The organism is Proteus columbae (genome assembly GCF_002777965.1).
Taxonomy (GTDB): Bacteria; Pseudomonadota; Gammaproteobacteria; order Enterobacterales; family Enterobacteriaceae; genus Proteus; species Proteus columbae.
This window is the reverse complement of record NZ_NGVR01000008.1, coordinates 115,344-346,029: the sequence shown is the minus strand read 5'-3', so window position 1 is coordinate 346,029 and position 230,686 is coordinate 115,344. Positions and strand designations below refer to the sequence as shown.

General features: G+C 36.9%; 218 protein-coding genes, 5 tRNA genes and 2 pseudogenes (1 of these 225 running past the window's edge). 119 read left to right on the top strand and 106 right to left on the bottom strand.

Annotation, left to right across the window (positions count from 1 at the left end; translation table 11 throughout):
• The 6 genes from CBE70_RS03950 to CBE70_RS03925 all read left to right on the top strand — a co-directional run.
• Window positions 1-795 carry the 3' portion of an HlyD family secretion protein gene (locus tag CBE70_RS03950; protein WP_100158300.1) on the top strand. It extends 279 nt beyond the left edge of the window, so only the last 795 of its 1,074 coding nucleotides appear in the window; the start codon falls outside the window, past its left edge; the stop codon is at window positions 793-795.
• An 8-nt stretch (window positions 796-803) separates the two neighbouring features.
• Window positions 804-3,560, top strand: a complete 2,757-nt coding sequence (gene rbbA, locus CBE70_RS03945; protein ID WP_198585687.1) for a ribosome-associated ATPase/putative transporter RbbA — start codon at window positions 804-806, stop codon at window positions 3,558-3,560.
• Window positions 3,561-4,688, top strand: a complete 1,128-nt coding sequence (locus CBE70_RS03940; protein WP_100158298.1) for an ABC transporter permease — start codon at window positions 3,561-3,563, stop codon at window positions 4,686-4,688.
• 347 nt (window positions 4,689-5,035) lie between these two features.
• Entirely contained in the window at window positions 5,036-5,323 is a 288-nt protein-coding gene (locus CBE70_RS03935; RefSeq protein WP_100158297.1) for a hypothetical protein, read from the top strand.
• A gap of 258 nt (window positions 5,324-5,581) precedes the next feature.
• Window positions 5,582-6,886, top strand: coding sequence for an insecticidal delta-endotoxin Cry8Ea1 family protein (locus tag CBE70_RS03930; protein ID WP_100158296.1), 1,305 nt, complete (start codon window positions 5,582-5,584; stop codon window positions 6,884-6,886).
• Window positions 6,887-6,897: 11 nt separating this feature from the next.
• Complete coding sequence (locus CBE70_RS03925; protein ID WP_100158295.1) at window positions 6,898-7,200, top strand: hypothetical protein; 303 nt, start codon at window positions 6,898-6,900, stop codon at window positions 7,198-7,200.
• 114 nt (window positions 7,201-7,314) lie between these two features.
• Here the strand turns inward: CBE70_RS03925 and kdpE are convergent, their stop codons facing one another.
• Genes kdpE through CBE70_RS18675 form a run of 6 tightly spaced genes read right to left on the bottom strand, consistent with a single transcriptional unit; the run spans window position 7,315 to window position 15,182 of the window.
• Window positions 7,315-7,998: a two-component system response regulator KdpE gene (gene kdpE / locus CBE70_RS03920; RefSeq protein WP_100158294.1), complete on the bottom strand. Its 684-nt coding sequence runs from the start codon at window positions 7,996-7,998 to the stop codon at window positions 7,315-7,317.
• Window positions 7,995-10,715 (bottom strand): two-component system sensor histidine kinase KdpD, encoded by a 2,721-nt coding sequence (gene kdpD, locus CBE70_RS03915; protein ID WP_100158293.1) that lies wholly within the window; start codon window positions 10,713-10,715, stop codon window positions 7,995-7,997. The genes kdpE and kdpD overlap by 4 nt, the downstream gene beginning before the upstream one ends.
• A gap of 1 nt (window position 10,716) precedes the next feature.
• Window positions 10,717-11,313: a potassium-transporting ATPase subunit KdpC gene (gene kdpC, locus CBE70_RS03910; RefSeq protein WP_100158292.1), complete on the bottom strand. Its 597-nt coding sequence runs from the start codon at window positions 11,311-11,313 to the stop codon at window positions 10,717-10,719.
• A gap of 10 nt (window positions 11,314-11,323) precedes the next feature.
• Complete coding sequence (gene kdpB, locus CBE70_RS03905) at window positions 11,324-13,381, bottom strand: potassium-transporting ATPase subunit KdpB (RefSeq protein ID WP_100158291.1); 2,058 nt, start codon at window positions 13,379-13,381, stop codon at window positions 11,324-11,326.
• An 11-nt stretch (window positions 13,382-13,392) separates the two neighbouring features.
• Window positions 13,393-15,096, bottom strand: a complete 1,704-nt coding sequence (gene kdpA, locus CBE70_RS03900) for a potassium-transporting ATPase subunit KdpA (protein ID WP_100158290.1) — start codon at window positions 15,094-15,096, stop codon at window positions 13,393-13,395.
• A 2-nt stretch (window positions 15,097-15,098) separates the two neighbouring features.
• Window positions 15,099-15,182 carry a potassium-transporting ATPase subunit F gene (locus tag CBE70_RS18675; protein WP_100158289.1) on the bottom strand — a complete coding sequence of 28 codons (84 nt, stop codon included), beginning with the start codon at window positions 15,180-15,182 and terminating at the stop codon, window positions 15,099-15,101.
• Between the two features lie 211 nt (window positions 15,183-15,393).
• Between CBE70_RS18675 and CBE70_RS03890 the strand changes: the two genes are divergently transcribed.
• Window positions 15,394-16,053, top strand: coding sequence for a DUF6088 family protein (locus tag CBE70_RS03890; protein WP_100158288.1), 660 nt, complete (start codon window positions 15,394-15,396; stop codon window positions 16,051-16,053).
• Window positions 16,028-17,080, top strand: a complete 1,053-nt coding sequence (locus CBE70_RS03885; protein WP_100158287.1) for a nucleotidyl transferase AbiEii/AbiGii toxin family protein — start codon at window positions 16,028-16,030, stop codon at window positions 17,078-17,080. The genes CBE70_RS03890 and CBE70_RS03885 overlap by 26 nt, the downstream gene beginning before the upstream one ends.
• Window positions 17,081-17,137: 57 nt before the next feature.
• On the opposite strand, the gene dmsD is transcribed toward CBE70_RS03885, so the two are convergent.
• The 4 genes from dmsD to dmsA form a co-directional block, all read right to left on the bottom strand.
• Complete coding sequence (gene dmsD / locus CBE70_RS03880; protein ID WP_100158286.1) at window positions 17,138-17,749, bottom strand: Tat proofreading chaperone DmsD; 612 nt, start codon at window positions 17,747-17,749, stop codon at window positions 17,138-17,140.
• Between the two features lie 175 nt (window positions 17,750-17,924).
• Window positions 17,925-18,782: a DmsC/YnfH family molybdoenzyme membrane anchor subunit gene (locus CBE70_RS03875; RefSeq protein ID WP_100158285.1), complete on the bottom strand. Its 858-nt coding sequence runs from the start codon at window positions 18,780-18,782 to the stop codon at window positions 17,925-17,927.
• Window position 18,783: 1 nt separating this feature from the next.
• Window positions 18,784-19,401, bottom strand: a complete 618-nt coding sequence (locus CBE70_RS03870) for a DMSO/selenate family reductase complex B subunit (protein ID WP_100158284.1) — start codon at window positions 19,399-19,401, stop codon at window positions 18,784-18,786.
• Between the two features lie 11 nt (window positions 19,402-19,412).
• Window positions 19,413-21,851 (bottom strand): dimethylsulfoxide reductase subunit A, encoded by a 2,439-nt coding sequence (gene dmsA, locus CBE70_RS03865; RefSeq protein ID WP_100158283.1) that lies wholly within the window; start codon window positions 21,849-21,851, stop codon window positions 19,413-19,415.
• Between the two features lie 679 nt (window positions 21,852-22,530).
• Between dmsA and CBE70_RS03860 the strand changes: the two genes are divergently transcribed.
• From CBE70_RS03860 to CBE70_RS03850, 3 genes are all read left to right on the top strand, one after another.
• On the top strand, window positions 22,531-23,901 hold the full coding sequence (locus tag CBE70_RS03860; RefSeq protein WP_100158282.1) for a sucrose-specific PTS transporter subunit IIBC: 1,371 nt from the start codon (window positions 22,531-22,533) through the stop codon (window positions 23,899-23,901).
• Window positions 23,902-25,308: a sucrose-6-phosphate hydrolase gene (locus CBE70_RS03855; RefSeq protein WP_100158281.1), complete on the top strand. Its 1,407-nt coding sequence runs from the start codon at window positions 23,902-23,904 to the stop codon at window positions 25,306-25,308.
• Between the two features lie 63 nt (window positions 25,309-25,371).
• The gene (locus CBE70_RS03850) at window positions 25,372-26,382 is read left to right on the top strand and encodes a LacI family DNA-binding transcriptional regulator (protein ID WP_100158280.1); all 1,011 of its coding nucleotides are present in this window, start codon (window positions 25,372-25,374) and stop codon (window positions 26,380-26,382) included.
• 57 nt (window positions 26,383-26,439) lie between these two features.
• Here CBE70_RS03850 and CBE70_RS03845 read toward each other — a convergent pair whose 3' ends face one another.
• Entirely contained in the window at window positions 26,440-27,114 is a 675-nt protein-coding gene (locus tag CBE70_RS03845; RefSeq protein WP_157925990.1) for an NleE/OspZ family T3SS effector cysteine methyltransferase, read from the bottom strand.
• Between the two features lie 491 nt (window positions 27,115-27,605).
• On the opposite strand from CBE70_RS03845, the gene CBE70_RS03840 reads away from it, so the two are divergent.
• The 7 genes from CBE70_RS03840 (at window position 27,606) to CBE70_RS03810 (ending at window position 34,450) form a co-directional block, all read left to right on the top strand.
• On the top strand, window positions 27,606-28,850 hold the full coding sequence (locus CBE70_RS03840; RefSeq protein WP_100158279.1) for a PfkB family carbohydrate kinase: 1,245 nt from the start codon (window positions 27,606-27,608) through the stop codon (window positions 28,848-28,850).
• On the top strand, window positions 28,850-29,794 hold the full coding sequence (locus CBE70_RS03835) for a tripartite tricarboxylate transporter substrate binding protein (protein WP_100158278.1): 945 nt from the start codon (window positions 28,850-28,852) through the stop codon (window positions 29,792-29,794). Before CBE70_RS03840 ends, CBE70_RS03835 begins: the two co-directional genes overlap by 1 nt.
• A gap of 31 nt (window positions 29,795-29,825) precedes the next feature.
• Window positions 29,826-30,263 carry a tripartite tricarboxylate transporter TctB family protein gene (locus CBE70_RS03830; protein ID WP_100158277.1) on the top strand — a complete coding sequence of 146 codons (438 nt, stop codon included), beginning with the start codon at window positions 29,826-29,828 and terminating at the stop codon, window positions 30,261-30,263.
• Window positions 30,264-30,278: 15 nt separating this feature from the next.
• Window positions 30,279-31,769: a tripartite tricarboxylate transporter permease gene (locus CBE70_RS03825; protein ID WP_100158276.1), complete on the top strand. Its 1,491-nt coding sequence runs from the start codon at window positions 30,279-30,281 to the stop codon at window positions 31,767-31,769.
• Window positions 31,770-31,916: 147 nt separating this feature from the next.
• Window positions 31,917-32,912 carry a dihydroxyacetone kinase subunit DhaK gene (locus CBE70_RS03820; RefSeq protein WP_100158275.1) on the top strand — a complete coding sequence of 332 codons (996 nt, stop codon included), beginning with the start codon at window positions 31,917-31,919 and terminating at the stop codon, window positions 32,910-32,912.
• Between the two features lie 2 nt (window positions 32,913-32,914).
• Window positions 32,915-33,520: a dihydroxyacetone kinase subunit L gene (locus tag CBE70_RS03815; protein ID WP_232797343.1), complete on the top strand. Its 606-nt coding sequence runs from the start codon at window positions 32,915-32,917 to the stop codon at window positions 33,518-33,520.
• Window positions 33,521-33,538: 18 nt separating this feature from the next.
• Window positions 33,539-34,450, top strand: coding sequence for a dihydrodipicolinate synthase family protein (locus tag CBE70_RS03810; RefSeq protein ID WP_100158274.1), 912 nt, complete (start codon window positions 33,539-33,541; stop codon window positions 34,448-34,450).
• Window positions 34,451-34,558: 108 nt separating this feature from the next.
• Here the strand turns inward: CBE70_RS03810 and CBE70_RS03805 are convergent, their stop codons facing one another.
• The 3 genes from CBE70_RS03805 to CBE70_RS03795 all read right to left on the bottom strand — a co-directional run bounded on the left by CBE70_RS03805 (window position 34,559) and on the right by CBE70_RS03795 (window position 36,797).
• Window positions 34,559-35,527, bottom strand: a complete 969-nt coding sequence (locus CBE70_RS03805; protein WP_100158273.1) for a threo-3-hydroxy-L-aspartate ammonia-lyase — start codon at window positions 35,525-35,527, stop codon at window positions 34,559-34,561.
• Window positions 35,528-35,531: 4 nt separating this feature from the next.
• Entirely contained in the window at window positions 35,532-35,921 is a 390-nt protein-coding gene (locus CBE70_RS03800; RefSeq protein ID WP_100158272.1) for a RidA family protein, read from the bottom strand.
• An 84-nt stretch (window positions 35,922-36,005) separates the two neighbouring features.
• Window positions 36,006-36,797 (bottom strand): hypothetical protein, encoded by a 792-nt coding sequence (locus CBE70_RS03795; protein ID WP_100158271.1) that lies wholly within the window; start codon window positions 36,795-36,797, stop codon window positions 36,006-36,008.
• Between the two features lie 356 nt (window positions 36,798-37,153).
• Here CBE70_RS03795 and CBE70_RS03790 point away from each other — a divergent pair, with 356 nt between their 5' ends.
• The gene (locus tag CBE70_RS03790; RefSeq protein ID WP_100158270.1) at window positions 37,154-37,354 is read left to right on the top strand and encodes a helix-turn-helix domain-containing protein; all 201 of its coding nucleotides are present in this window, start codon (window positions 37,154-37,156) and stop codon (window positions 37,352-37,354) included.
• A gap of 85 nt (window positions 37,355-37,439) precedes the next feature.
• Here the strand turns inward: CBE70_RS03790 and glgP are convergent, their stop codons facing one another.
• The 6 genes from glgP to CBE70_RS03760 form a co-directional block, all read right to left on the bottom strand.
• A complete protein-coding gene (gene glgP / locus CBE70_RS03785) occupies window positions 37,440-39,890 on the bottom strand; it encodes a glycogen/starch/alpha-glucan family phosphorylase (RefSeq protein WP_100158269.1) in 2,451 nt (816 codons plus the stop codon).
• Between the two features lie 45 nt (window positions 39,891-39,935).
• Window positions 39,936-41,369 (bottom strand): glycogen synthase GlgA, encoded by a 1,434-nt coding sequence (glgA, locus tag CBE70_RS03780; RefSeq protein WP_100158268.1) that lies wholly within the window; start codon window positions 41,367-41,369, stop codon window positions 39,936-39,938.
• The gene (gene glgC, locus CBE70_RS03775) at window positions 41,366-42,715 is read right to left on the bottom strand and encodes a glucose-1-phosphate adenylyltransferase (RefSeq protein WP_100158267.1); all 1,350 of its coding nucleotides are present in this window, start codon (window positions 42,713-42,715) and stop codon (window positions 41,366-41,368) included. Before glgC ends, glgA begins: the two co-directional genes overlap by 4 nt.
• Window positions 42,716-42,736: 21 nt before the next feature.
• On the bottom strand, window positions 42,737-44,806 hold the full coding sequence (gene glgX / locus CBE70_RS03770; protein WP_100158266.1) for a glycogen debranching protein GlgX: 2,070 nt from the start codon (window positions 44,804-44,806) through the stop codon (window positions 42,737-42,739).
• Between the two features lies 1 nt (window position 44,807).
• A complete protein-coding gene (gene glgB, locus CBE70_RS03765; RefSeq protein ID WP_100158265.1) occupies window positions 44,808-46,991 on the bottom strand; it encodes a 1,4-alpha-glucan branching protein GlgB in 2,184 nt (727 codons plus the stop codon).
• Window positions 46,992-47,356: 365 nt separating this feature from the next.
• On the bottom strand, window positions 47,357-48,238 hold the full coding sequence (locus tag CBE70_RS03760) for a LysR substrate-binding domain-containing protein (RefSeq protein ID WP_100158264.1): 882 nt from the start codon (window positions 48,236-48,238) through the stop codon (window positions 47,357-47,359).
• A gap of 149 nt (window positions 48,239-48,387) precedes the next feature.
• On the opposite strand from CBE70_RS03760, the gene CBE70_RS03755 reads away from it, so the two are divergent.
• Window positions 48,388-49,113, top strand: coding sequence for a sulfite exporter TauE/SafE family protein (locus CBE70_RS03755; protein ID WP_332835628.1), 726 nt, complete (start codon window positions 48,388-48,390; stop codon window positions 49,111-49,113).
• A gap of 28 nt (window positions 49,114-49,141) precedes the next feature.
• Here CBE70_RS03755 and CBE70_RS03750 read toward each other — a convergent pair whose 3' ends face one another.
• The gene (locus CBE70_RS03750; protein WP_100158262.1) at window positions 49,142-49,759 is read right to left on the bottom strand and encodes a TetR/AcrR family transcriptional regulator; all 618 of its coding nucleotides are present in this window, start codon (window positions 49,757-49,759) and stop codon (window positions 49,142-49,144) included.
• An 85-nt stretch (window positions 49,760-49,844) separates the two neighbouring features.
• On the opposite strand from CBE70_RS03750, the gene CBE70_RS03745 reads away from it, so the two are divergent.
• Both CBE70_RS03745 and CBE70_RS03740 read left to right on the top strand, forming a co-directional pair.
• A complete protein-coding gene (locus tag CBE70_RS03745; protein WP_100158261.1) occupies window positions 49,845-50,603 on the top strand; it encodes a DJ-1/PfpI family protein in 759 nt (252 codons plus the stop codon).
• A gap of 81 nt (window positions 50,604-50,684) precedes the next feature.
• Window positions 50,685-51,284, top strand: a complete 600-nt coding sequence (locus CBE70_RS03740) for a sugar O-acetyltransferase (RefSeq protein ID WP_100158260.1) — start codon at window positions 50,685-50,687, stop codon at window positions 51,282-51,284.
• Between the two features lie 53 nt (window positions 51,285-51,337).
• Here the strand turns inward: CBE70_RS03740 and CBE70_RS03735 are convergent, their stop codons facing one another.
• Window positions 51,338-52,105: a GNAT family N-acetyltransferase gene (locus CBE70_RS03735; protein ID WP_100158259.1), complete on the bottom strand. Its 768-nt coding sequence runs from the start codon at window positions 52,103-52,105 to the stop codon at window positions 51,338-51,340.
• A gap of 9 nt (window positions 52,106-52,114) precedes the next feature.
• On the bottom strand, window positions 52,115-52,516 hold the full coding sequence (locus tag CBE70_RS18460) for an FAD-dependent oxidoreductase (protein ID WP_100158258.1): 402 nt from the start codon (window positions 52,514-52,516) through the stop codon (window positions 52,115-52,117).
• Between the two features lie 547 nt (window positions 52,517-53,063).
• On the opposite strand from CBE70_RS18460, the gene leuE (CBE70_RS03725) reads away from it, so the two are divergent.
• Window positions 53,064-53,711, top strand: coding sequence for a leucine efflux protein LeuE (gene leuE / locus CBE70_RS03725; RefSeq protein ID WP_100158257.1), 648 nt, complete (start codon window positions 53,064-53,066; stop codon window positions 53,709-53,711).
• A gap of 74 nt (window positions 53,712-53,785) precedes the next feature.
• Here leuE (CBE70_RS03725) and CBE70_RS03720 read toward each other — a convergent pair whose 3' ends face one another.
• Window positions 53,786-54,808 carry a methyltransferase gene (locus CBE70_RS03720; RefSeq protein WP_232797342.1) on the bottom strand — a complete coding sequence of 341 codons (1,023 nt, stop codon included), beginning with the start codon at window positions 54,806-54,808 and terminating at the stop codon, window positions 53,786-53,788.
• Window positions 54,809-55,132: 324 nt separating this feature from the next.
• Here CBE70_RS03720 and CBE70_RS03715 point away from each other — a divergent pair, with 324 nt between their 5' ends.
• The 3 genes from CBE70_RS03715 to yqfB all read left to right on the top strand — a co-directional run bounded on the left by CBE70_RS03715 (window position 55,133) and on the right by yqfB (window position 57,049).
• Window positions 55,133-55,741, top strand: coding sequence for a DNA-3-methyladenine glycosylase family protein (locus tag CBE70_RS03715; RefSeq protein ID WP_100158256.1), 609 nt, complete (start codon window positions 55,133-55,135; stop codon window positions 55,739-55,741).
• Between the two features lie 77 nt (window positions 55,742-55,818).
• Window positions 55,819-56,667 (top strand): bifunctional DNA-binding transcriptional regulator/O6-methylguanine-DNA methyltransferase Ada, encoded by an 849-nt coding sequence (gene ada / locus CBE70_RS03710; protein WP_100158255.1) that lies wholly within the window; start codon window positions 55,819-55,821, stop codon window positions 56,665-56,667.
• Between the two features lie 61 nt (window positions 56,668-56,728).
• On the top strand, window positions 56,729-57,049 hold the full coding sequence (yqfB, locus tag CBE70_RS03705; RefSeq protein WP_100158254.1) for a N(4)-acetylcytidine aminohydrolase: 321 nt from the start codon (window positions 56,729-56,731) through the stop codon (window positions 57,047-57,049).
• Window positions 57,050-57,108: 59 nt separating this feature from the next.
• On the opposite strand, the gene CBE70_RS03700 is transcribed toward yqfB, so the two are convergent.
• A complete protein-coding gene (locus CBE70_RS03700) occupies window positions 57,109-58,851 on the bottom strand; it encodes an ABC-F family ATP-binding cassette domain-containing protein (RefSeq protein ID WP_100158253.1) in 1,743 nt (580 codons plus the stop codon).
• A 371-nt stretch (window positions 58,852-59,222) separates the two neighbouring features.
• Window positions 59,223-59,381, bottom strand: a complete 159-nt coding sequence (locus tag CBE70_RS18340) for a MerR family transcriptional regulator (protein WP_198585685.1) — start codon at window positions 59,379-59,381, stop codon at window positions 59,223-59,225.
• Between the two features lie 202 nt (window positions 59,382-59,583).
• Between CBE70_RS18340 and ddlA the strand changes: the two genes are divergently transcribed.
• Together ddlA and CBE70_RS03685 are read left to right on the top strand one after the other, a co-directional pair.
• A complete protein-coding gene (ddlA, locus tag CBE70_RS03690) occupies window positions 59,584-60,684 on the top strand; it encodes a D-alanine--D-alanine ligase (RefSeq protein WP_100158252.1) in 1,101 nt (366 codons plus the stop codon).
• Between the two features lie 25 nt (window positions 60,685-60,709).
• Window positions 60,710-61,096 carry a VOC family protein gene (locus tag CBE70_RS03685; protein WP_100158251.1) on the top strand — a complete coding sequence of 129 codons (387 nt, stop codon included), beginning with the start codon at window positions 60,710-60,712 and terminating at the stop codon, window positions 61,094-61,096.
• A gap of 39 nt (window positions 61,097-61,135) precedes the next feature.
• Here CBE70_RS03685 and CBE70_RS18455 read toward each other — a convergent pair whose 3' ends face one another.
• On the bottom strand, window positions 61,136-61,546 hold the full coding sequence (locus CBE70_RS18455; protein WP_100158250.1) for an alpha/beta hydrolase family protein: 411 nt from the start codon (window positions 61,544-61,546) through the stop codon (window positions 61,136-61,138).
• A 527-nt stretch (window positions 61,547-62,073) separates the two neighbouring features.
• Between CBE70_RS18455 and CBE70_RS03675 the strand changes: the two genes are divergently transcribed.
• The 4 genes from CBE70_RS03675 to CBE70_RS03660 all read left to right on the top strand — a co-directional run bounded on the left by CBE70_RS03675 (window position 62,074) and on the right by CBE70_RS03660 (window position 65,775).
• The gene (locus tag CBE70_RS03675; RefSeq protein WP_232797341.1) at window positions 62,074-62,451 is read left to right on the top strand and encodes a lysozyme inhibitor LprI family protein; all 378 of its coding nucleotides are present in this window, start codon (window positions 62,074-62,076) and stop codon (window positions 62,449-62,451) included.
• Window positions 62,452-62,656: 205 nt separating this feature from the next.
• Complete coding sequence (locus tag CBE70_RS03670; protein ID WP_100158248.1) at window positions 62,657-63,190, top strand: carbapenem self-resistance protein CarG family protein; 534 nt, start codon at window positions 62,657-62,659, stop codon at window positions 63,188-63,190.
• A 216-nt stretch (window positions 63,191-63,406) separates the two neighbouring features.
• Entirely contained in the window at window positions 63,407-64,207 is an 801-nt protein-coding gene (locus CBE70_RS03665) for a MetQ/NlpA family lipoprotein (protein WP_100158247.1), read from the top strand.
• A 284-nt stretch (window positions 64,208-64,491) separates the two neighbouring features.
• Window positions 64,492-65,775, top strand: coding sequence for a cystathionine gamma-synthase family protein (locus CBE70_RS03660; protein ID WP_100158246.1), 1,284 nt, complete (start codon window positions 64,492-64,494; stop codon window positions 65,773-65,775).
• A gap of 65 nt (window positions 65,776-65,840) precedes the next feature.
• On the opposite strand, the gene CBE70_RS03655 is transcribed toward CBE70_RS03660, so the two are convergent.
• The gene (locus CBE70_RS03655; protein WP_100158245.1) at window positions 65,841-66,398 is read right to left on the bottom strand and encodes a GNAT family N-acetyltransferase; all 558 of its coding nucleotides are present in this window, start codon (window positions 66,396-66,398) and stop codon (window positions 65,841-65,843) included.
• A 57-nt stretch (window positions 66,399-66,455) separates the two neighbouring features.
• Here CBE70_RS03655 and CBE70_RS03650 point away from each other — a divergent pair, with 57 nt between their 5' ends.
• A complete protein-coding gene (locus CBE70_RS03650) occupies window positions 66,456-66,842 on the top strand; it encodes a helix-turn-helix domain-containing protein (RefSeq protein WP_100158244.1) in 387 nt (128 codons plus the stop codon).
• 118 nt (window positions 66,843-66,960) lie between these two features.
• Here CBE70_RS03650 and ydeE read toward each other — a convergent pair whose 3' ends face one another.
• Window positions 66,961-68,148, bottom strand: coding sequence for an efflux MFS transporter YdeE (gene ydeE, locus CBE70_RS03645; protein ID WP_100158243.1), 1,188 nt, complete (start codon window positions 68,146-68,148; stop codon window positions 66,961-66,963).
• A gap of 305 nt (window positions 68,149-68,453) precedes the next feature.
• Between ydeE and accA the strand changes: the two genes are divergently transcribed.
• Both accA and CBE70_RS03635 read left to right on the top strand, forming a co-directional pair.
• Window positions 68,454-69,416 (top strand): acetyl-CoA carboxylase carboxyl transferase subunit alpha, encoded by a 963-nt coding sequence (accA, locus tag CBE70_RS03640; RefSeq protein WP_100158242.1) that lies wholly within the window; start codon window positions 68,454-68,456, stop codon window positions 69,414-69,416.
• Window positions 69,417-69,494: 78 nt separating this feature from the next.
• Window positions 69,495-70,382 (top strand): LysR family transcriptional regulator, encoded by an 888-nt coding sequence (locus CBE70_RS03635; protein WP_100158336.1) that lies wholly within the window; start codon window positions 69,495-69,497, stop codon window positions 70,380-70,382.
• A 3-nt stretch (window positions 70,383-70,385) separates the two neighbouring features.
• On the opposite strand, the gene CBE70_RS03630 is transcribed toward CBE70_RS03635, so the two are convergent.
• Entirely contained in the window at window positions 70,386-71,888 is a 1,503-nt protein-coding gene (locus tag CBE70_RS03630) for an MFS transporter (protein WP_100158241.1), read from the bottom strand.
• Window positions 71,889-72,040: 152 nt separating this feature from the next.
• Between CBE70_RS03630 and CBE70_RS03625 the strand changes: the two genes are divergently transcribed.
• On the top strand, window positions 72,041-72,637 hold the full coding sequence (locus CBE70_RS03625) for a TetR/AcrR family transcriptional regulator (protein ID WP_100158240.1): 597 nt from the start codon (window positions 72,041-72,043) through the stop codon (window positions 72,635-72,637).
• Window positions 72,638-72,733: 96 nt separating this feature from the next.
• Here the strand turns inward: CBE70_RS03625 and CBE70_RS03620 are convergent, their stop codons facing one another.
• The 8 genes from CBE70_RS03620 to CBE70_RS03585 all read right to left on the bottom strand — a co-directional run bounded on the left by CBE70_RS03620 (window position 72,734) and on the right by CBE70_RS03585 (window position 81,716).
• Window positions 72,734-73,165 (bottom strand): MFS transporter, encoded by a 432-nt coding sequence (locus tag CBE70_RS03620; RefSeq protein WP_100158239.1) that lies wholly within the window; start codon window positions 73,163-73,165, stop codon window positions 72,734-72,736.
• 401 nt (window positions 73,166-73,566) lie between these two features.
• Entirely contained in the window at window positions 73,567-75,165 is a 1,599-nt protein-coding gene (locus CBE70_RS03615; protein ID WP_100158238.1) for an ABC-F family ATPase, read from the bottom strand.
• Between the two features lie 238 nt (window positions 75,166-75,403).
• Window positions 75,404-76,030 (bottom strand): NAD(P)H-binding protein, encoded by a 627-nt coding sequence (locus CBE70_RS03610; protein WP_100158237.1) that lies wholly within the window; start codon window positions 76,028-76,030, stop codon window positions 75,404-75,406.
• A gap of 6 nt (window positions 76,031-76,036) precedes the next feature.
• Window positions 76,037-76,525, bottom strand: a complete 489-nt coding sequence (gene hutX, locus CBE70_RS03605; RefSeq protein ID WP_408633993.1) for a heme utilization cystosolic carrier protein HutX — start codon at window positions 76,523-76,525, stop codon at window positions 76,037-76,039.
• 42 nt (window positions 76,526-76,567) lie between these two features.
• Window positions 76,568-77,914, bottom strand: coding sequence for a heme anaerobic degradation radical SAM methyltransferase ChuW/HutW (gene hutW / locus CBE70_RS03600; protein ID WP_100158235.1), 1,347 nt, complete (start codon window positions 77,912-77,914; stop codon window positions 76,568-76,570).
• A gap of 13 nt (window positions 77,915-77,927) precedes the next feature.
• Window positions 77,928-78,755 (bottom strand): heme/hemin ABC transporter substrate-binding protein, encoded by an 828-nt coding sequence (locus tag CBE70_RS03595; RefSeq protein ID WP_408633997.1) that lies wholly within the window; start codon window positions 78,753-78,755, stop codon window positions 77,928-77,930.
• 53 nt (window positions 78,756-78,808) lie between these two features.
• Window positions 78,809-80,947, bottom strand: coding sequence for a TonB-dependent receptor plug domain-containing protein (locus CBE70_RS03590; RefSeq protein ID WP_100158234.1), 2,139 nt, complete (start codon window positions 80,945-80,947; stop codon window positions 78,809-78,811).
• Window positions 80,948-81,233: 286 nt separating this feature from the next.
• Window positions 81,234-81,716: a MarR family winged helix-turn-helix transcriptional regulator gene (locus tag CBE70_RS03585; protein ID WP_100158233.1), complete on the bottom strand. Its 483-nt coding sequence runs from the start codon at window positions 81,714-81,716 to the stop codon at window positions 81,234-81,236.
• Between the two features lie 99 nt (window positions 81,717-81,815).
• Here CBE70_RS03585 and CBE70_RS03580 point away from each other — a divergent pair, with 99 nt between their 5' ends.
• The gene (locus tag CBE70_RS03580; RefSeq protein WP_100158232.1) at window positions 81,816-82,691 is read left to right on the top strand and encodes an EamA family transporter; all 876 of its coding nucleotides are present in this window, start codon (window positions 81,816-81,818) and stop codon (window positions 82,689-82,691) included.
• Between the two features lie 69 nt (window positions 82,692-82,760).
• Entirely contained in the window at window positions 82,761-83,216 is a 456-nt protein-coding gene (locus CBE70_RS03575; RefSeq protein WP_040133470.1) for a YaiI/YqxD family protein, read from the top strand.
• Between the two features lie 102 nt (window positions 83,217-83,318).
• On the opposite strand, the gene CBE70_RS03570 is transcribed toward CBE70_RS03575, so the two are convergent.
• Window positions 83,319-84,557, bottom strand: coding sequence for a TerD family protein (locus tag CBE70_RS03570; protein WP_100158231.1), 1,239 nt, complete (start codon window positions 84,555-84,557; stop codon window positions 83,319-83,321).
• A gap of 172 nt (window positions 84,558-84,729) precedes the next feature.
• Here CBE70_RS03570 and CBE70_RS03565 point away from each other — a divergent pair, with 172 nt between their 5' ends.
• Window positions 84,730-86,130, top strand: a complete 1,401-nt coding sequence (locus CBE70_RS03565; RefSeq protein ID WP_100158334.1) for an amidohydrolase — start codon at window positions 84,730-84,732, stop codon at window positions 86,128-86,130.
• A 350-nt stretch (window positions 86,131-86,480) separates the two neighbouring features.
• Window positions 86,481-88,127, top strand: coding sequence for a DUF4139 domain-containing protein (locus CBE70_RS03560; protein WP_157925989.1), 1,647 nt, complete (start codon window positions 86,481-86,483; stop codon window positions 88,125-88,127).
• A gap of 79 nt (window positions 88,128-88,206) precedes the next feature.
• Here CBE70_RS03560 and mnmH read toward each other — a convergent pair whose 3' ends face one another.
• Both mnmH and CBE70_RS03550 read right to left on the bottom strand, forming a co-directional pair.
• Window positions 88,207-89,292, bottom strand: a complete 1,086-nt coding sequence (gene mnmH / locus CBE70_RS03555; RefSeq protein ID WP_100158229.1) for a tRNA 2-selenouridine(34) synthase MnmH — start codon at window positions 89,290-89,292, stop codon at window positions 88,207-88,209.
• A 197-nt stretch (window positions 89,293-89,489) separates the two neighbouring features.
• Entirely contained in the window at window positions 89,490-89,879 is a 390-nt protein-coding gene (locus CBE70_RS03550) for an efflux RND transporter permease subunit (protein WP_269800192.1), read from the bottom strand.
• Between the two features lie 126 nt (window positions 89,880-90,005).
• On the opposite strand from CBE70_RS03550, the gene CBE70_RS03545 reads away from it, so the two are divergent.
• From CBE70_RS03545 to CBE70_RS03535, 3 genes are all read left to right on the top strand, one after another.
• A tRNA-Arg gene (locus tag CBE70_RS03545) sits at window positions 90,006-90,077 on the top strand.
• 84 nt (window positions 90,078-90,161) lie between these two features.
• Window positions 90,162-92,474, top strand: a complete 2,313-nt coding sequence (locus CBE70_RS03540) for a hypothetical protein (protein ID WP_100158227.1) — start codon at window positions 90,162-90,164, stop codon at window positions 92,472-92,474.
• 68 nt (window positions 92,475-92,542) lie between these two features.
• On the top strand, window positions 92,543-92,956 hold the full coding sequence (locus tag CBE70_RS03535) for a DUF6122 family protein (protein ID WP_100158226.1): 414 nt from the start codon (window positions 92,543-92,545) through the stop codon (window positions 92,954-92,956).
• Between the two features lie 103 nt (window positions 92,957-93,059).
• Here the strand turns inward: CBE70_RS03535 and CBE70_RS03530 are convergent, their stop codons facing one another.
• The gene (locus tag CBE70_RS03530; RefSeq protein ID WP_100158225.1) at window positions 93,060-93,536 is read right to left on the bottom strand and encodes a hypothetical protein; all 477 of its coding nucleotides are present in this window, start codon (window positions 93,534-93,536) and stop codon (window positions 93,060-93,062) included.
• 199 nt (window positions 93,537-93,735) lie between these two features.
• Here CBE70_RS03530 and yegD point away from each other — a divergent pair, with 199 nt between their 5' ends.
• The 3 genes from yegD to CBE70_RS03515 all read left to right on the top strand — a co-directional run bounded on the left by yegD (window position 93,736) and on the right by CBE70_RS03515 (window position 96,689).
• Window positions 93,736-95,088, top strand: coding sequence for a molecular chaperone (yegD, locus tag CBE70_RS03525; RefSeq protein ID WP_100158224.1), 1,353 nt, complete (start codon window positions 93,736-93,738; stop codon window positions 95,086-95,088).
• Between the two features lie 140 nt (window positions 95,089-95,228).
• Window positions 95,229-96,254 (top strand): threonine aldolase family protein, encoded by a 1,026-nt coding sequence (locus CBE70_RS03520; protein ID WP_100158223.1) that lies wholly within the window; start codon window positions 95,229-95,231, stop codon window positions 96,252-96,254.
• 171 nt (window positions 96,255-96,425) lie between these two features.
• Window positions 96,426-96,689 (top strand): DUF3811 domain-containing protein, encoded by a 264-nt coding sequence (locus CBE70_RS03515; RefSeq protein WP_100158222.1) that lies wholly within the window; start codon window positions 96,426-96,428, stop codon window positions 96,687-96,689.
• A gap of 74 nt (window positions 96,690-96,763) precedes the next feature.
• On the opposite strand, the gene xylB is transcribed toward CBE70_RS03515, so the two are convergent.
• The 4 genes from xylB to CBE70_RS03495 all read right to left on the bottom strand — a co-directional run bounded on the left by xylB (window position 96,764) and on the right by CBE70_RS03495 (window position 102,268).
• Window positions 96,764-98,218 carry a xylulokinase gene (xylB, locus tag CBE70_RS03510; protein ID WP_100158221.1) on the bottom strand — a complete coding sequence of 485 codons (1,455 nt, stop codon included), beginning with the start codon at window positions 98,216-98,218 and terminating at the stop codon, window positions 96,764-96,766.
• A 71-nt stretch (window positions 98,219-98,289) separates the two neighbouring features.
• Window positions 98,290-99,606 carry a xylose isomerase gene (xylA, locus tag CBE70_RS03505; RefSeq protein WP_075672821.1) on the bottom strand — a complete coding sequence of 439 codons (1,317 nt, stop codon included), beginning with the start codon at window positions 99,604-99,606 and terminating at the stop codon, window positions 98,290-98,292.
• 10 nt (window positions 99,607-99,616) lie between these two features.
• Window positions 99,617-101,092, bottom strand: coding sequence for a Na+/H+ antiporter NhaC (gene nhaC, locus CBE70_RS03500; RefSeq protein ID WP_098942911.1), 1,476 nt, complete (start codon window positions 101,090-101,092; stop codon window positions 99,617-99,619).
• A 6-nt stretch (window positions 101,093-101,098) separates the two neighbouring features.
• Window positions 101,099-102,268 carry a MalY/PatB family protein gene (locus tag CBE70_RS03495; RefSeq protein ID WP_100158220.1) on the bottom strand — a complete coding sequence of 390 codons (1,170 nt, stop codon included), beginning with the start codon at window positions 102,266-102,268 and terminating at the stop codon, window positions 101,099-101,101.
• Window positions 102,269-102,456: 188 nt separating this feature from the next.
• On the opposite strand from CBE70_RS03495, the gene CBE70_RS03490 reads away from it, so the two are divergent.
• A complete protein-coding gene (locus CBE70_RS03490; RefSeq protein WP_100158219.1) occupies window positions 102,457-103,623 on the top strand; it encodes a XylR family transcriptional regulator in 1,167 nt (388 codons plus the stop codon).
• 28 nt (window positions 103,624-103,651) lie between these two features.
• Here CBE70_RS03490 and CBE70_RS03485 read toward each other — a convergent pair whose 3' ends face one another.
• Both CBE70_RS03485 and CBE70_RS03480 read right to left on the bottom strand, forming a co-directional pair.
• Window positions 103,652-103,942 (bottom strand): VF530 family protein, encoded by a 291-nt coding sequence (locus CBE70_RS03485; protein WP_100158218.1) that lies wholly within the window; start codon window positions 103,940-103,942, stop codon window positions 103,652-103,654.
• Window positions 103,943-104,109: 167 nt separating this feature from the next.
• Complete coding sequence (locus CBE70_RS03480; RefSeq protein ID WP_100158217.1) at window positions 104,110-104,790, bottom strand: Crp/Fnr family transcriptional regulator; 681 nt, start codon at window positions 104,788-104,790, stop codon at window positions 104,110-104,112.
• Between the two features lie 135 nt (window positions 104,791-104,925).
• On the opposite strand from CBE70_RS03480, the gene add (CBE70_RS03475) reads away from it, so the two are divergent.
• From add (CBE70_RS03475) to CBE70_RS03460, 4 genes and pseudogenes are all read left to right on the top strand, one after another.
• Window positions 104,926-105,906 (top strand): adenosine deaminase, encoded by a 981-nt coding sequence (gene add / locus CBE70_RS03475; RefSeq protein ID WP_100158216.1) that lies wholly within the window; start codon window positions 104,926-104,928, stop codon window positions 105,904-105,906.
• Window positions 105,907-106,183: 277 nt separating this feature from the next.
• Window positions 106,184-106,498, top strand: coding sequence for an antibiotic biosynthesis monooxygenase family protein (locus CBE70_RS03470; protein ID WP_100158215.1), 315 nt, complete (start codon window positions 106,184-106,186; stop codon window positions 106,496-106,498).
• A gap of 77 nt (window positions 106,499-106,575) precedes the next feature.
• A complete protein-coding gene (locus CBE70_RS03465) occupies window positions 106,576-107,277 on the top strand; it encodes an ArsR/SmtB family transcription factor (RefSeq protein ID WP_100158214.1) in 702 nt (233 codons plus the stop codon).
• A 559-nt stretch (window positions 107,278-107,836) separates the two neighbouring features.
• Window positions 107,837-108,652 (top strand): annotated as a pseudogene (locus tag CBE70_RS03460) (ribosomal protein uL16 3-hydroxylase); the annotation flags it as partial.
• Between the two features lie 163 nt (window positions 108,653-108,815).
• Here the strand turns inward: CBE70_RS03460 and arsC are convergent.
• The 3 genes from arsC to CBE70_RS03445 all read right to left on the bottom strand — a co-directional run bounded on the left by arsC (window position 108,816) and on the right by CBE70_RS03445 (window position 110,949).
• Entirely contained in the window at window positions 108,816-109,241 is a 426-nt protein-coding gene (gene arsC, locus CBE70_RS03455; protein WP_100158213.1) for a glutaredoxin-dependent arsenate reductase, read from the bottom strand.
• A gap of 10 nt (window positions 109,242-109,251) precedes the next feature.
• A complete protein-coding gene (locus CBE70_RS03450; protein WP_100158212.1) occupies window positions 109,252-110,541 on the bottom strand; it encodes an arsenic transporter in 1,290 nt (429 codons plus the stop codon).
• Window positions 110,542-110,613: 72 nt separating this feature from the next.
• Window positions 110,614-110,949 (bottom strand): metalloregulator ArsR/SmtB family transcription factor, encoded by a 336-nt coding sequence (locus CBE70_RS03445; RefSeq protein WP_100158211.1) that lies wholly within the window; start codon window positions 110,947-110,949, stop codon window positions 110,614-110,616.
• A gap of 260 nt (window positions 110,950-111,209) precedes the next feature.
• Between CBE70_RS03445 and dhaT the strand changes: the two genes are divergently transcribed.
• Window positions 111,210-112,373, top strand: coding sequence for a 1,3-propanediol dehydrogenase (dhaT, locus tag CBE70_RS03440; RefSeq protein WP_100158210.1), 1,164 nt, complete (start codon window positions 111,210-111,212; stop codon window positions 112,371-112,373).
• Window positions 112,374-112,595: 222 nt separating this feature from the next.
• Here dhaT and CBE70_RS03435 read toward each other — a convergent pair whose 3' ends face one another.
• Window positions 112,596-112,898 (bottom strand): hypothetical protein, encoded by a 303-nt coding sequence (locus tag CBE70_RS03435; protein ID WP_100158209.1) that lies wholly within the window; start codon window positions 112,896-112,898, stop codon window positions 112,596-112,598.
• Between the two features lie 108 nt (window positions 112,899-113,006).
• On the opposite strand from CBE70_RS03435, the gene CBE70_RS03430 reads away from it, so the two are divergent.
• Entirely contained in the window at window positions 113,007-113,300 is a 294-nt protein-coding gene (locus CBE70_RS03430) for a hypothetical protein (protein WP_100158208.1), read from the top strand.
• Window positions 113,301-113,402: 102 nt separating this feature from the next.
• Here the strand turns inward: CBE70_RS03430 and tehA are convergent, their stop codons facing one another.
• Window positions 113,403-114,389 carry a dicarboxylate transporter/tellurite-resistance protein TehA gene (gene tehA / locus CBE70_RS03425; protein ID WP_100158207.1) on the bottom strand — a complete coding sequence of 329 codons (987 nt, stop codon included), beginning with the start codon at window positions 114,387-114,389 and terminating at the stop codon, window positions 113,403-113,405.
• A gap of 230 nt (window positions 114,390-114,619) precedes the next feature.
• Between tehA and osmB the strand changes: the two genes are divergently transcribed.
• The 4 genes from osmB to CBE70_RS03405 all read left to right on the top strand — a co-directional run bounded on the left by osmB (window position 114,620) and on the right by CBE70_RS03405 (window position 116,659).
• Complete coding sequence (gene osmB / locus CBE70_RS03420) at window positions 114,620-114,841, top strand: osmotically-inducible lipoprotein OsmB (RefSeq protein WP_006536908.1); 222 nt, start codon at window positions 114,620-114,622, stop codon at window positions 114,839-114,841.
• Window positions 114,842-115,162: 321 nt separating this feature from the next.
• Window positions 115,163-115,912 (top strand): bifunctional NADP-dependent 3-hydroxy acid dehydrogenase/3-hydroxypropionate dehydrogenase YdfG, encoded by a 750-nt coding sequence (ydfG, locus tag CBE70_RS03415; protein WP_100158206.1) that lies wholly within the window; start codon window positions 115,163-115,165, stop codon window positions 115,910-115,912.
• Between the two features lie 100 nt (window positions 115,913-116,012).
• A complete protein-coding gene (locus tag CBE70_RS03410; protein WP_100158205.1) occupies window positions 116,013-116,369 on the top strand; it encodes a DUF1283 family protein in 357 nt (118 codons plus the stop codon).
• A 53-nt stretch (window positions 116,370-116,422) separates the two neighbouring features.
• Entirely contained in the window at window positions 116,423-116,659 is a 237-nt protein-coding gene (locus tag CBE70_RS03405) for a DUF1161 domain-containing protein (protein ID WP_099075341.1), read from the top strand.
• 281 nt (window positions 116,660-116,940) lie between these two features.
• Here CBE70_RS03405 and bioD read toward each other — a convergent pair whose 3' ends face one another.
• From bioD to CBE70_RS03390, 3 genes are all read right to left on the bottom strand, one after another.
• A complete protein-coding gene (gene bioD / locus CBE70_RS03400) occupies window positions 116,941-117,612 on the bottom strand; it encodes a dethiobiotin synthase (RefSeq protein ID WP_072068031.1) in 672 nt (223 codons plus the stop codon).
• A gap of 196 nt (window positions 117,613-117,808) precedes the next feature.
• Window positions 117,809-119,020, bottom strand: a complete 1,212-nt coding sequence (mlc, locus tag CBE70_RS03395; RefSeq protein ID WP_100158204.1) for a sugar metabolism global transcriptional regulator Mlc — start codon at window positions 119,018-119,020, stop codon at window positions 117,809-117,811.
• 128 nt (window positions 119,021-119,148) lie between these two features.
• Complete coding sequence (locus CBE70_RS03390; RefSeq protein ID WP_100158203.1) at window positions 119,149-120,063, bottom strand: LysR family transcriptional regulator; 915 nt, start codon at window positions 120,061-120,063, stop codon at window positions 119,149-119,151.
• A 125-nt stretch (window positions 120,064-120,188) separates the two neighbouring features.
• Here CBE70_RS03390 and CBE70_RS03385 point away from each other — a divergent pair, with 125 nt between their 5' ends.
• Both CBE70_RS03385 and tus read left to right on the top strand, forming a co-directional pair.
• Window positions 120,189-121,472, top strand: coding sequence for an MFS transporter (locus CBE70_RS03385; RefSeq protein ID WP_100158202.1), 1,284 nt, complete (start codon window positions 120,189-120,191; stop codon window positions 121,470-121,472).
• Window positions 121,473-121,929: 457 nt separating this feature from the next.
• The gene (gene tus / locus CBE70_RS03380; protein WP_100158201.1) at window positions 121,930-122,859 is read left to right on the top strand and encodes a DNA replication terminus site-binding protein; all 930 of its coding nucleotides are present in this window, start codon (window positions 121,930-121,932) and stop codon (window positions 122,857-122,859) included.
• Window positions 122,860-122,874: 15 nt separating this feature from the next.
• Here tus and CBE70_RS03375 read toward each other — a convergent pair whose 3' ends face one another.
• Together CBE70_RS03375 and fumC are read right to left on the bottom strand one after the other, a co-directional pair.
• A complete protein-coding gene (locus CBE70_RS03375; protein ID WP_100158200.1) occupies window positions 122,875-123,234 on the bottom strand; it encodes a hypothetical protein in 360 nt (119 codons plus the stop codon).
• Window positions 123,235-123,309: 75 nt separating this feature from the next.
• A complete protein-coding gene (gene fumC, locus CBE70_RS03370; protein WP_100158199.1) occupies window positions 123,310-124,707 on the bottom strand; it encodes a class II fumarate hydratase in 1,398 nt (465 codons plus the stop codon).
• A gap of 578 nt (window positions 124,708-125,285) precedes the next feature.
• Between fumC and CBE70_RS03365 the strand changes: the two genes are divergently transcribed.
• Entirely contained in the window at window positions 125,286-126,965 is a 1,680-nt protein-coding gene (locus CBE70_RS03365; protein WP_100158198.1) for a YdgA family protein, read from the top strand.
• A 117-nt stretch (window positions 126,966-127,082) separates the two neighbouring features.
• Here CBE70_RS03365 and CBE70_RS03360 read toward each other — a convergent pair whose 3' ends face one another.
• The gene (locus CBE70_RS03360; RefSeq protein ID WP_100158197.1) at window positions 127,083-128,051 is read right to left on the bottom strand and encodes a vWA domain-containing protein; all 969 of its coding nucleotides are present in this window, start codon (window positions 128,049-128,051) and stop codon (window positions 127,083-127,085) included.
• Window positions 128,052-128,720: 669 nt separating this feature from the next.
• Here CBE70_RS03360 and add (CBE70_RS03355) point away from each other — a divergent pair.
• Both add (CBE70_RS03355) and CBE70_RS03350 read left to right on the top strand, forming a co-directional pair.
• Window positions 128,721-129,722 carry an adenosine deaminase gene (gene add / locus CBE70_RS03355; RefSeq protein ID WP_100158196.1) on the top strand — a complete coding sequence of 334 codons (1,002 nt, stop codon included), beginning with the start codon at window positions 128,721-128,723 and terminating at the stop codon, window positions 129,720-129,722.
• Window positions 129,723-129,857: 135 nt separating this feature from the next.
• Window positions 129,858-130,319, top strand: a complete 462-nt coding sequence (locus CBE70_RS03350; RefSeq protein ID WP_198585683.1) for a hypothetical protein — start codon at window positions 129,858-129,860, stop codon at window positions 130,317-130,319.
• 99 nt (window positions 130,320-130,418) lie between these two features.
• Here the strand turns inward: CBE70_RS03350 and CBE70_RS03345 are convergent, their stop codons facing one another.
• Both CBE70_RS03345 and CBE70_RS03340 read right to left on the bottom strand, forming a co-directional pair.
• Window positions 130,419-131,408: a bile acid:sodium symporter family protein gene (locus CBE70_RS03345; RefSeq protein ID WP_100158195.1), complete on the bottom strand. Its 990-nt coding sequence runs from the start codon at window positions 131,406-131,408 to the stop codon at window positions 130,419-130,421.
• A gap of 22 nt (window positions 131,409-131,430) precedes the next feature.
• The gene (locus CBE70_RS03340; protein ID WP_100158194.1) at window positions 131,431-132,474 is read right to left on the bottom strand and encodes an oxidoreductase; all 1,044 of its coding nucleotides are present in this window, start codon (window positions 132,472-132,474) and stop codon (window positions 131,431-131,433) included.
• A gap of 131 nt (window positions 132,475-132,605) precedes the next feature.
• Between CBE70_RS03340 and CBE70_RS03335 the strand changes: the two genes are divergently transcribed.
• The 10 genes from CBE70_RS03335 to CBE70_RS03290 all read left to right on the top strand — a co-directional run bounded on the left by CBE70_RS03335 (window position 132,606) and on the right by CBE70_RS03290 (window position 142,662).
• Window positions 132,606-133,073 carry a DUF2569 domain-containing protein gene (locus CBE70_RS03335; RefSeq protein WP_100158193.1) on the top strand — a complete coding sequence of 156 codons (468 nt, stop codon included), beginning with the start codon at window positions 132,606-132,608 and terminating at the stop codon, window positions 133,071-133,073.
• 94 nt (window positions 133,074-133,167) lie between these two features.
• Window positions 133,168-133,749, top strand: a complete 582-nt coding sequence (gene rsxA / locus CBE70_RS03330) for an electron transport complex subunit RsxA (protein WP_006536930.1) — start codon at window positions 133,168-133,170, stop codon at window positions 133,747-133,749.
• A complete protein-coding gene (rsxB, locus tag CBE70_RS03325) occupies window positions 133,749-134,375 on the top strand; it encodes an electron transport complex subunit RsxB (protein ID WP_006536931.1) in 627 nt (208 codons plus the stop codon). Before rsxA ends, rsxB begins: the two co-directional genes overlap by 1 nt.
• Window positions 134,368-136,785, top strand: coding sequence for an electron transport complex subunit RsxC (gene rsxC, locus CBE70_RS03320; protein ID WP_100158192.1), 2,418 nt, complete (start codon window positions 134,368-134,370; stop codon window positions 136,783-136,785). The genes rsxB and rsxC overlap by 8 nt, the downstream gene beginning before the upstream one ends.
• A 6-nt stretch (window positions 136,786-136,791) precedes the next feature.
• Window positions 136,792-137,868: an electron transport complex subunit RsxD gene (gene rsxD / locus CBE70_RS03315; RefSeq protein ID WP_100158191.1), complete on the top strand. Its 1,077-nt coding sequence runs from the start codon at window positions 136,792-136,794 to the stop codon at window positions 137,866-137,868.
• Between the two features lie 16 nt (window positions 137,869-137,884).
• Entirely contained in the window at window positions 137,885-138,511 is a 627-nt protein-coding gene (rsxG, locus tag CBE70_RS03310) for an electron transport complex subunit RsxG (protein ID WP_100158190.1), read from the top strand.
• A gap of 1 nt (window position 138,512) precedes the next feature.
• On the top strand, window positions 138,513-139,217 hold the full coding sequence (locus CBE70_RS03305; RefSeq protein ID WP_100158189.1) for an electron transport complex subunit E: 705 nt from the start codon (window positions 138,513-138,515) through the stop codon (window positions 139,215-139,217).
• Between the two features lie 12 nt (window positions 139,218-139,229).
• A complete protein-coding gene (gene nth, locus CBE70_RS03300) occupies window positions 139,230-139,868 on the top strand; it encodes an endonuclease III (protein ID WP_075672064.1) in 639 nt (212 codons plus the stop codon).
• A 114-nt stretch (window positions 139,869-139,982) separates the two neighbouring features.
• The gene (locus CBE70_RS03295; protein WP_100158188.1) at window positions 139,983-141,929 is read left to right on the top strand and encodes an exoribonuclease II; all 1,947 of its coding nucleotides are present in this window, start codon (window positions 139,983-139,985) and stop codon (window positions 141,927-141,929) included.
• A gap of 184 nt (window positions 141,930-142,113) precedes the next feature.
• The gene (locus CBE70_RS03290) at window positions 142,114-142,662 is read left to right on the top strand and encodes an RNA 2'-phosphotransferase (protein WP_100158187.1); all 549 of its coding nucleotides are present in this window, start codon (window positions 142,114-142,116) and stop codon (window positions 142,660-142,662) included.
• A gap of 89 nt (window positions 142,663-142,751) precedes the next feature.
• Here the strand turns inward: CBE70_RS03290 and CBE70_RS03285 are convergent, their stop codons facing one another.
• The 6 genes from CBE70_RS03285 to pgpB all read right to left on the bottom strand — a co-directional run bounded on the left by CBE70_RS03285 (window position 142,752) and on the right by pgpB (window position 146,771).
• A complete protein-coding gene (locus tag CBE70_RS03285) occupies window positions 142,752-143,162 on the bottom strand; it encodes a hypothetical protein (RefSeq protein WP_100158186.1) in 411 nt (136 codons plus the stop codon).
• A gap of 97 nt (window positions 143,163-143,259) precedes the next feature.
• The gene (yciH, locus tag CBE70_RS03280; protein ID WP_088495683.1) at window positions 143,260-143,583 is read right to left on the bottom strand and encodes a stress response translation initiation inhibitor YciH; all 324 of its coding nucleotides are present in this window, start codon (window positions 143,581-143,583) and stop codon (window positions 143,260-143,262) included.
• 29 nt (window positions 143,584-143,612) lie between these two features.
• Window positions 143,613-144,344 carry an orotidine-5'-phosphate decarboxylase gene (pyrF, locus tag CBE70_RS03275; protein WP_100158185.1) on the bottom strand — a complete coding sequence of 244 codons (732 nt, stop codon included), beginning with the start codon at window positions 144,342-144,344 and terminating at the stop codon, window positions 143,613-143,615.
• Between the two features lie 45 nt (window positions 144,345-144,389).
• Window positions 144,390-145,562, bottom strand: a complete 1,173-nt coding sequence (gene lapB, locus CBE70_RS03270) for a lipopolysaccharide assembly protein LapB (protein ID WP_100158184.1) — start codon at window positions 145,560-145,562, stop codon at window positions 144,390-144,392.
• Window positions 145,563-145,574: 12 nt separating this feature from the next.
• Window positions 145,575-145,832: a LapA family protein gene (locus CBE70_RS03265; protein ID WP_231039698.1), complete on the bottom strand. Its 258-nt coding sequence runs from the start codon at window positions 145,830-145,832 to the stop codon at window positions 145,575-145,577.
• Between the two features lie 219 nt (window positions 145,833-146,051).
• The gene (gene pgpB / locus CBE70_RS03260; RefSeq protein ID WP_100158182.1) at window positions 146,052-146,771 is read right to left on the bottom strand and encodes a phosphatidylglycerophosphatase B; all 720 of its coding nucleotides are present in this window, start codon (window positions 146,769-146,771) and stop codon (window positions 146,052-146,054) included.
• 266 nt (window positions 146,772-147,037) lie between these two features.
• On the opposite strand from pgpB, the gene ribA reads away from it, so the two are divergent.
• Window positions 147,038-147,637 carry a GTP cyclohydrolase II gene (gene ribA, locus CBE70_RS03255; RefSeq protein ID WP_023582272.1) on the top strand — a complete coding sequence of 200 codons (600 nt, stop codon included), beginning with the start codon at window positions 147,038-147,040 and terminating at the stop codon, window positions 147,635-147,637.
• A gap of 248 nt (window positions 147,638-147,885) precedes the next feature.
• Window positions 147,886-148,701: a MetQ/NlpA family lipoprotein gene (locus CBE70_RS03250; RefSeq protein WP_100158181.1), complete on the top strand. Its 816-nt coding sequence runs from the start codon at window positions 147,886-147,888 to the stop codon at window positions 148,699-148,701.
• An 81-nt stretch (window positions 148,702-148,782) separates the two neighbouring features.
• On the opposite strand, the gene acnA is transcribed toward CBE70_RS03250, so the two are convergent.
• Window positions 148,783-151,455: an aconitate hydratase AcnA gene (gene acnA, locus CBE70_RS03245; protein WP_100158180.1), complete on the bottom strand. Its 2,673-nt coding sequence runs from the start codon at window positions 151,453-151,455 to the stop codon at window positions 148,783-148,785.
• A gap of 220 nt (window positions 151,456-151,675) precedes the next feature.
• Between acnA and CBE70_RS03240 the strand changes: the two genes are divergently transcribed.
• Complete coding sequence (locus CBE70_RS03240; protein WP_100158179.1) at window positions 151,676-152,506, top strand: hypothetical protein; 831 nt, start codon at window positions 151,676-151,678, stop codon at window positions 152,504-152,506.
• A gap of 61 nt (window positions 152,507-152,567) precedes the next feature.
• Here the strand turns inward: CBE70_RS03240 and cysB are convergent, their stop codons facing one another.
• The 3 genes from cysB to topA all read right to left on the bottom strand — a co-directional run bounded on the left by cysB (window position 152,568) and on the right by topA (window position 157,060).
• A complete protein-coding gene (gene cysB, locus CBE70_RS03235) occupies window positions 152,568-153,542 on the bottom strand; it encodes an HTH-type transcriptional regulator CysB (RefSeq protein WP_075672088.1) in 975 nt (324 codons plus the stop codon).
• Window positions 153,543-153,782: 240 nt separating this feature from the next.
• The gene (gene sodC / locus CBE70_RS03230) at window positions 153,783-154,307 is read right to left on the bottom strand and encodes a superoxide dismutase family protein (RefSeq protein WP_100158178.1); all 525 of its coding nucleotides are present in this window, start codon (window positions 154,305-154,307) and stop codon (window positions 153,783-153,785) included.
• A 155-nt stretch (window positions 154,308-154,462) separates the two neighbouring features.
• Window positions 154,463-157,060: a type I DNA topoisomerase gene (gene topA, locus CBE70_RS03225; protein ID WP_100158177.1), complete on the bottom strand. Its 2,598-nt coding sequence runs from the start codon at window positions 157,058-157,060 to the stop codon at window positions 154,463-154,465.
• 307 nt (window positions 157,061-157,367) lie between these two features.
• Here topA and CBE70_RS03220 point away from each other — a divergent pair, with 307 nt between their 5' ends.
• The gene (locus tag CBE70_RS03220; RefSeq protein ID WP_069369238.1) at window positions 157,368-157,616 is read left to right on the top strand and encodes a YciN family protein; all 249 of its coding nucleotides are present in this window, start codon (window positions 157,368-157,370) and stop codon (window positions 157,614-157,616) included.
• Between the two features lie 503 nt (window positions 157,617-158,119).
• Here CBE70_RS03220 and sohB read toward each other — a convergent pair.
• The gene (gene sohB, locus CBE70_RS03215; protein ID WP_100158176.1) at window positions 158,120-159,166 is read right to left on the bottom strand and encodes a protease SohB; all 1,047 of its coding nucleotides are present in this window, start codon (window positions 159,164-159,166) and stop codon (window positions 158,120-158,122) included.
• A gap of 213 nt (window positions 159,167-159,379) precedes the next feature.
• Between sohB and CBE70_RS03210 the strand changes: the two genes are divergently transcribed.
• Both CBE70_RS03210 and cobO read left to right on the top strand, forming a co-directional pair.
• A complete protein-coding gene (locus CBE70_RS03210) occupies window positions 159,380-160,141 on the top strand; it encodes a YciK family oxidoreductase (RefSeq protein ID WP_196566073.1) in 762 nt (253 codons plus the stop codon).
• 25 nt (window positions 160,142-160,166) lie between these two features.
• Window positions 160,167-160,757 carry a cob(I)yrinic acid a,c-diamide adenosyltransferase gene (gene cobO, locus CBE70_RS03205; protein WP_100158175.1) on the top strand — a complete coding sequence of 197 codons (591 nt, stop codon included), beginning with the start codon at window positions 160,167-160,169 and terminating at the stop codon, window positions 160,755-160,757.
• 28 nt (window positions 160,758-160,785) lie between these two features.
• On the opposite strand, the gene CBE70_RS03200 is transcribed toward cobO, so the two are convergent.
• The 4 genes from CBE70_RS03200 to rnm form a co-directional block, all read right to left on the bottom strand.
• Window positions 160,786-161,733, bottom strand: a complete 948-nt coding sequence (locus tag CBE70_RS03200; protein ID WP_100158174.1) for a hypothetical protein — start codon at window positions 161,731-161,733, stop codon at window positions 160,786-160,788.
• A 201-nt stretch (window positions 161,734-161,934) separates the two neighbouring features.
• On the bottom strand, window positions 161,935-162,858 hold the full coding sequence (gene rluB, locus CBE70_RS03195; RefSeq protein ID WP_023582283.1) for a 23S rRNA pseudouridine(2605) synthase RluB: 924 nt from the start codon (window positions 162,856-162,858) through the stop codon (window positions 161,935-161,937).
• Between the two features lie 434 nt (window positions 162,859-163,292).
• Window positions 163,293-163,913, bottom strand: a complete 621-nt coding sequence (locus tag CBE70_RS03190; RefSeq protein WP_100158173.1) for an L-threonylcarbamoyladenylate synthase — start codon at window positions 163,911-163,913, stop codon at window positions 163,293-163,295.
• A gap of 24 nt (window positions 163,914-163,937) precedes the next feature.
• On the bottom strand, window positions 163,938-164,798 hold the full coding sequence (rnm, locus tag CBE70_RS03185; protein ID WP_100158172.1) for an RNase RNM: 861 nt from the start codon (window positions 164,796-164,798) through the stop codon (window positions 163,938-163,940).
• A 306-nt stretch (window positions 164,799-165,104) separates the two neighbouring features.
• On the opposite strand from rnm, the gene CBE70_RS03180 reads away from it, so the two are divergent.
• The 7 genes from CBE70_RS03180 to CBE70_RS03150 all read left to right on the top strand — a co-directional run bounded on the left by CBE70_RS03180 (window position 165,105) and on the right by CBE70_RS03150 (window position 172,260).
• Window positions 165,105-166,682 (top strand): anthranilate synthase component 1, encoded by a 1,578-nt coding sequence (locus CBE70_RS03180; protein WP_100158171.1) that lies wholly within the window; start codon window positions 165,105-165,107, stop codon window positions 166,680-166,682.
• Window positions 166,682-167,275: an aminodeoxychorismate/anthranilate synthase component II gene (locus CBE70_RS03175; RefSeq protein ID WP_100158170.1), complete on the top strand. Its 594-nt coding sequence runs from the start codon at window positions 166,682-166,684 to the stop codon at window positions 167,273-167,275. Before CBE70_RS03180 ends, CBE70_RS03175 begins: the two co-directional genes overlap by 1 nt.
• Window position 167,276: 1 nt before the next feature.
• Entirely contained in the window at window positions 167,277-168,275 is a 999-nt protein-coding gene (trpD, locus tag CBE70_RS03170; protein WP_100158169.1) for an anthranilate phosphoribosyltransferase, read from the top strand.
• Between the two features lie 4 nt (window positions 168,276-168,279).
• Entirely contained in the window at window positions 168,280-169,635 is a 1,356-nt protein-coding gene (gene trpCF, locus CBE70_RS03165; RefSeq protein ID WP_100158168.1) for a bifunctional indole-3-glycerol-phosphate synthase TrpC/phosphoribosylanthranilate isomerase TrpF, read from the top strand.
• 39 nt (window positions 169,636-169,674) lie between these two features.
• Window positions 169,675-170,865, top strand: a complete 1,191-nt coding sequence (trpB, locus tag CBE70_RS03160; protein ID WP_036937130.1) for a tryptophan synthase subunit beta — start codon at window positions 169,675-169,677, stop codon at window positions 170,863-170,865.
• Entirely contained in the window at window positions 170,865-171,671 is an 807-nt protein-coding gene (trpA, locus tag CBE70_RS03155; protein WP_100158167.1) for a tryptophan synthase subunit alpha, read from the top strand. The genes trpB and trpA overlap by 1 nt, the downstream gene beginning before the upstream one ends.
• 274 nt (window positions 171,672-171,945) lie before the next feature.
• Window positions 171,946-172,260 (top strand): BON domain-containing protein, encoded by a 315-nt coding sequence (locus CBE70_RS03150; protein WP_100158166.1) that lies wholly within the window; start codon window positions 171,946-171,948, stop codon window positions 172,258-172,260.
• A gap of 676 nt (window positions 172,261-172,936) precedes the next feature.
• Here the strand turns inward: CBE70_RS03150 and ompW are convergent.
• Window positions 172,937-173,596 carry an outer membrane protein OmpW gene (gene ompW / locus CBE70_RS03145; RefSeq protein ID WP_100158165.1) on the bottom strand — a complete coding sequence of 220 codons (660 nt, stop codon included), beginning with the start codon at window positions 173,594-173,596 and terminating at the stop codon, window positions 172,937-172,939.
• Between the two features lie 433 nt (window positions 173,597-174,029).
• On the opposite strand from ompW, the gene CBE70_RS03140 reads away from it, so the two are divergent.
• Complete coding sequence (locus CBE70_RS03140) at window positions 174,030-174,803, top strand: YciC family protein (RefSeq protein WP_100158164.1); 774 nt, start codon at window positions 174,030-174,032, stop codon at window positions 174,801-174,803.
• A 130-nt stretch (window positions 174,804-174,933) separates the two neighbouring features.
• On the opposite strand, the gene CBE70_RS03135 is transcribed toward CBE70_RS03140, so the two are convergent.
• The gene (locus CBE70_RS03135; protein WP_232797339.1) at window positions 174,934-176,766 is read right to left on the bottom strand and encodes a SulP family inorganic anion transporter; all 1,833 of its coding nucleotides are present in this window, start codon (window positions 176,764-176,766) and stop codon (window positions 174,934-174,936) included.
• Window positions 176,767-177,075: 309 nt separating this feature from the next.
• On the opposite strand from CBE70_RS03135, the pseudogene CBE70_RS03130 reads away from it, so the two are divergent.
• Together CBE70_RS03130 and yciA are read left to right on the top strand one after the other, a co-directional pair.
• Window positions 177,076-177,624: pseudogene (locus tag CBE70_RS03130) on the top strand (septation protein A); the annotation flags it as partial.
• Window positions 177,625-177,878: 254 nt separating this feature from the next.
• Window positions 177,879-178,310 (top strand): acyl-CoA thioester hydrolase YciA, encoded by a 432-nt coding sequence (gene yciA / locus CBE70_RS03125; RefSeq protein WP_006536988.1) that lies wholly within the window; start codon window positions 177,879-177,881, stop codon window positions 178,308-178,310.
• Window positions 178,311-178,454: 144 nt separating this feature from the next.
• Here the strand turns inward: yciA and tonB are convergent, their stop codons facing one another.
• Complete coding sequence (tonB, locus tag CBE70_RS03120; RefSeq protein WP_100158162.1) at window positions 178,455-179,168, bottom strand: TonB system transport protein TonB; 714 nt, start codon at window positions 179,166-179,168, stop codon at window positions 178,455-178,457.
• A 112-nt stretch (window positions 179,169-179,280) separates the two neighbouring features.
• Window positions 179,281-179,463 carry a YciY family protein gene (locus tag CBE70_RS03115; protein WP_036913581.1) on the bottom strand — a complete coding sequence of 61 codons (183 nt, stop codon included), beginning with the start codon at window positions 179,461-179,463 and terminating at the stop codon, window positions 179,281-179,283.
• Window positions 179,464-179,768: 305 nt separating this feature from the next.
• Between CBE70_RS03115 and cls the strand changes: the two genes are divergently transcribed.
• Window positions 179,769-181,229 (top strand): cardiolipin synthase, encoded by a 1,461-nt coding sequence (gene cls / locus CBE70_RS03110; RefSeq protein ID WP_100158161.1) that lies wholly within the window; start codon window positions 179,769-179,771, stop codon window positions 181,227-181,229.
• A gap of 109 nt (window positions 181,230-181,338) precedes the next feature.
• Window positions 181,339-181,668: an HI1450 family dsDNA-mimic protein gene (locus CBE70_RS03105; RefSeq protein ID WP_375165166.1), complete on the top strand. Its 330-nt coding sequence runs from the start codon at window positions 181,339-181,341 to the stop codon at window positions 181,666-181,668.
• Between the two features lie 347 nt (window positions 181,669-182,015).
• Here CBE70_RS03105 and CBE70_RS03095 read toward each other — a convergent pair whose 3' ends face one another.
• From CBE70_RS03095 to CBE70_RS03070, 6 genes are all read right to left on the bottom strand, one after another.
• Window positions 182,016-182,447, bottom strand: coding sequence for a carboxymuconolactone decarboxylase family protein (locus CBE70_RS03095; protein ID WP_100158159.1), 432 nt, complete (start codon window positions 182,445-182,447; stop codon window positions 182,016-182,018).
• A gap of 185 nt (window positions 182,448-182,632) precedes the next feature.
• Window positions 182,633-182,914, bottom strand: a complete 282-nt coding sequence (locus CBE70_RS03090; protein ID WP_100158158.1) for a putative periplasmic lipoprotein — start codon at window positions 182,912-182,914, stop codon at window positions 182,633-182,635.
• Window positions 182,915-183,085: 171 nt separating this feature from the next.
• Window positions 183,086-183,541, bottom strand: coding sequence for a GNAT family N-acetyltransferase (locus tag CBE70_RS03085; RefSeq protein ID WP_100158157.1), 456 nt, complete (start codon window positions 183,539-183,541; stop codon window positions 183,086-183,088).
• 181 nt (window positions 183,542-183,722) lie between these two features.
• The gene (locus tag CBE70_RS03080; RefSeq protein WP_100158156.1) at window positions 183,723-184,259 is read right to left on the bottom strand and encodes an Ail/Lom family outer membrane beta-barrel protein; all 537 of its coding nucleotides are present in this window, start codon (window positions 184,257-184,259) and stop codon (window positions 183,723-183,725) included.
• A gap of 489 nt (window positions 184,260-184,748) precedes the next feature.
• Window positions 184,749-185,066: a hypothetical protein gene (locus CBE70_RS03075; protein ID WP_100158155.1), complete on the bottom strand. Its 318-nt coding sequence runs from the start codon at window positions 185,064-185,066 to the stop codon at window positions 184,749-184,751.
• Window positions 185,067-185,128: 62 nt separating this feature from the next.
• Complete coding sequence (locus tag CBE70_RS03070; protein ID WP_100158333.1) at window positions 185,129-185,431, bottom strand: putative quinol monooxygenase; 303 nt, start codon at window positions 185,429-185,431, stop codon at window positions 185,129-185,131.
• 299 nt (window positions 185,432-185,730) lie between these two features.
• Between CBE70_RS03070 and leuE (CBE70_RS03065) the strand changes: the two genes are divergently transcribed.
• The 3 genes from leuE (CBE70_RS03065) (at window position 185,731) to ttcA (ending at window position 187,925) form a co-directional block, all read left to right on the top strand.
• The gene (leuE, locus tag CBE70_RS03065; protein ID WP_100158154.1) at window positions 185,731-186,372 is read left to right on the top strand and encodes a leucine efflux protein LeuE; all 642 of its coding nucleotides are present in this window, start codon (window positions 185,731-185,733) and stop codon (window positions 186,370-186,372) included.
• A 13-nt stretch (window positions 186,373-186,385) separates the two neighbouring features.
• Window positions 186,386-186,673, top strand: coding sequence for a 4Fe-4S dicluster domain-containing protein (locus tag CBE70_RS18670; RefSeq protein WP_100158332.1), 288 nt, complete (start codon window positions 186,386-186,388; stop codon window positions 186,671-186,673).
• 328 nt (window positions 186,674-187,001) lie between these two features.
• On the top strand, window positions 187,002-187,925 hold the full coding sequence (ttcA, locus tag CBE70_RS03055; RefSeq protein WP_100158153.1) for a tRNA 2-thiocytidine(32) synthetase TtcA: 924 nt from the start codon (window positions 187,002-187,004) through the stop codon (window positions 187,923-187,925).
• 307 nt (window positions 187,926-188,232) lie between these two features.
• On the opposite strand, the gene zntB is transcribed toward ttcA, so the two are convergent.
• Entirely contained in the window at window positions 188,233-189,216 is a 984-nt protein-coding gene (gene zntB / locus CBE70_RS03050; protein ID WP_100158152.1) for a zinc transporter ZntB, read from the bottom strand.
• 379 nt (window positions 189,217-189,595) lie between these two features.
• Between zntB and CBE70_RS03045 the strand changes: the two genes are divergently transcribed.
• Both CBE70_RS03045 and CBE70_RS03040 read left to right on the top strand, forming a co-directional pair.
• On the top strand, window positions 189,596-189,937 hold the full coding sequence (locus tag CBE70_RS03045) for a DUF4377 domain-containing protein (protein WP_100158151.1): 342 nt from the start codon (window positions 189,596-189,598) through the stop codon (window positions 189,935-189,937).
• Window positions 189,938-190,271: 334 nt separating this feature from the next.
• The gene (locus tag CBE70_RS03040; protein WP_100158150.1) at window positions 190,272-190,793 is read left to right on the top strand and encodes an outer membrane beta-barrel protein; all 522 of its coding nucleotides are present in this window, start codon (window positions 190,272-190,274) and stop codon (window positions 190,791-190,793) included.
• 643 nt (window positions 190,794-191,436) lie between these two features.
• Here the strand turns inward: CBE70_RS03040 and CBE70_RS03035 are convergent.
• Window positions 191,437-193,056, bottom strand: coding sequence for a peptide ABC transporter substrate-binding protein (locus CBE70_RS03035; protein WP_100158149.1), 1,620 nt, complete (start codon window positions 193,054-193,056; stop codon window positions 191,437-191,439).
• Between the two features lie 223 nt (window positions 193,057-193,279).
• Here CBE70_RS03035 and tpx point away from each other — a divergent pair, with 223 nt between their 5' ends.
• Window positions 193,280-193,783 carry a thiol peroxidase gene (gene tpx / locus CBE70_RS03030; RefSeq protein ID WP_100158148.1) on the top strand — a complete coding sequence of 168 codons (504 nt, stop codon included), beginning with the start codon at window positions 193,280-193,282 and terminating at the stop codon, window positions 193,781-193,783.
• Window positions 193,784-193,849: 66 nt separating this feature from the next.
• Here tpx and tyrR read toward each other — a convergent pair whose 3' ends face one another.
• The 8 genes from tyrR to pspA form a co-directional block, all read right to left on the bottom strand.
• Window positions 193,850-195,415 carry a transcriptional regulator TyrR gene (gene tyrR, locus CBE70_RS03025; protein WP_100158147.1) on the bottom strand — a complete coding sequence of 522 codons (1,566 nt, stop codon included), beginning with the start codon at window positions 195,413-195,415 and terminating at the stop codon, window positions 193,850-193,852.
• Between the two features lie 153 nt (window positions 195,416-195,568).
• Complete coding sequence (locus CBE70_RS03020; RefSeq protein WP_232797338.1) at window positions 195,569-195,988, bottom strand: hypothetical protein; 420 nt, start codon at window positions 195,986-195,988, stop codon at window positions 195,569-195,571.
• 537 nt (window positions 195,989-196,525) lie between these two features.
• Window positions 196,526-197,569 (bottom strand): YcjF family protein, encoded by a 1,044-nt coding sequence (locus tag CBE70_RS03015; protein ID WP_100158146.1) that lies wholly within the window; start codon window positions 197,567-197,569, stop codon window positions 196,526-196,528.
• On the bottom strand, window positions 197,566-198,960 hold the full coding sequence (locus tag CBE70_RS03010) for a YcjX family GTP-binding protein (RefSeq protein WP_100158145.1): 1,395 nt from the start codon (window positions 198,958-198,960) through the stop codon (window positions 197,566-197,568). Before CBE70_RS03010 ends, CBE70_RS03015 begins: the two co-directional genes overlap by 4 nt.
• Window positions 198,941-199,195 carry a peptide permease gene (locus CBE70_RS03005; RefSeq protein WP_232797337.1) on the bottom strand — a complete coding sequence of 85 codons (255 nt, stop codon included), beginning with the start codon at window positions 199,193-199,195 and terminating at the stop codon, window positions 198,941-198,943. The genes CBE70_RS03010 and CBE70_RS03005 overlap by 20 nt, the downstream gene beginning before the upstream one ends.
• A 119-nt stretch (window positions 199,196-199,314) precedes the next feature.
• On the bottom strand, window positions 199,315-199,671 hold the full coding sequence (pspC, locus tag CBE70_RS03000) for an envelope stress response membrane protein PspC (RefSeq protein ID WP_100158144.1): 357 nt from the start codon (window positions 199,669-199,671) through the stop codon (window positions 199,315-199,317).
• Window positions 199,671-199,901 carry an envelope stress response membrane protein PspB gene (gene pspB / locus CBE70_RS02995; RefSeq protein ID WP_069369279.1) on the bottom strand — a complete coding sequence of 77 codons (231 nt, stop codon included), beginning with the start codon at window positions 199,899-199,901 and terminating at the stop codon, window positions 199,671-199,673. The genes pspC and pspB overlap by 1 nt, the downstream gene beginning before the upstream one ends.
• Before the next feature lie 36 nt (window positions 199,902-199,937).
• A complete protein-coding gene (gene pspA / locus CBE70_RS02990) occupies window positions 199,938-200,606 on the bottom strand; it encodes a phage shock protein PspA (RefSeq protein WP_072062534.1) in 669 nt (222 codons plus the stop codon).
• Window positions 200,607-200,820: 214 nt separating this feature from the next.
• Here pspA and pspF point away from each other — a divergent pair, with 214 nt between their 5' ends.
• The 9 genes from pspF (at window position 200,821) to gstA (ending at window position 210,204) form a co-directional block, all read left to right on the top strand.
• Window positions 200,821-201,816, top strand: coding sequence for a phage shock protein operon transcriptional activator (gene pspF, locus CBE70_RS02985; protein ID WP_100158143.1), 996 nt, complete (start codon window positions 200,821-200,823; stop codon window positions 201,814-201,816).
• A 291-nt stretch (window positions 201,817-202,107) separates the two neighbouring features.
• On the top strand, window positions 202,108-203,793 hold the full coding sequence (sapA, locus tag CBE70_RS02980) for an ABC transporter substrate-binding protein SapA (RefSeq protein WP_100158142.1): 1,686 nt from the start codon (window positions 202,108-202,110) through the stop codon (window positions 203,791-203,793).
• Between the two features lie 3 nt (window positions 203,794-203,796).
• On the top strand, window positions 203,797-204,762 hold the full coding sequence (sapB, locus tag CBE70_RS02975) for a putrescine export ABC transporter permease SapB (protein ID WP_100158141.1): 966 nt from the start codon (window positions 203,797-203,799) through the stop codon (window positions 204,760-204,762).
• The gene (sapC, locus tag CBE70_RS02970) at window positions 204,749-205,642 is read left to right on the top strand and encodes a putrescine export ABC transporter permease SapC (protein ID WP_100158140.1); all 894 of its coding nucleotides are present in this window, start codon (window positions 204,749-204,751) and stop codon (window positions 205,640-205,642) included. The genes sapB and sapC overlap by 14 nt, the downstream gene beginning before the upstream one ends.
• On the top strand, window positions 205,642-206,643 hold the full coding sequence (gene sapD / locus CBE70_RS02965) for a putrescine export ABC transporter ATP-binding protein SapD (RefSeq protein WP_088495738.1): 1,002 nt from the start codon (window positions 205,642-205,644) through the stop codon (window positions 206,641-206,643). Before sapC ends, sapD begins: the two co-directional genes overlap by 1 nt.
• A complete protein-coding gene (sapF, locus tag CBE70_RS02960; RefSeq protein ID WP_023582326.1) occupies window positions 206,633-207,442 on the top strand; it encodes a putrescine export ABC transporter ATP-binding protein SapF in 810 nt (269 codons plus the stop codon). Before sapD ends, sapF begins: the two co-directional genes overlap by 11 nt.
• Before the next feature lie 207 nt (window positions 207,443-207,649).
• On the top strand, window positions 207,650-208,438 hold the full coding sequence (gene fabI / locus CBE70_RS02955; protein WP_006537026.1) for an enoyl-ACP reductase FabI: 789 nt from the start codon (window positions 207,650-207,652) through the stop codon (window positions 208,436-208,438).
• 240 nt (window positions 208,439-208,678) lie between these two features.
• Window positions 208,679-209,386 carry a DUF3592 domain-containing protein gene (locus CBE70_RS02950; RefSeq protein ID WP_100158139.1) on the top strand — a complete coding sequence of 236 codons (708 nt, stop codon included), beginning with the start codon at window positions 208,679-208,681 and terminating at the stop codon, window positions 209,384-209,386.
• Between the two features lie 206 nt (window positions 209,387-209,592).
• A complete protein-coding gene (gene gstA, locus CBE70_RS02945) occupies window positions 209,593-210,204 on the top strand; it encodes a glutathione transferase GstA (protein ID WP_100158138.1) in 612 nt (203 codons plus the stop codon).
• An 89-nt stretch (window positions 210,205-210,293) separates the two neighbouring features.
• Here gstA and pdxY read toward each other — a convergent pair whose 3' ends face one another.
• The 4 genes from pdxY to anmK form a co-directional block, all read right to left on the bottom strand.
• Complete coding sequence (gene pdxY / locus CBE70_RS02940; protein WP_100158137.1) at window positions 210,294-211,163, bottom strand: pyridoxal kinase PdxY; 870 nt, start codon at window positions 211,161-211,163, stop codon at window positions 210,294-210,296.
• A gap of 122 nt (window positions 211,164-211,285) precedes the next feature.
• On the bottom strand, window positions 211,286-212,560 hold the full coding sequence (tyrS, locus tag CBE70_RS02935) for a tyrosine--tRNA ligase (RefSeq protein WP_100158136.1): 1,275 nt from the start codon (window positions 212,558-212,560) through the stop codon (window positions 211,286-211,288).
• 132 nt (window positions 212,561-212,692) lie between these two features.
• Window positions 212,693-213,346, bottom strand: coding sequence for a pyridoxamine 5'-phosphate oxidase (gene pdxH, locus CBE70_RS02930; protein ID WP_069369294.1), 654 nt, complete (start codon window positions 213,344-213,346; stop codon window positions 212,693-212,695).
• A gap of 43 nt (window positions 213,347-213,389) precedes the next feature.
• The gene (gene anmK, locus CBE70_RS02925) at window positions 213,390-214,502 is read right to left on the bottom strand and encodes an anhydro-N-acetylmuramic acid kinase (RefSeq protein ID WP_100158135.1); all 1,113 of its coding nucleotides are present in this window, start codon (window positions 214,500-214,502) and stop codon (window positions 213,390-213,392) included.
• Window positions 214,503-214,723: 221 nt separating this feature from the next.
• Here anmK and CBE70_RS02920 point away from each other — a divergent pair, with 221 nt between their 5' ends.
• Window positions 214,724-215,191 (top strand): outer membrane lipoprotein, encoded by a 468-nt coding sequence (locus CBE70_RS02920; protein ID WP_023582334.1) that lies wholly within the window; start codon window positions 214,724-214,726, stop codon window positions 215,189-215,191.
• 311 nt (window positions 215,192-215,502) lie between these two features.
• Here CBE70_RS02920 and slyA read toward each other — a convergent pair whose 3' ends face one another.
• Both slyA and CBE70_RS02910 read right to left on the bottom strand, forming a co-directional pair.
• Entirely contained in the window at window positions 215,503-215,931 is a 429-nt protein-coding gene (slyA, locus tag CBE70_RS02915; protein WP_100158134.1) for a transcriptional regulator SlyA, read from the bottom strand.
• Between the two features lie 451 nt (window positions 215,932-216,382).
• Window positions 216,383-216,622, bottom strand: coding sequence for a DUF1289 domain-containing protein (locus CBE70_RS02910; RefSeq protein ID WP_100158133.1), 240 nt, complete (start codon window positions 216,620-216,622; stop codon window positions 216,383-216,385).
• A 184-nt stretch (window positions 216,623-216,806) separates the two neighbouring features.
• On the opposite strand from CBE70_RS02910, the gene gloA reads away from it, so the two are divergent.
• On the top strand, window positions 216,807-217,214 hold the full coding sequence (gene gloA / locus CBE70_RS02905) for a lactoylglutathione lyase (protein ID WP_036937247.1): 408 nt from the start codon (window positions 216,807-216,809) through the stop codon (window positions 217,212-217,214).
• A gap of 95 nt (window positions 217,215-217,309) precedes the next feature.
• Complete coding sequence (rnt, locus tag CBE70_RS02900; protein ID WP_100158132.1) at window positions 217,310-217,948, top strand: ribonuclease T; 639 nt, start codon at window positions 217,310-217,312, stop codon at window positions 217,946-217,948.
• Between the two features lie 122 nt (window positions 217,949-218,070).
• On the opposite strand, the gene CBE70_RS02895 is transcribed toward rnt, so the two are convergent.
• Entirely contained in the window at window positions 218,071-218,409 is a 339-nt protein-coding gene (locus CBE70_RS02895) for a Grx4 family monothiol glutaredoxin (RefSeq protein WP_100158131.1), read from the bottom strand.
• Between the two features lie 450 nt (window positions 218,410-218,859).
• On the opposite strand from CBE70_RS02895, the gene CBE70_RS02890 reads away from it, so the two are divergent.
• Together CBE70_RS02890 and sodB are read left to right on the top strand one after the other, a co-directional pair.
• Entirely contained in the window at window positions 218,860-219,675 is an 816-nt protein-coding gene (locus CBE70_RS02890; protein ID WP_100158130.1) for a sulfite exporter TauE/SafE family protein, read from the top strand.
• Between the two features lie 284 nt (window positions 219,676-219,959).
• Window positions 219,960-220,538 (top strand): superoxide dismutase [Fe], encoded by a 579-nt coding sequence (sodB, locus tag CBE70_RS02885; protein ID WP_072062546.1) that lies wholly within the window; start codon window positions 219,960-219,962, stop codon window positions 220,536-220,538.
• A 137-nt stretch (window positions 220,539-220,675) separates the two neighbouring features.
• On the opposite strand, the gene cydH is transcribed toward sodB, so the two are convergent.
• Complete coding sequence (gene cydH / locus CBE70_RS18665; protein ID WP_102949514.1) at window positions 220,676-220,759, bottom strand: cytochrome bd-I oxidase subunit CydH; 84 nt, start codon at window positions 220,757-220,759, stop codon at window positions 220,676-220,678.
• A 268-nt stretch (window positions 220,760-221,027) separates the two neighbouring features.
• Here cydH and purR point away from each other — a divergent pair, with 268 nt between their 5' ends.
• Window positions 221,028-222,053 carry an HTH-type transcriptional repressor PurR gene (gene purR / locus CBE70_RS02880; RefSeq protein WP_100158129.1) on the top strand — a complete coding sequence of 342 codons (1,026 nt, stop codon included), beginning with the start codon at window positions 221,028-221,030 and terminating at the stop codon, window positions 222,051-222,053.
• Window positions 222,054-222,079: 26 nt separating this feature from the next.
• Here purR and punR read toward each other — a convergent pair whose 3' ends face one another.
• Window positions 222,080-222,982 carry a DNA-binding transcriptional activator PunR gene (gene punR / locus CBE70_RS02875; RefSeq protein WP_088495752.1) on the bottom strand — a complete coding sequence of 301 codons (903 nt, stop codon included), beginning with the start codon at window positions 222,980-222,982 and terminating at the stop codon, window positions 222,080-222,082.
• A gap of 118 nt (window positions 222,983-223,100) precedes the next feature.
• Here punR and punC point away from each other — a divergent pair, with 118 nt between their 5' ends.
• Window positions 223,101-224,318 carry a purine nucleoside transporter PunC gene (gene punC, locus CBE70_RS02870; RefSeq protein ID WP_100158128.1) on the top strand — a complete coding sequence of 406 codons (1,218 nt, stop codon included), beginning with the start codon at window positions 223,101-223,103 and terminating at the stop codon, window positions 224,316-224,318.
• A gap of 304 nt (window positions 224,319-224,622) precedes the next feature.
• Complete coding sequence (gene cfa, locus CBE70_RS02865) at window positions 224,623-225,777, top strand: cyclopropane fatty acyl phospholipid synthase (protein ID WP_036913215.1); 1,155 nt, start codon at window positions 224,623-224,625, stop codon at window positions 225,775-225,777.
• Window positions 225,778-225,865: 88 nt separating this feature from the next.
• Here cfa and CBE70_RS02860 read toward each other — a convergent pair whose 3' ends face one another.
• The gene (locus CBE70_RS02860; protein ID WP_100158127.1) at window positions 225,866-226,537 is read right to left on the bottom strand and encodes a riboflavin synthase subunit alpha; all 672 of its coding nucleotides are present in this window, start codon (window positions 226,535-226,537) and stop codon (window positions 225,866-225,868) included.
• Between the two features lie 308 nt (window positions 226,538-226,845).
• Here CBE70_RS02860 and CBE70_RS02855 point away from each other — a divergent pair, with 308 nt between their 5' ends.
• The 6 genes from CBE70_RS02855 (at window position 226,846) to pykF (ending at window position 230,642) form a co-directional block, all read left to right on the top strand.
• Window positions 226,846-228,219, top strand: a complete 1,374-nt coding sequence (locus tag CBE70_RS02855; RefSeq protein ID WP_100158126.1) for an MATE family efflux transporter — start codon at window positions 226,846-226,848, stop codon at window positions 228,217-228,219.
• Between the two features lie 148 nt (window positions 228,220-228,367).
• A tRNA-Val gene (locus CBE70_RS02850) sits at window positions 228,368-228,444 on the top strand.
• Window positions 228,445-228,473: 29 nt separating this feature from the next.
• Window positions 228,474-228,550, top strand: a tRNA-Val gene (locus CBE70_RS02845).
• Between the two features lie 29 nt (window positions 228,551-228,579).
• Window positions 228,580-228,656 (top strand) — tRNA-Val (locus CBE70_RS02840).
• A gap of 29 nt (window positions 228,657-228,685) precedes the next feature.
• Window positions 228,686-228,762: transfer RNA gene (locus CBE70_RS02835), tRNA-Val, on the top strand.
• Window positions 228,763-229,229: 467 nt separating this feature from the next.
• Window positions 229,230-230,642, top strand: coding sequence for a pyruvate kinase PykF (gene pykF / locus CBE70_RS02830; protein ID WP_100158125.1), 1,413 nt, complete (start codon window positions 229,230-229,232; stop codon window positions 230,640-230,642).
• The last annotated feature ends 44 nt before the right edge of the window (window positions 230,643-230,686 follow it).

Genomic DNA, 230,686 nt, shown 5'->3' with positions numbered 1-230,686 from the left:
GCTCAATTAAACCAAGCAAAAAGCAGTGTGGTCACTGCACAATCTGCATTATCACAACGTAAAAGTGAACAACTTGCAGCTCAAGCAGTTGTTCGTCAACGTATAGCAGAGCTTGATGCTGCACAAAAAAGACTTAATCGTTCTCGCGCTTTAGTAAAAACTAATGCTATTTCTATTCAACAATTAGATGATGATATTGCAAGAACAGAAGGAGCAAGAGCGGCGGTTGAAGCTGCTAAAGCTCAAGAAACTGCAACCATTGCAGCAATAGAATCAGCTAAAGCTGGGATCATTCAAGCTAATACAAAAGTGGATGCTGCAACGGCAACCGAAAGACGTATTTTAGCAGAATTGGATGACAGCATTTTAAAAGCACCGCGTAATGGTCGTGTTCAGTATCGTGTCGCAGAGCCCGGTGAAGTTTTAGGCGCTGGCGGTCGTGTATTAAATATGGTCGATTTAAGTGATGTTTATATGACGTTCTTTTTACCAACAGAAGCTGCTGGTAAAGCTGCATTAGGAAGTGAAGTTCATATTATTTTAGATGCAGCACCTCATATCGTTATTCCTGCAAAAACAACCTATGTTGCTAGTGTCGCTCAATTTACACCAAAAACTGTTGAAACTGATAATGAACGATTAAAACTCATGTTCCGTGTAAGAGCGCGTATTGCACCTGAATTACTTGAAAAACACCTTGAATATGTAAAAACAGGTTTACCGGGTCGTGCTTATATTCGTTTAGATAATAATCAATCTTGGCCAACTGATTTAGAGGTGAAATTACCGCAATGAGTCAAACAATGAGAACGCAAAGTCATTCTCATATCATTGAATTGACTCATGTATCCCAACATTATGGCGATACCAAAGCGCTTGATGATGTGACATTGGCTATTCCTGCTGGAAAAATGGTCGGATTAATTGGCCCTGATGGTGTAGGGAAATCGAGTTTGATCTCTCTTATTGCTGGTGCGAGAGAAATTCAAACTGGGCAAATAATTGTTTTAAACGGTGATATGAATGATGTTGAACACCGAAGAGCCGTTTGTCCTCGAATTGCTTATATGCCTCAAGGATTAGGTAAAAACCTTTATCACACACTTTCTGTTTTTGAAAACGTTGATTTTTTTGGCCGGTTATTTGGTCAATCAAAACAAGAACGGGCAGAACGCATAAATGACTTACTTGAAAGTACCGGTTTGGCACCGTTTCGTGATAGACCAGCAGGTAAACTTTCTGGAGGAATGAAACAAAAACTGGGTTTGTGTTGTGCGCTTATTCATGATCCAGAATTACTTATTCTTGATGAACCTACAACTGGGGTTGACCCATTATCACGAGCACAATTTTGGGAATTAATTAATCGTATACGTAAGCGTCAAAAAAATATGAGCGTATTAGTTGCGACTGCTTATATGGAAGAAGCTGAACGTTTTGATTGGTTGGTTGCTATGGATGCCGGAAAAATATTAGCAACTGGTCATGCTGATGAATTAAAAGCCCAAACTCATACTGATGAACTAGAAGCTGCTTTTATCGAGTTATTGCCAGAAGAGAAAAAGAAAGATCACCAAAAAGTGATTATCCCACCAAGAGATAAAAGTGACGATGATACTATCGCTATTGAAGCACAAGATTTAACCATGCGTTTTGGGCAATTTGTTGCAGTAGACCATGTGAGCTTTCGTATTCCTAAAGGAGAAATTTTTGGATTTTTAGGATCGAATGGTTGTGGTAAATCAACCACCATGAAAATGTTGACAGGTTTACTCGAAGCGAGCGAAGGGCGAGCTTGGTTATTTGGTCAAGAAGTTGATCCTAAAGATATTGAAACACGTCGTCGTGTTGGTTATATGTCTCAAGCATTTTCACTTTATAGTGAATTGACTGTACGACAAAATCTTGAATTACACGCTAAACTTTTTCATATTCCAGAAGAGGAAATTCCTCAACGTGTTAAGGAAATGAGTGAGCGTTTTAATTTAACTGATGTTGAAGAAATAATGCCTGATGGTTTGCCATTAGGTATTCGTCAGCGTTTGTCGCTCGCTGTTGCTGTTATCCATAAACCTGAAATGTTGATATTGGATGAACCGACTTCAGGGGTTGACCCCATTGCGCGAGATATGTTCTGGAACTTGATGGTTGACCTATCAAGACGTGACGGTGTCACTATTTTTATCTCAACTCACTTTATGAATGAAGCAGCACGTTGTGACCGAATGTCGCTAATGCATGCTGGTAAAGTATTAGTTACAGATACACCTGCAAATTTAGTTAAAAATAGTCAATTTGATACGCTTGAAGAAGTCTTTATTGATTACCTTAAAAAGGCATCAGGTGAACAAGAAACACCTGAACTTGATGAAAAAAGCCTACAACTTCCTGCATCTAGTGATGAAAGTGCAGAAAAAGCACTAAAGCAACGATTTAGTTTACGACGTTTATTTAGTTATAGTATTCGCGAAGGTATGGAATTACGCCGAGATCCTGTACGCCTTACTTTAGCGCTATTAGGTACGGTGATCCTAATGTTTATTATGGGTTACGGTATTAGTTTAGATGTTGAAAATCTACGCTTCGGTATTATGGATAGAGATAAAACAGGGTTAAGTCAGGCATATAGCCAAAATCTTTCGGGCTCTCGTTATTTTATTGAAAAAGCACCCATCACCGATTATGACCAACTGGAAAAGCGGTTGCGTAGTGGTGATATTACGGTTGCAATTGAAATTCCTCCTAACTTTGCACGGGATGTTGCCAAAGGCCACACTGTAAAAATAGGTGTCTGGATTGATGGTGCAATGCCTAATCGGGCTGAAACTGTTCGCGGTTATATTCAGGCAATGCATACAACATGGATGCTTGATATGGCTATGCGTCAACCAACTAATGTGGTTGATAAATTGTCACCTATTAATATAGAAACCCGTTATCGCTACAATCCAGATGTAAAAAGTTTACCAGCCATTGTACCTGCAGTTATTCCTCTTTTATTAATGATGATCCCCGCAATGTTAAGTGCATTGAGCGTCGTTCGTGAAAAAGAGCTTGGTTCTATTATCAACCTTTATGTTACACCTATCACCAAAGCAGAGTTTTTGTTAGGTAAGCAATTTCCTTATATCTTATTGGGTATGTTTAACTTTTTTATGCTCTGTGCGCTTTCGGTCTTTGTGTTTGGGGTGAGTTTTAAAGGGAGTATGTTAACGCTTTCTTTAGGCGCATTACTCTATATCACTATTGCTACTGGAATGGGGTTACTCATTTCATGCTTTATGAAAAGTCAGATTGCAGCCATTTTTGGTACTTCAATTATTACCTTAATTCCAGCAACGCAATTTTCAGGAATGATTGACCCTGTTTCGTCACTGGAAGGTATAGGTAAATGGATAGGGCATATTTATCCTACATCTCACTTTTTAACTATTTCAAGAGGGACCTTCTCTAAGGGATTAAACCTTTTTGATTTACCTTGGTCTTTTATTCCTTTGCTTATCACTATCCCAATTGTTATTGGGCTGAGTGTCTTTTTCTTGAAAAAGCAGGAGGCTTAAATGTGGCGCACAATTCAAAATGTGTTTAATTTAGGCGTAAAAGAGCTGCGCAGTCTCTCTCGTGATAAAGCGATGTTGGCGTTAATTGTGTTTGCTTTTACTGTGTCTATTTATTCATCAGCAACTGTTACACCCGGCTCGTTACATCACGCGCCGATTGCTGTTGCTGATCAAGACAAATCACAGCTATCTGCACGTATTGTAAATAGTTTTTATATGCCTTATTTCTTACCTCCAGCTGAAATTACTCCTGAGCAAATTGATGGTTTGTTAGATAGAGGTGCTTATACCTTTGCACTCGATATTCCGCCTAATTTTCAGCGAGATCTCTTAGCAGGCCGAAAACCTGAAATACAAGTTAATATTGATGCAACGAGAATGAGCCAAGCTTTCTTAGGTAATAGCTATATTCAAAATATTGTAATGGGGGAAGCAAAAACATTTTTAGCAAAAAATAGAACCAACGATCCACTGCCTGTTGATCTGGAAGTTAGAATGAGTTTCAACCCGAATCTGACACAATCTTGGTTTGGCTCTGTTATGGCAATTATCAATAATATCACTATGTTATCGATAGTATTAACAGGAGCAGCATTAATAAGAGAGCGAGAGCATGGCACCATTGAGCACTTACTGGTTATGCCTGTAACTCCCTTTGAAATTATGCTTTCTAAGATATGGTCAATGGGATTAGTTGTATTACTGGCATCAGCTATGTCGCTGATATTAGTCGTGAAATCTTTACTTCATGTTCCTATTGAAGGTTCTGTTCTGTTGTTTATGTGTGGTGTCGCTTTAAGCTTATTTGCGACAACCTCAATAGGTATTTTTTTAGGAACAATGGCTCGTTCAATGCCTCAATTTGGTTTATTGATGATTATGGTATTGTTGCCATTAAATATGTTATCCGGAGGGATGACATCACGAGAAAGTATGCCTCAGTTTGTACAAGATGTAATGCAAACAATGCCAACTACACACTTTGTTAGCTTAGCTCAGGCTATTTTATATCGTGGTGCTGACTTCTCGATTGTGTGGCCTCAATTCATTATCTTAATTGTTATTGGCGCTGTATTTTTTTCATTAGCATTATTACGTTTTAGAAAAACCATTTCGGCGATGGCCTAATAAATTTAAATATTAATCGATAAATTAACCTATTTTCTTCTATTATTAAATATAGAAGGGAATAGGTTTTTTATTAATTCAATTATTTAATGTTGGTGTTTTTACTTAACGATGAGATTTCATAAACAATATTTACAAAGGTAAATAATCTATTTAAGGCAAGGTGTTAAGTAAAATTTATTAATAAAGGATTTTATCCATTAATTGAATAATATAGTTTATATGTTTTTATTGATTGAGTTAAATTTATTTTTAATAAGGCTAATTTTATGAGAATAACAAAGATATTAAAAAAAGTAATAGGAGAAAGGAAATTTAATAAAGAATAAAAAATTGGCATAGATATAATGGATGTTAAACCAATTAGAGATAATTTGTTATTTGGGCATCAACGTTTTTTAGATAATAATACTGGTTTAACAATAGATAGAAGTAAACAGCATTTTGTTTTTAATCCTGATGGTGTTTTATCAAATAATAGACATACAGTCGGATATACACGCTTAGAATCACAACCTAATGGTAATGCAACAACTGAAGGTCAATCTGTAATACTCAAAGAGAACAGTAAAATGATGGTGTTTTTTTGGTTAACCAACAGCGTCCCTGATGACACCTTAATGCTAAGAGACTGACTGAACGAAGCATAGACTATTTTTAGGAAAAGTCACTGAAACATAAGAAAATAATAGAAATAACTTGCGAAACTTTGCCTTGCGTTAGATTTATTACATTTCACTTTGAAAAGTCATATACATCCGTACTATAAAAGATAAGATTTTCTTATTGGTTTTTAATTTATTAGTTTCTGGCAAGTGCGGAAACTAATCAAGAGAAAACACATTAAGTCACTCATTCTGTTTTTTATCATTGCTATAATTAAGAGGTTAAATATGTCATCTACACTTAAGCTTAATGATGGTTTATCTGATATCGGTGCGATAATACATTATGGTATCAGTCAGATCCCAGTGGTCGGAGGTGTGCTAAGCACCATTTTTGGCCTTTTATGGCCAACAGATAAGGAAGATATATGGAGCACGATTAAACAGGAAGTGCAAAGCCTTATTAATGAAGATATTCAAGAGGACGACTGGAATCGCCTTGTGGCCGCGGTAAGCGAGCTTCAGGATAAAGTATCATTTATCAATGACCAGTTGATTAATGCCCAGTATGATACTGCTGGCCCTGAACTGATGACAGTGGTTGTAGATATAATTGGAATTGAAGAAAACTTCAAAATAGAAGGGACTAATTTCAAATATGCATTTGCTCCACTTTTTGTCGCCGCTGTGAATTTAAAAATTGCTTTATATCTTGAAGGCATTAAATACTCTAATGAATTAGGACTAAGTCAAGATCAAGTTAATCAATTAAAGTCATTGCTTCAATCTGATGTTCAAAGCTCCAAGAGTTATTTATCTCCAATAAATTCGGCAATAGGCAGTACTTATCTTAACAACATACAGACCTACTTTAGTGTTAAGTTATATTATGAAACAAGCGTGTCTTTATTTAATGAACTATGGTCAGGGGATTATGAAGACTATAATGCGCCTGCACCGCTGGAAAATTACTACGTTCCAGTCATGGCAGCTGGATCTTTCTATAAGCTTATAAGTCTAGACGGGCAAAATTTCTCAGTGCCTATGACATTTGCTGAAGTAGCTGATAACTCAATGATGCCTTCTACAAACATCCAGGGATCTTTATATCAGGAGCCAACATCTTATCCAGATGGCTATATTAATTTTATCGATGTTTATACAGACCTGTCAGTGTCACATCGAACTACTGGGCTAATGTTTACCTGTAGCGAGTCTGATGAACAATATGAAATGGGTATGACGCCAAATAACAATTACTCATTCAATGTTGGACAAAACACCATGAATATTAATGTTGATGGTGGTGAGTTCATTAATCAGGTATCCGTGAGAGCGGAATCTTTTGTTTCACAAATTGAGTTCACCACTAATCTTAATAATACAATGGTAGCAGGTCAGCATCCTGATGATGACCCTATACAAGAAGTCACTTTAGTCAGCCCATTTTCAATTAACTCCATGTATGTGGTCTATGATGTTGCAGGATATATACAATCATCTGGCCATCAAATGTGTGGGATAGCGATTTCAGCAATATATAATAATGAACTTGCGATGCAATATGTCAGTAGTCTATATAAAAACAGTTAAGGATGCGCGTTATGTCGACTAATTATGTTATTCAACCTTTGGAAACAGTTACAGTATGGGACGATGCTGAGCCTATCATTCCAACAGTTACTAAAAGTGTAATTGTTACTAATAATGGCGAAACGAAATTAGAAGTTGTGAATTACTGGGCACCACCATCACATGTTTTTTATCCCGATACCACATATTGGGTTGAACCCAATGACACGATTATGGTTCAAGCACCCGAACGATCATTTTACTACTACAGAGTTAATGTAACTAACTCGGATGATACCAAGGTAGGTGCAGCTATCGTTGAAATTTTAGATTAGCATTTACTTGATGGTCAGGTGAGATCTTACGCGGGTTAGGTATGTATATATTGTATAAACAAAAAAGCTGATTAATTAATCGATTAACCATACGCTTTTTCCAATAGTCTTTAATTAAGGCATAAATCGATAGCCGATCCCTGTTTCTGTCATTAAATGCACAGGACATGCGGGATCGGTTTCTAGTTTTTGGCGTAAATGTCCCATATAAATACGCAAATAGTGACTATGCTCGACGAAATTAGGCCCCCAAACATGTTGCATTAAATGTCGTTGAGTAAGCACCTTACCGCTGTTATTAACCAATTCGCTTAGCAAACGAAATTCTGTTGGTGTTAAATGAACGGGTTCATTTTGGCGAGTAACAATACGATTAACCCAATCAATTGTAATATCGCCAAACGTAAATTGTGTGCTCTGTGTTTCTTGTTTAACAAAACGGCGTAGTGATGCCCTGACTCTGGCTAGTAGTTCGCTAATACCAAAGGGTTTAGTCAGATAGTCGTCTGCTCCTGCATCAAGCGCTTTCACTTTATCTTGTTCTGAATCTCGTGCTGAAAGTACGATAACGGGTGTACTACTCCATTGGCGAAAATCTTGAATAAAACACAGTCCATCTTTATCAGGCAAACCAAGATCAAGAATAACTAAATCAGGTTTTCTTGATGCTGCTTCAATTAATCCTCGTTGGCATTCATTGGCTTCATAAACACGAAATCCTTCGTTCTCTAAAGCAAGTCGAACAAAGCGTAAGATCTCTTTTTCATCTTCAATAATTAAAATGTTATATGGAGTCACTGTTTTATTTCAATCTCATCAATATCAGGGAGTGATTTTAAAGGTAAAACAAAGTGGAAACTTGCTCCACCTTTTTTATGCTTTTCAGAAAAATTATGGCTTTCAGCCCAAATTTCGCCTTCATGTAAGCGAATAATCGCGCTACATATCGCCAAACCTAATCCAACACCAGGAATTGCAGATTCTTTTACTGCGCGTGAAAATTTATTAAAAATAAGTTGTAGTTGATCAGTGGGAATACCATTGCCTTCATCCCACACTTCAACATGAATTTTAGAGGCCTCAATATAGGCTCTTACTCCAAGCTTTGTATTTGATGCTGTATATTTTACTGCATTTTCAAGCAAGTTCGTGATAACTCGTTCAATTAAATTACCATCGCAATAAAGTAATAAATCAGCGGAAATATCAATTTCTAATGGATGTTTATCAAGCAAATAAGAGAGGGAACGAATGGCACTTCCTGTTATTTCTTGCAGCGAATTCCATTGTAAATTCACCTGAATACCACCGGATTGAATACGAGCCATATCAAGTAAATTATTGACTAATCGTGAGGTAGTAAGGATCTGTTGTCGAATTTGGTTAACTTGTTCTGTATGGGATGAACCTTCGGCGCTTAAATCGAGAAGTAAAATCTCTGATTGTCCAAAAAGCACAGTGAGCGGTGTTTTTAAATCATGAGAAAGCGCGGCTAATAATGCATTTCTTAATTGTTCTCGTTCGATATTAATTCGAGATTGCTCTGCAATTTCAGCCTGTTGTAATCGCTCAAGCGCATTAGCAATTAAACCATTAAACGTTTGCAATAGCTGCTGTTGTTCAGGGATAAGCAGTTGGCGAAGATTATTCGGTTCAATCGCTAAAATAGCCAAAACTTGTTGAGAGGCGGTAATTGGATGTAATTGGTAAGGTACACTTGGCAGAGTATCTGTGCCTGCACCAGCAATTTGGTCTTTATCACAACACCAGCGTGCAATTGCATTATCAATAGGTAAATGCCCCATACCTTGCGCATGAAAAGGCGTTAATTCACCTTGTTTGTTGGGAAGTAATAAGCAGACTTTGGCATCAAACGCACTTGATAAAAAATGGTAACTAGTACGAACGACTTCTTGTAATGTTACCGCTCGACCCAGTTCTCTCGTCATTTCAAATAAGTGACGAGTGCGTTGTTCTCGATAACGTGCGACACGAGTTTGATAACGCATACCCGCAGTTAAATTACCGACCACTAATCCTACAATAAGCATGACGGTGAAAGTTATCAAATATTGCATGTCGAGTACAGCGAGCGAAAAATGGGGCTGTACAAAAAATAAGTCAAAACTAATGACATTGATTAATGCTGCAAAAATAGAAGGGCGACGGCCAAAAAAGAGTGCAATTAATACAACACCCAATAAATAGAGTGTCACTAAATTGGCTTTATCAAGTGCTAATAGAAATGTACGAGAGAATAAGGTGATCGCTAAACATAATCCAATCGCGGTTAAATAGCCTTTTATCTCTTGTCGCCATTTATCATTTTGCAGTGGTGCTGTTTTGGTTTTATAACGAATGTCCTCATCATTGAGAGCAACACTAATAACATGGAGATCGGGTGCATAGCGTGCTAATTTTTCTGCAAAACGCATCCGAACCCAACGTTTTAACCATTGCCATTTTTGGTAAGCACGTTGACCAATAATCACTTTTCCAAGATTGTGCTCTCTGGCGTAACGGATCACGGCCTTTTCAGCTTGGTTATCAGAAAGGATCGCAGTTCTTGCACCTAGATGTTGTGCCAGTTTTAAAGAGTGCAAAATAGCTCGGCGTTTATGCTCTCCAATTTGATGAAGTTTAGGGGTTTCAACATAAATAGCATGCCATTGGCAACCAAAGGCGGCAGCATAACGCGCTGCCGTGCGAACTAATTTATCGTTACCGCCATGAGCGCCAAGACATACCATCAGGCTATCTGTGGTGTGCCAAACAGGAGCCGTTCCTTGGCTATCTCTAAATTCTTTAACTTGTGTATCAACTCTATCTGCCATACGGCGTAAAGCTAATTCTCGTAGTGCGATTAAATTACCTTTACGAAAAAAGTGTTCGATGGCACGTTCTGCTTGCCCAGCTAGATATACTTTGCCTTCATGCAAACGTTGTTGTAGATCATCGGGCGGTAAATCCACCATAACTACTTCATCAGCACTATCAAAAATATAGTCAGGGATCGTCTCTTGGACACGAATTCCTGTAATACTTCCCACGATATCGTTAAGACTTTCAATGTGTTGTACATTTATTGTGGTAAGTACATCAATACCGGCATCCAACAGTTCTTCCACATCTTGCCAACGCTTTGGATGCCGACATTTATGAGGATTACTAAATGCCAGTTCATCCATTAATATCACCGCTGGATGTCTGGCTAATGCGGCATCTAAATCAAACGCGACAAGCTTTCTACCATGATGATGAATACGTTGTGGCGGTAATAAAGGCAATCCGTGAAGTAACGCAGCCGTTTCTTGCCTTTGGTGCGTTTCAACAACACCAGCAAGCACATCAATACCTTGCTGGTGGAGGCGCTGAGCTTCTTGCAACATGGTGTAAGTTTTCCCTACACCGGCACAAGCACCAAAAAATATTTTTAGTCGCCCACGAGTTGTTGTTCGCGTTGAAGCGAGTAAATCATCGGGTGAGGGGCGTTGCCATTGCTGATCGAGTTCCATTTTATTGAGTACTCACTTTTCGCTGCTTTTCTGCACTTAATTTATCAAGTGCCTGATTTAGCATAAACACATTTACAACAGGCTCACCCATAAATGACATTAGTGGCGATGTTGTATTGGCTTTTATTAATTGTTCAATTTCATTTTTAGTGAGTTGGCGAGAATATGCAATATTTTCAATTTGATAATAAGCGGCTTGTAATGAAATATGAGGATCAAGCCCGCTCCCTGATGCTGTGACTAAATCAACAGGAACAACATGTTGATTATGCGTTGTTTTTTTCCATATTTGGATACGTTTAGTTATCTCATTAAGAAGTAATGGATTTGATATTGCTAGTTGGCTGGCGCCTGATGCCATGCTGTTATAGGGCATTTCTGATGTCACTGATGGACGACTTTTAAAATAATCATCCCGCGTAAATTGTTGCCCAATTAATTCAGAGCCAACAAGTTTATTATCTTGATAAATCAGCGAGCCGTTCGCTTGCCATGGAAAAATAAGGTTGGCTAATCCTGTAACAAGCAAAGGATAGGCGAGCCCGGTTATTAGCGTGAGTAATAATAACATTACTAATGATGAACGAAATAAATGCATATAAAACTCCTTAAAACCCGATAAACGCTAAGAGCATATCGATGATTTTAATGCCAATAAAAGGAACTAATAATCCGCTGATCCCGTATAAAGAGAGGTTACGGCGCAACAATGAATGTGCAGAAACAGGGCGATAATGAACACCTTTAAGGGCAAGAGGGATCAAAAAGACAATAATTAAAGCATTAAAAATAACCGCAGATAGCATTGCAGATGTTGGTGAATGTAAGTTCATAACATTAAGCATGTTGAGCTGAGGATAGGTGACAGCAAAAGCAGCAGGAATAATGGCGAAATATTTGGCGATATCGTTGGAAATACTAAATGTAGTTAAAGCGCCCCGTGTCATTAGCATTTGTTTACCAATATGCACAACTTCGATTAATTTTGTTGGATTAGAGTCTAAATCGACCATATTTCCTGCTTCTTTGGCAGCTTGAGTACCTGAATTCATCGCAACAGCGACATCAGCTTGTGCCAATGCTGGGGCATCATTAGTACCGTCACCCGTCATTGCAACTAATCGACCTTCTGATTGATATTGACGAATTAATGCTAATTTTGCCTCTGGTGTTGCTTCGGCCAGAAAATCATCAACACCAGATTCTGCTGCGATAGCTGCCGCCGTAAGATGATTATCACCAGTGATCATGACGGTTTTTATACCCATTTGGCGAAGTTGAGCAAAGCGCTCTTTAATTCCACCTTTCACAATATCTTTAAGTTCAACAACACCTAAGATTTTCTGATTTTCAACCACCACCAGCGGTGTTCCTCCCGTTCTAGCTACTTGCTCGACTATCGCGGTGACTTCATCAGGAAAATGACCATGACTGACTTCAATATGGCGACGAATAGCATCAACGGAACCTTTGCGGATCAAACGCTCTCCTAAATTGACACCACTCATTCTTGTCATTGCAGAGAAGGGAATAAAAGAAGCCCCAATTGACGCTAAATCACGTTCGCGCAAATTAAAACGCTGTTTAGCGAGGATCACAATGCTTCTGCCTTCAGGCGTTTCATCCGCAAGTGAGCTTAACTGTGCTGCATCAGCAAGTTGTTTTTCACTAATACCTGAAAGAGGAATAAAACGAGAAGCTTGACGATTACCAAGTGTGATCGTGCCTGTTTTATCAAGAAGTAAGACATCAACATCACCTGCGGCTTCAACAGCACGTCCACTGGTTGCAATCACATTGGCATCCAGCATTCGACTCATGCCCGCCACACCAATCGATGAAAGTAAACCGCCAATCGTCGTAGGAATAAGACACACCAACAAAGCAATTAAAGTGACAACAGAGATAACATCGCCATGCCCTTGAAATTCGACAGCAAACACACTAAATGGATAGAGCGTTATACAAGCCAATAAGAAAATAAGTGTCAATGCTGTTAATAAGATAGTCAAAGCCACTTCATTCGGCGTCTTTCTGCGCTTTGCACCTTCTACCATTCCAATCATACGATCAAGAAATGAATTACCCGCCTCAGCAGTACAGCGAATAATTAGCCAATCTGACAATACTCGAGTTCCACCAGTTACAGAAGAAAAATCGCCACCCGATTCACGAATAACAGGTGCTGATTCACCCGTAATCGCGCTTTCATCAACAGAAGCACCACCTTCAATGACTTCACCATCACAAGGAATAGTTTCGCCAGCGTTGACTAAAACGATATCTCCTTTATGTAATGAGAAAGAGTCAACGGTTTCTTTTGTGGCATTAATGTCTGCGTGATGTAAACGTACCGCTTTGGATTGTTGTTTTGCACCACGTAAGCTAGCCGCTTGTGCTTTGCTTCGACTTTCTGCTAATGACTCAGCAAAATTGGCAAACAGCAATGTCACCCATAACCAAAACATCACTTGTAAAGTAAAGTGATTATCATCAGGAAGATAACCTAATAGCGAAGCAATCCAAATTCCGGTAGTTAAAAGCGCACCAACATAAACAATAAACATAACGGGGTTACGCCATTGTGCTTGAGGCGTACATTTTTTTATCGCATCAATGAAAGCCGATATCACGGTTTTTCTGTCAAAGAGTTGAGTTTTTTTCATGATACGTTTCCTTATTTAGCCCAAAACAGCTGTAAGTGTTCTGCAATAGGGCCAAGTGCTAATGCCGGAACAAAAGTCAAAGCACCGATCATTAATACAGTGAGGATCAATAACAAAATAAATAACGGTGAAGTGGTAGAGAGTGTTGCCAAACTTTCTGGCTGACGTTTTTTCACGGCTAAACTACCTGCAATAGCTAAAACAGGTAACATGACACCAAAGCGACCAATCAACATGGAAAGCCCTAACAATAGATTATAAAAAGGTGAGCTGGCGTTAAGTCCGGCAAAAGCACTACCGTTATTATTAGCAGCAGAAGTAAAGGCATATAACACTTCGCTAAAGCCATGAGGACCTGGATTTAGAATGGCTTCACGACCAACATCAGTAAATAAGGCGAGGGTGGTACCTAATAAAATCACGGCGGGAGAAATTAAAATAGCAACGGCTACCCATTTCATTTCGGCAACACCAATCTTTTTACCTAGGTATTCAGGTGCTCGACCAACCATGAGTCCAGCAATAAACACAGCTAATAACACATAGAGGATCATGCCGTAAAACCCTGAACCTACACCGCCAAAGACCACTTCTCCTGTTTGCATTAACCACATTGGCACCATACCACCTAGGGCAGTTAATGAATCATGCATTGCATTAACAGCGCCACAAGATGCCGCTGTTGTGACAGCAACAAAAATAGCACTACCTATTATGCCAAAGCGTGTTTCTTTACCTTCCATATTCAGCGAGCTATCTGTACCAGCAAAGATAAATTCTGGATTTCCTTGCCATTCAGCCCAAGTGATCACCGTAACAGCAACAATGAAAATTAGTGTCATAGTCCAAAGCAAGGTATGGCCTTGGCGTTGTGTTCCACTTAAGCGACCAAAGGCAAAACATAGGGCAGTAGGAATAAGAAATATGGCAAGTATCTGCAAGAAGTTACTTAATGATGTCGGGTTTTCGTAAGGATGGGCAGAGTTTGCGGCAAAATAGCCTCCACCATTTGTGCCTAATAATTTAATGGCTTCTTGAGAAGCAACTGGTCCCATTGGTAACCATTGCTGTTGTCCATCAAGACCTTGACTTAATACTGCTGGATGAAAGTTTTGTATAACGCCTTGGCTGACAAATAACAGCGACCAAATAATTGATAAAGGCAGTAAGACATATAATGTAATACGTCCAATATCGACCCAAGCATTCCCTAATGAGGTACAAGAGGACTGTGTTAGCGCTCTAATTAAGACAAAAGCGACAGCAATACCCGTTGTTGCAGATAAGAAATTTTGTACTGCAAGCCCTGTCATTTGGCTTAAATAACTCACTGCGGTTTCACCGCTATAAGCTTGCCAATTAGTATTAGTGATAAAACTAATTGTGGTATTTAACGCTAAATCCCAACTCATATTAGGTGCAAATTGAGGATTTAAAGGTAAATAACCTTGGTTAAGCAGTATGACAAATAATAAAATTGCACCCATTAAATTAAAAATAAGTAGAGCAAGCATATAGTGATACCAGCTCATCGGCTGAATTGCTTTTCCTGCGGGCTTAAAACCACAACAACGCCAAATAACATGTTCGGTTTGAGTAACCCAATGAGGTAAATCACCTTCGATAAGGCGAGCTAAATAATGCCCAAGCATTTTTCCCATCACAAATAGTGTGATCAGAAAAACAGCAAGATATATCAACATTGTTGTTGCCATTTTTAAAATGCCTCTGCGTTAAATAACACATAGATAAGATAAGCAGTGAGCAAAACAACTAACGTCACAGCACCGAATATCAGCATTAGAACAATCCTTTTACTATTTAGATTGAGTGAGCGTACTGAATGGGCTGTAAAGATGTTGATAAAAGAGAAGTGATAAGTGTAAAAAAAGTATAAAAATAGCTATTAATAAAACACATTAATAGCTGTCATAACATGACAAGTTAAACTGTCAGCTAATGACAAAACTTTGAACTTTGTGTATGCTTTACATACAGAAAAAGGAGGGGTCATGAGGATCAATATTGCACATTCAGTTCGTCAATATGTTAACCATCAACGATTCGGAAAAGTGTTTACTTTTGAGCAAATTATTGATCGTAAAAATTTGATATCTAAGGCCAATGCTGTTTCTGCAGAGATGGTTAGGTTAATGTCTGAAGGTGTTGTTAAGCGGGTGGGTAAAGGAACTTATTATCGTCCTAAAGTATCACGTTTTGGTGAAATTCCCGTAGATCCTGAAGAGGTTATTAAAACAATAACATCAACCAAAAAAGCAGAGTATGTATTAGCATCAACTTCAGCAATGAATGCTTTAGGTTTAAGTACACAATTACCTATGGTGTATAAATATTTTGTCACAGCGAGAATAAGAACAGATTTTTATCATCTACCAATAAAACTTGAATACAAAGAATCTTTGGGTAAATTTACTAAACAGCTTCATATTCAAAATATTGACGATCGTAAAAATGCATTACTGTTATGGTCATGTTTAGCTGGCCTTAATGCAAACAATTTTGAAAAATATGAAGATAAGATCTACTATAAATTTATTTCATTATTATCGTTAGATGCTCAGCAATCATTCTTGCAAGCACTTCCTAAATCTATGGAATGGATTACGGTAAAATTAGAAAATATAAATGAATCAATTTATTCAATTAAGTAATAAAGAGAGAGAAGAGGCATTATTAGCAGCATCTTTATCTCATTCAGAAAAGTTACCAGCATTTATCATTGAAAAGGATTTTTGGATATGTCAAATATTAAAAATCATCTTTACTGTGATTGAACCTAAATTAGGATGTGTAGAACCTGCATTAATATTTAAAGGTGGAACGAGTTTATCAAAATGCTTTAATCTAATAAGTAGAATGTCTGAAGATATTGATCTCTCTTTTTCATTAGAGCTATTAGAGTGTAGTAATGCTGTTCCAAGCAATAATGCAAAGAATAAGATTATTGATTCATTCATTTCCTATATGACTAAGAAATCTAAATTATTTGTTGAGGAAATATTAACTCCTGAATTAAAAAACAATCTTAGTTTATTAGATAATAATATTAGAATTGAAATAGAAAGCCAGTTTCCTCTTAACCTAGCTATTTATTATCCACAGAGTTTATCAAAAGAACATTATGCTAATAAAACAGTGAAACCTCGTGTTTTATTAGAAACAGGAGGACGTTCAAATAATCATCCATTCGAGCATATACATATTACCCATATGCTGGGTGATTGTATAAGTTTTTTTGAAGAAGAAAAATTTAATGTTATTGCATTAAAACCAGAAAGAACAGTCGTAGAAAAAATGTATGCTACTCATGAACTCATCCTTAAAAGTGAAAAACGAAATGACGTTAAATTAGCTAATAAATATGCACGTCATCTTTACGATATTTGGATGATTTATGAAAATGATAAAGAAAATTGCTTTAATATAAAGCTACATAAAGATAATTTAATTTTCCAAAGGTTATTTTATAGAAAAAGCCAATATGCATGTTGTCCTAAATTTAGCGGGAAATTTAGATTAGTGCCTACAGGTGAGCTATATAAATTATATAAAAAAGATTGGAATAATATGGACGATCTTTTTCCGAATGCCCAGTTGCCTTGGGAGTTTGATGAAATGATAGAAAAAATGACAGTGATTGAATTAGAATTAAACAAAAGATTAAATAAATTTCTTTAGATTTTAAAATAATAAACCAGCCATTAAGGCTGGTCTATTAATAACTCTATTTTGTTATTAGCAAAACAATTGCTTTTCAGCAGGAGTGACATTTAACTGTGATTGCCAGTTTTTTAGTGTTAATGTCGCCAGCATAGCTAAACCTTCATAATAAGGGAATGCACCTTGCAGAGATAACTTCTCTAAATAACGATAAGCCCACGGCAGAAGATGTTCTGCTAATAGCTCATTTAATTTTTCAGGGCGAGTTTCTGCAATCCATGCGACCATCATGACCATTAAACCAAAATGGTCTTCCGGCTCATTTTGAGTTAACGCAATATCAATGCCATTTTCTAGCATCCATTCACGTAGATCTAATGTTGAGTTACCGAATAATACATTTTCATGATCAAGGTAAACAGAGCCCCAAGGTGGAGCTGGTAGTGCATAAGGACCGATAAATAAACGTTGATATGCCTGTGCCAAAGTTTCTTCCGCTAATGTGGTTTGTGAAAGAAGGCTTGCAATGCGTTGCTTTTCTTCATCACTGCCATAAGGCCATTCTTCAACCCACTTTTGGCTAGACAGCAGTTCGACAATGTCACTTTTCTCAGTAGGTGCATAATAAAACGCTGCACCTAAAATACGGGCAGTAAGAGAAATATCAGTAATAAGTTGTTGTTCCATAATATTTTTATAATCCGCTTAGATTTATTGTCTTTACTATATGCGATTTTCTATCTAAACATAATGACGAAGATTAAAAAAGAGCGATACCGTAATATAAAAGGAAAACCGCCATAACAGATAAAAAGAGTGTGCTTTTTAACTATTACAGCGGTTTAGAAGGGTGAGAAATTAATTAACCAACGACAGCCATGCCGACAGTCATATGTAAACCATAGAACACACCGCGTCCTATAAACTCACCAGCAAACACTAAAATAAAGCCCAATGCTAACAAAGCAACTGAAGGGTTATTTTTACGTAACAGTGGGGCAATCCAGCAACTCAAGCCTAAGACTAAAGCCACTAATTTAATACCCATCAAGGTGCCATAGTTAGGTACTAAATCCACCGCTTTTTGCACAGAAGTTTGAATAGAACCTAATTCAAAACCTTGTGATGTTGCCACAATAGCACTCACAACAATGGCGATAACACTGAGTAATGGCAATGCACTGACGCAGTTTAGGTTAAAGCCTGCAATGCGCATTAAGAGTGCAGCCAAAATAGGGCCACCGATAAAGGCTGTCAGTACAAAATTAAAGGTGGTATAGCCGTTATACCAAGTTGGAACCGTATCAATTTGGTATACACGAGAGATAGCCGTAATAAATAATGCGGCTAATACCATAACCAGTGCGACCCATAATTTGCCTAGTGCAGCAGGCATTTTATTAAGCACAGCCAGTAACCAGTAAATACCACCCAGTGCAAAGAAAATTGAACCGCTAGCAATTTCATTACTTAATGATGAGTGACCCAAACGAAGTAATGAGTTAAATGCGCGTAATGGGGTTCCCATATGCATCATGGATAATAAGAAGCCAATCCCCATTAATGCCCAGAGTCCAAACATGCTGTAATGCACTTTTCGGTTCATTTCTGCGGAAAGCTTACCCGAAAGAATAGCGCATCCCATAATAATAAAGGCGCCAGCAACACTTTGACCGATAATAGTAAAAAACATTAGTGGCCATTCATGCAATCCCACCATCTTACACCTCCTCTGGGTTTGCCAGAATGCCTGTGGTATCACCTACAGGACGGCTATTGGCATTTAATTTAAGGACAATATTTGGCTTGGTATATTTTGCTGAAGGAAGTGGTGCAATTTCAGCTAAATCACCATATTTAGCGCGTAACTCTTCAATTGGTGCCATATCTAATGCACGCAGTGGGCAAGATTCGACACAAATAGGTTTTTTGCCTTCGGCTACACGTTCATAGCAACCATCACATTTGGTCATATGGCCTTTGACTTCATCAAATTGCGGTGCGCCGTAAGGGCAAGCCATATGACAATAACGACAACCGATACAAATATCTTCATTAACAACGACAAAGCCGTCTTCACGTTTATGCATCGCACCACTTGGGCAAACTTTGGCACAAGCCGGATCGTCACAGTGGTTGCACGAAATAGATAAGTAATAGGCAAAAACGTTCTGTGTATAAACGCCATCTTGCTCTGTCCAATCGCCACCTGCATATTCATAAATACGGCGGAAATTCACTTCAGGGGATAAATTTTTAAAATCCTTGCACGCCAGTTCACAGGTTTTGCAGCCGGTGCAACGACTTGAATCAATATAAAAACCATATTGCGTTGACATAACCAGACTCCTTACGCCTTGACGACTTCAACAAGATTACTGTGAGAAGGATTACCCTTAGCGAGAGGTGAAGGGCGTTGTGTCGTTAACACGTTAATACTACCTGCGTGATCAATTCGATTACTGTCTGGGTTATACCAAGCTCCCTCACTTAAACCGACAACTCCCGGTAAAATACGAGGTGTGACTTTCGCATTGATCCGAACTTCACCACGATCATTATAAATACGCACTAAATCACCATGTTTGATATCACGTTTAGCAGCATCAATTGGGTTGATCCACATTTCTTGAGGGCAAGCTGCTTTTAATACATCAACGTTGCCATACGTTGAGTGGGTGCGTGATTTATAGTGGAATCCTGTCATTTGTAATGGATATTTTTCCATTGCCGGATCGCCATAGCTTTCAAAGCCAGCAGAATATATCGGTAGTGGATCAATCACATCGTCAGGCGCGAGTTCCCATGTCGCTTTAATATCGGCAAGTTGAGAAGAATAAATCTCAATTTTGCCTGATGGTGTTGTTAATGGGTTGTTTTCAGGATCTTCACGGAATTTGCGATAAGCAACGTGATGACCTTCAGGGTCGCGTTTTTTGAAGATACCTTGAGCACGGAATTCTTCAAAAGTCGGCAATTCAGGTAAGTTTTGACGAGATTGTTCGTAAAGATGACGTAGCCACTCTTCTTGAGTGCGGTTTTCAGTGAATTTTTCACCCACACCCATACGTTTTGCAATTTCGCTTGTCATTTCATAGATATTACGGCTTTCAAAACGAGGTTTGATTGCCTGATCAGCGAAAATAACATAAGACATATTACCTGCTGATGCATCCATACAGAAATCCATCTGTTCTGATGCGGTGCAATCAGGAAGTAGAATGTCAGCGTATTTAGCGGATGCTGTCATATGGTTATCAATCACCACAATCATTTCGCATTTTTTATCGTCTTGCAAAATGTCATGTGTACGATTAATTTCAGAATGTTGGTTAACTAAGCAGTTGCCCGCATAGTTCCATACCATTTTGATAGGTACATCAAGCTTGTCTTTACCACGAACACCATCACGAGTTGCCGTCATTTCAGGACCACGCAAAATGGCATCCGTCCACATAAACATAGAAATGCTGGTGGTAACAGGGTTGGTAAAGGTTGGCATGCGAACAAAAGGAATACTGTAAGAGCCTTCACGAGCGCCAGTATTACCGCCGTTAATTCCCACATTACCCGTTAAAATAGAGAGCATTGCGATAGCACGAGAAGCAAGTTCACCGTTAGAACGGCGTTGAGGGCCCCAGCCTTGTGTAATATAAGCTGGTTTCGCTGTTGCGATTTCACGGGCTAATTTAACAATGCGTGAAGCAGGAATACCGGTGATCTGCGCTGCCCATTCAGGTGTTTTGGGCTGACCATCTGCACCATTACCTAAAATATAGGCTTTATAGTGGCCATTTTTTGGCGCACCTTCTGGCATAGTGGTTTCATCGTAACCAACACAGTATTTATCTAAGAAAGGCTTATCAACTAAGTCTTCTTTGATCATGACATAAGCTAATGCATTAACTAATGCAGCGTCTGTTCCCGGACGAATAGGTATCCATTCATCTTCACGACCCGCACCCGTATCGGTATAACGAGGGTCGATAATAATCATTCGAGCATCCGATTTTTCACGAGCTTGCTCAACGTAATAGGTGACACCACCACCACTCATACGAGTTTCGCCCGGATTATTACCGAACATCACGACAAGTTTGGTGTTTTCAATATCTGAGGGGCTATTACCATCTGCCCAACCACCATAAGTATAATTTAAGCCCGCCGCGATTTGCGCCGTACTATAGTCACCATAGTGATTAAGATAACCACCACAACAATTCATTAAACGTGCAATTAATGTTGCACCTGGCGGCCAAGACTTTGTCATGGTGCCACCTAATGTTCCTGTACCGTAGTTTAGATAAATAGATTCATTACCATAATCTTTGATTAAACGTTTCATGGTATCTGAAATAGTATCAAACGCTTCATCCCATGAAATACGTTCAAATTTACCTTCACCGCGTTTACCTACACGTTTCATTGGATAACGTAAACGGTCTGGGTTATAAACACGGCGACGCATAGAACGACCACGTAAACAGGCACGAACTTGGTGTAATTCTTCGTAGACATCATTGCCAGTGTTGTCAGTTTCAACGTATTTAATTTCACCATCAACCACATGCATACGTAATGGGCAACGACTACCGCAGTTTACAGTACAGGCGCTCCACACAATTTTTTCGCTATTAGTTGTTGGTTTTGTTTCCGAGGCAATGGCTTGATGAAAAGGGAGTGATAATCCACCTGCGGTTATCGCTAAACCACCCGCTGCACCTGTTTTTACAAAACGACGGCGAGATAAGGGAGTGGAAAGTAACGCCATCTCTTTGATGTTTTTCATACATTACTCACTTGATTATTAATATTTTAAGAAAAAACAGAAGCTAATAAGCTTATAAAGAAATAATTATTGTTATTGTTGTTAAAAAATAAGCACTTTAACGTAGGCAATAAAACCCAACTGTTAATGTGGATACTACGTATTTTCTGAAAGTTGTAGTTGCTTTACATCAAAGAAAAGTGATTTATTACAAGTGTTACCAGTTTTTAAGATTATCTTAAGTTTTTGTATTAGTTATATTTAATCATTTGATTAACACTGTTATATAGATAAATATATAACGATTAATTAAGTGTTTGGATGTTATCAGTAACATTTATTAAGTTTATTTACTTGTTTCTATCTATATGATTTTATTAGTTCAATGGTCATTTTTATTAATGCTTAACTATTATTTTTAGAAGCTATAATTATCTAACAACCAATTAACCCATTTTGCTAAACAAGAATTAAAATTTGTTTAGCTTATCGTTATTTTTAATTATTTAAAAAAGTCAAAATATGATTAATAAATGCGCTTTTTTGTAATTTTGATCACAATTAAATGCCCTTTATCTGAGTTTTTATTGCTATCTTGAATCGATTTTTATTTAATCTAATCGTTAGCTAAACCGGTTTAGTTTTTTCCGGTTAAGCTAAATACTCGCTACATAAATAAAAAAGAATGACAGAGGCTATGATGAATATTGAAAAAGTTGCTCACCAGCTTGTACCTTTATTAGGTGGTGCTGAAAATATCGCAAGTGCAGCACATTGCGCTACGCGCTTAAGACTTGTTCTTGTTGATGACGCCAAAGCAGACAAAGAAGCAATAAACAAATTAGAGGGGGTAAAAGGGTGTTTTAGTAATGCAGGGCAAATTCAGGTTATTTTTGGTACAGGGTTAGTCAATAAAGTACATGCTGCATTTATTGCTGCGGCAGGCATTAGTGAATCAAGCAAATCTGAAGCAGCCAATATTGCAGCTAAAAAACTCAATCCATTTCAACGAATAGCAAGATTACTTTCTAATATTTTTGTACCTATTATTCCTGCCATTGTGGCGTCAGGTCTATTAATGGGATTATTGGGATTAATGAAAACTAACCAGTGGGTAAGTCCTGATAATGCACTCTATATCATGCTTGATATGTGTAGCTCCGCAGCATTTATTATTTTACCTATCTTAATTGGTTTTACTGCGGCAAAAGAGTTTGGTGGAAACCCTTATCTTGGTGCAACACTCGGTGGTATTTTAACGCATCCTGCATTAACTAATGCATGGGGTGTTGCTTCTGGCTTTAACACCATGAATTTCTTTGGATTAGAAGTTGCCATGATTGGTTATCAAGGCACTGTTTTTCCTGTCTTACTTGCCGTTTGGTTTATGAGTGTATTGGAAAAACAATTACGTAAAGTTGTTCCTAATGCCCTTGATTTAATTATCACGCCATTTTTAACCGTTATTATTTCGGGTTTTGTCGCGTTATTAGTCATTGGCCCAGTAGGTCGTCTTTTAGGTGATGGTATTTCATTAATATTAAGTACCTTGATCACGCAAGCCGGTTGGATAGCAGGGCTTATTTTTGGTGGGCTCTATTCAGTTATTGTTATCACTGGTATTCATCATAGCTTTCATGCGGTTGAAGCAGGTTTATTAGGCAATCCTAATATTGGGGTTAATTTCTTATTACCTATTTGGGCAATGGCTAATATTGCTCAAGGTGGTGCTTGTATGGCAGTTTGGTTTAAAACCAACGATGCGAAAATTAAAGCAATTACCATCCCATCCGGTTTCTCCGCGATGTTAGGAATTACAGAAGCGGCAATTTTCGGGATTAATTTACGTTATGGAAAACCCTTTATTGCTGCATTGATTGGCGGTGCCGCGGGAGGCGCTTGGGTTGTGGGTTCCCATGTTTATATGACAGCTGTTGGTCTTACAGCTATTCCGGGTATCGCGATTGTACAAGCTGGTTCAATTATTAATTATGTTATTGGTTTAGTGATTGCATTCTTAACAGCTTTTGTTCTTTCTCTTTTATTGAAATATAAAGTGGAGTCTGCATAAATGACAAAAAGAGAAGAGTTACCTGCAATTTTACAAGCGGTTATGCGTAATAGTGCTAAAGCTGTAAAAGATAAATACTATCCATGTTGGCATTTAGCACCAGTAACGGGATTATTAAATGATCCCAATGGGTTTTGCTTTGATAGTGAATATTATCATCTGTTTTATCAGTGGAACCCTTTGTCTTGTGAGCATAAAAATAAATGTTGGGGACACTGGCGCTCAAAGGATCTTATTACTTGGCAACATCAACCGATTGCTTTAATGCCTGATGAATTTTATGACAAAGATGGCTGTTATTCTGGTAGTGCAGTTACCCATCAAGGACAACTCACGCTCTGTTATACCGGTAATGTCAAATTTCAAGATGGAACTCGTACAGCTTGGCAATGTTTAGCCGTAGAAAATAAGCAGGGCGGTTTTGATAAGTTAGGGCCTGTTTTAGGGCTTCCAGAAGGTTACAGTGGTCATGTTCGTGATCCGAAAATTTGGCAATATAACGACATGTGGTACATGGTGTTAGGTGCGCAAACTTTAGATAAGCAGGGTAAGGTTTTACTCTATCGCGCATCTCACTTATATCAATGGCAATTAATAGGTGAGTTAGCAGGAAGTCATTTAGGTGGCTTAAATGATGCTGGCTATATGTGGGAATGCCCAGATCTCTTTGAGCTTGATGGACACTTTATTTTATTAACCTGTCCTCAAGGAATGAAAAAAGAACAACATCGATTTTTAAATTCGCATCCTAGTGCTTATTTGATAGGAAGCTTTGATTATTCGACCTTACAATTCCAACATGGTGATTTAATTGAGCTTGATGCAGGCTTTGAATTTTATGCACCTCAAACAACATTAGCTAATGGCAGACGCCTATTATTTGGTTGGATGGGTGTTCCTGATGGCGAGGAAATGTATCAACCAACTATTGCCAATGGTTGGATACATCAAATGACATGCCCTCGTGAATTACACATAAAAGAAAATAAACTTTATCAACAACCTGTAAAAGAGTTACAGCAACTCAGACAAAAGCCAGCATATTGGCAAGGTTTGGCTGATGATGCACCAGATATTCACGGATTTTTGTTTGAACTTGAAATAGAGCTATTTGGCTCTCTGGATATTCACTTTTCTGATACTCTTATTTTAACCATTGAAAATAACCAAGCTGTATTAAAACGCCGTAGTGTTAAAAACGGGGAGTGGCAATCACGTTTCTGGTTTGGTGATATAAAACATCTTCAAATATTATGTGATAACTCTAGTGTGGAAATTTTCTTTAATGGCGGTGCTGGTGTGATGAGTAGCCGTTTTTTCCCTTCAGAAAAACAGACGGTCTGTTTCTTAGGGAAAGACACAGTAAACTTCACAACTTGGCAATTAAAAAATATATTGCTTAGTTAAATACAATTATATAAACGATAAAACAGTTTAAGTTCAGCAAACGTGACATTAAGTAGAATAACAGTGAAAAAACAAAAACGTATCACGATCACCGATATTGCAAAATTAGCAGGTGTTTCAAAAACAACGGCAAGTTTGGTGTTAAATGGCAGAGGCAAAGAAATGCGCGTTTCTGATGATACCATTGCGCGTATTACGACTATTGCTGAACAATATCAATATCAACCTAATATTCATGCTCGCTCTTTACGTGATAATCGTAGTTATGCGTTGGGATTAGTTATTCCTGATATTACTAACTATGGTTTTGCTTCCGTAGCTTATGAGTTAGAAATATTATGTAGAGAAGCGGGTATTCAACTACTTATTTCCTGTACTGATGAAAATGCAGCTCAAGAAACGCTGGCAATAGAACATCTATTATCACGACAAATTGATGGTTTGATTGTCGCCTCGTGTTTACAAAGTGATGTTGAATATCAGCGTTTAAGTCAACAAATTCCAGTTGTGTTATTTGACCGTTATTTTGAAGGAACAACACTCCCTTTTGTTGTCACAGATTCAACAACTACGACACAACAACTTATTGCAGAGATTGCTTCAACAAAAGGTATTGATGAATTTTACTTTTTAGGTGGACAATCAACGCTATCACCGACTAAAGATCGCCTTTTAGGTTTCACTCAAGGGCTTTCACAAGCGAATATCAATCTGAAATCAGAGTGGATCATTCATGGGCATTATCACCCAAGTTCTGGCTATGAAATGTTCGGCTCTTTGTGTTCATCTTTAGGCCGAGCACCTAAGTTTGTTTTTACTTCTGCCTGCGGTTTATTAGAAGGGGTATTGCGCTATTTAAGTCAAAATAAACATATGCAAAATGAAGTCTATTTAGTGGGTTTTGATGATCACTATCTTTATGATTCATTATCAATACCAATAGATACTGTTGCTCAAAACAACCCTGAATTAGCCTCACACTGTTTCAGACTAATTATGGGATTAATTAACCAGACAAATTTAGGAACTCATCAAATATTTGTTCCAGCAAAAATCAATCGACGACATTTATAAATTTATAAATGAGTATATATTTAAAATAATATATACTCATTTTTATAAAAAATTTATTTACGCTCCATCTTTTAATAATAAGTTTAAATTATTTATATACTTATCTATTTCTACTGATGAATAACTTAATATTTCCCCCATTTCTCTTGCGATCACTAATTCTGATTTTAATGCTTTCATTCTATCTGATTGACCTTCTAATGAATCCATGATTTTTCTTTTTTCATTATATAATTCAATAAATCGCTTGGCATATGCTTCACCTAATTCTGAATCCTTTCTATAAATAACTACAATATAAAGAAAATCATTATTTTCCTTAGGGAATAATTTAAAATCAATATTGGGTAATTCAGAGATAATTTGTAATTCAGGTGCATATAAACTATCAACTGAAAACTGCCCCATAGGTCTTTTCCCTGAGAGCACGGTTTCCCAACTTAATTTCGATGTATTAGTTTCGCTAGGTAAAAGAGATGTAAAATCAAGGTGGTATTCTGAATAGTTTCGGGTTATTTCCTTTGTTATTTTTTCTTTTAAATGCATATAACTATCTTCTATAAATTTGGCGTTTTGTCTATTTTCTCCTATGATATAATTTCTGTCATACACATTAGGCTTTTCTAAAAAGAAATCTGAATTAATTTCAGGATATATTTTCCTTATCACATCTGTTGCATTAGTTGTTTTTATTGGCATTATAAATTGATTGCTATCAGATGAAACTTTCATTTTTGGCTCTCATAATAGAAAATTGGTTTTAGGAACTTCTTACACTATTTAGTGTACATTAAGACTAGGTGAAATTAATTTATTATTTTAACAAAAAATTAAAATGTCGATTATTTATAAATAGCCACACTTGATAATATGTATAATTCTTTTATTAATTAGTTTTTTTTTATAAACTAAAATTTATTATCAGAAAAACAGATTATGTTTACATTTTAAAACTATCATCTCTGTAATGATTTAAGTTATTATTTTATCAGCCGTCTTTGAACGGCTGATTCTACCTCTCTTTTCTTAATCACCATTCTTTATTCGACTCGTTTCACCTCTCATTTTTAACGTATACCAATTGATGTTGTGTTAAAAAAATGTGATCTAAATTGCTTTGATTTCGTTTTGCTTTTGCTTTTGGTTTTTTGTTTTGAATACCATCGCAGAATCACTGACCTAATATCCTTATTCTCGTTATCAATGACACGGAGGCACTTTATATGTTTTCAGAAGAACGGCGACAGGAAATTTACACCATCATCAGGGAACAAAAGAAAGTTAAAGTGGCTCAGCTTGCGGAAAAATTCAGTGTTACATTGGAAACTATTCGCAGTGATTTGAAATATCTTGAAGGAGAAGGGTTGATCAAACGTTGTCATGGAGGCGCCATACTAGGGAAACAAGAAATTAAAAAAATAAGTAAATTTAGTGATAGTTTTGATATTTCATGTTTATTGCACGATTTATTAATCGTGAGAGAACGTAAAGACAGAAAACCAGAAGGCAAAGTCTGTGTGCTTGGGTCGTTTGTGGTAGATATTATTGCCAATGTTGATTCTTTTCCAAAAGTCGGTGAGTTAATTAACTCTAAAAGCAATTCGATAGGCCCCGGTGGTAAAGGAACAAATCAGGCAATGGCTGCCAGTTTTTCTGATGCGAAAGTGCATTTGATAACGAAAGTCGGTGAAGATCATTTCAGTAAATATGCTTATAAATATTTACAAGAAAGCGGAATTGATTCTTTCACTATTTTTCAAACAGAAATAGAGCCAACAGGTAGTTCAATTAGTTATTTAGCAGATAAAACACAAAACAATATTACAGCGACTTATTTAGGGGCGAACAATACATTCTCAGATCAAGAGATTGATATTTCTTTACCTTATGTAAGCGAAGCTGATGTGTTATTGCTCCAAGGTGAAATTAATATAGAAGCCAACATTAAAGCTGCACTGTTTGCAAAATCGGTTAATAAAACAGTTGTGCTTAATGTTGCTCCTTATAACGAAAACCTAAAGCAGCTTTATTTAAACCTTGATTTTATTACCTTAAATGCGAATCAAGCATCACATTGGGCTAGCATTGAAATAAACGACATTAATGACGCTAAACATGCTATTGGCGTTATATCAGGTGATGAAAACAAGAAAGTCATTATCTATATGGATGAACTTGGCGTGGTCTATTTTGACGGACGAGCCACTTTTCATATTCCCCCTATGCCATCGTTACGAGTGGATACGATGGCAGCCACGGATGCTTTTAATGGCGCATTTGCTTCAAAAATAGCGGCAGGAGGCACAATGCATGAGAGTGTATTATTTGCCAGTGCTTTCCTTTCTGCATTTATAGAACAAAAAGGTGTAACAGCAATGCCTGTACTTTCTCAAGTTCAGGCTCGCCTTAAATCAAGGCTCGAAGATATTCGACCACAAATAATCTGCAATGAGAAAAGGTGCATATAATGAAAAAAACACTTCTGGCATTTACCCTATGCAGTTCCATTTTTACACTTCCGGCTTTTGCTCAATACCCTGAAAAGCCAATTACTATTGTTGTTCCTTGGGCCGCTGGAGGTAATACTGATACAGTTGCACGCCTAGCGGCTAAAGGGCTACAAGACGAATTAGGCGTGACCGTTAATGTGGTAAATAAAACTGGCGGTAGTGGCGTTGTAGGTCATGATGCCATTAAAAATGCAAAACCTGATGGTTACACATTGGGTATTGCAACGGTTGAAATTACCATGATGCATCATCAAGGAATGACAAATTTAACTTATCAAGATTACACACCGATTACACGCCTTGCCGTTATTTATGGTGGATTACAGGTTGGGAAATCTTCACCATTTAAAAATGCACAGGAAATCATTGATTACGCAAAAGCGAATCCGGGTAAATTAAAAGCATCCGGCAGTGGTTTAAATTCAATCTGGCATCTCAATACTATCGGTATGTTGCGTGCCGCAGGATTACCTGATAACGCCATTCGCTTTATCCCATCTCAAGGTGCAAGCGCTGCATTACAGGAGCTTGCTTCTGGTGGTGTTGATATTGTGACCTCTTCATTAGGCGAGGCAGACAGTATGGTAAAAGCCGGATTAGTGAAGCATATGGCAATTATGTCAAATGAGAAATCAGCTTTTTATCCTGATGTGCCATTATTTAAAGAAGCCACACCTTATAACTGGGATTTGCAAGCATGGAATATGCTTGTTGCACCAAAAGGGTTAGATAAAGAAGTGCAAGATAAACTCACTGCTGCAATGAAAAAAGTGTATGCATCTGGTGAATTAGCCGAGTTTGCAAATAAACAAGGATTTGAAGTTATCGAACTATATGGCGATGATGCCACTCAATTTATGGCCAATGAAGATAAAAAGTTTGGCGAAATTATAAAGAAATAACTGAGGAAACGGCTGAACAACAGCCGTTTTTATGCCTATGCTAAATCGTCATATTCTATCGCTAATATTTTGTTGCTTTGGTTTATTTCTTATTGTTTATAGTGCGTATTCATTAGGTGATTTTAGTGAATATGGTGCCGCATTTATGCCATCTATTATTGGCGGTGGCATGATTATATTTTCATTAATAGATATATTTTCACGCAATCAAGAAAGTGATATTCCATTAGTCTCATGGCATGAAATAAAATTTGTTCTATTAATTATTGGCATTATTCTTTTTTATGTTTTTGCATCAGATTATCTAGGTTTTATTTTAACGGGTTTAATTATTACAGCACCGTTAATGATGAAATATGCAACAACAAAACCTATATACAGTTTTATTATTTCAGCCAGTGTGGTGTTAGGTGTGTATTACTTATTTACCGCTGTACTGTTAGTACCGCTACCTCAGCTATTTTCATAAATAGAGAACAACAGTATGGATATATTAATTAGCGCACTTGCTTATATTGATTACACAACAATACTTGTCGTTATTGGTGCTTGTTTATTTGGCTTATTTGTTGGTGCAATTCCCGGATTAACATCTACAATGGCTATCGCATTAATGGTGCCATTTACTTTTTTTCTTGAACCCATTCCTGCATTAGCCTTAATGATTTCTGTCGGCGCGTCTTCTATATTTGCGGGGGATATTCCAGGTGCTTTATTAAATATTCCAGGTACGCCTGCATCGGCAGCTTATACTAATGATGCACACAGCTTAGTTAAAGAAGGTAGAACCAACCGCGTATTAGGTATGTCGTTAACAAGCTCTGTGATTGGTGGCGTTATTGGTACGATTATATTAGCGTCAACTGCACCAATTTTAGCTGAGTTTGCTTTAAAATTTAGTTCTTATGAATATATGTGGCTGTCTTTAATTGGGCTTAGCTGTGCAACTATTGTTTCTGGTTCACATATTAGAAAAAGCTTATTAGCACTGTTCTTTGGTATTGCATTAGCTACCATTGGCTATGATGAATTTACAGGGCAAGCACGCTTTACTTTCGGTGAAGTCTCTTTAATGCAAGGTGTGAGCTTTATTCCAGCAATGATAGGACTATTTGCAATTTCCGGTGCAATTAAATATTACGTTGAGCGCTGGAAAGAAAAGCAGATCATGCTAAGTGAAGTGAATGCTGAAAATAATTCTTACAATATTTTTAAAGGCATTGGTGGTGTTGTTTGCCAACGTAAAGGCGGCATTTTTCGTAGCGGAATAATAGGAACATTAATTGGTGCTTTACCCGGTGCGGGTGCCGATATTGCAGCATGGATCTCTTATGCCGTTTCAAAGAAACTCTCTAAAAAACCAGAAAAATATGGTCATGGTTCTGAAGAAGGTATTGTTGATGCTTCAGCAAGTAATAATGCAAGTTTAGCCGGAAGTTGGATCCCATCTTTAGTATTTGGTATTCCGGGCGATTCTGCCGCTGCAATTATTATCGGTGTATTGTATATGAAAGATATGCAACCGGGGCCAACACTGTTTTTATTCAACCCTGATAAATTGTATGCCGTCTTTATTATCTTTTTTATTGCTAATCTAATTTTATTACCGATTGCTTTTATTGTTGTCAATTTATTGAAGAAGATAGTTTCTATTGATAATGCGATTATTTATCCAGCAATTATCTTATTTAGTATCGTCGGCTCTTATGCAATCACTAATACGATGTCTTCTATTGTTGTTATGTTAGTAATGGGTGTTATCGGCTATTTCCTTCAAGAACGAAAATTTCCAATATCACCCATTATTTTGGGCATGATCTTAGGGCCAATGTTAGAAAAGAATTTGCTCTCATCATTAATGAAATCTGATGGTAACTTAATTAATTTCGTTGAAAGACCTATTTCGATGGTATTAGCCAGTGTATTTCTACTCATTGTAGTTATGCAAATTAGAGGTGCTTTCAAAACTAAATAAATGACCTATTTAATACTGAATATTTATTACTAAGCATTTATTTATAGAAAGATACTTTTTAAGTATCAGGGAAAACTCATCTTAAATAAAATTAGTTTATTTAAGATGTCAGAAATCAGCAGATAAATAAAAATATCGGGTGATCACATGAAAAAAATATTAAATAAGCCAGAAAATTATGTCGATGAAACATTAGCAGGTTTATGCCTTGCTCATAGTGATATTTATCGTCAACCACAGTCAAGATTGATTACTCGTTCGAAAAAAGCAAATAAGCCCAAAGTGGGTATTGTAACCGGTGGCGGGTCGGGGCACTTACCTGTATTTACAGGATATGTCGGTGAGGGCTTATTAGATGCAGCCGCCGTAGGCGATGTTTTTGCTTCACCTTCTGCCGATTTAATGGCAGATGCCATTCGTGAAGCAAACAGTGGCTTAGGTGTATTGCTACTTTATGGCAATTATGGTGGCGATATCATGAATTTTGATATGGCGACTGAAACTGTCGATTTTGAAGATGACATCCGTTGTACAACCGTTTTAGCTGCTGACGATGTGGCTTCAGCAAAACCAGAAGAAGCGCACAAACGCCGTGGTGTTGCTGGGATGATCTATGGTTTTAAAATGGCGGGTGCCAAGGCGGAAGAAGGGGCAACACTTGATGAAGTTACGCGTATTGCTCAAAAAACCATGGAAAATACTCGAACTATCGGTTGTGCGTTGACATCTTGCACCTTACCCGCAGTAGGACATCCTACTTTTGAAATTGGTGAAGATGAAATGGAAATGGGGATGGGTATCCACGGTGAACCGGGAATTTGGCGTGATAAATTACGTAGCGCAGATGATATTGCACAAGAGATGTTTGAGCGCTTACAGACAGAATTACCATTAAAAACAGGTGATAAAGTCTCTGTATTAGTTAACTCTTTAGGCGCAACACCATTAGAAGAACTTTATATTCTGTATAACAAAATTGCACAGCTGATTGATAAGACGGGTGCAACAATTGTGCATCCATTAGTTGGGCGTTATGCCACGTCCATGGAAATGACCGGTGCAAGTTTAACATTGTGCAAATTGGATGATGAGCTAGAAGCCCTAATGAATGCACCCGCTCATTGTGCATTCTGGAGGGTATAGCGATGAATATTACGCTTGAAATGCTCAAACAAGCGGTGATCCGTATCGCTATCGCTTGCGAGCAAGCGCAATCAATGTTGTGTGAAGCAGATAGTCGTCTAGGTGATGGGGATTTAGGGATCACCATGCAAAAGGGCTGGCGACAAATTGCAGACGATTCACAAGATTGGCCTGATGATCTAAGCAAAGCGCTTTTTCAATGCAGTAAATCATTACAAAAAGCCTGTGCTTCTTCTTTTGGCACATTGCAAGCAACTGCTTTTATGGCAATGGCAAAATACTGCAAAGAAAACCAACTTCAAGAAATATCGTCTTCCGACATTTCACCGCTATTAACTGTTGCATACCAAAGCATGATGGCGAGAGGAAAAGGGGAATTAGGGCAAAAATCCGTACTCGATATTCTTTACCATTTATCTGAGGCGCTAAAACCAACTTCAGATATCGATAATCTAAAAATAGCTGCCTTACAAAGCGTCAATAGTACGCTTAATAAATTTCGCCAAAAACCTAATTTATTAGGTCGAGCTCGTATGTTCCCAGAAAAATCTATTGGTTTAGATGATCCGGGTATGTTGGCAATTAAAGTTATTGTTGAAGCAATCTGATTTAATAAAGGTCTTTATATGAAAAAATTATTTGGCGTTACAGTGGCAATGGTTACTCCGTTTGATTCAAACGATCAAGTCGATATTAAAGCGTTATCTGCATTAACTGAAATGCTAGTAACTAAAGGTGTTGATTGCCTTTATCCTTGTGGTACAACGGGTGAGATGTTGCGTTTATCGGCATTAGAACGTAAAAATGTTGCAAAAACCGTTGTTGAAACAGCGAATAAGCGTTTACCTGTTTTTATTCATGTTGGTGCAATGACATTAACTGAAACCATTGAATTAGCCAAACACGCAGTTGAAATTGGTGCCGATGGTATTGGTGTGGTGACGCCACAATTTTTTGGTGCGACAGACAGAGAATTAGAAAACTATTTTGTGACCGTAGCCAATAGTGTGCCGGATAACTTCCCTGTTTATCTGTATAACATTCCACAATGTGCCGCAAATAATATAAAGCCTGAATTAGCGGCAAAAGTACAACAACAGTGTAAAAATGTAATTGGTATTAAATACAGTTTTGCTGATAACAATACAACATTAAGTTATCTTGCGGTTTCTGAGGATTTTTCAGTCCTTCATGGCTACGATAAATTATTCCTAGGTTTATTAGATGCTGGCTGTGACGGTACTGTTTCAGGTTGTGCTTGCGTATTCCCTGAGCCTTTTGTGAATATGTATAAAGCCTATACCGCAGGTAATTACCAAGAAGCGAAATACTGGCAACAATTTTGTGTGAAATTTAGTGATGCACTTAAATCTGGCGCGAATATGGCAATATTTAAATCAGCATTAACCATGCGTGGTTTAGAAGGCGGTCATATGCGTTTGCCACAACTCGATTTATTACCTGAAGAAAATCAACAATTAAAAGAAAATCTGACTCAATTATGTAAAAAAGCAGGTATTACTTTTTCACTTAACTAAAAAGTGGTTAAACAAACGTCCCCGTTATTTTAGTTGATTGGTTGTATGTTGGTTCTTTTAAGCAGTATAGGCTTTGCTATACTGCTTTTTTAATATCAGAACATGCGTTCATTGCGCTAAAAAGTGACCATATTGCGCGATATCGACATTACCGCCGCTGATAATAATACCTATTTTCTTACCTTTTAATTTATCACCGAATTGACGAGCTGCCGCCAAACTTAAACAGCCAGTTGGCTCTACAATCATTTTCATTCGCTGGGCGTAAAACTGCATAGCCGAAATTAATTCTTCATCTGTCGCAGTTAAAATATCGTTCACATTGTTACGAATAATTTCAAAAGTATAATTGCCTAGGTGCTGCGTTTGCGCGCCGTCTGCAATTGTTTTCGGAGTATCAATATGAATAATTTCGCCTTTACGTAATGATTGTTGTCCGTCATTTCCTGCTAAAGGCTCAACGCCAAATATTTTACAATCAGGTGAGAGGGCTTTGGTTGATAATAAAGAGCCAGAAAGTAAGCCACCACCACCTAATGGAACAAATAGCATATCTAATGCACCAACTTCATCAAATAGCTCTTTTGCAGCAGTACCTTGCCCAGCAATAATATGAGGATGGTCGTAAGGTGGAATTAATGTTAGACCTTCTTTTTGTGCCAGTTGTTGTCCAATTTCTTCACGATCTTCTGTATAACGGTTATACGTGATCACTCGACCACCATAGCCTTTTGTTGCTTCCATTTTTGCCTTTGGTGCATCTTCAGGCATGATAATTGTTGCAGGAATACCTAATAGCTTCGCTGATAAAGCTATAGCTTGTGCATGATTACCTGATGAGAAAGTCACGACACCATTTTTCCGTTGTATTGCGGTAAATTGAGATAACGCATTCATCGCACCACGAAATTTAAAAGCCCCCATTCGCTGAAAGTTTTCACATTTAAAATAAAAGTGTGCTCCTGTTAGCTCATTAATAGTGCGAGAGGTAAAAACAGGTGTTTTATTAAGATATGGCAGAATACGTTGATGAGCTTCAGCAACATCTTTATAAGTAGGAGTAGATAACTTATTCATAAGATTATTCCTTGATAACAACGGCTTCAATTTCAATTTTGCTCCCAAAATGGAGCTCTTTTACACCTGCTACTAATCTTGCTGGTCTATGTTCGCCAATCCATTTTGCATATAACTCATTAACGATGGGCCATTCATTAATATCTGTCACATAAACTTTAACTTGAGCAATATCGGTTTTCTTTGCATCAATTCCGAGAAGACAAGCATTTAAGTTTTCAAGAACTTGTGTGATTTGAACTTCAACGGGTTTATCTGCTAAAGGTTTACCTTGTTTATCTAAGGGTAATAACCCAGAAATAAACGACATATTATTTGCAGTAACGACATGAGAGTAATGCCCACCAGGTGAAGAGAGTGCTTCAATATTTTGTTGGATAAGATGTGAACTCATTGTGTTTTCCTATTTCACTTAAAGTAGATAAAATGTACACTGAGTTATACATAATGTCTAGTATTGGAGCGATAGTTTAATTTTTCACAAAAAAGCAAGAGTATTTGTAAAATAAGGGGAAGGTTGAGTTAATCCATCTTTAGGAGTAGCCAATTTTCGTTCAGCGATTTCTTTAACTGCTTCTTTTATTTTAGAAAAATCAACTTCATTTTTATTTACTGATAAAAAATTGTAAATATATTCAGCCATTAAACAATAAGTTTCATATTTTAAATGTGGATCTTCAGAGATCCCCAATTCATCTATTGCTTTTACAACTTCAGGGATATCTTGTAAATGTTGGATCATCGTACTTTGAGCTGCTTTCTTATCTAAATGTAAATTAAATTCTTTAGATATTAAAATAAATATAATTTCTTTAAGTTTTTTATCTATAAAAAATTTTTTATCTATATAATTTTCTTTATTTATATTAACATCTTTATTCAAATTTAAATTGTCAATTCTTCGACTAATTATTGAAGAAGGAAAAATTATTCTTTCATTTTTCCACCAATCTAAAATATCTTTATCTATTTTCTTATAAGCTTTATTTAACAATTTTATTGATTTTTCTTTGTTTTCGGTACTAATGTTGCAAGAAGATATTTTTGTGGGTGTATAAAGCTTTAGTATTTTTGATAGTAAGTCACGACTAATTTCTGCAATATTTACACTAACCTTTTCTCCATTACTACCAGAAAAGTCTATTAAAGGGGTGTTTTTAATATCTTTAATGTTATTTAAAAGTTTCACATAATTTTTTAAATTATCGTTATCAAAAATAGTTTCTGTATTTTGTTTTTTAATTGCAAAATTAATTAAAATATTTTTCATAAAAACTCCCTTTGTCATAAAAATAAATTTTGACGGAATAAATAATAAAATCTTTCACAAATGAAACTAATAAAAAATAATTTTAATAAAAAAGAGGTGAAAAAATATCACCTTTTTTATTTTTATATAATATTAAATATAAGGTTTAATAAGAACTGCGTGTTATTTTCCATGCTGAATTAACCGCTCAGATTTTACTGACTATTCGCGAAGAATTGGGTGAAAGTGCTATCGAAAAAATTATTTTAGCTCGAAAGAAATAGAGTTATGAGCGCTACACACAAGCGATAAAAGATGCGGATGAACTAACAGAGCGCTTAGATATTTTAGCCACACTACGTAGCCAAGAAGGCTATATGGCACACTGGGAGCAAGTAAGAGATAACGAATATCTTTTTATTGAAGATCATTGTCCAATTTGTGCAGCAGCTAAAGTATGCCAAGGTTTTTGTAATACAGAAAAAGAGCAATTTTCTGAAACACTAGGGGTGGAACTACAACGTGTTGAATATATCTTAGAAGGTGCAAGACGTTGTGCTTATTGTATTAAAATCTAATCTTACTCACTCTTGAGCGATAAAAAGCAAAAACCGCGCAATAGAGCGCGGTTACTGTTCTGTCCTTAGAAATTTAGCTTAGTTTTTACAATGTAATCGCAGAAGCTTTCCAAATTCGTTGCATATATTCTGTTACTGCACGATCCGCAGAAAAATAGCCCATTTGGCAGATATTTAACGCAGATTTTTTCAACCAAGCATCTTCATCCTGATAGAGAACATCAACACTATCTTGAGTATCAACATAGCTACGGTAATCAGCTAATACCTGATAATGATCGCCAAACTCAATTAAGCTATCGAAAATTGATTTGTACTTATCAGGATCAGTTGGATTAAAGAAACCATTAGCAATTTGATTAAGCGCAGTATGTAACTCAATATCTTCATCGTAATAACGACGAGGGGAATAACGCTGTCTTAGTTCCGCAACTTCTTGTGCATTGTGACCAAAGATAAACATATTATCGAAACCAACATGTTCACCAATTTCAATATTAGCACCATCAAGTGTACCGATGGTTAATGCACCATTTAGGGCAAATTTCATATTTCCTGTACCAGAAGCTTCTGTTCCTGCTAATGATATTTGTTCAGATAAATCTGCCGCTGGGATAATGTGTTGCGCTAAACTTACGCCATAATTAGGAATAAAGATCACTTTTAGTTTATCTTTAATACGCTCGTCATTATTAATCTTACTTGCAATATCGTTGATAAGATTGATAATTTTCTTCGCATTATAATAAGCTGATGCAGCCTTACCTCCAAAAATAAATACGCGAGGTACCCAGTTTTTCTCTGGGTTTTCTAAAATGCGATTATAACGAGTGATAATGCCTAATACATTGAGAAGTTGACGTTTATATTCATGAATACGTTTGATTTGTACATCAAACAGTGCATCTGGATTAATATTAATATTTAAATCATCTTTAATGATCTGAGCAAGATTTTGTTTATTGATACGTTTTGAATCTCTTAATTGGTGCAAGAAATTTTTATCTTTTACCAATGGCATTAATTCACCCAATTGCTCTAAATTGGTTCGCCAATTTGTACCAATATGGCTATCAATTGCTTTAGAGAGCGAAGGGTTTGCTAATGCTAACCAACGACGTGGTGTGATCCCATTGGTAATATTGCAGAATTTCTTAGGATAGATCATCGCAAAATCAGCAAATAAAGATTGCACCATTAATTGGCTATGAAGTTCAGAAACACCATTAACCTGATGGCTAATAATAACGGCTAACCATGCCATACGAACATTACGGCCATTTTCTTCATCGATAATAGAAACACGACGCAATAAGTCGTTATCGTTAGGAAATTGTGCTCTAACTTGTTTCAAGAATTTATCATTAATTTGGAAAATGATTTGTAAATGGCGAGGAAGCGAACGACCTAGCATGTCAACAGGCCAAGTTTCTAATGCTTCTCCCATTAATGTATGGTTAGTGTATGAGAATATATGAATAGTTTGTTCCCATGCCTCATCCCAGCTAAATCCATGATTATCAATCAGTTGACGCATTAACTCAGGAATAGCAAGAACAGGGTGAGTATCATTAAGATGAATTGCAATGAAATCTTTCAGATTATCAAAGCGTTGATGCAGATGATAATGACGTTGCAAAATATCTTGAACAGAAGCACTCACTAAGAAATATTCTTGCTGTAAACGCAACATTTTACCTGACGCGGTTGAATCGTCAGGGTAGAGAATACGAGAGATATTTTCAGAGCGATCTTTTGCTTCTGTTGCTTCTAGATATTCACCTTTATTAAATTTACCTAAGTTAAACGCAACGTTTGATTTGGCTGACCACAAACGAATGGTATCTGTTGCTTGCGTGTTATAACCCGGAACAATAGAGTCGTAAGGCTGTGCCATAATATTAAAGGTATCAACCCAATAACTTTTCTCACCTTCTTGCTGTAAACGTCCGCCAAAATCTACTTCAAATTGCAGATCATGACGAGGAAATTCCCAAGGATTACCTTTTTCAAGCCAGTTATCTGCAACTTCATATTGTTCGCCATTTTGAATTTGCTGGCGGAACATGCCGTATTCATAACGAATACCATAACCTGTAACGGGATAACCTAGCGTGGCACAAGAATCAAGAAAGCAAGCTGCCAAACGACCTAAACCACCATTACCTAAACCGGGATCGGGCTCAAGTTCGATTTGTTTTTCAAGATCAAGACCTAACTCTTTTAACGCCTCTTTGACTTCGTGATAAACACCTAAAGAGAGCATGGCGTTGGTTAAAAAACGCCCCATGAGAAACTCCATCGAAATGTAATAAACCTGTTTTACTTTCGGTGAAAGCTCCGCCTTGGTTGATTTTAACCAACGCTCGACTAAACGGTCTCTAATCGCGTAAGAAGTTGCATTTAACCAATCTGTTGGTGTTGCATATTTTGGCGACGTACCAACGATAAACATTAGCTTATAAACAATAGAACGCTTTAATGACTCAATATCCTTATCGGGTGATAGATAATCAAATTCACATAAATTTTTCATTATAAATCTCTTTTTGTTATCCACTGATTCAAATGGACTTCATGTCTATAAATTTTGATACAGTGTCGCATACGTTTTTGCAGCGGTTTCCCAACTAAAAACAGTTTGATTCATGCCATCAGTTTGAGCTTGTTGCCACTGTTTAGGCATACTCCATAAGGTAAAGGCTCGATTTATAGCCTGACGCAGAGAGTCAGGCGTCGCTTCATAGAAAACAAAACCAGTAGCTTGGTGATGCGCTAAATTCTCTAATGAACAATCATTAACCGTATCGGCTAATCCCCCTGTGTGTCTCACTAAAGGTAGGGCACCATATTTCAAGCCATATAACTGAGTTAACCCACAAGGTTCAAAGCGGCTAGGCACCATAATCACATCAGCACCCGCGACAACTTGGTGTGAAAAACTTTCGTCATAGCCAATATGCACCGCTACATTTTGCGGATATTGCTGTTGTGCATGTAAAAATGCCGCTTCAAGGTGACTATCGCCAGTACCTAATAAAACAAACTGACCGCCTTGTTCAACGATATCGGGGAGCGCTTCAATAACTAAATCGAGCCCTTTTTGCGAAGTTAAACGACTTACCGCTGCAAAAAGAGGGGCGCTATTGTTGATAGGTAAACCACATTTTCTCTGTAATGCTGTTTTGTTTTCTAAACGCTTATTCAGGTTTTTAACATCATAACGACGCGTAATTAAGTTATCTGTTGCAGGATCCCAAACTGCCTCATCAACACCATTTAAGATGCCACTTAATCGCTGTTCATAAGCACGTTGGCGTAATAATCCCTCTAAACCGTAACCAAACTCGTGAGTGGTTATCTCTTTGGCATAAGTTGGGCTGACTGTCGTAATGTGGTTAGCATAAAAGAGACCTGCTTTTAGGAATGAAATTTGTCCGTAATATTCCAGCCCATTAATTGAAAAACTGTAATCAGGTAATTCAAGCTGATGCAGATGATAGGGTGAAAACTCACCTTTATAAGCCAGATTATGAACAGTAAAAACAGATTTTGCGGGGTAATGTTTAACTGCGAGATAAGCACAAGCTAGTCCTGCATGCCAATCATGAGCGTGAACAACATCAGCTCGCCATAAGGGGTCTAATCCTGCTGATAGCTCACTTGCCACCCAACCTAATAAGGCAAAACGAAAAACATTATCACCATAAGGATGTTGATATTGATCGTGATAAGGGCTACCTGTACGTTGATAAAGATGAGGTGCATCAATAAGATAAATATCAACACCTTGGTACTGCCCGTAAAGCAGAGAAACATTACCTGCAAACGTATCGATATTAGTTACTAATTTGAGATCGGGAATATTATCTTTGATAGCAGGAAACGCGGGAATAACAACCCGCGCATCTAAACCTATTTTTTTCTGAGCTAAAGGTAAAGAACCCATAACATCAGCCAATCCCCCTGTTTTTAGCAGAGGGAAGAATTCAGAACAACAGTGAAGGACATTCACGAAAATGCCTCCTCATTTTGAGGTTTTTGTTCTGCACTTGTTTCAGTTGGATTTTCTTTTTCTTTCCGTGCTAATTGCTCAAGCATTTCTCTTGTTACAAGCACGATGCCTTCTTCAGTGCGGTGGAAACGTGCAGCATCTTCTTCTGCATTCATCCCAATAACTGTGCCTTCTGGAATTGTACAGCTACGTTCAATAATGCAGCGTTTTAAGTAGCAATGATGGCTCACCGTCACATCAGGTAAAATCACGGAATCTTCGATATGGCAGAAAGACTCAACGCGAACTAATGGGAATAGAATAGATGAATAGAGTGTTGAACCATTAATAATACAACCGTCAGCAATCAGCGAGTTCATCATTTGTCCATGTTCACCATGATTATCTTGAACAAACTTGGCTGGTGGTAAAGGTGTCATAAAGGTGCGGATTGGCCAATCCTTCGCATACATATCAAGCTCTGGTGTTACAGAGGCTAAGTCGAGGTTAGCAGACCAATAAGCTTCAATGGTTCCTACATCGCGCCAGTAGGGTGGTACTGAAGGATCTGAGCTGACACAAGAGAGTTCAAATGGGTGTGCAAGAACATCACCACGTTCCGTGATTTTGGGAATGATATCTTGGCCAAAGTCATGGTGTGAATTTGGATCACGACTATCTTCTTCCAATAAATCAAAGAGGTAATCTCTATCAACCACATAAATACCCATACTTGCTAATGAGTGTTCTGGATCATCAGGAATACAAGGCGGGTTTGATGGTTTTTCTAAGAAATTGAGCACTCTACGATTTTCATCGATATCCATAATACCAAATTGGAATGCATCTTCTTTAGGAACACGAATACAAGCTACGGTGAATTTTGATTTGTTTTCAACGTGATCGAGTAATAAACGCGCATAGTTCATTTTATAAATATGGTCGCCAGCTAAAATCACGACATATTTTGCTTGGTAGCTACGAAGAATATCGAGGTTTTGATAGATAGCATCAGCGGTACCCATATACCAATGTTCGGTATTACGACGTTGTTGAGCGGGTAATAAATCTACGAACTCATTCATATCTTCGTTGAAGAATGACCAACCACGCTGAATATGTTGAACCAAAGAGTGCGACTGATATTGGGTGATTACTCCAATACGACGGATCCCTGAGTTAAGACAGTTTGATAGCGTAAAGTCGATAATTCGAAATTTCCCACCAAAGAAAACCGCCGGTTTTGCACGTTTTGAAGTCAATGCTTTTAAGCGTGTACCACGACCTCCCGCTAAAACGAGTGCAATTGCCTCTTTAGGAAGTTGTTGTGCCAACATTAATTTTTGGCCTTGTTCTGTTGTCATCATAGTTATAGCACTCCAATCAAATTACTTAACTTGGGAGGAAATAATGGGTAATTTTTCAGTAGAAGACTGAGTATAAAAAACGCTATTTCGCCAAAGGGTGATACTGTTAGGTTGTACTTCACAATGCTGAGATTGTGTCGGGTGACAATCAGGCCAGCTAGCCGTATCAAGCAAGCAAGACCAAGACCCTTCAGGTAAAGAAAAAACAGCGCTGTTTCTTAATGGGTTAAACATTAAGATCCATTGTTGCGCTAAAAGAAGTTGTAATGGTGAGGGAGGAAGTTGTTGCCATTCTTCATGACTCATAGGTTGAGCATTCTGATTTAACCAAATGATATTTTGGTTATCTTCTTCCCACCATTTAAGCGAACTTAAAGGTGTAATTTGGTGACGTAATTCAATAAGGTGGCGAATGTAATCAGTTAAGTTGTAAGGTTGTTGAAACCATTTGATCCAACTGACTTTATTATCCTGACAATAAGCGTTGTTATTACCATATTGCGTATTACCCACTTCATCACCGGCGAGTAAATGAGGTGTTCCTCTAGAAAGCAGTAAAGTTGCCAGCATGTTCCTTGTTGCAAGCAATCTGTATTGACTTATTTTTTCGTTAACTATCAAACCTTCTTCACCAAAATTCACACTGTAATTGGTGTTATGTCCATCTAGGTTTGATTCTCCATTCTCCTCGTTATGTTTGTTCTGATAACTCACTAAATCCCGTAGTGTAAAGCCGTCGTGGCTAGTTATCATATTGACGCTAGAATAGGGAGGTCTGCCATTTTTGTGATACAGCTTTGCAGAGCCCGTAATATTGTCTGCAAATGTCGCAATAGCCACATCACGCCATAACCAAAAACGACGAATGACATCGCGATAGCCATCATTCCACTCTGTAAATGGAACAGGGAAATTACCGACTTGATAACCATCAGAGCCTAAGTCCCAAGGCTCTGCGATAAGTTTGATACGGGACAGCAGCGGATCTTGTCTTATCGCTGTCAGTAGTGGTGATTGAGTATCAAAATAAGGAATTCGACCAAGGCTTGTTGCTAAATCAAAACGAAAACCATCAATATGAAATTCTGTCACCCAATAACGTAGGCAATCCATAACCCACTGCACTGTTTCTGGGCGACTTAAATTGAGTGTATTACCACACCCCGTCCAATTTTGAGCTTTGTGTTCATCGTTTAGCCAATAATAGCTTTGGTTATCAATACCACGTTGCGAAACAATATAACCTTCGAATTGATCACTTAATTCCGCAGTATGGTTAAATACCACATCTAAAATCACTTCAATATTGGCTTTATGCAGGCATCTTACGGCTTCTCGAAATTCATCAATAATATTCCGACCCGAATTAGAATAATATTGAGTCGATAAAGCGAAAGGCGCTAATACGTTATAGCCCCAATAGTTTTTTAAACCGATTTTATGAAGATGTGGCTCTGTTAAATGATATTGAACAGGTAATAACTCTAATGCCGTAATACCCAATTTTTTTAGATGTGAGATAAAAGCAGGATGCCCTAAAGCGGCATAGGTACCCCGTATTTTTTCTGGTATTTCAGGATGCAGTTTTGTCAGTCCTTTTACATGTCCTTCGTAAATAATGGTTTCTGACCACGGCGTATTTAAACGCTGATAAGTGCCTTTTTCTTTATAAGAATGGCAAAAACAACCGCTATCATCTGTGATAACTGCTTTAGGTGTAATCGCACTATCGTCATGCTCTAATGCATTAAAAACAGGAGAGGTATAAGGTAATGTATTATCAACAATACCTGTCACCTGTTTTGCGTAGGGATCTAATAATAGTTGCTGAGGTTGGTAGAACAATCCTTCCTCTGGGTTCCATTCACCTTCTACACGATAACCATAATGTAAACCGGGCCCTGCACCGGGCAAATACCCATGCCAAATCGCGCCCGTTTTACCCGGTAACGGGTAGCGGATCTCTTTGCCTGCTTTATCAAACAGGCAAAGAATGACTTTAGTGGCATTTTCACTAAAGAGTGTAAAATTTACTCCATAGCCATCATAATGACTGCCCATAGGAAAAGGGCGACCATAATCTAAAGACATATTAATCCTTCAATCTTAAATACAGCGTCGCAAGCGGAGGCAGTGACAACGACAAAGAGTGAGGTTTGCCATTAAACGCATTTGCGGTTGTTTCTATTTCACCTAAATTGCCTACATTACTGCCGTTATAAAACTCAGAATCACTGTTGAGGATTTCCTGATAAGCGCCTGCTTTATTTACACCGACAACGTAATTGTGATGAACAACAGGAGTGAAATTACTGATAATAATAATTTCATTGCCTTGTGCATCTTTACGGCAAAAAGCAAAGACAGAGTTATCGTGATCATCAACGGTAAGCCATTCAAAACCTTCGCGTTCAAAATCACATTCATAAAGCGGGGCATTAGCTTGGTAGGAAAGATTCAAATCACGTACAAAGTGTTGAACACCTTGATGCGGGCTATTTGGCTCTTCAAGAAGATGCCAATCTAAGCTACTGTCGTGGTTCCATTCGCGCCATTGTGCAAACTCACATCCCATAAATAGCAATTTTTTACCGGGATAAGCCCACATAAAACCGAGATATGCACGTAAATTGGCAAATTTTTGCCAATCATCGCCCACCATGCGACCAATCAACGAGCCTTTGCCATGCACGAATTCATCATGAGAAAGAGGCAAAACAAAGTTTTCGTTATAGGCATAGAGCATGCCAAAGGTCATTTGATTGTGATGAAATTTACGATAGATAGGATCACGTTGCATATAAGCTAACGTGTCATGCATCCAACCCATATTCCATTTGTAATTAAAACCTAATCCACCATCATCAGGCGGTAAGGTAACACCTGGAAAATCAGTAGATTCTTCTGCAATTGTGACAGTACCTGGACAAGTTGTACCCAGTAATTTGTTGGTATGACGAATAAAATCAATAGCTTCCAAATTTTCACGTCCACCGTGTTTATTTGGGATCCATTCGCCTTCTTTTCGGCTGTAATCACGATAAAGCATTGAGGCAACAGCATCGAAACGAAAACCATCTAGCGCAAAATGTTCATGCCAATACAATAAATTACCGGAAAGGTAATTCAGCACTTCATTGCGCCCATAGTTATAAATTAAAGTATTCCAATCGGGATGAAAGCCTTCACGTCTATCCGCATATTCATAGAGCGATGTGCCATCAAAATTACGTAAACCATAATCATCTTCAGGGAAATGACCGGGAACCCAATCTAAAATAACTTTAATTTCGGCTTGATGTGCCGCTTCAATAAAGTCACGGAAATCCATCGGAGAACCAAAGCGACGAGTTGGTGAATATAGCCCTAACGGTTGATATCCCCATGAGCCATCAAAAGGGTGCTCGTTAATAGGGAGCAGCTCAATATGAGTAAAACCCATCTCTTTAACATATGGAATTAACTGTTCAGCTAATTCGCGATAACTTAACCAACTTTGATCATCAGTATGTCTACGCCATGAACCTAAATGAACTTCATAAATAGACATAGGTGCATTACGTTGATTCGCTTGCTGACGCGATAATGGCATTGGTTTGATTGGTGGCAATGTATTGATAATTGATGCAGTTTCAGGGCGTATTTGTGTTTCAAAAGCATAAGGATCGGCTTTTAATCGACGTTCGCCATTTGCATCAAGAATAGAATATTTATAGCAATCACCTAGGTGAGCTTGTGGAAGAAAAAGCTCCCATATTCCGCTTTCACGACGTAATCGCATTGGAAAACGGCGTTCATCCCAGAATGAGAAATCGCCTACAACACTGACACTTTTTGCGTTGGGTGCCCAGACAGCAAAAGTAATACCATCGATATCACCTAGTTTTGCAGGGTGTGCGCCTAAACATTGGTAAGGGCGGGAATGATGGCCTTGCGCTAAAAACCAAATATCCATTTCTTGCAATAAAATGCCAAATTGATAGGGATCATCAACGACACCTTGTGCATTCTCCCACGTTACATCTAGACAGTAACTAAAACGACGTTTACGTCGGGGGATAGCGCCACAGAAAAAACCACTAGGATGTTTACGCTCCAGCGTTGCTACTTTTCGGCCGTTTTTTCTATCGATGACACTGACTGCAACTGCATCTGGTAAAAAAGCACGAACCTCCAAACCTGCCGATGTTTCATGCATACCAAGGAGTGCAAAAGGATCAGACTCATACCCATTAATTAGTTTTTCTATTGCTTTTTTTGTCACAGCTACAGACATCTTATCGTCCTTCGTTGCCAGCAAATAAATTAATAAATTTTATATATAAATATCAGCATAGAACGTTAATTTAAGTTAAACAATAAGTGTTTATAACAGATTATTTAAAATCAAAATAATTTACATAAGTTAATGTACTTAATTTTTAATCTTAATAACTTGAATTTAAATAAATTTAATAGAAGAGGTAGAGAAAGATCGCGAATTATAAAAACAGCACGATTGGCGTTTTTACCTATTCATAAAAAGAAGGTTATCATTAGATATTTTTAATAAAACCACTAAAAATCAGTTTTAAAAAGTGTAGTTAATAGGGTTAAAATCGCTATTTTTATGAAAAATAATCACTTATTTCATTAGTAAAATTAACTTTTCTTTTGGGTGAGCCATTGTTCAAAATCAAGATGTGTTTTGGTTTTTTGTACACCCAATGGCGTTAAAGCGTAATAGCTTATTGGAGCAATTTGGATATTTGGAAATAACACTTTTAAAGTACCACTATTTATTTCATTCGATAAAATCGAAATCGGGCCAATGCCTAAACCCAATCCTTCAATAATGGCTTGAAGAGAAATATGAAAGTGATCAAAGCGATAGTGACGTGAGAATGAGCGCTGAGTATTAAGATGAGTCGCCATTAACCATTGCTGCCAATGCCCAGGGCGAGTAAGTGTATCAATAACAGGGCAGTCAAAAACATCCTCAAATTTAGTGACACTGTAATGTTTTAAGAATTTTTCAGAAGCAATTAAACAATGTTTATCCTCTAAAAAAACAATAGATGAATACTCTTGTTGCTGAGGTTGAGGGCGAATAATCAGATCATCATGGCTAATCAAATGAAATCGCTCACTATTTGCAGACGCAATTTGGATATTTGCATTAGGATATTTAAGATAAAAATCCTCCATTTGTGGAATAAGCCATTTTAAACAAAGTGTTGTAGGAACACTGATATTTAAAATATCGTTTTTTCCACCATTACCATAACGAAAACCAATATCATTTAACTTATCAAAAACATCACTTAACTCTTGCGCCAATGTCAATGCATAAGGAGTGGGTACTCGGCGTAAACCTTGTTTATTGAATAAAGTGACACCAAACCATTTCTCTATAACTTGGATATGACGACTGATAGCACCATGAGTGACACATAATGTTTGTGCGGCTTCAGTATAACTTTGGCTATGGCAAGCGACTAAGAAAGCACGCAATGAAGGTAATGGAGGAAGATTTCTCATCATAATTTTCTCATTCTCATTATAGTTTATTCATCATAAATAAAGCGGCTTTCTGATTAAAACTCACAATACCGTGACATTTTATCACAGGTAAAAATAAAGAAGGCGGGTATGATACAGCGTCTTTAACGTATTGAACTTAAAGGATGATAATGAGTTTTATCGCGGTTATTTTATTGGCAGTATTGTCTGGTGTAATCAGTGGCGTTGTAGGAACTGGCTCTTCTATTTTATTAATTCCCGCATTGACCTATGTGTTTGGTGCTAAAGAAGCTGTACCTATTATGGCATTAGCGTCAGTGATGGGAAATTTATCGCGTATTTATTTATGGCGTCACAGTATTCGCTTTAAACCACTATTTTATTATCTGTTACCCGGTATTCCAGCCGTGATTCTTGGTGCTAATACATTATGGATAATGCCTGAAAAATGGCTAAATATGGGTATGGGTATGTTTTTTATATTGATGATCCCCGTGATCCACTTATTACGCAAACATCAAATCAAAATGAAAACTTACCAAGTTATTATTGCTGGCGCCGTTATCGGCTATTTAACGGGAGTTGTGTTTTCCACAGGACCATTAACTATTCCCATATTTTCTGCATATGGTCTGACATTAGGGCCATTACTTGCGACAGAAGCAGCTGCTTCATTTGTTATTTATCTCACCAAAGCCCTGACATTTAGCCAACTAGGTGCAGTTAATAGCTTTATCTTCATTAGTGGGGTGTTAGTAGGTTGTGGCTTAACTGTAGGAAATTACCTTGGTAAAAAACTGGTATTAAAACTGACACCAAAACTTTTTCAATGGTTACTAGATGCCATGCTGATTTTTGCAGGTGGCTCACTGCTATTTAATGGCATCTATTCTTAATAAAAAGGCTGTATTCACAGCCTTTACTTTAATAATTATCTGATAAATAAGGTATGACTAAAGTTTGTGAAATATCAGCAAATGGCAGTAATTCATTAACGGTGGCACCGGCTCTTGCTCTTAATGAGATTGAATGTAAAAGAGCAACCACACCCAATGCAATGGTACGAATATCCGTTTCTTCTTTTAATTCACCCGCCTCTAACGCTTCTTGTAAAGCATCTTCAACTTGCTGAGTTTGTGCGTTAATAACCTGATTTAACATCGTTTTTATTGCTGGATCTTCAACTTCAGTTACTGCGGTTGAAAGTACCATACAGCCAGCTAAACCTTCGCTATCAGTATAAAAATGGATAGCTGAAATCAAATAGCGCTTTACTCTTTCTGTCACTTTGTCTTGAGGTGATTGTTTCTCAAGTTCATGGCGATAACGTGTAGAAGCAATATGATTAAAGCGTTCAATTGCTTTCTCATACAATACTGCTTTATTACCAAATGCGGCATAAAGGCTAGGCTTATTCATTTGTGTTTCAATGACTAAATCATCCATTGATGTTGCTGTAAATCCTTTTCGCCAAAATAATGCCATTATTTTTTCAAGCGCAGCATCACTATCGTAACGGCGAGGACGACCTTTCTTTTTCATTTTGTACCATTTAGTAATAAATGTATTTACTCAGTATAAAACAAATGTCATTATTTTACTAACTAGTACAAAATAGGAAAATAAAATGACACGTAATGAAATGCTGTATGGAAAGAATATGCCTTCAATTATTAAACTTGTTGAAGAAGGGCGTAAACAACAATCCAAACCGCTCAAAGTCGGTATTTTTGTTTGTCCCGGTTTTATGCCTATGGATATTAATGGCGCTCAATCGGTATTTACTATTGCCAGTGCAGAAATCTATTTTATATGGAAAAAGAAAGAGTTAGTTGAAGGCTATATTGGTTGGCCAACAATGCCAACCATGACTTTTAATGAGTGCCCAGAAGATCTTGATGTATTAGTGGTTGGAATGGTGCCACCAGAGATTGTTGAAGATGAAGAGACATTGGCATTCTTCGCCAAAATGGGTAATAAAGCGCGTTATGTTATTGGTACATGTTATGGCTCTTTAGTTTTGGGTGCCGCTGGATTATTAAAAGGTAAGAGAGCGACAAGTAATTCAAATGTCGTTCCAATGTTACCTGATATGGGAGCCATAGCGGTAGAGGGAAGTGATGTTGTTATTGATGGTAATATTTATACCTCGGGGCCCGCAACTGGTTCATTCGACGCTTCATTATTAGTATTAGAACAATTGCTAGGCACACCTTTTGCTCAATTAGTTGAATTAGCGATTGAGTATGATCCTCGCCCGCCTTTTGGTACAGGTTCACCCACTTTAGCAGGGCCTGAAATGACCGTTATTTCACAAAGCTTAACCGCTAATTTAAATGATCAATTTCATCAAGCCGCACTTAATGGACTTAAAAAACACCGCTAATTTAAGTTAATTAACGCTAGAATAAGGAAATTAATATTGACGTTTATCTAAACTGTTTTATTTCAAATTCGGAGCATCACAATGACAGAATACGAAAAAATGGTATCAGGTCATCTTTATCATGCTAGTAAAGATGATAGTTTAGAACCACTTAGAGTAAAAGCGCGTGAAATTATTTATGATTTTAATATGACGCGTCCTTCTGACGTTGAAAAGAGAAAGACATATTTAAAACAGCTTTTAGGAAAAACGGGCAATAATTTTACTATTGAACCACCATTTCATTGTGACTATGGTCAGTTAATTGAAATTGGCGAAGCATTTTACGCTAATTTTAATTTAACAATATTAGATTGTGCCTCAGTAAAAATTGGACACAATGTGATGTGTGCGCCAAATGTCAGTATTTTAACTGCAACTCATCCGATTGATCCTGAAATACGTAGCAGTGAACTTGAATATGCATTACCAATTACTATCGGTAACTCAGTATGGTTAGGTGCAGGGTGTATTATTTTACCTGGTGTGACCATCGGTGATAATTGCGTTATAGGTGCAGGCAGTGTAGTAACAAAATCTATTCCACCTAATTGCGTTGCTGTTGGAAATCCTTGTCGTGTGATAAGACAAATTAGCAATAAAGATAAACAAGACGCTGAGAAAAGACTTAGTCTCTATTAATATTTAAAAAATAGGCTCAACAAACATGATTGAGCCTATTCATATAGCAGCTTTTATTCTTTAATAAAACTGAGATAGTTAAAGAGCGATTTAAAACCAAACTTACGGTATAGCGCTAAACCATCTGCTGATGCATCTAAGAAGCAACGTTCAACGCCTTGTTCACGGCAAAACTCTAAAACATGCTTAATCAAATGTGTCGCATAACCATTACCTTGATAGGCAATATCTGTTCCAATATCATCAAAACGGGCTAATTTATCGTGTATTGTTAACGTTAATGAAGAGACAGGCTGACCATCAACTAATAACGCGTAATGGAAAATAGCTACGCCATTATCTAATGCTTTCTGGTGATAGCGAATATATTCATTAACAATCGTATCATCACTATCATCTCCCACTGGAAACGCCGTTTTTAATGGGTGCGCCCACTGTTCAAGGTTGTGATTAGTTAAAATAATATCGCAAGGATTATTTCTGTAAGATGGGAATACCGCTTCTGATAATGTTAAATACATTGCAGTTGTCATACCATCACCGGTATAACCTGCATTTTTTATTATTTCTTCAAATTCAGGCAATAATGACTCTGGTAATACCAAAATATGATTTTTTTTCTGCGAAGTAAAAAGGGTGCTGGCTTGCTGGAATGAACTTTCTGTTGCACCTTGGCGCAAATAAATAAAGTTAAAAATGGCAGCATCCATTGGTGTCATAAAGCAATGTGTATGATCACCAATACGAATATTATTTTCACAAATTTCTGACCAAAAGGCTTTTTCTACTATTTTAAATTCTTTATACAGTTGTGCATCCATAATGGTTCTCTAGCTGAATCGTGATACGCGATAAGGCGTTAATAGAGGTTCCGCTTTTTCGTAAACAAGTTCTTGTGCAACTAATTCACATAATAAAGGTGACAATGTCACGGCAGCGTGCATAGTAACAAGATATAATCCCTGATAAGGAGATATTTCTCCAATAATTGGCATTTCATCTTTAGGCATAGGCCTTTCACCAACAGCAACCTGTTTTATTGTTAGTTTACCTGTTTGCGTAAAATTATCATAAAAAGTCGCTTGTGCATGACATGCAATTCGCTCAGGGTGATGTTCATCACTATTATCAATGTAATCTTCAGTTGCAATAATCTCATTTTGAGCAAAATGGCGTAACTCCATCTCTGGTGTGGAGATAATACAAGGTAAAGATGAGCTATTTAGATCCATTTTATTCTCTTAAACTGTAATCAGAGGTAAGCATGTTTTTTATGCTAAAAATAAAAAACAACCTAGAATAATGGTTTTGGTAAATATAATCTTTTTTATTCCCTCTCTTTTTGTGCTAAATAACGCTCTAAATACTAATAAAAACACTTATTTTTCATGAAATTAATGAGTAAGGCGGTTTTAATATTAAAAATAAAATATCGCTCAAGATCACAAAAAGAATAATGAACCATAACACAAAACAAACAATAGGATATTGAATCTAAATTAAAACCAAAATATAGTTTATAACTTCATTTTAATAGATTTATGCAGAGGTTAAATCTGAATAAATTTTAATTTCAGCATCATACTATAACTTAGATTCAAACTGGTTTTTTAATCTAAAAATAAATACAAAAAAAGTCTTACTAACTGCTTTTTATATTAAAAAGCAGAGTAATTAACTTATCTTTAGTCTGTATAAAGATTATTGTTTTACAAAAAAAATATTGTGGATATGATAGCTCACATATTCAGCATGTTATTTTTTTAAAAAAGGCGTCGTATGTTAGAAAGTATCGGTATTTCAAATATTTGGACATACCTTTTAGGCGTTATTTTTATTACTTTAGTACCAGGTCCAAACTCGATTTTCGTCCTTACTTCCAGTGCGAAGCATGGCGTAAAAGGGGGGTATAAAGCCGCTCTTGGTGTTTTTACGGGTGATGCATTATTAATCTTTTTGGCATTTTTGGGGGTTGCTTCATTAGTCAAGACTTCACCCGTCTTCTTTATTGTCATTAAATATGCAGGTGCTCTTTATTTAACCTATTTAGGGTTAAAAACGTTATATGCAACGTTCCAAAAGAAAAAAGAGACACCAGAGCAAGTAACTGAAGTAACTGTAAAAGCAAAAGATGGTCTTTATGTTAAGGCGTTATTTTTGAGTATGCTTAACCCAAAAATGATCATTTTTTATGTTTCTTTCTTTATTCAGTTTATCGATCCTAAGTATGAAAATGCAGGTGTTCCATTCTTTGTATTGGGTGCAATTTTAGAAACATGCAGTATGCTTTATTTATCAGTTCTTATTTTTGGCGGTGTTGCTATTACTAATAAAGTAAAACATAACAAACGGTTAGCTTCATTATCAAATAGTTGTATTGGTGCCGTGTTCTTACTTTTTGGTGCCAAACTAGCGTTAACTGCATAATCTTTTTTAATCTAAAAAGCCACTTTTGAAAGTGGCTTTTTTTGTTGCTACAAATAAATGACTATCTCAATAGGTCATTTAATAACGACTTCTAATATTGAGTTGTACGTTTCTGTTTTAACCACTTTATTAATTTTCAAATCTGCTTGATCTAGTAAAGCAATAAACTCTGCCTCTGTACGTTCACCCGATTCAGGAAATGCACACATACAGAGAAGATCCATATATTTAGCCATATCAGATACATTCTTTTTGAAAATAACCGGTTCAATAATAAGTATTTTTGAATTAGGCTTCATTGCATTACGGAAGTTTTTAAAAATTTTAATAACGCTTTTATCATCCCAGTCATGAATAATATATTTTATTAAATAAATATCAGATTCGGGATATTCTCCAAATAAATCTCCTGATATTAAACGCCAACGACTATCATCATTTAATTCAGTCAACAACGTTCTTTCCAGCACATGAGGCCTATCAAATAATTGTCCTTTCAAAGTCGGATTTTCTTTTAATACGTTTAATAACAATCCGCCTAATCCGCCAGCAATATCTGTGATAATTACATTTTCAGGAAATTGATAATGTTTAATAATGAAATAATTTTCTATCTTTGAAAGTGAACTCATACCTGATTGAAAATCATGATCTGTTCTTACATTATCTTGCCAGTATTGGTAAAAACTTATGCCATAAAGATTTTCAAAGGCGGGATTACCTTGCACAGATTCAGTAATATCACCGACAGGTCTCCATAACGTCTCATTTGTCAGCATTAAAATGGCATCACGTAAGCTATATTCATGATCACTTAATAAAAAAGCGCCCATAGGAGTAAGTGAGTAGTTTTGATTTTCTAATTCATAAAATATTTTCTCAGAGGCTAACATTCTTAATATTCTATTTAATGCAGATGGTGATGAATTTGTTTTTTCTGCTAATTCATCAATACTTTTAGAGCCATTTTTTAATAAATCCGCGATATTTAATTTTACTGCAACTCTTAATGCGGCAGGAATAGTAAAGCTCATTGCTTTCTTCATTACTGCTAGTGCGTCAGCTTTGTTTTGTAAATTGAGTGTATGATTTTTCATATTAAATCCTGTAATTACAGAATAACCAAGAATTGACCTAAGTAAAAATTCAGAAGGTAAAATAAAGTATAGGTGCTAATTTAAATTTGGTATTTTTATATTTGTTATAACTTCTAATATAAAATTATAGTTTTTAAATGTGATGATATTTTTTATTGATTAACTTCTTCTACGAAAAATTAATTAAGCTCTTTTACCAAACACTACTTTAGTTACCTATGATAAAAGGTAGAAAGTTTAGCAAAAAAGCAAGAAATGGAGTGCATAGCACACTTATTTTCACGTTATACTGACATGAATATTCCATTTAAATTAAGTTAATTTATGCATTTTCAATATGGCGAAACAGAGATAAACTCATTAAAAAAATGTGATAAGCGCTTAGCCGAACTCATTGAAAGAATAGGTGAAATTAAGCGTCCATTAACACCTGATCTATTTACAGCATTAGTTAAAAACATTATTGAACAACAAATTTCGGTTTCTGCTGCCATAACTGTTAATCAGCGACTACTCAATTTATGTGGGGGTATTTACACACCAGAACGTATCGCAAAATTATCAGAACAAGAGATCCAACAGTGTGGAATGACTATGCGCAAAGCCGATTATATTATCGGTATTGCTGACGCCGTTATCTCAGAAAAATTAAATTTAAATAAAATTCCTGATATGACAGATAAAGAGGTTATCGATACTTTAATTCAACTAAAAGGTATTGGGATTTGGACAGCAGAAATGCTATTAATTTCCTCGCTTAATCGACCAGATATTTTAAGTTGGGGAGATTTAGCTATTCAACGCGGAATTATGCGTCTTTATCGTCATAAAACATTAGATAAAGCGCGCTTCGAACGTTACAGAAAACGCTATTCACCCTATGGTTCCACGGCATCGCTTTATCTATGGGCATTATCTAAAGAACCAGAGTAATTGAGCAATAAACGGAGTTCTTTATTCATTATGTTTGTCAAGAATAGCCATAATCCCGCGTTTAAAGGACTACCATAATGGAAAGTAAATATAATCAACTTATTGAGCAAGCCTGCCGTTTTATTGAAAAAAATAACGGTGACGTGTCGCTTACCTCTATTGCAGAGCATGTTATGGCAAGCCCATATCATTTCCATCGCTTATTTAAATCAACGATGGGGATCACACCAAAAGATTATGCTAATGCTTATCGTCAAAAATTAATAAAAAAAGCGTTAGTTCAAGACGGCAGTATTACAGATGCGATTTATCAATCAGGCTTTAATGCTAATAGCCGTTTTTATGAAAATGCAACAGCAATATTAGGTATGACACCAACGAATTGGCGTACGGGTGGTAAGAATATTGCCATCTTTTTTGCTATCGCTCAGTGCTCTTTGGGAAGTATTCTTGTAGCACAAAGTGAAAAGGGGATTTGTGCCATTATGTTAGGGGACGATGCAGAGGTGTTATTAGAAGATTTGCAAAAACAATTTCCTCTGGCCGAATTAATTGGTGCAAATGAAGAATTTGAGCAAGTCATTGCACAAGTCATCGGCTTTATTGAATTACCCAAACAACCCTTATCTTTACCTCTTGATATCCAAGGTACTGTATTTCAGCAAAAAGTTTGGCAGGCATTATTAGATATCCCTTTTGGTAGCACTATGACTTATCAAGAAATTGCTAACAAAATTGGAGTGCCTAAGGCATATCGAGCAGTCGCTAATGCTTGTGCCGCTAATAAACTAGCTGTTGCTATTCCATGCCATCGTGTTATTCGACAAAATGGTGAATTATCTGGTTATCGTTGGGGGATTGAGCGTAAGGCTAAGTTACTTCAGACGGAAGCTTTAAATGACATCTCTATGGGTAAAAAGAAATAAAAAAGAGTTATTGTATGATAAGATAATCAGCAACTTATCAATAAATTTATGAGTCAATATTATGTCGGCAATACCAACAGAAATTACTTTTTTTGAACGTTTAATACCTTCCATTCTTGAAGGAAAAAAAGTGATTACTATCCGAGATGAAAGTGAAAGTGATTACAAACCGGGAAGCATTGTTGAATTATTTGCTAATGAACATCGTACTCATTATGGAAAATTGAAAATCATAGCGGTATCGTCTCTACGTTATGACGATATTAATGAGTATCACGCGCAGCAGGAAGGCATGACACTTCCAGTGTTGAAAGCACTTATCAAAGATATTTATCCGACAACACAATCTTTATATCTTATTGAATATCAGTTAGTAAAATAAGAACAAATAAAAAAGGATCACATCGTGATCCTTTTTACTTAAACAAAACCTTATCAATCTTATATCAATTTAAGTGCTTGCTTTAGCTGGCTAATTTCTAATTTCCATTGCGCCTGCAAAGCAGGTTTTTGATGGTTAGTTTTACGCGCTAAATCAGCCTCTAATTTCTCTTCTAGCTCAATTAACTTAAAGAGTTTTTCATCATCATGTGAATCTAATGGAACTGATGAGATATTCTGCAAATTATTGAGTTTATTCTCTTGCTGAATTTCTGGTATTTCCTCTTCAGTAATAAGCTGATAAATCGCTTCAATATCATGGTGCTCTATTAAAATACCATTATGAATATACCAAAAACGATTACAGCTATTTTCAATCAATTCTCTATCATGGCTAACTAATAAGACACCACCAGGAAATTGGCTAATTTGTTCAGCTAATGCCTTTTTGCCTTCCATATCAATATGGTTTGTAGGCTCATCCAACATTAATAAAGAATAGTTTGCTAAACTCAGGCCAACAAACAATAAACGTGCTCGTTCGCCACCACTTAATGTACTCACTTTCTGTCCGTGGCGAGTATAAGCAAAACCAGCACTAATAAGTGCCATTTTTCTCTGTTCATCCGTTAATGGCGCAAAGGGTTTTAATGCATCAGAAAGGGTATCATTATCAACTAATTGAGCAATTTTTTGATCGTAATAACCCAATTCAACTCGAGGATGCAACTTTATTGCATTTTGTTCACTTATATCAACTAAACTAAGTGACCAAATCATCTTTAATAATGATGATTTACCTGTTCCATTAGCGCCAATTATTGCTACTCGATCACCACTTTTTATACGCTGATTTTCAACTGTATATAAAACTGGTGTATTTTCAGCAGGAATAACAGCAAGTTGATTTAATTCGCAGAGTCTGTCGGCACGTAATGTCGTACCAGAAAACTGTAATACCCACTGATTTCCAGACGTCACTTCAGTTTGTTCATCTTTTAAACGAACAATATGTTTTTCCATCTGTTTGGCTTTACGAGATAAATTCTCGTTATCATAAACGTGCCCCCATATTGCAAGTTGCTTCGCACTTTGGGCTATTCTATCTATCTCTTTTTGTTGTGCATCATAGCGATGTTGCGCACTGATATCTTGCTCTTCTTGTTCAACTCGAGCTTGAGAGCAGGGTAACCGAAAGATAGATAGCGATTTATCACGAATAATCCATGTACAATTCGTTACGTTGTCTAATAGCGTATTATCATGTGAAACCAGAATGAAGCTACCACGCCACTGTTTTAAAAAGGTTTCCAACCATAAAATGGTGGGTAAATCGAGGTGGTTACTTGGTTCATCAAGTAATAATAAATCAGGCTCAATAATTAACGCTCTCGCTAATAATAAACGAGTGTGTTGACCACCACTTAATTGTGAAACAAGTAGATCTTTTTCGTGAAGTTTAAATCCCATTTCACTTAGCAATAACTCAGCTCGCCAGCCTTCAGATAATCTGTATTCTTCAGGTAATTTATGAAGTACAGCATTCATTAAAGTCATTGACTGTAATTCAGTGGGTAAGTGTTGTTCTATATATGCCATAACCGTTTGATTAGCAACGGAAATAACACCTGAACTTGGTAATAATTGATGTGAAAGTAATTTTAATAAAGTACTTTTCCCACAACCGTTATAACCAATTAAACCAATCTTCTCACCTTTAATCAGTGCTAAAGAAATATCGTTTAATAATAAACCGTGATTATTATGGAAAGATAGATTTTGTGTAGATAATAAAGTGCTCATAGCTTACTCATTTTTAGGCATGACAATGCCTTGGGTAATATCAAGCGATAACCCTGTAAGCTGAGGAGAGGTAATAGTTAACGTCGCTCAGGCAGGTTAACGCAGTAAAATACTGTGAGAGCCTGAGCTGTGGCGATTACCAAAGAAGTGTGAGTATTCAATAAGATCACACAAAAACATAATTAGCCTCCTTCTCTAAGTTTAAAAGTTAATCGGTAGTGTAATTCTACCAAGATAGATTTCTGATATGCAATCCTGTAAGAAGAACAAAAGGTGTCATTTTGTGTGAAAGCCCGCTATTTAAGCGGGCTTAAGATAATTGTGAACAAATAAAGAACAATTTCTATTTGCCGTAAATTTATAGAATTACTCTATTGTGCTGTAACAGGTAAATGTTTTCGTAGTTTAATTGCTATCAACAAAATAATAAGTCCTTTTTTCTCATGATAACGGATCGCTGAAGAGGCGATACCAGTTGCTTTTACAACTTCGGTAATATCCATTTCAATCGGTTGTTTTACATCAGCCATGGTGTTTACCTTATACCAATAGAATTGTTATCGTTATTGAGTCGTTATATCTTGAAATAGTGACGTTTAAACACTCTAAATCATAGAATTTCATCATTTTATCGTAATTTTTCGCAGATAAGAACTATCTACCTACATTGGGGGTTTTTATCATGATATATTGCTACCTATTCGCTATAGCTGTCCTATAAAAGGTTAGAAAATGAGTAAATTAAGAGTCGCTATTATTTTTGGTGGTAAATCCACAGAGCATCAAGTTTCATTACAGTCAGCAAAAAACATTATTAATGAATTAGATCGAACGAAATTCGACCTTTGCTTAATCGGTATTAATGAACAAGGTCAGTGGCATGAATATTCAGAAACTGACTATTTACTAAATAGCGATAATCCTAAAACTATTTCATTAAGCAAACCTTTAAGAGCGGTTGCTATTATTCCTGGTAGTGTAAAAAACCAATTTGTTTCACTTGAAGATGGTCAGGCATTACCTCAAATTGATGTTGTATTCCCAATTGTCCATGGCGCGTACGGTGAAGATGGGACACTTCAAGGCTTATTACACATGATTGATATGCCTTATGTAGGGCCAAATATCATGAGTTCAGCAGCTTGTATGGACAAAGATATTACTAAACGCCTACTTGATGGCGCAGGATTAGCAGTTGCACCATTTATTACCATCATGGCGCATCAGATTAATGACATTCCTTACAACGAAATGGTTCGTCAATTAGGACTTCCTTTATTTATTAAGCCTGCGAACCTAGGTTCTTCCGTAGGAATAAGCAAAGTTAATAATGAAGAAGAATTCAATGCTGCATTAGAAATGGCTTTTGAATACGATCTTAAAGTGATTGTTGAAAGTGCTATTGTAGGTCGTGAAATAGAGTGTGCTGTTTTAGGTAATGAAGATCCAGAAGTTAGTCCTTGTGGTGAAGTCGTATTAAACGATGCTTTTTATGCCTATAACACAAAATATATTGATGAAGATGGTGCTAAAGTTATTGTTCCAGCGGTAATGGATGAAAATACGAGTTTGCATATTCGTCAAGTTGCATTAAAAGCATACCGTGTTCTTAATTGCTTAGGTATGGCTCGTGTGGATGTGTTCTTAACACAGGATAATCGTGTTGTGATTAATGAAATAAACACACTGCCTGGTTTTACCAATATCAGTATGTATCCAAAATTATGGCAGAGTGCAGGTTTAAGCTATCAATCATTAATTACTAAATTAATTGAGTTAGCACTAGATCACCATAGAAAAACGGCCATTTTAAAAACGAAGTGTGAATTTTAATTGATGTATAAAAAGTGAGAGCTTGATGAAAATTACACACCTTGATCACTTGGTGTTAACGGTTGCCGATATTCAGATAACCTGTGATTTTTACCACCGCGTATTAGGCTTTAACGTTATTACGTTTAAAGAAGGACGCAAAGCACTCACTTTTGGTTCTCAAAAAATAAATCTTCACCAAGTAGGAAAAGAATTTCTTCCCAAGGCCGCAAGACCAACCGCAGGTTCAGCTGATTTGTGTTTTTTAACACAAACACCATTATCAGAGATTATCGAGCATTTAAATCAGCAAGGTGTAAAAATAGAAGAAGGGCCTGTTCCTAGAACGGGAGCAACTGGCGCTATTATGTCGGTTTATTTACGTGATCCTGATAATAACTTGCTTGAAGTTGCCAATTTAATTGAAGAGTAAAACACGCTAAACAACCTTATTTAGCGTGTTTTTTAGTTTTTAAAATATGGATCCCTTTACTAGAAGAGTTTGCGCTTCATCTGCTCTATCTTGCATAGATTGAAGTAACCAATTTCCTTGGCTTTCTCCCACACCGGCTTTATCCCATGTATACACACCAATGCCAGCATCCAGCAAACTATTAATTAATGGCAAATATCCACTATTTGAAAAGCGATCTTGAGCACCATCACCATGAACCAAAATAGCGACTGCTTTTGTATTGTTCTGATTCGGTAAAATTAATGTCCCAGATAAAATGTCTTTTTTAGAAGAAAAACTAATCGGTGTTATCGTGGATGTATGATCACCCAATTCAAAATCAGAATACTGACCAGCACTAATGATAATCACAAAAATAAGTGTGATTAACCCTAAATAAAACCAAATTGATTTGAAATATTTTTTCATATCTTGAAAAATCCACCATGGGCATAGACCCGTGAGTATTATAAATAAATCATTTATAACTGTATTTATATAATATGTATTAATTAGACTGATTAGTCTAATTAATTGAAGTGATTTTATTAAAATTTGCTTAAATAGGAACTGGTAAGATGAGTTTCTTGTTGAAGTAAAATTTATTCAATACAAAAAAACAAACAATAGAATATGACTACTATTTCACTTAATTTTTTTACAAATGACATTTATTGTTAAAGAAAAAAGATATTGAGTTATCATTTTTTTAAATTTTTATTAAATAAGTATTTTCTCTAAATAAAATATCAGTATAACTACTCAAGGTTAAATGTTGCTATCTAAATTGGATTATCTAAAATAGAGCGCTTTTGCGTTGTCTTCACGTAATTGTCATATAAGAAATATTGCTAAAATGATAAATAGCTTACTTTGTTTTTATCTTTTAAATTAAGTAGTAAAGGAATGAAGTAAATATCTTTAGCGATGTTTTTAATCAAAAAATGGACGGTGTGATGAAAAAACTTATCCTATTCGGTGCAATATCTGGCGGTATACTATTTTGGTCTATACATTTACAAGCAGATAATTTTGATTGTCGAAATGCGGCGACTCAGACTGAAATTAATCAATGTGTATATCAAGATTTTCAGCAAAAAGATGAAGAACTTAACCATATTTATCAACAATATTACGCCAAGTTAGATGGTGGTCGAAAAGATCAGCTTAAGCAAGCCCAGTTAGTTTGGGTTAATTTTAGAGACCTCTCTTGCCAATATGAAGCTGACTATTATCAAGGTGGTAGTTTAGCACCAATGGTATATAGCAGTTGTTTAAAACATAAAACAAAAGAAAGAATTAGCGATCTTAAAAATTATATTGCTCTATATTAAAGCGAAAGGTTAAATCTAAAAAATATAACCACTAAAAATATATTCTTTTTATAATAGTCAAATAATTATCGTGATTACCATGAAAATAATTTATAAATAATATAAATGTAAATTTTGTATTATTTTGAAACATAAAACACCTTGACTAATCACTGTTACAAAGTAGTCTGATGCGCAAGTAATAAGCAAAAAAGAAGTGAATACAATGAATAATATATTAAAACTTGGGCTAGGATTACTTTTTTTATCATTACCATTTGCTTTAACAGCAGCAGATATTAAACTCGAATATGGAGTAAATCTTATCGATTTTAATGGTGATGGTGTTCCTGATGTTGTCGTTAAATCTAGACGAGCATTAAATGATTCAACCTCTGTTGATCTGGCAACTGTTTATATCAAAGGAAGAGATCAACAGGTTTATATTGTTCCGTCCATATATGCTAACGCTTTGAGTCTTTTTAACAATAAGATTAAAGGTACAGATATCACCATCTCTGATTTCAAATTTATTGAGAAAAAAAATCACGTCGTATTGCTAAGTGCTGAAAAAGTAGGAAACAACCTACAAAAAAACACTCCAATCCGCTTTTCAAGTTATTCTATTTCAGAAAATAAGAAGGGTGATGAAATCCAGTTTAAATGGCAATTTAATAGTTATTGTGTAACTGAATCATCTTATCTTAGCGTAGAAGATGCGTATTCTGATAATTGTATAAACAAAATTATTAATGAATAAATCTACAATTAAATAACAAACACATCATATTATGATGTGTTCTTTTTTGTTTTATAAAACAATGTATTGTGAAAATATAAATAATATTCCTTTCTTTATATGCACTGGGTACTTGTATCATTTCTTGTTCCTTGTTATTAATCTACTGTTAGGATATTTCTTAATCAAAATGATTTTTATGGCGCTGTTTTATCAAAGTCTGTTTAAGAGGGAGATATGAAGGAAATTATTACAGGTTTACTTCTAGCCTCAATATCACTATTTACAGTGTCTTGTTCACAAGAAGATACACATAGAGTAAAAGTGGCAATTAACACAGGGCCTGATCAAGTGATTTGGGATGAAGTAATTCGTTTAGCGAAATTAACTGAAGGGTTAGATGTTGAGATTGTTGCTTTCAATGATTATGTTCAGCCCAATAAGGCATTGAACGATAAAGAAGTTGATGCGAATGCGTTTCAATCAATTCCTTATCTTCAAGCTCAAATAAAAGAGCATGGCTACCAATTTCATATTGCCAGTAAAACGTATATCTTTCCTTTAGCCGCATACTCTAAAAAAATTAGCGATATAAATGAATTAAAGCCTGGTGATGTCGTTGCAATTTCAAATGAAGTTAGTATGAAAGGGCGTGCACTTTTATTACTAGCAGAAAATCATCTTATTACTCTTAATGATAATGTTGGTTTTACACCAACAGTAGATGACATTATCTATAACCCAAAAGAAATCACTTTTGTTGAAATCGACACCCCCAAGCTTACTGAAGCATTAAATGATCCAAATATCACAATGGCTATCATCAACAATAATTTTTCATCTCAAGTTGGGCTTATTGCAACTCGTGATGGATTGATCTTAGAAAATAAAAACTCACCTTATGCTAATGTTATTGTTACGCGTGAAGATAACAAAAATGATGAAAATATAAAGAAACTGGTTTCAGTTCTGCATTCAAGACAAATCGAGTTAAAATTTAAAGAAATGTATAAAGGTGATGCTGTAAGAGCTTGGTAATCTCCCTTAACTTAAAGGTAAAAAGAGGCTCTCATTCTTTTTATCTTTAAGTTTTTCCTACTGCTTTTTCCTTCTTTTTAACTAGAATAATCAACTTTTATTTAATCAAATTACCTTGATTAAATATCACTCAACAAATAGAACCTTTTATTTAACGTTATTTTTATGTTTGAACTCGCTATTTTTATATAACTACTGGTTTTTATTCTATATAAAACAATCTAACAACATGAATTTTTTTCAGTATGATAAAGATCCTTCATTAAACATAAGAAATAAAAAAAATGACTGACTCTCAACTGAAAAAACAATATATCGGCGAGCATAAACTATCACCAGAAACACTAATGATGAGCTATGGCTATGATCCATTACTCTCTGAAGGTTCAGTTAAACCACCTGTATTTTTAACATCCACCTTTATTTTTAAAAGTGCTGAAGAGGGTAAAGCTTTTTTTGATACCGTAAGTGGTAGAAAACCTTTACCAGAAGGTGAAAAAGCAGGTTTAGTTTATTCTCGCTTTAATCAACCTAATAGTGAAATTGTTGAAGACAGACTAGCTGTTTATGAAAATACGCAATCCTGTGTATTATTCTCATCAGGAATGTCCGCAATTACCACAACATTAATGGCATTAACGCAGCCCGGTGATGTTATTTTACATTCACAACCACTTTATGGCGGAACTGAGACATTAATTGCCAAAACACTTGCTAAATTTGGGATCCAAGCCACACCATTTACTGATGGGCTAAACCTTTCACTGATTCAAGAACAAGCAGATAAAGCCAGCCAAAAAGGACGTGTATCCGTTATTTTTGCAGAAACTCCTGCAAACCCAACTAATTCATTAGTAGATATTGAAGCATTAAAAAACGTTGCTGACCAATTAGAAAAAGCACAAGGCTACCGTCCTATTATTGTCTGTGATAACACATTACTTGGCCCTGTATATCAACATCCGATAGAACAAGGTGCTGATATCTCGGTCTACTCTTTAACAAAATATGTTGGTGGACACTCAGATTTAGTCGCAGGTGCCGCAATGGGCTCTCGTGAACTTATTAATCAAATTAGATTATTAAGAGGAGCAATAGGGACACAACTGGATCCACATTCTTGCTGGATGTTAGGCCGTTCTTTAGAAACATTACAAATTAGAATGGAAAAAGCCAATCAGAATGCATTATTAGTTGCAGAGTTTCTGCGTGATCATGAAAAAGTAAAAGCAATTCATTATTTGCCTTTTGCTGATAAAAATTCTGTTGAAGCTCAGGTTTTTGCTAAACAATGTACAGGTGCGGGATCAACTTTCTCATTTGATATTGTGGGTGGAGAAAGTGAAGCTTTCCGTTTTCTTAATGCAATGAAAATTTTTAAACTTGCAGTAAGTCTGGGAGGAACGGAATCTCTAGCATGTCATCCGGGTTCAACAACGCATTCGGGTGTACCAATAACATTACGACATAACATTGGCATTCAAGACACCACTATTCGTTTATCTATTGGGATAGAAAATCCACACGATTTAATTGCTGATCTCTCCCAAGCATTAGCAAGTGCTTAATTAAATTGCCGTATTAATATTAAAAAACACCAGATAATGTAAATTTCACAATCTGGTGTTTTGTTTTAATAGGTCTGTTTTTGGATTTCAACCCATTCATCTTTAGTTAAGTGGCAAATATTTTCAACTTTCACTTCATCTAAAAATTCCGCGTACTGCTCTTCTATAACGTGATGGAATTTAAATCCACATTTTTCTTGTGCTTTTCGTGATTTCTCATTATCAGCGAAATAGCCACACCATAAATTATCTAGTTCTAGTGTTTCAAAGCTATGCCGACTGATTTCTTTTACGGCTTCAGGTATTAAACCTTTACCCCAAAATGGAACGCCTATCCAATAAGAAACTTCAGCATCATTATCCCCAATCGGGAAATTACTCTCATTTGCGAAAGATAATCCAACCAAGCCGATGGCAAGATCGTCATCAATTAACGTAACAGCATAAACTTCATCACGCATAAATATAGTGCGAATAATTTCGGTACTTTCTTCAACACTTTTATGTACTGGCCAACCTGCAATTGGGCCAACGCGTTCATCTTTTGCATATTGATACAAACTTGACGCATCAGAAAGTTTCCATGGGCGTAGTATAAGTCTCTCTGTTTTTAATGTTTTCATTTCAATAACTTCTCTTAATTTTTAAATATTCTGCAATTTATCTTACGTTTTTAAGATGTGTGTATTCTAAAGAAAACGACTAAAAAACCGAATGTCATAAAAAAAGAATTTAGTCGTAAAGAAAAGCTTTGCTGGCAGTTTTGGGAATTGATTGGAAAACATTGTTTAGAGCATAGAGAAGTGGCTTTTTATGCAAATCAGCTAAGTATTACACCGTTTTATTTATCGCAAATAACGAAGCAGTTCTTTAATGATGCACCTAAAACCTTGATTAACCGTCAGGTTATTCTTGAAATAAAAGCATTATTAATGCACACTTCGCTTTCGGTAAATGAATTATCAATGAAGCTTCATTTTGATGATCCCTCTTATTTATGTCGATATTTTAAACGAGAAACAGGGCATTCTTTATCAGGTTATCGTAAACAACATCAACGACAATAAGACAGATGATATTGTACTTAACTCAATCTTGAAAAGAAAAAGTAGATACTGATAAGTCATCAGTTTTCTATCTATAACTCAATAAAAAGACACCTTAGTATCTTTTTATTGAGCAAAACTAAAGTACAATCGTTCTTCTTTTACTGGCATTCATACCTTGGATCATACAAAACCAAGCCAATGCAGAAATCACCATTAAAATAGCGAATAAAGAGGCTGGTGGAAACTCAGTTAAAATAAAACCACTCGCAAGTGGATTAAGCGCTGCACCTAACCAACCGAGTGACTGTGCCGAAAAATAACTGGCTTTCATTCCTAACGGGGCAATATTATCAATCATCATATACTCACCAGGTGCATAAATTAATTCACCAAAGGTAAACACAGCGATAGCTAGTGCCCAAAAGATTAAATTATCGCCAGCAAACATAAAACCAATTAAGCCCAGCATAAAAAATAGCGTACCCAGCGTCATTAATTTACGAAGTCTTTCGGCTGTAACATGCTTACCGACAATATATTGTAGAGAGACAACAATGGCTGCGTTTACAGGTAATACAACCGCAATAACAGACTCTGCTAATTTTGCATCGTAAACCACTAAAATATATTGTGAAATACACGATGCAAAAGAGCCAAATGTTAATGTACCGAAAAAAGTAGAGAGCACAAACCAACTTAATGCTCTGTCTTTTAACATTATTTTCGGATCCCACTTCACACTATTTTCTTCACCAACATTTATTGCTTTAGAACGCTGAACAAATAACTGGATCATAAAAAGTGGAACACTGGCAGAAATAGCTGCAAGCCAAAACGGTAATTGTGTTCCATACATTAATAATAAGGTGCCAATAGGTGGGCCAACCGTCCACCCCATATTAATAAAGGTATAGTTTAGAGAGAATATTTTAGGTTTCGCTGAAACTGATAAAGTTTCAGAAAAATAGGCCTTTAACACGGTTGAAAATACTAAATAAGAGCAGTTAATCACCGAGAAAAAGATAACGACTAAAACCGTACTATGGATCATAGGTATTGCAGCAAATCCAAAGATAAACGTTATAATAGATAGCAACATATAACGTTTTTTCTCAAATTTATCAGCCAGCATCCCAAAACCAAGGCTGAAAAAAATACCAGTTGTTAATGCAATAGACATGGCAATACCAATATCATCAACAGGTAATTGATACTCCCGTGACAAATAGATCGCCATAAACGGTAATGTTGCACCTCTTCCTATTGTAAGAAGAAGTGATGAAAATAGCAGAGCAGTTGTTGAGCGTGTTTTTTTTGAGAACATATTATCTTTATTCTAATTATTTGTATTTTATGAAGTGTTTTATAATTTGCGCGATTTTTTTACGGGTGAAAAAAGAACAAATTCGCACTGTATATTAATACATGACTTGGTAATTACTGTATAGCTTAAAGTTAGAAAAAAAGCTCTTTTTGATCTTGTTTTTTTTCTTGCTGATCTTGTAGTAATGTTTAATTATCCCATTTTTGATAATAGTGTTTATCAAATTCCTCTCTATCAACACATTGCTATTTTTTCTAAACTGAACCAATCACTGTTTTATTTACCGCATTAAATCTGAGGTCGTTATGTCTTTTATTCATCTTGAATTTGAAAAACCTATTGTTGAATTAGACGAAAAAATAGATGCATTGCTCACCTTTAAGCAATCTCAAGATGAACCAACAGGTATTAATTTAGATGAAGAGATCGCACGTTTAAGGCAAAAAAGCCTTTCGCTGACAAAATCTATTTTTACTGATTTAGGTGCTTGGGAAATTGTGCAACTTGCTCGTCATCCTATGCGCCCATATACCCTTGACTATATTAAAGCAGTTTTTACTGATTTTCAGGAGTTGGCAGGTGATAGAGCTTACGCCGATGATAAAGCGATTGTTGCGGGTTTAGCGCGTTTAGACAAAATGCCAGTCATGGTGATTGGACAGCAAAAAGGGCGTGATACAAAAGAGAAAATTCTTCGCAATTTTGGCATGCCATCACCTGAAGGTTATAGAAAAGCATTACGTTTAATGAAAATGGCGGAGCGCTTTCATCTACCCGTCATTATTTTTATTGATTCTGCTGGTGCTTATCCAGGTGTCGGTGCTGAAGAACGAGGACAAGCAGAAGCTATCGCTCGTAATATTCTTGAAATGTCGCGATTAAAAACACCTATTATTTGCACTATTACTGGTGAAGGATTTTCAGGAGGTGCGCTAGCTATTGGTGTTGGTGATAAAGTTAATATGCTGCAATACAGTACTTATGCCGCAATTTCACCAGAAGGGTGTGCTTCTATTCTATGGAAAAGTTCTGATAAAGCGCCAATTGCGGCAGAAACCATGGGAATGACAGCACCTAAATTACAATCATTAGGTATTATCGATGCCATTATTCCAGAGCCATTAGGTGGCGCTCATCGTGATCATCAACAAGCTGCAGAATTTCTTAAACAACAGTTATTAACTGACTTAGCTTTATTAAAAAGCTATTCAACCGAGGAACTATTAGATAAACGCTATCAAAAACTTATGTCTCACGGTTACTGTTAATTATTAACGAGTGAAAAGAAAATGAATGATACACTGCCTATATTGAGTAATAGAAATACAGTAGGCAGTGAATTATTTATGCAAATCGATCTTAATTTATTACGTATTTTTTCTGCCGTAGCAGAGCAAGGGCAATTTGCAGCCGCAGCTCGGCTATTATCTATGCCTACCTCAAATATCAGTCGTGCAATTAAGCAGCTTGAACAGCAACTTAATTGTAAACTTATTGATAGAACAACTCGAAAGATGCGCCTTACTGAACAAGGCAAAATACTCTATCAGCAAGGAACAAAGACCTTAACTGAATTAGACAATGTTGTAAGTAATATCACCAGTGATGGGCCATTAACGGGTACTTTCCGTTTAACTATTCCGAGTGAATATGGTAGTGAGCTACTTGGTGATATTTTGGCTGATTTTGCTGCACTTCATCCTAATTTACTTATTCAATGTGATACCCAATTAATGCCAAGAAATATCATCGATGATGATATTGATTTGCTGTTAACTTTTCATCGTGGAAATTTGGCGGATAGTAGCTATCACTCACGCTTAATTAAATCATGGCGCAGTATTGTTGTGGCATCTAATAAATTATTAGAAAAAACAGGAGTACCGACACATATCGAACAATTAAGCAAAATGCCTTGTATTTCTAGCTTAAGCGCACTAGAAGGGCAACCCTGGATATTTATGGATAAAGATAAAAAACCGATCAGAGTAACCATTAATAGTAATTATCGAGTAAACAGTGCCATATTGGCAAAATCAGCAGTATTAAAAGGTTTGGGATTTGCCATTTTAGCTGAGCATTGTTGCCTTGATATGATTAAAGAAGGAAAGTTACGAGCTATCGAGTTTCCTCAACAACCCGCAACGATTAATTTAGTGGCAATATATGCAACCCGAAGCACGCTTTCACGTAATATTGAGTCTTTTCTTGAATTTTTAACTCAGCGTTTATAAACATTAATCTGTAATTTGTTGAGTAAGTGCCTTATGTTTTGCTTTAACAGGAAAAAGCACAATAAATAAAGTCACAAAACATGAGATCCCCGCAGTCGCAATTGCATAAGCGAACCCCGAATTAAATGCCTCTGGCAATAGAGTGACAAATTCTTTGTCTAAACCATTTGTCACATTTTCAGTCACCAAACTAACGATATCGATATAGTTTACAGATATTCCCAATGCCTGACTTTGGATCACCATATAATGAATTGCTTGTTGCACCATCAATGTACCTAATAAAGCAATTCCCATTGTCATACCAGTTTGTCTTAATGCATTCATGGTTGCTGACGCCATACCAGAACGAGATGGTGGCACACTTTTCATCACTAAAGCACCTATTGCAGGTGTTGATAGCCCCATTCCAGCACCTAATACAAAGAGGTAACCTCCTGTTACTCCATAGTGACTATTTGTTGCTAATGTCGCTAATAAACAAGAAGAAATAGCGATAAATAAGAAACCACAGATCATGAGTTTTCTTACTGAGAAATATGAAGAGAGTCGTCCAAAAGACATAGAAAACAGTGCCATTGCAATAAATTCTGGTGCCATTCTCCAACCCGTTTCTAATGCACTCCAGCCTTGTGCTTTTTGCAAAAAGAAAGCGATAAAAAATACATTACTGTATGTAGCAAAACCCAAGGTAAAAGAAGAAAGGTTATATTGAAAGAAAGTGCGATCTTTAAATAAAGCTAGTGGTAATAAAGGGCGCTCAACACGTTTTTCTATCATTAAGAAAAGGACAAGAAATATAATTCCCACAATCAGCGTTGATATCGTTCTATAATGTGACCAACCCACAGAGCCTGCTTCAATTAAACCATAAGTTAGTGATCCTAATCCCAACATACTGGTTAATTGGCCAAAGGGATCTAAAGCAACATTTTCAGGATCAGCACTCTCACTTAATCCATACCAACCTAATAAAACGGTAATGATGCCAATAGGAATATTAATAAGAAATATACTTGCCCAACCACTCACATGAACTAAAACACCACCTAAAATAGGGCCAATGATGAGTGATAATGCACTAATAGAAGACCATATTCCGATGATACGAACCCGTTCAATATCAATAGGAAAAGCATGAGTAATTAAAGACAATGCGCCCGGAATAAGTGCCGCTGCAGCAATACCTTGAATAATACGTCCAAGAATTAATATTTCATGTTGCTGTGCAACCGCACAAATTGCTGAGCCTAACGTGAAAATAATCACACCCCATAACCATACCTTTTTTCGCCCAAAGCGATCACTTAAAGGGCCTGATGACAAAATACAGGCTGATAAACAAAGTGCATAAGCATCAACAATCCACTGCAAGGTCGCCATATCAGCATGTATATCATTTTGAATAGTCGGTAGAGCCACATTCACGATACTAATATCGAGAGTTGCCATAAAAGTACCTAAACAAATGGCACAGATAAGTGACAGTCGTTTTAAATAAGTCATAAGCTTTATTGCCTTAATGATGAATAATAATGGCATAATAATACTCGACCGACCGTCGGTCAATTATTATTGATAATGAGTTTCATTTGTCATCATTGTGACTCGCTTTAATATAGAGTACTCTTTACAAGCGACTTTGAGGGAGATAAGCAATGTCATTAGAAGAACAAACAACAGATAAACCGAGAACAAAACCCGCAGAGGTTCGTTTAGAAGAGTTAATGAATGCCGCAGAAGCGTTATTTCTTGATAAAGGTTTTGATGCCACAACCGTTAGCGATATCGTAAAAAAAGCAGGGGTAGCAAAAGGAACGTATTATCACTATTTTTCTGCTAAAACAGATGTTCTTGATGCGCTCAGAACTCGTTATATGGATTGGTATTTAAATAAAATAGATAACGCAATGGACGCCTGCTCACAACAAGATCATCGTGAAAAATTAAAACAATGGTGTGAAATCAGCGTTATTGCTTATGTTGAGAAACAAGAATTACACGATATGCTTTTTCATCAAGTATTTCATCAAAGCAGTAATATTCATGAAAATAGAGCATTACAGCAAATTCAAACACTGTTAATTTCGGGTACAGAAAATAAAACTTGGCACGTTACACAACCGGAATTAACCAGTACATTGATTTATCATGGTATGCATGCTGCTGTTGATAATTTAGGCCATAGCGAAGAATATACCGCAAAAACATTAGGTAACATGTTATATCAGCAATTTACTCAATTACTAAAATAAACGAAACCTTATAGTGACACTGTCACGTCATTAGGTTTCTAAAAGAGAAAAGGGTAATAATGATTACCCTTTTTATGTATACAGAACGTGAGTATATTATTTAGCTGAACACTTCGTGTATTTTGATGAAAAAACACACAATAAAGCGGATGCAATAAACAATATAGCAATAAGTAATATTGAATCTAATCCGTAATTATCAACAAGTAAACCGCCTAAATAAGCGCCTAATGCAATAGCTAAATTAAAAGTTGCAATATAAGCAGAACTTCCTAATACAAGAAAGAGCGTGATTAATAATCCTAAAACTAACTTTGTATTTTTAAACTGGACAAAAAAAGCTTTAGTGTGTGAGGACGTTGAGCCTGGCAATGAAGGCAAACAAATAAACATTAATACCAGTACTGCGAATGAAAATAGCCCCATAACAATAAAAGCACCACGCCAACCTAGATATTCACCAATAAAAACGCCAATAGGAATACCCAATACCGATGCAGCGGCAATAATGGCAGGAATAACAATCATAAAACCAGATATTCCCGTAGATATGCCAAAACTATCCCTAATGGGATTTAATAAACCCACTGGCTTGATTTTATTGAAAAGCAATGGCAGGGAAAAGCGATATGGCAAATAACATAATCACAGGGATCATAGTTGAAAACGAGATATGCAATGGCGAGGCTTATTTGAATAAACCTCGCTATATTTTATTTATTTTGCCGAAATACGTAGGCTGTTTAATAAAGTATCTAATGTTGATTTATAGAGTCTAAAAATAAACCTGTGGTAGAAATGTCAGGAAACTATAATCAAATAAGAATGTAAAAACCCATTTATCAAAATTTAAAAAGGCTTGATAAATATTATCAAGCCTTTTTTTGTTAATTACTTTAACTCTATTATGAAATTAAAATGTTATGAAATTAAAGTGTAACGCCTTTTTTCGCTAAGAACTCATCATAAGTACCTTGGAAATTAGTTACTTTTTCAGGCGTAATTTCAATAATACGATTTGCTAATGAACTCACGAACTCACGGTCATGAGAAACAAAAATCAATGTACCTTGATAAAGTTCTAATGCCATATTCAGTGATTCGATAGATTCCATATCTAAGTGGTTAGTTGGTTCATCCATAATCAAAATGTTTGGTTTTTGCATCATCAGCTTACCAAATAACATTCTGCCTTTTTCACCACCGGATAAAACTTGAACTGATTTTTTCAAGTCATCTTGAGAGAACAGTAAACGACCTAATACGCTACGTACAGATTGCTCATCGTCTTCTGGTTTCATCCATAAGCTCATCCAATCAAACACCGTCATATTGACTTCAAAATCAGTTGCATGATCTTGTGCATAATAGCCAATGTTTGAGTTTTCAGACCATTTTAAACGGCCTGTATCGGGTGTTAATTCACCGACTAATGTTTTGATCATCGTCGATTTACCCACGCCGTTATTACCTAAAATGGCAACTTTTTCGCCCACTTCAAGCATCATATTGACGTCTTTAAATAGCGGGGCATTACCATCATAGCCTTTAGAGATATTTTCCACTTCAAGCGCATTACGGAATAATTTTTTCTCTTGTTCAAAGCGAATGAATGGGTTTTGGCGACTAGATGCTTTAACTTCAGCTAATTGAATTTTTTCAATTTGTTTTGCACGAGAGGTTGCTTGACGTGATTTAGATGCATTAGCGCTAAAGCGACTTACGAAAGATTGTAATTCACTAATTTGTGCTTTTTTCTTCGCATTATCCGCTAATAAACGCTCACGAGCTTGGGTTGCAGCAAACATATATTCATCATAGTTACCCGGATGAACAGCAAGCGCACCATAGTCTAAGTCAGCCATGTGCGTACATACCATATTTAGGAAGTGACGATCATGGGAAATAATGATCATGGTACTGTTACGTTCATTTAGCGTTTGCTCAAGCCAACGAATGGTATCAATGTCCAAGTTATTCGTCGGTTCATCCAGTAACAAAATATCAGGATCAGCAAACAGAGCTTGTGCAAGTAACACACGCAATTTCCAACCCGGAGCCACTTCACTCATAGGGCCATTATGTTGTTCTAATGGGATACCTACGTTTAGCAATAATTCGCCAGCACGAGATTCAACGGTATAACCGTCCATTTCACCAAATTTCACTTCAAGATCGGCAACTCGTAAGCCGTCTTCTTCGCTCATTTCAGGTAAGCTATAGATACGTTCACGTTCTTGCTTCACTTCCCAAAGTTCAGTGTGACCCATAATCACCGTATCAAGCACAGTAAACTCTTCATAAGCAAACTGGTCTTGTTTTAGTTTACCAAGACGTTCATTAGGATCGAGGAATACGTTGCCGCTACTTGGCACTAAATCGCCACCTAAAATTTTCATAAAGGTTGATTTACCGCTACCATTGGCACCGATTAAACCATAGCGATTTCCGCCACCGAATTTGACAGAAATGTTTTCAAACAGTGGCTTTGAGCCAAACTGCATAGTGATATTATTGCTGATTAACAAGACGAATACTCATTATTAGTGAATGACAAAAGGTAATGGGGCGACATTATGCCACAAGTTACCCCTATTAAGACAGTAAAGTGACGAATGTCTGTTAAGGAATTTTGGCTGTAAGAGAAAAACTCATCATATTGTGAGTTATTGCCCATAATAAAAGTAAGAAAAAGAGATAACGTAAATACGCTATCTCTTAATGGTGATCTTAACTTGAAGTTTAATATATTTACCGCGAGTGCAACTACTTGGAAGGTACTAAACCCGGTTCAACCACTGCATAAACTTGGTCATTTAGAAGGTCGGCCTCAAGAAGCTGAGCCACTAAACGCGCAACATCTCGACGGTTAACTAAACCATGAGTCTCTTCATATTGATAAAGCTGAGCCTTACCCGTTTCTTCACCATTAAGTAATCCACCCGGTCTTACTATTGCATAATCAAAACGACTGGTTTGTAACCATACTTCAGCCAATGATTTTTCTCTTACGGCTTGACCAAACGCCACCTTTGCTCTGTCAGATAAGGCTGTCCAACTATCACCACATCCTAAAGATGAAACCATTAACATACGTTGAAAACCCATGTTCTCCGCAGTATCAATCACGGTTCGATGAGCTAAATAATCATTTTCACCGCCCATTGTGGAAATAATGTCGGCTTCTTTTCCTGCCAATGTTAAAACAGCTTCAACAGCCTTAGCATCAATCGCATCGCCAATAACTGTTTTTATCCCTTTTTCTTCTAACCGATTAGCAGCCTCTTCGGAACGGACTAAAGCCACAATAGGGCGTTGTTGTGTAACACCAATATCTGCAATATGTGCGCCAACACCTTTACCGCCAGCGCCAAAAATAACCCATGTTTTCACGCGCAATTATTCCTTATTTAATTGTTGTGCTAATTGACGGAAGGCTGATAATTGCTCTGGTAATAATTGACGATGTTCGTCTCTGCCAAGGAAAATCTTAAACATTGCAACGCCTTCATGATTGAAAAATAAGATAGAGGCGGTATCCATACCCATAAATTTACGCTCGATCATCGCAATATATTGGCAATTTTCAGCTTTAATATGGCCTGTCATTCCTTTTTTACCACGTAAGTTAAAATAGCCATGACGATGAAAACCACTTGGCAATTCACCGCTAAATTCTAAAATAACATCTTGAGTATGCACAAGCGTGGTGACATTACCCCATTTCATCACGTTATCCCACACTATATCGAATTGCTCACCACTCATTAATGAGCGTGATGGTAAATGTCTCACAACATCTAACAAGGTTGTATCAAATTGCGTTGCGATAGTTTCTAGTGTTCCATCAGGTTCGGTCATTAAAAATTGTTGTAACTCTATATTCATGATGTTATTTCCATCTTTTAATTAATATTTAGGGTAATAAAATTAACGAGGTGTATTTAATTGCAGAATTAATTGCTGTAAGGATGTCAGCAAATTACTTGCCCAAAATCGACCTTCATTGGTGAGTTTCATACAAAGAAAATCGTCTTCAACAAGACCTGCTTGATACCATTGATTTAATAAAGGGGAGAGCTGAGTCGCCTGTGGACTCAATTTGGCTAAATCAACACGCCCACACTCGATACCAGCTTGTAATTCATGACGCCAACGAAAACCACTATCAGTTGTACGACTCATCATCATTAACGGCTTTTGGTTATCTGTAATTTTTTGATAATAGCTATCCAATGAACGCTCTATCATCCATGAATAACCATTAACTGAGCCACCAGCACCAGAGCCAAAAGCAAGGCAATCCGCGCCTTGTTTAATTAATAAATTATACAGATTGCGCTCACGAGTTGTTCTAGCCCAATGACTATTACTGATCTGACGCCAACCCACATTCTCCATAAAATCACAACCTTGAAGATAGAGTGCACGCCGTTCTATCGGTGTTGGTACAGTCACTCGCTGATTTTCCACCGCTTTGCCTAATGGTGTATTGGGTAATAAATTCAATGCATATAAATCGACACCGTCTAAACCAATATCATGGGCAATAGTGAGATCTTCTTGCCAATTCACCGCATTTTGTCCCGGTAATCCAAATAACAGATCACACACCACAGCAGCTCTATCTCGCAGACAGAGTCCTTTCATAAACTTAGCGGCTTCTTCACCAGTTGATGTCCTTGCCATTCGTTTGCGTATTTTGCCGTTAAATGTTTGAATACCAATAGAAAAGCGGTTTGCACCGGCATCCAAACAAGCATCAATTCGATTATCATCAAAATTTAAAACGCGACCTTCAATCGTGATTTCACAATCTGGAGCTAAAGGAAGTGATTGGCGCAAATGTGTGATCACACGATAGAGATCTTTTGCTGATAATGCAGAAGGGGTACCACCACCAAAGTAAACTGCATGAATTGGTGCTGACTGATAAAGTAAGCTATCTGATTCAGCCGATATCTCACGCAATAATGCGTCGGTATAGCGCGTACAGGCTTCTTCATGGTAGTTATTTTGATAAAAACCACAAAACGTACAATGAGTTGCACAAAAAGGAATGTGGATATACAACAAACGTTTACATGCAGGTGTTTTACTTTCTAATAAAGCTTGCCATGTTGATTGTTGTTCTTCTTTTGCAATAGGTACTGAGCCTCTCCATGGCATCGTGGCATGTCTATCACGAAAAGGGCTATCGCCCTCAAGTGCAAAATGGGGAGTAAGATCGATTTCAGTCGAAGATTGCGTGCTATGTGTTGCGACTAACTCTTTCATTATTAAATCATTCCTACTTATTATCATTAACAGGATCAGCGGGATAAAACTGTTGATGCAATAACTCTACGGCATCCACAATACGAGGTCCCATTCCCAAAATAAGGGATTGATCAATTTCAATAATGCGTTGGTTTTTCCATGCTTGTGTCATAGAGACACCGGGAACGGACGCTAATCCTTCAGAGGCTCTTATGCCACCAGTATGATTTTGTTGGCTTTGTGTGGTTATCACGATAACTTCTGGATCAGCCGCAATAATGGCTTCTGCGCTATAGATACGATAATTTTCGTGCGTAGCGATATTATCGCCACCCGCTAATGCCAAAATGGCATCTGCAACACTGCTTTTTCCTGCAACTTGAGGAATTCCCCCTCCAGGTGAAAGAAAAAACAACACTTTTACTTTCCGTTTAATGTGATTATTTTTTTCAGCAATCACCGCTAAACGAGATTGTAATGTATGAATTAATGCTTCAGCCTCGGTTTGCTTATCGAGAGAAACCGCCAGTGTGCGAATATTTTTCAGCATTAAATCAAACGTTGCAGGTGTTCGTGGTAATGCAATTACATCAACCTTATGTTGTGCTAATTGGCGCAACACCATTTTAGGTTCAGCATCATCCCAAGTAACAAAAGTAGAAGGGAGTAAAGACAGAATTCCTTCTGTACTTAACTGTTTCCAATATCCGATATGGGGCAATGCTTGTGTTTGTTCAGGATAAGACGTTGTTTCATCAACACCGATAACCTTATTACCAGCACCTATGGCGTAAACTAATTCTGTTATAGAGCCGCCAGCAATAACCCAACGCTCACTACTATTGTTATCTTTTGCCATTAAGTTAAAAGGTAACAATAATAAACTAAGTGTGATTACTATTTTTTTCATAATTAAAATGCCCATGTCAGACCAACTGCAGCATTAATACCCGCAGCAGGAATAGATTCATGAGCAGTTTGATAACGCTTATTCAAAATATTATTTAAATCAAAGTTAATACGGTATTGATCGTTATTACCAAATTCCGTACTCAGTGAAAGATTAACCGTTGTCCAACCTGCATAGTGCTGTTTGTTTTCTGGGTTACTATGATCTTTCGCTTTTGTTGCTGCTCTTAAATATAAGTCTGACATTAGGTTCATATTATTGAGCAATAATAAATGCTTAGCACCAATGCGAGAGGTTAATGTCGGTTCGCCTGTATCCCATGTTTTCAATGTTGATCCAATAAATTGACGACGTATCACATTGGCAGAAACATAAGGAGTAATTGACCAACCTTGGTATTGCGCCATCACTTCCATACCATAAGTTTTAGCACGATCGATATTATCGTAATAGAAATAATCTGCTCGGCCTGTTTTACTATTTCCTTCGCAAATAGACTGACCTGCACAAGCAAGAGATGTGATGTAATCTTTGGCTTCAGAATAATAAATCGCGCTATCGATATACCAATTATTCCCTTTATAACGCGCACCAAATTCCACATTATTAGAATGTTCAGCACCAAGATCTCGATTACCGTAAGTCACCGCACCGCCAGCAGTCGTGTTCATAAATTGCTGAACAAGCGTTGGAAAAACATAACCTTGTGCAAACGCGAGACGTAATTCTGTATCTTTAAATCCAGAATAACGCAAATTAGATGACACAATAAAAGCGTTATCTCTTACGGGATCAGAACCTAATGTCTTATAACTTGTTCCTGTTTTATTATGGTGGATAGTTTCATCACCATCTTGTAATTCTGATTTCAACCAATATTGTCTGGCACCCATTGTCCATGACCAATCATCTGTAATTTTCCAATTATTTTGAGCAAAGACAGAAATATTGGTTTGTTTACTGCGGTTATGTAACAAGGATTGTTTTTCATAATTTACAGCAGGTGGAAATCCTGTTGTGCTATTTGAAGAAGTTTGCCCAACGGACGTTTGTTTGACTTTATCTTGTTGATATTGAGAACCTAAAATTAATTCATTATTTGCAGGTAAAGTAAAATTAGCCTGCATTGTTATGCCTTGTGTATTCTGCGTATCTTCAGATTGAGTTCTATTTTTTACGGTTAAATTACCAATCATCGGACTACCCGTAGGCGTAACTACGCCTACGCGGTTTTCAAATTTTCGCTCTATACGTTGTGTATAGGCATCAATATGAAGTTTTTTGAAATAATCTGTATCAGCATCATAGTCATAAAATAAACCAATTTTTTCACGCTCAAGTTTAGGCACTTTAACGCTAAACTCTTGATATTTTCCTTCATCAGCATAATAAGATTGTGTTGATAAATTATAACGATCGAGCGAAAGACCAAACTTATGTTTATCCACTTTATAACCTAACCATGCACCTTGACCGTTATTTCTAAAATGCGTATTAGGTAAACGCCCATCAGGAGTATATCTATCATTATGATCGGCATAACTTCCATTAAAGCGATATTCAAAATCACCGACAGAACCTGAAATTAACGCAGACTCTCGCCATCCCATCGTTGCTGAGTCATAAACAACTTTGACATTTCCCCCAAAAGGCTTATCGCCACCTTTTTGAGTAATTAAATTCACTACACCGCCAATAGCTTGTGAGCCATAAAGCACAGAGTAGGGACCTTTAACCACTTCGATACGCTCTAGTGCAGATTCATCAATTAAAATACCGGCACCATAGTTTTGACCACCTCGTTGATAGGTCACTTCTTGTCCATCAACCAATAAAAGTACACGAGATGATGCTTCTCCACGAATACGGATCTGTTTACGGCCAGCAAGACTATTGTCCGTGATTTCAACACCGGGAATATCACGTAATTGGTCAGCAATAGAAGAGGAGGTTGATTGACTTAATGTTTCTTTATCAATAACTTGAATAGTAGCAGGACTATTCCATAAAGAAGATGCGCTACGTGTTGTAGTAACAACTAGTGTTTCTTCTTTAGGCGAAACATTATCAGCAATAGCATATTGAGAGAGTGAAAGTGTTAAAGCAGATAATACGAAGCAAGACTTAAATCGAATACACATAATTGCGGATCCTAATGAGATCAATAATGATTATCATTCGCTTTATAATTTAAGTTTTGGTATTCATCAACCATAAAATGGCAAATAGAATGCATCTTTGATTTAAATCAAAGTAAAAGTGTGATTTCATGCATATTAGATGCTTAAATAAACAAAAATAACACAAACAGAAGGGTTTTTAAGCAAGCACAGGAAAGAAGGTAAGTAAAAACACTAAGCTCTTATTCTTACCTTCACTATCAATGAGAGTTAAACAAAATGGGAGAAAATAAAAGTGGATAAAATGCTATTCTAACGTGTTAAGAAAAACTTTAAGCAATTGATTTAACGCTTGTTGCTCTTGTTGTGATAAACCAGAGATTAAACGCTTTTGATTCTCAACGTGTGCTTCTATCACTTTGTTGATTAATTTCAGGCCTTCAGGTGTTAGCGAAACTAAAAAACCGCGTCCATCTTCCGGATTAACTTTACGAATAACCCAACCTGCTTTTTCTAATTGATCAATACGATTTGTCATCGTGCCGGATGTAACCATCAGGGTTGATAGCATTTCCCCCGGAGAGAGGGTGTAAGGATCTCCTGCACGCCGTAGTGTAGCAAGAACATCAAAACTTGATGTATTTAAGCCAAATTGAGAGAAAACTTTCTCCATTTCGCGCGAAAGATGCAAAGTAATATTCCCCAATCGTCCAATTAATCCCATCGGGCTAATATCAAGATCAGGGCGCTCGCGCTGCCATTGTTTAGTAATGTTATCGATTCTATCCATGCATTTATCATGTCAATTATTTATCTTGACGTCAAGATATTATCAATTTATCTTGACCTCAAGATAAATTAGTCTAGTAACAACTAACCGAGTGATTTTATGAATCGATACACAACATTACTATTAACGGCATTGGCTCCCATTGTATGGGGGAGCACTTATATTGTGACAACGGAAATGTTGCCAGCTGATGTTCCCATGACATTAGCTGCCTTGCGTGCATTACCCGCAGGAATTTTATTATTAATTATCATGAGACAACTGCCACAAGGCATATGGTGGCTACGTGTCATCATTTTGGGTATTTTAAATTTCTCGCTGTTTTGGTGGTTATTATTTATTTCAGCTTATCGTTTACCCGGTGGCGTTGCTGCAACAGTAGGGGCGGTGCAGCCTTTAATTGTTTTATTTTTATCTCGTTGGTTATTACAAACGCGCCTATCCTGGTTATCTATTTCAGCTGCATTAGGGGGTATTTTTGGTGTAGCAATACTCATTCTGACACCAAATGCAGCACTCGATCCTATCGGAATAATTGCAGGATTAGGAGGCGCATTTTCTATGGCAACAGGTACTGTATTAAGTCGTCGTTGGCAACCGCCGGTTACGCCTTTAACTTTTACAGCTTGGCAATTAACCGCAGGTGGTGCTGTATTATTACCTTTTGCCTTATTATTTGAACCCGCATTACCTTCATTAACAGGTATTAATCTTTTAGGCTTGGCTTATTTAACCTTAATTGGTGGCGCATTAACCTATATTTTCTGGTTTAGAGGGCTAGCATTATTAGGCCCAAGCTCTGTGGCTTCATTAGGCTTTTTAAGCCCATTAAGTGCGGTTATTTTAGGTTGGGCATTGCTAGGACAACAATTAACGAGTTTACAAATACTGGGAATGATCGTGATATTACTCAGTATCTGGGCTAATCAACAGTCAGAAAAACGAGAAAGAGTAAAGCTTCAATCACTTAGTTAGTATTAATGTGTTATTTTAAACGTCATAAATACAGACCATTTAATACTGAATAACAAAGAGAGTGTTGTTATGCCTATATGGGTTGATGCTGATGCATGTCCAAAAGTAATCAAAGAAGTGTTATATCGTGCAGCAGATAGAGAAAAAGTAATTATTACTTTTGTTGCTAATCAACGATTAATTGTACCCGCATCGCCTTTCTTACGCACATTACAAGTTTCTGCTGGGTTTGATGTTGCTGATAACGAAATTGTTCGCCGCACCAATAAAGATGACTTGGTTATCACCGCTGATATTCCATTAGCTGCCGAAGTCATAGAAAAGGGCGCAGTAGCTCTAAATCCAAGAGGTGAACGTTATACTGAAGCAACTATTCGTGAACGTTTAAATATCCGTGATTTTATGGATACGATGAGAGCAAGCGGTATTCAAACTGGAGGCCCCGCAAGTTTAAGTCAACGTGACCGCCAACTTTTTGCGAATGAGTTAGATAAGTGGCTTTTACAACAAAAAAAACGCGCTTAATTTAGTCAGTAATAAACGCTGTTAATAAACAAACGGGCATAGATATTATTGCCCGTTTTTCTTTAAGATAAACTTTAACTTATTTCTTCTTTAATAATGAGATCAGACATAACGTTTTGTGCCTAAAATACTCGGTTTCTTCCCTTTAAAAACATGAGGGCCATCCATCGTTAATTTAAGCTCATCACCATTACGCGTTAACCAAGGTGTCGCTTCACTGCCTGCTCTTGATGTTACACCTGATGGTTTTAATGTAATGCTATCTTGATCAATTTCAATAATACCAATCACATAGGTATAAATCATATTATTGAAAAAGCCTTTCTTATATTCACAAGAACATTCAACCACTTGATTGCCATATTCCATACGCATTGTGGGTTTTAATGAGGCAACAGAAACACAACCATTACTAATAGCAGAATAAACACTACAAACCAACGCGACTTTACCTCCCATTAATTGGGAAATAGCAGGGTTAATTTCAACAGTTTCACAACCAGGTTGTTCTTGGCTAACACTCACTATATCACCGGTATGGAAAACAAAAGGATCTGACTGAAAAGCACCACTTTTATCTGGAGCTTGAATAATAGACATTTGACCATTCGGGCGTAAAATTCCCACACGAAGATCTAAATCATCATTATCTTTTCCGTCTCCATTATCTATCCATGTTGCACTCACTAAAATACGTTTAGGTGCATCATTGCCTTTTAGTAATGAAACCCGATGGCTACTATCTGGCTTAGTCAGTTTTACTACACTTTTTTGTATATTAACGGGAGCAGGTGGTGGCGTAACAACAGGAGTCGGCTCTTCAACTTCAACACCATAAAGGTTACATAAACCTGCCAATCCAGAAGCAAAACCTTGCCAAACAGAACGAACTTTATTTTGGCCATTGCGAACATAAAGTTCTAAAACGATGATGCCTGTCTCTTGTGAAAACTGGCTTGGTGCTAACTCAATAACTTCATTATTTATCAGCACTTGTGCTTTTAACTGATTAACAACGGCAAAACCACCTGCACTGCCATCTTGCGTTAATGTAATTGCTATTTTGGTGATATTTGCGGGTAAACGAGAAAAATCAAAATCAATACTATGAATAACGGTTGAGCCTTGAGTTATCGGCGAAATAAATGAAGCCGCCCCAGAGGCATGATGAGGAGCATTAAAGAAAACCATATCGTCGTCATTAACGACTTTTCCTGATCCTGTTACTAAAAATGCAGTCAGATTAATATCAAGATTATCGCCTACTGCATGAGAGACTTTAACTTGTCCTTTATTTTCACTGAGTGATGTATTTTCACCAGGTTGTAACGTTTTACTCATTAAACCGCTCCTTGATTGATAAGACTAACTGCAAGAAATTTAGTCAACGAATACGATAATAACTTAAATTAATTATTTATTCGGTGATCTCATTCACTTTCAATTGATATCAAAAGCCAATGAATTTATTTATAATCTTAGGGAAATTTTCCCATCAAGACGAGAGGTAATGATGTCATTTTCTAAATCTATGCTTGCTTTGGCTGTAATGGCAGTCTCCTTTTCCAGTTACGCGGCAAAACAGGCTGATTTGATGATAGTTGACGGCACTGTTCTGACTATGGATCAGCAAAATAGAATCATTGAACAGGGTACTGTTGTCGTAAAAGAAAATAAAATTGTTGCCGTTGGTGGCCCTGAACTTTCTAAAGAATATCAAGCCAATAAAGTATTAGATGTTGATGGTGATATTGTGATGCCGGGTTTAATTAATACCCATACTCATGGTTCAATGACTGTATTTCGTTCATTAGCAGATGATGTGCCAGACAGACTTCACCGTTATATTTTCCCACTTGAAAGCAAAATGGTTTCTCGCGAAATGGTCAGAGTGGGTGCTGATCTTGCAAATATCGAAATGGTAAAAGGTGGCGTAACAACTTACGTCGATATGTATTATTTCGAAGATGAAGTAGCCAAAACCGTTGATAAAATGGGTAATCGTGCAGTATTAGGAGAATCCGTTATTAATTTCCCTGTTGCCGATGCAAAAACACCAGAAGAGGGTATCCAATACGCAGTAAACTTTATTAAAGAATATAAAGATCACCCTCGTATTATCCCAGCTTTTGCCCCACATGCGCCTTATACAAATACCACAGAGAACCTTCAGAAAATTGCTAAGTTATCAATAGAACTTGATGTTCCTGTGATGATCCATTTAGCTGAAACCGATCGTGAACAAGAAGAAATCGCTAAACGTACTGGTGGTAAAAGCCCAGTTCAATATATGGCAGATATCGGAGCGTTAAATAATAAAGTTATCGCGGCTCACGCAATTATGGTTGATGATAAAGATATTGATTTACTGAAAAAATATGACGTTGGTGTCGCTCATAATATCAGTGCAAATACTAAATCAGCGAAAGGTGTCGCGCCTGTCGTCGCAATGCTAGAAAAAGGTGTTCGTGTGGGTTTAGGAACTGATGGCCCAATGTCAAGTAACACACTAACGACCATGAATGAGCTAAACCTTGTGGGTAAAATCCATAAATTAGAGAATAAAGATCGTGCGACTATGCCACCATTAACCGTTGTAGAGCTAGCAACAATGGGTTCGGCGAAAGTATTACATATGGAAGATAAACTGGGATCTTTAGAATCAGGCAAACTTGCTGATATTATCGTTGTTGATACTAAATCACCTAACATGGTGCCAATGTATAGCCCTTATGCAGCATTAGTTTATGGTGCAAATGGAAGTAATGTCCGCCACACCATTGTTGATGGAAAAATCTTAATGGAAGATCGCCAATTATTAACAGTGGATGAAAAAGCCATTATTAAAGAAGCGCAAGATTTCTCTGATAAAGTGCGTAAAACTGTTATCGACAGCGGTGAAGTTGTTAAATAAAAATCGATAACAATATTTTATCCTAGGCAGTTTGTTTTTAAACTGCCTTTTTATTGTTTATTACTGAAGTTTTTCTCTTACTCTTATCTAAACAAAACTATATAAAGCTAATAAAAGCTAAATATCTCTTCATCATTAAGATAATCCTTATTATTTAAATATTCATTTAATTAAAAACACTAATAGGCTGTTTTATCTGGTTTTTTCTCCTTCACGCTATTAGATCTTTAAGTTTATTCTGTTATCTAATTTATTAGAGATGCAATACTATCTAAATATACTTGTGCAACAGTGCATCTCTATTTTGCCGTTCTTACTAATACTGCTCATCAACTATGGATAGAATGAAAATGATGATTAAACCCAATAGACTAACACTATCGCTTATTACATTATCTATTATTAGTGCAACTAGTGCTTTTGCTAATGAAATCAATCCAGTAGATAACACACAACCACTTAATTATGATATAAAACTTAATCAAGCAACTATTTTTCTACGAGGTGCTGAACTCGATAATAACGTAACGCTCAATTTACCTGCTGGGCAGAGTGAAGTTGTTTTATCTAATGTTGCAAACAATATTGATCCTAAAAGTTTGTCAATTAGCATTGATAATGACGATGTGATTATTAACACCATTAACGTTAAAAAAACGCCTATTGCCCCTAGTTATCCCTCTGCAATTGCAGTATTGATGGAAAAGCAGAAAGATATTAATAAAAGAATTGAAGTATTAAACATCAATATTAATGTGGGTGATGAACAAATTACCTTACTAAAAGACCAATCATTTTTTGGATATAGCGAAACTCAGTCATTAGAACACTCATCACAAAAATTTGATTTTATTAGCCAAAAAATGACATCTATTCTAAATCAGCAAAAAATGGCGCGTGAAGAAATTGCTGAACTGACAGAGCAACTTGAAGAATTAAGCAGACAATTAGAAATTGATATGCCAATTATTGCAAAAGAGAAAACACAAATTGTTTTATCTTTAGGCACATCAAAAAACTTAACCAGCAAAATGCGTATTTCTTATATAACACCAGATGCTGGATGGTCACCCGCTTATGATATTCGAAGCCAAGGAATGGATAAGCCGATATTACTCACCTATAAGGCAGATGTTATTCAAAATACAGGATTAAATTGGGATAAAGTAAAATTGGTTTTAACATCAACTAATCCATCACTTAATATCACTGCGCCAACCTTATCACCCTGGTATTTATCTCTTTATAATAACACTTCGAAATTCAGACAGTCTAATATGGATATGAAGATGGCAATGCCAGCTCCCGCATTAGAGGCAATAAGTGAAGAACCAAGAGAGCGATTAAGTAAAGGTGTAACTCGTTACGTAACAACCAATAATAATGGCATTAATTTAAGCCATGCTATCGCGTTACCTTACACCTTAAAAAATAGTACAGAGCCTAATACATTAGTGATTAATCAAAAAGAAGTTGTTGCAGATTATCGCTATTTAACAACGCCAAAATTAGTTGAAGAAGTTTATTTACAAGCTGAAGTGAAAGATTGGGAAAACTTAAATTTACTCAATGGTCGTGCAAATATCTACTATATGAATAGCTTTGTTGGCAATAGTTATATTAATACTAATGAATTAACAGAGTTATTTAGCATTCCATTTGGAATAGATAAAAATATTCAAATTAGCCGTATTAACAATGAGAAGATAAGAAAAGAGCCTATCTTTATTGGTACAACGATTGAACAAAAAGAGAGTTATACCATTAAAGTAAGAAACACTTACAACGCTCCTATAAAAGTGACCATTTACGATCAATTACCACTTAGTCAGGAAAATAATATCAATGTAGCAGATGCGGTTTATAAAGATGGCGTACTTGATAAAGATACTGGCGAAATTAAATGGGATATCACATTAGGTGCAAAAGAGGAAAAATCATTACCTCTAAATTACACTCTTTCTTATCCTAAGAATAGACAAATTGTGGGGTTATAATTTTTCTCATCTAAATTTAAAAAGTAAAATAGAAGAGGGTGCATTTGCACCTTTTTCTATTTTAAAGAAAAACTAGTTACTAATTTTTAAACCACTGCATGACTTCTTCATAACTTCCTTGGTAAATAATTTTATCTTCCTTTTTGCTTAATTGATAACGATACATAGGATCGTAATACTCTTTAAGTAAAGGGGTTAACCAAGAAAAATGTGCCTCTGTGCTAGACTCTTTTTTTTGTATTTCTAGGGCATTATCTAGCAACTGAGTTAATTCTGCTGCTCTTTGAGAGCCTAATCGGCGGCGGATAGCAAATAAACCGTGATGCAGATAATCACTGTAAGCTTGCCAGCCTTTTTCTTCGCCATACGCTTCCAGATAATCATGAGTCATGCGATCAAAGTATTCTGCCTTCAAACGTTCTATGCGTCGCTCTAAGGGATCATCAACAACAACGATTGAAGCCTCAACCATTTTTGCTCGTAAACATTCAGGTAATCCATTAGCACCAATAGCGCGACCTTCATCCTCAAGTACCCATCGTGTATATTTTGGGGCTTTCTGCAACATTTCAACACCAAGATGGTTTTCAAATGTGGCTTGAGGAAACTGATCTTCTACAATGCGGCCAAAAGATGAACCTCGATGGTGTGCTATACCTTCAAGGTCAATACCCTCAGGCAACGAACGCACTAAAGTCGTTTTTCCATTACCGGTACATCCACCAATTAAGATAATAGGTCGTTGAACCAATTCATTGGTCATTTCAATAACAGCCTGTCTTAGCGCCTTATATCCACCTTCAATTAATGGATAATCTATGCCTATTTCTTTAATCCATTGCTGAACTATATGAGAACGCATTCCTCCTCGAGCACAGCAAATATAACCATTGGGAAATTGCTCACAAGCTTCACGCCAAGCTGCGATACGGTTATCACGAATTTCACCACTCACTAATTGATGCCCTAAATCGACCGCTTTTTGTGAGCCTTGCTGTTTATAACAAGTTCCCACAGCCGCACGCTCTTCATCATTCATTAAAGGCAAATTGATAGCATTAGGGATCGAACCTTGATTAAATTCAATAGGCGCACGCACATCAATAATTGGTGTGTTATTAGCAAGAATATGTCGAATATTTTGAGCAGAAAACGTTGATTCCATAATAAAAATTGTTATATCTAGTCTGGCTGAAAGATTGACTACTATACTCTTAAGAACATGTGATGACACGTTCTTATCGTATGTTTTTATTAAATTATAGAGTGTTATTTCTGACAGAATAATTTTTTCTAGAACAAAAAAATACACCACTGTCAGTAAATCCTATGGCGTATTTTTAAATTTGTCACAATGGCATTTTACCACTGTTTAATATTTCTATCTTCCTGTGTCACTGATGTTAATTTGGCTAATAGAGGCAATAATTTGTGCTTAAAATCGTCCATAAAGGTGTAAATAACAGGTACAAATAATAAGCTTAATAGTGTTGAGCTAATTAGCCCGCCAATAACCGCAATAGCCATTGGTCCTCTAAAACCCGCATCAGCACCCGTCGTTAAAACAAGAGGGATCATTCCTGCAATCATTGCAAAAGTGGTCATAATAATCGGTCTAACACGCTCTTGACCCGCCTCTAAAATTGCTTTTTCAAGACTTAACCCAGCACGTTCTTTTTCAAGAATAAATTCAACTAACAATATTGAGTTTTTAGTCACAATGCCCATAAGTATAAGAATGCCAATAATCACAGTTTGTCTGTTAATGAAATTCTAATATCATATTGTTTTATTTAGGTGCGTATTTTTCACTTTTTTAATCATCGTGAATACAATTTAGATGATATTTTTTGTTTATCACTTATAATCACAACGTATTCCAGAATAGCTCAGTGGTAGAGCATTTGGCTTCGGACCGAAAGGGCGCAGGTTCAACTCCTGCTTCTGGATCCCTCATTAATAATTTCTATTGTTTGATTCCTTTCAAAGCAATCAAAAACCATCTCGAATACCTCTCTTTATTTGGTGAATATCATGGCTGATAAACAAAACCTATTACCCGTTGGACTTTCTTATGCACAATCACAATTGGCTAAAGTGTTAAGCCAACCCGAGATAAATAACCATAAAGTTCAACAATGGGAAGCTGTCTTACACCAGATACTGCAAGGGCAAGCCAATTATGGCAACCGAACACCATTCGAAAATACACCTGCATGGATCACCCTTGAAGTTATAAAAGGTGGATTCGCCACCGGTAATTGGTTAGCAGGTGGAGAAACAACACCTGAAGAGCAATATTTATTAGATAAACTGCAAATAAAAACCTCGCCTGAAAATCAGCGATTAGCGTTAAATAGCTACTATTTAACTGATGAAGGAATGAATGTTCTTAATAAATGTTTAGATAATGAAAACTATCTTATTACGGTTCCTGAAGAGAGTGTTTTACTCACTGTTGCATGGCTGATCAGAAATAAAGCTCAAGCTTACGCAAGAGACTTACTTGATATTATTTCGCCTTGGTTTTCAACATTAAGATTTTACCCTCGCATTGTCGAACAACCTGTCATTTCAGGCAGTACAGTAAGAGTGCAAGATCTCGATATGACAATTTACGATCTTAAAAGAATAAAACCAAATAAACGCGTATTAGCACAAAAAGAAGCCGTCACTATTTGGCATCCTTTTAAAGTGAAAATGGTGGTGTTGCTTTCAGATATTGTTGATAAGTCATCAAGTAGTACAATTACATCGTTATGGAGACAATCGGCAAAAGATCTTATTGCTGAGTATTCCAAATTACGTAAACAATATTTCCTCTGCAATAAACCTGTAAAAAATAAAGGCGATTTTGCAAAATTACGTATCGCTATTGAGCAATTATCTCTTGAAAGGAATGAGTTAGATCTTCATCAGGCACAACATATTCGTGTTTTATTACAACGTCATATTGAGAAGTATGGTGTGCCAAATTCGGAAAAAAGCGATAGAAAACAAAAAACAAAGCAAGATGATGTGCAAGCACCATTACATTACACATTAAGTCGAGTCATTTTAAACCGACTTGATAGTTTAGATATTAATAATGGTTTTGATGATAAAGAAATTGCCACAAAAGCTATTTCTGAAAGTGAAGCAAGCAAATTTAATTTAACGCAAGATTATCCTATTCCACATATCATTACGTATAAAACAATGCGTAGTTTTAATACTACAGCAAGCCAACTTATCGAGCGAAAATTAATCACATCTTCAGAGGCTTTAAGCAGTATTATTCCTCAAATTACAGCGGGTTTACGTGCCAATAGTCTATTAGATATTCCATTACGCCATCTTTACGAAAAAAACTATAGAGCATTTAAACAGCGTCGTTCTTTATTGCTATTAGATTTACAACATCAAGTGCAATTAGAAGAGCTACCGTGGGTTGCGATTATTGATAAGTTTCGTACAAAACAAATTTCCAACAAAACTATCTTCACGGAAGTATTAAATGAGTTTTTATTATTAAACTTTCGTTATTTTCCACATACGCAGCTACCTAACCCTTTATTACAAGAATTGAATTCACTGACATCTGAAATAGATCCAAGTATTAAATGGAGTGAAGAACTTGCAACAGACATTTTTATGGGAATGTTTAGTAAGAAAATCGCTAATATATTGATAAAAAACGCTGATTCAGTGTTACCTTACAGCCTGTATTCACAATATTATGGTGTTGATTATTTACTATTAAAGCATGAATTACGCACTGCTTTATCGTCTGCAAACACACAAGGAAGCGATCCTTATGCAACATCTCGTGTGATTTTAAAATGGTGTGAAGATAGAACAAATGAAAAATTTGTCTCTTATTCTCCTGCGATAAATGGGGAATTACTTGAGCAATCCTACATATTAACAACCCATAACCTTAGTACTATTTTTAATACCCTTGGTCTTGCTGACAAATTAAAGCCATTTTTGCTTGATATGTGTAAACAATGCCTGCAAGTCATCAATCGTTATTTACAGGCTCCTTATCGTGGTTATCACGCATCATTAATCACAATAAAAAATGCGGCTTATGCATGGCGACAATGTGTTTTTTACCTCTCTTATTTATCCCAAGAAGAACTGCAACAATTTGTTTTATGGGCAGAGAATTATATTGATACCCAATCTCAATATTTCAAAACATTATTTATGCCAATTTGGAATGGGCTAATAAGCGTAATAAATACACCAAATAATTATAATTATGATGATAAAGCATCACATCTTATTTTTTATGGTTGGTCTAAAAAACATTGGATGATGAAGACTATTTTAAAAGCTAACGGTGAAGAAATTCTTGAATAATACCCAATAATCAGGGCGTTATTTGTTTAAAATACACTGTTAAAAATAGGTACTGTTACGAGGCTTATGTGATATTTGAAATTTTTAGAACACTTTTACATTACAGCTTGCACTTTTTAGCTCCTATTTTATTAGGCTATCTTTTCTGGCGTAAGAATTGGAAGATAGCCTCATTGCTTATGATAGGAACAATGGCTATTGATATTGACCATTTGTTAGCAACACCTATTTTTGATCCCAACCGTTGCAGCGTGGGTTTTCACCCACTACATACTGTTTGGGCTGCCTTAGTTTACTTAGGTATATGGTTTTTACCCTCATGGAAATTAAAAGCCATTGCAGTAGGGTGTTTATTTCATTTATTTACTGACTCGGTTGACTGCTATTTAGGTGGATTAAAGCCAAATTTAACAATAACGATGAGTTGTGATAAAGATTATTTTATATCTGCTCTAAATAATGATTTTATTATCCTAAAATAGTAGGAGATTTAGACTTCCTTGCAAATGATGTTATTTGTTGATTTCTTATAGAGAACAATTCGGCGTAAATAGTGACTACCAACGCAACATCGAAAGAAAATCATCACAATAAACGGTTATCATCGCCGAAAAAGTCATCTGCTAACCACTGCGTTACGGTTTTAGTATTAATTTGATTTGCTTGTAGTTTTTCAATCGCAAAATATTCAGGGAAAGAGGCATCAGATTCATCATACTCTTTTTCGAGTTGTTCTAATTTAGTGAGCGCATTTTCATAATTATCAAAAATTGCTTCAATATCACGATAGATCTGCCCAAAACCTTCACTAAAACGTGAAACTATGTAATAAAAATCTGAAAGGGGGATATTACAGCTAAAACGGTCTAATTTCACATCTTCGACTTCTATCCATCGGTCTTTTTCAGCGAGTACTTCAACTTGATTGTCTTCGCTTTGATTATTTTTAATAAATGCCACTCTTGCTTTTTCAGCCGCATCTTCATTGTCAAAAGCACCTAAAATAAAATTAGGCCCTTCATAGCCTGAAATTCCTACTATACATAAATGAATTATATTCATATTTATTACTCTTTCCCGAGATAATCCTTTAGATTGTTTTACAGCCATTCTTAATATCATTTCAGGTATTATAAGCCACTAATGTGCTGCATGACTTCACTTGTTTTCTCTCTTTTAAGTCTCATAATCTGGTGGTAATTGCAAAAAGCTTGATGTAGAGTGCTCAGTCTTTTTTAATGAAGTCTATTGGGGAGGCTGAATGTTTATTGGCTTTGACTACGGAACATCGAATTGTTCTGTTGCAATTATGAAAGAGGGAAAACCCACTCTTTTGCCTTTAGAAGGTAATGATGTGTATATTCCATCAACCCTTTGTGCGCCAACCCGTGAATCTGTTTCTGAGCACTTATTTCGCCATTTAAATATTAAACCTTCCAGTGAAGTTGGCGAACAATTACTAAGAAAGTCGATTGCGTTTAATCGAGAAGAAGATATTGAATTAGTTCCTGAAGATATTCTTTTCGGACAATCTGCACTAAGTTTATACTTACGTGATCCTCGTGATGTCTATTACGTTAAATCACCTAAATCCTTTTTAGGTGCTTCAGGCCTACATGATATACAAATTAGCTTCTTTGAAGATTTAGTTTGCGCCATGATGGCAAATATTAAGCACCAAGCAGAAAAAAGCACACAAGAAGCGATAACAGATACCGTTATTGGCAAACCTATTAACTTTAATGGGTTGGGTGGTGATGCTTCAAATAGACAAGCTGAAAGTATTCTTATCCGTGCAGCTAAAAGAGCTGGCTTTAAGAATATTATGTTTGAATTTGAACCTGTGGCTGCGGGGCTTGAATATGAATCTACATTAAATAAAGACCAAACAGTGTTAGTGGTTGATATTGGTGGTGGTACAACAGACTGTTCATTAATTCAAATGGGCCCAAGTTACCAAGGCAAAACTGACCGTTCAAACTCATTACTTGCCCATAGTGGGCAACGTGTTGGCGGTAATGATCTTGATATTTACCTTGCTTTTAAACAGCTTATGCCATTATTTGGTATGACAGGATTAACATCTTCAGGTATTAAACTACCACTGAAACAGTTCTGGGATCCTATTGCGATTAATAATGTAGAAGCTCAGAAAGAGTTTTATTCTCGTCAAAACCTTGCTGTATTAAATCAGCTAAGACGAGATGCAAAAGAGCCTGAAAAAATAACGCGCCTTATTGAAGTCTATAATGAAACATTAGGTTACAGCATTGTTCGACGTGCAGAAGAAGCTAAAATTGCCTTATCAGATTCTCCTGAATATATTGCTAATATCGCGTTATTAAGTGAAACCTTAGAATTAACGATTGAACGTGAACAGATGGTTGAATCTATTGAATCACCAAAAAGCAAAATGATTGAATTAGTTAATGATGCGGTTCAGCAAGGAGGCATAAAACCCGACGCTGTCTTTATGACGGGAGGCTCTGCACGCTCGCCTATTTTATGTCAAGCCATTGAACAGCAATTACCTAATATTCCGATTGTTAAAGGTAATGATTTTGGGTCGGTTACCGCAGGATTAGCGCGTTGGGGCGAGGTTTGCTTTAAATAATGAGTATCAAATAATCGGTTTTAAATAACTGACTTTTTCAATATATTAAAGCGCTTTACATTCAATCATTGTATTGGTTAGATGTAGAGCGTTTTTCTTTATAAAACACGATAAAAACACAACATTCGACAGGAGAACACATGTACCGCTTCCAAAATGATTATAATGAAATTGCACATCCTGCGGTCATGAAGGCAATCACTGATACAGTGGGGCAACGCTATGATGGATATGGTATGGATAAACTTTGTCATCAAGCTGCTCAATCAATAAAACAGCGTATTCAACAATCCGATGCGGATATTCACTTTTTTAATGGTGGCACCATTACTAATTTAACCGCTATCTCTCATTTTTTACGTCCACACCAAGCTGTTATTTCTGTCAGTACAGGGCATATTGCTACACATGAAACAGGCGCTATTGAAGCAACAGGACATAAAGTTATTACAACATTTTCCGCTGATGGCAAATTAACCCCTGCATTGTTAAAACCTATTCTTGCTGAGCATAATGATGAACATTGGGTTCAACCTAAGCTTGTTTATATAACGAATGCCACAGAAATTGGTACAGTTTATCGTAAAGCGGAGTTACAAGCGTTACGTAACTTCTGTAACCAGCATAATTTGTGGTTATACCTTGATGGTGCTCGTTTAGCAGCAGGATTAATGTCTGCACAAAGTGATCTGACTATCGAAGATATCGCCAGCTTAACCGATGCTTTTTATATTGGAGGCACTAAAATCGGTGCAATGTCAGCTGAAATGCTCGTAATTTGTCATCCAGCATTAAAATCTGATTTTCGTTTTAGCCTAAAGCAAAAGGGTGGATTACAAGCAAAAGGTTGGTTATTAGGCGCGCAATTTGAAGCTTTATTTAAAGATGATCTCTATTTTAAATTAGGCAAACACCTTAATGAAATGGCATTTCAATTAACTGAGTTTTTTACTGCGCAAGGTTTTGAGTTTTTAGCGCCACCAGAATCTAACCAAGTTTTTGTTATTTTGCCAAACATGATTGCAGAAAAATTAACTCAGCAGTTTGTTTTTCATCGTGTTTTACTTGAAGATCCTAATTTGAGTTGTTTACGTCTTTGTACTTCTTGGGCAACAACACAGCAAGATATTGATGGATTTAAAACAGCATTTCTTCAATTAGTTTAAATTTCAGTCTACATTTATCTTTTATTTTTATGCATTACACTCTTATTAAGTGTGTAATGCATTATCGATATAATCAGAATTTAATTACCTTAAATCTAAACATAATGATGGAGCGTCGCATTAATAATGTTATATTAATACTTCCTCTCTCAACATAGGTAGGGTAAAAGAATGAAGAAATTGACACTCCAAGAGATGACAGATGCCCAACAAATGCGAGTAAAAACCAGAATAGGTCAAGAGAGAAAGAAATTAGGGCGTGAATTAACCAATGCTGAAATGAACAAAGTCAAAGACTCCATTATTACCGAAATCTCCCTCGAAGTTGAAAAAGCCGCCAAAAAAGCACAAGCCCTCAAGAAGAAGCAAAAACTAGCCCCTAGTGATGAAACTTATAGTTGGTCAGCCAAAAACCATACTCGGGGATATCGTTAATATTGACAAAATAGCGCTAACTTTATCAATAAAAATTAGCGCTATTAATTTACCCTGATATTGACGCAATATTGTTATATTTCCATCGTCTCTATTAATGAATATAACTTTTTAAAAGCATGATATTTTTTTTCGTATGTTTTATGTTTTTCTAAATTTGGTGTATGGCGTTTTTCAAGCTTAGGTTGAGAAAGAACAATGTGTGATGAATGAGCAGGGTTTACCGCTAATTGTGCAAGTCTTGCCGCACCAAGAGCAGGGCCGACATCACCGCCTTGACGATAATCGAGGGTTTTTCCTGTAATATCTGCAAGAAGTTGTCGCCAATATTCGCTTCTGGCACCACCACCAATTAATGTAATATTATCAGCTAATTGACCTGCATTTTCAGCAACTTCAATCCCTTGTCGTAACGCAAAACTCACTCCTTCGAGAACTGCTTGGCATAAATCAGCCCGTTGATGCTCATGAGTTAATCCCCAAAAGATACCTTTCGCATTAGGGTTGTTATAAGGCGTCCGTTCACCTGAAAGATAAGGTAAAAAAAGTAGAGGGCTATCAGCAAAAGTAGCGTGTTCAACTTCTTCAAACATCGCACTTACACTCTCAATTCCTGTTAATTGACACACCCAATCAAGGCATGATGCTGCACTTAACATCACAGACATTAAATGCCAAGTATTCGGTAATGCATGACAAAAACTGTGTACTGCATTATCACTATTTTGGAGAAACTTTTCGCTAACAACAAAATAAACACCTGAAGTACCTAAAGAGAGCATTGCTTGACCGGGTTGATAAACACCAACACCAATTGCACCCGCTGCATTATCGCCACCACCAGCAATAATAGGAACTTGTTTCATCTGCCATTTTTTAGCGATATCAGCCAATAGATAGCCCGTTATTTGATTACCTTCAAACAATGTAGGCATTTGACGACGCGTTAATCCTGTCGCATTTAAAAGCTCATCACTCCAATCTCGCTTTTGCATATCTAACCAAAGCGTACCGGCTGAATCTGACATATCACTGGCGAAATTACCGCTCATTTTCCAACGTAAAAAATCTTTAGGTAATAAAACATGTGCAATGCGTTGAAAAATTTCCGGCTCATGTTCAGCAACCCATTGTAGTTTTGGCGCAGTAAAGCCGGGCATAACTAAGTTACCCGTGATTTTTTTAAACTGAGGATATTGCGCCTCAAGCATTTGGCACTGTTTAAAACTACGACCGTCGTTCCATAAGATGGCAGGACGTAGCACTGCTTGTTGAGCATCAAGTAAAACAGCACCATGCATCTGTCCGCTTAACCCAATTGCTTCGATTTGATCCATTGAGTAACTGCGCCCAAGCTGAAGAATAGCGTCTTGCGTAGCTTGCCACCATTGCAGTGGATCTTGTTCTGACCATTGAGGGTGAGGGCGTGATATAGCTAAAGAAACGGAATGACTGGCAACAACGTCACCTTGCTCATTCATGATGATCGCTTTAACGCTTGAAGTGCCTAAATCTAGCCCTAAATACATGAAATTACCTCATGACCTGTCTCTAATTATAAACACAGCGGAAAACCCGCTGTGTTATTACATTGATGCAATTAACCAAAAATATAGCGATTCACTAAACTTTCTAGCATTTCTTGGCGTCCACTTTGTAACTGTGGTGCTAAGGTATTGCTTTGCGCATATTTCGCCACTTCTTCAAGGCTTAATTTACCTTGTAAGATATTTTGACCAAACTCCGCACTCCAACCTGAGTAACGCTGCGCCGTAAATTTATCAAGACCACCATCTTGGATCATTCTTGCTGCAATGCGTAATGCCATTGCCATTGTGTCCATTCCTGAGATATGCCCGTAGAAAAGGTCATATTTATCATTACTTTGACGACGAACTTTAGCATCAAAGTTTAAACCACCTGTTGTAAACCCACCCGATTTAAGAATTTCATACATCACGAGTGCATTTTCTTCTACGCTATTTGGGAATTGGTCTGTATCCCAACCTAATTGTGGATCGCCACGGTTAGCATCAACAGAGCCTAAAATACCTAACGCGATGGCAGTCGCAATTTCATGGTGGAAGCTATGTCCTGCTAATGTTGCGTGGTTGGCTTCAATGTTTACTTTGACTTCTTTTTCAAGACCGAACTGTTTTAAGAAGCCATAAACCGTCGCAGTATCATAATCATACTGATGTTTTGTCGGCTCTTGTGGTTTTGGTTCAATCAGTAATGTGCCTTGGAAACCAATTTTATGTTTGTGTTCAACAACCATCTGCATAAAACGGCCAATTTGCTCTCTTTCTTGGCGTAAATCTGTATTTAACAGAGTTTCATAACCTTCGCGTCCGCCCCATAATACATAGTTTTCGCCACCCAGCGCTTTTGTCGCTTTCATCGCTTCACAAACTTGTGTCGCTGCCCATGCAAAAACGTCAGGATCAGGATTAGTTGCCGCACCTGCGCCATAGCGAGGATTAGTAAAGCAGTTTGCAGTTCCCCATAACAGCTTAACGTTGGTTTCTTCTTGTTTTTTCGCTAATACATCGGTGATCGCCGCCATATTAGAGATATATTCATTGATGTTATTACCTTCAGAAATAACATCAACATCATGAAAGCAGTAGAAAGGAACATTGAGCTTATGAAAGAACTCAAAGGCAACATCGGCTTTACGTTTAGCTTGTTCTAAGGCTTCACCCGGAGTTTGCCACGGTCTATCAAAAGTACCGATACCGAACATATCAGAACCATTCCAGCAGAAGTTATGCCAATAACAAGCTGCAAATCTTAGGTGATCTTCCATTCGCTTACCTAAAATAATCTCATCAGGATTATAGTAACGAAACGCTAATGGGTTATCGCTTGTTGTGCCTTCATATTGAATTTGTTCAATTTTATCAAAGTAAGACATGGAACCGTCCTTATTTAGTATCAAGTTGTAATTCTGAATGTGATTCAAGCTCAGCAGTCATCTCTTCCTGCTCTTCTGGTGTTAATTTGGCAATGCCAAAGCCCGTGAAACCCCACAGCATGGCAAAGAAGATGCCACTCCAGCACAATACCGCCCAAGGTAAGTAACTTAAGGTTGCAACACCTAACGTACCTGCCATATAAGCCCCTGCGGCTGTCCACGGTAAAATGGGTTCAAAGATAGTGGCGGAGTCTTCTACAGTACGAGCTAGGTTTTTAGGGTGTAAGCCTCGTTCTATGTAGGCACCGCGTAACATTTCGATAGGAATAAGGATTGAGATTTGTCCATTACAGGTCACGCCAATCATGGTTAGCCCGCAAGCAATTGTGGCTAAGATCATTGAACCTGTTGAGTGAACCATTTTTAACAATGCATGGACAATCACTTCTAATGCGCCACTTAACGATAAAGTACCGGCAAAAGAGAGGGCGCAGAAACAGATAAGCAGGGTGCTCATCATCGAGTTCATGCCACCACGATTTAATAAGTTACCTAATAATTCAGGGACTTCTTTCCCTTGGATCATCGAGACATTAAAACCATCAACTGCACTTTTTACGATGTCATGTAAGCCAAAGCCTTGAATAAGATAAGCATTAAACATCGCAATGGCGGCAGAAGCTAACATCACGGGAATAGTCGGTTTTTTCGTTACCGAACCATATAAAATCACTAATACAGGAATGAGAAGGATCAGATTAAAGTTATAAACATTCTCAAGACCATTTGTAATTAATGTCACTTTTTCTGGCACACCTTGACCTGCTAAATCGCCATTCATGCCATAAACAGTCATCACAATCGCAGTTAAAATCAGCGAAGGCAGTGTTGTATAAAGTAAGTGCCAAATATGTTGATAAAGGTCGATTCTAGCTGCCATAGCAGCAAGGTTAGTATCACCTGATAAGGGTGATAATTTGTCACCAAAATAAGCACCCGCAACCACGGCACCTGCTGTTGCTGCAAGGTTTGCATCCATACCAACGGCAACCCCCATAAAGGCAACGCCGATGGTTCCTGCTGAACCCCATGACGTTCCCGTACAGACCGACACTAATGATGTAACCAATAATGCCGTGACATAAAGCATTTCTGGGCTGATCATTTTTAAGCCATAGTAGATCATCAATGGAATGGTGCCACCAATCATCCATGTGCCTATTAACAAGCCCACACTGATTAAAATCAGCAATGCTGGCATGGTTTTAGCAATTTTTTGTGATATTGCTGTTAAGATCTCGTCATAGCGATATCCTAATCGTTTTACTAATAGCGCAGCTACAACCGTAGATAGCACCATTAAAGGCTCTGGTGGTAAATCAAAAGCGGCGTAGCCTCCACCTAATAGCACCACCATGGTGAATATCGGAAAGAGTGATTCGAGTAATGTAGGTGTTCTCGGGCTGTTTATCGTTTGCGTTTTCATTGTAATTTATTCCAAACTGGCGTGAGGTAAGGTACGAATAAGCCGAGTGAAAACGGTTTCTAATATTGAACGAGGTGTCGCGATATTCATGCGGAAAAAACCATTCCCAACCGCACCAAAACCGCGCCCCCAACTCATTTCCACTTCAGCTAATGAAACAAACCAATGTTTTAGTTGTTCTTCGGTTAACTGCATTTTTTGGTAATTAATCCACAGCATGTAGGTGCCATGACTTTGTGTAATAACCCAATCAGGAAAATAGCGTTCACATTGTTCTTTTACCCAACGTCGGTTATCAGCAAGGTACGTTTTTAATTCACCCACCCATTGTTCGCCTTGTAAGGTATAGGCTTGTAAAAAAGCGGGTACTGAAAAATAACCAGGATTATGAATACCCGCGGCAATTAGGCATTGCTTGAATTTTTCACGATATTCAGGATTGGCAATAACTATATTGGCAACTTCGAGGCCAGCTAAATTGAATGTTTTAGCAGGAGAAGTACAAATAAAGGAGTGTTGTTCTACGTAAGTATTTACTGATGAAATAGGATGATAAGTTGCGTCATCAAAAACAAAATCTGCATGCACATCATCAGAAATAATAAAAACCTGATATTTTTGTGCAAGTTCCGCTATCTTTAATAAATCACTTTGTTGCCATACCGTTCCTGTTGGATTATGTGGTGATAGCAAAATAAAGCAGACAGACTGTTTAAACTTACTTTCCAAGTCATCAAAATCAATTTCATAATAGCCATCACGATAAATCAACGGGCTTTCTAATAGTTCACGCTGATTGACACAAACGGCATTGCTAATAGGATGATAAGCAGGAGATAGTGTTGTTACTTTATCGCCCACTTGTGTGAAGTTTTGAATATAAAGTGAAACAGCTTGAATAATACGAGGACAAAAAACAATAGATTCAGGATTAACAACCCACTGATATTGCGTTTTAAACCAATTTGCAGCAACGTTATTCCAATCATGGCTAAGGTCGGTATAGCCATAAATGCCTTTAAGATTAAATTCAGCAAGTTTATTAATAATAAAATCAGGCGCAGCTATCTCCATATCTGCAACAGATAACGGGATAACATTGGCGTTACTATTACACCATTTTGCGCTATAGGTATTTTGCCTAGAAATTAATTTATTAAAGTTGTTCTGATACATGAAAAATCTCCTCGGCAACCGTGTTTAAAAACAAAATACTCGTTGTTATTAACATTGGTTATTCCTATTTTTTACTTTGCTATTACGAAATTTGGCTTGTGTGATAGTAATCACATAGCGATGAAAGCAAGTTCTAGCAAAATTAAAGCTGTGGTTTAATGCGTAGCTGGATAATTAGGTAGAGTAAAATGAAAAAAGATAAATACTTTCGTATTGTGCTGTTATTCAACGCTAATAAAGTCTATGACCGACAAGTGGTTGAGGGTGTTGGAGAATATCTTCAGGCATCACAGTGCCATTGGGATGTATTTATTGAAGAGGATTTTCGTACTCGGCTTGATAATATAAATCATTGGGTTTGTGATGGTATTATTGCTGATTTTGATGATCCGATTATTGCTCAGCATTTAAGCCAATCACCATTAGCGGTTATAGGCGTCGGTGGCTCTTACCATCAAGAAGAAAATTATCCCCCCGTTCCCTATATCGCCACTGATAATTATGAATTAGTTCAACAAGCCTTTTTACATTTAAAGCAAAAAGGGCTTAAACACTTTGCTTTTTATGGCTTACCAGCAAAAGAGCATCCTCATTGGTCTAATGAACGAGAGCATGCCTTTCGTCAATTAGTCACCAGCGAGAAATATCCAGGCATTGTTTATAACGGCATGGATATTACTCAAGAAAATTGGCAACACGCACAAAACCGCTTATCAGATTGGATACAAACTTTACCGCCACAAACTGGGATTATTGCTGTTACCGATGCAAGAGCACGACATTTACTGCAAGTTTGCGATAATTTAGATATTAACGTGCCTGAAGAGATCAGCATTATTGGGATTGATGATGAAGATATGACGCGTTATTTATCTCGCATTGCATTATCTTCTGTTGTGCAAGGCTCACGACAAATGGGATATTTAGCAGCAAAGCTATTACATCAAACGTTGGAAGGGCATGTAACCGAGAAACAGCAAAGAATATTAGTGCCTCCCGTTAAAATAGTCGAACGCCGCTCAACCGATTTTCATTCATTTAACGATCCCACCGTTGTCCAAGCCATGCATTATATTTATTACAATGCCTGTAAAGGGATAAAAACAGAGCAAGTTTTAGATGCAGTTAATATGTCGCGTTCTAATTTAGAACAACGATTTAAAAAAGAAATTGGCAAGACAATTCATACCGTTATTTATGAAGAAAAACTCAAACGCGCTCAAAATTTATTAGCCACAACAACATTGGCGATACAAGAAATATCTGTGATGTGTGGCTATCCATCACTACAATATTTTTACTCTATCTTTAAAAAAGAATTTGGTATGACACCGAAAGAGTTTAGGGATGAGTGAGAAAATAGGGTAACAGAAATAAAAACACCTATCTCTTTCTACTATTCGCCCATGGATCGCAATCAGGGTGATCGATAACTTCAATCACATCATCAATATCTGCTTCAAGAGAATCAAGATATAGTGCTTCTACTTCAGCGCGCGCCCAAGGGGTTCTGCGCAAAAATTTTAAACTTGATTTCACGCTAGGATCACTTTTAAAGCAATTAATTTTGATAAGTTGTCCTAATTTAGCCCAACCATATTTTGCCACCAGCGCATTTACTTGCATTTCAAGAGTGACGCCATGTAGCGGATCTTTAGAAATATGTCCTGTCATGATTTTCTCAAATACGATTTATGATTTCAAAGGTAAGAAGCGGTGCAGAGTACAAGAAAGTCATAGCAGTATCAATAAAAGGAGCGGAATAAAGAGTAAACCAATTAGTGTTGACAGTTCAAAAAAGTAAAAGGCTCTCTATTAAAACAAACTTAATTAATTTATGTTTATCCGCTTACATTATCAATATGAGATAAGCATTCGCAATCTAATACCGTTATCGATTTACTCTTTAATGTAATCGCTTTAATACTCACTAAATGTGCTAAAGCGCGGTTTAATTGTCTGGTTGAGATCCCAAGCATTGCCGCTAATGAGTCTCTTTTTTCTAATTGAAAAGAGAGTCCTTCTTGCTGAGTTTTAAAAAATAAATATCGGCGCAATTTAAATTCTGAAGAATAGGGGGATTGAGAGTGTTTTAATGATGATTGATAAAGTTTTTTGCTTAATTGCTGGCAAATAAAGGTCAAGAAATTAGCATCTTGTAATGCTTTTTGTCTGACAATGGAAAGCGGTAACGCTAATAAATAAGAAGGCACTAAGGCTTGTACAGTACTAAACACCATTTCATCTTTGGCTGAAAAAAGTTCTAAATCACCAATCACACAAAAAGCTTGTTCAAAAGAAAAAACCACATGCTCACCGTTTATTTCGTAACGTTCAATCTGTAATTTTCCTTCCACTAAGCAGTATAAATGTGTTGCTTGGCTATTTTGCGTTATTAAATATTCCCCCGTTTTCACTTCCATTAATCGCATAGAAGACAACAATGCATCAGATAAGTAGGCATCAAGTTGGTGCATTGAAATAAAAGCGTTACGTTTTTTTTCATCATTAACTATTTTCACTTTTATTTTCCTTTCACGATGATGAGCAATTTATTATCGAAAATAACATACTTTTCAAAAAAGGACATATGTCCTTTTTTAGGCTGGTGGAAATTATTACTATCATGATATTCCTAATATTTAGAGCCTATATTGATGACATTTAATCCCAATTTATTACCTAAAGTTGAGCTTCATGTGCATTTAGATACCTGTTTAAGCTATTTTTATATTAAACAGCTAGATCCAACCATAAGCTTTGACGAGTTTAATCAGCAATTTGTTGCACATAAACCCTGTTTTGATTTGGGCGATTTTTTAAGTAAAGTCACACCACAAATTGATATTTTGCAGACAAAATCAGCAATTACACTGGCTGTTGACGATCTGTTTTATCAGTTGAAAGCAGACAATGTTATTTACGCTGAAATACGTTTTGCCCCGTTATTACACACAAAACAAGGCTTAACAGATAAAGACGTTGTTGAAGTTGTTATTTCAGCAATGAATGAAGCATCTCAAAAATATGATATTAAAGCCGGATTGATTTTATGCACATTACGCCATTTTAGTGCATTAGAGAGTCAGCAAACCGCCAATTTGGTTGCGGAATACCTTAATAAAGGCGTGGTTGCACTTGATTTAGCCGCAGATGAAGCGCGTTTTCCTTTAGATAATCATATTGCTGCTTTTGATTATGTTAAAAAAGCAGGTGGTAATTTAATTGCTCATGCCGGGGAAGCGAAAGGCGCTGAAAGCGTTACTGAAACATTGGATAAACTGCAAGTTACTCGAATTGGTCATGGTGTAAGAAGTATTGAAGATAGTGAAGTAGTTAACAGGCTTAAGTCTCAAAATATATTATTAGAGGTTTGCCCAAGCTGTAATATTATCTGCAATATATATGATCAAATAGACCAACACCCAGTTAATCAGCTAAAAAAGCAGGGTGTTAAATTAAATATTAATACCGATGCACGAACGGTTGCCAATACTTCATTAAATAAAGAGTATCAGTTATTGCATGATATTTTTGGTTGGCACGAAAAAGACTTTCAGCAATGTAATATTGATGCTCTTAATGCCAGTTTTATTTCTAATGACGTTCGTGAAAAGCTAATGGATAAGCTCAGCTAATTTTACGTAAAATAGCGATTTACACATCATAATCATGAGAAAGAACACATTTATTTTTAAGGTGTTCTTTCTACCAAAAACCAAAGTATGCAAAACAATCAAATAAAACAATAACTCTTATGTTTTGGTTTTTTATGATTTCATTATAAAGTGAATTATTTTCTTTTTAGTCATACTTAATTTCTAAATTTATTTAGATTTCTCATTTCAATTCTTATCGAAATGTTATTTATTTTTATAGGTACACTCTCTATCACTAAACAAAAAGGAGAATGTGATGATTGCTGTTATATTTGAAGTGAAAATAAAACCGGGGAAACAGCGCCGCTATTTGTCTTTAGCGGCTGACTTAAGACCATTATTAAAAGATATAGAGGGATTTATCTCAATAGAGCGTTTTCAAAGTTTATCAACGGAAGAAAAGTTATTGTCACTTTCTTGGTGGGAAAATGAAGAGGCTGTTTTACAATGGAAGAAAAATATTTCACATAAAAACGCACAACAAGAAGGCCGTGGATCTATTTTTGATTTTTACAAAATTAGCATTGTTTCTTTGACTCGCGAATATTCATTTGATGCAGAAAGTCTGTAATTAAATAGACTTGAGATCTTACTACAATAACGTGATTACACCATTAATGGCATGTCATCAAAGGACTTAAATTTCAAATGGCTAAATCAGAGATAAAATCGGAACATCAGCACACAGTAGAGTCAGCAATAGCTGCTGTTGGTGCAGCGATATCTGATATTTCCAGAGTGAAAATACTTTGTGCTTTAATGGATGGAAGGGCATGGACAGCCACTGAACTTAGCATTGTGGCAGATATTTCAGCTTCTACGACAAGTAGTCACTTATCGAAACTACTCAATAGCGGTCTTATTTCTGTAATAGCGCAAGGTAAATATCGTTACTTCCGATTAGCCAATGATGATATTGCAAAAGTTATTGAAAATTTAATGAGCTTTTCAACTGACCATATTTCACGAGCAAAAATAACAACCCCGAAAAACTTAAGAAAAGCACGCACTTGTTACAATCATTTGGCGGGTGAAGTCGCTGTTGATATTTATCACTCACTTTGTCAGCAAAAATGGATAACAGAAGATGGTCATACTATTACAACGCTAGGTCTTGAGCGATTTAAAAATATGGGTATTGATTTCCAAGCCAAAGGCTCACGTAATATTTGTTGTCCATGTTTAGATTGGAGTGAGCGCCGTTTTCATTTAGGAGGGCAAATTGGTGCGACTTTTCTTAGTTACGGGGAGTCACAAGGGTGGTTAACTCGACATCAAGGATATAGAGAAGTGACCATTAGCGAAAAGGGATATAAAGTGTTTGCTCAATATTTTAATGTGAAAAAGTAAGGTGAAGGTTTATCTAGTAAACCTAATTAAACCCAAAAATCGATAACACTAATAATGTGTTATCGATAAAAATCTGATGAAAGAAAAAGATACGAAATTGGCCATTATGTGGGGTATTAATAAGGTTCATAAATCCTGTGTCTATATTAAACTCAATTTAACATAATATACATTATGCGAACCTTAGTATCTAAATACGGATAGGCACTGAAATCTCTGTTTTTGGCTGGTTGATTATGTTGACCGATTTTTAGCTTAAGACTTATTCGCCAATGCTTTTTTTAGGTCTTGGATATAGATTTTTTGTCTCTTTTCAAATACCTTTTCATTCCCATATCAAACTTCCATCGTTGATATGGTACTTTGGCCGTTATCGTAAATGTGCTCACAAAGCTATCTTTAAATAGTATCAAGTTAAAAAAATATTTTTCGGCAGTAAGGACGTCAAAACGTATTCATTTAACTAAGACATGAATAACAACTCAAGTTTTATGCTAATCATTATCTAAAGGACAAGTTATGTTAATCATCTTCAGTGGTTTGCCTGGAAGCGGGAAAGTTACCTGAATGGCGTCTTGATGACCTGATGATCTCCTATTCAGTACCGGGAGGTGGTGTCGGGCCACATATTGATAACTATGATGTTTTTATCATTCAAGGAATGGGTCGTCGTCGCTGGCGTGTGGGTGATGCCCTGCCAATGCGCCAGTTCTGCCCTCATCCCGCATTACTACATGTTGATCCGTTTGAGCCAATTATTGATGTGGAAATGGCACCGGGAGATATTTTATATATCCCGCCTGGATTCCCTCACGATGGCTTCACCTTCGAAGATACCATGAACTATTCTGTCGGCTTTCGTGGACCAAATGGCCGTGATTTACTGAGCAGCTTTGCAGATTATGCACTGGAAAAAGATCTGGGCGGAGTCAATTATGGCGATCCAAACCTGACAATTCGCGACAATGCAGGAATAATGGAAACTCATGAAGTTGAAAGCCTGCGTGCCATGATGATTGAGATGATCAACAAGCCCTGTGATTTTGAACAGTGGTTAGGCCGTTTTGCAACAACACCGCGTCATGAGTTAGATATTGCACCTTCAGAACCACCTTATCAGCCAGAAGAAGTACTGAATGCGCTGAATGATGGTGAAAAACTAATCCGATTAAGCGGACTGCGCGTCCTACGCATCGGAGAGAATTTCTTTGTGAATACAGAAGCTTGGGCTACCAAAGAAACGAAGGGAGCAGATGCATTGTGCCAGTTTACAGAAGTTGGAGCAGATCAACTTGGTGAAGCATTGAAGAACCCAGCCTTTGTTGCAGAATTAACCGAATTTATCAATCAAGGATATTGGTACTTCGAAGAATAAGCGATATCTACTGAGCATAATAAAACACCTGCTTGCGGGTGTTTTTTTTATCGTTTCCGCCCTCCTTCTTTCTCAAGTCTAGTGGTGTTGGCTTCTTAATTGCAACAAGAGAACCTCGTCTTAACGAGGCTTCTATTACCGTAAAAATAGTTAATAGACTCTTTTATATCAGCCTATTTCCTTTTTCATCGACAACATTTTGCCCATCTTCTTTTGAAAAGACGCCTTTCTGTGCTTTTGGAAGAATATCTAAAACGACTTCTGAAGGACGGCATAACCGAGTTCCTAATGGTGTGACAACAATAGGTCTATTGATTAATATTGGATATTTCAGCATATAATCAATAAGTTGCTCATCAGTCGTATTAATATGATCAAGTTCTAATTTATTATAGGGTTCAACATTCTTTCGTAATAGTGCTCTAGCCGAAATTCCCATATCAGTGATAAGTTTATCTAAAATAGGTTTAGAAGGTGGCGCATCAAGATAAAGGATAATTTCAGGCTCTATTCCACTATTTCGGATCATTTCAAGCGTATTGCGAGAAGTACCACAATTGGGATTATGATAAATTGTAATATTACTCATAATGTCACCATCAATTTATGAAAGTAAGTCTAAGTACTAAAGCAATTAATGTTACTGTCAGCACTGGAATGGTCATAATAATGCCCGTTTTAAAATAATAGCCCCATGTAATGGTCATATTTTTTTGTGACAATACATGTAGCCACAATAAGGTTGCTAAACTTCCTATTGGTGTAATTTTTGGACCAAGATCCGCACCAATGACATTGGCATAAATCATCGCTTCTTTGATTAAACCCGTTGCATTACTGCCTTCAATAGATAAAGCACCTACAAGAACAGTTGGCATATTATTCATAATTGAAGATAAAAATGCGGTAATAAACCCAGTTCCTAATGTCGCTTCCCATATTCCTTTTTCTGCCAATGTGTTGAGTATTTCTGACAGATATTGAGTCAAGCCTGCATTACGTAGTCCATAAACAACAAGGTACATGCCAAGAGAGAAAATCACGATTTGCCAAGGTGCTCCTCGTAAAACTTTTCGAGTATTAATCGTTTTTCCTTGTACCGCGACAAACCACAAAATTACGGCACCAACAGCTGCAATGACACTAATTGGAATACCCAACGGTTCCAGTATAAAAAAACCAAGCAATAACAGAAACAATACCAACCAACCTGCTTTAAATGTTTTTATATCTTTAATCACTGTCGCAGGCATCGCTAATTTAGAGGTGTCATATAGCTGAGGAATATCTTTGCGGAAAAACCAATGCAACATAATTAATGTCGCGATAATAGCGGCAATATCAACAGGAACCATCACTGAGGCATATTCCGTAAATCCGATATTAAAGAAATCAGCAGAGACGATATTGACTAAATTGGAAACAATTAAAGGTAAGCTTGCGGTATCTGCAATAAATCCTGCCGCCATAACAAAAGCCAATGTTGTGCCTTTACTAAACCCAAGAGCGAGCAACATTGCAATCACAATGGGGGTTAAAATAAGTGCAGCACCATCGTTGGCAAATAGTGCAGCAACGGATGCACCCAGCAGGATAATATAGCTAAATAAAAGACGACCTTTACCACCGCCCCATTTTGCAACATGAAGTGCAGCCCATTCAAAAAAGCCACTTTCATCAAGAATAAGGCTAATGATAATAACTGCGACAAATGTAGCAGTTGCATTCCATACAATATTCCAAACTACTGGAATATCTTGGAGATTAATAACACCTAGTAATAGCGCGATTAATGCACCAATTGTTGCACTCCAACCGATCCCTAATCCTTTAGGCTGCCAAATAACAAAAGTGATTGTCAGAACAAATATTAATACTGCAATAAACATAAAAACCTCTTTCAGAAGACTCATCTTCTAATTTTTATATCTGTTTTTTCGTATATGTTAAATTAAAAAATTTTATTCAGAACAGCAACTAACTGTCCCTTTCTTTTCAATAGTTCGAAGCAAATCTGCTATTTTATTTTTCTCTGTCGCGTAAGTGATTTCAATAATATTTTTCACCCACGGTAATAATGTGGGAGACAAACGATAATGAACCCATTTTCCATGCTTAGAATCAAGCAATAGTCCGCTTTCCCGCAACATAGCTAGGTGGCGAGAAGTCTTCGGCTGGGATAAGTTTAGAGCTGTATAGATGTCACAAACGCACAACTCGCCAGATGCTTTAAGTAGCAACACAATATCTAGCCTTGTTTGATCACTTAATACCTTAAATAATTGCAATGGTTCCATATTTGCTCCTTTCTTGAATAAGTCCTAACGTACACCCAGAATACATATCTGTCAAACCGTATGTGTTAAAAATGATTATTTTACTTAACCACACGTCATCTTATGAGCATATTCCGTTGACTTATATCAAATGAACCAAAGTTAAGCGAATCGATTCACCTTATTGATGAACTACCTCTCTTGACTTAATAACCAATGGGGTGAGAATGCACTAATACTTTAATTTATCTGAATAATAATCTGATATTGGAAGGTTTATCATGAGCTATCGTATGTTTGATTACTTGGTACCGAATGTTAACTTTTTTGGTCCAGGTGCTATCTCTGTTGTTGGCGAACGTTGCAAATTATTGGGCGGTAAAAAAGCCCTGCTGGTAACGGATAAAGGTCTACGAGCGATAAAAGATGGTGCCGTAGATAAAACTATCAGTTATCTAAAAGAAGCGGGTATTGATGTTGCCGTATTTGATGGTACTGAACCTAACCCCAAAGACACTAATGTGCTTGAAGGTCTTGCAATGTTCCGCAAAGAGCAATGCGACATGATAATTACAGTGGGAGGCGGTAGCCCACACGACTGTGGTAAAGGTATCGGTATCGCAGCCACTCATGAAGGTGATCTTTACGATTATGCAGGTATTGAAACACTAAAAAATCCACTTCCACCTATTATTGCAGTGAATACCACTGCCGGTACAGCAAGTGAAGTCACTCGCCACTGTGTTCTGACTAATACAAAAACTAAAGTTAAATTTGTTATTGTGAGCTGGCGTAACCTCCCTTCTGTTTCTATTAATGATCCACTGTTAATGACTGGCAAACCCGCTGGACTCACCGCCGCAACAGGTATGGATGCATTAACTCACGCAGTTGAAGCTTATATCTCTAAAGATGCGAATCCAGTCACTGATGCTTCAGCTATTCAAGCCATTCGTTTAATTTCTCGTAACTTACGTCAAGCTGTCGCTTTGGGAACAAATCTGAAAGCCCGTGAAAATATGGCTTATGCTTCACTTTTAGCTGGAATGGCATTTAATAATGCTAACCTTGGTTACGTGCATGCAATGGCTCACCAATTAGGTGGTTTATATGATATGCCGCATGGCGTCGCTAATGCGGTGCTGTTACCACACGTACTGCGTTATAACCTGATTGCTAACCCAGAAAAATTTGCAGATATTGCTGAATTTATGGGTGAAAACGTCACTGGATTATCCGTGATGGATGCTGCGGAACGTGCTATTGCAGCTATCGCTCGCCTCTCTGCGGATATTGGTATTCCGCAACATTTAGGCGAATTGGGTGTGAAAGAATCTGATTTCCCATATATGGCAGAAATGGCACTTAAAGACGGTAATGCATTCTCTAATCCTCGTAAAGGTAATGAAAAAGAGATCATTGAAATTTTCCGTCAAGCATTCTAATTCTTTAAAAGAAGCACAAAAAAGCATTAACTCACTACAATGTGGATTAGTGCTTTTTTAATGTCCTTAATTAGAAAAACAGTAATATGAACAACAAGCTCTTCTCCTTTAGGGATATATTTTCCAATCTAAGGAACAAAACCTATCTCTTCACACTTTTCTAATTCATTAATAGTTAATAATAACTTAGCTTTATTCTGATTTTAATTAGCTTTATAGATTTCAACATACTTTCCATTGATCTTGGTATTCTAATGGTACTAATTCTTTGTTATAAACTTTCTCGTAATAAATAATCCGTCCATCAAATCTCAGTTGAGGTACTGTCGCAACACCTACATCAAAAATAGCATGACACCAATCTTCTTTGATTAAACCACGTCGCCATAAGCGGTAATATCGATTTACTTGTGATTTTAGTTCATTATCTTTTAAAATAACCGATAGTGGTGCAAATAATTGTTGTGAAAGATGATATTTCTTCATCAGCCAGCGTTTATTTCTTTTAATTAATTTTCTTTTCATCGTTATTAGCTCTATATCTATTGCCACTTATTGCTATAATTTAAAAACTTATCTTTATAAAAAATATCATAACTCATGTTGTACTTTATCTAACAAGGAAAATAAATAGTGAAAAATAATATGATGTCTTTTACTTCAGCGTTATGTTGGCTAAGCTTTTGGTTTGGTGCTGTTCTTGTTGGTGGTTCATGGCTATATGCAAAATTACAAGAAAAAGTATTTTTAACAGGATTAGATAAAGGACTTTTAGAGTTAACATCACCAGATAGCACTGTGGCGTTGATGCTATCAATTGGTGTTATGATGATTGCACTAGGTTTGATTTATGTTCCTTTATATTACTCAGCCATGTTTATTGGTAATACGGTGGCTATTTTAAGTAGAAAGCCAATTAGAATTTAATTCTCGCCTATTAAAGTATTTTAATATTTTATTGAATTATCTTTCGACTTAAAATAAACAGAGCCTAAATAATCTTGTTTAAGCTCTGTTTATCTATGGTTATTAAAGTGCTTTAGATGGGCAACATAATTGTTTTAGTCCTCTAAAAAACCATAATAATGAATGCCAAATCAGTAGTAAGATAATTAAATTAGCAAAGATAAATAGTGCTGTTGAGAGTAACTGCATAAAATGGCTATTAGATGTCATACTCATATTTAATGAGGCTTTTGCTAACGCAGATACACCGAAAGAGAAACTCCAAAAAGGTAATGAAAAAGGCTGCTTAACAAACCAAGGAATTAATCTCACCATAAATAGAAGTTGTAAAAGACCATAGCCTAATAACATTTTAGCGAAGAAATCAATATGATTATCATTGATAGCTAAATAAGCGCTACAAGCAACTAAAGCGGGTGCTAATTGAATACCAAATGATAGTCGTGATTTTTCATCCATTAGCCCTTCACTGCGTATTCTTTTTAAAATGGCGGGTTCTAAACTTAACCAAGAAAATACACCGGCACCAAAAAATAAAACTCCCAGATCATTAAAACCCAATGCACCACATGCCATAGTACAAATAAAATTATTCGCAACTGTGGGTAAATATAAGACGGGTGTCGTCGCCATTTTAGGATATTCGCCCTTCCATTGATAACCAATTAACCAACTGGAATACCCTAGCTGAGCAATTGCGCCAATACTAAACAATACCAGAGAAAATAAGGGGAAATATGGGCTTAGCCCTATCGATACTAAGACTGTTGTCGCAGGAAATAAACTCGTAAATCCACTGGCAACCGGATGTTTAATTTCATCAAGAATAGCATGTCGATGAAATAACCATTTACCGATTAAAAATAGTGTGAGTGTTAACCATACCAAGCAACCTACACCAATAAATATTTCACCGATATAAGATGGATAGTTGTGCTCTTTTGCTGCATAGCGCCATGCCATTCCTGTACCAATCATCCCTAATACAACACCAAAATAGCCCGATGCAAATTGCGAAGAGAGTTTTTTTAGTTTATTTATCAATATCATATTGTTACATTAACTCATATAAATGACATAATTACATTGATGCTTTTCTTTTCAACATCAAATAATAATATAGATAATAAAATTTATTTTGATTAAATGCATTTAAAATGTATGTTATGAGTATTCACTCATTTTAAGAGTTTTCTCCCCGTCGTTCCCGAATATTCCGATCCTAGTATAAATACGATAGGTTTATTTTTATATTGTCCTTTATATCGGAGTTTATAAAAATGAATATCACGTTAAAAAAGATTGGAACACTGTGTGTCGCTTCTGTTCTGCTTTTTTCACTTGCGGGTTGTTCTAGCATGACAAAACGCGACCGTAATACAGCAATTGGAGCCGGTGCAGGTGCTATCGGTGGCGCTATTTTAACTGATGGTAGTGCATTGGGTACTATTGGTGGCGGTGTCTTAGGTGGCGTTATTGGTCATCAAGTCGGTAAAAAATAACCGTTCGTTTCCTATTCTGCTAGACTGAGTTTATATTTTTTGGCTCAGTCTAGTAACATGCTACATTAAGATAATCTGTATTTATTTTGGTGTGACATAAACAAATCGTTTATCTATCAATCGAAAAAAACCAACGAAATAACCTCCTCTTTTTCTGTCAGTTAAAAACAAAAATACAGGTTACTATTAAAGATAAAAATCTTTCATATAAGAAAAGGATCTTGTTTTTAGTTCGATTTTTCACAAAGCCGTTTTTTAAACTTGACTCTTTCTAGCGATAGCCTTTTACTTTCAATTATTATAACTATCGAGGGTAATTAAATGATTATTTTTATCACGGGTGCTTCTGCTGGCTTTGGTGAAGCCATTGCTCGTCATTTTATCAGCCATGGACACAAGGTTATTGGTACTGCTCGTCGTTTGGATAAACTGAATAACTTGCATAAAGAGCTAGGTGAACAATTTTATCCATTACAGTTAGATGTTACAGATAAAAAAACAGTCAGTGAGATTTACACACAATTACCTGAAAAGTGGCGTGAAATTGATGTGTTAGTCAATAATGCAGGATTAGCCCTAGGTTTAAATACCGCCGATAAAGCCAACCTTGATGACTGGGATACGATGATCGAGACAAATAATAAAGGTCTGGTTCATGTCACCCGCGCTATTCTTCCTTTTATGGTTGAAAGAAACAAAGGTCATATTATTAATATCAGCTCAACAGCGGCTTCTTGGCCTTATATGGGCGGTAACGTTTATGGCGCGACTAAAGCGTTTGTTAAGCAATTTAGTTTAGGATTACGAGCTGATCTCCAAGGTAAAAAAGTCCGTGTGACCGATATTGAACCAGGACTTGTTGGTGGTACAGAGTTTTCATTAGTTCGTTTTAAAGGTGATAGTGATAAAGTTGAGCAAACTTATGCTAATGCAAATGCGTTAACACCTGAAGATGTGGCAGAAGCGGTATATTGGACAGCAACATTACCTGCTCATGTGAATATCAATACCCTAGAAATGATGCCAGTGAGTCAGTCATTTGCAGGGTTAAGTGTTCATCGTCAAAATTAAACGCACTGAAAACGCATTTTTTATTAAGGTATCAGCTATAATTATTAAGATATAATAGTCATTGAGAGCAATAGCTACATAACTTTAGAGGATAGCAACCATGATAAACACACTAACTAAGAAACAAGTCATCAGAACCATGGTGTTCTCCTTATTTCTTGGTTTATCAGTGTCTTCTTTTTCTTCTGTTGCCGCTTCAACTAATGTAACCATTAATGGCGATGGCTATGACAATGTCTTAGATAAAGAACAAGCTCGACAAATGAAAGAAGATTGGGATCAAAAGCGCGAGCTTCGTACCCAAGTCAATCAGCGGGAAAAAATCGAATTTAATAAAGTAGATAAAGCCATTGATGAGCGAGATGCTTGTCTGAAAAGCGCGAATATCTATGCATATTGGGAGCCTGAAACTCGTCGTTGTTTAGACAGTAATACTGGTCGCCCTGTTAACCCGTAAGAAAATAGTGTAAAACAGTGATGTTTTACTCCATAAAACAAGGAGAGAATGATATGAAAAAATATGTATTTGCAGTAATGGCCACACTGGTTGCCTTTGCACCTTTAGCCGCGAATGCGGGTTGTGATGAAGTTGTTGAGTCTATTCAACAAAAAATCGTTAATAATGGTGTACCAGCCGCTAACTTTACTTTAACTGTCGTTGAAAACGATCAAGTTGCACAAACAGAAGGTAAAGTTGTGGGAACCTGCGAAAATGATAGCAAGAAAATCATCTATACTCGTCATTAATCTATAGTTGATAAAATTTTGTGATTAAAAAAAGGGTGCAATATTAGCGCCCTTTTTCTTTGTCACTGTTTATCAATGTCTACTCTTCTGATTTATCTGATTTGTTCTATCTTATTTAGTCTTAATTTTGTGTGCTATTTTTATCATTAGTTATGCTTAAAACTAAATCAGAAAAAACAAAAACACCCAATGAATTTACTCATCAGGCATTTAAAAGTAACAAGTTTGGTATCGTTTAAAAACAGATAGCAATCCACTTCGTTACTTATTTATATTCTCTCTTAAGCAGGTACAGCGATTTCTAACTGACTTAAATCAAGGTAACAAGAGAGATCACGTTCTTCAGGACGTAACAAATACGGGATTTCACCAATCAGCGGTGCAGGAATATGCTGAGACAGCCGTTCCACAATTTTCGCGTAATAAGGTAATCCTGGATTTATTCTGTTCGCAACCCAACCTACTAATTTCAAACCATCATTGATAATAGATTGCGCTGTTAATATTGAGTGATTGACACAGCCTGGTTGAATACCAACAACCAAAACAACTGGGATTTGTTCTTTCACCACCCAATCAGAATAAAAAGTATTATCATCAAGCAGATAACGCCAACCACCATTACCTTCGATAACAACACACTCTGCTTTTTTACTTAAATTGTCGAGCTCATTTGAAATTTTATTAAAATCGATTTCATTTTCGCTAACATAACAATTATCAAGCAAAATAGGATTAATTTCGTCGTAGCGAACTTCAACTGGCGATGAATTATGAATAATCATAGCGTCACGATTACGTTCACCATCAGCCGTTTCATGTAATTCTGTTGCAATAGGCTTATAACCTACTGCCGTTGACCCGCCACGATTTAATGACTGAAGAAGTGCTCGGGTTACAACAGTTTTACCCACGTTGGTATCTGTCCCCGTAACAAAAAAGCGTGTTAACATATAATTTACTTCCGTTATGACAGATAAATCAGGTTCATAAAAAATGACAGAGATTAGAGTTTAGGGTAACACTGTTTCTGGTGGCTTGAGGTAGCTCAATTTTTTAGTTAATTGCCCAAAAATAGAGAATTCGTTAATGATCAATTGATGCATTTACGCATACAAAACAGTTTTGTTACGTTTTATTTGGCTTAATTTAGCCTTGCATCAATTCAATTAACAAAGAACCGTTGTACAGAGCTTCTTTTACTAAAGACGCAGCTGGCAATGTTCCTTTGTTTCTTAACTCTGTTTCTTCAATAATGAGTGACTTTGCATAACGGGGCATAACGTGATCTTGAATATGGTTCAATATCAAAGGAAAAAGCACTGATTTAGCGCGACACAGTGGTGAACCAATTAATATTTTTTGCGGATTAAAGATATTAATCATAACAGCCAAAATAAAACCTAATCGCTGAGCGACTAAATTTACAATTTCAAGTGCGGGTTTATCGCCAACTAATATCGCATCACACAATGTTTCAACGGTTATAGGATATTTGTTTAGCAACGAAGTGGGATCTTCTTGAGCTAATAATTGGGCTTTCTTAATTAATTGAGGAATAGCAATTTCTGTTTCTAAACACCCTTTTGCCCCGCAATAACAGCTATTTTGAGAATCGATAACTTTAGTATGTCCAATTTCGACGGCGCTATGGCTGTTAGAATGTAATGTTTTTCCATTGTTTATCACGCCAGCACCAACAATATCGTCGATAACAATTTGCAGAACATCTGAATTATTTTTTGCCGCACCATATAAAGATTCAGCCATTGTCCATGCAGTTACACTATGTTGTAAAAATACAGAAACACCTGTTTTTTCATGGATTTTATCGGCAAGTGGAATATCTTTAATATCATAATAAGGCGAGCTATAAATAACGCCACTAATGGGATCAACAATGGCGTTCATTGTAATACTAATTGCCGTCAATCTTTCAACATGAGATTGATAACGCTCGAAGAATTTATCAATTGCAACTAAAAAGTGATTAAGAAAATCATCGCTATATTCTTTGGGGAAATCGAATGTATCTTCAGTAACCAGTTTGCTATCTAATTCTCTTAAACTAAAAAGTAAACTGCCTTTATTGACGCGAATACAGAGAAATTGCCAGCCTTGGCTTTCTAATTTTAATCCGACAGCAGGCCTGCCTCGAAATCCCACATCTGGGAATTCCGTTTCATGAATAAGATGCGCTTCAACTAATTCTCGTGTGATCTTAGTAATACTTGCTGGCGCAAGCTCTGCCTTTTTCGACAATGAAATACGAGAAATGGGACCATGTTCATCAATCAAGCGAAAGACTGTGCCAAGATTAAATTGTTTTACGTGATCGATGTGACTAGGTTGGTTCCCCATTGAATGCATCCTTAATTAAAGAGCCATAATTAATTCGAGGCTCCAAATAATTCATTACCGATTATGTCGCCAATTTGTGATAATTGTACAATACTTACATAAAAAGCGTGATCAAAAACACAGATAAATCAAGATTTTTGGTGATCTAAGATGTTTTTCAGCAGTAATTGCGTTAATCGATTCGCCGCCGCAGGAATAGTACGTTTATTATGTGAAACTAACCAAACTTCAGAGAACGCTTGAGAGTTTGCAAAGTGTAGATAGTGCACTCCATCGACTTTCATTCGCGTAAACGATTTTGTCACAATAGAAATGCCAAGCCCTGCTGCAACTAACCCTAAAATAGTCATGGCTTCACCCGCTTCTTGTGCAATAGTTGGCGTAATTCCTGACAAACTAAGCAGTTGAATAATCTCATCATAAAGTGCCGTACCGACATCTCTTTCAAAGAAAACAAAGGGATATTGCCCAATATCTTGAATATTGACTCCCGTTTCTTTGTAAGCAAGCAGCGGATGTCCTTCATAAACCGCTAAAATAAAAGGCTCACGAAACAATAGCTGGTGGTGCAAATTTTCAGGTAATGTCGTGTTTCGCATAATGCCCAGATCTATACGCCCCGTCAGTAACGGCGATATCTGTTGTTTTGTATTCATCTGATGCATATGAATACCGACTTCTGGATAGTTTTCTCTAAACTGTCGCAAGCTCAGGGTGACTAAATGCATAAAAGGTGTTGTTGAGGTAAAACCAATTGAAATTTCACCTAATTCACCTTTTTCCATTCTAGCTGCGCGCGTTGCAGCTGCGTTGACCTGCGCCATAATTTGATACGACTCTTTTAAAAACATTTGTCCTGCGGGTGTTAACGAAACAGAACGGTTCGTTCTTTCTAAAAGCCTAGCGCCTATTTCGCTTTCAAGCGCTTGTATTTGTTGGCTTAAAGGAGGTTGAGAAATATTCAATCTTTCTGCTGCTTTACCAAAATGAAGCTCTTCTGCAACGGCAATAAAGTAACGTAAATGCCTAAGTTCAATATTCATATTTCTCTCACTTCACCATTGATACTTTAAAAGTCTTATTTCTAATGATTAATATATTAGACAAAAAAATCAAATATTTCTAACATTGACATAAATCAAATTTAAGTAATGGAAGTTTAATCAATATGGATACTCACGAAATAGACAGTAAAAGTATGAGCTTAGGCACTGATATTTCAGACAATACATCAAGTATAGAAAAGCCTGCTCAACGCCAATCTAACCCTAAACACTATATTCAACGTGATGATGCACTGTATATAAAAGTGACAGTGTCATTTTTTATGGTCGGTTTAGCGACATTCGCCTTACTCTATTTTGTGCAACCCATATTGCCAGTGTTATCTAACGAGTTTTCCGTCAGTCCTGCAACCAGTAGTTTAGCGCTCTCGCTTTCAACCGCTCTAATGGCATGTGGATTATTAATTACAGGCCCACTTTCAGACGCCTTTGGTCGTAAAAATGTCATGGTTATCGCACTGTTTTGCGCTGCATTTTTTACATTGTTAAGTGCGACCATGAATAGTTGGACAGGTATTTTAATTACGCGAGCTTTAGTTGGACTTTCATTAAGTGGCGTTGCCGCAGTAGCAATGACGTATTTAAGTGAAGAAATTCACCCTGCTTATCTCGCATTATCAATGGGTTTATATATTAGTGGAAACTCTATTGGTGGAATGAGCGGACGCGTTATTACAGGGGTATTAAGTGATTATTACTCTTGGCGTTTATCCGTTGTTATTCTAGGTATTTTTGCCCTTTTTGCGGCAATTACTTTCTGGAAGATATTACCTGCTTCACAACACTTTAGACCAACAGCATTAAAACCTCGTAATCTTCTTATAACGACTAAATTGCATTTTAGAGATAAAGGACTGCCTTTGTTATTTATTGAAGGTGGTTTATTAATGGGAGGTTTTGTTACTTTATTTAACTATATTGGCTATCGTTTATTAGATACACCTTATTCATTAAGTCAAACTACTGTGGGTCTGATTTCTATCGTCTATTTAAGTGGCACTTATAGCGCATCTAAAGCGGGCTTATTAACCACTAAATACGGTTTAGGTAAAGTATTTATTGCTGGAATTTCAATGATGTTAATTGGCATATTGATTACCTTAATTGAATCACTGCCCGTTATTTTTATTGGAATGCTTATCTTAACAACAGGTTTCTTTGCTGCACATGCAGTCGCAAGTAGTTGGGTTGGTCGTCGCGCTAAACGAGGAAGAGCTCAAGCCTCTTCACTTTATCTATTTACTTACTATGCGGGTTCTAGCCTTGCGGGTACAGTGGGTGGATTATTCTGGGTGAGTTTCGGCTGGCTTGGTGTAGGGTTATTTATTGCCCTTTTAATGTTAACAGCCTTATTAATAGCATTACACTTAAACAAAGTTGCCCAATAGATTTATTAATAATAAACAAAGTGCAAAAGCAGATTAACGCAGTTTAATGTTGTCGATTTTGCACTCCCTTCTTAAGGTATAGACTTATTCTTTAAAAAGGAATTGCGATTATGCCTATTATGAAACTATCTATTACCCTGCTATTTCTCTTTTTTACATCTCTTACGAGTGCGTTTACAGAACAGTGCCCTCCGACAAAACCAGATTGTGATGTTATTTATGATTCGTTAATACAGTTGAATGAAAAACAGACTACCTTTGATTTAAAAACCATCAAATAATCCCTTTTTAGGAAAAATATCATCAAAATATGCCCTTTTCACGGTATACTGTATAAATAAACAGTATACCGTGTTTTTGGAATTTCTCACTGCTAAGCGATGTACTTTTCACTGAAGTTAATGTATTGTTTTAAACAAAGCTATTTTGTATGTTGTAACTAAATAAGGATATTAAGATGAATCGATATGATTTAATTGAGCAATTCAATCTCTGTTTTCAGCAATTAGAAACTGAAATTAAAACACTAACTGATGTGTTGAAAAATCTAACCTTATTACCATCAGCAGTATTTGAATTGCCTGATGTGAGCAAAGAAGAGGAACATGATGAGGTTGTTCGCGTTACAGTGTCACCTTGTTATAATGAGGAAGCCAGAGATCTCACTTTAAAGCTAATGACGAATCTTTTTATTTATGACAATGCCCCACACATCAGTAGTAAACGCGCCATTCGTTTACCCGGTGTACTTTGCTTTAGTGCAGATAACCAAACATTTAAGTCTGTAAAAAAACAAGTTGAGCAAATTAATTTACTAAAAAAACAGCTTTCCGATATTGTCACTAAAGAGTCTGGTATATCGAAAGAAGAGCGTTTTGATTTCGTCCATAACCAACTAAAAGGCTTAATTACGCTCAATGCTTATCGTACCCTCACCCTATTGTCTGATCCTGATACGGTGCGTTTTGGTTGGGCGAATAAGAATATTATTAAGAATTTAACGCGTAACGATGTTTTGGCTCAATTAGAGAAAAGTCGTGAAGCCAATCGCGCGGTTCCCCCTTATACCAGTGAACAATGGGCTGAACGCCTCGATAAAGAGATCATCACACTTTCACAATTACCTGAAAATGCAAAACTAAAAATAAAGCGTCCAGTCAAAGTACAACCTATTGCACGTATTTGGTATTCAGAACTTCAAAAACAAGTGCAATATGCATGTCCTTTGCCTTTATTAGCTTTCTATATTGATAAAGAGAGCGACTTTAAACCTGTTATTGGCGAACTTCCCGATTATGATGCCGATAACATTCAAATTCGCCATCGCCCTAAAGCTAAAAAACTGCAATTAATTATTCCAAGAATGCATTTGTATCTTGAAAAATAACGAATAAATAATATCTTATTTTTCAATAAGTTTAATAGAGCTTCCTTGAATGATTTGCTGAAGATAATCATTAAGTTGAACAAAGTGATTATCTTCAATATCTAAATGGATTGTTATCACCACGTTGTTTTTTAGTAGAAGGGTAATATTTTTTCGATCAAGGGTAATTTTTTCGAGCGTGTTAATGGCTTCAATATCAGACAAATGAGTCATTAAACCAATTGAATTATCAATATCTTCATCATCTTCATCAAATCTTGAAAGAATAATAAAATGATCAGGAGAAACCGCATCATCCCCTATTCCGATAATGGTGACATCATCTTCGACATAGCAATTAACTTCTGTCGCAGTAAACGTAATTTCTTGATTCATTATTTTTCCTATAAGATCTAAAAATCCCGCCATTATAGCGGGATTTAATATCGGCTAAATAAGTGTATTTAACACTTATTTTTTCATGCTACCAACCATATCTTCTGGACGTACCCAGCTATCGAATTCTTCCGATGTCAGGTAGTTCAGTTTCAGTGCAGATTCTTTTAGCGTTAAGCCTTCTTTATGCGCTTTCTTCGCAATTTCAGCGGCTTTATCGTAACCGATATGAGTATTTAAAGCAGTAACTAGCATTAATGATTCATGCAGTAGTTTATTGATACGTTCACGGTTTGGCTCAATACCAATTGCACAGTGCTCATTGAAACTACGCATACCATCAGCCAGTAAACGGACTGATTGTAAGAAGTTATCAATGATCATTGGGCGATAAACGTTCAGTTCAAAGTTACCTGATGCGCCACCAATATTAATAGCAACGTCATTACCCATGACTTGAGCACACAACATTGTTAATGCTTCACATTGTGTTGGGTTAACTTTACCTGGCATGATTGAACTACCTGGTTCGTTTTCTGGGATAGCGATTTCGCCAATACCACAACGAGGGCCAGAAGCTAACCAACGCACGTCGTTAGCAATCTTCATTAATGATGAAGCTAAACCTTTCAATGCACCGTGTGAATGAACTAATGCATCACAAGTTGCTAATGCTTCGAATTTATTAGGCGCTGTTACAAAAGGCTGGCCAGATAATTCGGCGATACGCTTAGCAACACGAACAGCATATTCTGGATGGGTATTTAATCCCGTACCCACTGCTGTACCACCTAGCGCTAATTCACAAACATGAGGAACTGAATCATCGATATGTTTGATGCTGTGCTCAAGCATAGCAGCCCAACCGGAGATCTCTTGACCTAATGTCAGTGGCGTCGCATCTTGCAGGTGAGTACGACCAATTTTAACGATGTCATGGAAAGCTTCTGCTTTCTCTTTGAATACTTTCAGCAGTGATTTTAATTCTGGCAGTAAATCCTGACGTAATGCAATAACAGCAGCGACATGCATGGCAGTTGGGAACACATCATTTGAACTTTGACTTTTGTTAACATCATCGTTCGGATGGATTTTGCGTTCCATGCCACGGATACCACCAAGTATCTCACTACCACGGTTAGCTAACACTTCATTCATATTCATGTTTGATTGAGTGCCAGAACCGGTCTGCCAGATTGCTAATGGGAATTCAGTTGGGTGTTTACCTGCAAGCACTTCATCTGCAGCTGCGATAATTGCATCAGCACGCTCTTTTGGTAATAAACCTAAATCCATGTTAACACCAGCGGCTGCTTTCTTCGTGATAGCAAGCGCATGGATAAGTGCAACAGGCATTTTTTCAACTGAAATACGGAAGTGTTCAAGAGAACGCTGCGTTTGAGCTCCCCATAACTGGTCAGCTGGTACTTCGATTTGTCCCATTGAGTCTTTTTCAATGCGAGTGGCTGCCATTTCAATCTCCTTAAGTACACAGAATAATTGATTAATTCCGAATCACTTTCTAGTAAATAACTCGGATACCAGTATCATGCCATAAACAGAATAATAAATATGAGAGCTAAAGCGAGCTTATGAAATTTATAACAGAATGAAATCTGTTGATTTTTTGGAAAAGTACGATTAGCAATCTTATTTTCTTGCCAAGGTTATTATTTAAACTTTCATATTTATATCCACACTTATTATGAGCCTTTGTTATTCATCATAAATAGAATCACATCACAATTAAATATTGTCTTAATCTAAAAGTGAGTAAGAAAAAAAGTTTTAATCCTTATTTAAATTATCTTATAAATCATATTCATTTTGCTTTAAACTCATTATGTTAGCGATTAACTAAGTAAGTTCTGATTGCGATTTTATTCCACTAAATCTATATTTACGGTTAATATAGATGGCGATGTATATATGTGGATTATCTATATTTAGATTTAGTAAAATTTATCACCAATTTATCGGGTTGTTTAAGGGTTACAAAACAGCCTTTATAACGTGCATCGCCAGATGTACACAGAGGATGGACTAGAATTATGAAGAAATCGCTTGTCGCTGTTGGTGTTATCGTCGCACTAGGTGTTGTTTGGACTGGTGCGTCGTGGTACATGGGCAGCAAAATTGAAAGTCGCTTACAGGAAGAAACGAAACTAGCTAATGCTCAATTAGCGCAATTTGCCAAAAATGCACAATTAGGCGCTGATGTTAAACTTGAAATTCGTGACTATAAGAAAGGGGTTTTCACCTCTAATGCAGACTTTGTTGTCGTGATTTCACCAGATGCTAGTGATGCAGACCAAGAGAAAAAAGTAGACGAAGTTATCTTCTCTACTGATATTGACCATGGTCCATTCCCTCTTTCTGATCTGGCTAAATTTAATTTGGCACCAAAATTAGCAGCGATGAATAATACGTTGGTTGATAACAACTCAACAAAAGAGTTATTCAAACTGACTAAAGAAAAATCTATTCTTAATGGCCATACTTCTTTAGCTTTCGATGGTTCAGTATCCGGTACTGCGACACTAAATTCTATCGATTTTACTGAAAACGATGGCACAGTTAAAACAACGCCTATCACTGTTGAGTACTCATCAGACAAAGATGCAACAAACTTTGCAACCAAAATTAAAGGTGATCAAGTTGTTGTGACTAAAGATGGTGAAGAAACCTTCACGATTAAAAATGTCTCTGGTTCTCTTGTTGGAACGAAAGTTAATAACGATCAGTACTTATTTAATGAACAAGTATTAAATTTTGCTGAAATCGCACATACCAGCAAAGATAAAGCATCTGATTTCTCACTGAAAGATTTTTCTCTGACAACAAAAAGTGATATCAAAGATAAGCTCTTTAACATCTCTCAAACTTATTACTTTAAGTCACTGAATGTTGCAGGACTAGAATTTGGTGCAGGTAAATTTGGCTATTCAATTGATAAAGCTGATCCTGATGCTATGTTGTTATTAACCAAAGTTTATAACAACTCATTGTTACCATGGAATAAAAATCATTTCGACAGTTCAGAAATAGTTGAACAAGCCGTTCGTGATGTTCTGGAAAAAGGCTTAGTTTTCCGTATCGATGAAGCCTCTTTAACAAACAAAAGCGGTGCAAGTAAGTTAACCTTTAACTTAGACTTAAACGCTTTTAACGTTAAAGTATTAGAAAGCCAAGAGAAATCACCAGCAGAGTTATTTAACTATCTGTTTAAAAACATTGATTTCAATGTTGATTTATCTCTTCCAATGTTAGCTGAGTTCCGTAACACCACTCAATATCTTGATGCAGCTCGTTACCAAGAAACCGCATTAACAGATGAAGAGAAAAAAGAGATCGAAGCAACAACAGCGGCTGATATTGAACAGTTAAAAACTGAGTTACAGCAAAATATAAACCAAATTTCTCAAGACGAGAAAGATGCATTACCTCTGATGTTACTTGCTCAAGATAGTAACTCATTAAGCATGAAACTGAACTACGCTGCCGATAAATTTACCATGAATGGTAAAACTTATACTTTTGATGAGTTTATGGAAGTGACTCAAGCTCCTCAAATGTTAGGTTTAGCAGCAATGTTATTCGGTATGGGCGCAGCATCTTATGATTACGATGATTCTGATTACTCAGAAGATGGTTATCAAGAAGAAATAACTGAAGACCCAGCTATTATCGAAGAACAAGAAATCTTAATTCCTGAGCAACAACCAAAATAAGCTCAATAATTAACCTTTTGTTAGAACAGTAAGTTGTTAAAACAATCATCTGTTAATAAAATAAACACCCCATTTGTGAATAACACAATGGGGTGTTTTTTTAGCATCGTGTTTTAATTAACAATTGCGATCTTTAGCCGGAATGTGGTGATTGTTCCATTCCTCTTTGCAACAAGAATCAATGGCTTTATTAATTATTCCTGCAAGCGTATTTACAGTTGAAATAATAGAAGTGAATTGTGCACAGATCTGACTACAGCTAGATGTTTTTTCATTCGGCTTAGGAATGAGGGGTAACGTCAAACTATCACAGAGGATTTCTTGTAATACTAATGAAAACTGCGCAATACCTGTAGTATAGATATATGAACGCCCTCCTGTCTGTTTCGCTAAGCGCTCATATTCTTTTGTAATACTATCTCTATCCGCGATACTTGGGAAACGATCTAAATTCGTTATCTTATCGTCAGGCGTTCCTTGATAAGTGTACACTTTGACTTTTTCGTTCTGAGCCACAGAAATAGCTTCACTATTTTTTCTAACTGCATCATTTGTAAGAACACCACCTCCTCCTTCCATTCCTTCATCACCCAACACAAAAATAGCGCGACGAGCGCCGTCACGCCAATCAAAATACTTACTTAAATCAATTACTGCACGACATAAATCCTCTTTATTACCTGCATGATCACGTCCATCACCCTCTTTAAATGGTTTTCTTGCCTGCAAACGACTTTCAGGAACCCCTAATCCTTTTAAATAATCACTGGCTGATTGATCAAACTTGGTGTCATCCCATGTACCTTCTATACCTAAAAAGGTTACTCTCAGTTTTGATGGGCATTTTTCAAGTGCAGTTTGTATTGCGCCATCCACTTCTTTACTTAAATCCGACGATTCATCAGACATAGAACCACTGGTATCAATCACGACAACTAAATCTAACGCAATCACACCATCACCTGTAACAACTTGTGATCCATAAGTAAGATTATTTTCAGATGAAGGCGGGAGTATTTGAGACATTAATTGGTGTTGTACTTTATTATTTTCTTTTTCAAAACTAAAATCAGAATTCTCATTCATATATATATGCCTTAATTTCAAATAATTAGGTTTCTATTAAAAATCATTGTGTAAATAATTAAATTCAGTTGAATATATCTATTTGACAGCAACCTATTATGGCGTTAATTCCTTATTCTTGTTCCCTTATTTAATAAAAGAGATATTCTATTTTTTAGTTCCATTTTATTTTTACAAAAAAATTAAATTAAATTAAAAATAAACTTTGTTAGCTTTATAAAAATAATTTTTTCTTTATCCAACCCTTTCAAACCGCGACAAATAAACCATCTATTAAATAAATTCATAACAAAATGATATTTCAGTCATTTTTTTAATCATTCCCCACCTCTTAACCTATCAAAATAACTGATAAGATATTTCAATTATAATGATAAATCTTTTTAAGCTTAACATTTAATGTATCAATTCACCTGATAATACACGTCAATTACATTGAATATTGTAGTTAATAAATAAACACTTACTTTTTCCATTTTTTATTTTTTATCTTAAAAACGAGAAAAAACTGCATTTTTAGTTTTAAAAATAGCCAATTTAAGTTTATTTATTAGTGAATAAAATAAAAATCAGTCATAATAATCTGCAACTCATTTATATTTACCCGATTATAAGAAAATCACTATAAACGATAGATTTTCATTATTTCTATTAAAAGGAAAATAACACGTGATTGACACACAGTTGCCTTTAACCGATTTACATCGCCATTTAGATGGTAATATCCGCCCTCAAACTATTTTAGAGTTAGCAAAGCAACATAATATTGCGCTACCCGCTTATGAATTAGAAACATTGCGCCCTCATGTACAAATTACAAAAAATGAGCCAAGTCTTGTTAGCTTTTTACAAAAATTAGATTGGGGTGTGGCGGTTTTAGCAGACCTAGACGCGTGTCATCGTGTTGCTTATGAAAATGTGGTGGATGTGGTTAATGCTGGTATCGATTACGCTGAACTGCGATTCTCACCTTATTATATGGCAATGAAACATCAATTACCGGTTGAAGGTGTCGTGGAAGCCATAGTTGATGGTGTACAAAGCGCACTGCAATCACACGATGTAGACATTCGTTTAATCGGTATTTTAAGTCGTACCTTTGGTGAAAACGCCTGCCAACAAGAATTAAATGGCTTACTAAAACATCAAGATAAAATTACAGCACTTGATTTAGCTGGTGATGAATTAGGTTTCCCTGGTCATTTGTTCCAACCTCATTTTAATCGTGCTCGTGATACTGGCTGGAATATTACAGTTCATGCTGGTGAAGCAGCGGGTGCAGAGAGTATTTGGCATGCCATAAAAGAATTAGGTGCAAGTCGTATTGGTCATGGTGTTAAAGCTATTGAAGATCCACGTTTAATGGACTACCTTGCTGAGCATCAAATTGGTATTGAATCTTGCTTAACGTCTAATATTCAAACCAGTACTATCAATTCGTTAGCAGAGCATCCTTTAAAAAGATTTTTAGAGCATGGCATCATTGCCTCACTTAATACCGATGATCCTGCTGTTGAAGGTATTGAGCTAAAACACGAATATACCGTTGCGGCGCCGGCTGCTGGATTAACGCCAGAACAAATCCGCCAAACACAGATTAATGGCTTAAAAATGGCATTTATTAGCCAAGCAGAACGTGATGCGTTAATTAAGAAAGTAAGTTCACGTTAATATTTAATTACTTTTTAATTAAAACCATCTGTTTATCAGGTGGTTTTTTTATCTTTATTGAAAATGAATGGAATTATTAATGACTCTTAGACTAGAATTAATCATCAATGGGTCATTTATTATTAAGGAAAAGCAATGTGGAATATTCATCCGACAAGAGGCCAATATAAGTTATTAGCACAATATCTATCACCACTTGATGCTTCTATTGAAGCGGGTTTTCTTCAATCAGAAGGCATTGATGCGATCCTTTTAGATGAAAATATTGTTTGGAATAACCAAGTGTATGCTCAAGCAACTGGGGGCGTAAAATTACTCGTTAACTATAAAGAATTTGAGCAAGCACAGGCAATGCTTAATGAACTTTACCAAGGTAAATATAATATTAACGACCAGTTAGAACCCATCGATTGTGAACTAAAGGTTGATGTGAAAAATAATAAAACCGACTATTTAAATATGGGATTTGTTTTCTTAATTTATCTTGTATTTGGTTTACCACTTCCTTTTAAATCTCAACAACCTTCACTAGCAGATGAAAAAGAAAATAGTGAAAATCATGACCATAACAATCATCATTGCCATCATCAAAAATAAAAAAAAGCACCGATAAAATGTTAAATCGATGCTTTTTTCTCATTTATTTCATTATCAATATTTAATTAATTTTATTGATTATCCACCAGCTTAAATACGTTATTTCTTTTCAGCTTCTTTAGCTTGATTAGCGTAGCGCTGCGCTAACACAGCACAAACCATTAATTGGATCTGATGGAATATCATTAATGGTAATAACATCACCCCAACAGTCGCAGCCGGGAATAACACATTAGCCATAGGTACACCATTTGCTAAGCTCTTTTTAGATCCACAAAAAACAATGGTGATTTCATCTTCTTTATTAAAACCAAGCAATCTTGCACTGTACACATTCACAAAAATAACAATCGCTAACAGAATACAACTCACTACTGCAATCGTTAATAGCGACCAACCGTCAATTTTATGCCAGATCCCTTCAACAACCGCCTCACTAAATGCCACATAAACCACCAGTAAAATAGAAGAACGATCCGTTCTACTAACTAATTTCTTATGCTTATCAACCCAACGGCCAATTAAAGGGCGAGATAAGTGACCAATAATAAAAGGCACCATCAATTGCAGTAAGATCGATTGAATTGCCCCTGCCGTATCAAAATCATCCGCAGAGCCTTGCGTTTGCATTAAAAAACCAACTAATACAGGAGAAAGAAAAACACCAAGAATACTGGATGCAGATGCACTACAAATAGCAGCAGCGACATTTCCCCCAGCCACAGAAGTAAAGGCAATGGCAGATTGAACCGTCGCTGGTAACGCACAAAGATATAAAAAACCCATATAGACAGTTGGTGACATCCATTCAGGCACAATAAATTGTAATCCGAGTCCCAAAATAGGGAAAAGAATAAAGGTACTGGCAAATACAGTGAGATGTAAACGCCAATGCCCAAGCCCTGCCATTATCGCTTCTCTAGAAAGCTTCGCGCCATGCAAGAAGAACAGCAGTGCTATCGCGCCGGTCGTAAGATATTGGAACAGGACTTTAATATCGCCTTGTGCGGGTAGTAGCGTTGCGAGCGTCACCACACAAATCATAATCATGAGAAAAGGATCGAGTTTTAATTTTTGCCACCAAGACATTAGATTTAGCGCTCCCTCTTGCTTATAGCGTAATAGTTTGTTTTAAACGATTAGAAATTTCGCCAGCTTCAATCAAACGCATAATGGCTGTTGCTTGTATTGGCGTAACGGGGTTTTCTTCACCCAATGTAATTGCACGATAAATTTGTTGATAGTAAGCGGGATAATCACCAGAAAGTGTAGTGAGTGTAGTTGTCTCTAACTCACCAGACTCTGATAGTATTGTTAATTCACCATCATTATTATCCATTCCCCAATTATAAGTTTGGTTAGGAAGATAACCGGCTTTTAAAGCATCTTCTTGGGTATCTAAACCATACTTAACATAGCTTCCTTTTGTCCCATGAATGGCAAAAATAGGTGTTGGAGATGCAACTAACATAGAAGCATGAAGAATAACTCTAAGATTTTCATATTCTAGTAATGCATGAAAGTAATCGGCATTTTTCGCATTAGGGCGTAACTGAGCAATATCGGCAGTAATTGCTTTAGGTTCACCAAATAGACAAATCGCTTGGTCAAGAACATGAGGAGCGAGATCGTACCAAAGCCCACCTCCAATTCCGGCATCTTCTCGCCAGCGTTGACGTACAGTTGGACGAAAACGATCAAAATGCGCTTCATATGCACTGATATCACCCAGTGTTTTATCAGCTAAAAGCTTTTTAACGGTTAAGAAACCAGAATCCCAACGGCGATTATGAAAGACGGAAAGAAGTTTACCGGCATCTGCAGCTTGCTGAGTCAATTTTTCAGCTTCTTCCAGTGTCAGTGTAAACGGTTTATCAACAATTACATGTTTACCTTTTTCCAGAGCCTGTGAAGCCAGTGAATAGTGAGTATTATTCGGTGTTGGAATAATGATTAAGTCTATTGAGGGATCATTAATAAGTGCTTGAGGATCTGCATAAACCGTAATGTGAGGAAAATCTTGTTTAACTTTATTTTCATCAGAGCTTGAAATTGCACTAAGATTTAAGCCTTCGGTTGTTGTTATTAGAGGAGCATGAAAGGTTTTACTTGCATAGCCATACCCGATAATTCCAACATTGAGTTTAATTGCCATCACCCTATCCTATTTTTATATGTTTTTTTATTAACAAAAATCACTTTCACTTTTGTAGCTAAATAAATAATAACAAAGTTTGTGATAATATCTCGTTTAGTTCTGTACACACAGGTAGGAATAATTAATTAATGAAATTTGATCTCAAAGCAAACACGTCGGATAACCATTCAGGCAAAGCGCCGATTACAGGGTGGTTGCTTGCGCCATTGGCGTATATGATTTTGTCGATTATTGGCTCTGGATTGATGTCGGTGCTCTATGTCATTAAATATTTTTCAGATTTTTCGATCCTCCACCAGCTTCCTTTTCATTTAATCTCAAGTTGGTATCTTTCTGCATTAACAACATGGGTGATGTTTGCCTTTACGTTATATCTGTTAAGACAATTTTTTTATCGCGCTCAAAATTTTCCACGCCTATTTATTTTATGGTTGCTGATTAACTTACTCTTAGCCATTAAAAGCTTTGGGTTTGCTCCGGTTGACGACCAAACAGCGTTAAAATCTCTTCTATGGTCGGTCTTCTCAACAGTCTGCTTTGTGCCTTATATCAAGTATGCTAAGCGTGTTCGTGAAACTTTCACACAACTTCGATAACTTCACACCTTTACCCTTGATATTATATACGCTTGTTTAGCCTCTTTATTTCTGGAGGCTTTTTGTTTCTCTGTTTAACAATTTTGGCATAACAATGACTGATTACTTGCTTCTATTCGTCGGCACCGTATTGGTGAATAACTTTGTACTCGTCAAATTCCTAGGTTTATGCCCATTTATGGGTGTATCAAAAAAATTAGAAACCGCGATTGGAATGGGATTTGCGACGACCTTTGTTATGACTCTCGCCTCGATTAGTTCTTGGCTGATGGATAATTTTATTTTAGTCCCATTGGACTTACTTTATTTACGCACACTGAGCTTTATCTTAGTTATTGCAGTAGTTGTACAATTCACTGAAATGGTCGTAAGAAAAACAAGCCCGACACTCTATCGTTTGTTAGGGATCTTCTTACCTTTAATTACCACAAACTGTGCCGTCTTAGGTGTTGCGTTATTAAATATCAATCAAGCCCATACGTTTATGCAATCAGCTGTGTATGGTTTTGGCGCAGCGGTAGGATTCTCTCTTGTGATGGTGTTATTTGCCGCTATTCGAGAAAGATTAGCCGTCGCCAATGTACCTGCACCATTTAAAGGTGCTTCAATTGGTTTAATTACCGCAGGTTTAATGTCTCTCGCCTTTATGGGTTTTAGTGGTTTGGTGAAACTGTAATGAATTCTTTATGGATAGCAATTGGCGTACTGGGTGCGCTAGGTCTTATCTTTGGGCTAATTTTGGGCTATTCCGCACGTCGTTTTAAAGTGGAAGAAGATCCTATTGTCGAAAAAATTGACGCAATATTACCGCAAAGCCAATGCGGACAATGTGGTCATCCTGGGTGTCGTCCTTATGCAGATGCAGTTGCAAACAATGGAGAAATGATTAACCGTTGTGCGCCGGGTGGCGAACAAGTGATGTTAAAAATAGCTGAATTGATGGGCGTTGATCCTCAACCGCTTGATGGTGACGAAGAAGCGTTAAATCCAATTAGAAAAGTCGCCTTAATTGATGAAGATAATTGCATAGGATGTACTAAGTGTATTCAAGCATGTCCTGTTGATGCCATTGTGGGCGCAACCCGTGCTATGCACACCGTTATTGAAGACTTATGTACCGGATGTGACTTATGTGTTCCGCCTTGCCCTACTGATTGTATAACCTTGGTTCCTGTCAAAGTCACAACCTCAAACTGGAAATGGGATTTAAACACAATTCCTGTTAAAAACATTCCAGCAGAGCCTGAAGAAACACCTGAAGATGAACCGTCATTAAAGACGGAGGATAACGCTCATGTTTAATCTCTTTTCGTTATTTAAAAAAGATAAAATCTGGGATTTTAAAGGCGGTATTCATCCTCCTGAAATGAAATTACAGTCAAGCCGTACACCTATGCGTATAGCGCAATTACCTGATGAAGTCATTATTCCTATTCATCAGCACTTAGGTGTACCCGGTCAACTTTGTGTCAGCGTAGGTGAGCATGTATTAAAAGGTCAACCATTAACAAAAGGGATTGGCAGAACATTACCTGTACATGCATCTATCTCTGGTACGGTTACAGCAATAGAACCTTTTCCTAGTGCTCACCCTTCTGGATTACCTGAAATTGCAGTAAGAATTCAATCTGATGGTAAAGATGAATGGCGAGAAAAATCACCTATCATTAATTACCAATTAGAAAGCAGAGATACATTACTTAGCCGTATCCATGAAGCAGGTATTGCAGGATTAGGTGGGGCGGGATTCCCAACCGCATCAAAATTAAAAGGTGGTGGCGATCTCGTTAAAACACTCATTATCAATGCGGCAGAGTGTGAACCTTATATCACAGCAGACGATCGCTTAATGCAAGAGCATGCTGATGAAGTGATTGCTGGGTGTCAGGTCTTAATTCACCTTCTCTCTCCAGATGAAGTGTTAATTGGTATTGAAGATAATAAGCCTGAAGCCATTGAGTCGTTAAAACACGCCTTAAGTACAGTACCTGATGAGAAACGTATTTTCATTCGTGTTATCCCAACAAAATACCCATCAGGCGGTGCTAAACAACTCACCAAGATCTTAACAGGTAAAGAAGTCCCATCAGGAGGTCGTTCATCTGATATTGGTGTTTTGATGCAAAACGTAGGTACAGTCGTTGCTATCAAACGCGCAATTATCGATGATGAACCTTTAATTGAGCGTGTCGTCACCGTTACAGGTAATGGCGCTAAAACACCGGGTAACTTTTGGGTTCGTTTAGGGACACCGATTTACTCGTTATTAAAACAAGCGGGCTTTGTAGCAGGCTCTGAACAAATGGTGATTATGGGTGGACCATTAATGGGCTTTACCTTACCAGACTTAAATGCTCCTGTTGTTAAGATAACGAACTGCCTTCTTATTCCTTCCGTTGAAGAGATGGATACAGATAACCTTGAAGAAGCCTGTATCCGTTGTGGTCATTGTGTTGATGCTTGCCCTAGTGGTTTATTACCTCAACAACTTTACTGGTTTAGTAAAGGTAAAGAGCATGAGAAAGCACAACAACATAACTTATTTGATTGTATTGAGTGTGGCGCATGTGCGTTTGTTTGCCCAAGTAATATTCCACTAGTTCAATACTACCGCCAAGAAAAAGCTGAAATACGTGAAATTGATGCGGAAGCAAAACGCGCGGCTGAAGCCAAAGCACGTTTTGAAGCAAAAAAAATACGTATGGAGCGTGAAAAACTTGAGCGTGAAGCAAGACATCAACGTGCCGCAGTTAAACTTGATGATGATGAACATAGTGAAGTTCAATCCGCACTTTCTCGTGTAAAAACAAAACAAAGTATCGGCAAAATTATTTCTGTTAAAGCAGGTGAAGAGCCAGATAACGCAGCCGCTATTGCCGCACGTAAAAAACGTAAAGAAGAAGTCAGAGCAAAACAGGCTGCTAAATTAGCACAGCAAAAAGCACTAGAAGCCTCAAATGAGAATATAGCGAGTGAGAGCGATGATGCCGATCCACGCAAAGCTGCCGTTGCGGCCGCATTGGCTCGTGTTAAAGCGAAAAAAGCACAGCAAGCTTCCGAAACATCATCAACTGTAGAAGCGCCTGTTCAAAATATTGAAGCGGAAGAAGTCGATCCGCGCAAAGCTGCCGTTGCTGCTGCACTGGCTCGTGTTAAAGCGAAAAAAGCACAGCAAGCTTCCGAAACATCATCAACTGTAAAAGCGCCTGTTCAAAATATTGAAGCGGAAGAAGTCGATCCGCGCAAAGCTGCCGTTGCGGCCGCAATTGCCAGAGTAAAAGCAAAAAAAGAAGCTCAACAAGTACAAACGGAAACAACAACTGATGAAGCGCCTGTTCAAAATATTGAAGCGGAAGAAGTCGATCCGCGCAAAGCTGCCGTTGCGGCCGCAATTGCCAGAGTAAAAGCAAAAAAAGAAGCTCAACAAGTACAAACGGAAACAACAACTGATGAAGCGCCTGTTCAAAATATTGAAGCGGAAGAAGTCGATCCGCGCAAAGCTGCCGTTGCGGCCGCAATTGCCAGAGTAAAAGCAAAAAAAGAAGCTCAACAAGTACAAACGGAAACAACAACTGATGAAGCGCCTGCTCAAAGTGTTGAAGCGGAAGAAGTCGATCCACGTAAAGCTGCCGTTGCTGCCGCAATTGCCAGAGTAAAAGCAAAAAAAGAAGCCGAACAACGTCGAGCTAAAGAAGAAGTTACCTTGGATTAATCACAGATGAAATTCAGACCTATACAAAATAACAATAGTAAATTAAAAATTGCGAGTTCACCTTTTACGCATAATCAACAATCCACCAGCCAAGTTATGCTATGGGTAACATTAGCAGCACTGCCGGGGATCTTAAGCCAGATCTATTTCTTTGGCTTAGGAACCATTTACCAAATTGTGTTAGCTATTATCGTAGCGCTTATCACTGAAACACTCTGCGTAAAGCTCAAAAAAGAAGACCCCTTACTCTATCTGAAAGACAATTCAGCACTGCTAACTGGTGTTTTGCTCGCCATTAGTATTCCGCCTTTGGCACCGTGGTGGATCATCGTTTTAGGTACTTTTGTTGCCATTGTTATCGCAAAACATATTTATGGTGGCTTAGGACAAAATCCATTTAACCCTGCAATGGTAGGTTATGTGGTTTTACTGATCTCATTCCCAGTACAAATGACATCTTGGATGCCCCCTGTTGAATTACAAGCTGTCTCTTACAATGTTATGGATAGTTTGAGCATCTTCTTTACGGGACATACATCATCTGGTTTAACGCTTGAAGATTTAAGACGCTCTGTTGATGGCATTACACAAGCAACACCTCTTGATAGTTTTAAAACAGGCTTACTAACTCATACTATTGATGAAGTTTTAGCGACACCTATTTTACAAGGTGAATTTGCGGGCATTGGCTGGCAATGGGTAAATGTGGCTTATTTAGTTGGTGGATTAATTCTACTGTATAAACGCATTATTAGCTGGCATATCCCTGTTGCGATGATTTCTGTATTAGCACTGTGTTCGGTTATTAGCTGGGGTATTGATCCTACACGTTACTCGCAACCGCTATTACAGATTTTCTCTGGAGCCACGATGTTAGGAGCATTTTTTATTGCGACTGATCCCGTTAGCGCCTCAACAACACCTAAAGGCCGTTTAATTTATGCGGGGATGATTGGCTTATTAGTTTGGATTATACGTGTTTATGGCGGATATCCAGATGCCGTCGCTTTCTCTGTATTACTTGCCAATATCGCTGTACCTCTTATTGATAGCTATACACGCCCTCGTGTTTACGGGCATTAATGCCAAGGAGAAAATGATGATCGAAATCTTAAAACGCCATGGACTCACATTAGCTATCTTTGCAGCTTGTACTACGGGTTTAACCGCCGTGGTCTATCACCTCACTGCCGATACCATTGCAGAGCAAGTTGCATTAGAGAAACAAAAATTATTAGATCAAGTGATCCCCCAAGCGATGTATAACAACTCGCTTTCTAAAGATTGCTATCTTCTTACAGCCCCAGAATTAGGTAATACCAAGCCCCATAAGCTTTATGTTGCTCGTTTAGACGGTAAACCTGTTGCCGCTGCATTAGAATCTACTGCACCAGATGGATACTCAGGAGCAATTGAGCTTCTTGTGGGAGCCGACTTTAAAGGCAATGTCCTTGGTGTGCGTGTTACGGCTCATAATGAAACGCCGGGATTAGGTGATAAAATTGAAACACGTATTTCGGACTGGATCACAACGCTGAGTAATAGATTCATTTCCAGTGAAAACGATCCGCACTGGGCAGTAAAAAAAGATGGCGGAGATTTTGATCAATTTACGGGTGCGACGATCACCCCTCGCGCTGTCGTCAACTCATCAAAGCGTACTGCGTGGTTAATACAATCTTTACCAGAGAAACTCGATACACTCTCTGTCTGTGAGGCAAATTAATATGAACTCAATTAAAGAGCTCTTTTCTCAAGGGTTATGGAAAAATAACTCGGCTTTAGTGCAATTACTTGGGTTGTGCCCTTTACTTGCTGTTTCCTCAACAGCAACAAACGCCTTAGGCCTAGGTATTGCGACAACATTAGTCCTATTTTGTACAAATGTGGCCGTTTCTAGCTTACGTCGTTGGGTTCCCTCTGAAATTCGTATCCCAATTTATGTTATGATAATTGCGTCTGTCGTCAGTGCTGTGCAGTTATTGATCAACGCATACGCCTATGGCTTATATCAATCTTTAGGGATCTTCATTCCATTGATCGTCACTAACTGTATTGTTATTGGTCGTGCCGAAGCTTTTGCAGCTAAGAACGAAGTTTTTCCTTCTGCTATTGATGGCCTAGCGATGGGATTAGGTGCAACTGCCGCACTCTTTGTTTTAGGTGCTATACGTGAAGTGTTAGGTAACGGTACATTATTTGACGGAGCTGATTTACTATTAGGTGAATGGGCACAAGTATTAAGAGTTGAGATAGTACATTTAGACTCACCCTTCTTACTCGCCATTTTGCCACCGGGTGCTTTTATCGGCTTAGGCTTTATGTTAGCAGCAAAATACCTAATTGATGAAAGACAGAAAAAGCGCAGCACTTCGACAACTAAAACTTACGAAAAAGAACAAGGCTGTGGTAGTCATATCGTTAAAAATTAATTTGTGAGCATAATGAATCAAGCAAAACGTATTGAAATTCTAACTCGGTTGCGCGATGACAATCCGCAACCAACGACAGAGCTAAAATTTGACTCTCCGTTTGAACTATTGATCTCTGTATTACTCTCTGCACAAGCCACCGATGTGAGTGTTAATAAGGCAACAGCTAAGCTTTACCCTGTTGCCAATACACCACAGGCGATACTGACTTTAGGCGTCGATGGTCTTAAGAAATACATTAAAACCATTGGTCTATATAATACTAAAGCTGAAAATGTGATTAAGACGTGTCAAATCTTAGTCGATAAACATAACAGTGAAGTTCCTGAAAACAGAGAAGCCCTAGAAGCCTTACCCGGTGTCGGTCGCAAAACAGCGAATGTCGTTTTAAACACGGCATTTGGCTGGCCAACAATCGCTGTCGATACGCATATCTTTAGAGTGAGTAATCGCACAGGTTTCGCCCCAGGTAAAAATGTCAATGAAGTTGAACAAAAACTGTTAAAGGTTGTTCCGGCAGAATTTAAAGTTGATTGTCACCATTGGCTTATTCTTCATGGGCGTTATACCTGTATTGCACGAAAACCACGGTGTGGCTCTTGTATTATTGAAGATCTTTGTGAATTTAAAGAAAAAACAGATCCTGAATAATTTTTTGCCGATTTGTCTGTTTTTCTGATGCAATATTACTTGCGTCACTACACACAATCGAATAAAACTATTGCCCACTTTTTATTATTAAAACTGCCGACTTTCCGGAAAAATATGTTTCAAGACAATCCGCTGCTTGCACAGCTAAAACAGCAACTCCATGCCCAGACACCGCGCGTGGAAGGCCTTGTAAAGGGAACAGATAAAGGCTTTGGCTTCCTTGAAGTTGATGGTCAGAAAAGCTATTTTATTCCCCCTCCGCAAATGAAAAAAGTGATGCACGGCGATCGAGTTATTGCAGCCGTTCATACAAATGGCGACAAAGAATCGGTTGAACCCGAAGAATTAGTCGAACCTTTCTTAACGCGTTTTGTCGGTCGTATTCAGAAAAAAGAAGGTGATAACCGTCTGTGGATAATTCCAGACCACCCTCTGTTAAAAGACGCTATTCCTTGCCGTCCGGCTCAAGGCTTAACTCATAGCTTTGTTGATCAAGATTGGGCTGTTGCCGTAATGCGTCGTCACCCACTTAATAAAGGTGATAAAGGTTTTCAGGCAGAAATAACCGACTATATCACGGATAAAGATGATCACTTTGCGCCTTGGTGGGTAACCTTAATGCGTCATCAACTTGAACGTGATGCGCCTGAAATGGGTAACGAAGCGCTGACATTACATGACGCTTTGCCTCGTGAAGATCTGACTTCTCTCTCCTTTGTCACTATTGATAGTGCATCAACAGAAGATATGGATGACGCGCTATTTATTCGTAAAGAAAATAACGGTCATTTAACGCTATTTATCGCAATCGCCGATCCAACAGCTTATATTCTGCCAAATAGTGAATTAGATAAAATTGCAGCACAACGCGCGCTTACTAATTATCTGCCGGGCTTTAATATCCCAATGTTGCCTCGTGAGCTGTCAGATAATATCTGTTCATTACGTCCTAATGAAAAACGTCCTGCGTTGGTTTGCCAAGTCAACATCACTGAAGATGGTGCTCTGCTTGAAGATATTCACTTCTACTCTGCATGGGTAGAATCAAAAGCTAAACTGGTTTATGACAACATTTCAGATTGGTTAGAAGGTGAAAACTCACAATGGCAACCTGAAAATGAAATGGTTCATGAACAAGTAATGTTATTAAAAGAGATGTGTGAAAAACGCCATGAATGGCGCGAAAAACATGCTCTGGTCTTTAAAGAACGTCCTGATTACCGTTTTATTCTTGATGAAGGCGGCAATGTTTTAGATATCGTTGCAGAAAAACGTCGTATCGCAAATCGCATTGTTGAAGAAGCGATGATCACCGCCAATATCTGTGCGGCAAAAGTACTGGCGAAAAACTTAGGTTTTGGCGTTTACAACGTTCATACAGGCTTTGATCCACTTTATATCGATCAAGTTGTACAGACCTTAAAAGATAACGGTATTGAAACTACGTCTGAAAGTTTATTAACACTTGAAGGTTTCTGCCAATTGCGTCGTGAACTTGATAATCAGCCAAACCAATTCCTTGATAGCCGTATTCGCCGCTTCCAAAACTTTGCTGAAATCAAAGCCGAGCCAGGCCCTCATTTTGGTTTAGGATTAGAAGCTTACGCGACATGGACTTCACCAATTCGTAAGTACAGTGATATTTTAAATCACCGTCTGCTCAAAGCGATTATCAGCAAAGAAAGTGCTGAAAAACCACAAGAAGAAGATGGCATTCGTATTGCAGAGCGTCGTCGTGCTAATCGTATGGCAGAGCGTGATGTAGGTGATTGGTTATATGCGCGTTTCTTAAAACCTTTTGCTGGCACTGAAACACCATTTAATGCAGAGATTATTGATATTACACGTGGTGGTATTCGTGTCCGTTTAGTTGAAAATGGTGCGGTTGCCTTTATTCCTGCGCCATTCTTACATGCGGTACGTGATGAAATCCAATGTAGCCAAGAAACCGGCACCGTCATTGTGAAAGGCGAAACTGCTTATAAACTCAATGATATCATTCCTGTTCGCATTGAAGATGTAAAACTAGAAACACGTAATATCGTCGCTCGTCCTATCTAATAGGACTTAAATCGGTATACAATGAAGCCGATAGTTCTAAGTGAACTATCGGCTTTTTTTATCTCTAATTTAGAATCAAACTAGTAATAAACAAAGAACCTTAAAAAGAAAGGAAATGTTTTTATGATGCATTGGTGTTTTCTCTCGCGTCATAAATTTAATAAGCAATAAATGGATTACATTAATGAAAGACAAAGTACAAATTAGTCGCTTTTTAAGCTATATCTTACGTCACGCCCCTGAAAGTATCGGTTTAACATTGAATGACCAAGGATGGGGTGAAATATCAAAATTAATCTCATTAGCACAGAAAAATGGAACATCGCTAACCCTTGAATTAATTAAAGACGTTGTAGAAACCAATGATAAAAAGCGTTTTGCTATTTCAGAAGATGGCCTTTTTATTCGCGCAGTTCAAGGTCACTCGCTTAAAACCACAATTGATTACCAAGCTATTACTCCCCCTAAAACACTTTTTCACGGTACAGCAACTCGCTTTATCGATAGTATTTTTGATCAAGGTTTAATTCCTAATGGTCGTCAATATGTTCACCTTTCACAAGATTATAAAACAGCCGTAAATGTCGGCAAACGTCATGGAAAAGCCATGGTTTTAACCGTGGATAGTGAAAAAATGTTCAGTGAAGGTTTTGATTTCTTTCAAGCTGACAATGGTGTTTGGCTAACACTTTCAGTGCCAGTAAAATATCTAAAAATCGATGAGAAAGAATAGTATAAAGTACAAAAAAATAGGTGACATTGTCACCTATAATCTTACTTATGGATTTCGCTGTTTTATTAGTAATTAATTAGGATTAGTAATTAATCAGGATGACCCGTGATCGTGATCCTAGTGCCTTTCTTATCTTCTTCTAACACAAACTCTGTAAAACCACCTGAAAACTGTTGCTCTATCATTAATTTATTCGAATTTTCCCATTTATAATCAACAGAAACACCGTCTTTTGCATACTCTTTTTGGATGTTACTGTTCACCTTAATGGTTTTTACCAGATAATATTCATCATGCTCATTGACGTATTTTTTATATGCATCTGCAATCGAAAACCCTGGATAAACACAATGTGTTAGCGCCCCATTCTCAAAGACTTCATCCATAGTTTGCTCTGGTGAAGAGCAATATTTATCATGCACAATCATGTTATCAGTTTTGGTTTCTGCAAAAAGCGCAGAAGAATATAACAGTGCAACAATCATCAAATACGCTTTCATAAAATACCTTTAAAAAAACATCGATTAGTGACCATAAAAAATGCGCTAATCTCAATAGAAAATCAGCGCATTATCATTTATTTCGTCGCTAGCTAAATCAGCCACCAGCAAGTTTAACTTTCATTCCTTTGGCTTCTAATAGCGATTTAATTAAATCACGTTTATCACCTTGGATCTCAATTAAACCGTCTTTGACACTCCCACCACAGCCACATTTCTTCTTCAGTTCAGCCGCAAGTTTGGCTAACTCTGCATCATCCAGATCAATACCTGAAACAACACAAACACCCTTGCCTTTACGTCCACTAGTTTGGCGCTGAATACGTACAATACCATCACCGGCAGGACGTACTGGTTTTTGTTCTTCTTCTTTTATGCGACCCGCATCTGTGGAATAAACCAAACGAGAGTTATTATCCATGTTAATTACATACCTTGTATATATTCGTCTTACTTTAATATAGAACGATTAATTTGTTGCAATGTTTCAAGAGGGTTATCGCTACGAGTAATAGGACGACCAATCACCATATAATCAACACCTGCTGCAATGGCTTGCTCTGGCGTCATTACGCGACGCTGATCGCCAACATCACTTCCTGCTGGACGAATACCCGGAGTGACTAATAAGAAATCATCACCACAAACTTGTTTAAAACGTGTTGCTTCATGTGCAGAGCAGACAACGCCATCAAGACCACAAGATTTTGTCAGTAACGCTAAACGTTCTGCTTGCTCTGCGGGCGTCAATGTTATTCCCAATTCAACTAAATCAGATTGATCCATACTGGTAAGTACAGTCACTGCCGTTAAAAGTGGCGCATCTTTACCAAAGGCAGCAAGACTCTCTTTAGCTGCTCGCATCATGCGACTTCCACCACTCGCGTGTACATTAACCATCCATACACCTAAATCAGCAGCGGCAGCGACGGCTCTTGCAACAGTATTGGGAATATCATGGAATTTTAAATCGAGGAAAATATCAAACCCTTCTTTTTGTAATTGAGTCACAAATTGAGGTCCAAAACGGGTAAACATCTCTTTACCAATTTTTAAACGACAGGATGAGGGATCAATACGCTGTGCAAAATCTAATGCACTTTTTTGGTCTTCATAGTCTAGTGCCACAATAACGGGCGCGCAGGTAAGCTCGGGCGATTTTTTATCACAATGAAATGACATTTTAGGGCCTTTATTTATAGAGAGACTATTAAAAAAGTGACATCGTCACTGACCATCTAAACCGCGAATAGGTTTAACGGTATCCCATGAACGACAGGATGGACAATGCCAATATAATGCATGAGAGGTAAAACCACATTTATGGCAACGATAATCTGGCTTCGTACGAATTTGTTCACCAACCATATAGCGCAATAAGATAAGGCTCTCTTTGGCACGTCCTTCTTCCGCTTCTGCTAAATGGTAACGCATTAAACGATAGAATAAGCGCATGGTTGGATGACGTTCTAATTGACGATTAATGTATAACTGAGCCGCTTCAATACCTTCTTTAGCTTCAATAATGTCAGCAAGGTAAAGCTCTGCAATCGCACCACAATTACTATCCACACATTGACGTAAATAATTTTCCCAACGAGCATTATCATCGCCTTGAGCTTGGAAACATTCAAAAAGCATAGGTAAGGTTTCACTGACCATCTCTTTATCTTGCTCAATGACTTTCATTAAAACATCGATAGCTTTTTGCTTATCATCACGAGCAATATAGATACGACCATACATAATTGAAACACGGGCACAGAGAGGATCCATTTGCCCTGCTTTTTGTAACAGATTAAGCGCGCTATCAAGATTATCACTGCTCATTTCTTGAAGTGCCAATTCACAATAAAAATGTGAAATTTGTTCTCTTAATTCATGCTGACCTAATTTAACCAATTTTTCAGCCGTTTCTATGGCTTTTCCCCAATCACTGGTTAACTGGTAAATAGCAAGCAAAGATTGTAGTGCACTTTGGCGAAATTCTTGTTCATCAATAAGTTGCTGAAACATATTTTCAGCGCGATCGTAAACACCCGCCGCTACGTAGTCACGGCCTAACTGTTGAACAGCAAGTAGACGTTGATCAAAGGAAAGTGCAGCACTTTCCATTAACGATTGGTGGATGCGAATAGCTCGTTCGACTTCGCCTCGAGAGCGAAAAAGATTACCTAAAGTAAGATGGGCTTCAAAAGCAGAGCTATCTTCTTTAAGCATTTCGAGGAAAAGATCAACTGCTTTATCTTGTTGATCAGAAAGTAAAAAGTTAACACCCGCCACATACTCACGTGACAGGCGATCGGCGTTCTGCTGTTTGTCCTGTTGAGCGCCACGACGCCCCATATACCAGCCGTAAGCCGCAGCGACAGGTAATAACAGAAACAGCAATTCTAGCATCAGCTATCGTCCTTATTTCGTAGCAGAAGCAACCGTTGGGCGACTTTCTTGGTTTTCTTGTTTTGTTTGAGCGCTTTCAAGACGTTTAATTTTACGTTTTGCTCGGCCTAGTGATAAGCGTACACGTAGATAAAAAATACCACTTACAATCCAGCCAAGTACAAAGCCCACACCAAATAGGGTAGCTAACAAGGTAGAAATACGATATTCACCTTGAGCAATAAGGTAATTAAATGTGACAACCTGATCGTTATTTGTGCCTAAAGTCATGGCAATTACCACGATGGCAAGAACAAGAATAACCAAAATAAAAAGTAGGACTTTTTTCACATTATTTCCTTTTTTATTCTCTTTTCTTTAGTAGACAGATAAAGGTAGCATTTTCACTGCGCACAAAGAAAGTCATTTCTTAGAATCATCTGATTTTCGTATATTTTTTCACATAAATATCGAAAAAGACATTCTGTATCTCAAAAATAAGGGCTATCGTCAGGATTTGAGCAATAAACGTCGCTCAATCACCTTAAATGCACACCAAACCAGCACAGTGCTGATAAGAATACCGACAATCACATCAGATGCCCAGTGCATTCCTAATACAATACGCCCTACCGTGACATCAATTCCCCATAATAACCCGAGTGACGCTAAAAAATAATGACGACGCAACATAAAAAGGACAAAAACAAATAATGCGAGTGTGGCTGAAAATAAACTATGACCGGACGGAAAAGCATAACCCGTTTCAGCTTTCCAATGTTTAAGTTGCCATTCAGGGATCACAGGTGAGTTAGCTAATCCATTTTGGAGCAATTGTTCTCGCTCAGGCCTTGATACTTGATAAAAAGCCTCAGAGCTAATGTGCAAATTTTCACTAACCCAAACAACATAAGGGCGAGGCTCTTTTACTGTATTTTTAACCGCAACTTTTATTAATTGCCCAATAGATAATGTAGCAATGATTATCACGGCTAATTGAATGAACTTGTTAAGTTTTAATTTCAAAACCCTAAAGAGCAACGCTAACAAAACAATAATAGTCACAATCCCCCAAGGTTTTGCTGCACTATCCGCTATCCATAATGTGCTTATACCGCCTAAAGGGTGATCGGTAGGTTGCCATTTCCAACCCAATATCAACACAGCACTTGGTATGATTAAGAGCAACATACTACCCAATAGGATCAACTTTGTTACTTGCTTATTCAATATATTGCCTCTTCTTAAATACAAATGTTTTCTTCCGTTTACAGCTAAAGATTATCAGTATAAACGATGCAAGTTTAGCAATAAATCATTATGCAAGAAGGCACAAAATCTGATAATTTGTAGTGGTGTGAATTTATAAGTGTGTGTTATCCCAGTTCCTTGCCTATCAGGTATGGAAGCATTTCAGTGTTTTATTTCTCTTTGTTCTCGTTATAAAGTGTATAATCTTGAACGAGAGTTTCACCTGAAATTATGAGTCAAAAATAATGAAATTAAGACGTATCGCAGAAGCAAAACTACCAACTCCTTTTGGTGAGTTTTTAATGGTTGGTTTTGAAGAAATCGCAACAGGAAAAGATCATGTCGCCCTTGTTTATGGCGATATTTCAGGCTCAGAACCCGTATTATCTCGTATTCATTCAGAATGCTTAACGGGTGATGCTTTATTTAGCCTACGTTGTGATTGTGGTTTCCAACTTGAAGCTGCGCTTTCACAAATAAGCAAAACTGGTCGTGGCGTATTACTTTACCATCGCCAAGAAGGCCGAAATATTGGATTGCTAAATAAAATACGAGCTTATGCATTACAGGATAAAGGTTTAGATACCGTTGAAGCGAACCTTGAATTAGGTTTTAAAGCTGACGAACGCGATTTTACCCTTTGTGCTGACATGTATAACCTCTTAGGCGTTCATGAAGTTCGGTTATTAACTAATAATCCGAAGAAAATTGAAATCATGAAAGCCGCAGGAATTAATGTTATCGAGCGAGTTCCTTTGATCGTCGGACGTAATCCAAGTAATGCTCATTATCTTGATACTAAAGCCGATAAAATGGGCCATCTTTTATTTAAGAAAGCGCAATAATACAGTAACAGCACAGCATTAATTCTTTTCAAATCCGAGCCTGAATTGCTCGGATTTTTTTATTTATTCCTTTTATTCTATTACCTTGCAAATTCATTCTTTATCTATTTTTCTTTTCTTACATCTTATTTTTACGTCTTTTTTATCATTAAATTATATCATGTGAAAATTTGTCATATGTGATTTCATTGACTATCTATCTGATCCTAAGTTATTTATTAATAAATAACTTTTGATAGGAATGCATTATGCCATTACATTTTTCTGGTAGGATTTTCGGCGTGCTGTTATTAGCAGGAACATTATTAACAGGCTGTGATAATAGCGATAAAAACAGCTATTCAATCAAGGTTGGCGTGATTAATGGTGCTGAACAAGATGTGGCTGAAATTGCCAAAAAAGTTGCAAAAGAAAAATATGGCTTAGATGTTGAATTGGTGAGCTTTAGCGGTTCTTTATTGCCTAACGATCCTACGGCAAATAAAGAACTTGATGCCAATGTTTTTCAACATCGCCCTTTTCTTGCCCAAGATAACCAATCTCGTGGTTACAATTTAGTGGCTGTGGGTAATACATTTGTTTTTCCTATGGCGGGCTATTCAACTAAGATTAAACATCCTTCGGAGTTAAAATTAGGCGACACCATTGCAGTTCCTAACGATCCCACCAATTTAGGTAGAGCATTACTATTATTAGATAAAGAAAATCTTATTACACTAAAACCAAACAGTGGTTTATTGCCTACGGCTATCGATATTATTGATAATCCACTTAAGCTTAAAATTATGGAGCTAGAAGGTGCGCAATTACCACGAGTTTTAAACGATCCAAAAGTGACTGTCGCTATTATCAGTACAACTTATATCCAACAAATTAATTTATCGCCCACCAAAGACGGTATTTTTATTGAAGATAAAAACTCGCCTTACACCAATATTATTGTGACAAGAGAAGAGAACAAAGACGCTGATAATGTGCGTGATTTTATTAAGGCTTACCAATCCCCCGAAGTTGCCACCGCGGCTGAAACCATTTTTAACGGTGGTGCAATTCAGGGTTGGTGATTGTTATTAAGAAAGATAAAAAAAATGCCCCATTATTTTTATAATAATGAGGCATCTTTTATCTACAAACTATAAAACTAATTACAGCATATTACGAATAACATAATGCAATATGCCACCATGTTGGAAATAGGCTAATTCAGTTTGAGTATCAATACGGCAACGCGCCATAATAGTTTCAGTACGATTATCTGCGAAAGTAATATTAACCGCGACATCTTGGCTCGGTACTAATGCATTAAGCCCTGTGATCTCAATTTTTTCATCACCTTTTAAGCCCAATGTTTGACGAGATACCCCTTTAGGAAACTCTAAAGGTAAAACGCCCATACCGATTAAGTTAGAACGGTGAATACGCTCAAAAGAGCCTGCGATGACGACTCGCACACCTAATAAACGCGTTCCTTTCGCTGCCCAGTCTCGGCTAGAGCCTGAACCATATTCACTACCTGCAATAATTGCCAGTGGCGTATTTTCTTGCTGATAACGCATTGAAGCATCATAAATAGCCAGTGTTTCACCGGTTGGAATATGCTTGGTAAAACCACCTTCTATTCCTGGCACCATTTCATTACGAATACGAATATTAGCAAATGTGCCTCGCATCATTACTTCATGATTACCACGTCTTGAGCCATAAGAGTTAAAATCTTTCGGCTCGACGCCATGCTCACGCAAATAGCGCCCTGCGGGACTATCCGCCTTAATATTACCTGCTGGTGAAATATGATCAGTAGTCACCGAATCACCTAAAATAGCCAAAATACTAGCTTGATGAATATCTTTAACTGGAGCCGGCGTTTTTGACATTCCTTCAAAGAACGGAGGATGTCGAATATAGGTAGAGTCTGGTTGCCAATCATAGACTGGTGTATCTTGTGTTTGCAGTGATTTCCATGTTTCATCACCTTCAAATACGGCGGAGTACTCTTTATGGAACATCTCTGTTTTAACTTTTTCAACAGCATCAGCAATAGCTTTACTGTCAGGCCAAATATCTTTTAAATAAACGGGATCACCCTGTTTATCTTGACCTAATGGCTCTTTAGTAAGATCGATATTCATATTTCCTGATAAGGCGTAGGCAACCACTAAAGGCGGCGATGCTAACCAGTTGGTTTTCACTAAGGGATGAATTCGACCTTCAAAGTTACGGTTGCCAGATAATACAGCCGCAATAGTTAAGTCGTTATCTTTAATCGCACTTTCAATCGGTGCTAATAAAGGGCCTGAGTTGCCAATACATGTTGTGCAACCATATCCCACAAGATTAAATCCTAACTCATCAAGATAAGGCGTTAATCCTGCTAGATTAAGATAATCTGTGACCACTTTAGAACCGGGCGCCAAAGAAGACTTAACCCAAGGTTTACGCTGTAATCCTTTTTCTACCGCATTTTTAGCCAGTAATCCGGCTGCCATTAAGACATTAGGGTTTGATGTATTGGTACATGATGTGATAGCCGCAATAACGACAGCACCATCGGTTAACTCAAATGCAGGATAATCATCAATTTTTACTTGAGGAAACTGCACCAGTGGTTTCTTATTGGTTTCAAGATCTACAGCTGCTTTAAATGCCTTAGGTACACTCGGTAGATTAACTCTGTCTTGAGGGCGTTTAGGCCCTGCAAGGCTCGCTTCAACGGTTCCCATATCTAACGATAATGTTGACGTAAAGATAGGTTCATCGCCTGTATGTCTCCATAGGCCTTGCTCTTTGCTATAAGCTTCAACAAGCGCAATTTCTTGTTCTTCGCGTCCTGTTAAACGCAAATAATCAAGGGTGATATCATCTATTGGGAAGAATCCACAGGTTGCACCATATTCTGGTGACATATTCGCTATTGTTGCACGATCAGCTAAAGGTAATGACGCTAAACCATCACCATAGAACTCCACAAATTTACCCACAACACCATGAGCACGTAACATCTGTGTGACGGTTAATACCAGATCAGTTGCAGTGATCCCTTCACGTAATTTTCCTGTCAATTTAAAACCAACAACATCGGGAATTAGCATGGAGATAGGTTGTCCTAACATTGCAGCTTCTGCTTCAATGCCGCCTACCCCCCAACCTAAAACGCCAAGACCATTTATCATTGTGGTATGAGAATCTGTACCGACTAAGGTATCAGGGTAAGCCACATGACGTCCATTTTGCACCTCAGACCAAATAGCTTTGCCTAGGTACTCTAAGTTTACCTGATGGCAAATTCCTGTACCTGGTGGCACGACACGAAAGCGTTCAAAGGACTGCTGTCCCCAACGTAAGAAAAGGTAACGTTCATAGTTACGCTCCATTTCAATTTCAACGTTTTCAGCAAACGCATTTTTACTGGCATATTCATCAACCATAACAGAGTGGTCGATAACCAAATCAACGGGTGATAATGGATTAACTTTATCCACTTGCCCACCCAAAGACTTCACTGCTTCACGCATAGCTGCTAAATCAACAACCGCAGGCACACCTGTAAAATCTTGCATAAGTACCCTTGCAGGGCGATACGCTATTTCTCGTGATGCATGAGCTGTTTTTTGCCACTCAACTAGTGCCTTAATATCCTCGTCAACAACAGTATCATTGTCGAGATAACGCACTAAGTTTTCTAGTAACACCTTCAGAGACTTAGGAAGACGAGTAATATCGCCTAATTGGCGGGCAACTTCTGAAAGACGGTAGTACTCATATTCTTGAGATCCGACTAAGAGCGTGGAATGGCTCTCTTTTTTCAAACGTAACGACATAGCTCCTCCTTCTTATTTTTATACTGACAGCATATTTAAACTATCAAAATAGGTAAGGTTATTTATTAAACATATCATATAACGTTGAATTTCGCTTAAAGACCACACAATTTGTTAACGCAATGTTATGGCCGTCATGGTGTTAATAAATTTTAGTCTCTAGGTTTTCGCTTAATTAGGCTTAAATGAGAGAGGTATAACTGTGTAAAGGATAATATTTATGAATAACAAACAATCTGATTTACTAAAAAATATTATGAATGCCGATCACTATTTTGCGGAGCCTGTTACCCCTCCTTTTCCGCAAACTTTATCGATGAATGCATTACATTCTCAAAATATAAAAGATTCAGAAGGTTTAGTGCAATTTATCATCGCGTCACCAAAACCTTTTGAGCCTTCCGAAATAGAAAAAATGTCACAACTTAAAAATATTCAAATTGGACTCATTTCTATTATGGCAAATCATCTTACCGCATTAAAAAAAGAGGATAATGACGCCTATTATCGCCCCGAACATTGGTTAGATACTCTCAACCATTTGCCGCTTCTAGGGCACAATAAAATCGAAACAAAAAAGCTTCATAAGCAAACCTTTGATTTTTCTGTTGCTCAAGCGTTTATTCAATTATTACTAGGAGCAGCAATCAATGCTACCTCTCCTGCGCTTGGAGAATTTATTGATTTTTTACGTAATCAAGGGCAAAAAATAGAAGTCGGATTACGAAAATCATTAGATAGCTATCAAACGATAACTATTGCGGGGATCACGGAGATACTCAATCATAATAATCATCTTATTTTTGTTCCAAAGCTGAAAATTTTGAGCCTACGTTTTTCTTATCAATCAGCAAAAATGCTACTCGCCAGTTGTATTGGTCGTAAATTTACCCTCTCTTTAGAGTACACCACCATTACCTCTGTATTTGATGCCAGCGCACTTGATGATCCTCTGATTAATCAGCAGTTTTATGCTTTCTTAACTAAGTACCGTCAGCTAAGCATTGCAAAATCAGATGCTTTTTTTAGTGGGGATTTTTATTTGAAATGAGTAATAGCAGAAATTAGGTTTATGAACACGCTTGAAGGCGGGAATGACCCGCCTTTCAGTATTACACTAATGGTAATTCGATATCTTTAAATAGCTCTTCAATCTCTTCATTCGTTCGCAACGCAACAGCTTGCTCAATCAAATTACGCGTAAGATGAGGGGCAAAACGCCACATAAAATCATACATATAGCCACGTAAGAAACCACTACGACGAAACGCAATTTTAGTTGTGCTATAACTAAACTTATCACGCATATCAATGGCAACTAAATCGCTATCGAGTACAGGATCAAATGCCATGCTGGCAATCACACCAATACCTAAATGCAGTCTCACATAAGTTTTAATGACATCGGCATCAGTTGCAGTGAAAACAATTTTAGGTTTTAACCCTACTTTGCCAAAGGCATCATCAAGATCTGAACGTCCTGTAAAACCTTGGGTATAAGTAACGATATCGTAACCCGCAAGCTCTTTTAGCGTCACTTCTCGTTTTTGTGCAAGTGGGTGATCTTTTGAAACCACCACAATACGGTTCCATCGATAACAAGGTAGCATCACTAAGTCGTTATAAAGATGCAGTGATTCTGTCGCGATTGCAAAATCACTTTTACCTCTGCATACATCTTCAGCAATTTGTGTTGGTGAACCTTGATTCATATGCAATGAAACGTCTGGATAACGCTCAATAAAACCTTTTATTACTGGAGGTAATACATAACGAGCTTGCGTATGCGTTGTTGCAATCGATAGTGAGCCTCTATCTGGATAAGTGTGCTCACCTGCCGCAGATCGAATAGCTTCTGTTTTTGATAAAATCTCTCTAGACAGCCTTACAATTTCTTCACCTGCTGGTGTCACATGCGTTAGATGCTTACCACTACGAGAAAATATTTGTATACCTAACTCATCTTCTAACATGCGAATTTGTTTACTTATTCCCGGTTGAGATGTATACAAACGCTCTGCCGTGGTCGAAACATTTAAATCGTTATTCACCACTTCAACGATATAACGCAACTGTTGTAATTTCATGGAGAGGCTATCCCTTCAACAAAAGACTTATTATTCCGTTATTCTATTTATATTCATATAACTAAAAGGAATAATAAAGATGTAATATATAACCACTATATCACTTATTTCATTTCAGTCTAACGTAATTAATAGTGTTATTTAGATTTTGTTATATCGAATAGTTATAAGCTATAAATAAGCATAAAAAAAGCTGACCTTATCTGTCAGCTTTTATTTTATAACACTAGTGCCACTAAATTATTTAATCACACCACATGCCATTCTTGCACCACCTCCGCCAAGAGCCACGGGATCGTCAGAATAGTTGTCGCCACCCACATGCACCATAATGGCTTTATCTTTCACTTGTTCAAGTTTAGTGAGTTTTGGTGCTAATACTGCGTAATCAGCAATACCTTTATCATTGACAACTAATCCTGGCAAATCACCTAGATGCCCATCTTTATTATAAGGCCCCAAGTGAACACCAACTTTTTCAGGATCTAAATGCCCTCCTGCTTTTAAAGCAGGTACAGGTTTGCCATCTTTCATATCCGGCTCACAAGAACCATTAGCGTGAATATGAAAACCATGAATACCCGGTGTTAATCCAGTAAGTTTTGGCGTAAATAACAGCCCATAATCAGTTTCAGTGATAGTAACAACGCCAATATCGTTGCCTGCACCTGTCGGTAAAGCTTCTTTTAACGTGACATCTAAGGTTGCAGCGCTTGCCACAGAAGTGAAGAGTAAGCCAGATAGTAACAAAGGCATCAGTTTCATAGTATCTCCGTCTTATTATTAGCAAAGTAAAATATCAGACAAATAGAAATTAACCATTAATACTGTTTCAGTGTATTTAATTAGCATACCTTCTTAATACAAAAAAGCGACTAACTCTCATTAGTCGCTTTTTTATTTATCACGTAACGCCAATGCTATTTGGTTTTTTCAACCCATTTGCCATCGACATAAAACGCAGACCAACCTGTTGCCTTGCCATCTTTCTCTGAAGAAACATATTGCTGTTTTGTTTTACGACTAAAACGCACAATAGTTGGGTTTCCTTCAGGATCTGCTACTGGAGCTTCTGCTAAATAGCGCATTTTCTCTGCTAAACGGTCTTTAAAGCGAACCAGCTCTTCTACTTTTGGTGCACGCGTTTCTCTTGATTTAGGGAACGTGTTTGCGGCCAAGAATACACCCGCAGCGCCGTCTCGTAAGACAAAGTAAGCATCTGATTTTTCGCATAGCAATTCAGGAAGTGGAACAGGATCTTCCTTCGGTGGTGCAATTTCACCGCTTTTTAAGATCTTACGGGTATTTTTACAGTCATCATTAGTACAACCCATGTATTTACCAAAACGCCCCATTTTCAGGTGCATTTCAGAGCCACATTTATCGCACTCAATAACTGGACCTTCATAACCTTTTAAGCGGAATTCACCTTCTTCAACGTCATAACCATCACATGCAGGGTTATTACCACAAACATGTAATTTACGATGAGTATCAATCAGGTAACTGTCCATTGCAGTACCACATTTCGGGCAACGGCGACGTGCACGTAATGCGTTAGTTTCTGCATCTTCCCCTTCAAGAATATTTAATAATTCATCTTCAGGGATAAGATTAATGGTTTGCTTACAACGTTCTTTAGGTGGTAAAGCATAGCCCGAACATCCTAAGAATACGCCCGTTGTCGCCGTTCTAATTCCCATATGACGAGAACAAGTTGGACATTCAATCGACGTGATCACCATTGGATTTGGTCGCATTCCACCTTCTTCAGGATCTTTTTCCGCGACATCTAATTGCTGACTAAAATCGGTGAAGAATGCATCTAATACCGCTTTCCAGTTTTCTTCATTATTAGCAACATGGTCGAGGTGATCTTCCATTTGCGCAGTAAAATCGTAATTCATTAAATCGCTAAAATTCTCTTCTAAGCGATCGGTTACAATTTCACCCATTTTTTCTGCATAAAAACGACGGTTTTCAACTTTCACATAACCACGATCTTGAATAGTGGAAATGATGGAAGCATACGTTGAAGGACGGCCAATACCGCGTTTTTCTAACTCTTTAACTAAAGTCGCTTCGCTAAAACGTGCTGGTGGCTTAGTAAAGTGCTGAGTCGGTTCTAATTCAGCTAAAGCCAGTTTTGCCCCCACATCAACTGCAGGTAAAGTTTTATCTTCATCTTTATTACGCATCGCTGGCATAACTTTCGTCCAACCGGCAAAACGTAAAGTACGACCTTTCGCACGTAGTTTATAATCTCCTGATTCCACTGTTAAAGTGGTTGAATCGTATTTTGCTGGTGTCATTTGACAAGCAACAAATTGATTCCAAATCAGCTGATATAAACGTTTAGCATCGTTATCCATATCTTTTAAAGATTCTGCGATAACGTTGATATCAGAAGGACGGATAGCTTCGTGCGCTTCTTGAGAATTTTCTTTGCTCGAATAAACATTTGGCTCTTTTGGCAAATATTTAGCGCCAAAATTCTCATTGATATAATCACGCGCCATTTGAATTGCATCCTGACTTAAGTTGGTTGAGTCAGTACGCATATAGGTTATATAACCTGCTTCATAAAGGCGTTGAGCTAGCATCATCGTCTTTTTCACACCAAAGCTTAAACGTGTACTTGCCGCTTGCTGTAAGGTTGATGTGATAAGTGGTGCGCTTGGTTTGCTTGATGTTGGTCTATCTTCACGATCTTTTACCGTGAAGGTCGCATTTTGTAATGCTTTAACCGCAACCTGTGTCTCATCGGATGAAACAGGGTTGAAGGCTTTATCATTATAATGCGTGACTTCCATACGCAATGGCTGTTCGTCAGGCGTTAACAGTGATGCATGTAATTGCCAATATTCTTCAGGAACAAAAGCTTTAATTTCACGCTCACGTTCAACTAAAAGACGCACAGCTACGGATTGCACTCGCCCCGCAGATAATCCACGAGCCACTTTTTTCCAAAGTAAAGGTGAAACCATATAGCCCACAACACGATCCATAAAGCGACGTGCTTGTTGCGCGTTAACGCGATCTATATTTAACTCACCTGGAGTTTGGAAAGCTTGTGTAATGGCATTTTTAGTGATTTCGTTAAAAACCACTCGACTAAATCGTTCATCATCACCGCCGATAACTTCGCGTAAATGCCACGCGATAGCTTCTCCTTCGCGGTCAAGGTCCGTTGCGAGATAGACATGATCAGCTTTCTCAGCCAATGCTTTTAGTTCAGCCACGACTTTTTCTTTTCCGGGTAGAATTTGATAGTTCGCATTCCATCCATTATAGGGATCAACTCCCATACGGCTGACTAAGGCTGATTTCTCATCCTTTTTAACTTTTTTCACGCCTTTCGTGGCGGATGAGTTTTCGCTCTTCTGGCTGCCAGAACCACTCTTTGGCAAATCACGAATGTGACCCACGCTAGATTTAACTACGTAGTCATTGCCAAGATATTTATTGATCGTTTTGGCTTTAGCCGGGGACTCCACGATAACAAGAGCTTTACCCATAATTACCTTTACCTAATTAAACTTTGTTATGACGGTATCGTTTAATACCCTCAACTAAAAAAATGTTTAAAATCTCTTTTTTATATTGCGTTAGTTTTGCAATATATCAACCTGTTTTTATTCAAAGCTTTTGTTTGAGCTCAAAACTCATAACTTTTTTTGAGGTATTTTAATCACCTCACTGCTTTGATCGGGTACAGGCAAATCATTGTTTGCTACATATAGAGTAGCTAAGCTTTTAAAAATGCCACACTCTACCTGATAAAAAGTGAGGCGCAACAAATTATTTTTCTAAGGAGCACATATTATGTCAACACAAACTACACCGATTACAACAGAGATGCTACTTGAAAAAGCGAATAAAATCATATGTGAACATGAAGATTATTTACAAGGTATGCGTGCTGATTCGGTTGAACAGAAAGGTAATGTCCTCGTATTTAAAGGCGAATTTTTTTTAGATGAACAAGGTTTACCTACTGCAAAAAGTACGGCAGCATTCAATATGTTTAAGCATTTAGCTCATGTGTTATCTGATAAATACCATTTAGAATAAGTCATCTTCGTGATTATTTTTATTTAATCACTGAAGTAAATTAATTTACTCTTTATCGATAACAAAAAAGAGACTTTGCTTGCCAGTTATTGCATTCATTCAGATGCCAATAACTGGCATAATTAAACAAAAATAAAGAATAATAATTCAATTTAAATATGGTGCGGATTTTTAGTCACATCTTAACTCACGATTACACTTGCCTATCAATACAATCAGTAATATCAATTATTTTTATTCTCTATTTACGGCTATATTGAAGCTTCCTAGAAAGAGGAAATATTTACCCTGTTGTTGTTATAAGCAATATCAATTATTTCTTTGATTGCCAGTGAAATTTTCACTGGTTTTTTTTTATCGAAATAAAAGCTTTTAAAATAGAAAATTAGAATATTTATGGAGAAGGCTTAGGAATAGTGATTGGGTAAGGAAGGATGATATCAGCGATAATCCATATCACTGATATCATTTATTACGTACTTATTGGCTTATAATAGCTTGGCTTATAGCAGCGGTTTTTTACTTCTTTGAACCCAACGCATCATCAGTTTATCAATGCTTTCCATTGCGCCACCTGTAACTCGCTCAACCATTTTCTTTTTAGTAACATATTGGACTGAAAGAACTTCAAAATCATTAATATGATTGATCAGCCAATCGTCACTTACACCAACCTCATCAATTAGGCCTCTGTTTAGCGCTTCTGAACCATACCAATACTCACCAGTTGCAACGCTATCAATATCAAGTTGAGGGCGATATTTATGCACAAATGATTTAAACAATAGATGCGTTTCATTTAAATCTTGCTTAAATTTCTCACGGCCTTCTTCAGTATTTTCGCCTAATAAGGTCAATGTACGTTTATATTCACCGGCAGTATGCAACTCAACATCAATATCGTTCTTCTTGAGTAAACGGTGAATGTTAGGGATCTGAGCCACAACACCAATCGAGCCAATAATCGCAAATGGCGCAGCAACAATTTTATCTGCCACACATGCCATCATATATCCCCCGCTAGCCGCCACTTTATCGACAACCGCAGTCAGTTTAATACCCTTTTCTTTTAAGCGTGTTAATTGAGCTGCTGCTAATCCATATCCGTGAACCATACCGCCCGGGCTTTCTAAGCGTAGTAATACTTCATCACCTGCTTGTGCAACAGAAAGAATGGCACTGATTTCTTCACGTAATGCGCCCACTTCATGCGCATCCATACTACCGTTAAAATCAAGCACATATAAACAAGGTTTTACAACGCCTTTTTTACCTTCTTTTGCATTGTTTTTACTCTGTTTATTCTCTTTTTTCTGCTGTTTTTTAAACGCTTTATACCAGACTTTTAATTCAGCATCGTCCATTTTTGCTTGTTGCATAACGCGCTGTTTTTCTTCATAAGCTTCCGCAAGATCTGTGACTCTTAACGTCCCTTTACGATTTTGCTTTTTATTTCCAATCACAACGAAAAACAACACGATAGCGATAATCGCCACAACAACAGTGACAATTTCTGCTAAAAACAGTCCATATTGCAAAATATACTCCACAAAGACCTCTTTTTAAGGTTAATAACACTGACTAAAACCAATATGCCTAGTTTAACGAAATTCTGCTTTAGCGCCAGCAACAAAGGCATGATTATGTTTAATACCATAAAGAAAACAGCCATAAATTGTAAACAAAAAATCAAACGAAACTGGTCGCTAGACAAATAAGACGTTACACTTTATTTACTTTTTACTAGACAGGATATCAATATGTTGCAATATCAACCCGATCATAGCGTGCTAAAAGATAAAATTATTCTAGTAACGGGTGCTGGTGATGGCATAGGAAAAGAAGCCGCACTAACTTATGCGCAATATGGCGCAACACTTATTTTATTAGGTCGTACTCTATCAAAACTTGAAGATGTTCAAGAAGAGATAATCACATCAGGTGGCCAACAGCCCATGTTATATCCACTTGATCTACTTACAGCGACAGAAAACGATTTTCAGCAATTTGCTGATACTCTCGTTAAACGCTTCCCTCATCTTGATGGTGTATTACAAAATGCCGGTTTATTGGGTGTTGTTGAACCCATCATTAATCAACCAAGTAATCTTTGGCATGACGTTATGCAAGTCAACGTTAATGCGACATTTATGCTCACAAAAGCACTATTACCATTGATGCTCAAAGCCCCTCATGCAAGCCTTATTCTCACCACATCGAGTGTAGGTCGCCAAGGTCGTTATGGTTGGGGAGCTTATTCTGTATCTAAATTTGCAACAGAAGGCTTTATGCAGGTGCTTAATGAAGAATATAACGAAAGTACCTTGCGTATTAACTGCATTAATCCTGGTGGTACTCGTACCGCAATGCGAGCAAGTGCATTTCCAGATGAAAATGCACAAAAACTGAAAACACCTAAAGATTTGATGCCGTTATATCTCTACCTGATGAGTGATGACAGTATTGATGTAAAAGGACAATCTTTAGATGCACAACCTGGCCGTAAAGCGGGTCCTGCTGAATAACGTAATTTAAGTTTAAGGTAGCAAAATGAATGATGCACAACACCAAAAACGCCAACAACGTTTAAAAGAAAAAGTAGATACCCGAATTGAGCAAGCTCAGCAAGAACAAGGTATTTTGATGATCTTTACAGGTAACGGTAAAGGAAAAACAACGGCGGCGATGGGAACAGCAACGCGTGCTGTCGGTCATCAAAAAAAAGTCGGTGTTGTGCAATTTATAAAAGGTACATGGGAAAATGGTGAGCGTAATCTATTAGAACAATTCGGTGTACCATTTTATGTAATGGAAACCGGTTTTACTTGGGAAACCCAAGATAAAAGCACAGATACCGCTGCCTGTTTGAATACTTGGCAATATGCACTCAAGTTACTTAATGACTCAGAATACGATCTGGTTATTCTCGATGAAATTACCTATATGATTAGCTTTAACTATTTACCATTAGATGAAGTTATTTCAGCTATTAGCTCTCGCCCACCTCACCAAAATGTCATTATTACAGGAAGAGGCTGTCATAGAAAATTAATTGAGTTAGCCGATACAGTGACAGAAATGCGTCCTATTAAACATGCTTTTGACAGCGGAATAAAAGCGCAAAAAGGCATAGATTGGTAATTCTTTTTTATTAAGAGTGAACACGTCATTATATTAAAACGGGTTCACTTAACACTCCCGCACCAAATATTTTTCCTGTTTCATTTATCAACTTAAAATAAGCTTCTTTATCATCCAATATGTCTTTTTGTATCTGTTGACTATAAACCAATGACATTGCCATTATATGAAAATGATATTCATTATAGAAAGTTTTCTTTTCATTATGATCGCGAGAAGCTAAATAAGAGTGCGTAATTTTATAAATATTTTTTGCTTCTTTTTGTAACTCAGTGTTATTAAAATTAAGATCACTAAGCACAGGAATAAAATCTTCTGTTCGTGTATTTTGATCGTTGATCCAACTGTATTTAGAAGTTTCTTTATGCGCTTCTAATAACTCATACCCCAAATAAAAATGAATGCCATAGGGATCTTGTTCTAAAAAGTTTTGAAATTCTACCTGTGAAAAACACTTAGTTAATACATTTCTAATCTCTGTATTTTTCCAATCAGGTAAATAAGCAGGAATAGATTCATTTAAAGGAACATCGCAACGAAAAACATTATTATCAATGAACATAGCATCAGAACTATTAATTGCACCATGTACAAGACGACCATTTACCCATACAGAGCGTGTGGGTAAATATAACCGTTCACTGTTTTCTGCTGTTGAAAAAAAAGAAGTAAAACTATAGTAAATATCCTTAGCGGGATTAATTATGCCACCATGATTTCCATCATAGACCATAAATGTATTTGTATTACCTTCAGTATTCGTTAATACATGCATTCCATTTTCTAACGTTATTTTTTTTACTTCGCCTGAATTAATGATAAAAGGATGATTATCAATTTTAAACTCTAAGGGTATGTTCTTATTATTACTAATATAAAACACACCAGATTGCGAATTTGCATTAACGACTTCATCACAACCTGTCAAAAGAAAAGCCGAGCATAGCATTGTTGTTAAATAAAAATAACGATACATGTTATTGCGTATACCTTATAGTAAAATATACAAATAGGATATTAATATAATAAAATTAACTTATCATTTTATTAATACGCTTATCATAGTTTTATTTATAAAAAAAAGAAAGCAGCCAAAAAAAGAAGGACACCTATTTTTAGACATCCTTCTTTAAAAAAATGATATTTTAATTTGAAATAATAAATAATTATTCGCTAATTATTTTTTATTTCCTGCCGATTGGCGACGACTTGACGCTCTTTTGGCAGGTGATGTTGAAGTACGTGTTGATATTTTAGTATGACGCTTAACCGCACGACGGATCTGATTTGCTTTGATGCGACGCTGATCTTTTTCTACTGCAACTTTTGTTACTGTTTCGTCGTTTAATTCGACTAACTGACGTAGATAGTTGATTTGATCTAATCCAAGTTCAACCCAACCACCACGCGGTAAACCTTTTGGTAAATCGATATCACCGTAACGAACACGAATAAGACGGCTAACTTGAACACCAACAGCTTCCCACATACGGCGAACTTCACGGTTACGGCCTTCAGTAAGTGAAACGTTGTACCATTGGTTAATTCCTTCACCACCACGGTAAGAAACAGAGCGGAATGAAGCAGGACCATCTTCTAATTGTACGCCACGCGTTAATTGGCGAATTTTTGCATCATCAATTTCACCAAAAACACGGACAGCGTATTCACGCTCAACTTCACGGCTAGGATGCATTAAACGGTTGGCTAATTCACCATCAGTTGTAAATAGCAGTAATCCACTGGTATTCACATCAAGACGACCTACTGCAATCCAGCGAGCACTGTTAAGGCGAGGAAGACGTTGGAAAACAGTTGGACGACCTTGCGGATCACTGCGAGTACACAGTTCACCTTCAGGCTTGTAATAAGCAAGCACACGGCAAACATCTTTTTGTGCTTCACGAATATTTAGAATGCGGCCATCTAAGCGGATTTTTGCTGTAGTGGTGACATCAATACGATCACCTAATTTCGCTTTTGTACCATCAATGCTGATACGCCCTTCTTGAAGATAGCCTTCAATTTCACGGCGAGAACCGTGACCAGAACGAGCAAGGATTTTTTGTAATTTTTCAGTGCGTTGCGATTTATCGCTCATGAAACAACCTCATGTGTCGCCTTCACAGGCGTCATAAAAATAGAATTAATTTTTAAAAATCAATTAAATAAAAATAACCCATGTTTATTAAAATGAGAAATAAACACAGGTTTATTGATTCAATTTTATTGATTCAATAGTGAACAATGTTGATGATTTTTCACATCAACATTGTGATAAATAGTGGCGATAAAACGACGTTGGCAAAACCCTAACGATAGTTAGGCCGTTTGTCTGCAAATCAAGTTATCGTGTTTAGCGCTTAAAATACGCGTTGATATAACTGATTTCAAAAATAGACACCGTGATTTTTATCGCAATGTATAAATTTAACACAAGCGATAAATCCCTTCACCTTTTATCTCTTTATCTCGTGATAAATTTCTTCACTATCGAGTCATTTTCTCCCTATTCAGTTTAATCAGCTAAATGACTTACTGAAATGGCGTAATATCACCCGTACCTTCACGCACGATAACAGGGGTATCTTCTGTCAAATCAATTACCGTTGTCGGTTTTTGTCCTAAATAGCCACCGTGGATAACCAAATCAACTTGTTTGCTTAATAAATCTTCGATTTCTTCCGGATCAGATTCAGCAAAATCGTTGCCCGGTAAAATCAGGCTCGTTGACATTAATGGCTCACCAATATTTTCTAACAATGCCAGTGCAATAGGGTTAGAAGGAACACGCAAGCCTATGGTTTTACGTTTATCATTCATCAAACGCTTTGGTACATCTTTAGTCGCTTTTAAGATAAAGGTATAATTACCTGGAGTGTTATTTTTTATTAAGCGAAACACGACATTATCAACATAAGCGTAATTGGCAATTTCTGATAAATCACGGCACATTAGTGTAAAATTGTGGTTTTTATCTAATTGGCGAATACGACAAATTCGCGTCATTGCATCTTTGTTGTCTAAACAACAGCCAATAGCATAGCCAGAGTCTGTTGGATAAATCACCACACCGCCTTTGCGTAAAATATCAGCACTTTGTTCAATTAAACGAGCCTGCGGATTATCAGGGTGAATATAAAAAAGTTGGCTCATACATCCCTCAACAAATTTCTAATGTTACTCTTGCCATAGCGACCAAACTGGTTCTACACCACTGGGTAACCATAAATTACGCCCCAATTCTATCCACGAACAAGGGCGATGAAAATCAGAACCTAACGAAGCTTTTAACCCATAAAGTTGTGCTAATGCTGCGTGTTGTTCCCGTTCTTGTGGTGGTTGTTGGCATTGTGCCACTTCGATTGCATCACCACCAAGTTGTTTAAAATAAAGCGTTAAGCGTTTTAGCCATTTAGAGGATAGACCATATCGTCCCGGATGCGCTAATACTGCAACGCCACCAGCCTCATGAATTGCTGTGACAGCGTCACCAATTGAGCACCACTGTGGTGGCACATAACCTGTTTTGCCTTTCGCTAAATAACGTTTAAACACTTTATTAACTGAGGCAACATGCCCGTCATTCACAAGAAAACGAGCAAAATGTCCTCTTGTAACTTGTCCGCCATGTGCTAAGGCTTTTGCCCCTTCAAATGCATTTGCAATACCTGCTTTTTCTAATCGCTCACCTATCATTATCGCACGAGTTCCACGACATTGACTTTGTGACGAAAGGAGCGCTTTCATTGCGTTATGGTTGATATCAATATTCAATCCAACGATATGGATTTCTATATTCTCCCACAAAGTCGATATTTCGACACCCGATATCAGGGTAAGAGGCAGATTTTTTTCTGCAATATAATCATTAGCAAGAGTAATCGCCGCCGTTGTATCGTGATCAGTTATTGCTAAGACATTAATTTGACGCTCTATCGCTCTCTCAACCAATTCTTCTGGTGAAAGCTCGCCATCTGACGCGGTAGTGTGGCTGTGCAAATCATAAATCACTCTTAAATCAGATAGCACTTCTGTCATCGCTTCTCCCTTTTCATCTTAGCAAGATAATAATTTTTAAAGAGTATGCCATAAAGTACTTGACGAACCCAACGCAATCCAGTTTACTAGTACACAACACGAGCTAGTCTATTAATCAATTATCTGTCGTTAGCTGTAAGGAGATCTTATGAATATCAATCAACGTCTTATCGCTCTTTGGTGGCGCAATACTCTTTTATGGGCGGTTTGATCTCCGGCTTTACGTCAGTGATATCTAAAACCCGCCTACGCGGGTTTTTTTATGCATTAAAAACAGTTAGTAAAAAATAATATAGAGCGATAATAATGAATACATCACTTGCATTCTCATTTAATACCGAGGCAACGCCACTGCCTTACCACAACGAACCTGCTTTACTTTTCAACACATTATGTGAAAATAAACATCACACATTGTTGTTAGAATCCGCACAAATTGACACTAAAGCAAATTTAAAAAGTTTGTTAATTGTTGATAGCGCATTACGTATCAGTGCAGTAAAAAATCAAGTCACTATTGATGCATTAAGCGTTAATGGACAAGCTTTATTCTCTGCATTAAAAATCGCACTAAAAGAAAAAGCTGTCTTAATGCAAGAGAGCGATAAACAGTGTGTTTTTACTTTTTCAGCACCTGCACAAGACATTGATGAAGAAAGCAAATTAAAATCAGCCAGCGTATTTGATGCTTTACGCTTCTTTCTTGCTAATAAAGACACTAAAGATGCTAATGCTATTTTTGTCGGCGGTTTATTTGCTTATGATTTAGTCAGTGGGTTTGAGCCTATTCCTGAATTAGACACCGTTTTTTCATGTCCAGACTACTGCTTTTACTTAGCAGAACAATTAATCGTGATCGACCATCAGAATAAAGATAGTCAGTTAATGTCCATTGCTTTTACTGATGATAAGACAGAGTGTCAGCGCCTCTCTTTGCGACAAGCTGAGTTAATTTCGCAGGCTAAACAACCTTTAAAACACCCTATTCGCCGCGCTTTAACAGCGGCAGAGTCAACAATACAAGGCAATATGGATGATAAAGGTTATGGCGATATCGTTGAGGCAATGAAAACCTATATTCGTCGTGGTGATATTTTCCAAGTTGTTCCATCTCGTCGCTTTCAAGTTGCTTGCCCTTCACCACTTGCCGCTTATCAAGTGTTGAAAGAGAAAAATCCAAGCCCTTATTTGTTTTATATGCAAGATGCTTTGTTCACAGTATTTGGAGCATCACCAGAAAGTGCATTGAAATATCAAACAAGTGATCGCCAAATTGAAATCTATCCGATTGCAGGTACTCGCCCAAGAGGACGCAACACTGATGGTTCAATCAATGCCGATTTAGACAGCCGAATTGAACTTGAAATGCGCACTGATACGAAAGAGCTTTCAGAGCATTTAATGTTAGTTGATTTGGCTCGTAATGATTTAGCGCGTATTTGCCAAGCCGGTAGTCGTTATGTGGCTGAATTAACAAAAGTTGACCGCTATGCTTTTGTCATGCACTTAGTCTCAAGAGTCGTGGGCAAATTACGTGATGACTTAGATATTTTTCATGCTTATCAAGCTTGTATGAATATGGGAACGTTATCTGGTGCGCCTAAAGTTAGTGCGATGCAATTGATTGCTCGTTATGAAAAAACAAAACGCGGCAGTTACGGTGGTGCGATTGGCTATTTTACTGGCGCAGGAGATTTTGATACTTGCATAGTTATTCGTTCTGCTTATGTTGAAAATAATATTGCAACTATTCAAGTTGGTGCCGGAATTGTGCTTGATTCAGATCCTCAAATGGAAGCTGAAGAGACACGCAATAAATCACAAGCTGTAATCAACGCTATTTTACAAGCTCATACTGATACACAACTGCAGGAGGCTTGCTAATGGCGACTATCTTACTGCTAGATAACATCGACTCATTTACTTATAACCTTGTCGATCAATTACGTAGCCTTGGCAATAACGTTGTGATTTATCGTAATAGCGTCACGGCCGATTTTATTGAACAAAAATTACGTGAACTCGATAACCCAATTTTACTGTTATCTCCGGGGCCAGGAGCACCTTCACAAGCAGGTTGTATGCCTGAGCTGTTAAAACGTGTATTGGGCACATTGCCTGTAATTGGTATTTGCTTAGGTCATCAAGCCATTATTGAGGCTTACGGTGGCAAAGTTTCTTCGTGTGGAGAGATCTTACATGGCAAAGCGACATTAGCTGAACACGATAACAGTGAAATGTTTGTGAATTTACCTAACCCTTTACCCGTAGCTCGTTATCATTCGCTTTCAGGAGAACAAGTTCCAGAACAACTCATTATTAATGCTTGGTGCGATAACACTGTTATGGCGGTGCGTCACCGTCAACATAAAACGTGTGGTTTTCAGTTTCACCCAGAATCAATTTTAACCACAAAAGGCGCACAACTTTTAGAACAAACAATCGCATGGGTATTAACTCCTAAAGGAGACGCATAAAATGGAAATTATCTTCAACAAATTATTTAGCGCACAACAATTGACGTTAGAAGAAAGCCAAACACTGTTTAGCGCCATTATTCGCGGTGAGTTAACGGAATCACAATTAGCAGCTGTTTTGATCAGCATGAAAATGCGTGGTGAACATCCTCAAGAAATTGCAGGTGCAGCGCGTGCATTACTTGAAAATGCGCAACCATTTCCTCGTCCTGATTACACTTTTTGCGATATTGTCGGCACTGGAGGAGATGGAGCCAACAGTATCAATATTTCAACAGCAAGTGCATTTGTTGCAGCAGAAATAGGTATCAAAGTTGCGAAACATGGTAATCGTAGCGTATCCAGTCGTTCAGGATCTTCCGATTTATTAGCGGCATTTGGTATCCCTTTAGATAGAAGTGCTGATGATGCGCGCCAATTGCTGGATGAAGTGGGTTTATGCTTTTTATTTGCACCTCAGTATCACAGTGGCTTTCGTTTTGCTGCACCAGTTCGCCAACAACTGAAAACACGCACGTTATTTAATGTATTAGGCCCACTGATTAACCCAGCTCGCCCGCCATTAGCATTAATTGGGGTATATAGCCCTGAGTTATTGATGCCTATCGCAGATACATTAAAAGTTTTAGGTTATGAGCGTGCCGCCGTTGTTCACAGTGGGGGAATGGATGAAGTTTCACTACATGCCCCTACTCAAGTTGCTGAATTACGTAATGGTGAAATTACACGTTATGAACTGACACCGAGTGATTTTGGTCTTCGTCCTTGTGCTATTACTGATTTAGAAGGTGGTACACCTGAAGTAAACCGTCAATTATTAGCAGATTTACTACAAGGCGAAGGAAAAAGAGCACATACCGAATCTGTTGCAGCTAATGTCGCTTTATTAATGCGTTTACATGGGCAAGAAGATTTAAAAATGAATACTGAAGTTGCTATGCACGCCATTTATAGCGGTAAAGCAATAAATCGTGTCACTGCATTAGCAGCAAGAGGATAAGAGCATGACTGTATTAAACGCCATTGTAAAAGATAAAGCTGAATATCTGATTGAACGTAAAGCAAGCCAACCATTATCAGAATTTGTGCACCAAATAGTGCCATCAACACGCTCGTTTTATCAGGCATTAACTCAGCCTAATACTGTTTTTATTTTAGAGTGTAAAAAAGCATCACCCTCAAAAGGGTTAATTCGTGCTGATTTTGATCCCGCTACGATTGCAAAAATTTATCAGCCTTATGCTGCTGCAATTTCGGTATTAACGGATGAGAAATATTTTCAAGGGAGCTTTGATTATTTACGTCAAGTTAGCCAAGCCGTGCACCAACCCGTTTTGTGCAAAGATTTTATTATTGATGAATACCAAATCTATTTAGCTCGTTTTTATCAAGCAGATGCCATTTTATTAATGCTCTCTGTCTTAGATGATGAACAATATCGTGCATTATCAGCCGTTGCTCATCAATTAAATATGGGTGTATTAACTGAAGTCAGTACCGAAGAAGAGCGTCAACGTGCCATTAATCTCAATGCCAAAGTTATTGGTATTAATAATCGTGATTTGCGTGATCTCTCTATCGATTTAGCGCGTACCCAACAGTTAAGCCAAGGTTTACCTAAAGATGCAATCGTGATCAGTGAGTCAGGTATTCACACCCACCAGCAAGTTCAAGAGTTGCGCCAATATGCTAATGGTTTTCTGGTAGGTAGTGCCTTAATGTCACAAAAAAATATTGACCAAGCGGTGAGAGCACTAATTTTGGGAAAGCATAAGGTGTGCGGGTTAACTCGCACACAAGATGTAAAAGCAGTTTATCAAGCAGGTGCTTATTATGCGGGATTAATTTTCGCAGAGAAATCCCCTCGTAAAGTGACATTGTCACAAGCACAAGAATTGATAACACAAGCTCCCTTAGCGTATGTGGGTATTTTTCAAAATCAACCTATTGAGCTTATTTGTGACTATGCAGAAAAACTTAATTTATCTGCCATCCAATTACATGGACAAGAAGATGTACAATTTATCGAGCAACTTCACCAAAGAATTCAACCTGATTGTGAAATTTGGCAAGCGATAAATATGGCAAACCACACTGATATTCACCCTATTTCACACGTTAATAAATATGTACTTGATAACGGAACGGGTGGCACAGGTACAACCTTTAATTGGCAAAAAATTCCTAATACATTACGTGAAAAAGCGTTACTTGCAGGTGGTCTTAACAGTGAAAACTGTTTAGATGCGGTTAAAACAGGCTGTATCGGGCTTGATTTTAACTCCGGAGTAGAATCGGCTCCTGGCATAAAAGATGCACAACGCTTGAACCAAGTATTTGCACAATTACAGCTCAACTAAATTTCACAAAGATAAAATTTTAAACAGGATGACATCACAATGAGAAAACTTAACCCCTACTTTGGCGAATTTGGTGGCCAATATGTACCTGAAATCTTAATTCCTGCATTGGATCAACTCGAACAAGCGTTTATTGATGCACAAAACGATCCCTCTTTTCAGCAAGAATTCCAAGATTTATTAAAAAATTACGCTGGTAGACCAACGGCATTAACCCTTTGTCGTAATTTAACAGAAGGCACACGAACTCGTTTATATCTAAAGCGTGAAGATTTACTGCATGGCGGCGCTCATAAAACAAACCAAGTATTAGGCCAAGCGCTGCTAGCAAAACGTATGGGAAAAACCGAAATTATTGCAGAAACAGGTGCGGGTCAACATGGTGTTGCAACTGCTTTAGCCTGTGCATTACTTAATATGAAATGTCGTATCTATATGGGTGCTAAAGACGTCGAACGCCAATCACCTAACGTATTTCGTATGCGCTTAATGGGTGCCGAAGTTATTCCTGTTCACAGTGGTTCATCTACCTTAAAAGATGCGTGTAATGAGGCATTACGTGACTGGTCTGGTTGTTACGACCGCGCGCATTACTTATTAGGAACGGCGGCTGGTCCTCATCCTTATCCAACCATTGTCCGTGAGTTTCAACGTATGATTGGTGATGAAGCTAAAGCACAAATTCTAGAACGTGAAGGTCGTCTACCTGATGCTGCTATCGCCTGTATTGGCGGTGGTTCTAATGCTATCGGTTTATTTGCTTCCTTTATCCCAGAAACTTCGGTGCAACTCATTGGTGTTGAACCTGCAGGTAAAGGTATTGAAACGGGTGAACATGGCGCACCACTCAAACACGGTAAATTAGGGATCTATTTTGGTATGAAATCCCCAATTATGCAGACTGATGAAGGACAAATTGAAGAGTCATATTCAATTTCAGCAGGTCTTGATTTCCCATCAGTAGGGCCTCAGCACGCACATTTAAATAGTATTGGTCGTGCTGATTATGTTTCTGTTACCGATGATGAAGCCATAGAAGCATTTAAAGCACTTTCTCGCCGTGAAGGGATTATTCCAGCCTTAGAATCTTCTCATGCATTGGCTTATGCACTGAAATTAATTGCACAAAATCCTGACAAAGAGCAGCTATTAATTGTGAACTTATCAGGTCGTGGTGATAAAGATATTTTTACTGTAAATGATATTTTAGCAGCAAGAGGAGAAATCTAATGAGCCGTTATCAAGTATGCTTTGAAGCATTAGCACAAAAACAGCAAGGCGCATTCGTTCCTTTTGTTACATTAGGTGATCCTTCTCCTGAGCTGTCATTACAAATTATTGATGCGTTAATTGAAGGTGGCGCAGATGCATTAGAGATTGGTATTCCCTTCTCCGATCCTCTTGCAGATGGTCCTACAATCCAAGGGGCTAATTTACGTGCGCTTAATGTCGGTGTAACGCCAACAGATTGCTTTGCGCTCTTAACTAAAATTCGTGCAAAACATCCTAATATTCCTATTGGCCTATTAGTTTATGCCAACCTTGTTTTTAGTAATGGCATTGATAATTTTTATAGTAAATGCGAGCAAGCTGGTGTGGACTCTGTCTTAATTGGCGATGTGCCTTTACGTGAATCAAAAGAGTTTCGTGAAGCAGCACAACGCGCAAATATCAGCCCTATTTTTATTTGCCCGCCTAATGCTGATGATGAACTTTTACAAGAGTTAGCAGCATCAGGTAAGGGTTATACCTATTTACTATCAAGAGCAGGTGTAACCGGTACAGATAAACGAGCAGAACAATCACTAACACATCTTACTGATAAGCTAAAAACCTATAATGCCCCCCCTGCATTACAAGGGTTTGGAATTTCAGAGCCTAAACAAGTGAAGGAAGCGATTGCAAATGGCGCGGCTGGCGCAATTTCAGGCTCGGCGGTTGTTCAAATTATTGAGAAAAACCTGCATCAGCCAGATGTAATGCTAAAAGCACTGACGACATTTGTGAAAGAGATGAAGGCGGCTACCCTCGCCTAATTATTTTAAATACGCTTAGTGAGATCCGCTTTAGAGAAATAATTTGCTATTTTTCTAAGCGGATTACTCTTAATTTAATGTCTATTCAATCCGGCTCATTTATTGCTGAACTCCCTATAAACCACGTTTTCATATCCTTTTTCATATTTTCAATCAAATAATCTTTTTATCTAAAATTGGGCGAAATTTTATTTTTTGGTCATACTTTATAAGGTACTTTATATTTTCTATTTAGAAATGCTCAACCAATAATGTAATTACAAGGAGTTTGATGATGAAACTATGGGCAAAAATCTCTGCTGTTATGGCAGCGTTACTTATGGCATTTACGTTATCTGCATGTTCTCCAACCGCAACATCTGAGGGTACTGGGGGTTATTTTGATGACTCCGTGATCACCACCAAAGTGAAAACAGCACTCATTGGTGAAAAAAACCTTAATTCAACACAAATTAGCGTCGAGACATTTAAAGGTAAAGTTCAGCTAAGTGGTTTTGTCTCTTCTCAAGCGGATGCTAATCGTGCCATTGAAACAACCCGTAAAGTCACTGGCGTAAAAAGTGTTATCAACTCAATGGTTGTTCGCTGATCCCCTCTTTATTCTAGTCTTCCTTTAGCCTTACTTTTTAGACCACCTTTTCGGTGGTCTTTTTTTTGCCAAGCACTTCTTTCTCAGCATTAGTTTTTATCATAAAGCAGATCAATTTTTATAAAAAACGCCAATAGATTAAAAAAAGGTCATATTTACCCAACCTTAAAAACCGTTCATAAAAAGAACAATTAAAAAGAATAATTAATCATTTAATGATTAAAACCCAACCGTCTTATTTTTATAAATATCTCTTATCCTAAACCTTTTTTATTGTTTTTTTATTTCTTTCTATCTCTTGATACACAAAGTACTTTTACTAAAACCAAACAAAAGATGCATTTAAAATACATCTAACTAATCCCCTCTTTTACTTATTAAAAGAAAATGAGTTTTTAATAAATAAAAATACACTTTTTTATCTTATTAAGAAGACAGAGAAATAAAGATATATATAAAATACACCTTTATTGGTGTTTTAATGTTAAATGTTTTATTTAAAATACATCTTTTCTATTTGTTTTTATTTTTAATTACTCATAAATGATGTATTCAATAATAGAATAGAGACTTTATATAATCTAAAAAAGAAAGATTTTGTTCAAACCTAAAAAATAAAAAAAGCGAAGAAAATCTTCGCTTTTTATTATGAGATATTCTGTCAAAGAAAGAATAATTAGAAACGGTAGCCCACACCAAACATAAATACAAATGGGTCTAAACGTGTTTTAACGTCAAAATCTTTATCAGCAACAGTACTATTAAATCTTGCTTTTGTTTCGATGTTCATCCACCAAACAGAAGCATTCAGCATCCAGTTTTTATCGAGGTTATAATCTAAACCTGCTTGTGCTGCAAAGCCCCATGAATCCTTAAGATCAAGTCCGTTTAAACCTAAGCCACCCGCTCCAGTGCCTACTGCAGGGTTGTTATTAAATTTCTCATCAAAGAAAGTGGTGAAGTTAAGACCTGCACCTAAATAAGGACGCAGTTTATCTTCTGCATTACCGAAGTAGTATTGTGCCATTAATGTTGGTGGTAAATGTTTAACTTTTGCAATTTCACCAACACCCGTTAATGATACTTTATGTTCAAAAGGAGTAGCTGCTAATAATTCAACACCAATATTATCAGTAATCATATACCCAAAAGTTAAACCTAATTGGGTATTATTATTCACTTCAAAATGGTTGCCACCTAATATTGCATCAGAACCCGCATTAGGACGAACTGTTGCAGTACCTGCACGGAATAAAAAATCCCCCGCTTGATGAGCAAAAGAAATAGAAGGCGCAAGAGTTGCAGCCGCTAAAATAAGCGCAGAAAGTTTTTTCATTATTTAACCCATTCCTGTAATAAGTAAAATCTCCGCTAAAAATATAACCATTTATTGATAATTATGATCTAATACCGATCACAACTTTGGAATTATTTTTGCGAAAAGTGTTATTTCTCTTTTTATTATTTATCAATACGATTATTTATAATTGATCCACATCAAATTACCAATTAATACAATTTTTTCTTATAATTAAATTTATTCTTAGTAATATTTTTTGAATAAAAAACATCCTAAAAAGATGGATTTTAAAATAAGGTTGTATTTATGTTAATTTAATGTTTTCTTTATTTTAAGTGATGGTGATATTCTGATTATTAACATCAAGAAAAAAACCAAATAAGAGAAGTAAGAGAAAATATCCCTTTTTGTTGTTGTAGAAGGTACAATAGCGCGTATTAACACAGTCTATTTTTATAGGAGCAGTTTCATGCCTACCACGGCACGCACAATCTACCGAGACAGTCTGAATTTTTATAAGAATGAACGACGTAGCATTGTTACCCTTTCCGCTATCCTTGCTGCTATTTTGGCGATAGTTCATGTCTTAATTGGGCCTAACCCTCAAGAATACCAATTGATGATTGAATTTGTGGCTAATTTTAAAAATACACAGCTTTCTTCTGCTTCTCCTGCTGAGTTAGAAGCAATGTCAAACAGTGTCGTGGGTATTGCCAAAAAAGTGTTATCACTGTATGCGTTTGAAACATTACAGCAAAGCATCTTGGTTCTAACCTTATTGATGTTCGCCATGGCGATCTCAACTGGGCACAATGTCACTCTAGGGCAAACATTTAACGCATGTTTACCTCGCTTACCAAAAATGTTTTTATTAATTGTTCTGTGCTCTATTTTAATTAGCGCCGGTTTTATGGTGATGATTATTCCTGGCATCATTTTGCTTATTGGTTTTGCATTAGCACCTGTTGTTTTAGTTCGCCAACAAAATATGGGAAGTGCAATTCGTTTAGGTTGGAAAATTGGATTTAGTGAATCTGGCTCACTTATTCCTGCTTTAGGTATTTGGATCTTATTGCAATTTGGTATTGGTTTTGTGAGTAACCTTACAATTCAACTGCCTGATCTTGTCCATAATTTCTTATTCTATCTTCTGAAAAATATGGCTTCAGCGTGGATGATTATTTACCTATTTCGTTTGTTTATGTTGGTTGAAAACAAATACACAACACAACAAACGCGCTAATTTACTCAAAGCCTAATTTATTCAAAGCATAGCTACCTACAAAATTTACCGATAAAAAATCCCGTGTATAAGCGAACAACGTTGAACTTATCACGGGATTTTACTTTTTATTGATCACCACTCATAAAACTTAGCCTGGATACTTAAGGTGTGATGTATGACCTTCTATTTGCACGTCTGATATCGATGTTTCGTTATTCTCTGCTTCTTGGTTTTCAGCTTCTTGCTTTAATGCCTCTTTTCTTGCTTCTTTCTGTTTTTCTTTGATCTGCTGTCGGCTTTGATAAAGTCGGATCACAAAATAGAGATCAGGGGCAATAATCAAGTCATCTTCATTTAACGAAATTCTATTACGTTCAATCCAGCGATTTAACTCAGTTCTACGCCCCGCTAAAACCAATTTAACGCCTTTTATTCGCAACTCTCGTATTAGTTCATCAATAGCAGCAAATACGCTGACATCATCATAGGTAAAGCTTACAGCCGCATCAACAGCTAACCATGCTGGGCGTTGAGGTGCGCTATCAACAAGTTGAAGTACTCTTTTTTTAAAGTAACCCACATTAAAATAAGTCAGTGGTGAATTAAAACGATACATCATTAAGCCATCGATAGGCTCAATACCATTATCCTTATTCATTGAATGAACCATTCCTTGTTCATCAACGCCCAATAACTGATCGCTTGGTCGAAAAACAATACGTAAAAATTGTAATAAACCTAATAAAACCGCAAAACCAATACCATTAATCAGTCCTGCTAATAACACCGCTAATAAGGTAAATGATGCCAATGTAAATGCTTGTTTATTACGTTTACGATAAGACCAAATATGACGAATACTCAGCAATGACCATGAAGAGACAATCAACACAATTCCTAGTGAAGATAGTGGAATATAGGCGAGAAAATCTGTCATAAATAATAGCACCAGCAGAATAACCAGTGCGGCGATAATAGAAACTAATTGAGTTTTACCACCAACAGAATCATTAACTGCGGTACGGCTACTTGCCGCACTTACAGCAAATCCTTGTGAAAGTGCCGCCGCAATATTGGCAATACCTAATGCTTTTAACTCTTGGTCTGCATCAACATCATAGCCATTTTTGCTGGCAAAACTGCGGGCTGTCATCATAAAACTCACAAAGCTAATAACAGCCAAGTTTATAGATGGAACCAACAAATCCCGTAATACACCGGGATGAAATCCACTCATTGAGACTACTGGCAGAAACAAGTCAACATTTCCCGCCTCTTTATTCACAATAGCAATGCCATAGCTTGCTAAATCAAATTGCCAGCTAAGATAAGTCATCACAACCATGGCGATTAATGGTGCTGGCCATCGGCTACGAAAATAGCGAATGCCCAATAATAAGGCGAGTGTTATCGCTGACATCAATACCGTAGGTAAATGAGCATCCATTAATCGAAATGGAACTTCAATTAATTTTTCAATTAAGTGATCTGGGGAAGTGTCAAAACCAAATACTTTACTAATCTGCCCAACCATAATGGTGATCGCCACACCATTTAATAATCCTTGAAGAATAGGACGAGACAGAAAATCAGTAAAAGCCCCCAACCGAAAATGGCTAGCTAAAATACACCAAAACCCCGTCATTGCAGTCATGATAATTGCAAGTTGCCATCGTGTATTTTCATCACCAGCAGATAGTGGAATAACGACCGCAGCAATAACGGCACACGTTGCTGCATCCGGCCCCGTAATTAATTGGCGAGAAGTACCAAATAATGCATAAATAATCATAGGGAAAATACAGGCATACAATCCAACAATGGCATTAATGCCTAATAATTCGGTATAAGCAATCGCAACAGGTAGCGCAACGGCAGCAACAGAAAGCCCTGCTTTTAAGTCATAGCCAAAATAATCTCGCTTATAATTAAATAATAAGCCCAATCCTGGCATCCATTTTATTATTCTTTTTCCGTTCATTGATTTCCTCTTATCAGAAATACTTTTTTATTTATGCATTCATCAAAAAGTGGCGGGTGATAATGATGAGTTAATGAATCATATACTAGTGCAATATTTAAATCCTCTTTCATAACTCAAGCTTGAGTTTTAATTTTACATAAATGCAATTACATTGATTTTTCATTGAGTTATTTCATATAAAAATAGCGTTTTTTGTACAAATTAACACTCTGTCGTTAAAGATATGCAATTGTTTACCCATTTTCTGTCACTTTGCATTAGAATAGCCAAGTTTATGAATTTAATTACCATAGGTTCCTATCTGTTATGAAAAATGGCTGGCTTAAGCAATTACTTGATTTTGCTCCACTATTAGTGTTTTTTATCTTCTATAAATGGCAAGATATTTTCTATGCTTCAGGTGCATTAATTATCGCGACGTGGATCTCAGTCGGCTTGACATGGCTTATTTTCCATAAAGTTGAGAAAGCACCGCTCATTACCGCCATCGTGGTCACTATTTTTGGCTCATTAACCATCTTCTTCCATTCTGCTGATTTTATTAAATGGAAAGTGACAGCTATTTATGCCATTTTTGCCATCGTTTTAATTGGTATGCAGTTATTTACGCCAAAAACGTTAATGGAAAGAATGTTAGGAAAAGAGCTCGCTATGCCACCTGCAAATTGGAAAAAACTCAATATTGCATGGGTAATTTTCTTTTTTGCTTGTGCTCTTGGTAATATTTATGTGGCATTTTCTTTAGCAGAAGAGACTTGGGTTAATTTTAAAGTCTTTGGCTTAACTATTTTAACCTTTATCTTTACTATCGCCAGCGTAGTTTATATCTGGAATAACCGTTTACCAGAAGAACAAACTGAAGATGAAACTACAGAAAATAGTGAACACGAATTATCAGATGATATGACAAAACAAGCATCTAAACCAACATCACACGATGCTCATTCAAAATCTGAATAATCATTTTTATTTTATTGGAAGATATGTGTTCTAAATAATTTAAGATGTAGCTATTAGCGTATAGCCTGTAGATACTCTAATAGCTCAACTTGAAGTATGATGAGTAAATATCTCCTTGGTTTCAACATTATTACAGATACATAATCCCCATGACTGAACAACAATCTTTGCCTAACGGTGAGCTCGTTTTACGCACCCTTGCCATGCCCGCTGATACTAACGCCAATGGTGATATTTTCGGTGGCTGGTTAATGTCCCAAATGGACATTGGTGGTGCAATTTTAGCAAAAGAAATTGCGTTAGGTCGTGTCGTTACTGTAAGCGTAACAGGCATTACCTTTCTTAAACCTGTTGCTGTTGGCGATGTCGTTTGTTGCTATGCACGTTGCTTAAAAACAGGTAACTCTTCAATTACTGTTAATATTGAAGTTTGGGTTAAAAAAGTCGCCACCGAGCCTGTCGGCCAACGTTATCGTGCGACAGAGGCTGTATTTACTTACGTTGCCGTTGATGAGAATAATTCAGCTCGTCGCTTACCAGAAGGTAAAGCTCACTTCACACTAACAAGTACAATGGAATAAAACGCCATTACGGCAATTCGATTACAACGAATAGCGTGAAAACATTAAATTTGAAATACTAAAAAAGGCACTTATTAAAGTGCCTTTTATTTATTGAGTCTCAAATAGTGATACCGCTTTGTTTAACAGCTAACTTTATAAAAATTAGCTTGTTGATATCCCTGTCATTTTGAACTCAATGAGAACCACTTTCCCTTTATAAGGAATTTTTTCATAACGCCATTGGCGCATTGCTTTTTTAACTTCACGCTCAAATACGTTTTTAGGATCAGCAGAAATAATTTCTACATTATCGACTCTTCCATCAGCATCAACATCAAAACGAACTTTGATTGAACCTTCTATCCCCACAGCCTGTGCGCGTGGTGGGTATATAGGTAAACCTTGGCGTACTGCATTCGGTACTTTGCCTTCACCATTGCTTGCCACTGCAACTGGTTTTTCTTCGCCTTTATCACTTGGCTTTGCCGTCGGGTTAAGATTTTTGAGATCATTACCTTTATTAACAACTAAAGGTTGTGGTCGCTCAACAGGCGGTTTCGGTTTATCCACAGGTTTTGGCTTAGGCTTCGGTTTTGGTTCTGGTTTTTTCTCTATTGGTTTTTCGATAATAGGTTTTACATCAGGAATAGGTTCTGGCTCGGGTTCTGGCTCAACAACCGGCTCAGGTTCTGGAGGAGTGACTTCTTCAACCACAGGCTCTGGTTCGCCTGCAGGCTCATCTGCTGCAAATGCCAACATCTGTATAGAGATAGGCTCAGGTGTGACTGGCTTATCTTCTACAACATATAACATCGCAGCCGCAACAAGTGAGGCATGTAGACAAAGTGATATGAGTACCCAAAGCTTCCAACGCATAACTGATCTTATTTCACCTAAAGAAAAAATATGCCCCTAGTTTAAATGCAAATAGCAATCATATTCAATAACGTTTAACAAAATGATTGATATTAACTGTTAAAAAGTGAAATTATGAGTTCCATTCTATGTGTTGTACAAATAAAAGTGCTCTATGTTTTCTAGAAGTATCAAGTTTACGCAGTTTATAAATTCGGAAATTACGACGAGATTGCCCTTCTAACCATCGACGTCGTTTACGTATAGCTTGTCTCATCATTCGCCAACGAGCTACTTCAGTCCTACTGTGTCTCATGCTATTAGCACCTATTTTTTCGAATAAGTGGACTATTATAAGACGTTCATTTTGTGATCCAAGGGGTGATTTATGATTTGCTTGAATTTCATCCATTATTTGAGCATTTCTCACAAAGAAAAAATGAATAAAGAGTTGTATCTTATTGCTTATTTGATGCTTATCTCTTAAGAAAGAGATTTGACAGAGATAATAATCCTGATTTAATAACAACATTCGGCAAATAACAAAAATAATGAACTATTTTTAGTAAATTGCCTTTAGCTTATCCATGCAATTCATTTTCAACGGAAAATAGCTCTACTATGACAACATTTTATACTGTATTAAGTTGGCTAACCTTTTTCTTCTATTGGCTATTAATTGCGGGGGTCACATTTCGTGTCCTAATGCATCGACGACCAGTTACATCAACAATGACATGGTTATTGATCATTTATATTCTGCCATTAGTCGGGGTTATTGCGTATTTTGCTTTTGGTGAGTTACACCTAGGAAAACGACGTGTTGAACATGCTAAACAGATGTGGCCTTCTGTTGTTGCGTGGCTTGAAGACTTAAGGAAATGTAAGCATATCTTTGCTACAAGTACGAGCGACATCGCTACTCCTCTTTTCCAATTAACCGCTAAGCGCCAAGGTATTAAAGGTGTTAAAGGTAACAAAATTGAACTTTTAACCACCTGTGAAGATTCGCTAAATTCAATTACACGCGATATTAACAACGCTCGCGATAACATTGAAATGGTCTTCTATATTTGGCAATCAGGTGGTTTAGTCGATGAAGTAACCGACGCCTTAATTAGAGCCGCTAAACGTGGTGTAAAATGCCGAGTCATGGTTGATTCCGCTGGAAGCTGGAATTTCTTTCGTACCAAAGGCCCAGACGTAATGAGAGCCGCAGGTATTGAATTTGTTGAATCACTGCATGTTAATTTATTCCGTTTCTTCTTACGTCGCATGGATTTACGTCAGCATCGGAAAATCGTATTGATCGATAATTATATTTCCTATACAGGAAGTATGAATATGGTTGATCCTCGTTATTTCAAGCAAGATTCTGGTGTGGGTCAATGGATTGATATTATGGTAAGAATGGAAGGTCCTGTTTCTACTACATTAGGTATGATTTATGCCTTTGACTGGGAGATGGAAACGGGTGAGCGCCATTTACCACCTCCACCTGATGACAATATTATGCCTTGTGAACAAGAAAGCGGCCATACAACACAAGTCATTGCCTCAGGCCCAGGATTTCCTGATGAGCTAATCCAACAATCACTTATTACAGCCATTTACTCTGCAAGAAAAGAATTGGTACTGACAACACCTTATTTTGTACCTAGCGATGATCTTGCCCATGCAATCTCAACTGCTGCGATGCGAGGTGTTAATGTGAGCATTATTGTTCCTCGCAGTAATGACTCTTTTCTGGTACGTTGGGCAAGTCGTTCATTCTTTACAGAAATGCTCGAATCAGGTGTAAAAATATTCCAATTTGAAGATGGTTTATTACATACCAAAAGCGTGATGGTTGATGGACAACTCAGTATGGTAGGTTCAGTTAACCTTGATATGCGTAGCTTATGGTTAAACTTTGAAATTACAGTTGTCATTGATGATGAAGGTTTTGGTAGTGATTTAAGCATTGTTCAATATGATTATATTGCCCGCTCAACAGAGTTAACCATAGATGAATGGGAAAAACGACCATTTTTAAATCGTGTATTAGAGCGTATCTGCTATTTCTTTAGCCCTCTGTTATAACAGAAATGTTATAATCGATAGACTACTAAGAACTGGCAATAAATAACTGTGCTAAATTAGTAAAAATGCTATACAAATAACGCGATAATTATTGGAACAACAGACAGGCATTACCATGAATGAACCAACTTTAATCAGTGAAGACGACGCTTTAGAACAAGCTTACGATCTATTTTTAGCCCAAGCAGCTGATAATTTAGATGTTGCAGACCAATTATTGTTTAACCTGCAATTTGAAGAAAGAGGCGCAGCAGAAGTGGTTCCATTGGGTAATGATTGGCAATTTATTGTTGGCCAGCCTGTTACATCAGCCCGTTTTAGTGAAGTAATTATTGGCCTTGCTCCTGACGATGATTCCGATATTGATGATATTTTTGGCCGAGTCCTAATTAGTCGCGATCCATTACAGCCTATGTTCCATATTATTTGGAAATCATAATCACTTTTATCTTCACCTGCTTATCTTTAGCAGGTGATTTTTTATTTCAGAGAGAAATAAAATGAGTGAAAGTCATTTTATTATTGATACTATTTTTACCTTAGCTTTCTTTGGTGCATTTTACTGGTATATCTGCGTGGCTATTTTTATCGTTATGCTCTATGCCACAATAAAAACAAAAAAAACGTTATTTCGTATCTTATTTATACTCATCGCTTTATTTTTTGCTTATTTACCCTTCATGCAATATCTCTGGTAAAATTTAAGCAAATGAAATCAAAAGCGCTCTATCAGCGCTTTTCTCTTGAAAATTATTTGGGGCATATGATTTGCATAGATAATACTAATTACTGGCGCAAACTCACAGCGATACGATTAAATGCATTCATTAATCCAACTGCCAGTGTCAGATCACTCATTTCTGTATCTGTAAAATACGCTTTAACCTGCTGATAAATATTATCATCCGTACTTTTTGCTGAAATATTACTAACCGCCTCTGCCCATAGCAACGCAGCTCGCTCTTTATCAGTAAAACGCTCACTTACTTGCCAACCATTTAGTGCATCTAACTTGTTTTGATCAATACCATGGTTACGCAACGAATTATTGTGCATCTCTAAACAAAAAGCACAGCCATTGATTTGAGACACTCTTAAATAGACAAGCTCAATTAACGTTATATCCAGTGAACTATCTTCTAGTGCAGTTTTACATTGAATTAAGCCAGCATAAGCTTTAGGGCTGAGTTTTGGGTAAGATAAGCGAAGCTTTGACATAATTTCCTCTCAATTCACAATAAAGATAAACCCACAACAAACTGTATATAAAAACAGTATTAATATATTCAATTTATAGTGATGGGTTTATCAATTTTGTGGTATTTGCTCTTAGAGGCAATAATTTTCGGTATAGTAACTTAATTTACGACTTATTCTTTATTAGTTATTACGCGTAATATCTGTTACTCAAAGCATTTAGATGAATGAGCAATAGTTAAAAACATTGTACCCTCTCTTGTAAGTGTACTGTCTTGTTTTATTGGTGGTGATTTGACCATTCTATCTATTTCAGTTGAAGAAAATTTATTACTTGCTTCATTATAAAAACACAAACATTGATCTTTGCTCACATTACTATAGACACTTAATGTATCCATACAATATTCAATAACTTTATTTTCTTGTGATTCAGAGCAAGCGGGTAGTAAAAATAAAGATAAAATAACAATTAAGGCTTTTTTCATAACTGTTCCACTGTTGTGTTAGATCTATTTAATTATGAAAAAATTATTTCATTAAAGCAGTGGAATTATTACGATATAAATCAAATTTGAGTGGATAATTATTATTTACATAAGATAAATAGAGGAATTTTTTACTTTCATCCCTATTTTATATCTTTAATATCTCTTTATTTAGTATTTATACTTATTTTTATTTAATCTTAAATGTAACAATGGAAAAGGATTACCTTGTCCATCTAATTCTGAACGCCCTATTTGCTCAAATCCAATATAAAGATAAAAGCCAATTGCTTGAGGATTTTGCTCATTTACATCTAACTCATCAATATGCAGTGTATTTATCGCGAAAGTTATAAGCAATTTACCACAGCCATGTCCTCTAGAATTCGCATCGACAAAAAGCATTTCTAGCTTATTTTCTGCTGTGCCTAAGATCCCATGAATAACATTATTATTGTCTATCGCAATATAGGTATTAAGCATAGGAAAATACTGTTCTACGATATCTTTTTTAAGCGATAAAATGATATCTTCAGATAGAAACGCATGCGTAGCTCTAACTGAAGATCCCCAAACTGCAATCATTTCATCATAGTGTGAAGGTTCTGCTTTTATTACAGTTAACATAATTCCCTTTCCATAAAATATGGCATCTTAAAGATCCTTTATTGACAGTCAAGTAACTCGAATAAAAAAACACACATTTAGTGTATATTTAATGCGTTTTGATAAGTGAATATCACTATATAGTGATATTCACAAAAAGGTCACATACCGTGACCTTTTAAATTATTTTATTAGTTTAAAATTAGAAACGGTAACCAACACCTAATACCCAAGTACCAAATTTTGCATTATCAAATTTTGAATATTCATAAGATGCATCAATTGCTACGTTTGGGATCGGATTAATTTGTAAACCTAATCCATAAGCCATGGACGTTTTACTGTATTCTTCATTAACATAATAATATTTATCATCTTGACTAGCGTGACCAAGACCAATTAAGCCATATGCACTAAAATAGTCATTAAAACGATAGCTAGGTCCCACAGTTAATGAAGTATAATCAATTTCAGTTGAACCAATTTTTCCCCAACGACCATAATAATTATAAGTTAATTTTGTATACGTCAGTGATCCAATAACGCCCCAATCATTATCAAACTCATGGTTATATTTAAAGTTAATTCCTTTAGGATCATCATCGATTTTATCATCACTCAATTTAATTGAGCTTTGAGCATAACCTACTGATAAAGTATTATCTAATGCTGCTTGTGCATTAAAAGAAAGTGTAGAAATAGCTAACAGTGAAGTAGAAAGAAATAAATTACGACTCATCTTTATTCTCTATATAAAAAAGGATAGACAAATGGAACTAAATTATAATTTAGCTCTCTTATTAAATTGAGCGCAACACTCAATAAAAATTATTTATAAATAGTACGTTATTAATAGTATTTAATAAAGAAAATCTTACGATTAAAATTACAATTAAAACACCATTCGCCGCAACAATAAACTTACCTTATTTTTTGCTACTATTAAGGAAATATTAAGACTATAACATCATGAAAACAAGGTTGATTTTAATTTATCTTTAGTTCTAATCACAGTTTTAATATGATTAAAATCACGATTAATCTTCTATTTGTTATTAATCAGTAAAATAAAAGACACTCACTAAGCAAAATTGATTTGCCTCAGTCTGTAAAGTATTGATTAATATTTAAGTAAAAACTTAAAGTGGCATTTGAAATAAATTTTTTATTAATTTTAATAGGTACAAAAAAACCACTTATAAAGTGGCTTTTTCTTTTATGCAACTAATCATATATTATTAGCAAGTTGCATTTTTAACCAAAAGCTTTGCTGGCATAAATTAAAAAATTCTTTTCTACAAGGAGAAATCGATTTGTTGTTCGACTCTACAATTTCCCAAGTGATCCAATGTTCAGGACATTGAGCGTCATTATCATAGTGTTCTGTTTCTATCTCTTCTGTGCATTTCAAGATGACACCATCAGGAAATAACCAAGTATGAGTTGCTCTGGTTATTTCTGTTAAGTTATCCAAAAAATTCTGCGTACTTAAAATTTGATAGCTATCTTCTTGGTTTACAATTTGAGATATATACCTCGCTAACATCGCGTTCTCTCTTGTTTTACTTCTTATTATTCAGTGTATCCACTATAAATAAGTCTAGTTTATTACTTTTGTTTTTCATCAAAAGCATCTGCCATAAGTAAAAATTTTGGTTCTGCTTTTTTATATGCATTAATCATAGGGACTAATCGCTGAAAATGCTCACTAGCACAATGCACATCAAGTGCTGCATGATCAGGCCACTGTTCAACAAAGACAAAGTGGCCAGGATCTTTTTCATCAACATATAAATTATAGCTAATACAAAGAGGCTCTTTCTTAGTCGCTTCAACAAGTTCACGATAAAGAGGTAAAACAGTTTCTATCGCTTCTGTTTTAATAAAATCTTCAGCAATCACTTTTAGCATCACATTTCCCTTACTGTAGTTGTTCAAAACAAAAACACTGTATAAAAAAACAGATAAATATAGTTTAGTTAACTCAAGAGATCTACCTTCTTTACATAAGAAAAGTGTTTCTTTTTTAAATGCTAACATTAGAGTTTAATCTATTGCAGTGGTAACAGAGTGCTGTTTCAAACAGAAAGCAGTAAGCATCAAACATTTATCTTCTATATGAGTGAAAATATGCGTTTAAATAATGCGGATTCTCTTTATATAATAGCAACTCATTAAGTAATACAGAGAAAGTAAGATTGGGGGTTAACGTGTGGCTTGAACAATTTGGTGTACTCAATATCTGGATATACCTTGCGGGCATGTTTTTTATTATTCTTGTTCCTGGCCCAAATACACTCTATGTGCTAAAAACAAGCGCATCAGGTGGTGTCAGTGATGGTTATCGTGCTGCCTTTGGTGTCTTTTTAGGTGATGCCATTTTGATTTTTCTCGCCTTTATTGGTGTCGCATCTGTTATAAAAGCCTCTCCTGTACTCTTTACTATTGTCCGTTTTTTAGGTGCTTTTTATCTCCTTTATTTAGGAATAAAGATTATCCATGCAACTTTTTTCTCCAAAAAAATACATTCAGAACAAACAACCGCTGTACAGAAACACGTTTTCAGAAAAGCGCTTACATTAAGTATGACCAATCCTAAAGCGATTCTATTTTATATTTCATTTTTTGTTCAGTTTATCGATTTTAATTATGCACATACCGGATTATCTTATTTAATTCTCGCGTCTATGCTTGAAGCGTTTAGCTTTATTTATCTTTCTTTTCTAATATTTGGTGGTGTAGCTCTTGCTCGTTTTTTTGGCTCGCGTAAAAATATCGCTAAATTAGGTAATGGTGTTATCGGGCTTTTCTTTATGGGATTCGCAACTAAATTAGCAACATTATCATCATAATTTTTAATAACAGATATCCATTATTGGATGTAGAGCTTGCCTTTTAGCTTGTCCATTTGGCGCCATTGAACTTGAGAAAAAGGCGCATTCAGCACCTACTTTTTGTTTAGATCTTGGTCAGCAATTCAAAATTGATATCGTTAAATGTGATTCATGTAATCATAGAGAACAAGGGCCTGCTTGTGTTGAGTTTTGTCCTCAAGATGCCTTAATTTATGTCTCTGATAATGAATTGTCACAATTAACCGCTGAACGTAGGAAAAATGCTATTTTACGTGAACTACCAACGATGCCTTATTAAGACCTATGTCTATTAGTAATCGCTGCGTGATACAAAAAATTTAATAGTCTTATTCAGTTTATATAAGGCTATTATTTCTTGCTTTTTACTACCCTGAAATCGCTTAACTGTAGTTATCTATATCGAAACCACCCTACCATCTGGTATCATTGGCGACTTATCAATTTTCTTGCCATAAATAACTTTGTTTTCCAAACCACTCATCAATTGAGTTGTAAAACATTTTATTGATTTATATAGCTTTTAAATCATTCAACGTTCATGAAAGAAAACAAAGCCTTGGTTAGCAAGTTACAGAATAATCAGCAACGATATAGAACCGTAAAAAATGAGCATCCCAAAAGAACAGTATAATTTCAACAAACTACAAAAACGCTTACGCCGTGATGTTGGGCAAGCTATCGCTGACTTTAATATGATTGAAGACGGCGACAAAATCATGGTCTGTCTTTCTGGTGGTAAAGATAGCTACACGCTACTTTCTATCTTAATGAATCTGCAAAAAAGTGCGCCAATTAACTTTTCACTTATTGCAGTCAATTTAGACCAAAAACAACCCGGATTCCCTGAGCATATTTTACCTGAGTATTTAAATGAACTTGGTGTGGAATATAAAATTGTTGAAGAGAATACCTATGGGATCGTTAAAGATATTATTCCTGAAGGTAAAACAACCTGCTCTTTATGCTCACGTTTACGTCGTGGTATTTTATATCGCACAGCAACAGAACTTGGTGCAACTAAAATTGCTTTAGGCCACCATCGTGATGATATTTTAGAAACATTATTTTTAAATATGTTCTATGGGGGCAAACTTAAAGGTATGCCTCCTAAATTAATGAGTGACGATGGTAAACAAATCGTTATTCGCCCTCTTGCTTATGCTCGTGAAAAAGATATTGAGCGATTTGCACAAGCAAAACAGTTTCCAATTATCCCGTGTAATCTTTGTGGCTCACAGCCTAATCTCCAGCGTCAAGTTATTAAAGAGATGCTAAGAGATTGGGATAAGCGTTACCCTGGTCGTATTGAAACTATGTTTAGAGCAACACAAAATATTGTTCCATCACACTTATGCGATACTCAATTATTTGATTTTGCTAATATCAAACATGGTGATGAAGTCATTAATGGTGGTGATTTAGCCTTTGATAAAGATGATATTCCAGCCGTACCCGTGATGTTCCAAGAAGAAGATGATGAACGTCCTGATTTTAGCCAAAACAAACTCGATATTATTGAAGTGAAATAAAACGCGATACCCTAAGTCTTGTTTTCAAGGCTTAGGTTTTTTATGACTAAATAATCACCAATAATAAGTTTAAGCAAAAAAAAACCGATGTTAATAAACATCGGTGTAATAATGGTCAATTATTCTGTATTAAGAACTCAATATGAGAAAAACTACAATTATGGAGCACAACGTTCATCGCTCAACGTTGTATTCACCTGCGAGAGTTATAATGCCAGATGTTCTATTTTAAAAAATTGATATATCTCAAACAGGGTTAGAGAATTCTTTTTTAAATCCATTTAGTTACGATTAATTTTCTGAAATTTCACAACCATCTACTACGCTTTAACCACCAAGTAACAATCACAATCAAAACAAATAGAGATAAACAAAAAATGGTAAAACCATAAGGAAATTCATTTCCGGGTATTCCACCCAAATTGACACCAAATAGCCCTGTTAGAAACGTTGTTGGTAAAAATAACATCGCCATTAGAGACATAGTATAAGTACGTCTATTCATCGCATCAGCCATCATTGATGTTATTTCATCAGCAATCACCGCAGTACGAGAAATACTACTATCCAAATCTTCTAAACGTCGAGAAAGTCTTTCTGAGATTTCTAACATCGTCACTCTATCGCTATCACTCATCCATGGTAATTTTTCAATAGAGAGTCTTGAGAATACATCTCGTTGAGGTGCCATATAACGACGTAAAACAATTAACTGCTTTCTTAATAATGCGAGTTCACCTCTTGCTGGTATTTGTTGATCGAGGATCATATCTTCCAATTCAATTAATTGGTCGTGTAGCGTCTCAACAAATTCACCTATTTCATCAGTCACTGCATCAGCCATTGTAATTAGCCAATCGCCGCTATTTTCAGGCCCATTATCAAGTTCTAGAGTATGAATAACAGAATCTACAGAATTAACTCGGCGGTGGCGACTAGAAACTATGGTTTGGCTGTTTATATAAATTCTAAAGGCAACAAGCTCATCAGGTCGATCATTAGGATTATTATTTATTGTTTGCAGATTAATGATGATACCTTCACCAATGCGTTGTGCTTTTGGTCTGACGTTCTCTGCAAGTAATATATCTTTAGCAATAGGTGGAAGTAACTCAGTCTCTTGTATCCATTGAGCACTTTGTGGTTTACGGTAATCTAAGTGCACCCAATATGGATTTTCATTTGTTGCAACAGTCTCTGCTGTGATTTCTGTTGCTCCTCCATGCCCATTAAGTTGTGCTGTATAAATAGCATCAGAATCTTGTATAACAGAGTCATTAATTGTTTTCACTTAGCTTCCTCCATAACTTTTGCTTTAAAGGTAATACTTGAATTAAATACTCAACTGTCAAATATGATTAATCTACCTTCATTTTATAACGCTATGTTTTGAACTGTTATTCTATACTTTTTTTCTAGTTAGCTGTATACCAACACTATTTTTGTTTCATTCATCTAAAACTTCTATTTATCTTCATTACTTTAGGATTATTACACTAAATTAAATACTGATAGTTACGTTAGGATACCAATACTTAGAACAACAGCAGGTAACTTATTTTATTTGTAGGAAAAAAAGTTACCTGCTGTAATTTATAATAACTATCTGACTGGTGTATACTAAATATTCTTTAATACATTTATTGCACCCTAAAAATAAGGTCATCAATATGAAAAAATTTATCGCTATTCCTTTATTTTTGCTTTTGGCTGGATGCAATGACGCAACTTCAACTGAAAGTGCAAATACAGCATCATCTACGGGGACAACAAAAACGCTTTTAGTGGACTCACAACTGTATGATTGTGTTGGTGTAGCGCCAATGAAGTGTATGAAGGTGAAAGAGTTACCTTCTGGCGAATGGTCTCTGTTCTATCAAAATATTGATGGTTTTGAATATAAAGCAGGTACTGAATACACATTAAAAGTTAATGTTACAGATATTCCTAACCCTCCAGCAGATGCATCAAGTGTCAAATATACACTGATTGAAGTTGTAGATAAAAAATAGAACACCGCACTAAAATCTGGCTCACAATAGGTATTAAAGCTTATTGTGAGTATTTCTACCTATTATTCTCAGTTTTCACGCCCGTCTATTTAAATAATATATTATTGTTACGCCATCATTAGAATAATTAATAAATCTTATGTTAATTAATAATTAGCTATTTATAAGAGTTTGATTTTTTATTGAGTTTAAAAATAAGCTCCCGAAGTTTTTTTAAGAGTAATTTCAATCAATTAATATTGAAATAAACATTTATTTTACTAAAAATAGTGTTCTACACATCAACATAGAAACTCTATAATGAATAAATTAGCCCTTGTTTTAATTAGCTTAGCTGTATCTTATTCTTCTACATGCCTATGATAAGACTCATACCCTCTCTGCTGGCTATATTTATGGAAAAATAAAAGGCGACACCGCAAAAGGAGAAATAATCAGTTATCGCTTTGAAACAGAAAATACTTGGGGAATATTAATTTCTCTACTACATTTAAATACTAACCATAAAGAATACTTTATTAATCCTCGGTTTATTACACCTTCAATATTAAATTATCGAACTAAAACCACAGGCCTATTAATCGGCCCAACTTATAGAATAACACCTAAAATTTCTATTTATGCTCAAATGGGTCCTAATAAATTAAAACATCAGGAAGATAAATATCACCCTGAAATAAATACAACAGATTCCCACACTGTTAATACAACAAGTGTAATTGGTCAAATAGGTATCGATTATAACCCTATTAAGGATATTTCATTTAGCTTGGGCTATCTTTACTCTGATACTACGGCAAATAAGCGGCATCTTGAATTAAGTGCTTTACAATTATCTTTAGGATTTCATTTTTAAACGATTTTCTAATAATTATTAATAACCCGTAATTTTATTTAATAATAAAGAAAAACAAATAGATGACTCTAATTAAGAATTACTCAGGCACCACAACAAATACATTAGATTTAATTATAACTAAGTATTTATATCTATAAATAAATTAAGATATAATATTTAACATCAAGCACATTGCACAATTGGTCAAAACAATACCATAAAAATGTATTAACATATCTCCTGCAATGTTTATTCCTTTTGAGTCTCCTTCTGTTTTCATAACAGAGGGATTTTTTTTTATAAATATTTTATTAATCACTGTAACAGTTAGATACAATAAAAATCGTGCAAAGAAGGCATTAACAATATAATTTATATCTAGACAATAAGTCACCCTGCTTTATTTTGCTACGCCCCTTTTTTAAAGGGGTTCTTTTTTATTTATACTCTCTTTTATTTTCTTACTCTTTTTTAACATTTCTACTAACGATATATATCAACTTATAAATCTCGAAAATTTTATTTTTACTATTGGTGATCGAATAAAAAAATACCCCAAAGTAGATTTTAACTTTGAGGTATAATTTACGCTTAATGACTCTGTTGCTAAATTAATATTTTTATATGATCTTAATTTTAAGCTTCTTATTTAGTCTTTACCTTAATGCTTCAGAATATAAAGCGTATGACTATAAGCAACATCTTCTGGGTTCTCAATAGGATATCCTTTTAACCATGGCTTTATCAATCGTCCATTTGTATATTGATAAATAGGCGCGATTGGTGCATCTTCAGCTATTATTTGCTCAGCACGGTTATACAGACTATTTCTTTCATTTGGATCAATAGCCATCCCAGACAATGTTAATATTTCATCATATTGCTTATTCTGATATTTAGGGATATTACCGGCGTGTTTAGAACCTAATAAGCTTAAAAAAGTAGAAGGCTCGTTATAATCACCAATCCATGATGCTCTTATAACATCAAAATCCCCCGAATTTCGGCTATCAATATATGTTTTCCATTCCTGATTACGTAATTCAACCTTCACTCCTAACTTTTTCTTCCACATAGAAGCAACTGCAATAGCAATTTTCTGATGATTCTCTGAATTATTGTATAGCAATGAGAGTGTTAATGGGTTATGAGGACCATATCCAGCGGCCGCTAACAAGATCTTAGCTTGGCTATCTAATTCATCTTGATTGTATTCATCATAAATTGTGGGTTCTGGGATAAAGCCCGCCGTTACATCAGGTGTAAAACGGTTTGCTGATTTTTCCCCTGTTCCTAATACCTTATCAGTGATAATTTTTCTATCTATTGCCATCGCTAACGCTTTACGTACACGAATATCTTTTGTTGGCCCTGATTGGGTATTAAAAGCATAATAATAAGTCCCTAACTGGTCAGGAATATAAACCTCATTAGGAATATCTTTCATTAATTTATGATATAAATTTTTTGGGAATGACTCTGTAATATCAATATCACCCGCTAAATAACGTTTAGTCGCGTGTGATTCATGATTAATAGGCACAAAAGTAACTTTGGTTAATACTGTATTTTTATGATCCCAATAATAAGGATTTGGTGTTAATACAATCTTCTCATTAACGACTCTATCTTTTAAAACAAAAGCCCCATTTCCGACTAAGTTGCCAACCTTAACCCATTCAGTACCATATTTTTCAATACTATGATGAGGTACTGGGTATAATGAAAAGTTAGTCGTCAAGCTTGGGAAGTAAGAAACGGGTCGCTCTAAAGTAACTTTTAATGTTTTTTCATCAATCGCTTCTACACCTAATGATGTTGGTTTTAATTTTCCATCAATAATCTTTTGTGCATTTTCAATAGATGCAAGTGATGCATACCATGCAAAAGGTGAAAGATTTTTAGGATCAACTAATCTTTGCCAGCTATAAACAAAATCTGTTGCTGTTACTTTTTCACCATTAGACCATTTTGCATTATCGCGTAAAGTGAAGATCCATACACGATTATCTTCTGTACGCCAACTCTGAGCAACACCCGGAATGGGACGTCCATGCTCATCTTCTATCGTCAACCCTTCAAATAAATCACGTTGCACTTGAGCTTCTGTTAATCCTACTGCATTAATAGGATCGAGTGATGCAGGTTCATCTTTTAAATGTCGAACCACTTCTTGTTTTTTATCGAGTATCGTTCCTGCAGGGACTACTGCCGCATTTACCTGCGAAGTGAGTAATCCTTGAACGACAAGTGCACATGAGATGACGAATATTTTGCGCATGTCTGTTTCGTCCTGTAATCTGTATGAGAATGAACTGCACAATTATAAGAGCCTGATAAAAAGGCACAATCACTGATTACAAATATTTTATAAATTTTTATGTTTTTAGTGGTGACTACGCCAATAATGGCAAATTTTAATAATGGTTAAGCATTAACGAGAATTATCGTTAATAATGAGTATTAATAACAGTTAGTCTGACAACTAATAAAGGAGAACAACAATGGCACATCAAGTTACTTTACAAGGAAATGCAGTGGCTCTAGCGGGTAATTTCCCAGCAGTAGGTCAAAAAGCTGCAGATTTCTCTCTTGTTGGTAAAGATCTTAATGATGTTTCTTTAGCGAATTTTGCAGGTAAACGTAAAGTTCTAAACATTTTTCCAAGTGTAGATACTGGTGTTTGTGCTGCAAGTGTTCGCCAATTTAATAAAGTTGCAAATGAATTAAATAACACGGTTGTTTTATGTATTTCAGCTGATTTGCCTTTTGCTCAAGCGCGTTTTTGTGGCGCGGAAGGCTTAGATAACGTTGTGACATTATCGACAATGCGTGGCGCTGAATTCAAAGAAAACTACGGTGTTGCAATTGCATCTGGCCCATTAGCTGGCTTAACAAGCCGTGCAGTGATTGTTTTAGATGAAAATAACACTGTTATCTACACCCAGTTGGTTGATGAAATTACAACTGAACCAAATTATGATGATGCATTAAAAGCACTGAAATAATACTGATAAAAAATAGACGAGCCTTATGCTCGTCTATTTTTTTATGCACAAAATCTTACTACTTAATTAATCTTCAGACTTATCACTTTTTTTATTCGTAAGATTATATTCTCTTAACTTATTCGCAATAGCAGTATGAGAAATACCTAAGCGCTTCGCTAATTTACGTGTACTTGGGTAATCACGATATAAACGCGTTAAAATCGAAGCTTCAAAGCGTTTTGTCATTTCATCCAATGAACCTTCTAGTAAATCCTCATCAAATAAAACATCTGCGGTATGCTCAGGTAACGTAATATCTTGTTGGCGTAAAGTATTTCCAATTAATTGAGCCATTGCTTGATAAATTGTATTTCGTAATTGACGTACATTCCCCGGCCAACCATATTGCGTTAAATAAACCGACAATTCAGGAGATATAGCTGGTTTCGTCGTTTTTTGTTCAAGGCAATATTGATTAATAAAATGCATCGCTAACGGCATAATATCCGATTTTCTTTCACGTAATGGCGGGAGTGTGAGTGTTAAGACATTCAGACGGTAATAAAGATCTTCTCTAAATAACCCTTTTTGAACTAGTTCCCATAAATTCTTTTGCGTAGCACAAATAATTCGAACATCAACGTTAACTTCATGCTCTTCACCTACACGGCGAAACGTTCCATCATTTAAAAAACGTAGAAGTTTGATTTGCATTTGAGGTGACATTTCACCAATTTCATCAAGTAAAACAGTTCCTCTATTCGCCTGTTCAAAAAAGCCTTTTTTCCCTTCAATAGCATTAGGATAAGCGCCAGCCGCATAACCAAATAGCTCACTTTCTACCACGTCATCAGGCATTGAAGCACAGTTTAGCCCTAAAAAAGGATACCTTGAACGGGAGCTAAGAAGATGGCATGCTTTAGCAAACAAATCCTTTCCTGTGCCGGTGTCACCCACTAATAATAACGGTGCATCCATTTTTGCCATTTTTTTTGCGCGCTCAACCAATTGTTTCATTTGAGGGCTAATGGCAATAATTTTTTCAAACTCTTGATTATCACTGACAATTAAAACTGAGTGATCATGAACAACGTCGTAATATTTCAATAATATAAGAGCGCCAACACAATGGTTAAACTGATTATCATCAGCCAATTTAATTGGTACGATTTCCATATCGAAATTGTGTTTTTTTATATTGATAGGAATAATTTCGGCGTGGGGATCTTTTTGTTCTAACCAACGATGAATATTAAAATTAGGAATAAGTTGATTAAAGGATTTTTCAGTATTGTCATCAACAGCCAATCCGAAAAGATGGCGAGTAGCTGGATTTAGCAGTTTAACCTGACCTTTAATATTAATGGAGAAGACTGGCGCAGGTACGGATTCTAACAACGTCCACATGGCACGATGCTCTTGCTCTGAAGGCATAAATGCCACAGTGCGAACATCAATAACCCCTTCTATTCGTCTTATTTCAGCCATAAGCGTCTGAAATATATTAAAATCTATCTGTGAAAAATTCAGGTAAATAAGACCAATCGGGAATATTTCAATTCCACGCAAATCAATATTTTTTAATACGAGAAGATCTAATAATTCACGGGTTAACCCGATGCGATCTTCACAAGTGACCTCTAAACGCATTATAAACCTTCTTAATACTGAGTGACCCTGAACTAATTCTAGATATTATACATAAATATCAACGAAATGAAGAGCCTTGTCAGCAAAGGTTGACACCACTAGCATTTATTTTTACACAACTAAATTAATCTCTTAATTTTTAACCAAGATTATTTATGCTTTAAAAAAGCTGAATAACGAAAATGAAGAGGTTTTTATTATTTTTTTTAGTTCAAAATCGATAAGATATTCGACATCTTTTACTAAAGGGCTTAATTCTCGGCGGATCACCTTTTTGATAGTTTTACATCCATTATCAAAACAAAAAAGGAGATATTCTAATGCATTTATTGCTCTTTCTTTCTTATCCGGCTCAGTCAGGTATTCAAAAAATTGGGATATTTCTTTTATTTGAAATGACTTAGGTTGCTTTTGGTATTGTCTCTTTTTGATCTCACGAATTGTCTCACCAAGAATAGGAATTAAAATGCTGAGTTGACCATCAATATTTGAGACATTAAATGCCGAACTCAGATAGAGTTTACGTCTTTGTTTAGAGAGTTTCTTTATTACTGACATTTGCATTTCTTTCATTTTTTTAACCTTGTTAGAAGAATTATTCATTAACTATTTTTTAATCTTTATAAATAAAAATCCGTCTCTACTTATTAAATAACTAATAACTTACAAATTAGATATTTGAAAATATGTTAATAAAATAGGTCTGTGGCACATTGCGTGCGGTGACATTTAACGCTATTTATTACATTAAACTCAAGACTATTTTCTTTCAAAAAAGGAATATTATGATTAAAATTACAGATATTTCACTAGATAAACACATATTAATCTTTATATACAATTAGTTACAACACTTTTATTGCTATGGAAAATTACTCTTTTTAAAAGTATTCTGTCACGATAGTTTCTCATTAAAACAATAACGCTATTGGCAATAAAATTATAAAAACACTTTATATCATTCAGTACATTATTTTAAAATAATATTTTATCATCTTTATCATTAGGGCTATTTTATATAAAAACACCTTACTAATCTTTATACAAAAAAGCCGCAGAATAGACTTCTACGGCCTTTATTTAAAATAATTAAAAGGTGTAAATAATAATTTATTCTTTTTTCTTACTACCGATGGTATTTTTTAATTTCCCAATTAGCTCTTTTCTAAAATCGCCTAGCTTAGGTTTATTATCATCAATCCACGGTAAAGGACGGCATAATTCCATTGCTTTTATTCCTAAGCGTGCCGTTAATAAACCAGCGCCAATACCTTGAGCTGCTCTTGTTGATAATCGTGCTGCAAGATCTTGTGAAAGCCAGTCCATTCCGACTTCTCTAACCAGTTCTGTCGCACCCGCAAATGCGATATTGACTAGTACAAGGCGAAAGAGTTTTAAACGACTATAGTAGCCTAATTCGATACCGTAAATTTCTGCAATACGATTAATCAAACGAATATTGCGCCAACCAATAAAGGCCATATCAACCATTGCCAGCGGGCTGACAGCAATCATTAGAGTTGATTCTGCGGCAGAACGACTAATTTCAGCTCTAGCTTGTTTATCCAAAATAGGTTGAACAAGTTGGCTATAAAGTTCTAATACTTCTTTGTCATTATGGGTGTCGTGCAATGCACTTTGCCAACGAATTAATGCAGGGTGTTGTGAGCTAATACCCGCTTGTTTAGCGAGTTTTTCACAAAATGGGCGACCATTCCCCATCGCATGGCTATAAAGTAACTCTTTTGCTTTATCTCTTTCATCTGCGCGTTGGCGTAAACGATAAATACGGCGCCACTCTGTTATAACAGACCCAATACCTGCAACAACTATTAACCCGCCTGCACTGGCTGCACCCAACGCAATCCAGTCAGAATTTATCCATGAGTCATAAATCCATTGTCCCGTTTGAGCAATAACACTAATCCCTAAAATTGTGCCCGCAACCGTTAATAAACGTTTCCAGACACTTTTTTTCGGTTTTAAAATTGATTGAATATCGCCTTCTAATTGCCCTTCATTCTCTTCATCCAATTGTGGATCAATAGGCAAAAATTGCTCATTTTCATTAAAGCCAACACCTTTTTTCAAGGTGATTTCTTCTTGAAGTATGGGCTCTTTAAAATCAATTCGTGATTTTAATGGCTCATTCATTTTAATTTATCCCCTAACAAGAACTCCATTGCACTATCCATACGAATATGAGGAACCGCACTATCTCTTGATATTTGCTGCGGTCTAAAAGATTCGAAACTAAACCCTTGTTTTTCCCAAAATGATTTTTCAGGTAATCGCTTAGGAACCTCACCGGGAAAATACAGTAATGGTGTGTTATCACTTAAACGAAAACCTTTTAACGCGGGTATTTTTTCGCCATGATGATCAACAATTCCACTTTCAGTTGCCGCGATAGAAGCGAGTCCCATGCAATCAATACTGATCCCTTCAAAAATAGCATTTTGTTTAGCATCTTGAATAAGCTGTTGAAGCAATGACACTAAATTCTCATGTTGATCAACCGTGATATGATCAGCTTTTGTGGCAGCAAATAGAAGTTTATCGATACAAGGTGAAAATAAGCGTCTAAGTAAGGTTCTTTTTCCATAATGAAAACTGCGCATTAATTGTGTTAATGCTTGGCGCATATCATTAAAAACATCTGCACCTTGATTTAAAGGTTGTAGACAATCAACCAAAACAATTTGTCTATCAAATCCTTGGAAATGATCACGATAAAAGCCTTTTACAACATGCTGTCCATAATATTCATAGCGCTGTTTTAGCATACCAATATTAGTACGTTTATCTGCGTTCTTTAATTTAGCAATATCGTATTTTTGTAAATCAGCCCATGGGAAAAACTGCAAAACAGGTGCTCCAGCTAATTCTCCGGGTAATACAAACCGCCCCGGCTGAATAAAATGAAGCCCTTCTTCTTTACAGGCTAATAAATAATCAGTGTAAGCGGAGGAAATATCAGCTAATAACGTTTCATCAGCTGGCGCAAGAGGATCACATTTTTTAAGGAGTAATTGCCAATGTTGTTCTGGTGAGATTCTTTGGCGATTGACCTTATTCATTTGCTCTGACCATTCAAAATAGTCTTGCTCAAGCATAGGTAAATCTAATAGCCATTCTCCGGGATAATCAACAATTTCTAAATAAAGAGAAGATGTTTCTTTTATAAAACGAGTTAAAGATTCATTAGAGCGATAACGTAGTTGCAAACGAATTTCGCTGACCCCTTTTGTAGGAACTGGCCAACTTGGCGGTGTATGATAAAGAGATTCCATTCCCTCATCATAAGTAAAACGAGGAATATTTAAATTGTGTTGAGGAATTCGTTTTACACCTAGTAGTTGTTTATTTCGTGCAGCCGAAAACAGCGGTAAACGCGCGCCTGTATGCACATTAATAAGTTGATTAACTAAAGAGGTAATAAATGCGGTTTTACCGCTTCGACTTAATCCAGTTACGGCCAAACGAAGATGTCTATCAACACCACGATTAATAAAAGCTGTAAGTTCATTTTGTAGGCGTTTCATGTTTCTCCCAAGACACTTGACGCGATAGCTTATTAAAACCTGCTTTGATAATAGGTTCAGCTATCAATAGAACCAGCCAACGTAACGGTTTGCTACTTACTCGTTTTAATATACCGCCGGTGATCGCAGCTGGCCCAAATAAAGTGAATAACATTAACCCAAATGTTAACCCTTTTTTGGCTAATTGGGCGAGTTTATTTGTTTTTAAAGAAACGAATACTTGATTGGAATTCACAATACGCTCCTCAATCAGAAATTTTATTATCTCACAATACAAGCGTTGAAAAAGATAAACGGACTGAAAGAAAGACGCTCCTAAAATGGAGCGTCTTATCAGATTAAATGGCAAAAATATTACAAATCTCGAAAGCGTTTATTTAACTGATAAGTAGAAGAGGTAATATAACGTTCCATTTGTTGTAAACGTTTTTCACCTTGCAGCAATTGATTATCTACCCCACTTAAAATATCTTTTAAGCTCTCTTGCTGATCTTCACCTTGCGGGTAATTAGCAGGAGCTGGCTCCATAAAAAAACTTAAGACAAAATATGCAACAATAGTTAAACCGAAAAAGCCAGCAAACAGCGCAATCACCGCAATAACCCTGATAAGTAAAACAGGAATATTAAAATAATGGGCTAGGCCTGCGCATACGCCACGGATCACGCCCTCTTGTGGCAAGCGATACAATTGTTTGCTCTGCATCGTCATTATGATTGCCTCCAGTTAGGATGTTCTGCATCAAGTATTTGTTCTAATGTCTTAATGCGCTCCTGCATTTGCTGAGCCTTATCCACCAGCGCGCTCAGTCGCTGCATTTCTTGTTGGGTTAGCTGAACATTACCTCCGCCTTTCTGGCTGTTATAATGCAACCACAACCAGATAGGGAGAATAAACAAAATAAAAATGGTCAGTGGTATTCCCAGAAATATATAGCCCATTACATATCCTTTATAAGATGGTTATTACGCTTGCTGTTACTCTTTATTGATATTGATTTTAGCTTTTAATGCCGCTAATTGCGCGCTAATTTCATCATCCGCTTTTAATTCAGCAAACTGTTGGTCTAATGATTTCTCTTTACCTAACCCGTAGCTTTGAGCCTCACCTTCCATATGATCAATACGGCGTTCAAATTGCTCAAAACGTGCCATTGCTGCATCCATTTTACCACTGTCTAATTGACGGCGAACTTGACGAGATGAATTTGCAGCTTGATGACGCACAACTAAAGACTGCTGTTTTGCGCGTGTTTCAGTTAGCTTATTTTCTAATTCGCTAATTTCACCTTTTAAACGAGTTAGCGTTTCATCAATAATAATCAGTTCGTGTTTCAATGTGTCATTAACTGATGCTACACGTTGTTTTTCGATCAATGCTGCACGAGCTAAATCTTCTTTTTCCTTGATAAGAGCCAACTCAGCTTTATCCTGCCAATCTTTCATCTGTTTTTCAGCTTGTTCGATACGGCGCTCTAGTCCTTTCTTTTCAGCTAAAGTACGAGCAGAAGTTGTACGGATCTCAACTAACATATCTTCCATTTCTTGGATCATTAGGCGGATCATTTTTTCAGGATCTTCCGCTTTATCTAATAAAGAAGCGATATTGGCATTAATAATGTCAGCAAAACGTGAAAATATACCCATGATGTTATCCTTAATAGCTATGCTAATTAGTGACGTTAAATTATTTCAATAATGGCGCACTGTCGTAACGCCGACATACTTTAGTTAATACAATTTGCGTGCCAACTTTTAAAATTCACTTAACCTATTAATAATAGGTGATTTATATTATTCGCCTATTTTTCGAACACCTGATAGACTGGTGAAAAATACCTCAATATGGTGAATTTAACCAATGAATGAGAATTTAGAGACAATAATCGGTGTTGATAGTCAATTTATTGATGTATTAGAACAAACCTCAGCGCTTGCTCAATTAAAAAAGCCTGTATTAATTATTGGTGAACGAGGTACAGGTAAAGAGTTGATCGCTCATCGATTACACTATCTTGCTCCTTGGTGGCAAGGGCCTTTTATTTCAATCAACTGTTCTGCGCTCAATGACAATTTACTTGATTCTGAGCTTTTTGGTCATGAAGCTGGCGCTTTTACTGGTGCTAAAAATCGTCATCAAGGGCGTTTTGAACGTGCGGATGGAGGTTCTCTTTTTCTTGATGAACTGGCGACTGCCCCCATGCTGGTGCAAGAAAAGCTTCTGCGCGTCATTGAGTATGGCCATTTAGAACGCGTTGGGGGCAGCCAATCTCTGCATGTTGATGTTAGGCTTATTTGCGCAACTAATGCAGATTTACCAGCAATGGCGGAAGAAGGTAAATTTCGTGCCGATTTGCTCGATAGATTAGCGTTTGATGTTATTAGGCTCCCACCATTAAGAGAGCGACGTGCAGATATTATGTTGCTTGCTGAAAATTTCGCTATCTCAATGTGCCAAGAGTTAGGTTTACCTTTTTTTCCTGGTTTTAGTGATAGTGCGTGCCAAGTACTTTTAGATTACTCATGGCCAGGTAATATTCGTGAGCTCAAGAATGTTGTTGAACGCTCAGTTTATCGTCATGGAACCAGTGATAACGTGCTCACCAATATTATTATTGATCCCTTTGCTGGTCTTCAAACGTCAAAAACATCTGCATTAAAAAAATCGTTTAAAGAAAATTTTTCACTACCTACATTACCGTTGGATTTACGCCAATGGCAAAATGATGTAGAAAAAAAATTGGTGAATGGTGCATTAAAAGAGAGCTTATATAACCAGAAAGAGGCGGCTGAAAAGTTATCACTAAGTTACGATCAATTTAGAGGGCTAATTAAAAAACATCAAATAATAACTTAATTTATTGATAAATATAGTTTTAAAATTAATGGGGAATTTTATAAATAATAGGCAAAAAAAAGCCAGCACCCGAGCTGGCTAGTAAAAAAATACTGGAAGCAATGTGAGCAATGTCGTGCCCTCTGCGGAAAACCTCTTACCGCCGAAGGACAATACGGATGATAATCTTTATCATTAGCATTTGTAAAGCATTTTATTGAGAATTTTTCTCACTTTGTTTTTTTGACTATTTGGGGATAGAAAGTTTTTTAAGTTACAATAGCAAAATCGTTTCTCTAAAAGACATTATTTATGCGCCCTATTTTATTTATTGGTACTTTGCTACTCACCTTTACAAGCGCAGTTTGTATTGCGGATGTAGCACCAAAAACACAAGCACCATCTATAACGCTTGAGCCAACTCCAATTAATCAAAATGGCTTTGTTTATTGTGTTGATGGTAGTGTAAATACCTTTAATCCACAGTTATCAAGTAGTGGATTAATTATTGATCCTCTAGCTGCACAGCTCTATGACCGTCTTTTAGATGTTGACCCTTACACTTATCGTCTGATCCCCGAAATTGCAGCTCGATGGGAAACGTTAGATAACGGCGCGACATACCGCTTTTATTTACGTAAGAATGTCTCCTTTCAACAAACATCTTGGTTTACACCAACACGTAAACTTACCGCTGATGATGTTATTTTTAGTTTTGAAAGGATGATTGATCCACAAAATCCCTTCAATCAAGTTAATGGCGGGAAATATCCCTATTTTGACAGCTTAAGTTTTGCGAATAATATTCAATCGATAAAAAGACTAGGCCAATACACAGTAGAATTTAGCTTAAAAGAACCTGATGCTTCTTTTTTATGGCATTTAGCAACACATTACGCCCCGATTCTTTCTGCTGAATATGCCAAAAATTTAGAAAAATCAGGCGATCAAACACAGCTTGATTGGAAACCAGTAGGAACAGGCCCTTTCTTTTTAGATGAATATCAACCGGGGCAATTTGTTCGTTTATTTAGAAATAAAGATTACTGGAAAGGCCAACCCAAAATGCAACAGATTGTTATTGATATGGGTGCAGGTGGTACAGGCCGTATATCTAAATTACTCACTGGTGAATGTGATGTTTTAGCCTATCCTGCCGCAAGCCAGTTAAAAGTCTTGCGTGATGATCCACGACTAAGATTAACGTTGCGTTCTGGTATGAATATCGCCTATTTAGCCTTTAACACCAGTAAACCACCACTAAATGATCTTAAAGTACGTCAAGCTATTGCTTATGCCATTAACAATGAACGTTTAATGGAATCTATTTATTATGGTACGGCAGAAACAGCAGCATCAGTGCTTCCTCGTGCATCTTGGGCTTATGATAACCGTGCAAAAATTACAGAATACAATCCAGAGAAATCAAAACAAATTCTTAAACAGCTAGGCCTTGATGGGCTGAAATTAAACCTTTGGGTACCTAGTGCCTCACAATCTTATAACCCAAGCCCATTAAAAATGGCAGAGCTTATTCAAGCAGACTTAGCGCAAGTGGGTATTCAAATGAGTATTCGTCCTATCGAAGGACGATATCAAGAAACGAGTATGATGGATCGTACCCATGATATGACCTTATCTGGTTGGTCAACTGATAGTAACGACCCTGATAGTTTTTTCCGTCCTCTTTTTAGCTGTGCAGCAATTGGCTCACAAACTAACTTAAGTCATTGGTGTTTACCTAACTTTGATGATATTTTGAAAAAAGCGCTTTATAGTCAGCAACTTGCTTCAAGAATGGACTATTATCATGAGGCTCAAGATATACTTGCTCAAGAGTTACCAGTGTTGCCTTTAGCAAACTCTTTACGTATGCAAGCATATCGTTATGATATTAAAGGATTGGTATTAAGTACTTTTGGTAATGCGTCTTTTGCTGGTGTTTATCGAGAGGCAGAAGTAGATGAACAAAATCACAAGAAAGAGGCTGTAAAATAATCCATGATTATTTATTCAATACGTCGATTGCTTTTACTACTTGTGACACTGTTCTTTTTGTCGCTAGTGAGCTTTAGCCTAAGTTATTACACACCCAATGCCCCGTTAAGTGGTGCATCACTCACCGATGCTTACTTTTTTTATGCCCATAATATGATCCATTTTGATTTTGGTATTTCCTCTATCAATGGTGAACCTATCAAAACACAATTGGTAGAAGCACTTCCAGCTACCATGGAACTTTGTACATTAGCCTTTCTTTTTGCCCTTATTGTAGGTATTCCTGCTGGAATTATTGCAGGGGTTTGGCGTAATAAATCTGCCGATATTATTATCAGTAACTTCGCACTCTTAGGTTTCTCTGTGCCTGTATTTGGGCTTGCATTACTGTTAACCCTTTTCTTCTCACTAAAATTGGGTTGGCTACCTGTTTCAGGTCGTATTGATTTACTTTATAACTTGCAACCTATTACAGGAATTGCATTAGTAGATGCGTGGTTATCTGATTCACCTTATCGTCAACAAATGATCATTAACGTATTACAGCATCTAATTTTGCCCATAATAACTCTGGCTATTGCACCAACAACCGAAGTTATTCGATTAATGCGAAACAGTACGGAAGAAATTATGTCAGAGAACTACGTGAAAGCAGCCGCAACTCGAGGTCTCTCACGTTTTACAATTATTCGTCGCCATATTCTTCATAATGCTTTACCCCCTATCATCCCTAAATTAGGCTTACAGTTTTCCACTATGCTTACACTAACTATGGTGACAGAAATTGTATTTAACTGGCCGGGGCTTGGTCGTTGGTTAGTTACAGCAATCCGTCAACAAGATTACTCTGCTATTTCAGCTGGCGTAATGTTGGTGGGTTCAATGGTCATTATTGTCAACGTTTTATCAGATATTGTGGGCGCAATGAGCAACCCAATGAAACACAAGGTGGGATATGCCTTTAGATAGCCAATTTTATAAAGAGAAAAAAACACCCACACCCGCCGCGGTGATCTGGCAATGTTTTTCTAAGGACGTTATCTCAATGGTAGGGTTTTATGGCGTTCTTTTTCTCTTAGTGCTCAGTATTATAGGCCCTTATATTGCACCTTATGCACTCGACCAACAATTTTTTGGCCATCAACTAACGCCACCATCTTGGTATCAAAACGGTAATGTCTCTTATTTCTTTGGTACAGATGATTTAGGACGTGATGTATTTAGCCGAATTTTAATTGGTACAAGCATGACCTTTGGTGGTGCATTTATTGTTACTTTTGCAGCAACACTGATGGGATTAATTATCGGTTGTTTTGCAGGCATGACCCATGGCTTAAAATCCGCCGTTCTCAATCATATATTAGACACACTGTTATCAATTCCGTCTCTATTGCTTGCTATTATTGTTGTGGCTTTTGTTGGAACAAGTCTTGGTCACGCGATGATAGCGATTTGGCTGGCGCTGTTACCTCGTTTAGTCAGAATGATTTACTCTGCTGTTAACGATGAATTAAATAAAGAGTATGTTATTGCTTCTCGACTTGATGGTGCATCGAACATTTCCATTTTATGGTATACCGTACTGCCTAATATTACTCCGGTATTAGTTTCTGAATTAACACGCGCCTTCTCAATTGCTATTCTTGATATTACAGCATTAGGTTTTCTCAATTTAGGTGCCCAGCTTCCTTCTCCGGAATGGGGAGCAATGTTAGGTGATTCATTAGAGTTAATATATGTTGCTCCTTGGACAGTCTTAATTCCAGGTGCCACAATTATGATAAGCGTTTTACTGGTGAACCTTTTAGGTGATGGTTTACAGCGTGCAATAAATGAGGGAGTTGAATAATGCCTTTATTAGATATACGCAATTTAACCATTGAATTTATGACACCCGATGGCCCAGTAAAAGCGGTAGATCGTGTTTCTATAACCTTAAATGAAGGTGAAGTGAGAGGCCTTGTTGGTGAGTCAGGATCGGGTAAGAGTTTAATTGCAAAAGCGATTTGTGGCGTTACGAAAGATAATATCAGTGTAACAGCCGATCGTTTTCGTTTTGATGATATCGACTTACTTAAATTATCACCAAGAGCTAGACGCCGTGTCATTGGTCATAATGTTTCAATGATTTTCCAAGAGCCACAATCTTGTCTTGATCCTGCTACAAAAATTGAGCAGCAGCTTATACAGGCAATTCCCGGCTGGACTTTTAAAGGCCATTGGTGGCAGCGCTTTCATTGGCGAAAACGCCGCGCAATTGAACTATTGCACCGTGTAGGTATTAAAGATCACAAAGACATTATGCGCAGTTATCCTTATGAATTAACTGAGGGTGAATGCCAAAAAGTAATGATTGCCATTGCTATTGCGAATCAGCCTCGATTACTGATTGCGGATGAACCGACTAACGCTATGGAGCCAGCAACACAAACTCAAATCTTTCGTTTACTGACTCGACTTAATCAAAATAACAATATGACCATTTTGTTGATTAGCCATGATTTGCAATGGATGAGTAAATTAGCGAATAAAATTACGGTTATGTATTGTGGTCAAACCGTCGAAACAGCATCCCCTGACGAGTTATTAGTGACACCTTATCATCCTTATACTCAAGCATTGATCCGCTCTATTCCCGATTTTACCAACTCATTGGCACATAAGAGCCGTTTAAATACATTACCCGGCGCAATTCCCTCTCTTGAACATTTACCAGTGGGATGTCGTTTAGGACCTCGCTGCCCTTATGCGCAACGGCAATGTATTGAAGCACCTCGGTTACGTTTATTTAAAAACCATGCCGTGGCTTGTCATTTTCCGTTAAATGTGGAGCCAACTGATGTTCGATAAACTGCTTGAGGTGAAAAATTTATCAAAAACATTTCGCTATCGTACCGGATTATTTCGACGTCAGCAGTTAGAAGCCGTAAAACCGGTGAGTTTTACGCTAGAACCCAAACAAACTTTGGCGATTATTGGTGCTAATGGTTCAGGAAAATCTACACTAGCGAGAATGTTATCAGGTGTGACAGAGCCTACGGGGGGCGATATTTTTATTAATGGGCATCAACTAACTTTTGGTGATTACCCTTATCGTAGCCAGCGAATTAGAATGATATTTCAAGATCCCACTAACTCATTAAACCCGCGCCAGCGTATTGGCCAAACATTAGAGATCCCTTTACGCCTGAATACGGACTTAAGTGCAATTGAACGTGAGAAACGAATTTATCAAACATTACGCCAAGTGGGTCTTTTACCTGAACATGCAAACTATTATCCTCATATGTTTGCATCAGGTCAGCGCCAACGAATTGCGCTTGCACGAGCATTGATATTACAACCTCAAGTCATTATTGCCGATGAGGCAATAGCTTCGCTGGATATGTCTTTACGCTCACAAATTATAAACTTGATGTTAGAACTGCAAGAGACTCATGATATTGCCTATATTTATGTGACACAAAATTTAGGCATGACAAAACATATTAGCGATAAAATCATAGTGATGGATAATGGCGAAGTCGTTGAACGTGGTAATACAGCAGAAGTGCTTGCATCACCATTACATGAAGTTACTCGAAGATTGGTAGCTAGTCACTTTGGTGAGGCCTTAACAGCAGAAGCTTGGCGCCAAGATTTAACTTAAGTATAAACAATATAAGCATAATGTTGATTGCACATTATTTCGCCCTTTTCCCTTAACTCCTCGGAGGTGCTAGGGAAATTAAACAAATTTACAAATGTCGTGGTAGAATCAGCCACGTTTATTAACAATAAGCGTGATAACCTAACAGATAAATAAAACTGTGAATGATGTTATTATCGCGATTTACGAAAAAACAAGGATACAGCTATGGGCTTTATGACCGGCAAACGCATTCTTATTACTGGTGTTGCTAGTAAATTATCAATTGCTTATGGTATTGCCAAAGCTATGCGTGACCAAGGTGCAGAACTTGCATTTACTTACCAAAATGAAAAACTGAAACCACGCGTTGAAGAATTTGCAGCATCATTAGACTCAAATATCGTATTAGAGTGTGATGTGTCAAAAGACGAAAGCATCGATACCATGTACGCAGAACTTGCAAAAGTTTGGCCAAAATACGATGGCTTTGTTCACTCTATCGGTTTTGCGCCTGCTGACCAATTAGATGGCGACTACGTTAATGCAGTAACTCGTGAAGGTTTTAAAATTGCTCACGACATCAGTGCATACAGCTTCGTTGCTATGGCGAAAGCAAGCCGTGAAATGCTAAATCCAAATTCAGCTCTATTAACTCTGACTTATTTAGGTGCTGAACGTGCAATCCCTAACTATAACGTTATGGGTCTGGCGAAAGCCTCTTTAGAAGCTAACGTTCGTTATATGGCAAATGCTATGGGTCCTGAAGGTATTCGCGTTAACGGTATCTCTGCTGGCCCAATCCGTACATTAGCGGCATCTGGTATCAAAGATTTCCGTAAAATGTTAAGCCATTGCGAATCAGTAACTCCTCTGCGTCGTACTGTAACAACCGAAGATGTAGGTAATACAGCCGCATTCTTATGCTCTGATTTATCTGGCGGTATCACAGGTGAAATCGTTCACGTAGATGGTGGTTTCAGCATCGCTGCAATGAATGAATTAGAACTAAAATAATTCCTGTTCTATAAATAATAGAAGCCAGTCTTACTGTTAAGGCTGGCTTTTTTATGTCACCTACTGTTTTTACTCTTAACTCTATTAGCTATCGAGTTTTTATCTAACATCTCCTTTTTTCTTCATTTTTAATATTATGTTTCGTTAGATAAATTTCACTTTTGTTTTTTAGCTTATTCCTATAATCTTTTCTTTATATTAGCGATAAAATAATTACATATTAATAAAAGGACTTAATGTATGAAGAAATTTAGATTTCTGTTTTATATTTTTGCTCTTATTGGTGCAATTATTTTTGTTGTGGCTTTATTTGTTATTAAATCTGAATTAAATGTAGTTAGAAATGGAGTAGAAACAACAGGCGTTGTTATCGACCAAAGTGTGAGTAAATCTTCTAATGGTAGCTACTTTTATCATCCTATTATTCAATTCAACACAGAAGATAATCAAGAAATAACGTTTCGCTCACCAGAAGGTGGTAATCAATCCCGTTTTTATCTTGGTGAAAAGATTAACGTTATTTATCTTCCAAATGATCCACAAAGAGCAACAATAAACAATTTTTTAGGCTTATATGGTGCGGGTACTATATTAAGTATTTTGGGGTTAGTATTTGCATCAACAGGGCTTATCCCTTTGTATTTTATCAGAAGAAGAGCTACAAGAGATCAACGATTAAAACGTGATGGAATGCCGATCAATGTAAAGATATCCGAAATTATTATTAATAGTAATATTCGTTTTAATCATCGTTCTCCCTATCAAATTATTGCTGATTATCATGATACATTAAACAATCGATTAATTCGTTATAAAAGTGGTTATATTCTCTTTGATCCTACACCTTATATTAAGAGAGAATTTGTTACAGTCTATGTTGATAAAAAAGATCCCAAAATTTATTACCTTGATATTTCATTTTTACCTTCATTTGAGGAAAATAATTAAACACTCCTTATATGTTATAAATATAAGGAGTGTTTTTTATTTATTTTCATCAATTAACCGCCTTGTTCACAAATTTACAAAAGCCTTTTTATTCCGCACCATTTGAGTTTGCTAATTTCTTAAAACCTCTTATCATCTTATATTAGTGAAGATATTCTGATATCTATAAGTTAATTCACCACCTCATTGATAGGGAGCTATTCAATATGAAATTGTACTACACGCCAGGTAGTTGCTCGCTTTCCCCTCATATCGTTTTACGTGAAACCGGTTTAGACTTCTCAATAGAGCGCATCGACTTACGTGCTAAGAAAACAGAATCGGGGAAAGATTTTCTAACCATCAATCCAAAAGGCCAAGTCCCTGTTCTTCAATTAGATAATGGTGATATTTTGACTGAAGGTGTCGCAATTGTTCAATACCTTGCTGATTTAAAACCTGATAGAAATTTAATTGCACCACCAAAATCGCTAGAACGTTATCATCAAATTGAGTGGTTAAACTTTCTTGCAAGTGAAGTGCATAAAGGCTATGGCCCTCTATTTTCACCAGATACACCTGAAAGCTATGTACCCGTTGTTAAAACTAAATTAAAAAGTAAATTCGTTTATATTAATGATGTATTGAGCAAACAAAAATGTGCATGTGGTGAGCATTTTACGGTTATTGATGCCTACTTATTTACATTAAGCCAATGGGCACCGCATGTCGGTTTAGATTTAACTGATTTAACACACCTACAAAACTACCTAAAACGCATTGCACAACGACCTAATGTGCATAGCGCACTGGTCACTGAAGGGTTAATTAAAGAGTAAGTTAAAACGCAATAAAAAATAAACTTAATACAATAAAAAAAGCGGACATAATATTCATATCCGCTTTTTTTTCTTAAGAATTGTAGGGTTTAATCTATCTGTGTTGCGCAGAATCTGTGTGTTGGATGCACCATTTGATCTTGAGCAGCAACGAGTTGCAGTTCGTACTCATTCATCTCTTTCGTTTTTAGCATCACTTCATAAACTGCCGCGGCAACGTGTTCTAATGCGGTTTGTAATTCAACACCTTTAAGTAAATCCACCAGCATTAAACCACTTGTTAAATCACCAACCCCTACAGGTTGACGCTCACCAAAATCAACTAATGGACGACTAACATGCCAACTATGTTCTGCGGTTACTAACAGCATTTCAAAGCGATCATGACGATATCCAGCGCGTGATAAGTGTTTTACTAATACAACCTTTGGACCTTGTTTACACAATTCACGGGCAGCATTTACACACTCATCAACATTATGAAGGGCTTTGCCACCACTTAATGTTTCAAGCTCTAATAAATTGGGTGCAATGATATCACTAATAGGTAACGCATCTTCACACAGTACGCCTGAAACAGCAGGAGGAACAATACACCCTTTTTCAGGATGTCCCATTACTGGATCACAAAAATACCATGCGTTAGGATTCGCTTGTTTTACTTTTTTAACGATATCAACAATGCGTAAACCTTGTTCAGCCGATCCCAAATAACCACTTAGTACTGCATCACATTGTGAAAGTTTACCGATTGCGGCAATACCATCAACAATCTCAGTAATATGTTCTGCTGACATAACGCAGCCAGTCCACTTTTCTGGATATTGTGTGTGATTTGAAAATTGCACTGTATTTAGAGGCCAAACATTTACCCCCATACGACGCATTGGAAACTCAGAGGCGCTGTTGCCTGCATGACCGAACACAACATGTGACTGAATAGAGAGTATATTTTTCATGACATAAACCGATTATTGTGAATACACACAACACCCAAGCTTTATCATCATAGGCGAGGTATATACGTTTATTTATTGTTATTAAGAAAAAGGGCAACTCACCGGCTGCCCTTTACTGTCAATTATTTCCAGATAACGAGGCAGTAATGTTTTTTACCACGACGCAAAATAGAATAATGACCAAATAAGAAATCTTTTCCTTCAAAGACGTATTCAGGATTGTCTTGTTTTTCGCCATTAATTGAAACTGCGTTAGAGCCAATCATTGTACGAGCCTGACCGCGAGAAGGAACTAATTCTGCGTTAACCAGCGCTTGTTGCAAATCACTGCCTTTTTCTAACTCAATTGTTGGCATACCATCTTGTGCTAATTGTTCAAGGTCAGCTTGTGTTAAGTCTGCAATTGCACCAGAGAATAAGCTTTCTGTAATACGTTTAGCGGCGATTAAACCTTCTTCACCGTGAACTAAACCAGTAACGAGTTCGGCTAATACACGTTGAGCACGAGGCGCTTGACCGCTATTTTTGTCTTCTTCTTCAAGTGCATTAATTTCTTCAATGCTCATAAATGTGAAGAATTTTAAGAAGCGATAAACGTCAGCATCTGCTGTATTGATCCAGAACTGATAGAATTTGTATGGGCTTGTTTTCTTAGGATCTAACCAAACCGCACCACCTTCTGTCTTACCGAATTTAGTTCCATCAGATTTAGTAATTAATGGTACAGTCATACCAAATACTTGTTTCTGATTGAAACGACGGGTTAAATCGATACCTGAAGTGATATTACCCCACTGATCAGAGCCACCGATTTGTAATTCAACACCTAAATGCGTATTTAATGACGCAAAGTCATAAGCTTGCAAGAGGTTATAGGCGAATTCAGTAAAAGAGATACCCACATCGTCACGGTTTAAACGTTGTTTAACCGCTTCTTTGTTGATCATTTGGTTCACAGAGAAGTGTTTACCGATATCACGCAGGAATGTTAGCACATCCATTTGACCGAACCAGTCATAGTTGTTTGCTAATTCCGCACTGTTTTCACCACTGTTGAAATCTAAGAAAGGTGACACTTGTTTACGAATTTTTTCTACCCATTCGTGAACAGTATCTTGGGTATTCAGTTTGCGCTCGGTGGCTTTAAAACTAGGATCACCAATTAGACCCGTTGCACCACCCACCAACGCCACAGGCTTATGCCCGGCTAGTTGGAATCGTTTTAAACACAGCAAAGGAACCAAATGCCCCAAGTGCAGGCTATCAGCGGTAGGATCGAAGCCACAATAGAGAGCGATAGGACCTTGCTCCAAACGCTCTACTAAAGCTGCCTCGTCCGTGACCTGAGCAATTAGCCCACGCTCCTGCAATTGTGTGATTAGGTTCTTGCTAGACATCAATGACTCCATCGGTTTATTGTTTTTTGTCTATTTAAAATATAAGTGAAACACAAGTGGTATAGCATAAAGCGCCACTACATTAAGTACCAGTAGAAAAAGACTTTTTGAAGCAAATTTATTAACACTCTATTAAGGTGCTAATCGCTCAATGTCCCATCCTTGTGGTGATTTTTGGTAGATAAAGCGATCGTGTAGACGATTTTCTCGTCCTTGCCAAAATTCAACAGAATCAAATGTTACACGATATCCACCCCAGAAACTCGGTAATGGCACTTCTCCATTTTGGAATTTCTGTTTTAATTCTAGAAACTTGCTTTCTAACACGCCTCTTGCGGAAATGCGAGAAGACTGTTGGGAAGCCCATGCTGCAATTTGGCTATCTTTAGGGCGACTATGGAAATATTTAATGACTTCAATAGGAGAAAGTTTTTCAGCTTTTCCTAAAAAACAAACTTGCCTTTCTAAGGGATACCACGGGAATAATAAGCTAACTCGTTGATTGTGTTCTAAATGACTCGCCTTGCGACTGCCCAAGTTGGTGTAAAAGACTAAGCCATGTTCATCGAAATGTTTTAATAATACGATGCGTTGGTAAGGCTGCCCATTTTCATCAACAGTTGCAACACACATGGCAGTAGGATCACTCAAACGCGCTTCACAAGCCTGTTTTAGCCACTTTTCAAATAAAACTAATGGCTGTTCAGTTAATTCATGACGTCGTAGTCCACCGTTCATATATTCGCGGCGTAAATCTGCAACATCAATAAAATCAAGTTCTGTCATTTTTCACTCTCTCTTTTGAGAAACTGCGTTCAGCATATCACGCTTAACGAGGATTTGTAGGGTAAATCGCCCCTAAAACGGTTTCTCTTGATGCCCCTGTTACAGAAGGCAAATTCCCTGATTCATTTGCAATAGTACGCGCGGCTAACCAAGCAAATGCCAACGCTTCCATATCATCGCCACTTAAACCATATTTATCCGTTGTTGCGACTTCTGTACCCGGTAATAATGAAGCTAAACGATGCATAATTTGCCCATTTCGCGCCCCACCACCACAAACGAGTAAACGTTCACATCCACCGTTTAATTGGATCTGTTGCACAATACTTATCGCGGTTAATTCAACTAGAGTTGCTTGTACATCTTCAGGAAAAACATTAGGTACTCTTGCTAAATGGTAATTTAACCATTGTGTATTGAAATATTCTCTCCCTGTACTTTTAGGTGCTGAACGCGAAAAGTAAGGATCTGAAAGCATATCTTTCAATAAAATTGGGTTTACAGTACCGGTAGCGGCCCATTTGCCATTATCATCATAGGGTGTTTGATTATGGATCCAATTCCAGCTATCTAATAGCATATTTCCTGGCCCCGTATCGTAGCCTTTAACTGCAATACCGGGTAATAACAATGAGATATTGGCAATACCACCAATATTTAAAATAATCCGTTTTTCAATAGAGTGTCCTAACACGGCAAGATGAAAAGCGGGTACTAAAGGTGCGCCTTGTCCGCCATAAGCAATATCTCTGCGACGAAAATCACCAACCGTCGTAATTCCTGTTAGTGCAGCAACACGGTTATTGTCGCCAATTTGCATAGTAAATGGCATATCACTTTCTGGTTCATGCCAAACGGTTTGCCCATGACACCCTATCGCCGTGATATCGCTCGCGCTAAGTTTTACTTTTGCAAGTAACTCTATAATTGCTTGCGCATAAAGTTCACCCAATTGGGCATCTAATAGGCCGATTTCATGCAAGGTAGTAGATTGCCCTTGGCAAACAGCTAAAATTCGTTGGCGTAGATTTTGTGGATAAGGCAGAAAGTGATTTTCTTGTTGTGCAACGAACTTATTATTGATTGCAGCTAATACAACATCAACACCATCTAAGCTTGTGCCAGACATCACGCCAATGTACCGCCCTGCTATCATGTTCTTTTCCTTATAATCAAGATGATGCAAATTTTTAACATATAATGTTATATTCTCTTTTTTCAGAAATCTCTTCTGTTTTTACTATCGGCCTTTACTATATAGTAAGCTATATATTATTAAAATCAGTGTCGACATACGCAAAAAACGAGCTATAACTGATACTAGATAACATTGGTATAATCTGGGCAATTTACCTCAGGTTTTCTTTAGGAGTGACTATGTTTAAGCATTTACTTATTGGTCTTTTCACAATGACTGTACTTACTGGTTGTGTGAATACAAATTCACTATCTGGTGACACTTACACCGCAAGCCAAGCAAAACAAGCTCAAAATATTACTTATGGTACAGTGGTTTCTGTGCGTGCAGTGAATATTCAAGCAGGTAGCGATGAGAATATTTTAGGCGCTATCGGTGGTGCTGTTCTCGGCGGTATGTTAGGTAACACGGTGGGTGGTGGTACTGGTCGTAACCTTGCAACAGCAGCGGGTGCAATTGCCGGTGGTATGGCAGGACAACAAGCACAAGGTGCTTTAAATACGACTAAAGGTGTTCAAATTGAAGTTCGTTTAGATAGTGGTAAAACTGTCGCTATCGTTCAAAAAGCAGATAATACTGTTTATAGTCAAGGTCAACGTGTTGCAGTTATTGGTAATGGAAATAACTTAACTGTTTCTCCTCGCTAATTAGCAACAAAAAAACAGGCAACATTAAAGTTGCCTGTTTTATTTTATGACTCAATAATAAGTAACCTAAAGAGAAAGCGAATATATAATCTAATTATTAAATTTAGGACTATATAATGATTTTTGTTATATACTCGCCACATTCAAAATTTCAGTGTTGTTGATATCGTTTACTCGCACCAGTTATATATTTTATATATCCCTAGTGACTCATTCACTTGTTATCTAGCTGAACATTGAATTATTTAGAGTATAGTTATCATCATGTCATTAATATTATTTAAATAGAATATATATTAAATTTGAAATTATTAGTCATTTAACCTATTTATATTTTTTTCTAATTTTTGAATTGTACCTATTAACCTTTCGATTTCGTCTAGTTGGATGCCACCTAATATTTCTTTTCTTGTTTTTTCTATAACAGCATAAACCTCATTAATAAAAGGCTCAGATTCTTTTGTTAATTTTATACGTTTTGCTCTACGATCATTTGCACATGTATGCCGACATATCAGTTTTTTTTCTTCCAGTTGATCTAAGGTTCTCACTAAAGATGGTTGCTCGATTCCTATTGCTTTTGCCAATTGGATTTGTGACTGCTCTGGAGGTAATTGGCTGATATTGTACAAAGTAACCCAGTGGGTTTGGGTTAATTTTAATGGTTTGAGACGATGATCAATTAAAGCACGCCATAATCGAACTAAACGCGCTAAATCAGCTCCTAATGTTGATTCCACTTATCTCTCCTTAATTAGCATTTTCAGTCAACTTATTACAAAGTTTAGATATTCATTTTTAATACAATATTTACCTATTCTTTTTAATTAAAACATTACCTTTAATAACTAATATAGTTATAATCCCATTTATTAGATAAGTAATTATTTTCCAGATATAATTAAAGCATTTCTTTCTATCAACGAAAGTTCATAAAGAATAACCTTGTTATAAAAACTAATCTATATTTTTTTACATAATAATTATTATTATTTTAAAATCAACACTAAAGTCAAGAAAAAAATCATTTTTATCAATTGATTACAAATAAAATAGAGTGGTAACACATATAAAGTTATAACTTTATATTAATAAAGAAAAAATAATAAACGACATGACTACAATAAATAACAATAATGAATTAAAAAGATAGTTAATTATTATTTTAATATTAAAAAATAAGTAGCACATTTAAAATAAATTGAGTTGGTCATTCTCTTTTTCAATTGAAGAACCCGATTTTTTTAATGCTCTTAAATAACGTTGCTGACAAAGTCGTAATATATTTCTTTTCTCTTGTTGACTCATTATTGACCAATTAAACCGCTCTTGGCGACTGCGATAGCACCCAACGCAATATCCTTGCGCATTCATTTCACAACGCCCAATACAAGGACTAGGAATATCAAAAAATTCTAATTGTTCTTGCATTTGATTTTCCCTCCCTATTGTTTGTTACAATAGAGTATAGTTAATAGAGATATTATCTGCACAACATGAATTATTGAACTGTTAAAGGCGCAGTAAAATTGAACTTTAGGGCTTTAACGCGTTATAGTACTCTGCCATCAGTTTAACTGTAGGGTTTAATCATTAAAAAACACAAGAGGTTTATATGCGAGTACTTCATACCATGATCCGTGTGGGCGATTTACAACGTTCTATCGACTTTTATACCAAGGTTTTAGGTATGCAACTTCTACGCACTAGCGAGAATGAGGAATATAAATACTCGTTAGCTTTTGTTGGTTATGGTGATGAAAGCACTGGTGCGGTTATCGAATTAACCTATAACTGGGGTGTAAACAGCTACGAAATGGGAACCGCTTTTGGGCATGTGGCATTAGGTGTTGATGATGTTGCTGCAACCTGTGAAGCCATTCGCCAAGCTGGCGGTAACGTTACCCGTGATGCAGGTCCAGTAAAAGGTGGCTCAACAATTATTGCTTTTGTTGAAGATCCTGATGGATATAAAATTGAGCTCATCGAAAACAAAAGTGCAAGTCACGCTCTAGGTAACTAATTTTTATTAAAACCAGAAAGATAACATGTGTATCTTTCTGGCCTTACTGATTATCAATTTCCGATATTCTATTTTTATCGGATAAGTACAACTTAATGCCTGATATAAATAATCCCAATAAGCTTTGTAACCGTTTTCGGGGTTACTACCCTGTTGTCATTGATGTTGAAACAGGTGGATTTAATGCGAAAACAGACGGTTTACTTGAAATCGCCGCCATTACACTCAAAATGGATGAGCAAGGTTGGCTAAAACCTGATAACACATTACATTTTCATGTTGATCCCTTTGAAGGGGCTAATTTAGAGCCGGCAGCCTTAGAATTTACAGGTATTGATCCAACCAATCCTTTACGTGGCGCAGTCAGTGAATATGAAGCCTTTCATGCCATTTTTAAAATGGTACGCAAAGGAATGAAAGATGCAGATTGTAATCGCGCTATTATTGTCGCTCATAATGCAAATTTTGATCACAGCTTTGTAATGGCTGCTGCTGAACGTGCTGGATTAAAACGTAATCCTTTTCACCCTTTCGCCACCTTTGATACAGCGGCTTTAAGTGGATTGGTATTAGGGCAGACAATTTTGGCTAAAGCCTGCATTACTGCTGGCATTCCCTTTGATAGCAAATTAGCGCATGGTGCGTTATACGATACTAATCGCACATCATTACTTTTTTGTGAGTTAGTTAACCGTTGGAAAAAATTGGGTGGATGGCCATTACCTACACCTTGAAGCTATGATTTCGCTGATACATTTATGAATAGCAGAAAAAAGCCAGTTCAATGATGAACTGGCTTTTTTATCGAAGATCTCATTATTTTTATGCGTTTCAATACCGAAACAATAAAAATTAATTATTGTGCTTCTTCACCACGATATTTATCAGCGGTCTCTTTTAATAACTTCTGTAACTCACCGCGCTGATACATTTCTAAAATAATGTCACATCCACCGACTAATTCACCATCTACCCATAATTGTGGGAAGGTTGGCCAGTGTGCATATTTTGGTAATTCTGCACGAATATCTGGGTTTTGCAAGATATCAACATACGCAAAACGCTCACCACAAGCAGAGATAGCTTGAACTGCCTGAGCAGAAAAACCACAACTTGGTAATTTTGGTGAACCTTTCATGTATAAAATAATTGGGTTTTCATTGATCTGGCGTTCAATTTTTTCAATAGTCGTCATTTGTAAGTCCTTACAGCCTTTTATATTCGATATGCTTTATAGGAGAAAACATGGAAGAAGAATACCACTTTATATTAGAAACCTCTATATAAGTTTAGTTCTCAATATAAAACAATACGTTGGCATTAAATTACGAGATCATTGAGAGAAAATACACAATAAAACATAAAAAAATAAATCAATACGTTACAGATGTTTATGAGCACTTTTTATCTTATTATTTCACCTGAACTGCACTCCAAAAGTTAGACACCAGCTTTAGGGTGTTTTTCTATGACTAAAATTAGCTCGATATCCTTTATATTAAAGAAGTTAGAAGAAAAAAATAACTTTCATATCAAAATCAATACATTAAATTTCATAATCTATACATTAAGATAAAACGCTACTTTATTAAAAGGATATAATGTATATAAATGGGTTTGTTATAAACCTTGATGAGTATTAACTATGGACATGATTTTGCTGTTTCTTTTAGTGGGATGCATCACTGGCTTTTTTGCTGGGTTACTTGGTATAGGGGGCGGTGCAATCATTGTTCCGGTAGTTATGTATGTAGTGAGCCAACAAGCCATTCCAACAGATATGGTGATGAAAATAGCCCTATCTACCTCGTTCTCTGTCATTATATTCTCCACGGCATCTTCAGCGTATTCCCATAACAAACATAAAGCCATTTTATGGCAGCAATTCCCTCTATTATCTATTGGCACGATCATTGGTATGCTTGTTGGGACATTTCTGGTACAAAAAATGTCAAACACGATATTACAAATCGTGTTCTGTATTTTCATGGTATATACCATCTATGGATTATTAACTAAAAAGAAAGAAGCAGAACGCATTGAAAACGTGAAAGATCCTGTTGTTTCCAAACCAGCATTAACAAGTGGTGGCTCTTTAATTGGCTTTATATCCAGCTTTATCGGTATTGCTGGTGGAACGATCACCATTCCTCTTTTGAGTCATTGGGGATTTAATACACGTAAATGTATTGCAACCTCTTCAATGATTGGTGTCATTATCGCTTCCATGGGCACCATAATGGGTATTATCTATGGTTGGGATCAAACAAATATTGATGACTATTACTTCGGTTTTATCTATTTACCTGCCTTTATTGGAATAAGCATTACCAGCATTCTCTTCGCTCCTGTCGGGGTAAAAGTTGCTTATCGCCTACCTATTCCGAGAGTTCGCCAAATATTTGCATTATTCCTATTCTTAGTCGTAATAAAAATGATGTATACACTGGTGATGGAGTAAGCAAAAAATGCAACAATCAGAGGATATAGGCTCTAATTAAAGTCAATATTTTACTGCTTTACGAGTTGCTCTGTGGGATATACTCTTATGAGTATAATTAATCTATATGGCTTATAACTATAGATAAAAGATATTTAGCTGTTATTTCAGCAGATTTTTGTTAAAATAATTAGCAAAATAGTAACAACTTAGTGATTCATTTGCCTCATTCTATCAATTCAAATGATTTTGATGGAATGATTTCAGGCACAAAACCCGAAATAGATAGTTTAAAGGAGTACGCAATGTCTTTCGAATTACCAAAATTACCTTATGCGTTAGATGCTCTTGAGCCACACATCTCTAAAGAAACTTTAGAATATCACTACGGCAAACACCACCAAACCTATGTAACCAATTTAAACAATCTGGTTAAAGGTACTGATTTAGAAAGCAAATCCTTAGAAGAAATCATCAAATCTACTGATGGTGGCATCTTTAATAATGCAGCTCAAGTATGGAATCACACTTTCTACTGGAACTGCTTAGCACCAAATGCAGGTGGCGCGCCAACAGGTAAAATTGCTGATGCTATCAACAAAGCATTTGGCTCTTTTGAAGAGTTCAAAAAGCAATTTAATGACGCGGCAGCTAAAAACTTCGGTTCAGGTTGGACTTGGTTAGTTAAAAAAGCTGACGGTTCAGTTGCAATTGTTAACACGTCTAATGCTGCAACTCCAGTTTCAGGTGCAGACAAACCACTGTTAACAGTAGACGTATGGGAACATGCTTACTATATCGACTACCGCAATGCGCGCGTTAAATATTTAGAAGAGTTCTGGGCATTGGTTAACTGGTCATTTGTTGAAGCTAACCTTGCTTAATTGAGCTTTATAATCAAAGGTGAGTGATTGAGATTCATTTTTGGTGACAAAATAACAAAGGGCCTTGAGCCCTTTGTTATATTCAGATATTCGATAATCTATTATTTAAATTGATCGGATATTCTATAAAGCAGTGATTAGAACATCATAGTCGAAAATAGAACAATCATAACAAGCGCTGCTACTGCTGTACTCAAACCAAATTTCAGATCCGTATCCATCTATTTCTCCCTCAAAATGATTATAATACACACTTTTAACCATAACCTTGTCATGGTTAATTATTATCACATATCAAAATTTGCTAAAATAGCGACCAGTGCACAATTTATAACATTGATTAATACTTTCACTTTTGAGCTAGATCATACAAAATTCACAGCTAATCGCTAAATTATTGCCAGTGTTTGCCCTATGTATGACTATACTGGCAGTTAAACCATAAAATTAGATAAAAGAGACCAATGAAGGTCAGGAGTTTTCCACACCATGGCAACAATAAAAGACGTGGCAAAACGCGCAGGCGTATCAACCACGACTGTTTCTCATGTGATCAACAAAACACGTTTTGTTGCTGAGAACACACGGGCAGCAGTTTGGGCCGCTATAAAAGAATTAAATTATTCGCCTAGTGCCGTTGCGCGTAGTTTAAAAGTCAATCACACAAAATCTATTGGCCTGTTAGCCACGTCCAGTGAAGCTCCTTACTTTGCTGAAGTGATTGAAGCTGTTGAAAATAGTTGTTATAGCAAAGGCTACACACTGATTTTATGTAATTCACATAATAACCTCGATAAACAAAAAGCCTATTTAGCGATGCTGGCACAAAAACGTGTTGATGGATTATTAGTCATGTGTTCTGAATATCCCGATCACCTTCTTACTCTTTTAGAGGGCTATCGTAATATTCCAATGGTTGTCATGGATTGGGGCAAAGCGCGTGGTGACTTTACAGATACCATTATCGATAACGCTTTCCATGGTGGTTATATTGCGGGGCGTTACCTTATTGAGCGTGGTCATCGTGATATTGGTATTATCCCAGGCCCATTAGAACGCAATACAGGTGGTGGCCGCTTACAAGGTTTCTTAAAAGCCATGGAAGAAGCAAAAATCACAGTAAAAGATGATTGGATTGTACAAGGCGATTTTGAGCCAGAATCTGGTTATAAAGCCATGTACCAAATGCTAAATCAAAAACATCGCCCTACTGCTGTTTTTTGTGGTGGTGATGTGATGGCGATGGGCGCAATTTGTGCTGCTGATGAACTTGGTCTGCGTGTTCCTTTAGATATTTCTATTGTGGGTTACGACAATATTCGTAATGCACGTTATTTTACACCTGCACTAACGACAGTCCACCAGCCAAAAGAACGTTTAGGTCAGATGGCATTATCAATGTTGCTTGATCGCATCGTCAATAAACGCGAAGACGCCCAAACAATCGAAGTTCATCCACGATTAGTTGAGCGCCGTTCAGTTGCTGACGGTCCTTTTATTGACTACCGTCGTTAATTCAGATTTATTCAGCTATTTGATTTCTAGCGAAGCCATTCCTCATTTAAGGTTTGGCTATCTCCAAGATAATCTAACAACCATGTCAAAGCGGGAGATTCACTTTTATCGACCCACGTCAGGCAGCAAGGGCTGTCTGGCAATGGTTGTGCCAGTTGTAAAGTAACCAGCTTGCCTTGTTCAATTAAAGGTTCAGCACGGTGCCAAGGCACCATTCCTACACATAATCCCGCTAATAAGCATTCAAGCCCCATATCCCATGTCGGAACAACCATTCTACGCTGATTATTTAGCGCCCAAGTGTCACGCTTTGGTAAACTGCGTGAGGTATCTTCTAAGCATAAACTTGGATAAGGCCGCATTTCATCATCCGTTAATGGATGTTGTGCTTTTGCTAAAGGGTGATCAACATGACAAACACAACGCCAAGGCATAAATCCCATATCTCTAAAACTATAACGTTCACCAATTGGTGAGGCCCTTGTTGCACCAATTGCTAAGTCAACACGACCATTAACTAAGGAGTCCCATACGCCATTAAACACTTCAGGGTAGACATACAGTTCAATATCAGGAAAATGGCGGTAGAAATCGAGAATAAGTTGTTGTGTTCTTTCAGGTTTAACAATGCCATCAACTGCTATACTAAATTGACCGCGCCACCCATTAGAAACTTGTTGACAAAGATGTCGAGTGTCATTCATTTTTTTGATAACAGATCGGGCTTCTTTGATGAAAATTTTACCTGCATCGGTTAATTCTACATCACGGTGACGGCGCTCAAACAAAGGAACGGCGAGCCATTCCTCTAATTGCCGAACAGTGTAACTAACGGCGGATGGCACTCTGTGCAATTCTTGAGCAGCGGAGCTAAAACTTCCTGTTCTTGCAACTGCATCAACAACTTCTAAAGAGTATTCTGACCACATAGAGTTTATTCCTTTGAAAATTTTTCACAGCATTAACCAAATATTCCCGTTTCACAAGTAAAATAGGTCTTAGTTACAATACATAAAATGTTCTACATCACATAGCATAGAAAATAAAATGAATTCTAAAACTTCCACACAATCAAAAACACCTATGAGCTTTATGGTGTACCTAGCGGGTTTGAGTATGCTAGGTTACTTAGCTATTGATATGTACTTACCTGCATTTGGTATGATGCAGCGTGAACTCTCTATCAGCGAAGGTGCTATTAGTAATAGCTTAAGTATCTTTTTATTTGGCTTTGCTGTTGCTCAATTACTTTGGGGACCACTTTCTGACAAAGTAGGTCGTAAACCTATTCTTCTTATTGGTTTAAGTCTTTTCTCTTTAGGCTGTCTTGGTATGCTGTGGGTTGAAAGTGCAACTGGTTTACTTGCTATGCGCTTCCTGCAAGCTTTCGGCGTCTGCTCTGCTGCTGTTATTTGGCAAGCTCTTGTCATCGACCGTTTTGATGAATCTCGCGCTCAGCACGTTTTTGCTTTAATTATGCCACTGGTTGCATTATCACCGGCACTTGCACCTTTAATTGGTGCATCGTTATTAGATCACGGTGGCTGGCGTATGATTTTCATGCTGTTAATGGCAGTAACGTTAGTTCTAATGTTACCGACATTAATGCTAAAAAACATTAAACAAAAATCAGTCACAGATACAAACCAATCTACTGCTTCATTTATGACTTTACTAAAATCCCCTCTCTACTCCGGTAACGTATTAGTTTACGCTTCTTGTAGTGCAGGTTTCTTTGCTTGGTTAGCCGGCTCACCAATCATTCTTGAAAAGATGGGCTACTCTCCACAGGATATCGGTTTAAGTTATATTCCACAAACTATTGCATTTATGGTGGGTGGTTATGGTTGTCGTATTTTACTGTCAAAAATGACAGGTAAAACGCTGCTACCACTGTTGTTAATTGGTTATGCGGTCAGTATGACTGCGTTATACCTTGTTGCTAAATTTACTGAGCCAACATTAACAACTATTTTAATTCCGTTCTGTATTATGGCTGCAATGAATGGTGCATCTTATCCAATCGCAGTATCTAATGCTTTATCCGCTTATCCAGAAATCAGTGGTAAAGCAGCAGCGTTACAAAATGCACTTCAGTTGGGTCTTTGTAGCTTAGCAAGTTTTATTGTGTCTGCATTTATCAGCCAACAACCTCTGATTAACACCACTGCAATTATGGCGTTAACAGCAATCCCAATGGCGGTTGGTTACTTTATTCAGCGTAATAAATCTGTTACCAAACACACGGTTCAAACCGCCGAATAACCCCCGCCCCTCTTTTAAGAATTATCTCAAAAAGGTCATTTTATAAAAAATGGCCTTTTTCTTTTCTAGAGAAAAATATTCTGCGTCTCTATACTTACCTATACGCTGTAATAGCGTTTTATTTATTTTTCTTTCGGATTTTGAGACATTAAACAGATTATTTGCTGATTATGTCAGATTAGTTGTCTTATTAATTCTATTCGTTCAATTCAGACTGAACACAATACCATTTTAATACTATCAATCTGCACACATCCTTTTTAGCTTTATGTTTCAAAACCCGCTTAGTTTACGCGGAGAGTATATGAGTACATCTTGTGTAGAAGAAGGCCGAAAGACCTCCAACGATCCTTATAAAAAGATCGCAATAGAACTGTTAGCTCACGCTGATATTCGAGTTAATGGCTCAGAACCTTATGATATTCAGGTTCATAATCAAAATTTTTATAAAAGAGTATTACAGCAAGGCTCATTAGGTCTCGGCGAAAGTTATATGGATGGCTGGTGGGATTGTGAGCGACTGGATATATTCTTTCATAAAGTTTTACGTGCTGGTCTTGAAAATAAACTCCCACAAAATCTACGCGATATTTTCAAAATTGCGATAGCCCGTCTTTTTAATCTACAAACACAAAAACGCGCATGGATGGTAGGTAAAGAGCATTACGATCTAGGGAATGATTTATTTACTGCCATGCTTGATCCTAATATGCAATATTCCTGTGGTTACTGGAAAAATGCAGATAATTTAGCCCAAGCTCAAGAACATAAATTAGATTTAATTTGCCGAAAATTAGATTTAAAGCCAGGTATGACCTTATTAGATATTGGCTGTGGTTGGGGAGGACTTGCAGGCTATGCCGCCAAACACTTTGGCGTTTCTGTCACTGGTGTCACCATTTCTGTTGAACAACAGAAACTGGCACAAGATCGGTGCCAAGGACTTGATGTCAATATTATTTTAGAAGACTATCGTGATTTACATGAAAAATTTGATCGTATCGTTTCAGTGGGTATGTTCGAACATGTAGGACCTAAAAATTATGCAACTTATTTTGATGTGGTTCGCCACAATTTAAAGGACGATGGTCTGTTTTTACTGCACACAATAGGTTCTAACCGCGATAAAGTGAATGTAGATAGCTGGATAAGCAAATATATCTTTCCTAATGGGTGCTTACCTTCTATTCAAAAAATCGCTCATGCAATGGACAGTAAATTTGTGATGGAAGATTGGCATAACTTTGGTGCTGATTACGATAAAACATTAATGGCATGGTATCAGCGTTTTTTAGCTTGTTGGCCAGATATTGAATCGAATTACACACCGCGTTTTAAACGTATGTTTAGCTATTATCTTAATGCCTGTGCGGGTGCATTTCGTGCCAGAGATATTCAGTTATGGCAAATAGTACTCAGCCCTAAAGGCCATATTGGCGGTTTACAGATCCCTCGTTAATTATTCTTTTTATAAAAAGAGAAAAGCCAGTTTGATTGATAAACTGGCTTTTTCTTTGATTCTCTTTTAAGAGCAACAACATTAATCATTAATTATGTGAAGCTTGCTCTTCATTTTCAATTTGTTGTGCTGCTAATAAAGCTTGTTGCTGTGCTTGTTGTGCCATAACGCGCTCTACTGTATCGACAATTGCCTGAGTTTGAGGATCAAGCTCTATATTGACTTTATCACCAAGGCGTTTTCGACCTAATGTCGTTCTATCACGGGTTTCCGGGATTAAATGGACACAAAAACGGTTATTAATCACATCGCCCACAGTTAGGCTTATTCCATCAATACCAATAAAACCTTTGTGTAAAATGTACTTCATTAATGCTTTATCAAAGATACGAAACCAAATTTGTAAATTATTTTCTGATGTAATAATTTTGGCAACTTCAGCGGTTGTTACAATATGACCAGACATTACATGACCACCAATTTCATCACCATACTTAGCCGCACGTTCAATATTTACTTCAGAGCCGACTTTTAATTCACCAAGGTTAGTTAAACGTAATGTCTCTTTCACTAAATCAAAGCTAATATGCGTACCTTCAATTTTAGTGACCGTTAAACAGCAACCATTATTTGCAACAGAAGCGCCTGTTTCTAAATTGCCGACTAACTCGTTGGGTAATTCAATGATATGGGTACGAAAATCGCCTTTATCTTCGATAGCAATAACCCGCCCTTTTCCCTGAACAATACCTGTAAACATCTTACATCTCCTTGGATCGATAAACTGGTAAACTCATTTTAGGCTTATGCTATTAAGGATAACATAGCTCGTATTAATACAAAGGAACAATTATCGCATTTATTCCTTATCGATTATTGCCGTTAAATATAACGTAAAAACACCTAATAAATTATCAAAATCCTGTGTTTGAAAAGCTAAACTTCTTTCGTTGCTAATTAAACTTTTATCATTAGAATAAGCGGTCTTGAGGATCTCTTTACGTCATTTTAACAATACGACGTTCGTTCTCTTCCTTTCTTTTTCTTATAATAAATAAAGGTGTATGCGTGCAGAAGTACATAAGAGAAGCGCGTAGCTTACTTGCTCTCGGTATCCCCGTTATCATCGCGCAATTTTCCCAAACAGCAATGGGTGTGGTTGATACTGTCATGGCGGGGGCTGTAAATGCCACAGAAATGTCGGCGGTGGCAGTAGGTACGTCTATTTGGTTACCAACGATTTTATTAGGTCAAGGCATATTAATGGCATTAACCCCAATCGTTGCACAATTAAATGGTTCAGGACAACGAAAACACATTGCTAATCGTACACAGCAAGGGTTTTGGCTCGCCACTTTCTTATCAATCATGGTCATTGCTATTCTTTATAACAGCCGTTTTATTATTGAAGCGCAACATGATATCGAACCTGAATTAGCCGAAAAGGCCATTGGATTTATTCATGCCATTATGTGGGGTGCTCCGGGTTGCCTTTACTATCAGGTATTAAGAAGCCAATGTGAGGGATTATCTAAAACAAAACCTGGCATGATAATTGGTTTTATTGGCTTATTAATTAATATCCCTGTTAACTATGCTTTTATTTACGGTAAATTTGGCGCACCACAATTAGGGGGGATTGGTTGTGGTGTTGCAACGGCCTCTGTTTTCTGGGCAATGTTCTTAATGATGCGTTATTACGTGCGTCGAGCACCGACACAACGTGACGTTATGCCAAAGAAACGTTTAGTAAGCCCTGATTTCCACACGATAAAACGTATTACATTTTTAGGATTACCCGTTGGTTTAGCCTTATTCTTTGAGGTAACACTCTTTGCCGTTGTTGCATTATTAGTTTCACCTTTAGGCGTTACTGCGGTTGCTAGTCATCAGATAGCTCTTAACTTTAGCTCCCTGATGTTTATGTTCCCTCTTTCATTGGGAATAGCAGCAACAATTCGTGTGGGTCATAATTTAGGACAACGCTCCACAGAACAAGCCCGCATTTCAGCCATTACAGCACTTGCTGTTGGGCTAATGTTGGCAAGTTGTACTGCAATTTTCTCTATCATCTTTAGAGAAAAAATCGCATTAATGTATAACGATAATATTGAAGTGGTGACATTAGCTTCTCATCTTATGTTATTCGCTGCGCTTTATCAGTTATCAGATTCTGTGCAAGTTATTGGCTCCGGTGTATTACGAGGTTATAAAGATACTCGCTCTATCTTCTTTATTACCTTTATTGCCTACTGGGTAATTGGATTACCTTCTGGTTATATATTAGGACGTACTAACTACTTTGTTGAAGCTATGGGACCTGCTGGTTTCTGGATTGGCTTTATTCTAGGTTTAACTGCCTCAGCAATTATGATGGGTTCCCGTATTTGGTGGATCCAACGTCAATCTGATGAAGTGGTGTTATTACGCTCAGAGCGTTAAAGAGAAACGGTTATTTAGGCAAGGGAATGACACAAATATCAACAAATAGCTTTAAATACGAGCAGTTGAATATAAATTTGTGTTTTTCCTCTTGCCAGAATCGAATCATCTCGTTAATATTCGTCCCCGTTGTCACCCAATAGATAATGCGTCCATAGCTCAGTTGGTTAGAGCACCACCTTGACATGGTGGGGGTCGGTGGTTCGAGTCCACTTGGACGCACCATTTATGTTTCGGCAACATCTCAATACAGTGCGTCCATAGCTCAGTTGGTTAGAGCACCACCTTGACATGGTGGGGGTCGGTGGTTCGAGTCCACTTGGACGCACCATTTATGTTTCGGCAACATCTCAATACAGTGCGTCCATAGCTCAGTTGGTTAGAGCACCACCTTGACATGGTGGGGGTCGGTGGTTCGAGTCCACTTGGACGCACCATTTATGTTTCGGCAACATCTCAATACAGTGCGTCCATAGCTCAGTTGGTTAGAGCACCACCTTGACATGGTGGGGGTCGGTGGTTCGAGTCCACTTGGACGCACCATTTCTCTTTCTCTATTTTCTTATTTTTACTCATCTTACCTACCCTACAAAATAATTAATCTAGCTTGCAATATTTTATTGCGCAACAAATTGCTTAAAAAACAAGCAGTCAGTGCTGTATTTTGATCACATCACTTAAATTTACCTTTTTTCGATTTTCTTCATAGAAATTAACCTCTATAATACGAAACATAATTTTGTTGAAAGGTTTCAGCGCATTGATTTACGGGCATCTTTAGAAAACAGAACAAATGAATCGTGATAGACTATAATGTAAGATGTCTACCAACCCGTGATACAAAATAGTGACAAGATTTTTATGATGTTGCTGAATCATTAACATGTTGCGCAACTTATCCCTTAGAGATGAGCTTGTACATCCTGTTTTGCACCGTTGATACAGTTAATAGAAAACGGCGACATTAATCCTTATTCATCCATTACAATACAACCATTAAATAGACTGCCATGAAAAAGACAAAAATTGTTTGCACCATCGGGCCAAAAACCGAATCTGAAGAAAAACTGAATCAATTACTAGACGCTGGCATGAACGTTATGCGTTTAAACTTCTCTCACGGTGACTATGAAGAGCATGGCAACCGTATCAAAAACCTGCGTAACGTTTGCGCTAAAACAGGCAAAAAAGCCGCTATCTTATTAGATACTAAAGGCCCAGAAATTCGTACCATCAAATTAGAAGGTGGTAATGATGTTACTTTAGTTGCTGGTCAAACTTTCACTTTCACCACAGACAAAACTGTTGTGGGTAACAAAGACCGCGTTGCTGTAACTTACGAAGGTTTCGCTAAAGATTTAACTGTTGGTAACACTGTTTTAGTTGATGATGGTCTTATCGGCATGAAAGTAACTGCTGTAACTGATACAGAAGTTGTTTGTGAAGTTTTAAACAACGGTGACCTAGGTGAAAACAAAGGTGTTAACTTACCTGGCGTTTCTATCGGTTTACCTGCATTAGCTGAAAAAGATAAACAAGATCTTATCTTTGGTTGCGAGCAAGGCGTTGATTTCGTTGCTGCATCATTTATTCGTAAACGTTCAGACGTTGAAGAAATGCGTGCTCACTTAAATGCACACGGTGGCGAAAACATTATGATCATCTCAAAAATTGAAAACCAAGAAGGTTTAAACAATTTTGATGAGATCTTAGAAGCCTCTGACGGCATCATGGTTGCTCGTGGTGACTTAGGTGTTGAGATCCCAGTTGAAGAAGTTATCTTCGCACAAAAAATGATGATCGAAAAATGTAACGCTGCGCGTAAAGTGGTTATCACTGCAACGCAAATGTTAGATTCTATGATCAAAAACCCACGCCCTACTCGTGCTGAAGCGGGTGACGTTGCGAATGCTATCTTAGATGGTACTGATGCTGTTATGTTGTCAGGTGAAAGTGCTAAAGGTAAATACCCAGTAGAAGCTGTAACTATCATGGCAACTATCTGTGATCGTACAGACCGTATCATGCAATCTCGCCTTGATTACAAACAAACAGCTGCAAAATTACGTGTAACTGAAGCAGTTTGTCGCGGTGCGGTAGAAATGGCTGAAAACTTAGATGCCCCTCTGATTGTTGTTGCAACTTTCGGTGGTAAATCAGCACGTTCTATCCGTAAATATTTCCCAACTGCACCAATCTTAGCATTAACAAACAACGAAGAAACAGCTCGTCAGTTACTGTTAGTTAAAGGTGTAACAACGCAATTAGTTAATGAAATCTCTTCTACTGACGACTTCTACCGTATTGGTAAAGAAGCCGCATTAGCAAGTGGTCTAGCTCATGCTGGTGAGCGTGTTGTTATGGTTACTGGTGCGCTGGTTGATAGCGGTACAACAAATACTTCATCTGTTCACGTTCTGTAATTTAACAGTACGTCAATAGTTCAAACGCCACGGTCATCGTGGCG

What these genes read in the sequence shown, in the direction of transcription:
- ddlA (WP_100158252.1), top strand. Translation starts at nt 59,584, where the DNA reads ATGAGTAAATTAAGAGTCGCTATTATTTTTGGTGGTAAATCCACAGAG.
- CBE70_RS03015 (WP_100158146.1), bottom strand. Translation starts at nt 197,569, where the DNA reads ATGAATGAGCCATTAAAATCACGAATTGATTTTAAAGAGCCCATACTT.
- CBE70_RS02910 (WP_100158133.1), bottom strand. Translation starts at nt 216,622, where the DNA reads ATGCAAGAACAATTAGAATTTTTTGATATTCCTAGTCCTTGTATTGGG.
- tus (WP_100158201.1), top strand. Translation starts at nt 121,930, where the DNA reads ATGAATCGATATGATTTAATTGAGCAATTCAATCTCTGTTTTCAGCAA.
- tyrR (WP_100158147.1), bottom strand. Translation starts at nt 195,415, where the DNA reads ATGCGTTTAGAGGTCACTTGTGAAGATCGCATCGGGTTAACCCGTGAA.
- CBE70_RS18455 (WP_100158250.1), bottom strand. Translation starts at nt 61,546, where the DNA reads ATGAAAAAATATTTCAAATCAATTTGGTTTTATTTAGGGTTAATCACA.
- ompW (WP_100158165.1), bottom strand. Translation starts at nt 173,596, where the DNA reads ATGAAAAAACTTTCTGCGCTTATTTTAGCGGCTGCAACTCTTGCGCCT.
- trpB (WP_036937130.1), top strand. Translation starts at nt 169,675, where the DNA reads ATGAGAAAACTTAACCCCTACTTTGGCGAATTTGGTGGCCAATATGTA.
- pyrF (WP_100158185.1), bottom strand. Translation starts at nt 144,344, where the DNA reads ATGTCATTTCATTGTGATAAAAAATCGCCCGAGCTTACCTGCGCGCCC.
- dhaT (WP_100158210.1), top strand. Translation starts at nt 111,210, where the DNA reads ATGAGCTATCGTATGTTTGATTACTTGGTACCGAATGTTAACTTTTTT.
- acnA (WP_100158180.1), bottom strand. Translation starts at nt 151,455, where the DNA reads ATGTCGTTACGTTTGAAAAAAGAGAGCCATTCCACGCTCTTAGTCGGA.
- leuE (WP_100158257.1), top strand. Translation starts at nt 53,064, where the DNA reads ATGTTAGAAAGTATCGGTATTTCAAATATTTGGACATACCTTTTAGGC.
- CBE70_RS03385 (WP_100158202.1), top strand. Translation starts at nt 120,189, where the DNA reads ATGGATACTCACGAAATAGACAGTAAAAGTATGAGCTTAGGCACTGAT.
- pspA (WP_072062534.1), bottom strand. Translation starts at nt 200,606, where the DNA reads ATGGGTATATTTTCACGTTTTGCTGACATTATTAATGCCAATATCGCT.
- CBE70_RS03150 (WP_100158166.1), top strand. Translation starts at nt 171,946, where the DNA reads ATGAAACTATGGGCAAAAATCTCTGCTGTTATGGCAGCGTTACTTATG.
- dmsA (WP_100158283.1), bottom strand. Translation starts at nt 21,851, where the DNA reads ATGAAAAACATCAAAGAGATGGCGTTACTTTCCACTCCCTTATCTCGC.
- CBE70_RS03630 (WP_100158241.1), bottom strand. Translation starts at nt 71,888, where the DNA reads ATGACTTATTTAAAACGACTGTCACTTATCTGTGCCATTTGTTTAGGT.
- CBE70_RS03285 (WP_100158186.1), bottom strand. Translation starts at nt 143,162, where the DNA reads ATGAAAGCGTATTTGATGATTGTTGCACTGTTATATTCTTCTGCGCTT.
- CBE70_RS03750 (WP_100158262.1), bottom strand. Translation starts at nt 49,759, where the DNA reads ATGAAAAAGAAAGGTCGTCCTCGCCGTTACGATAGTGATGCTGCGCTT.
- fabI (WP_006537026.1), top strand. Translation starts at nt 207,650, where the DNA reads ATGGGCTTTATGACCGGCAAACGCATTCTTATTACTGGTGTTGCTAGT.
- CBE70_RS03490 (WP_100158219.1), top strand. Translation starts at nt 102,457, where the DNA reads ATGAAAAAAGATAAATACTTTCGTATTGTGCTGTTATTCAACGCTAAT.
- CBE70_RS03620 (WP_100158239.1), bottom strand. Translation starts at nt 73,165, where the DNA reads ATGATTGTTATTCCTGCCATTATTGCCGCTGCATCGGTATTGGGTATT.
- pdxH (WP_069369294.1), bottom strand. Translation starts at nt 213,346, where the DNA reads ATGACAGAACTTGATTTTATTGATGTTGCAGATTTACGCCGCGAATAT.
- dmsD (WP_100158286.1), bottom strand. Translation starts at nt 17,749, where the DNA reads ATGGAACAACAACTTATTACTGATATTTCTCTTACTGCCCGTATTTTA.
- CBE70_RS03295 (WP_100158188.1), top strand. Translation starts at nt 139,983, where the DNA reads ATGTTTCAAGACAATCCGCTGCTTGCACAGCTAAAACAGCAACTCCAT.
- CBE70_RS03805 (WP_100158273.1), bottom strand. Translation starts at nt 35,527, where the DNA reads ATGAATAAGTTATCTACTCCTACTTATAAAGATGTTGCTGAAGCTCAT.
- CBE70_RS03675 (WP_232797341.1), top strand. Translation starts at nt 62,074, where the DNA reads ATGAAAAAACTTATCCTATTCGGTGCAATATCTGGCGGTATACTATTT.
- CBE70_RS03465 (WP_100158214.1), top strand. Translation starts at nt 106,576, where the DNA reads ATGGCTAAATCAGAGATAAAATCGGAACATCAGCACACAGTAGAGTCA.
- rsxD (WP_100158191.1), top strand. Translation starts at nt 136,792, where the DNA reads ATGAAATTCAGACCTATACAAAATAACAATAGTAAATTAAAAATTGCG.
- CBE70_RS18675 (WP_100158289.1), bottom strand. Translation starts at nt 15,182, where the DNA reads ATGCTGATATTCGGTGCTGTGACGTTAGTTGTTTTGCTCACTGCTTAT.
- CBE70_RS03290 (WP_100158187.1), top strand. Translation starts at nt 142,114, where the DNA reads ATGAAAGACAAAGTACAAATTAGTCGCTTTTTAAGCTATATCTTACGT.
- glgP (WP_100158269.1), bottom strand. Translation starts at nt 39,890, where the DNA reads ATGAAAAATTTATGTGAATTTGATTATCTATCACCCGATAAGGATATT.
- CBE70_RS03655 (WP_100158245.1), bottom strand. Translation starts at nt 66,398, where the DNA reads ATGAAAACATTAAAAACAGAGAGACTTATACTACGCCCATGGAAACTT.
- CBE70_RS03450 (WP_100158212.1), bottom strand. Translation starts at nt 110,541, where the DNA reads ATGTTTATTGCAGTATTAATATTTGTTCTGACAATCACTTTTGTTATT.
- ydeE (WP_100158243.1), bottom strand. Translation starts at nt 68,148, where the DNA reads ATGTTCTCAAAAAAAACACGCTCAACAACTGCTCTGCTATTTTCATCA.
- CBE70_RS03825 (WP_100158276.1), top strand. Translation starts at nt 30,279, where the DNA reads ATGGATATATTAATTAGCGCACTTGCTTATATTGATTACACAACAATA.
- CBE70_RS03240 (WP_100158179.1), top strand. Translation starts at nt 151,676, where the DNA reads ATGAATAACAAACAATCTGATTTACTAAAAAATATTATGAATGCCGAT.
- mlc (WP_100158204.1), bottom strand. Translation starts at nt 119,020, where the DNA reads ATGGGGAACCAACCTAGTCACATCGATCACGTAAAACAATTTAATCTT.
- arsC (WP_100158213.1), bottom strand. Translation starts at nt 109,241, where the DNA reads ATGAGTAATATTACAATTTATCATAATCCCAATTGTGGTACTTCTCGC.
- tonB (WP_100158162.1), bottom strand. Translation starts at nt 179,168, where the DNA reads ATGCGTTGGAAGCTTTGGGTACTCATATCACTTTGTCTACATGCCTCA.
- sodC (WP_100158178.1), bottom strand. Translation starts at nt 154,307, where the DNA reads ATGAAACTGATGCCTTTGTTACTATCTGGCTTACTCTTCACTTCTGTG.
- CBE70_RS03810 (WP_100158274.1), top strand. Translation starts at nt 33,539, where the DNA reads ATGAAAAAATTATTTGGCGTTACAGTGGCAATGGTTACTCCGTTTGAT.
- yciH (WP_088495683.1), bottom strand. Translation starts at nt 143,583, where the DNA reads ATGGATAATAACTCTCGTTTGGTTTATTCCACAGATGCGGGTCGCATA.
- CBE70_RS03735 (WP_100158259.1), bottom strand. Translation starts at nt 52,105, where the DNA reads ATGGATGCACAACTGTATAAAGAATTTAAAATAGTAGAAAAAGCCTTT.
- kdpB (WP_100158291.1), bottom strand. Translation starts at nt 13,381, where the DNA reads ATGAAAAAAACTCAACTCTTTGACAGAAAAACCGTGATATCGGCTTTC.
- rnm (WP_100158172.1), bottom strand. Translation starts at nt 164,798, where the DNA reads ATGACAGAAGTGCTATCTGATTTAAGAGTGATTTATGATTTGCACAGC.
- ttcA (WP_100158153.1), top strand. Translation starts at nt 187,002, where the DNA reads ATGAGCATCCCAAAAGAACAGTATAATTTCAACAAACTACAAAAACGC.
- CBE70_RS03935 (WP_100158297.1), top strand. Translation starts at nt 5,036, where the DNA reads ATGGATGTTAAACCAATTAGAGATAATTTGTTATTTGGGCATCAACGT.
- rsxG (WP_100158190.1), top strand. Translation starts at nt 137,885, where the DNA reads ATGATCGAAATCTTAAAACGCCATGGACTCACATTAGCTATCTTTGCA.
- CBE70_RS03335 (WP_100158193.1), top strand. Translation starts at nt 132,606, where the DNA reads ATGAAATTTGATCTCAAAGCAAACACGTCGGATAACCATTCAGGCAAA.
- ada (WP_100158255.1), top strand. Translation starts at nt 55,819, where the DNA reads ATGGAAAGTAAATATAATCAACTTATTGAGCAAGCCTGCCGTTTTATT.
- CBE70_RS03570 (WP_100158231.1), bottom strand. Translation starts at nt 84,557, where the DNA reads ATGAGTAAAACGTTACAACCTGGTGAAAATACATCACTCAGTGAAAAT.
- CBE70_RS03815 (WP_232797343.1), top strand. Translation starts at nt 32,915, where the DNA reads ATGAATATTACGCTTGAAATGCTCAAACAAGCGGTGATCCGTATCGCT.
- sapF (WP_023582326.1), top strand. Translation starts at nt 206,633, where the DNA reads ATGTTCGATAAACTGCTTGAGGTGAAAAATTTATCAAAAACATTTCGC.
- CBE70_RS03470 (WP_100158215.1), top strand. Translation starts at nt 106,184, where the DNA reads ATGATTGCTGTTATATTTGAAGTGAAAATAAAACCGGGGAAACAGCGC.
- CBE70_RS02895 (WP_100158131.1), bottom strand. Translation starts at nt 218,409, where the DNA reads ATGACGACTATTGAAAAAATTGAACGCCAGATCAATGAAAACCCAATT.
- CBE70_RS03580 (WP_100158232.1), top strand. Translation starts at nt 81,816, where the DNA reads ATGAATCGATACACAACATTACTATTAACGGCATTGGCTCCCATTGTA.
- accA (WP_100158242.1), top strand. Translation starts at nt 68,454, where the DNA reads ATGTCTTTTATTCATCTTGAATTTGAAAAACCTATTGTTGAATTAGAC.
- CBE70_RS03095 (WP_100158159.1), bottom strand. Translation starts at nt 182,447, where the DNA reads ATGTCAAAGCTTCGCTTATCTTACCCAAAACTCAGCCCTAAAGCTTAT.
- CBE70_RS03795 (WP_100158271.1), bottom strand. Translation starts at nt 36,797, where the DNA reads ATGAAAAATATTTTAATTAATTTTGCAATTAAAAAACAAAATACAGAA.
- glgX (WP_100158266.1), bottom strand. Translation starts at nt 44,806, where the DNA reads ATGTCTTTAGATTATGGTCGCCCTTTTCCTATGGGCAGTCATTATGAT.
- CBE70_RS03745 (WP_100158261.1), top strand. Translation starts at nt 49,845, where the DNA reads ATGACACGTAATGAAATGCTGTATGGAAAGAATATGCCTTCAATTATT.
- CBE70_RS03575 (WP_040133470.1), top strand. Translation starts at nt 82,761, where the DNA reads ATGCCTATATGGGTTGATGCTGATGCATGTCCAAAAGTAATCAAAGAA.
- CBE70_RS02860 (WP_100158127.1), bottom strand. Translation starts at nt 226,537, where the DNA reads ATGTTTACAGGTATTGTTCAGGGAAAAGGGCGGGTTATTGCTATCGAA.
- gstA (WP_100158138.1), top strand. Translation starts at nt 209,593, where the DNA reads ATGAAATTGTACTACACGCCAGGTAGTTGCTCGCTTTCCCCTCATATC.
- cobO (WP_100158175.1), top strand. Translation starts at nt 160,167, where the DNA reads ATGAATGATGCACAACACCAAAAACGCCAACAACGTTTAAAAGAAAAA.
- trpCF (WP_100158168.1), top strand. Translation starts at nt 168,280, where the DNA reads ATGACTGTATTAAACGCCATTGTAAAAGATAAAGCTGAATATCTGATT.
- sodB (WP_072062546.1), top strand. Translation starts at nt 219,960, where the DNA reads ATGTCTTTCGAATTACCAAAATTACCTTATGCGTTAGATGCTCTTGAG.
- rbbA (WP_198585687.1), top strand. Translation starts at nt 804, where the DNA reads ATGAGAACGCAAAGTCATTCTCATATCATTGAATTGACTCATGTATCC.
- CBE70_RS03190 (WP_100158173.1), bottom strand. Translation starts at nt 163,913, where the DNA reads ATGAGCCAACTTTTTTATATTCACCCTGATAATCCGCAGGCTCGTTTA.
- CBE70_RS03530 (WP_100158225.1), bottom strand. Translation starts at nt 93,536, where the DNA reads ATGAATATAATTCATTTATGTATAGTAGGAATTTCAGGCTATGAAGGG.
- CBE70_RS03250 (WP_100158181.1), top strand. Translation starts at nt 147,886, where the DNA reads ATGCCATTACATTTTTCTGGTAGGATTTTCGGCGTGCTGTTATTAGCA.
- tpx (WP_100158148.1), top strand. Translation starts at nt 193,280, where the DNA reads ATGGCACATCAAGTTACTTTACAAGGAAATGCAGTGGCTCTAGCGGGT.
- nhaC (WP_098942911.1), bottom strand. Translation starts at nt 101,092, where the DNA reads ATGAAAACGCAAACGATAAACAGCCCGAGAACACCTACATTACTCGAA.
- CBE70_RS03020 (WP_232797338.1), bottom strand. Translation starts at nt 195,988, where the DNA reads ATGAAAGAAATGCAAATGTCAGTAATAAAGAAACTCTCTAAACAAAGA.
- CBE70_RS03140 (WP_100158164.1), top strand. Translation starts at nt 174,030, where the DNA reads ATGCCTACCACGGCACGCACAATCTACCGAGACAGTCTGAATTTTTAT.
- CBE70_RS03515 (WP_100158222.1), top strand. Translation starts at nt 96,426, where the DNA reads ATGAAGAAATTGACACTCCAAGAGATGACAGATGCCCAACAAATGCGA.
- CBE70_RS18460 (WP_100158258.1), bottom strand. Translation starts at nt 52,516, where the DNA reads ATGGATCTAAATAGCTCATCTTTACCTTGTATTATCTCCACACCAGAG.
- CBE70_RS03445 (WP_100158211.1), bottom strand. Translation starts at nt 110,949, where the DNA reads ATGGAACCATTGCAATTATTTAAGGTATTAAGTGATCAAACAAGGCTA.
- CBE70_RS03180 (WP_100158171.1), top strand. Translation starts at nt 165,105, where the DNA reads ATGAATACATCACTTGCATTCTCATTTAATACCGAGGCAACGCCACTG.
- glgB (WP_100158265.1), bottom strand. Translation starts at nt 46,991, where the DNA reads ATGTCTGTAGCTGTGACAAAAAAAGCAATAGAAAAACTAATTAATGGG.
- CBE70_RS03345 (WP_100158195.1), bottom strand. Translation starts at nt 131,408, where the DNA reads ATGTCTTGGTGGCAAAAATTAAAACTCGATCCTTTTCTCATGATTATG.
- rsxC (WP_100158192.1), top strand. Translation starts at nt 134,368, where the DNA reads ATGTTTAATCTCTTTTCGTTATTTAAAAAAGATAAAATCTGGGATTTT.
- CBE70_RS03565 (WP_100158334.1), top strand. Translation starts at nt 84,730, where the DNA reads ATGTCATTTTCTAAATCTATGCTTGCTTTGGCTGTAATGGCAGTCTCC.
- CBE70_RS03800 (WP_100158272.1), bottom strand. Translation starts at nt 35,921, where the DNA reads ATGAGTTCACATCTTATCCAACAAAATATTGAAGCACTCTCTTCACCT.
- CBE70_RS03265 (WP_231039698.1), bottom strand. Translation starts at nt 145,832, where the DNA reads ATGACTTTAGGCACAAATAACGATCAGGTTGTCACATTTAATTACCTT.
- lapB (WP_100158184.1), bottom strand. Translation starts at nt 145,562, where the DNA reads ATGCTAGAATTGCTGTTTCTGTTATTACCTGTCGCTGCGGCTTACGGC.
- CBE70_RS03390 (WP_100158203.1), bottom strand. Translation starts at nt 120,063, where the DNA reads ATGAATATTGAACTTAGGCATTTACGTTACTTTATTGCCGTTGCAGAA.
- xylB (WP_100158221.1), bottom strand. Translation starts at nt 98,218, where the DNA reads ATGTATTTAGGGCTAGATTTAGGCACTTCAAGCGTTAAAGCGATCATC.
- CBE70_RS03090 (WP_100158158.1), bottom strand. Translation starts at nt 182,914, where the DNA reads ATGAAAAAAGCCTTAATTGTTATTTTATCTTTATTTTTACTACCCGCT.
- CBE70_RS03890 (WP_100158288.1), top strand. Translation starts at nt 15,394, where the DNA reads ATGAGGATCAATATTGCACATTCAGTTCGTCAATATGTTAACCATCAA.
- CBE70_RS03885 (WP_100158287.1), top strand. Translation starts at nt 16,028, where the DNA reads ATGAATCAATTTATTCAATTAAGTAATAAAGAGAGAGAAGAGGCATTA.
- kdpC (WP_100158292.1), bottom strand. Translation starts at nt 11,313, where the DNA reads ATGCATTTATTTCGTTCATCATTAGTAATGTTATTATTACTCACGCTA.
- CBE70_RS03830 (WP_100158277.1), top strand. Translation starts at nt 29,826, where the DNA reads ATGCCTATGCTAAATCGTCATATTCTATCGCTAATATTTTGTTGCTTT.
- CBE70_RS03305 (WP_100158189.1), top strand. Translation starts at nt 138,513, where the DNA reads ATGAACTCAATTAAAGAGCTCTTTTCTCAAGGGTTATGGAAAAATAAC.
- xylA (WP_075672821.1), bottom strand. Translation starts at nt 99,606, where the DNA reads ATGTCTTACTTTGATAAAATTGAACAAATTCAATATGAAGGCACAACA.
- CBE70_RS03790 (WP_100158270.1), top strand. Translation starts at nt 37,154, where the DNA reads ATGGCACACTGGGAGCAAGTAAGAGATAACGAATATCTTTTTATTGAA.
- CBE70_RS03835 (WP_100158278.1), top strand. Translation starts at nt 28,850, where the DNA reads ATGAAAAAAACACTTCTGGCATTTACCCTATGCAGTTCCATTTTTACA.
- trpA (WP_100158167.1), top strand. Translation starts at nt 170,865, where the DNA reads ATGAGCCGTTATCAAGTATGCTTTGAAGCATTAGCACAAAAACAGCAA.
- CBE70_RS03495 (WP_100158220.1), bottom strand. Translation starts at nt 102,268, where the DNA reads ATGTATCAGAACAACTTTAATAAATTAATTTCTAGGCAAAATACCTAT.
- CBE70_RS03635 (WP_100158336.1), top strand. Translation starts at nt 69,495, where the DNA reads ATGCAAATCGATCTTAATTTATTACGTATTTTTTCTGCCGTAGCAGAG.
- CBE70_RS02950 (WP_100158139.1), top strand. Translation starts at nt 208,679, where the DNA reads ATGAAGAAATTTAGATTTCTGTTTTATATTTTTGCTCTTATTGGTGCA.
- CBE70_RS03855 (WP_100158281.1), top strand. Translation starts at nt 23,902, where the DNA reads ATGACAAAAAGAGAAGAGTTACCTGCAATTTTACAAGCGGTTATGCGT.
- CBE70_RS03405 (WP_099075341.1), top strand. Translation starts at nt 116,423, where the DNA reads ATGAAAAAATATGTATTTGCAGTAATGGCCACACTGGTTGCCTTTGCA.
- CBE70_RS03035 (WP_100158149.1), bottom strand. Translation starts at nt 193,056, where the DNA reads ATGCGCAAAATATTCGTCATCTCATGTGCACTTGTCGTTCAAGGATTA.
- mnmH (WP_100158229.1), bottom strand. Translation starts at nt 89,292, where the DNA reads ATGGAATCAACGTTTTCTGCTCAAAATATTCGACATATTCTTGCTAAT.
- CBE70_RS03875 (WP_100158285.1), bottom strand. Translation starts at nt 18,782, where the DNA reads ATGGTGGGATTGCATGAATGGCCACTAATGTTTTTTACTATTATCGGT.
- CBE70_RS03135 (WP_232797339.1), bottom strand. Translation starts at nt 176,766, where the DNA reads ATGAACGGAAAAAGAATAATAAAATGGATGCCAGGATTGGGCTTATTA.
- CBE70_RS03070 (WP_100158333.1), bottom strand. Translation starts at nt 185,431, where the DNA reads ATGCTAAAAGTGATTGCTGAAGATTTTATTAAAACAGAAGCGATAGAA.
- CBE70_RS03625 (WP_100158240.1), top strand. Translation starts at nt 72,041, where the DNA reads ATGTCATTAGAAGAACAAACAACAGATAAACCGAGAACAAAACCCGCA.
- CBE70_RS03700 (WP_100158253.1), bottom strand. Translation starts at nt 58,851, where the DNA reads ATGAGCACTTTATTATCTACACAAAATCTATCTTTCCATAATAATCAC.
- anmK (WP_100158135.1), bottom strand. Translation starts at nt 214,502, where the DNA reads ATGATAGCAGGGCGGTACATTGGCGTGATGTCTGGCACAAGCTTAGAT.
- purR (WP_100158129.1), top strand. Translation starts at nt 221,028, where the DNA reads ATGGCAACAATAAAAGACGTGGCAAAACGCGCAGGCGTATCAACCACG.
- CBE70_RS03485 (WP_100158218.1), bottom strand. Translation starts at nt 103,942, where the DNA reads ATGACAGGACATATTTCTAAAGATCCGCTACATGGCGTCACTCTTGAA.
- CBE70_RS03200 (WP_100158174.1), bottom strand. Translation starts at nt 161,733, where the DNA reads ATGTATCGTTATTTTTATTTAACAACAATGCTATGCTCGGCTTTTCTT.
- gloA (WP_036937247.1), top strand. Translation starts at nt 216,807, where the DNA reads ATGCGAGTACTTCATACCATGATCCGTGTGGGCGATTTACAACGTTCT.
- CBE70_RS03045 (WP_100158151.1), top strand. Translation starts at nt 189,596, where the DNA reads ATGAAAAAATTTATCGCTATTCCTTTATTTTTGCTTTTGGCTGGATGC.
- CBE70_RS03375 (WP_100158200.1), bottom strand. Translation starts at nt 123,234, where the DNA reads ATGAATCAAGAAATTACGTTTACTGCGACAGAAGTTAATTGCTATGTC.
- CBE70_RS03360 (WP_100158197.1), bottom strand. Translation starts at nt 128,051, where the DNA reads ATGAATGAGAATTCTGATTTTAGTTTTGAAAAAGAAAATAATAAAGTA.
- CBE70_RS03080 (WP_100158156.1), bottom strand. Translation starts at nt 184,259, where the DNA reads ATGAGTCGTAATTTATTTCTTTCTACTTCACTGTTAGCTATTTCTACA.
- CBE70_RS03590 (WP_100158234.1), bottom strand. Translation starts at nt 80,947, where the DNA reads ATGTGTATTCGATTTAAGTCTTGCTTCGTATTATCTGCTTTAACACTT.
- ydfG (WP_100158206.1), top strand. Translation starts at nt 115,163, where the DNA reads ATGATTATTTTTATCACGGGTGCTTCTGCTGGCTTTGGTGAAGCCATT.
- cls (WP_100158161.1), top strand. Translation starts at nt 179,769, where the DNA reads ATGACAACATTTTATACTGTATTAAGTTGGCTAACCTTTTTCTTCTAT.
- osmB (WP_006536908.1), top strand. Translation starts at nt 114,620, where the DNA reads ATGAATATCACGTTAAAAAAGATTGGAACACTGTGTGTCGCTTCTGTT.
- yqfB (WP_100158254.1), top strand. Translation starts at nt 56,729, where the DNA reads ATGTCGGCAATACCAACAGAAATTACTTTTTTTGAACGTTTAATACCT.
- yegD (WP_100158224.1), top strand. Translation starts at nt 93,736, where the DNA reads ATGTTTATTGGCTTTGACTACGGAACATCGAATTGTTCTGTTGCAATT.
- rnt (WP_100158132.1), top strand. Translation starts at nt 217,310, where the DNA reads ATGCCTGATATAAATAATCCCAATAAGCTTTGTAACCGTTTTCGGGGT.
- CBE70_RS03870 (WP_100158284.1), bottom strand. Translation starts at nt 19,401, where the DNA reads ATGTCAACGCAATATGGTTTTTATATTGATTCAAGTCGTTGCACCGGC.
- CBE70_RS03755 (WP_332835628.1), top strand. Translation starts at nt 48,388, where the DNA reads ATGAGTTTTATCGCGGTTATTTTATTGGCAGTATTGTCTGGTGTAATC.
- CBE70_RS03840 (WP_100158279.1), top strand. Translation starts at nt 27,606, where the DNA reads ATGTTTTCAGAAGAACGGCGACAGGAAATTTACACCATCATCAGGGAA.
- CBE70_RS03175 (WP_100158170.1), top strand. Translation starts at nt 166,682, where the DNA reads ATGGCGACTATCTTACTGCTAGATAACATCGACTCATTTACTTATAAC.
- rluB (WP_023582283.1), bottom strand. Translation starts at nt 162,858, where the DNA reads ATGAGCGATAAATCGCAACGCACTGAAAAATTACAAAAAATCCTTGCT.
- CBE70_RS02920 (WP_023582334.1), top strand. Translation starts at nt 214,724, where the DNA reads ATGTTTAAGCATTTACTTATTGGTCTTTTCACAATGACTGTACTTACT.
- pspC (WP_100158144.1), bottom strand. Translation starts at nt 199,671, where the DNA reads ATGACGATGCAGAGCAAACAATTGTATCGCTTGCCACAAGAGGGCGTG.
- pspF (WP_100158143.1), top strand. Translation starts at nt 200,821, where the DNA reads ATGAATGAGAATTTAGAGACAATAATCGGTGTTGATAGTCAATTTATT.
- CBE70_RS18340 (WP_198585685.1), bottom strand. Translation starts at nt 59,381, where the DNA reads ATGGCTGATGTAAAACAACCGATTGAAATGGATATTACCGAAGTTGTA.
- CBE70_RS03685 (WP_100158251.1), top strand. Translation starts at nt 60,710, where the DNA reads ATGAAAATTACACACCTTGATCACTTGGTGTTAACGGTTGCCGATATT.
- CBE70_RS03820 (WP_100158275.1), top strand. Translation starts at nt 31,917, where the DNA reads ATGAAAAAAATATTAAATAAGCCAGAAAATTATGTCGATGAAACATTA.
- CBE70_RS03670 (WP_100158248.1), top strand. Translation starts at nt 62,657, where the DNA reads ATGAATAATATATTAAAACTTGGGCTAGGATTACTTTTTTTATCATTA.
- CBE70_RS03940 (WP_100158298.1), top strand. Translation starts at nt 3,561, where the DNA reads ATGTGGCGCACAATTCAAAATGTGTTTAATTTAGGCGTAAAAGAGCTG.
- add (WP_100158216.1), top strand. Translation starts at nt 104,926, where the DNA reads ATGACATTTAATCCCAATTTATTACCTAAAGTTGAGCTTCATGTGCAT.
- cydH (WP_102949514.1), bottom strand. Translation starts at nt 220,759, where the DNA reads ATGGATACGGATCTGAAATTTGGTTTGAGTACAGCAGTAGCAGCGCTT.
- CBE70_RS03075 (WP_100158155.1), bottom strand. Translation starts at nt 185,066, where the DNA reads ATGTTAGCGAGGTATATATCTCAAATTGTAAACCAAGAAGATAGCTAT.
- pdxY (WP_100158137.1), bottom strand. Translation starts at nt 211,163, where the DNA reads ATGAAAAATATACTCTCTATTCAGTCACATGTTGTGTTCGGTCATGCA.
- CBE70_RS03595 (WP_408633997.1), bottom strand. Translation starts at nt 78,755, where the DNA reads ATGGCAAAAGATAACAATAGTAGTGAGCGTTGGGTTATTGCTGGCGGC.
- CBE70_RS03760 (WP_100158264.1), bottom strand. Translation starts at nt 48,238, where the DNA reads ATGATGAGAAATCTTCCTCCATTACCTTCATTGCGTGCTTTCTTAGTC.
- glgC (WP_100158267.1), bottom strand. Translation starts at nt 42,715, where the DNA reads ATGATGACAACAGAACAAGGCCAAAAATTAATGTTGGCACAACAACTT.
- CBE70_RS03350 (WP_198585683.1), top strand. Translation starts at nt 129,858, where the DNA reads ATGTGGAATATTCATCCGACAAGAGGCCAATATAAGTTATTAGCACAA.
- yciA (WP_006536988.1), top strand. Translation starts at nt 177,879, where the DNA reads ATGACTGAACAACAATCTTTGCCTAACGGTGAGCTCGTTTTACGCACC.
- CBE70_RS03365 (WP_100158198.1), top strand. Translation starts at nt 125,286, where the DNA reads ATGAAGAAATCGCTTGTCGCTGTTGGTGTTATCGTCGCACTAGGTGTT.
- punC (WP_100158128.1), top strand. Translation starts at nt 223,101, where the DNA reads ATGAATTCTAAAACTTCCACACAATCAAAAACACCTATGAGCTTTATG.
- CBE70_RS03010 (WP_100158145.1), bottom strand. Translation starts at nt 198,960, where the DNA reads ATGAAACGCCTACAAAATGAACTTACAGCTTTTATTAATCGTGGTGTT.
- kdpA (WP_100158290.1), bottom strand. Translation starts at nt 15,096, where the DNA reads ATGGCAACAACAATGTTGATATATCTTGCTGTTTTTCTGATCACACTA.
- CBE70_RS03115 (WP_036913581.1), bottom strand. Translation starts at nt 179,463, where the DNA reads ATGAGACACAGTAGGACTGAAGTAGCTCGTTGGCGAATGATGAGACAA.
- CBE70_RS03540 (WP_100158227.1), top strand. Translation starts at nt 90,162, where the DNA reads ATGGCTGATAAACAAAACCTATTACCCGTTGGACTTTCTTATGCACAA.
- ribA (WP_023582272.1), top strand. Translation starts at nt 147,038, where the DNA reads ATGAAATTAAGACGTATCGCAGAAGCAAAACTACCAACTCCTTTTGGT.
- hutX (WP_408633993.1), bottom strand. Translation starts at nt 76,525, where the DNA reads ATGAATATAGAGTTACAACAATTTTTAATGACCGAACCTGATGGAACA.
- topA (WP_100158177.1), bottom strand. Translation starts at nt 157,060, where the DNA reads ATGGGTAAAGCTCTTGTTATCGTGGAGTCCCCGGCTAAAGCCAAAACG.
- tehA (WP_100158207.1), bottom strand. Translation starts at nt 114,389, where the DNA reads ATGATATTGATAAATAAACTAAAAAAACTCTCTTCGCAATTTGCATCG.
- kdpD (WP_100158293.1), bottom strand. Translation starts at nt 10,715, where the DNA reads ATGGAACTCGATCAGCAATGGCAACGCCCCTCACCCGATGATTTACTC.
- CBE70_RS03860 (WP_100158282.1), top strand. Translation starts at nt 22,531, where the DNA reads ATGAATATTGAAAAAGTTGCTCACCAGCTTGTACCTTTATTAGGTGGT.
- CBE70_RS03715 (WP_100158256.1), top strand. Translation starts at nt 55,133, where the DNA reads ATGCATTTTCAATATGGCGAAACAGAGATAAACTCATTAAAAAAATGT.
- CBE70_RS03925 (WP_100158295.1), top strand. Translation starts at nt 6,898, where the DNA reads ATGTCGACTAATTATGTTATTCAACCTTTGGAAACAGTTACAGTATGG.
- sapD (WP_088495738.1), top strand. Translation starts at nt 205,642, where the DNA reads ATGCCTTTATTAGATATACGCAATTTAACCATTGAATTTATGACACCC.
- cfa (WP_036913215.1), top strand. Translation starts at nt 224,623, where the DNA reads ATGAGTACATCTTGTGTAGAAGAAGGCCGAAAGACCTCCAACGATCCT.
- sapA (WP_100158142.1), top strand. Translation starts at nt 202,108, where the DNA reads ATGCGCCCTATTTTATTTATTGGTACTTTGCTACTCACCTTTACAAGC.
- fumC (WP_100158199.1), bottom strand. Translation starts at nt 124,707, where the DNA reads ATGGCAGCCACTCGCATTGAAAAAGACTCAATGGGACAAATCGAAGTA.
- nth (WP_075672064.1), top strand. Translation starts at nt 139,230, where the DNA reads ATGAATCAAGCAAAACGTATTGAAATTCTAACTCGGTTGCGCGATGAC.
- CBE70_RS03410 (WP_100158205.1), top strand. Translation starts at nt 116,013, where the DNA reads ATGATAAACACACTAACTAAGAAACAAGTCATCAGAACCATGGTGTTC.
- CBE70_RS03930 (WP_100158296.1), top strand. Translation starts at nt 5,582, where the DNA reads ATGTCATCTACACTTAAGCTTAATGATGGTTTATCTGATATCGGTGCG.
- pykF (WP_100158125.1), top strand. Translation starts at nt 229,230, where the DNA reads ATGAAAAAGACAAAAATTGTTTGCACCATCGGGCCAAAAACCGAATCT.
- CBE70_RS03085 (WP_100158157.1), bottom strand. Translation starts at nt 183,541, where the DNA reads ATGTTAACTGTAATAAAAGCAGAACCTTCACACTATGATGAAATGATT.
- trpD (WP_100158169.1), top strand. Translation starts at nt 167,277, where the DNA reads ATGGAAATTATCTTCAACAAATTATTTAGCGCACAACAATTGACGTTA.
- CBE70_RS03220 (WP_069369238.1), top strand. Translation starts at nt 157,368, where the DNA reads ATGTCAACACAAACTACACCGATTACAACAGAGATGCTACTTGAAAAA.
- CBE70_RS03435 (WP_100158209.1), bottom strand. Translation starts at nt 112,898, where the DNA reads ATGAAAAGAAAATTAATTAAAAGAAATAAACGCTGGCTGATGAAGAAA.
- bioD (WP_072068031.1), bottom strand. Translation starts at nt 117,612, where the DNA reads ATGTTAACACGCTTTTTTGTTACGGGGACAGATACCAACGTGGGTAAA.
- CBE70_RS03720 (WP_232797342.1), bottom strand. Translation starts at nt 54,808, where the DNA reads ATGAAAAATCATACACTCAATTTACAAAACAAAGCTGACGCACTAGCA.
- CBE70_RS03520 (WP_100158223.1), top strand. Translation starts at nt 95,229, where the DNA reads ATGTACCGCTTCCAAAATGATTATAATGAAATTGCACATCCTGCGGTC.
- CBE70_RS02890 (WP_100158130.1), top strand. Translation starts at nt 218,860, where the DNA reads ATGGACATGATTTTGCTGTTTCTTTTAGTGGGATGCATCACTGGCTTT.
- pspB (WP_069369279.1), bottom strand. Translation starts at nt 199,901, where the DNA reads ATGGGCTATATATTTCTGGGAATACCACTGACCATTTTTATTTTGTTT.
- CBE70_RS03665 (WP_100158247.1), top strand. Translation starts at nt 63,407, where the DNA reads ATGAAGGAAATTATTACAGGTTTACTTCTAGCCTCAATATCACTATTT.
- cysB (WP_075672088.1), bottom strand. Translation starts at nt 153,542, where the DNA reads ATGAAATTACAACAGTTGCGTTATATCGTTGAAGTGGTGAATAACGAT.
- CBE70_RS03845 (WP_157925990.1), bottom strand. Translation starts at nt 27,114, where the DNA reads ATGAAAGTTTCATCTGATAGCAATCAATTTATAATGCCAATAAAAACA.
- sapB (WP_100158141.1), top strand. Translation starts at nt 203,797, where the DNA reads ATGATTATTTATTCAATACGTCGATTGCTTTTACTACTTGTGACACTG.
- tyrS (WP_100158136.1), bottom strand. Translation starts at nt 212,560, where the DNA reads ATGTCTAGCAAGAACCTAATCACACAATTGCAGGAGCGTGGGCTAATT.
- sapC (WP_100158140.1), top strand. Translation starts at nt 204,749, where the DNA reads ATGCCTTTAGATAGCCAATTTTATAAAGAGAAAAAAACACCCACACCC.
- CBE70_RS03740 (WP_100158260.1), top strand. Translation starts at nt 50,685, where the DNA reads ATGACAGAATACGAAAAAATGGTATCAGGTCATCTTTATCATGCTAGT.
- rsxB (WP_006536931.1), top strand. Translation starts at nt 133,749, where the DNA reads ATGAATTCTTTATGGATAGCAATTGGCGTACTGGGTGCGCTAGGTCTT.
- punR (WP_088495752.1), bottom strand. Translation starts at nt 222,982, where the DNA reads ATGTGGTCAGAATACTCTTTAGAAGTTGTTGATGCAGTTGCAAGAACA.
- rsxA (WP_006536930.1), top strand. Translation starts at nt 133,168, where the DNA reads ATGACTGATTACTTGCTTCTATTCGTCGGCACCGTATTGGTGAATAAC.
- hutW (WP_100158235.1), bottom strand. Translation starts at nt 77,914, where the DNA reads ATGAAAGAGTTAGTCGCAACACATAGCACGCAATCTTCGACTGAAATC.
- CBE70_RS03585 (WP_100158233.1), bottom strand. Translation starts at nt 81,716, where the DNA reads ATGGATAGAATCGATAACATTACTAAACAATGGCAGCGCGAGCGCCCT.
- CBE70_RS03560 (WP_157925989.1), top strand. Translation starts at nt 86,481, where the DNA reads ATGATGATTAAACCCAATAGACTAACACTATCGCTTATTACATTATCT.
- CBE70_RS03660 (WP_100158246.1), top strand. Translation starts at nt 64,492, where the DNA reads ATGACTGACTCTCAACTGAAAAAACAATATATCGGCGAGCATAAACTA.
- CBE70_RS03340 (WP_100158194.1), bottom strand. Translation starts at nt 132,474, where the DNA reads ATGGCAATTAAACTCAATGTTGGAATTATCGGGTATGGCTATGCAAGT.